Below are 230,686 nucleotides of genomic sequence, written 5' to 3' on the forward strand. Positions count from 1 at the left end.
ATTAGTGGAACGTACCTCTTCCAATGATGGTTCTTTTGATAATATTGTAGATGGTTCTAGTTGTATAGCCATCCAATTTCCCTATACGGTTGAGATAGCGGGAATACAATTGACTATAGACTCTATGGCCGATTTAAAATTGATTGAAGAAATTTTCGATTCTGTTGATGGGGATGAAGATTTCTTGGAAATTTTATTTCCTATCACCATAACACTTTCGGATTTTACCGAAGTAGTAATTAACAATAAAGAAGAATTACGTGATTTAGCGGCCGACTGTATAGAAGGTGGTGATGACGATGATATTGAATGTATTGATTTTGTATACCCAGTGAAGCTATACACTTTTAGTGCCAACCTTCAGCAAACAGGTAGTGTGGTAGTGAACAGTGATTTAGAGTTGAGAAGATTTTTTAAGGGACTGGATGATAATGATCTTGTGAGTTTTGAATTCCCGCTAACCCTTGCCCTATATGATGGCACGGAAATAACTGTAAATAGTAATGCAGAATTGGCTAATGCCATTGAGAATGTTAAAGATGCTTGTGATGAAGATGATGACGATGATTATAACGATGATGATTTTAACAAAGAGCGTTTGGATACGTTCTTAGTTACTTGTCCTTTCTTGGTTCATGAAGTAAAAAGGAATGGCATCAACCAGACCGAACAGTATTTTGAATATGTAATGAACTTTAAGGAAAACGGTACGGTTATCGTAAGGAACCGATTAGGCGCCGCGCTTGAAGGAACCTGGTCTACCAGAGTTGGCGAAAATCGCGTTCTTTTAAAATTACAGTTCGACGTCTTGGTAGATTTTAGCTTGGAATGGTTAGTATATGAAATTGAAGAAGGTAAAATAAAGCTATACTCAGGTGATGGCAATAAGATCATCATGAAAAAGGCCTGTGATATTCTGAACAATACACCTGACACTTTAAGGCAAATCTTAAGGGAATGTAGTTGGGTAATTAAAAAGGTGAAGAACAATGGAGAGGAAATAGATCGCTTACTAGGCTATAAGTTTAGTTTTGGAGCCAATGCAGAAGTGACACTGAGCAATGGTGTAAACACTTCCACCGGTTCATGGGCGATTACTACCAATGCGCAAGGGCAATTAGTCATGGCAATTACGATGGGCGATGAGCCAGGGGTAAGCTTTGAATGGTTGTTACGAGACCTGAACAACAAGCGATTGAAGTTTGAGATTGAAGGTACTGCCTACGAGCTTCTTTTAGAGCGCCATTGTAATGATAATAACGAGGACGGTGATGTACTAGAAATTAGAAACTACCTACTTGGAGGTGCATGGAAAATAGCAGAGTATACTGTTAATGGTATCGATACAACTAGTAGTTACGGCGATTTTGATTTCTTCTTCTCATCCAATAATGTAGCCAGTATTTCTGTAAATGCAGATCCTTTGGTTGATAATGGTTTATGGAGAATTATCCGAGATAGTGAAGGAAAACTAAAGTGCTACCTGAACTATGGAGAAGGAAATAATTTTATAACCTTATCCGATGATTGGGATATTGTTGCCGCAACAAGCACAAGTCTTAAATTGAGAAGTGAAAGTGGTGATGGTACCATAGAAACTTTGATTTTCGAGAAATAAGAACCACTTTTTTGCCCCAAATATTTTGAAAAGGGTGACTTCATAACGAAGTTGCCCTTTTTGCATTTATATTTTTAAGGTCAAACTTCCCACATCCCATTGTTATTCTTAAATTTGCATTTCTTAATACTGCAAGACTATGTTTGATAATTTAAGCGAAAAGTTAGATAAGGCATTACACGTCCTCAAAGGGCATGGACAGATAACGGAAATAAATGTTGCTGAAACCCTCAAAGAGGTAAGACGGGCTTTGTTGGACGCCGATGTCAATTTTAAGATTGCAAAAGAATTTACCAATTCGGTCAAGGAAAAGGCATTGGGCCAAAATGTATTGACTTCCCTTCAGCCTGGGCAGTTGATGGTAAAATTGGTAAAGGATGAGCTGATAGAGCTTATGGGTGGTGAAACAGAAGGCATCAACCTATCTGGAAACCCCTCCATAATACTAATGTCTGGTCTCCAAGGTTCTGGTAAGACCACATTTTCTGGGAAGCTCGCCAATTTCTTAAAGACCAAAAAATCAAAGAATCCTTTGTTGGTTGCCTGTGATGTTTACCGTCCGGCGGCAATAGACCAATTACATGTTGTAGGGGATCAATTGGGCATTGAAGTATACTCTGATAAAGGTAATAATGATCCCGTGGCTATTGCCAAGGCCGGAATTGCCCACGCGAAGGCAAACGGACATAATGTGGTCATCATAGATACCGCGGGTCGTTTGGCAGTGGATGAGGCCATGATGAAGGAAATTTCCAATATTCATAAGGCCATTGAACCCCAGGAAACCCTTTTTGTGGTAGATGCGATGACTGGGCAGGATGCAGTGAATACTGCTAAGGCCTTTAATGATATCTTGAACTTTGACGGGGTAATCCTTACCAAATTGGATGGTGATACACGTGGGGGTGCTGCTATTTCCATTAAATCGGTAGTAAATAAACCAATCAAATTTATTGGTACTGGGGAAAAAATGGATGCCATTGACGTATTCTATCCTTCCCGTATGGCAGATCGGATACTCGGAATGGGAGATGTTGTTTCTTTGGTTGAACGAGCGCAGGAGCAGTTTGATGAGGAGGAGGCACGGAAAATACAAAAGAAAATTGCCAAGAATACTTTTGGTTTTGATGATTTCCTGAGTCAGATCCAGCAAATAAAAAAGATGGGTAGCCTTAAAGACCTGATGGGAATGATCCCAGGTGCGGGAAAAGCCCTAAAGGGATTGGATATAGACGATGATGCCTTTAAGCATATAGAGGCTATTATACATTCCATGACGCCAGATGAGCGTTCGAATCCGGTAGTATTGAATGCGAGTAGAAAAGTACGTGTTGCAAAAGGAAGTGGCAGAACAGTGCAGGAAGTGAACCAATTATTGAAACAATTCAACCAAATGAGCAAGATGATGAAGATGATGCAAGGTGGTGGTGGCAAAAAGATGATGCAAATGATGGGAGCCATGAAGGGGATGAAGTAATTTAGCTATCAAAAAAGAAATTATACCTAAAAAAAATACTATGGAGCTATTGGATGGAAAGAAAGTTTCCAATGAAATTAAGGACGAAATTGCTATTGAGGTTTCTAAAATGAGGGAGCGTGGGGAGAAAGTTCCGCATTTGGCAGCAATAATTGTTGGTAATGACGGCGCCAGTTTAACCTATGTAGGCAGCAAGGTGCGTTCCTGTGAAAAGGTAGGGTTTGAATCTACTTTGGTGAAGTTGCCAAGTACCACTTCTGAGCAAGAATTACTAAAAAAGATAGAGGAACTAAACAAGAATGACGATGTTGACGGCTTTATCGTTCAACTTCCATTGCCTCCCCAAATAGATACCCAAAAAGTATTGTTAGCCGTAGATCCTGATAAGGATGTGGATGGTTTCCATCCCATGAACTTCGGTAAAATGGCATTGGATATGAGTACCTTTATTCCAGCAACCCCTTTTGGGATTTTGGAATTATTGGAGCGCTATAATGTGGATACCAAAGGGAAGCATACGGTAGTTATCGGGAGAAGCCATATTGTTGGTCGCCCCATGAGTATTCTTATGGGTCGTAAAGGCTGGCCTGGAAATTCCACGGTAACTTTAACTCATAGTCACACGAAAAATATAACCCAGATAACCTCACAGGCAGATATCATTATCTCAGCCCTTGGTGTACCCAACTTTTTAAAAGCAGAAATGGTTAAGGACGATGCTGTGGTCATTGATGTAGGAATTACACGTGTCGCGGATGATACCAAAGAAAAGGGATATTACATCACTGGTGATGTTGATTTTGAAAATGTAAGCAAAAAAGCTTCTTTTATCACTCCAGTACCAGGCGGAGTAGGGCCTATGACCATAGCCATGCTCTTAAAGAATACCTTATTAGCTAGGGAACGTCATAGAAGTAGAAAATAATATTTAGATCGAAAAATGCCCCAATTTATTGGGGCATTTTTGTTTGATTAGTAACTCCTTGGATACTGTCATTTGGGTTGAGAACATCAATATCATTGCTGTCGTCATAATTACAACTGCTAACGGCGATAATGGCACCAAACATCAATAATACGGCTAAAAATTTTTTCATAGACCAGAAATTTAGTAGGTATCAAAACCTAGTCTTCTTTAATGTACATAACGTTTTAAATTAATTTTTCTTATAAGACACCTTATTTGAATTAACGGATTGGGAATTATATTTAGCGTTTGCCCCCATGGTTTAATAGATCAACTATAGTTTTTGATTTTTATAAGGAAAGCAGTATCTTTTCTCTAAATATAACCATACCAAACCATGAAAAGACTTTTTCTCTTTGTTGCCGCCATATGTATGGTAGCCTGTCAATCAAATAAGGAGGCGTCGTCTCCAGTAGCAGTATCTATTTCTTTCTCTGATGCCGTAGGAATAGAAAAAATGGATGGTAGATTATTGTTGATGTTGGCCAACAACGACAACACAGAACCACGTTTTCAAATTAATGATGGGCTCAAAGCCCAGTTGATCTATGGCAAAAATGTAGATGGTATGGCACCCAATGATAAGGTAGTCTTTGATGAAAAGGATTTTGGATTTCCAATAGCCAATATGGCTGATATTCCTCCTGGAGACTATTATGTACAAGCGTTATTACACAAGTATGAAACTTTTGATTTGTCTACCGGACAGACCGTTAAATTACCTATGGACAATGGGGAAGGACAACAGTGGAACAGCTCTCCAGGCAATGTTTATAGTAAGCCCATGAAGATTACCATCACGGAAAGTGGTATCCCAGAAATAGATATTCAAATGGATCAGATCATTCCTCCAATTGAGGAACCAAAGGACACGGAATGGATAAAGCACATCAAAATAAAATCAGAAAAACTTACCGAATTTTGGGGTAGAGATATGTACTTGGGTGCCCATGTATTGTTGCCTAAAGGTTTTGAGGAGCATCCAGAGGCCAAATATCCCTTGATGATATTCCATGGGCACTTTCCAAATGATTTTGGAGGATTTAGGACAACGCCCCCAGACCCAAATATGAAACCCGAATATTCGGTACGTTTCAATGTGGAGGGGTATAATATTATTCAGGAACAAGAAGCCTATGATTTTTATAAGCGATGGAACGAGCCCGATTTTCCAAGGTTTATAATTATTGAAATACAACATCCGACTCCCTATTACGATGATTCCTATGCAGTAAATTCAGCTAACCAAGGTCCGTATGGGGATGCCATTACCTACGAGCTTATTCCACAAATCGAAAAGCAATTTAGAGGCATGGGTGAAGGTTGGTCTCGTTTTCTCTATGGAGGATCTACTGGAGGTTGGGAGGCATTAGCGGTGCAAGTAAAGTATCCTGATGAATACAATGGGTGTTTTGCTGCCTGCCCAGATCCTATTGATTTTAGGGCCTATTGCCTTACGAATATCTATGAGGATAAAAACGCCTATTACTATGAGAGCGACTTCAAACAATTAGAAGTTCCTTCCCATCGCAATAATCTAGGTCAAATACAGTCTACTTTGAGGGAGGGGAACCACTTGGAGCTGGTATTAGGTGATAAATCCAGATCTGGCCAGCAATGGGACATTTGGGAGGCTACCTATTCCCCACAAGGAGAAGATGGCTATCCAGTTCGCTTATGGGATAAAATGAGTGGCGTTATTAATGCGGACGTTGCCAAGTATTGGCAGGAAAACTATGACCTGCGCTATATAATGGAACGGGATTGGAATAAATTGGGGGATAAATTAAAAGGAAAAATCCACATCTATTGCGGAGATATGGACAATTACTATTTGAACAATGCCGTATACCTCATGGAAGACTTTTTGGAAAGTACAACCGATCCCTACTACGAAGGGGAGGTTGCCTATGGCGATAGAGCAGAACACTGTTGGAACGGGGATCCAGACCTACCCAATTCCATTACTCGTATGCGGTACAATACTATGTATGTGCCTAAAATTATGAAACGTATAGCTGAAAGCGCTCCAAAAGGTGCCGATCTTACCAGCTGGCGTTATAAATAGTAGATACTTTTAATCCAATGATTCGTATAGTCAAGACTGATGCTACTCAGCCCGATTTTATTAAGCTTGTTGCCTTTCTAGATGCGGAACTTGCCAAAAGGGATGGGGAAGAGCATTCGTTTTATGACCAATTCAACAAACTAAACCACATAAAACATGTATTGTTGGTCTATGAAGAGGGTTTTCCAATAGCTTGCGGGGCCATTAAGGAGTTGGAGCCAAACGTAATGGAGGTAAAGCGTATGTATGTAACTCCGCAAAAAAGAGGTGAAGGAATAGCCTCCAAAGTATTATCCGCTTTAGAAAGTTGGTCACGAGATTTGGGCTATCAAAAGTGCGTGCTGGAAACCGGAAAAAGACAACCAGAAGCTATTGCCCTCTATGCCAAAAATGGATATCGGATTATTCCCAATTACGGACAATACGCCGGAATAGAGAATAGTGTATGTTTTAAAAAGGACTTGCTTGGGTGCGTATAAAAATGGTGCTTTCTTTGCCCTAGTATTAATCTGGGTTATTTGGCAAATAACTGCCCCATATCTTTGAAGGATTTAAACTCCAAAGCATTCCCGGCCGGGTCGTAAAAGAACATAGTGGCTTGTTCGCCCACTTGGCCTGCAAACCTAATGTAAGGTTCAATGACGAACGTTACTTTTTTGGATTTTAAATCTTCCGCAAATTCTTCAAATTGGTCCCAATCTAGCACCACCCCATAATGCGGCACAGGTACGTCCTTGCCATCTACGGGATTGGTGTGCAAAGACTCTTCTTTGGATTTGGGCTTGTAATGTATCACCAACTGATGGCCAAAAAGGCTAAAGTCTACCCAATGATCACTGCTCCGCCCTTCCTCGCAATTAAGAATATCCCTATAGAAGGTTCGGCATTCATCCAAGTTATGAACGGGTATGGCGATGTGAAAAGGGTTTACTTTGGACATAGTTGCTTTTTTGATAAAAGTAAATGATTTTTATGAATTGAGAAAGTCAATAATTTTTTGGTTTACTTCTGCTTGATGAAGAGAATGACCAAGACCAGAAGTTTTTAAGAGGGAACTATTTTTCCATTGGCCATGGATTTTTTCAGCAGCAGAATAGGGAGCTATAAGATCAAGTTCATCATGAACAATAAATCCTTTCTGTTCTATGCTTTCTGAAAACCTAGCTGCCGAAAAGTTTTGAACTTCAATCTTATACTGATCATAGATATGCTTTTCTAGTTCTGAAAGAACGGTATTGTTAAAGCCTAATAAATTTTGATAGTAGTCCATTAATTCCGATAGTTCTGAGGGGGAACCTAAAGAAACTAATTTTTTTATAGCGGTATTCGGATATTTGTATTGGTTGTAAATGGTGGTCATCCCACCCATAGAATGCCCGATGACATAAGAAGGGTTATAGGTGTCTATTATTTCATTTGTGCACTCTGTGTACAAGGGTACATTCAATATATTTCCAGAGGAGTTCCCGTGGCCTGGGGCATCTATGGCAATGATATTAAAATTAGCCTCTTGTAATTTTTCAATTAGATTTTTCCATCGGAAGACATTGCTTTCCCAGCCGTGTAGTAAAAGCACAGTTTCCTTTCTTCCTAACCATTGATACGTCTGTATCTCTAGATTGGATGTATGAATAATCTGATGCTTTGCTGCATCCAGATATTCCTTTTGGTGAGGCAAAACCTTTCCCTTTCTTGGAGAACAGTAGAGGGTGAAAGCCTTTTCGGCAGCCTTTCTTTTGGATACCAGGGACAATGCATTAAAATACTGTCCGTAGGCCAAAGCCAAATATTTGTAAATCAATTTTTCCATGGTGCCAAATTTTTCAGCTATTCCTCCCTATGTACGCTTTCCATAGAAAATGCAGGAAGACAAACAGCAATATATTCGCAGGGTGTTTCAAAGGGATTGGAATATTGAATTCGGGTATTTTTCTCAATTTTAATGGACTGACCAGCTTCAAGAATCACGTTCTCCCCATCGATGATGAATTGTTTTTTCCCTTTAATGATGTAAGTGTACTCGTCAAACTCTGGAGTTTGGAAAGGTTCGCTCCATCCGGGAGGGGCAACCATATGGGCAATACTCACTTGGGAATTACCATCAGAAGCTCTTCCAAAATGCTCTTCTATAAGCTTCCCGTCAGCAGTAGGAACTACAAAAGGGGCTTTTTGTAGGGTGTACTTTTTCATTTGTTGTTTTATTTATCAACCTCACCACTCCATTTGAATTGACGACGGTTTTTTTTGATGGATGCTCTTTAGATTACATATAAGGTGCTATTCATGTCTCCATGAGTTAATCCCAACCTATCATGACGTATTTTATTTTTGCCGCATCGGGGATCTGCACTGCTTCAATATCACCGGCATAAGCATAACGCAGACTTTCTGGTAATTCCTCTTTGTCTATAGTAAAATATATATCACTATCACTTAAAAAGATGACCACATTGTTCATGGAGGTTACAATTTTATCAATAGTATAGTTATCCTTGATATCCTTAAAGGTACTTTGGAGTCCCACCCCTTTATCAGATACAAAACGTGGATCAAAAATTCTAATATTCTCAATAGTGGGAATACTGTCCGTGTTGGGAGTCAAGGTCAATAAATGTACCCCGCCCTTTTCGAAGACCCGTATCTTTTCTTGAGCTGAGGTTAATTTGGAAACATTTGTGTCCAAAACAACGGAGTCTTTTTTGAAAAGCGTTTCTAAGTCTGACACCTTAGTGGTTCGGCTAACTTTACCAACGGTATCTTTAGTTATTAAAAAATCCTTATCGGCTTTTTGGCATTGTATAAAGAGCATGGCAATTAGGGCCAAGGTAAAAATATTCTTGTTTTTCATAGGTGTTTAACGCATTACTTTTTTTAGTACTCCTAGAACGCCTCTAATAAATGTAGCGCTAGTAAGTACTTTAATTATAGGATTTTGTCTTGTACTTGTTCTTCTTGAAGTTGTTCTTCTGCTTACAGGTTCTTCTTTTTCTTTTGCCTTTTCTGCGGCTATTTCTGCTCTTTCTATTTTAGCGTTCAATATTTCGTAGGCACTTTCACGATCCATGCTATCGTTGTATTTCTTTACCAGTTTAGAATTGTCTATGACAGATTTCAGTTCGCTATCTGTAAGCACATCCATACGGCTCATGGGCGCCCGGAGCAGGGTTGCGGCCAATGGTGTTGGCCTTCCCTTCTCATCCAAGGCAGAAATCAATGCCTCTCCTATACCTAAAGAAGTCAACACTTCCTTTGTATCATAAAACTTGGAGTCCGGATAGTTTTCAGCTGTTAATTTTATTTCTTTCCTGTCTTTTGCAGTAAACGCTCTTAATGCGTGCTGTACTTTAAGTCCCAATTGGGCCAAGACATCGTCGGGCACGTCGGTTGGGTTTTGAGTGACAAAATAAACTCCTATTCCTTTAGAACGTATCAACTTTACAATACTTTCAATCTGGTCCATGAGCGCTTTAGATGCCTCTTTGAAAATCAAATGGGCCTCGTCAATAAACAGAATCAATTCCGGTCTATCGCTATCCCCTTGTTCAGGGAAAGTGGAATATATTTCCGCCAACAAGCTTAACATAAAGGTAGAGAACAATTTTGGTCGGTCTTGTATGTCTGTAAGTCTTAGAATATTGATATATCCCTTACCTTCCTCATTAACGCGAACGAGGTCTTCTACATCGAAGGACTTTTCACCAAAGAACAATTCAGCACCTTGCTGCTCCAATTCAATGATCTTCCGTAAGATGGTTCCTGTGGAGCTAGTAGAAATCCTGCCGTAGCTATCTTGGAATTCCTTCTTGCCCTCATCGGTAGCATATTGCAGTACCTTTTTGAAATCTTTTAAATCTAAAAGAGGCAATTTGTTGTCGTCACAATATTTAAATACCACGGCCACAATACCTTCTTGTGTTTCCGACAGATCTAAAATCCTGGATAATAGTATTGGTCCAAATTCTGAAACTGTTGCTCTAAGTTTTACTCCATCTTGTTCGGAAAGTGAAAGTATTTCAACAGGAAAACCTTTAGCTTCGAAGGGAATTCCTATTTTGGCATGGCGTTCATCTATCTTAGGGTGTCCTTGGCTAGGTCGTGCAAGTCCACTGAGATCTCCTTTAAGGTCCATCAAGAGTACTGGAATACCTTTATCGGACAAATTTTCTGCAATGACCTGTAAGGTTTTAGTTTTTCCTGTTCCTGTGGCTCCGGCAATCAGGCCATGCCTATTTAAAGTTTTTAAGGGGATTTTTACAAAGGCGTTGGTTATTGTTTCCCCATCCAAAATGGCGGATCCCATGGTGATATAGTCACCTTTAGTGGCGTATCCCTCTTCAATGTGAGCAAAGAATTCGTCTTTGATACTCATGTGGTATATTTTTGATAAAAATAAGCTAATTTTAAAGAACTTAAAAGGTGCTATCGCCAATATGCTAGCCAATTAATTACTTTGCAATATGAAAAAAAGTATATGCCTTATTATCGTCTTGGTATTGACCTCCATAACAACAGGAATAGCCCAAGAGGAAACTTCTATTGTCTTTCACGCCTCCCATGAGGAAAAAAAGCAGTCTGCCCCCTATAGTGATGCCGTTTCAGTGGGAAATTTGTTCTTTTTAGCGGGACAAATTGGAATGGATCAAAGTACTAGGACTATGGTCTCAGGTGGTATCAAGGCCGAAACGGAGCAAACCATTAAAAATATTGTGGCAGTTTTGGAACACCATGGAATGGGTTTAGACCGCGTGGTAAAATGTACGGTAATCTTGAGTAACATAGAGGATTTTGCTGCTTTCAATGAGGTTTATACCCAATACTTTATCAAAAAACCCGCACGAACAACTTTTGCCGCCAGTGGGCTCGCCGCCAATGCCATGATAGAGATAGAGGTGGTAGCGGTGAAGCAGTAGTCAACAGGCAAAAGAACCAAACAAGACTCTTTTCTCAAACCTTGATAGGTGATTTAAAGCCATTTTTTTCTTCTAAAGTAAATCAACATCCCTATAACCACTGCAATCATACCCCCCCCCCCCCACATAATAAAATAACCATATTGATACTGTAGCTCTGGGAGTACTTCAAAATTGGTCCGATAGATACCGGCAATAAAGGTTAAGGGTATAAAGATGACAGAGAAAACGGTTAGGAATTTCATGATATCGTTCAACTTACTACTAATCATCGTATGGTATATATTCAATTGATCGGACAATATTTCTCTATAACTATCCGAGGATTCCGATGCTTGGTTGGCATTGGCAAGTAATTCTTAGTAATGCACATAGGTGGTCTCCTCAATAAATTCGGATTCCATTTAGGAAAGAGCCAAGATCATTTCTCTGGAAGGGTTAATGTTTTTTCGCAAGAAATTCAGTTCCCGCTTATAGGCATTGATCTCATCTATTACACTCTGATTGGGGTCTTGGAGTAGTTTTTCCTCCAAGCCTTCAATTTTGTCGCCCAAGACACTAATTATATAGATGTAATTATCCACTACAATATCTAAAAGGGCAAAGGCGAGATAATCCACACCAGAATTACGAATCCTCCTTTTATTGTTTCTTATTCGTTCCCTTACAGGTTCAAAAACATCCTCTTTTTTTTATTGAAATGAAATGAGGACCTTTTCTGTTAGGATAAGGCTCAAATTTTCTACCATGATCTCTTGGGTCTCTTCATCCTGTTGTAGCATTTTGATGGAAAGATAGATTCAGTTGGCATATTCATGCACTTTGGGCCTTGCCTGGGTATCCATAACATCGGCAAGGATAAGACGGTCTATATTGAACCCTTTGGAAATCTCTTCCATGATTAACACATTGTGTAGTCCATCTATATTGAACCAGGTTACGGTAGGTTTTTCTTGATAATCTAAAACCTCTTTAACGGTCTGGATAGCGCTTTCTTCCAAGTTGTTAGCGTCAAAATAAATCAACCGTAAGTATATCTTGTCTGCTTTTTTTTACCCCTAAAGTAAAGGGAATCCGGAGCCAAGCCTATTTCTTCTTTTTTTTTCTTAACAAGTCTCGCCATGTGCTCAAATCTTTAGTTTGGCTAGTGATAAACGTTAAGGCACTATTTTTTTTAGAATTTTAGGAGGATAGGAGTGAGTTCAGGTTGAACTTAGTAATTGACTATTTATAGTTTTTTCAGGACAGTAATAAAATTTTCTAAGAAAGTATTTCTTTTTGGTTCGCTAAGGGCATCAAGGGATAAAAACGGATTTAAGTCTTCTACTTCTACCAATAGCAAAGAATTGTTCTTAAGCCTGCAAGCATCTATGCGCACAATCCCTCTTTCCATTTCGTTCCAATGAACAAATTTTTCTGCAAAGACCAAGTCATCTTTAGTAGCCTCATACGCTATAAGATCCCATCTCTTATCCTTGTTTGGCGCGTACAGGGCATATTGAAAACTATTATTGAGGTAATAAAAGGAAACCTCGTATTCAAAATCGAGATAAGGCTGAATAAGCCTACCTTTTACATCTATTTTTTGCACTTCTTCCATGGTCAGAAATTCCATTCCAATGGAGTCTGCCCCATTTTTTAGTTTTAGAACAAAGGTTGAAGGATCACCAAGTTTATTCAAATCCTCCAAGGTATCAATTGTGGGAATTACTGGATAATCCAGGTCCATTAAGTCCAATAAGTATTGTTTTCCCTTTATATCGGCTTTGCCGTCAAAAGAATTGAAGGTAAGGATGTTCTTTTCTTTAGCGATAGTGACAAACCGATTGAAATATTCCTGATAGCCGATTACGGATCCGGTATTTCTAAATACAAGCATATCGGCCATATCCAAATAGTTTAGCACCTGATGGGGATGTCCAATAAGGATATTAAAATGTTCTTTTAGATGGGAGGTAATAAAGAGGTCTTCTTCATAGTATTTTCTGCCTTTGGCCTCGTAATAAAAATCGGTTACGTATAAAATGGTTTTCATTAAAATATAGGTGGGATAATTGTTATTGAATGGTTCTATAGCATCTTTGCCAAGATTTCCTTCATCATTTTTGCTGCTAGAAAAGCAGTCATTTTCTGAAAATCACGGTTGGGATTGTACTCCACGATATCGGCTCCAACTACTTCTGCATCAATGTTCTGAATGAGATCAATTACCTGTCTAGAGGACAGTCCGCCCGGTTCATGATGGGATACTCCTGGGGCAAAAGCTGGATCAAAACCATCTATGTCCAAAGAAATGTAAAGTGGATTTTTGAATTTCTGGATGCTGGATAACTCCAAGTTGTTCATTGGATGTATTTCTACTCCAAACTTCTTGGCCTGTTTCGCTTGATGGGTATTTAAGGTGCGGATACCAACTTGTACCAATCGTACGGCAAATCCGTTTTCCATGATTCTCGCAAAGGGGCAGGCGTGGGAATAGGGATCACCTTCATAATGGTCATATAGATCGGCATGTGCATCTATATGTAGAATATCTAGAACAGGGTATTTCTCATGAAGGGCCTTTACAATAGGGAAGGTGATAGAATGGTCGCCTCCAAGAGTCAGTATTTTTGAATGTTCATTTAAATGGGTCTTGGTGATCTCTTCAATATCAAAATAAGCAGCAATTTCAAAATCACCCTTATCCATAATTTGGCCGGTTTCAATGGTAGTTCCATCCTCTGCAAAATAATTCATACTTCCAGAATGAAGGGCTTCCCTAATCAGTTGAGGTGCAAGTGCTGGGCCTTTTTGATAGGACGATTTGTCATCGTACTTAATGCCTTGGATAATGATATTGGACATAGTGGTAGGGGTATTGTTTGTTTTGTGTTTAAAAAGAGAACTATTTTTTAATTTTAAGAGTTACCCAATTCTTTGGGATACCTATCGGCAACGAGATTTAATTCAATTCCGTGTTCCAAATAGGCTTTAAGACCGGCCAATACCCAAGAAAAACCACCTGTAGAATCCCTTACTCCTGATAATATGTCTTCTGTAGAGCCTTTAAAGCCAGTATTGGTAATGGAAACAAAAGTTCTATAATCGTCCAAGGCTTTAAACTCCCATTCCACGAGTTGCTTATTATCTTCCTCCCCCCATTCTATAATCAGCAATTCATTGGTGACCATTTTTAGCACGTGTACTGGAACGCTATGGTTGTGCATCTCCCAAGTCCAATCTACAGTCCTTCCTTTTTCTAAAATCCCCGAGCTTTTTGTAAACCAGAATTTTGTGGTGATTTCTGGATTGGTAAAGGCCATAAAAACCTGTTCCACAGGTTTTCTAATCATCATGGCGGCGTATGCATAGTTGTTGGTATCGGTCATTATTTTAATCCTTGTTTATTTCTTTAATAGTATTAAAAGTAGGTAATTGGCACCGGTATAAGACCTATTATCAAAAATAACATGTAATAAGAATTAAGCGTTGGAACCTTATAGGTTATGGAAAATTTTAAAAGGGTGATTAGATCAGGATAGTTTAAGTCTCCTATGGACTTTACCTTGAAATGTCGGTAAAATTTTCCACTTCCTTCTAAAATTGCCTAGGGATTAGGGAGTTCTTCCCTATAGTTGAATCCTGGCGTAATATGCTTTTTAGTGGGAATCACCTTAAAATAAGCCACCTTTTTGCCCTTGCCATTTCTTTGATATTCAGGGAGCGGCCTTCAAGAATCTCTTCAAATCCTCCACTCTTTTTCCTAGTTTATTAATTCATCAATAATGGTTTTAAAACGGGCCAAACGTTTTGATAGGCCACTATTTTTTGACCTTCTACGGTGGGATGGATACCATCCGCTTGGTTCAAGGATGGTATCCCGGCTACGTCTTCTAGTAAAAAAGGAATGAGAGCTGCCTTGTTCTTTGCTGCTAGCTCTGGAAATATTTTTCTAAATTCAGAAGTATATTCCAGTCCCATATTTGGAGGAATCTGCATCCCTGCTAAGACAATCTTTGTTTCGGGGTTTTTAGATCGGACCGTATCAATGATGGCTTGTAGATTGTTGCGTGTTTCTTCTAGGGGAATGCCGCGTAGTCCGTCATTGGCACCCAATTCCAAGACAAATACATCTACTTTTTGGTTGAGTACCCAATTGATTCTATTTTTTCCTGCCGCCGTAGTTTCTCCGCTAAGGCCGGCATTTACCGCAGTATAGAATAAATTTAGAGAATCTAACCTTTGTTGGATTACGGCAGGGAAAGCCTCGTTGGGATCTAGGCCCATTCCGGCAGTAAGACTGTTACCAAAAAACAGGATTACCTTTTCAGAGGCCGCTGAGTCACTGTTATTTTCCTGTTGGATTTCCGTAGTTACCTGCTTGGATTCCTTTTTAGACGCACTTTCTCCACAGGAAAAGGTAAATAGCAGTATTAAAAAATAACAAAAGGTTAACAGCGTTCTCATAGGCTTATAGATTTTAATCAAAATCATTTCTTTATTTTGCTTCCTTTCGGAAAATGACTATAAAAGTAAGTAAATGACAAAGATATTAAACATACATAACCTAGGGAAAACCTATTCCAGTGGGTCCAAGGAATTAACGGTGCTTCATGATATTAGTTTTGATATTGAAGAGGGAGAAACATTCTCCATTGTTGGACCATCAGGAAGTGGGAAGACTACCCTTTTGGGGCTATGTGCAGGGTTGGATCAAGCAGATACGGGTTCCATCGCTTTATGTGGTACGGATATGGGAACTCTCAATGAAGATGAAAGGGCACAGTTGAGAAACCAGCATGTAGGTTTCATTTTTCAGGACTTTCAATTATTGCCTACGCTAACCGCCCTAGAAAATGTGGCAGTACCCTTGGAACTTAGAGGGGATAAGAATGCCATCAAGAGAGCAGTAGAACTTTTGGGTAAGGTAGGATTATCGGACCGTATCAACCATTATCCTTCACAGCTTTCTGGAGGAGAGCAGCAACGGGTTGCCTTGGCTAGGGCTTTTTGTAATAACCCTTCTATTTTATTCGCAGATGAGCCCACTGGTAATTTAGACGCCGAAACTGGAGAAAAAGTGGTAGAGCTACTTTTTGAACTAAACAAAGAGTTGGGGACTACCTTGGTCATTGTCACCCATGATTTGGAATTGGCACAAAAGACACAACGTATCTTGCGTTTAAAAGGAGGTAGGATTATGGAAGATGAAAAAGTTGCAGGATGATCGATAAAAACACTACACCTTATTCTAAGGCTGGATTCTCGTGGTTGTTAAAAATGGCATGGCGAGATGGTAGGACAAGTGGAAGCAAGTTGGTCCTCTTTATGGCGTCCATCATTTTAGGGATAGCTGCAGTGGTATCCATACAATCCTTTGGCGAAAACCTCAAAGACAACATTCAGTTGCAATCCAAGGCGCTTATGGGTGCCGATTATATTATTGACAGTGGAAAACCGCCCAACGAACGGGTGATGCAGATTATGGATTCCTTAGGTGGGGCCAATGCCCGGGAGATCAATTTTGCCTCTATGGCTGCCTTTCCTAAGACTGATGCCGCAAAATTGGTGCAGGTAAGGGGTATCGAGGGTGGTTTCCCTTTTTACGGGGAATTAGAAACTACGCCTGTTAATGCTGCTAAAGTATATCAAGAAAAGGGTGCCGCTTTGGTAGATGCTACCTTAATGCTTCAATTAGGCATACAGCCTGGAGATAGTATAAAGGTGGGTACTGTTACCTTGCCTATTGCCGGGGCACTAAAATCTGTTCCTGGGAGTACGGCCATCTTTAGTTCCGTGGCCCCTCCCATATTGATCCCATACAAGTTTATTGACGAAACTGGTTTAATACAACAGGGAAGTAGGGTAGATTATCAATATTATTTCGTGGCCAAAAAAGGGGCGGATATGGAACAGTTGGACAAAATCTTAGATCCGAAATTGGATGCCGAGGATGCCGATCTGGATACGCATACCTCTACCAGTGAACGCCTAGGCCGTAGGTACGATAATTTTGGTAAGTTCCTAAATCTTGTTGCTTTTATATCACTCTTGTTGGGCTGTGTGGGCATTGCTAGTGCCATTAATATTTATATCAAGGAAAAACTTAGAGCGGTCGCTATCCTTAAGTGTTTAGGGGCCTCTCGCAAACAGACCTTTGTAATTTATTTGATCCAGATTGCCATAATGGGACTTTTTGGTGGCATTATTGGAACCGCAGGTGGACTTTTGTTACAACAGTTATTTCCGTTTCTGCTTCAAGGATTAATTCCAATAGAGATCCAGATCACATTTTCAGCCCAGGCCATTTTTATGGGATTGTCATTGGGCGTGCTTATGTCCGTGCTTTTTGCACTATATCCCTTGATAGGTACTTTATACGTATCCCCTCTACAAACATTGCGAGTTGGGGTAGCGGGAGTTAAAAAATCGAGAAAGGCCTTGTTATTAGTATCCTTGGCTATTACTTTGTTCGTTTTTCTCTTTGCACTATGGCTGTTGAAAGATTGGCGCTATTCCTTGGCCTTTGTGGGATCCATCTTAGTAACCTTTTCTATTTTAGGGGGTGTTGCCAATCTATTTATGAAAGGTATAAAAAAATATTTCCCCAGCTCTTGGGGCTTTATAGCTCGGCAAAGTTTACTGAATCTTTTTAGGCCACAGAACCAAACCTTGACATTAGTATTAGCTATTGGAGTGGGTACTTTTTTGATCAGCACCTTGTATTTTACCAAGGACATACTCTTGGATCAAGCTTCTATAGAATCCAATGCCAATAGTCCTAATATGATCTTGTTGGATGTACAGGCAGGACAGGAGCTTGCTGTGGCAAATATCATTAAAAAAAGCGATTTGCCCGTTTTGGATGATATTCCCATCATCACTATGAGGGTGGAAAGTATTAAGGGTGTCATGGCTAATGATATACGAAAGGATACTACCTCCAACATCAACCAATGGGTATTGAACCACGAGTTCAGGGTCACTTATAGGGATTCCCTTATTGCATCGGAAACTATGGAAGCTGGGGAATGGACCAGGATGGTTACTTCTAGGAACCTGGTTCCCATATCTGTGAGTGATAATTTTTCGGAAGATGCCAAAGTAGTGGTTGGGGATGAACTTACATTCAATGTACAAGGTGTTCTTTTGAACACGGTTATTGGTAGTATTAGGACGGTAGATTGGAGTAGGATGCAGTTGAACTTTTCCATTGTTTTCCCCAAAGGGGTTTTGGAAGAAGCACCCCAATTCCGGGTGCTGACCACTAAAGTGCCGAATGAAAAAAAATCAGCCCTCTTACAAAAGGAATTGGTAAAACAATTCCCCAACGTTTCCATCTTGGACCTAAGACAGGTACTTTCTGTGATAGAAGGGCTTTTGGAGAAAATTTCTTGGATCATTAATTTTATGGCATTTTTCAGTATTCTCACAGGGGTTATTGTGCTTTTAGGGGCTGTACGTACCAGTAAATATCAACGTATAAAAGAGAGTGTGCTTTTGCGTACTATAGGGGCAAGGGGTAATCAGATTTTAAAGATCACTGCTTTGGAATATGCCTATTTAGGAGTCTTAGGTAGTCTATCGGGAATACTTTTATCCTTGATTGGGAGCCAATTATTGGCATTGTTGGTGTTCAAAACCTCGTTTATTCCTTCTTTGTTTCCATTTTTGGTCCTGTTTCCTGGCATTACCCTTTTAGTATTGTCCATAGGATTGTTAAATAGCCGTAGCGTTATTAAGAGTCCACCTTTAGAAGTATTGCGAAAGGAGGGACGTTAAAAGAGATTGCAGATACGAGGTATTTATTAGACCAGAACATTCTCAAATTCTGAATCTGCACAGAAGATGGCAGAGATGCGTGATTCATTGACTATGTTCACCATGGCTTCAATGGTCATTCCGTTTTCAATACTAAAGACGTTCACGTCTGTATTTCGCTCTTTCTTTACGTTTTCCAAAAGATCTCCTTGTTTAACTGAAATATTGGTGCGTTTGGGAAAACGTACCATGGTCCTTAAGTCTTCCATATCCATGGATGTGATGGTCATATTGGGATTGTTGTTTAAAATGTTCACCTCAATGGCTCCTTCCCAGTTTCTACAGATCAAAAGGGCTATCAAGGTAGATAGGTTATTGTTTTTGACACTAAAGGTTTCTTTCCAATCAATGGGGATATGGGTCATCCATAAATTAATACTCTTTTCAATGGCTAGGCTGGCGGTAGAAAAAGGTATATAAATAATAGTCCCAAAACTATTCCTTTTTGCATCTAATAAGAGTCGGTCGTAATAGGAAAAATTGGTCCCCAAGGTATCTACACTTACAAATACAATATTGGGTTTAAAAAAGGCGGCGTTCAATGATTGCATGCTCACATTGATAGTGGTATTGAAATCCGTATTATCAATAACGGTATAGGAGGCAGACACTTCACTTTCCTTAAATTTTTGGATCGCATTTCTTAGGAAGCTCTCAATGTTTCTTTGTTCCACATCATTCTCATTCTTAAGGGCCAATATTTTAATGGAGCCCTTGGGATAAATAATAGAATGGATAAGCTTATAGGAACTTCTGAGCTCTTTGGTGGTGGTCATGGGGATAAGGAGGTCGGGTCGCCATGATCTTACCTCACGCTGAGGTCTCAGTGCATTTGTCTTTTTGGTAGCCCATTCGGCCAAGGCCGTAAAGAGACCACTTCTTGAATCCCCTGCGGCAGATTTTATGTTCATCCGTACCAAATACAGGTAAAAGATCACGATAAAGATCAAGGAAAAGAGGGCTACCAGTACGTTTAGAATAAACATGATGGCAATGGATCCAAAAGCCCCTACGGCCGGGATGATCAATGGTATTTTTAAGGTGGGCCTATAACTGGGCAACCCCAAGGTCTGCTCTACCAAGGCGACTACGTTTACCATGGCATAGGTGATCATAAAAAACATGGTGAGCAAGGGCGCTATGGTATTCAAATTTCGTAAGGAGATTCCGAACAAGACTATAAAAGCGGTTACCAACATAGCAGTTACCGGTTCCCCTTTTTTTGAAAGTTTCGCCAATTGTTTGCTTTTTGGCAAGATATTTTTTTCGCCCAAGGCCAATAATATTCTCGGGGCTCCCACAAAGGACCCCAGAGCTGATGAAAGGGTTGCGCCCAAAAGACCGGCAAGGACGATAGGTCCAAAAAGGGCCTTGTCTATAAACACATTATAGTTTTTTGCCAATTCTTCCGGTGTGGCGATCATAGAGGCAACGAAAATTAAACTGATATAAATTATGGTGGTAAGGATCACCGAGGATATGGTACCGTAGGGGATGCTTTTTCGTGGATTTGTGAGATCACCGGACATATTGGCACCAGCCATTACCCCGGTTACAGCAGGGAAAAATACGGCAAAGACAATCCAAAAAGAGGAACCGCCAAAATTATTTTCTACAGATCCAGGGTAGGTACCAAACCATTCGAAATTAAAATTAAGCTCCCTGACAAAGAGGGAACCGTATATAGAGATCAGGGAAAGTATTATGATCCCTAATATGACATATTGTATTTTAAAGGCAAAACTAGTGCTGATAAAAGCAGTCCCCATGACCAGAGCAAAAATGAGCATATCCAAGATGATAGGGTTCACGTCTGGTATAATTGTCTGTATCCCTTCTCGAAAACCAAAGATATACATGGCCACGGCAATAGATTGAGCAAAATAAAACGGGATGCCAATGGCTCCGCCAATTTCTAGACCTAATGATTGTGAGATAAGACTAAAGGCACCACCACTTCCAATTCGAACATTGGTAGTAATGGAAGAAAGGCTAAGGGCGGTGGTCAAGGTGATTGCTACTGCCAATAACACTATGCCAAGGGCACCTACCACACCCGCATTACCTACCACCCAAGGCTGACGGATATACATGATGACCCCAAGAATGGTAAGGGTTGTGGGGGTAAATACTCCCGCAAAGGTTCCGAAGGTCTTTTTGGTCATTGTTGGTTATATATCGCTTAAAAAATAAAGTCAACTGTTCTGAGTTTCTGAAATGGCAGCTATAATACTCCATTCAGATTCCCTGATGGGTTTCGGATCTGGTCTTTGGGGGAAGGAAGAAGAAGATACATGGGTGTATGCTCCAACTAAAACAAGTCCGATAGATTACTTCTCTTAAAGTTAAGTAATTTTTTTAATGTGCGTTATACGGCCATTTAGGATAATGGCTATAATAAAGAATATGGGGAGATTTCTTTAAAAATGGAAACCCAGATATAGATAGTAAAACGGTTTAATTGACCGAGATTAGCCTCACATCAAAAATGAGTACAGAACCACCCGGAATACCACGGTAATCATTATTTCCATACCCCAAATCCGCAGGTACCAAAAGGATGCCATTGCCACCTTCTTTAAAATAGGGAATGCCCTCTGTCCATCCTTTTATTACTTGGTTCAGGCCAAAGGAAATACCTTCTGCATCACTTTCATCAAAGACATTTCCATTGATGTAGTAGCCCTTATAGGCAACGGTTACGTTAGATGTTGCTATAGGTTGTGCCCCTGTTCCGGCTTCATTGATGACATAATATAATCCTGAATCGCTTTTTTTGGCCTCTAAATTGTTTTCGGCTATATAAGCAGTAATTTCCTGTTCGTTTTTAGTCACATAATCTATGTCTTCCGTTTTCTTATCAGATTCACAAGATATTAAGACGGTAAAGACCAAAGCTAACAAGTAATATTTCATAGGAAACTGCTATTTTTTTAAGCCACAAATATAGCAAAATACTTAGCTCCAAATAATCCTTAATAAACTTTAGATTTGAATTGACTTATTCATTTTGTTGATAAAGTAATAAAGAACTCTAGGTAGCATTTTCATACGCTTCATTTAGCCAATTTTTAAGTTGTTGGTCCACTTCATCAATAGTTGTGATTTGCACTCTATGGGTACACATAGTACCAAAAGGACCGGAGTTCTCCAAGCGTGCGGTTTCTTCTTTGCCCACTAGTTTTAATCCAAGATCTATTCTGGTTTTGGTGGCCGGTTTGATCAATGCAAATTGTTTTTTTCTTATAAGACTAACGGTTCCTTTTTTAGGGCTGATGACTACATCAGGGCCAAATTTTTTAATGGTGGCGATGAGCTTTTTGTAAATGAGAAGCAGCTGTTCCTTGCCCTTATATTGATTGGTAACAAGATCCTCTGGGGCCTCTACTTCATCTTTGGAAAGGATTACGATAGTGTTGGCAAAACCATGTGTTACCCCATTTTCTTTTTTTAGAAATTGCATAGCTTCAGAGTGTTTAGCAAAGCTCTTGGACTTTAAAATGTTTTTCCATTCCTGAAGTGATTTACCAGTTTTTTCGGGCATATTGTCAATCATTGTCTGAAGTGCTTTGTCCATAGTTTTAATTTTATGTACGTGGTAAATACATACTGTTGTATTTTTTCTTCGTTAATATAACTTTAAAATTTGCCAGTGTGGTTGGTCAAAATTTTCGACATTATTTAGTTCTCAATCATTCTTCCACCTTTCTAATCTAGGAAGACCAGCGGCAAATAGGCGAGCTACCATCCCTGGAAAACCCATTTCCTTCATTTTCTTAACGCAGAATTTTTTCATGTCATCCACGGTGAAATCAGGTTGGGTAAAAGCCCCATCTTGGTAACAATAACTGCAGTATAATAGGCTACGGGTACCATCCAAATTGGACCCCCCTTTTTTCAGGTCTTTGCGCATGGGCATGCCACGACTTTGGCAATTTTTATATGTTTTCATAACTACAGGGATTTAGAAAAACACCTTAAGTTAAGGGATTTCTCCTTCATTTACAATGCCTAGGGTCCGTGCAAATCAAAATATAGTCAGCTTTTCTTGCCCCCATTTTTAATCCATGCTTCAATCTTTTCTTCTAATAGTACTAACGGGAGGCTGCCGGAATTCAATACCTGATTATGGAATTCTTGAATGTTGAACCCTTCTCCAAGGGCAGATTCGGCTCTTGTCCTCATTTCTCTGATCTTTAATTGGCCTATTTTGTAGGATAGGGCCTGCCCCGGAGTGGCCATATAACGTTCTATCTCAGAAATTATAGCGTCTTCTGATTCTGCTTCGTTCTCCAAGGAATATTGAATGGCCTGTTCCCTGGTCCATCCTTTTCCATGAATTCCGGTATCTACTACAAGTCGTATAGCCCGGTGCATCTCCATGCTCAGCATCCCAAAGTATTGGATAGGATCTTCGTAAAGCCCCAATTCTTTTCCCAAGGATTCAGCATAAAGGGCCCATCCTTCCACAAATACCCCCATACTTTCTGGATGGAGGAATTCAGGTAGATTTTTATTTTCTTGTTGTAGTGATAGTTGGTAGTGGTGTCCGGGGATGGCCTCGTGTAGAAAGAGGGCTTCATTGGCATATTTGTTATAAGTGGCTACATCAGGAATGGGTACGTAAAAAATACCCGCCCTAGAAGCGTCTTTGGTACCCGGTACATATTCCGCACTTGCCGAAGCTTCTCGGAATGCTTCAGTACGTCTTACTTCAAAATCAGCTTTCGGACTTATATCAAAAACTTCTTTTAGTTTTAGGACTATCCTGTCTTTTATGCTGTTGAAATTATCAATCACCTGACTTGGTTCTGTAAAAGGCATCTGATCTTTGCTAGTTCTGATATGTTCAAAAAAGACTTTGATATCCCCTTTAAAGCCGATTTTGTTTTTTGCATTTTCCATTTCAATGAGGATGCGGGTGACCTCGCTTTTTCCCAATTCATGAATCTCATCTACCGTCATATTGGTAGTGGTATGATATTTTATGAGATAGTTGTAGGTCTCCGGTCCGTTGGGCAAGGCACCTAACCCTGAAGACTCCCTGCAACCGGGCAGGTATTCTTGGATCAGGAATTGCTGTAAGGTTTTGTATTTAGGTTTTAGTTTATCGGAGATCATACCGCTGTATGCTAATGTGAGACGATCACGGTCCTCTTTGGAAAATTCTTCTGGCATTGTGGTGATAGGAGTAAAGAACAAATGGTCTTCTACAGCATCAGTAATGAAAGGATCCAATTGTGGAATCATCTTTTCTGTGAGCACTTTTGGTAATACAACGCCTTTGGACATTCCCTCTTTCATTTTAACCATGCTGGTATCTAAAAATACAAGGTAGTCATCTACGCGTTCCAGCCAGTTGTCATAATCCTTAACGGTATGAAAAGGCTGCACACTCTTGCCTGCTGCCAGTTGGGCCACATAGAGTTGTAGGGAGGAGATTTGTCCTAGAGGCATTAATTCAAAACTAGGCATGTCGTAGATGGGGGAGGCTATGGTTACCATTTTATTGTTGAGACCCTCAAGTTTTATATTAGAGTCCCATTGCAATACTTTGAGACTCATCCATTGTTCTGGAGAGACCGAAGTGGAATCGTATTTTTTGGATGCTTCTAAAAATTGACCGTAGGTGGCGATCAGGTTTTTTTGGTAGGGGTCTGATATGTAATTGGCAATGCGGTCATTGTATTTGGTTTCCCCTCCTTTGCTAGACTCTATAGGGTTAATCCGCTGCTTGAACTGATAGTAATCTTGAAATAGACTGTCCAATGAAGCGGAATCATCTCGACCAGGAGTAGGTTTTTGTTCTTTGCATGCAGTGAATAGTGTTAAGAACAGGAGTAGAGTTATAGAATGTAATTTCATGATTTATTTTGGCTAAATTGGTTTAACCCTTAAATATATCGATTTTGATGGAAAGGTAAAACTGATTTTTTGGTTCTTACAATACACTTATTTAGTGTAGGTTGTTTTCTAGGTATTTTTTAAGGCTTTGTTTAATAAAATAATCCCACCCGTTTTCTGTACTCTCCCTTGTAAACTCGGGAATATCGTCTGGGAAAGCTTCTATCACTATATTGGTAAGTCGTAGGCTTCTTTTTTCACCTTCATCCAAAAGCTCAAAGGTCACAAAGGCTTCTCCTTTACATTCCAAATAGCTCCAATGATAGGTGATTTTTTTAAAGGGAATGGCCTTTTCAATACGCCACAGATGGTTAAAAGTGCGCTCTTCTAACTGTACAGCAAAACTGGTATGGAACCCGACCTCTGGTTCAAACGCAGGGATATTCTCAAAAAACCACCCTTTCTTATGTTCCAAATTAGTAATGGCTTTCCAAAGAACTTTTACAGGCACTGGGTATTCCTGTTCTACAATAATAGGTATGTCTCGGGATTGTTTAATCATGGGGTGTTGTTTTAGTCGTCCAATTCTTCAATGCGCAATAGGTGCATTAGCCTGTGGGCAATAGGTGCAAAAAAGATGGCCACGGTACTCAGGAAGATCACTCCGCTGAATAGGGCGTAGAAGGAGGCGAAGAATTTAGCGCCCTCGGTCTTCATCTCGTTCACGGGTCCCATTCCGGTAAGGATCATGGAGGCATTGTAGAAACTGTCTATGTATTCCAAATCTCCAAAATAATGATATCCAAAAATGCCGATGCCAATGGATATCAATAAAAGCATTAGGGAGTAGAAGGCATATTTTAAAACCCTTTTGGCAAATTCCCTTGGTGGGAGCATGCCTTTGTTCTTTTTGGTATTCATAGGTTGTAGTGCTGATCCGCAAATTAGTTATTTGAGGGATAGTTAAAGGTATGGGTTTCCAATTAAGGGCATGGCTTAGAGTATTAAAAATTGGTGTCTTATGTATAGCTAATTTATTGTAATTAAGTAGTTAATGAGAGCATGAATTTTCAGGTACGGTTTTATATATATTCCTAGTAAGTGTAAAAACCTCTGGCTAGTGATGAACAATAAAGCGACTGTTTTAGTATTAATTTTTAAAAGCATGGGGTTTATCCATTAGTTTTTTTCCAAAACATAAGGGTTAGGAATTAATATGTGAATTATGTAACTCTTCTCAAAAAATATGGAACAAAAACCCAAGGGTATATGTTGATCTTTACATTGGAATTTGAAAAATCACAACCCATATAAACTTAAAAATAAAACAAATGAAAAATTCAATATTTATTTCAGCCCTCATTGTATCTAGAACTCTTATTTACACAGAAAAAACCAAAAGAAGTAAAGCAAGAAACCGAAGTAAAAACTGTTAAAACAAACCATGGAGAAAAGGTTACCAAAAAAAGTGTAAAAGTAGCTACTAGAGAAACATCTAACATTGAGTTAGATAAGAACGATAAGAACAATAAGAACAAGATAGATCAAGATCGTGTAAGCTCAACTATAAAAGTAGAAAAAGAAGTTTATATAGATAATGATGATAGTGGCTATAATTCTTTATCAAAAGAAACATATTACATTTCAAAAGGGCGTACTTATATTTTCTCTCCTATTGAAAAGGGTTTGGCATAAGCTTTAATTTAGAAAATGAACAAGCGGTAGAAATTGGTAACTCTTGGGTTTCAAGTAACCAATCCTATTATATTGTAGAAGGAGAAACACATTCTGGTATTGGTCATTTTAATACTAATGGAGATTTTGTAGTAGAATACTATAATAAAGACACCCAAAAAGTTGAAGTAAAAACATATCTGAAAAACTAGATTTTACTATTCATTTAATACTAAAAGTCCTGAATCAATCAGGACTTTTTTGAATTTTAGATTTTTAATAACATGTAGGATTTATGTGGATCTACCTTTTCTAAAAACTCTCAGTCTGCCTTGCCCAATCTAGGGCCTTAGTAGCGTGTTAAACTTCTCCCAAAGAGTAATTTTTGGCTTTTTTTTACGTCTAAGGGAGGGTGTGCATAAGGGTGCTTATTGCGCCCATCACAACAATTGAATAAAGAAGTAAAATGAAAGATACTAAAAGGCAACAAAATGAAACCAACACATTTGTTGACAGGCTATTAACCCGTCATGAGAGTTGGAGAAATCACCGAAGACATACTTTATTAAGACTAATACGGTTTTCTTAAGGACTAATAATAATATAAAGGAGGGCGAAAGTCTTCCTTTTTTATTTGAGGTGTTTTCACCCACACTCTACTTTTCCGCATAAGTTTGTTTTTTTTAGTATTTAATCCGCTCAAATGGAAAGTATTTCAGCGCACCAGTAGCTTTTGTGTAAGAGGTCCACTCACAAAATAAATGTGTTAGAGTTATGGCTTTCTGTCCATGCCTTTTCAAGGCATTTCTTGGTTAATGAGTGTAGTTTTTCTGAATTGTCGTAAAAATTTATTAACAGAACTGTAATGGGCTTAGATACCATAAGATTAACTTTTAAGCCTGTGCCACTTATTTTTTGTGTGATTTAAGTGTTTTGTACACGTCATCAAAAATTTTAGGTCTATCAGCAAGGACAATCAGTGTGTCCTGTGCTTCAATTTTTGTTAAACCGTTTGGAATTATATAGGTATCATCTCTTTTAATCATTGCTATTATCGCATTTTTTGGAAAGCCTAATTCCACGATTTTCTTATTTACTGCAAAACAGTCTGAAGTTATCAAGAGTTCTTTCATTTTAGCTTTGGGATATTCTGCCAGTAGTAAATCAGTTGTAGTCAATTTCTTTTGTTTTTCTGGTAATCCTACATTTAACCATTTTGCAATAATGGAAAGTGTCGTTCCTTGAATTAATATGGATGTAACTGAAATGAAAAACACAATGTTAAAAATCATGCTTGCTTTGTCAATTCCTGCCAAAAGCGGATAAGTCGCAAACACAATTGGAACCGCTCCACGCAACCCAACCCAAGAAATGTAAAATCTTCTTTTCAGCTTCATTTTAAAAAAGATAAGACTGATAAATACGCCTAAAGGTCGGGCAATAACTATCAGGAACAATGAAATGAGTAGTCCAATACCCATATAAGGAATGATTTGTGAAGGAAAAACAAGCAAGCCTAAAGTAAGGAATAGAACAATTTGCATGAGCCACGCCAAACCATCAAACATTTTCAAAATGGTTTTTTTGTGTATCAGGTCTTGATTGCCCAAGTAAACCGCACAAATGTAAATGGCAAGAAACCCGTTGCCACCTACAAAATTAGTAGCAGAAAAAGTAATGAACATTAGGGCGATGACTAGCACAGGATAAAGCCCTTCAAAGTCAAGTTTGATTTTGTTAATGGTAAATTTGCTAAGTATGCCAAAAGCAAAACCTGCGATACCTCCTAAAATCATTTGCTGTAAAAACAGGGAGATTATAGATACAATACTTTGGTCTTGATTGATTACTAAAGTTAAAAATACAATGGTCAGCACATATGCCATGGGGTCATTACTTCCGCTTTCCAACTCTAAAGTAGGTCTTAAGTTAGTTTTTAGTGCAAGACTTTTTGAGCGTAGGATTGAAAATACAGCCGCTGCATCTGTTGAAGATACAATCGAACCTAATAACAAACTCTCATAAATAGTAAAGTCAGTAACAAACCACACAAAAGTGCCCAGTGAAACTGCTGTCAATAAAACGCCAAATGTGGATAATACTATTCCTTCCCGAAGAATGGGCTTTACGGCTGTCCAATTGGTATCAAGTCCGCCGGAAAATAAGATAAAGTTTAGGGATACTATGCCGATGAATTGGGCAAGGTTTGGATCATCAAAACGGATACCTCCAATGCCATCAGAACCTGCCAACATTCCAATTGTCAAAAAGAGCAATAAAGTAGGGACACCAAACTTATAAGAAGTCTTACCAGCAAAAATACTTACAAGAAGTAATAAAGAGCCAACTAATAGTATATTTTCAATAGTTAAAATCATTCCTTACCCGTTTATATCAAGGCCTACAAAGATACACCTACTCTTCTAAAAGGGCGGTAAAATGGGGACACAGTTTTCACTTTTACATTTCTAATTATGTTTTCGCTTACTCTAAACTGTTTAGGAGTTGTTCAGGATTATAGCTAATGGTTTTGGATGTGAAAAGCTGCAGACTTATAACTGATTTTTTTTGATTTAGAAAAAAATGATAGTGGAAAGAAACAAACTTTAAAATATGTTCTCAACAGCTATTTTTGCACATGTTGATCGCTACTGATTTTTATTAAATCCACTTTTCCATAAGTGATTTTTTTATTTCACCAATGACAGAACAGGAAGACTGGACAGTCTTAAATATGGTTCCAAACTTTTCAATATTCTTGTGGAGTAAATCAATATTTAAATGACTGTCTTGACTATAAACTCTCAGTACATAATTTATGTCGTCCAACCTTGGCGGTTTCTCAAGGTGTGTTGCGTTCACCGTTATTTCAGCCTTTGAGTATTCAAAATTGATTAGAATAGAAAAACGCTCCACATTTTTAAGGATACAAACTGAAAATGATCCTAAAAATAATTCGCCTGGATTTGCTAAACTAGCCCCTGCTTTGGGGTATGCCAAAATACATTCATTTGAGTTAAAAATTTATCCGTGACTGATTAGTATTAAATGTACATTAGCCTCCTAATAATTATTAACCTAATGTTTAATTAAATTTTATGTATATGAGAACTTATCTTGCATTTTTAGTATTACTTGTTGTAACGGGCAGTTCTGTATACGCCCAAGAAATAAATATTGGATTAAAGGGGGATTAAATGCCTATACCCTAGGCGGCGATGACACCAATGATATTAAAACTAAATTAGGTTTCAATCTTGGTCTTTTGGGGCACATTCATTTATCAGAACAATTTGGTCTTCAACCCGAAATTATTTATTCCACACAAGGAGCTAAAGGCAATGATGGTGACCTGAAACTAAATTTAGATTATATTAACGTACCTGTTCTTTTTCAATATATGTACGACAATGGTTTTAGAATTCAAGCCGGTCCACAACTTGGTTTTCTAACTAGTGCTAAAGCCAAGGGTGATGGAGTAAGCGTAGATGTTAAAGATGCTTTCAAAACTATCGATTTTGCGCTAAGTGTTGGTGCCAGCTATGTAGACTCAGCATCAGGTTTTGGGGTAGACGCACGTTATAACTATGGAATTAGTAATATCAACGAAGATGATTCTTCTAAAGCCTACAATAGAGGTTTTCAAGTTGGTGTCTTTTATTTATTTAAGCATAAATCGTAAGAAATTCAAAACCAGCGGTCTTTACGTATGAATGACCGATAAGCTAATTAACAATGTCGCCCATTTTACGTGGGCGACATTGTTTTTTACTCTTGTAAGGGTATGTTCATTGTGTTGCAAAGATATTGCAGAACTGTTTGGGACATTTTAAAACGAACATTTCTTAAACCATTGGTGGTGTTAAATACTTCCAACAAAATCTAAAAAGACCTTTTTATGAAGTTCCATATCCATATTAGGAGAAAGTGATACCCTGGCAATATAATCCTTGTCGCCCTCTTTAGTTGTGCCTTGTGTAGATGTTGCGGGTATTGTCCAGTAACATCCATGTAACTGCCCATAACTCACACAATACTTGCTTTCATGGGGGATTTCAGTAATCATTAAATTGATTAATTTCAAATTCAACGCTCTTTTATATGATTCCCTTTCTTCAGCCGTTGTTCCTTTGGTGGGTAGATCCAATGAAAACACTGAGGGGGTAAAGCCTTGTTGTGCCAATTCTTCTGAAACAAAATTGATTTTCGCCCCCGGTAAGGTGTCGTGAATGAAGGTTACAAATTCACGGGTATTGGTATAAGCATCCTGAATTCTCCGATTCATAGAAGGTAGTTGTTTTGCCAATATTTCCGTTTGAAGCGCGGTAGCTTCGTTATTACAAAGTCTCAAATGCGTATCTATGTTGTCCATTAAGGCTTCGGCCTTGTTATTTGCAACACAATAACCAGCAGTACATTGTCCGCCGCTAGGAAACTTGGATCCACTAGCATATGAAATAGCTCTAACTGTTGAGAGAATTTCGCCTTCCCCTAAAAAATGCACATTAGGACAGAAGGTTTGATCTAAAATAAAAACTGGATCTATAGCCAATTCACCTTTTTCCGTTTTGCGGGATGCACTTAAAACCGCCTTTAGTTTTTGAAGATTGGGAACTTCAACCCTAGGGTTTGTTGGAATTTCAGCGATGATGTAAGGGATAGCATCTTCGTTTGCAATTTTATTTAAAATGGCATCAAGGCTTTGGACCATATTGTTGTCACCATCCACCGGTAAATCCACTACTTCCACATTGTTAATGCAAGCCGCAACCCGCCTTGCTTGGTCATTTGTTCCACCATAGCAGTTTGGGGGAACAATAAATTTAATAGCCTTTCCTTTGTGATTATCTAGGGCATCGTGTATAAGCCCCATCATTATGGCATATTGAATAGATAGTCCACTAGAAGCAACCAAGGGTGTTATGGATGTACCAGTAATCTCCTTAATTGAATCTAAGACCAATATTTTGTTTGTCTCGTCCTGATAGCTATCAATATTACTTTTCTGGGGAGCAATAGAAGACTGACTTGCTAGCGACTTCAAGGCCGTAAGACAATTGATAGGCGTCATTGCAATCGTCTCTCTTCGTCTCACATGCTGAATGTCTGAGATATAATTTTCACTTTGCTTTCCATTCACTACTAATACACTTCCCAAGTTTGTGTACATAGTGATAAAGAAGTCAATCTCGGCAGCTTTCGGGAGGGTAAGATCAATAGTAGAAATTTCATCTTGTTGAGAAATGAAAATGGTGCTGCCGTTAAAATTGGAAATGGATGATAGGCTGTCCACCTTCTTTAAAACAAATTTATATCCATAAACGCGCTGCAGTATATCAGCATCAAAAAAACCAGGTAGTTCACCTTTATAAAGGATTTGAGTGTTTTTATGGTCTAGTAGATTCTTTCTTAAAACAGCTAAAATCGGGGCGGTCTTAGACGAAAAACTGATGACTCTTTCTGGATTTATGGCATTTAAGTGGGCAATTGCCCATTCCAATATACAAGATAGGGGATGACCCAGTCTTATGTAGTCGTAGGCAGTGGGTAGTTCTTTAAGTGCCGATGCATCAGAATTATTGTCATTAAATAGGTTTTGGAACTCACTTAGGAACTGAGTTTTGGCTAAGTTTTCATTAAAAATATCTAACCGATGGGTGGTTAGACCCACCCAGCCAGGTGGCATATTTTCCAATACCTCTTTAATATAATCTAACATTTTATTCTCTTCCATTATGTTCCCTTTTAGACAGGCTGCTAATTTACAATTATTGGATGTATATGAAGAATGTTACAAGAGGTTTTGTTCCCTTGTGTCTAATGTTGGTGTATGAATCGTAGCCCACCATATTGTCACGAATGTGACGCTCGGGCTAGCCGGGGCTAACTACTTTTTTTTGACGAATCTTCATTGTCTTTTTTGTTGCCCTGTTGCATTAAGGAAGTTCCCACTCCAGCACCAATGGCTATTCCTACACTAAGCCATAGTCCTAAATTGCCTGTTGCAACACCAACAGCAGTTCCTATGGCTATTCCAATTGCTATTCCAGATCCTAGTTTTTTATCTTTTTTCATTTTTGAATGGTTGTAGCTACCGTTTGACTAAGGTGGACCTATTTACTTTAGATCTTTTTAAAACCCTTTTTATAAGTTTAGACAAGGAAGCGTTCATAAAACTAATTAAAAATTTACGAGAATAATCTAATGCAGTTCTTTTTTCTCCTCCTATTTATCTCCCCCTTCCCATACCTAAATATTTAATGGGTTATCGTATCTTTGCACCATGGTAAAAAACGAAGTGATGGCACTGGTAGATAAAGGGGAAATGCTCCCCTTAATGGAGGAATTCTATACCATCCAGGGAGAAGGGTTTCACAAGGGCACCGCCGCCTATTTTATTAGGGTAGGAGGTTGCGATGTGGGCTGCCATTGGTGTGATGTAAAGGAAAGCTGGAATGCAGAAACGCACCCGCCAACCCATATCTCGGCCATTGTGGACAATGCTGCAAAATATTCGGATACCATTGTGGTGACAGGAGGAGAACCCCTTACATGGGACATGAACCCGCTAACCGCTGCCCTAAAAGACAAAAACCTACAGATACATATAGAGACGTCTGGCGCCTATCCGCTTACCGGTCATTGGGACTGGATCTGCCTCTCACCTAAAAAGAACAAACTGCCGGAGGGGGTGATCTATGACAAGGCACATGAGCTTAAAATGATCATCTTTAACAAGCACGATTTTATCTTTGCCGAGGAACAGGCAGCCAAAGTAAACGGCAACTGTATCCTATACCTACAACCAGAATGGAGCGTACGTGATAAAATGGTACCCCTCATTGTAGAGTATGTAATGAAAAACCCTAAATGGAAAGTCTCATTACAGACCCATAAATATTTAAATATCCCCTAATAAAAAAGTTCCTTCTGAATCATCAAAAGGAGCTTTTTTATATTCTATCAACTATCAACTATCAACCATCTAACGTCCTCCATTAGCCTGCAGGTCTCGCCTGCATTCTGCATCCAATTCTGGTACGGCTCCATTTTTAGCGGTCAGCATTTTTTTCATTCCTCTTCCAAATTCTAGGGCGGCCTCCATTAAACAACCGTCAATATCACAGTGGCTATCGCCTTCTATAACACCTGCGGAATTCTCAGATTGTGATTCGTGGGGATTCACCATATTGCCTCCTAAATTCACCAATCCAAATAAATGTCCAAACTCATGGTGCATGGTAGCGGTTTCAGCTGTAGCAACAGTGATCAGAATACTAGAATTGGCCAGTTTACGAACGGTACGTTCATAGATCACCATGGAGGTATTACGGTATACCGCTCCTAATGTGGCTAAATTGCTGTCCGGGTCATCTGAGTCGGCAGGGGCATCGGCAAAATAAATATATACGGCTATAGTATTTCCGTCATTATAGGCCGTCCTATTTTTTTTCTCCAAATCATCAATTTCCTTTAAGGTCAAAGTTTCTTCATTTGGAGATGGTAATTCTTTTAAGATGACTTCTATGTCTTGCTTGAAAGTTACTTCCTTTAAGTATTCCTCAACATCGCTAATAGTCTGTTGTGCGGGTCTAAAACCTGTTACGTAGGCTATTTCTATCAACAGTTTTGTATAGGAGTCGTTAGACAACAGATCATTGGCAGAATCTCCGGTTCCCTGAAGGTTGGGGGTCTTGTTGATGACAACGGATTCTTCCGATGCCGATCCCCCACTAGAATCTTTGGAACAACTAATTATAATGGCTACTGCCGCAACCGCTAGGTATACATATTTCAATTTCATAGCATCAAAAATATTTAATTTCTATTTCGTTTACCTTACTTACGATAACGAAACCAAAAGGGTTCTATTGTAAATTTAAGGTGAGCTTAGCTAAATAGTCGTAATGTTCCCCTTCGCTTACAAGCTCACAGTTAAAATTGGAACTCTGTGCCGCCCGTTGCAGGGTGTTGTAATCTATATATAACCAGGCAAGCTCTTTGGTCTTTTGCTTTTTGTATTCCATGGTAAAGGTGACCTCCCCGTAATAATTCTCTGTATCTGGGATCCAATAGCCACCATCCTCGTCTTCTTCGAACATATAGATGATATCACTGGAATCTATCAACAACTGTCCCCCTGGTTTTAGTAGGGTCTTGATATGGGTAAAAAATTGGTCCAAATATTTAAGCTCTCCCACAATCCCAATGCCATTCATGAGCATCAAGAGGGTATCAAAGGTTTGGTTCTTAAAATCATAGAAGTCCGACCGCACCACTTTTTTTATCCCCCTCAGTTTGCAGACTTCCACAGCTCCGGGTGAATGGTCCAAAGCAGTAACGTCTAACCCCTTTTCCTGTAGGTATAGGCTATGGCTTCCAGCGCCGCAACCAATATCCAAAACCCTGCCTTTGCATAGTTTTAGAGCACGTTGCTCCAAAGAGGGCATGACCTTGAACTTGCGGAAGAGATAAGGCACGGGGATAACATCTTCTTCATCTAAAGAGGAATAGGTTTTAATATCCTCTGTATAGCTACCCAATTGGTAATCTAGAATAGCGTTTCCAAAAATGTCGTTCTCCATTTAAATTTGTATTTTCCATGCAAATGTGGCATTTTTACGCCACTTTAAAAAGTTTAATGCCCCATGGATGATGTCTTACGCAACCTCCCAAAATTAGCAAATGAAAAGCATACGGAAAACAAAAAGTTCTTTGCTAAATTAAAAAAGAAGCCACCTAAGGATTTGGACTACGTTATGCAGGAACTCCATGAGGAAGAATTTAAACGCACCGATTGCCTTTCCTGCGCCAATTGCTGCAAAACAACAGGCCCCCTATTCACTACTCCTGATGTGGAGCGGATAGCAAAACATCTACGATTAAAACCCCAGAAATTCATTGACACCTATTTAAGGATAGATGAGGAGAACGATTATGTATTAAAGAGCGTTCCTTGTGCCTTTTTAGATGCCGAAAACTATTGTATGATTTATGATGTGCGTCCAAAAGCCTGTAGGGAGTTTCCACATACAGACCGGAAAAAGTTCCAACAAATCAGTAACCTCACCCTTAAGAATGTAGAAATATGCCCAGCGGCCTTTAATATTGTGGAGGAGATGAAGCGGAGGGTAAAATTAAAATAGGGGGTGCAATAGGAAGCGTAATTTTTAATTGAGATATGTTTTTTGTTATTTGAAAATTTAAGAAGGTTGCTTATATTGCAGGTATGGAATCTATCATCAATTATTTCGAAACCATCCCCTCTTCGCACAGGAGTATCATCCTAGTATCTGGGATTACTTTTTTTTGGTTACTGGAATATGCCGTGCCCTTATTTCGGTTCAATTATAAGAAGGTTAAGCACGGGAGCATCAATATATTTTTTACGTTTACCACCATCATTGTCAACTTTGTCTTAGCCTTTGTATTATTGAAGACTAGTGATTGGACCGTGGCTCATAATTTTGGGATCCTCAATTGGGTTGGTGGCATGCCCTTATGGGGTAAAATAATTCTGGGAGTGGTATTATTGGATTTTATAGGGGCTTGGTTTGCCCATTGGATTCAGCACAAGATAAAAGTACTTTGGGGTTTTCACCTGATTCATCATACGGACCAAGAGGTAGATACCACCACGGCCAATAGGCATCATCCGGGGGAGAGCGTTATTCGTTTTCTATTTACCTGTTTTGGGGTGATCATAGTAGGGGCGCCCATAGGTATTATCATGTTGTACCAGTCCCTATCCGTAGTGTTTTCGCAATTCAACCATGCCAACATTACCTTGCCAAAGAAGGTGGACGATCTATTGAGTTATGTGATTGTTTCTCCCGATATGCACAAGGTGCACCATCACTATGTACTGCCGTATACGGATTCTAATTATGGGAACATTTTTTCTATCTGGGATCGACTTTTAGGGACGTTTACGAAATTACCCAATGAGGCTATTGTTTATGGTGTAAACACGCATCCCAATGCTGCGGACAATGCCAACATTGGTATTCTTTTAGGGGTTCCTTTTAAGAAAAAGAAAAAAATGGGAATTGAAACTACTTCCGTTAAGCTAGAGCAATAAACGCTCTAATTATATAACAGATATTTTATCCTAATTTTTCTAAAGGTATCCAAGTCGGCCTGCCATGTTTTTTTGATGTCCTGTTCGGTGAGCCCTGCCTCAATTTGTTGTTGCAACTTCTCCGTTCCCGAGTGTTTGGTAAAGGAATCGGTCAAGAAAAATGTATTCTTATCGGTGGTATTTTTATACGCATCTATCAACCAAGCCAAGGAAACCCTTTGTAGTTTTGGCGTGTTGGATAAGTCCTTGCCATAGCAAGTCTTCCCTTCCTCCTTAGGAGATTTGGATCCAAAGTTTGGCTTAGGCACATAGTTGAAAGTATAGGCCGAAGGTTTTAAAAAGGAAGCTCCATATCTTTGAAACTGGGATTCTGTGCCCCGCCCTGCATTGACGTTGGTTCCTTCAAAAAGCCCAAGACTAGGATAGAGGTTAATGCTCTTGTCATTAGGTAGATTAGGGGAAGGCCTTATAGGAAGGTGGTATTCGGTGTTGTGGGTATAGTTTTTTAAAGGGATCACGATGATGTCGGCCTTCAGTTTGCTATCTAACCATGCTTCGCCATTAAGCATTTGTGCGTATTCCCCAATGGTCATTCCATAGACTAACGGTATTGTGGTCATGCCCAAAAAGCTGGTTTGCTTGGCCTCCATAGTAGGGCCGTCCACATAACTAGCATTCGGATTTGGACGGTCCAAAATAATCAAAGGAATATTATTCTTGGCACAGGCCTCCATTACCAATTGTAAGGTGGCTATATAGGTATAGAATCGCACCCCCACATCCTGGATATCAAAAAGCACCACATCTAAACCTTGTAGTTGCTCATCTGAGGGCTTTTTGTTTTTTCCGTAAAGGGATATTAAGGGCAAGCCCGTCTTGGTATCCAAACCGTCTTTCACTGCTTCCCCTGCATCTGCTTCTCCGCGGAATCCGTGTTCGGGCGCAAAGACCTTTTTAACATCTATCTGAAGGGATAAAAGAGAGTCTACCAAATGGATATGTCCTTCTTTTTTGAAGATAACACTAGTCTGGTTGCCCACTACGGCCACCTTTTTATTCTTGAGCAAGGGCAGGTATTCCTGAGTACGGTTAGCAGCCATGATCAAGGAATCTGTCAGGGGGGTGTGCTGCTCAACTAAAATGGGATCCTCTGTATTTTTGTGGGATGTCATTTTGTTTCCACAAGAAGAAAGTATCAAAACCCACAATAAAAATGTACTTTTGAAAATGGATAAAAACCCCATAGATTGAATTTAGAATTTTTTATTGCCAAGCGACTCATCAAGGGCAAAGAGCATAAAAGTAGTATTTCCGCACCAATTATAAAAATAGCAATTGTTGCTATTGCATTGGGGGTTATTATGATGCTGATTGCCATAGGAACAGGCGTAGGCCTCAAATATAAGATTCGTGAAAAAGTCGCCGCCTTCAATGGGCATATCCAAATATACAACTATGATAATAACACTTCCGATGTATCAGTAGTCCCCGTATCCTTAGAACAGGAATTTTATCCTGAATTTAAAGATATAGACGGCATTCACCATATACAGGCGGTGGCTAGTAAGGGTGGGATTATCAGAACAGAGGATACCTTTGAGGGAATCATTGCCAAAGGGGTAGGCAAGGATTACGATTGGGAGGTGTTCAAGGATTATTTGGTAACGGGTACCTTGCCTAAGTATACGGGGGAGTTAAATGATGAGGTGCTCATATCGCAAATTCTCGCCAGTAGATTACAGCTTAAGACCGGAGATTTCTTTTTCACTTTCTTCCTGAAGGATGATGACCCTTCCCAGATTCCCAACCAACGAAAGTTTAAAATAGTCGGAATCTATGACAGTGGTTTTGAGGAGTTCGATAGCAATTATATTTTTGTAGACCTGCGACACATCCAACGGATGAACAAATGGGAGAGTAACCAAGCAGGGAATTTTGAAGTATTTCTAAACAGTTTTGATGATATAGACCAAAAGACCAAAGAAATTTATGGAAAAACGGTCTCTAATTTAGATACTCAGAACATAAAGGACAAATACTATAAAATCTTTGAGTGGATAGGGCTGTTCGATTTTAATATCGCCCTTATTATAGGAATCATGGTAATTGTAGGCGGCATCAATATGATCACCGCTCTGTTGGTACTCATCTTGGAACGCACCCAAATGATTGGCATCCTAAAAGCGTTAGGATCTAACAATTGGAGCATTAGAAAAGTGTTTCTGTACAATGCTACCTATTTAATCGCTGTGGGCCTTTTCTGGGGTAATGTATTAGGCTTGGGATTGTTGTTAGCACAGGAGAAATATCGCGTGTTTAAATTTCCGAATCCTCAAGAATATTATATTGATTATATCCCCGTGCATATAGATGTGGTCACCGTGATCATTCTCAATGTAGGGGTTCTATTTCTTTGCCTTTTAATGCTCTTGATTCCTTCTTATATCATCACTAAAATATCCCCTGTAAAGGCTATTAAGTTCGAATAGGAAAGGCATCCAATATGCATTGTATAGCAAAATATATACTCCAAAAATTCATATTTTTTTAAAGAACGAAGGATCGTTTTCCTCATCAATGGACTAACCTTGTTTGCCTTTACTAAGGTGAGAAGTTGGTGAAAATCATCACAAAAAGCAGTAAAATTGTATCTTTGTTGCAATTATGGAATACGCAGAAAATATATTGGGAACCATCGGGAACACCCCTCTGGTAAAATTGAATAGATTAACGGCAGAACTACCTTGCTTGGTGCTAGCTAAATATGAGACCTTTAACCCGGGTAATTCTGTAAAGGACCGTATGGCCATCCAGATGGTTGCAGATGCGGAAGAGGCTGGAATACTAAAGCCAGGAGGTACCATCATAGAAGGTACTTCGGGAAATACCGGTATGGGCTTGGCTCTGGCAGCGGTGATAAAAGGTTATAAAATGATCTGTGTGATCAGTGACAAACAGTCTAAGGAAAAGGTAGACATCCTTAAGGCCATGGGCAGCGAAGTGCATGTTTGTCCTACCGATGTTGCTCCTGAGGATCCAAGAAGTTATTATTCCACCGCCAAAAGATTGGCTACAGAGATCCCCAATTCATGGTACGTAAACCAATATGACAATCCTTCCAATTGCAAGGCGCACTTTATGAGTACGGGTCCAGAAATTTGGGAACAGACAGATGGAAAAGTTACACATTTTGTAGTGGGTGTGGGTACCGGGGGGACCATTTCTGGGGTTGGTTCTTATTTGAAAATGAAGAACCCCAAAGTGAAGGTTTGGGGAATAGATACCTATGGCTCCGTATTCAAAAAATACCATGAGACAGGGATTTTTGACGAGAAAGAAATATATCCGTACAGCACCGAAGGCATTGGAGAGGATATTTTACCATTGAATGTTAATTTTGGGGTCATAGACGGGTTTACCAAAGTAACCGATAAGGACGCAGCAGTATATACCGCCAGATTAGCAAAAGAAGAAGCCATGTTCCTAGGAAATTCAGCAGGTGCCGCCGTAAAAGGTCTTCTCCAATTAAAGGAGCATTTCACCAAGGACGACGTGGTTGTAGTTTTGTTTCATGATCACGGTAGCCGATATGTGGGTAAAATGTTCAATGAGGATTGGATGAGAGAAAAAGGTTTTATAGATTAGTAGGGTATAAACCTTAATACCCTTCCCATGAAATTAAAATACGCTTTGAGCTTTCTGCTATGTTTCATATGCAGCTCGGTTATCTTTGGTCAAAAACTTTCCAAAACGGAGAAGAAAATTATAAAAAGTATAGAAACCAACAATACAGAAGCCATAGGTTTTCTGGAGAAGGTGGTGAACATTAATAGCGGTACCCTAAATGCAAAGGGAGTACAAGAAGTAGGCATGGTTTTTAAAGATGCCTTTGATCAGATTAATTTTAAGACCAATTGGATAGAAATGCCCCAAGAAATGAATAGGGGAGGGCACTTATTTGCAGAGACTTCAGGTAGCAAAGGAAAAAAATTGCTCCTTATTGGGCATTTGGATACGGTTTTTGAAGAGGACAGTCCGTTCCAGACCTTTGAAATGGTTAATGATAGTATTGCTCATGCCCCGGGAGGTAATGATATGAAGGGAGGGGATGTTATTCTTTTGTATGCCCTTAAGGCCTTGCATGACAATGGCCTTCTTAATAATTCCCAAATCATTGTAGCCTTTACCGGAGACGAAGAAAGTACAGGTAAGCCTTTGGATGTAAGCAGAAAGGATTTGATAGAAGCTGCAAAGCGGAGCGACATCGCCTTAAATTTTGAAACCTCCACAGGCTTTAATTATGCTACTGTAGCTAGAAGAGGATCTTCTGGATGGAAGGTAGAAGTTACAGGAAAAAGAGCACATTCCTCAGGAATCTTTAGTGAGAATACTGGGGCTGGTGCCATTTTTGAAATGTCACGGATCCTCAATGAATTTTATAACGAAGTAAAAGGGGAGGAGTTTTTAACCTTTAATCCGGGTACCTTATTGGGAGGCACCTTTGTTACCTATGATGATATGACTAGCAAGGGCACGACCTTTGGGAAAACCAACGTGGTAGCTCAATCGGCCATTGTTAACGGAGGTCTCCGTTTTATATCTGAAGAACAGAAAGAAAATGCCCGAGAAAAAATGAGGACTATTGTCGCCAATAATCTGCCACAGACTTCGGCAATTGTCAGTTTTGAGGATAGCTATCCCGCCATGGGTCCAACCCCCGGCAACCAACGTTTGTTAGAAGAGCTGAGTCAGGTGAGTGTAGATCTGGGGTATGGGAAAGTATTGGGTTATGACCCCGGAAAAAGGGGGGCGGCAGATATCTCCTTTGTGGCCGAATATGTAGATTGTTTGGATGGCCTAGGAGCTATGGGAAGTGGGGCACATACGCCACAGGAGAGCATAAACCTTAATACTATTCAAGAGCTTACTAAGCGAACTGCCATATTAATTTATAGACTTATCAATCAATAAGCGATGGAAAAATTAACTTCTGCTAATTGTGTGGTACATATAGATGCTGGGGAATTGGTGAGTTTCAAAATGGGCAGCTATGAGATTATACACCAAAAAGGTAATCCAGGGTGGCGCAATTCGGATACGGAAATGTTCCCTATAATTGGTCCGACAAACGAGGCCGGTTTTATGATAGAAACACAAAAGGGTACAGCGGTGCAAGATCAACACGGGCTTTTAAGAGAACTAGCCTATGAAGTGGTGGATGCATCAGAGTCAAAGGTTGTCTATCTTAAAACATATAGGGCGGGCACAGAGATAAAAAACTCAAAATTTCCAGCAAAATCGAGCGCAGCATTTTTAACCTGGCCCTATGATTTCAGCTTTGAAAAGACCTATGAACTCAAAGGAACTAATTTGGAAATTACCTTCACTATAGCAGGGGAGGAAGGCATGCCCTTTATGTTGGGCTACCACCCGGCTTTTTATTTGCACAGTGACAAACCCATTATAGATACGGGATTAAAAAAGATAAGCCTTGAGGATGTGTTGGCAGTTGGGAGTAGAGCCTTAGAGGTAAAGGACTGTTCTTCCATTACGTTGAATGATAAAAAGGGGTTCACCATAAAAACCAGAGGGTTCGGAAGTTTTATGTTATGGACAGAGGTCCCCAATATGGTCTGCATAGAGCCTATTACCTTTTATCCTTATGCGGTTATCCAACAACGTTTAGATACGGGGTTTCAGTTTTTGAGTAAGGAACCCAAAGTGTGTTCCGTAACCATTATTCCAGAGGATTAAATTTTATGAAAATTGTTCGTTCCCAAAAAATTACTCGGGCAGGAGTTAGTCATAATGAGGATAACAAGAAAAGAGTACTTTTGAACAAAGGGGCTATTTCATAACTGATGAATTTCAGTTCAGCAGTTTTTCTATCTGTACAATTTGTGAAAACCTAGACCCATAGTACCATGTAAGAGGTTTTTATAACCTAAAGGGCTGGGTAGAATGTGTGGTGAACCAAGAAAGGATCATTTTGGAAGAAGGGTATTTCCTCTTCATATCAATAGGCGAAATACATTTCCAATCTAATCCTTTTGAAGAAAATGTAGGATGGGTATATTACGGAATTGCCACAAATTGAATTTTAAAATATGCTATTCTAGCAAATGTCACTTTAGGCCCATCCTAAAAATGTTAATTTTGATCCATGCGTAAATTTTTCCCTTTTTTGGATTGGTTGCCAAAATACCAAAAGAAATTCTTTTCCAGTGACCTATTAGCGGGACTAACTGTTGGTGTAATCCTAATTCCTCAAGGAATGGCTTACGCTATGATTGCCGGCCTACCACCCGTTTATGGATTATATGCCTCTTTGTTTCCCATTCTAGTGTATGCCTTTTTAGGCACTTCTCGGCAGGTGGCTGTGGGCCCTGTGGCTATGGACTCTCTCTTGGTCGCGGCCGGATTGGGAGCTTTTGCTATAGCCACTATGGAAGAATACATTATAATGGCCGTATTTTTGGCTTTTATGGTAGGTGCAATTCAACTTACCTTGGGCTTTCTAAGGATGGGATTTCTCGTAAATTTCATGTCTAAACCCGTCATCAGCGGGTTTACATCGGCAGCTGCCCTGACCATTATCTTTAGTCAGTTAAAGCATTTATTGGGGGCTAATATTCCCAATAGTAACCAATTTCATCAAATGATTCTCAATGCATTTAACAACTTGGGTAGTACCAATATTTTTGATTTGGGTATTGGGGTAATTGGGATCTTAATTATTGTGCTTCTAAAACGATGGAACCAAAAGTTTCCCTCTGTCCTCTTAGTAGTGTTATTAGGAGGCTTCGCTGTTTACTTTTTAGGTCTGGAAAACTATGGTGTTAATGTGGTAGGGGTGGTACCCGAAGGTCTCCCATCTTTTCAACTCCCAGCTTTTGATTTGGATAAGGCCAAGGAAATTATTCCAATCGCCTTAGCTTTGGCCTTCGTGGGCTATTTAGAAACCATTTCTATTGGGAAGGCTTTAGAAGAAAAGAACAATCAGGAAACCATAGATGCCAACCAGGAATTAATTGCCTTAGGGACTTCTAACTTGGTTGGGTCTTTCTTTCAATCGTATCCTGTAACCTCAAGTTTTTCCCGATCTGCCATTAATGCGGAATCTGGGGCTAAAACAACAGTTGCTTCCTTATTTAGTGTCTTATTGGTGGTGATCACCCTGCTTTTTTTAACTCCTTTATTTTACTTTTTGCCTAATGCAGCCTTGGCATCCATTATTATGGTATCGGTCTTTGGACTTATAGATATCCCCTATCCTAAAAGTCTGTGGCAACATAGAAAGGATGAGTTTGGGGTGTTGGCCATTACCTTTTTGGTCACCTTGTTTGTGGGGATTAAAGAAGGAATATTAGTGGGAGTTTTAGTATCTTTATTAGTGATGGTTTATAGGACCTCTATGCCCCATTTTGCGGTATTAGGAAATATTAGGGGAACCGATTACTATAAGAATGTAGAGCGGTTTGGGGATGAGGTTGAAATAAGGGATGACATCTTGATTATCCGCTTTGACGCCCAACTGTATTTTGGGAATACCAATTATTTTAAGACCCAGCTTTTTAAACAGATAGATGCAAAAGGAGACGATCTGAAATTGGTGATTTTGAATGCAGAGGCAATTAATTATATAGATTCCACAGCGGCCAAGATGCTGGTGCATGTTATAACCGAAATCCATGCCCGAAATATTGAATTTTACATTGCCGGTGCCATTGGGCCTACCAGGGATATTATTTTTACCACGGGCATCATAGATGTATTGCATAAGGAGTGCCTTTTTGTAAAAATCAACGAAGCCGTGGAGTATTTTAATAATCCGGGCAATGTTTCCCTTTTGGGCAAAAATGTGGCCCATCAGAATAGAGTATTCGGTAACTAATGTTACTGTATGGGTGCATAGTAATCGCTAAATTTGTAGAAGAATAAAGCAATTAGGTAAAAAAACTTATACCAAAGGTGTGGGAATTAGATATAACTAAAGAGATTTAATTATGAAAATAGAACAGATTTATACAGGTTGTTTGGCCCAAGGAGCCTACTACATAGAGAGCAAGGGTGAGGTTGCCATTATAGATCCATTGCGAGAGGTAGAACCCTATATTAAAAGAGCTAAGGCTGATAAGGCCAAAATAAAGTATATTTTGGAAACCCATTTTCATGCAGATTTTGTGAGTGGTCACGTAACCTTATCAAAAGAAACAGGAGCACCCATTATTTATGGTCCTAATGCAAATCCATCTTTTGATGCCATTATAGCCAAAGATGGTCAGGAATTTAAATTGGGTGAAATTACTATTAAGGCATTGCACACCCCTGGGCATACTATGGAAAGCACCACTTATTTATTAAGGGATGAAAACGGCAAGGATCACGCTATATTCTCAGGGGACACTTTATTTTTAGGGGATGTGGGAAGACCGGACCTTGCGCAAAAAGCGGCAAATATGACTCAAGAGGATCTTGCCGGTCTTTTGTTTGATAGTTTGCGAAATAAAATTATGCCTCTGGCAAATGACGTTATCGTATATCCTGCACACGGAGCAGGTTCTGCCTGCGGTAAGAATATGATGAAGGAGACCGTAGATACACTAGGAAATCAAAAGAACATGAACTATGCCCTAAGGCCTGATATGACCAAGGCAGAGTTTGTAAAGGAGGTTACGGACGGACTTTTACCACCGCCTAAATACTTTCCATTGAATGTGAAGATGAATAAGGAAGGATATGAGGATATTTCGGAAGTCATAGAAAGGGGAACCATAGCACTTTCTCCTGATGATTTTGAAGAGGCTGCCAATGAAACCGAAGCTATTATTTTAGATGTAAGACATCAGGATGAATTTGTAAAGGGACATATTCCACAATCTATTTTTATTGGTATTGATGGAGGTTTTGCCCCATGGGTAGGTGCGCTAATCGCAGATGTAAAACAACCCATACTTTTAATCACTCCTGAAGGAAGGGAGGAGGAAACAGTGACAAGACTCTCACGAGTTGGTTTTGACGGCACCACGGGTTATTTAAAGGGTAGTTTTGAAGCTTGGAAAAAAGCAGGAAAGGACTATGATACTATAACCTCTATCCAAGCCGAAGAATTTAAAAAGTCTGAAGCAAAAACACAACCCCGCGTATTTGATGTGCGCAAAGAGAGTGAATACCAATCGGAGCATGTTTTAGATGCCGAAAATACGCCACTGGATTTCTTAAACAATCATATGGTCGAGTTTCCAAAAGAGGAAACATTTTACGTGCATTGTGCAGGAGGTTATCGCTCCGTAATTGCAGCTTCAATTTTAAAAAGTAGGGGTATACATAACCTCATTAATATTGATGGTGGTTTTGGAGCACTTAAAGAGGTTGGGGTTCCCGTATCCAACTTTGTGTGTCCTACAACCCTTTAATTTTATAATATCTCAATATAAGACCTCACCTTTTGATGGGGTTTTTTTTATGACTTGTTTCTACTAAATTAAATTAAATTTTATAAAAACTCTGTTTCACTGATTTATATCATTTGGTATAGACTAAGAACATACTAATTTTAGACCTGAACACTATAAATGAGAAACTATGAAATCTTTATTTCTCGAAAAATTTGTTATTGGGACATTACAGTTAATAGCCATTGCAAGCCTTGTTAACTTTTTAATATCTCTGATTCAATTCCTGAACGGATAAAGCTCAAGATCATGAAGACAAATATGGGTACTGTGGATAGATTAATACGATTTTCTTTGGCCTTTGCCATAGGTCTCCTTATTTATTACGGCTTTGTAGAGGGTGTAATATCTTACCTATTGTTAGCGGCCATCGGCGTTTTTGCTCTTACTAGTCTTATCGGATATTGTCCATTTTATGCCTTGTTCGGGTGGAATACTTTTAGCCATAGAAGTTAAAGTAGGAACATTTGGTTTTTTAACCTTTTACATCCAAATAAAAGGGAGGTATATTCTCTTTGAGTCCTTTTTATCCACTTCCTGTTAAATGTTTTTTATGCAAAGGTTCCTGGAGAGGTAGCTTCTTAACTTCACTAACTTTTTTAAATAAAGTTCAGCCTATCTAATTCATAATCATAGACAATAAGATCATAGTAAATAACAATGATTAGTGGTAAAATAGAACAATCAATTTCGGTTATATTTGTAGTAAAGCAGTGGTAATTTGTAGGTGTTAATAAAAACCTAATTTCGCTGTTATTTGTCTACTATATTTTCTTATATTAATCTAATGTATGTTGATTAAAATGATTAGAGATTTTATTGAAAGAATAGGGATCATGAATTGTATTATGCTCCTTTTAGTGTTATCCATAATAATTGTTTCGGAGTATCATTTTATGAAAGGAGATAAACTTGAAGGTATCTTTATCGCCTTTTGGGCACCAACCATTTTAGGTTTTATGAATTATTTAAAGCACAAAAAGTAATGGAACTTATTTACATATACTCCATTGTCGTGGGCATCATCTTTGTTGTCTGGCTCCTTTTTGTTATGAGGATGTATTCCAAATTGAAAAAATAATTCTTCTCCTAGATTTCTAACAAGTTTCTACAAGCTTTAGTGCGACTCAAATAATTCTAAGAGTGGAATAACATTCGTCGTATTTCTGCTTAAATAAGATTTAAGGATACGCTGTGTATCTAAATTATCATTTTGTGGGTTGATAAAGGCATCAATATCCTCTAATGAATTAATAACCTTTTCCTTTTCAATAAAACCATAACCGGCATACTTTCCATTTTTCAATAGTACAAAGGCGTCCTCCTCGGAATTCCTTCCTTTTTCCTTGATGATAATATCATCATTTTTGGCGATGATATGCGCTACCGCAGCTTTAACTTTTTCATTATAACTATCTATGGGCTCCTTTTCCCGACAGATACCTTCACATGTACTAATCTTATAATGGGAGCAAACAGGTACATTTTCTTGAAGATGACAGTATTTTGGACATAAGGAGAAATCCATACAAACTTGTTCTAGAAAAGCCCTGCTTTCGGTAATGGTATTAAAAGTCATTAAGGCATTAGGTGCAAGCTTAAGCTTGTTGAAACCCATATGTAAAATGCCGTTTCTATCCTCATAGGTGAAAATACCATATTGTTGGGTAGGTTTCTTTTGGGATTGGTTATAATGGGGGAAATGGTGTTTAATAGCAGCAGATTCCATCAAAAGAGCAAGTAGTTCACTTCCCGAAAGCTCAAAATCTATATGAGCTGTTTCCTGGCACATCACTATTTCTTTGGATGATTTGTCGTAGAAATGCCCCAATACCCGTTTTTTTATGTTATTGGCCTTGCCAACGTATATGATCTTCTCTTTGGCATTCTTAAAATAATAGACTCCACTGGAGGTAGGGAGGGAATCAAAATTCACCTTGGACAAAGCGGGAGGCAAGGTAGCTTCTTGAGAGCGAGAATTTAAAAATCCTTCAATAACAGGTTTCGCACCTTCTGTATGTAGCATGCGTTCCAAAAGGAGCACTGTGGCATGCGCATCACCCCTCGCCCTATGCCTATCAGAAAGAGGAATATTAAGGGAGGTGCAAAGTTTACCCAAACTATAGGAATGTAGTCCTGGGACCAATTTGCGAGACAACCGGACGGTGCAGAGTTTTTTACGGGTAAAGGATACCCCCAATTCTTGGAATTGATTTTTAATAATGTTGTAGTCAAAATTTACATTGTGGGCAACAAAAACGGTATCCTTAGTAATATCCAATATCCTTTCCGTGATCTCCGCTAACTTTGGTGCATGGCGAACCATGTGGTTGTCTATACCTGTTAAACCTGTTATAAAATAGGGAATCTCACATTCTGGGTTGACTAAAGAAGTAAATTCATCAAGTATAGAATCTCCATCGTATTTAAAAATGGCAATTTCCGTAATCCTATTTCCTTTTACGCCGTTTCCCGTGGTCTCTATATCAATAACCGTGTATAACATTCTAAATATTTCCCTAATGTAATTATGAGCCTATAAATTTAAAGGAAAATTACAAAGGCAGGGGTACCGTTTTAATTAAATAATTTGATGGTTAAAAAAGCTTAGATAATAGCGTTTTCTTTAGAGCATATTATGATGTAATTTTAAAGAATGAAAAGGGAGATCACGACATTTGAGGATATTAAATTTTTGGTGGATACTTTATTATACCAAGGTGCAGCAAGATGATCTTATCGGGGTTATTTTTAACAAAGTCATTGAAAATAATTGGGCAGAACATTTGGAGAAAATGTATAGGTTTTGGCAAACGCTTCTGCTAGGGGATCATACGTATTACGGAAGTCCGTTTGCACCACATGCCAAATTGCCCTTGCGCCAAGAACATTTTGATCGTTGGCTCCAATTGTTTACTACTATTTTAGATGACCATTTTTAAGGGAAAATGATGCGGATCATTTAAATTGAGTTGAGATGAAGCTCAAGCCTATTTCACTAACGGTTTTTATTCTATATATTTAGAAGCACAAAATGTAAAAAGTTAACTTTGGGATATGAAGTTTTTTAAAGAGAACAGCAATATTATCGATTTGCTTTCCAGTGCCATTTCCGAAGGAATAATTGTGGTAAATAGGAATCAACTCATCGTAGCCACCAATAACTCTGCCAACGAAATGTTTGGGTATAGCAAAGGTGCTTTACTTGGGAAACCATTAGATACCTTAATACCTCAAAAATTTCATCATAATCACGGTGGCCATTTTGCGGGCTTTATGCAGAAGAGCGGTAAACGCCAAATGGGACAGGGTCGCGATTTGTTTGGTATGCGAAAAAACGGCCAGGAATTCCCAGTAGAGGCTGGACTAAACCCTTTTGAAGTAGATGGTGTTATCTATGTGATGGCCCTAGTTATAGACATTACCGAAAGAAAACAACAAGAGCGGCAGATAAACGATCTCAATTCACAATTGGAGGCTAAAATAGAGCTGCGTACCAAAGAACTAAAAGATATAGTTTTAGAGCTTAGGGATGAGGTTACTTTAAGGAAAAAGGCAGAGAGTAAAGCCAATATGGCTCTTAAGAAAGAACGGGAACTCAATGATCTTAAAACAAAGTTCCTTTCTTTAGTATCTCATGAATTTAAAACCCCTTTGAGCAGTATCCTTACTTCTGCCACTTTGATATCCAAGTACCAACTTAGCGAACAACAGGCTAAGAGAGACAAACATCTGGATACTATTAAAAACAAGGTAAAATACCTAGATACTATTCTTACCGATTTTCTGTCTGTGGAACGACTGGAATCTGGGAAAGTAAATTATAAGTTTACCACCTTTCCGTTGAGTAAATTGGTAAACGAAGTAATTTATGATGCCAATATGTTGTTGAAAACAGGACAGAATATACATTATCCAGACAATATAGACGATGTGATCATAGATTTTGATGAGAAAATCCTTGAATTGATATTATCAAATCTTATTCATAATGCTATTAAATATTCTTCCGAACACTCACCCATAGATATTCAGGTGGAATATAATAAAAAAATGGTTACTTTGAAGGTCATAGATCAGGGCATGGGTATTCCAAAAGAAGAACAAAAATTTATTTTTAACCGGTATTTTAGGGCAGAAAATGCTTTGCTCACCCAAGGCACTGGAATAGGCTTAAATATAGTGAAAGGTCATTTGGAAAATCTTGGAGGATTTATAGAATTTACTAGCGAAGAAAATAAAGGCACAACTTTTAATATACAGCTACCCTTAACACGTAATAAAAATTAAGCATGAAAACTGTACTTTTAATCGAAGATGATTTGGCTTTACGGGAGAACACCCAAGAACTTTTGGAACTTGCCAGTTACAACGTTATTACAGCCCCCAATGGGAAATTAGGGATTCAATATGCCCTAAATAATATGCCTGATATTGTAGTATGTGATATTATGATGCCAGAAATAGATGGTTATGGTGTCTTAGAAGCCTTGACTTCCAATGAAAAGACCAATCAAATTCCTTTTATTTTCCTTTCTGCAAAGACAGAACACAAAGAAATAAGAAAAGGGATGGATTTGGGTGCCGATGATTATTTGACCAAACCTTTTGAAGAAGAAGATCTGTTTAGTGCCATAGAAAGTAGGTTGGCTAAAGCTCAGATTCTTGCTCAAATAGAGCATAAAAAAAATAAGAACTTATCTGATGATGAACATGAATTACGAAATTTAAATGAGCTTAAAAATTTCTTTGATGACAAAGGTGAACTATATTTTTTTAAAAATGGGGAAACCATTTACAAGGAAGGAGACCATTCCAATAAGATATATTTAAGTTTAAAGGGAGCTGTAAAATGTTATAAGATGGACAGCGATGGAAAGGAATTAGTAACTTCTCTGCATCCAGCCGATGATTTTTTGGGCTTTACCTCTTTTTTGGATAATATGCCTTACGAAGAATCTGCAGTTGCTGTTGAAGATGTTGAACTAGTAGGGGTATCTAAGGATTACTTGAAATCAATACTTCAAAAGAACAATCAAGTGTCGTTGGAATTAATGGGGTTGCTCTCCAAAAATCTATCAGAGATAAAACAGCAGTTGCTTCAAATGGCCTATAGTTCTGTTAGAAAAAAAACGGCACAGACACTTATGCAGTTTGCAAACCTATTAAACAAGTCAGGGGATAAGCCTATAAAGGTCTCTAGGAGTGATTTGGCCAGTGTGGCCGGAATTGCTACCGAAAGTCTTATTAGAACACTTTCCAGTTTTAAAAAGGAAGGTATCATAGATATAGAAGGAAGGAATATTAAGATTTTAGATCTCAATTTGTTACAGCAAATGAACTAATAGGACTTTAGGAAGTTTAACCTTATCTTTTTTCAACTAGTCATTCAAAACTGATTTTTGTCATATTAAAGGCGGCCTTGTACCAATACTTTTGTTTTTAATAAGTGTGTACAATGAAGAATATTTTAATTCCCACAGATTTCTCGGAAGATTCTTTGAATGCTGTAACCTATGCCTTGGAATTATTGAAAACTAGTCCTTGTAATTTTTATTTATTGCATGTACATGATATGAGCGGGTATGATTTTCAGGGATTGAATTATACAGCCTCCTCCGATGTTATTGTGGAAGATGTTATAGCTGTTGCCAAAAAGAAACTCTATGATTTTCTCAAGAAAGTTGTAAGCATGGCAAAAACCCAAAAGCATCAGTTCTATCCTTTATACGATCAGGGCTTTTTTATAGAGTCTGTAAGAAGAAATATAGAGGAAAGGAAAATTGATCTTATAGTCATGGGGACTAAAGGAACCTCAGGAGCCTTAGGGGATGTTATAGGTAGTAATACGGGAGATGTGATTACTAAAGTGAAATGTAATACTCTGGCGGTGCCTGTAAAGGCTACCTTTAGCAATCTGAAGGAAATAGCTTTCCCAACGGATTATAATATATTTTATTCTGCTAGGATTCTTTCCGCCCTTTCCCATCTTTTACAAACAAATAAGGCATATGTGAGGGTAATGCACGCCTCTAAATCGGGGCAGTTATTAACTGATTCCCAGATCAAGAACAAGGAATATTTGGAAGATTATTTAAACGAGACCTTTGAAAAAAAGAACAGTTTTCATTACATAACCAATAAGAATGTCACCGCAGCCGTACAGTGTTTTGTGGAAAGTAGAAATATAGACCTGTTGGTAATGGTAGCCAGGAATTTAAATTTCTTGCAGCAAATTGTGTTAAGTAACAAGGTGGAAAAAATAAGTTTCCACACTAAGGTTCCATTTTTGGTGATACACGATTAAATGTAAAGGCACAGCACTAAAATTCTAAAAACATTTTGAAATACTTAAAATAATCTTGCCAAAATAGCTACTTGTTGTGTGACTTTATGGTGGCTACTAACTCATTTTTCTGAAGCACCCCTGACTGCCTCCAGAGCTGTTTTCCATTTTTGAACAGTATCATGGTAGGTACTCCCCGGACTTGAAATTTTCCTGCTATTGCCTGATTTTTATCCACATCTATTTTGATGACCTTAATGCTGTCTCCCAACTCTTCCTTCACTTGTTTTAAAATGGGCACCAACATTTTACAGGGTCCGCACCAGTCGGCATAAAAATCGACTAATACAGGGGTATCGGATTTAATGATTTCGTTAAAACTACTCTTCATTTGTTCTGAATTTACCTAACAAGGTATTGTTTTACAATATAATTAAAACTGACTCTTATCATTCCTTAGGTTTCTTCACTTTTTTAGTAATACTGATATTTATCATAGATTATTTTTTGCATTGCCGGTACTTTTAAGAACACTTAAAACAGTAGCCTAAGTTATGAATCAAAGAATATTACTGCCGACGGATTTCTCAAAAAATGCCTTAAATGCCATTAGGTATGCTTTGGATATGTATGCTAATCAGCATTGTGAGTTCTATTTGTTGAACGTCTTTCAGGTAGATGGGTATTCTTTAGTTAATATGATGGTTCCAGAACCCGGCAATAGCACCTATGATGCGGCCAAGAAAGTATCCGAGGATCAGTTTCAAAAATTATTGGATATTTTGGAACTGCATAATACCAATACTAAACATACATATCATACCATTTCTAGCTATAATTCCCTCATTGACGCCATTAAGGATACCATTGCAAAAAAGGATATTGACCTAGTGATCATGGGTACCAAGGGATCTACTGGGGCCAAGGGTGTAATATTAGGCACCAATACCGTTGCGACGATGGAGGCAGTTACAGATTGTCCATTACTATCTGTCCCTGAGGATTTTAGGTTTTCACCACCATTAGAAATTGTATTTCCTACTGATTTTAAGACCAGTTATAAAAGAAGGGAGCTCAACCATTTATTGAATATCTCAAAAATGTATGAGACCCCCATTCGCATACTTCATATTTTAGAAGAGCACAAGTTGTCCAAAACTCAGGAGTTAAACAAAAAACTATTGGAAACTATTTTGGCAGCTACAAAATATAGTTTCCATACCCTAACGGACACAAAGGTTCATAAAGGGATTGGCTTTTTTACAGAAAGTAGGGACAGTGACATGATTGCATTTTTAAATAAAAAGCATAGTTTTTTTGGAATTATGTTCTCAAAACCTCTAGTAAAGGAAATCGGGTATCATGCAAAGATTCCAATTTTAGTACTTAATGATTATTCTAAATAAATACATATGGAAAGGGTAGGGATTTGGTTAGATAAGAAAGAAGCGAAAATATTAAGGTTATCCAATGGAAAGGAGGAATTTCTCACCTTGAAATCGGAGGTTGAATTTTTCCACCCATCTGGAGGGGGGAGAGCACCCTTTAAATGGGGAGGCACCCAAGATGTGGTAAGGGAAAGCTCCTATATGGAGCGTGAAAAACAACAGTTGAGGAGTTATTTTAAAAATTTGGTAAATGTAGTAGGCGAGGTAGATGCCATAGCCATTTTTGGACCGGCCATCACCAGAGAAAAATTTGGGAAAGAACTTATAGATAGGTATCCTTCCCTAGCCTCTAAAATAAAAGTGGTGGCGAAAAAGGATAGTATGACCGACAATCAAGTTAAAGCCTTGATAAAGGATTATTACAAAGACTCAATTTAGGCTGTATCTTACTAATGCTTACTATGCAAATAATGCAACAGCTATACGAACTTCTGGAACACCAACCTTTTTTAGCTGGCTTATTGAGATTACTGTTTTGGGCTTTGATCATTATAGTTGGGATACGGGTTTTAAGAAATATTGCGCGGAATAGGATTGAAAATGTTAGCTTTAGGTACAAGACCCAAAAAGGGATAGAGGTTATTGGGTATGTGCTGATTGCCATTCTTTTTTTGGTGTTTTTTACTGCCGGAAACATTAAGGATTACTCCCTCATAATCGGACTCTTCACCGCTGGCATCACCTTTACCTTACAAGAGCTTATTTTAAGCATCGCAGGCTCCTTTTACATTTTTGCCGTTAGGGTTTATACCCCTGGGGACCGAATAGAAATAAACGGCATAAAGGGAGATGTTATAGATATTGATAGTATTTATACCACCATTATGGAAATGGGGGAATGGGTCAGTAGCGATAATTATTCCGGTAGGATCGTCAAGATTAGTAACGCTTTTGTTTTTAAGGGACCCATAAAAAATTACTCTATGGACTTTCCTTTTGTATGGGATGAACTTAATATTCTTGTCACTTATGGCTCAGACATAGAATTAGCTAAGAAAATTGTTTTGGATAATTCTTCTGAGCTTCTCTCTGACTATGTTGGGGCTAGCCAGACCAAATGGGGGGAGATGGTAGAGCGGTATTATATAGAGAATGCCACCTTGGAACCTACTGTTGCCATAACATTGACCGACAATTGGGTAGCCTTGAACCTAAGGTACATTACGGATTATAAGCTTAGAAGAAGTACCAAGCACAACCTTTTTTATAGCATTCAAAAGAACGCATTACAATCAGATGGAAAAGTGGTTTTGGCATCTGCCACCTTACAATTATTGAAAATTCCTGAAGTTGATGTGCGGATAAAAAATAACGTATAAAAGTCGTGAAGTATGGAAATAGTAAAGTCTTCTGGGGAAAAAGTGAAATTCTCAATGTTCAAATTGCGGAATTCCCTAAAACGAAGCGGCGCCGATGAAGATTTGATTAATCTTATTGTAGATCGGGTCCGGGATGAGCTGTATCAAGGTATTAGTACCAAAGAAATTTACAATAGGGCATTTGCCCTATTAAAAAAGAAACAGTCCATTTTTGCCTCCAAATACAAACTGAAGAAAGCCATTTATGAATTTGGCCCAACAGGATATCCATTCGAAAAATTTATAAGCGCTATTCTTCAATTTTCGGGATATAAAACAGAAGTTGGAAAGGTCATGACCGGCATTTGTGTAAAGCATGAAATAGATATTTTTGCAAAAAAGAATGGAGCGGTTACCATAATTGAATGTAAGTTCCACAGTGAGGAAGGGAGAAACTGCAACGTAAAAGTTCCCTTGTACATTCATTCCAGATATATGGATGTAAAAAAACACTGGGAGACAAAAGAGAATTCCGATTTGATTTTTAATGTGGGTTGGGTAGCTACCAATACCCGTTTTACAGAGGATGCCATCCAATTCGGAAAATGTGCAGGACTCTATTTATTGAGTTGGGATTACCCCAAGGATGACGGGCTAAAAGATCGCATAGACAGATTGGGACTGTATCCCATCACCGTATCTACATTATTAAGCGCACGTGAAAAACAATTTTTATTGAGTAGGGATGTGGTCCTATGCCAACAGTTACTTCATGATAAATTTTTTCTTGATCACCTAGGTATTTCGGATTCGCGTAAGCAGAGAATCATGAAAGAGATAGAACTATTATGCAATAGGTAAGATAGGAATATGGCCAATATAAAAATACATTTTCTGGGTGCATCAGGCACAGTAACGGGTTCCAAATACTATTTAGAAACCCCTGAGATAAATATCATGATAGACTGTGGGATGTTCCAAGGGCTTAAGGAACTGCGACTTCATAATTGGGAGCCCTTGCCCATAAAGGCCAATCAAATAGAAGTGGTTCTACTCACCCACGGACATCTGGATCACACAGGATATTTGCCAAGACTTGTCAAAGAAGGATTTAAAGGAAAAATAATAGGCACTGCACCTACCCTATCTATTACGGCTATTATTTTAAGGGATAGTGCAAAAATACACGAAGAGGAAGCGGCCCAGGCCAATAAAATTGGGTATAGTTCGCACAATCCTGCATTGCCATTTTATACTATGGAAGAGGCCGAAAAGGCAATAGATTTGTTCCAAGCCGAAGAAAGGGATAAATGGATTTTCCTATCAGAAAACAGCAAATATAGGTTTAGGTACAATGGCCATATCATTGGAGCCACTTTCATTGAATTTGAAATTTTTGGAAAATTATTTGTGTTTTCAGGTGACATTGGAAGGAAAGAGGATGCCCTTTTGGATGCACCCCAGCGCCCAGGATGGGCCGATTTCCTTTTTGTGGAAAGTACCTATGGGAATAGATTGCATCCACAGGAAAATGTGGAAGATATTATTATTGGGCTCATTGATAAAACCATTCATGAAAAGGGCAATCTCATTATCCCTTCATTTGCCGTAGAACGATTACAATCGTTAATTTACCTGCTCTGGAATTTATATAAGAAAAATCGGATACCAAACATCTCCATTTTTGTAGATAGCCCAATGGGAAACAATGTGCTCTCCGTTTTTGAAAATTATCCGAAGTGGCATAAACTATCCATAAGTGATTATAAGGCCATGTGCAATCATGTCAATATAATAACTTCCTATAAGGATACCTGGAAAACCATAGATGATCCCCGACCAAAGATTGTTATTGCCGGAAGCGGCATGGTTACGGGAGGGCGCGTTCTGACCTATTTAAAACAGTTGATAGATGAGCCCTCAACCACGGTTCTCTTAGTGGGTTATATGGCAGAGGGAACAAGGGGCAGGCAGTTGTTGGAAGGCGCTCATGAGCTTAAATTTTTTGGAAAATACCATCCCGTAAAAGCCACAGTGGCTCATTTGGAAAGTCTCTCAGCCCACGCCGATCAACAAGGGTTGATGGATTGGCTGAAGAATATCAAAAATATTCCGGAAAAGGTTTTTCTTGTTCATGGAGAACCCACTGCTTTAGATTCCTTTAGGACTAAAATAAAGGACACTTATGGTTGGAATGTGCATATACCCAAATTATATGAAGTACTAGAAATAGTGATCTAATTTTTTGGTTATGACTTTTGTCATTTTTATAATTGCACCTTGGTAATATCTTGCTCCTAGATTTTAATTAAACCATGGGAAAAAGTAAAATAAAACCAGAACAAGAAAAAAAGGTAGATCTACTTCACACAGAATCCCGTAATTGGAAGTCTTCCCTGCACTTGGTGAATGATGAGGTAATCTTTATAGATAATTTATTGAGTTCATATGTTTTTGAACCCAATACTCCCAATCTATTTGAAAGGTTACAAACTTATCAAGCCCAAATTAAAAAAAACAAGGAACATAAGACTCTTGTGATGCATGCCATACAAAAACATGAAAAAGGTTTGGCAGGGATGCTAGAATGTGCAGATTACTCCTGTGATTTGGGGTATTATCAAAAACATGAGGCCATTAAAGCCTATGTAGTGGCCTTTTTGGAGAACTTCCAAGGGCTTAAATCAGAAATCTTTAATTACGCAGGCGGAATTCTCAAAAAGAAAAAACCTTAAAAAAAGTGAAGTATTCATTTATAGTACCCCAATTATAATATAAAAAAATAAGAATGAAAAAGTTGGCCATTTTAGTAGGATTAGTGTTCTCTAGTTGTTCTTCCATTCAATTGGTAGAAAATTGGAAGAGTCCAGATATAGTCATTTTCGATGCCAACAAGGTCCTTGTTGTTGGGATGACTCAGAATAAGGAGGCCAGAGAGGATTTCGAGACCAAATTGACTAAGGAATTTACGAAAAGGGATATTGAGGCTATGCGAAGTCTGGATCTCTTTGATGTTGAGTTTACGTCTTCAAAAAAGTCAGAACAAGAAATAGCTGCAGTAGAGGATTTGCTCATAGAACGAGATTTTGACGCCATTTTGTTTACCAAGGTTACAGGATCTGAAAGTAAAAAGACTTTTAGAAAGAGGTTGTCAGAGGTAGGTGGCATTTATGGAAGTTTCCGGGACGACTATTTACAGTACCAAGATATTTATTACAGGGATAATTACTACGAGGAATTTATGGTTTACCATGCGGAGACTTCATTGTACTGCATCTGTGTGGGCAAAGAGCGCCAATTAATTTGGAGGGGTTCTATAGATATTACAGATCCACAGGATGTCAACAAAACAATTGATGATTATATAAAACTGATTGTATTGGCTCTGGAAGAACAGGATATCATATTTAGAAAAAATAGAAAGAATGAAATTACTGGTTTATAGTGCTAAGAAATTTGAGGTACCTTTTTTAGAAAGAGCCAATAAAAATAATTATCATGTGGTGTTTACCCATAATGCTCTAGACTCGGAAACGGCATATCAGGCAGTAGGTTTTGATGCTATTTCTATATTTTCTGGTGATGATGCATCCTTAACTGTTTTGGAAAAATTAAGGGACTTTGGCGTCAAGTATATCACTTTGAGATCTGCGGGGTACAACAATATTCATGTAAAATGCGCCAAACGTTTTGGGATTAAGATTGCCAATGCCCCAGATTATTCGCCCTATGCCATTGCGGAACATGCCGTGGCTTTACTCTTGGCACTTAATAGAAAGATTGTTGTAGCCAGCTCACAAGTGCACCAATATAACTTTTTACAAGATAATCTTCTCGGTTTCGACCTCAACAAGAAAACAGTTGGTATTGTTGGTGTTGGCAGAATAGGAGCCATTATGGCGAAAATTATGCATGGTTTTGGATGCACTATTTTGTCCAATGACCTAGCGCCAGATCCATTATTGATCAAAGATTATGGCATCCAATATGTGGATTTAGAGGAGCTGCTTACAAAATCGGATATTGTTACTCTTCATGTTCCATTGACGCATGACACCCACTATCTAATAGATGAAATTCAGTTAAAAGCAATGAAAAAAGGGGCCCTTCTAATAAACACGGCACGTGGTGCGGTAGTTAATACAAAGGCATTGATCAACGCCCTGAAGAAAAATGAAATTGCAGGGTATGCCACCGATGTATATGAAAAGGAAAAAGGCCTCTTTTTTAAAGACCATTCCGCTTCTGGGGATATAAAGGACCATCAATTAAAAGAGCTGCTTTCATTGCATGCCGTATTGCTTACTCCGCACCAGGCCTTCGTTACTAAAGAGGCATTGGCGAATATTGCGGACATTACTTTTTACAATATCGATTGTTGGGCAAAAGGAAAGGAATCTAAGAACGAGCTGGGCTATGAAACACTGATATCCTAAAATTAGGCTATCGGTTTCAATGATCTGTTTAAAAATAATCAATATTGGGTTTAGGAGCACCCATGCCTTTCGTTATTCAAAAAACAAAAAAAATGCGAATTGCGTTAATACTATTGATTGGAATACATGGAATTATCCATTTATTCGGATTTTTTAAAGCGTTTGGGATATCTCAATTTAATATGATCTCACAACCCATTTCCAAAATATTGGGTGTCATATGGTTGTTTGCCTTTCTTTTACTTGTAAGTACCTCAGTGTTATTGAAAGCACAATCCAATTTTTGTTGGATCATCGGAATTTTGGGCGTACTTCTTTCTCAGTTTTCAATCATAAATTTTTGGATTGATGCCAAATTCGGGACAATTTTAAACTTGGTCATTCTCACGTCCATTATCATAGCATATTCAAGGTTCAGTTTTGCTAAAAAAGGTGACGTATGAAACAGCACAAATGTTTAAAAATTCAAGTACTAAAAATAACAACATTCTTAAAAAACAAATGATTTCAGAGCTACCTTCCAAAGTCCAAAAATGGTTGATCCATAGCGGAACAATTGGTAAAGAATCTATTTGCAATGTTCATTTGAAACAAAATTTACAGATGTTAATGAATCCCGATCAAAAGGATTGGAGCTTTGCGAAAGCTGAACAGTTTTTTACAATTGTACCTCCTGCTTTTATTTGGTCGGTAGGTCTAAAAGTAAATCCATTTACAACTGTGGTTGGGAAGGACAAATTTGAAAATGGAAGAGGAGAAATGACAATTAAGATGTTCTCGGTATTCCAAATTGCAAATGCAAAAAATAATGAAAAGGTAAACAAGGCAACACTTCAACGGTACTTGGCTGAAATTGTTTGGTTTCCTTCTGCCGATTTAAGTCCTTATATCGTTTGGAAAAAAATAGATGACACTGCGGCTAAAGCAACACTGTCCCACAATGGCACAAAAGGTTCGTGAATTTTTCATTTTTCTAAAAATGGAATTTTTACAAAGTTTGTAGCTATGAGGTATAAAGACATAAATGATACCGACCCCACACAATGGACCGTTAAAGCTACCAAAACCGAAGAACATAATGGTATAAAGATACCAGTAGCATTGGAAGCGAATTGGAAGTTGGATAGCGGCGGTTGGACTTGGTTAAAATTAGAATTAGCGAACATAACGTATAATATGCAAGAATTGCCGATGGCAACCCGCTCCAATAAGGAATAAGCGAGTACTTGCAATCACGATAGGGTAAACATAAAAAATGTAGGTATTATTCGCTTTAATTGGTAGTAAAAAAATTTGCTAATTTTGATGTATAAGAACCTCGCCATTAAATGGTCAAATGAAGCTAGTAGTTCTTTAATCTTACTTTTTATGATTCATTTTCGTGAAATGACCACCTTAACTTTTTCTTAGTTCATCTAGTTTTCTAGTTTTCTAGTGTTATATGTTATATAAATAGCTTATATATAAGTGGTTGGGGTGTTATTGTGGTTGCTCTTTGAGAGAAAATATGATCTATGTATTATACCAATCAGTAAATTGTAACGTTATGTTTTTATTACAGCCAATATTAGATACTGATTTACAATAATTTAATAACGGGTTAAGTATTCTGGAATACCGATCAAAAAAAGGTATTTTGGAAATTGAATGTTTGTTAAGGGAAAGGAGATAATCATTTTTTTAAGATACGCCTTCAAAAAACAGCATAATATGAATTTACAAATGAATTTATCTCGTAGTATGTGGGTCACTACCCTTTTTACCTTTTGCTTTTCCTGCTTGGTAATGGCACAAGTACCTAGGAAAGAGTTTAAAGCAAATAGCCTTGATACTACCATGAATGCAAAGTTTCTAGTCAATAAGGAAATGCCGACGGAAATTACTGATCAGGTCGTCACGGCACTATCTTATTATCCAGAATTAAAGGACGTCAAAGTTGAATTTCGATTCCGCAAGAGTAAGACCCCTTTTTCTTCCAAACCTACCTTTTTTAGTATGTTCAAGAAAAGGGAGAATAGGACGTATATAGTTACTATAAGCACTGATGCAGAATCTATAAATAAGCCCTTACTATTTTTAAACCTTCCCTACAATGCACAAATTGGTGTTATGGGACGTGAATTGGGACAAATAAGCACCTACCATTCTAAAAATACCTCCCAGCTTATAGGTAATGTCTTTAAAATGCTCAATGCAACCTATGCAGAAGAGACCAAATTTAATAAAGACCTTATCTGTATAGATCATGGCCTTGGATACCAATTATTCGATTGGAGCTCTTACATTCAGGGAGCATTGGATCTTCAGGAAAGAAGGGGGTCCACAGATCTTTTCTTTACTCAAATAGAACCTTCTGAACATGAGCCTTCTATGAACCCTCAGATTATAGAACAGTATATTGAGGCTACCGACATGTACAAGCAGGTAAACAAAGATTAGTTTCTTTAAACGTCATCTTTTCTTCTTCACATCGATTTTATTATAAGGTTCATGGAAGAATGTCTAGTCCATAACTTTTAAATCATAACTTCTACCCTCTAGGTTGCATTGGTGGATGATGACGCAGTAATCCCTAGCCTCTTTTAAAAGATGCGAGGAAATTGTACAAAATGACCAGGATCATTTTGTACTTGGGAATAATTTGCCAATTTTATTGTCCACCTTTAAAATATGGTCATGGCACTTAATTTTAATCAATATGCTACTGAGGGGAATACCTTTTTAAAAGATTATACCGTGCAATTGGGTCTTGGTAATGATCGTGATAAGGGGGGGAGAATTCTAACGGCAACGTTACACGCGCTACGTGATATCATTCCAATAGAGGAATCATTGCAGTTCATTGCCCAATTACCCATGTTTTTAAAGGCAGTTTATGTGAACGGTTGGAATGTAAAACAGAAAAAACCAAAAGTGAAGCGGATGGCTGAATTTTTAGATCTAGTCAGGACCCATGATGGCCCATCTGCGGTCAACGATTTTGAATACAGTGATGAGGTAGCCCAGCAATATGTGGATACCACTTTTACTTACCTAAGAAAATATGTTTCAACTGGTGAGATGGAGGATATCCGGGATGGACTTCCCAAGGATCTTAAAGCAATGATTTCATCGTACATTATTTTTTAAAACCAATACAATGACCACATTGATAGCAATTTCATTTTATGTATTATTATTTTGTTTAGGCTTCTTCCTAAAGAAATATTCGTAATTTTTTTTAAGTGTTTCATTCTTAACTGACCTTTGTCATTTTGGGGAGAGTAAAGTGAGGGTACCTTAGATTAATCTAAAAGATCGTACTATGAAACGCTTAAAAGATAAGGTAGCCATTATCACAGGTGGTGCTGGAGGCATTGGTGTAGCAACTGCAAAATTATTCTTGGAAGAAGGAGCAAAAGTGATGTTGGTGGATGTAAATCAAAACCTTTTGAAAAAGGCGGTAGCGGATTTTAAGAATCCAAATCTTTCCCACTGCATGGCAGATGTTTCCAAGGCCAAGGATACCGAAAATTATGTTAAGCAAACCCTTAAGGAATTTGGAAAAATTGATATCTTCTTTAATAATGCTGGGATTGAAGGCTGCTCCAAACCTTTGGTGGACTACCCCGAAGACATTTTCGATAAAGTAATCGCAATAAACCTTAAAGGAGTTTGGTTGGGCTGCAAACATGTACTACCAAAAATGGAAGAGGGTGGAAGTGTAATGATCACCTCATCCGTTGCGGGATTAAAAGGTTTTGCAGGATTGGGAGCTTATGTAGCCAGTAAGCACGGCGTTATTGGGATTATGCGGGTGGCTGCCTTGGAAAGTGCAGATAGAAAGATACGGGTCAATAGTATTCATCCCGGCCCTGTGGATAATGAAATGATGAGGCGTATTGAAAAAGACATCTCGCCTGAAAATCCGGATCAAGTCATAAAAGGTTTTGAAAATATGGTACCTCTAAAACGATATGCAGAATCTGTAGAAATTGCAAATCTGGCCTTGTTCTTGGCTTCGGATGAAAGTGCCTATATTACGGGAAGCATACATGTAATAGATGGTGGTATGCTTTCATCATGACTTCGGATTTTAGAACCTATCTAAAGGGTGGGGACTTGAGGTCTATAGGAAAGGTTAACGACAGGCCTTAGTATAGACCCAAAACGATTTTGACAAGGTATTCCATTTTTTACATTCCAATGATCGCATATTGATCATGCTTGCGACAGATGCCATAGAAAAAATTTCAAGAAAAAAACCCAAATTTTTGCAAAAGCAAGATACCTAGCTCCTGCTATTTTTAGGAACTGCCATGCACAAGGAATTTAAATAGTATTTGGCACATGTGGTCTCTAGATTGGAATGGTCAAAGGATAGAATAGAACAGGTTTTGGAAGTAGTCACCCTGTGGGCTACGGATCCCACAGAAAGTAAAATTGTTAGGGTAAGCGCTTTACAGACATTATTTGAAATAGCTATGAAACATCCTGAAATGGAATCTAAAAGGCATGATATTATTTTAAAACTGAAGCCAGAAAATGTGCCTTCCCTAACTTCTAAAATACGAAAATTGACAACCCAATGGCAAAAAAAATAATTTACGCATTGCTCATACCATTGATCTGTGGTTGTAAGGAACAATCTAAATTTTCCGAACAAAATGGAGTAACAACAGACGAAGTGGTACTTGAACAGAAAAAGGCATCTGCTAACTTACAGGTTCTCCTTGATTTTGCTGATATTACTGAAACGGATATGGCGAAGTTAAAGGATAAAGTTGTTTTTAAAAAGGTAGTCAGAAATGGAAATAGTATGCCCATACCTTTGAAAATGGGAGCAGCATTATTTTATTCGTCCCCAAATTCCGTAAAGGAATCTGAATGCCCTGTTATGGAAATTGTTAATACGGACAAGGTCTTGTTGATAAGTAGAGGCAAGGGGTTTGGAGGGCCTATTTGGGCCAAGCTTTTAGTTGATTATAAAACACATGAAATCTTGAAAATAGCTTTTGGGCACAAAGTGGAATCCGAAGGATATGGAGCTGAAATAGGACGGACCTCTTTTCAAAATAGGTTTATAGGAAAGGTCCTAAATATAACGGATAATACCTTTGGGTTACAGGTCCGTGGCAAAGAAGCGATCAATGGAGAATTTACGGTTGATGGTATTTCGGGGGCCACCGTGACAAGCTTAGGGGTGGTACATATGTTGAACGAAGGTGTAGGTGGGTATTCTAAATATTTTGAAAAGCGTTAAATAAATGGAGTTCAAGCTGGTCTTTATACTATTTGTTGCTGTATTAGGGAGAAACATCTCAACAATTCAAATTATTGATGGTGTTAATAAAGATAAGCCCTGGATCTTCAGTTTTCTAGGCAGCATGAATTAAAGATTTCCAAAGTCCCTTGGCTTCTATGGTTCGTCCCGGTATTTATAAGTTTCCATTTTTCATTGTTTGTTACAGCCTTCATGAAGATATCTATAATGCCTACAGAAATATTTAAATTTTGTAAGCTCTGACCATCTAATTAGTAATAACAAACTGTTCTATATCAGGATGGCCTACATTTAATATGCTCATATTGGCCCCTCTTCGTTTTCCTCCCTGTTTTACATGTTCTGTGGCGGCATCATAAACCTTCATAAAGGCAATTGGGCTAGAAGATTTCCAGCCAGAAGAGGTCACAAGTTCTTTGTTGGGGCGTAGTTTGGAAAAATTATAGCCTGTGCCACCAACATTTTGATGAATTAGCGCGGTATTTATAAGGGTAGTGAAAATCCCTTCCAAACGGTCATCAACGGGTAACCCTTCTGAACAGCTGATCTGGTGTCTCTATGGTGTTACCTTGATCGTTTTTCTAAAGATAACGTTCAGTAAGGAGTTGCATGGGATTTTGTACAATTTTGCGGGACATTATTTAAAGATGAGGGTTCATTTTCTCTTTTCGTTTTAGAAGTTGTCTCTCCAGATCGCGTATCGTTTCTGCTATAGAACCCTCAAAGGTAGTTTCTTTGGAAGAGGCAAAGATTCTAGGACCAGGGGAGCTGAGTTCTATTTTGCATATCTTCCCCTTAGAAGAGGTGGTGTTCTCTTCTTCTATGATTACATGTGCCTTTATCAATTCATTAAATTTCTCAAATAAACGGTCTAACTTGGCTATAATCAGTTGTTCCAAGTCCGGATCTGTTGTGGTATGTACAAAGTCTATATGGGTGTGGAATTGCAATGCTTCCGTTTCCATAAATCTGTTCTCCAAAGAAAGCCCTGTTGCCGATGACAATATATCTTTTAAAGCTGGGGTAGTGGTGGCATCTATTAAATTTAGAGCCTTCACCTTGCATAGCGTTTCCACCAATTTACAACCTGCCAGAGTATTTGTGGCCACCCCAGTAACGATATCTGGAACAATATCAAAAACTTTCATAAGGCCATGTACCGCATAAGGATCGGATGCACTTAGGACAATACATCTGACCTTTTCTCTTATGGCATTGATGGCGATATCACCATTGTAAGGTTCTAAAGGGGAGGCACCTATTTCTACAATGGCTACATCAGCCTTCACTTTTTCCATTTTACTCAGTAATTGGGTCAATTTTTCTTGATACTGTTCCCTCGGATAAATTGAAGAGGGCAGCCCAACATCCACAAAATCCAGAACCAAATCGGCACCAACATCCTTAATGGCCAAGATATCCTTAAGACGCCCTGCTCCCGTAAGTTTGGCTCCTACCACCTTGTGTCCGGCAAGTTTAAATAAATTAGTGACAATTCTCGCCGAAGTGGTCTTGCCTGCAGACATGGAAGTTCCTACAAAGAGGATCACGGGAGTAGAAAAAGGAACATAGGGCTCTGGCCTTACAAAACTCTCCATGGTGAGCTTATCTCCAAAGCGGAAAGTATGTCCCGTATAGACCACTTCCATTAGATTTGGCATAAAGACAGATTTGGAAGTGAGCTTCCCAAGTAGACCGGCTCCAGTTAATATGTTCATTTTTAAGTCATCCCCCACTTTTCTCCAAGTACCTGTAGCCTCTAGGGTTGCAAAGCGCTCCCCTAAAGCACCTACCATGAGTTCACCGCCCATAATGCCTCTCATTCTTCCATTGGAAAGCTCTAGTTTTAATTCGCTACTGCCTGGATCTGTGATCTTACAAACAACATAATCCCCCGTTTGCCACTGTTCCCTTGGTAATTTTTTAAGGATGAAGTCGGTTTCTTCTAAGTCCGAAATCCGTGTTAATGAAGTATAAATATATTGAAGGTTCATAGCTATAGGTTTTAAGAGTCAGTAATTAATAAAAGGGTTAAAAGGGCAGTCCGTTCCAATAATTGGTTTTCAATAATGTACTCGTGGGATGCATGCGCCCCATCTCCAGGAGTGCCCAAACCATCTAGGGTTGCCGTGAACTGGCTGGTGGTATTGCCGTCGGAGCCACCACCTGCCGTAGCCTCTTCAAGTTGAATACCCAAGGCATCACCTTGGCACTTGGCCAGTTTCCATAATTCTTGATTGCGGACTGTTTTTTCCATGGGAGGTCTTCCAATACCACCTTCGACATGTAGTTCAATATCTTTTAGATACGGCTTTAGGGCTTTTATTTTTTCGGTGATATAGTTCCCGTCCGAATCCTTAAATACCCTTACATCTATAACCGCGGTGCTTTCGGGAGCTATGACATTGGCTGAAACACCTCCTTCAATCATACCAACATTAACAGTAATTCCCCTTTCAAAATCGTTCATGGCATATAATTTTTGAACTTGGTGGGCTAACTCCACAATGGCATTGATCCCTTTGGTGGGATCTAAACCGGCGTGGGAGGCTTTTCCCTTGGCTCTAATAGTAAAGCGTCCCAAGCCTTTTCTTGCCGTCTTTAGTTTACCATCCAGGCCTAACGGAGGTTCCAAAACAAAGGCTCGTTTCGATATTTTTGCTAGTCTTTTTATTATAGTTGTGGATTCCCTACTGCCTATTTCCTCATCTGAGTTGATCAGGATAATTGGTGTAAGGTTATGTGAAAGGTTTAAGTCTTGAAGCGTTTTTAGCGCAAAGATGATCTGTGTCAATCCTGCTTTCATGTCGTAGACTCCAGGACCTTTTATTTTGCCGTCCTCCTCCATTAAGGGCATTTTTTTTAACGTGTCCAATGGCCACACGGTATCGCAATGTCCTACTAATAGTTGCAAAGGTAGCTTTCTATTCCTTTTTTTGGGACGTGCAAATAGATAACCACCGGAGTGTTTTCCTGGCATATATATAGTTTCATAATCTATCGTTTCCAGTTTGGCAAGAAGGACATCAAATATTCCCTTTTGGGAATCCTGTTCTTTTGAAGGGGTTTCAAAAGACACGAGGGTTTTAAGGAAATTGATCATTTCTTTCCGTTGGATGGTCAAATATTTTTTGATCCCTGTTGCTATATCCGTGTTTGTGCTCATCTTTTAAAACCTTTTGGAAATGGAAAATTGAAGGTTTCTGAGACGGAAGCGAAGCGACCGTTGGCGATATAGGCCAGTAATGGGTTGTCCTTGATCATCTCCTGCTCGTCTTTTTCGGCATCCCGGTGATAGTTGCTTTTTACAAAAGCAGTAATCACCTTACCAGTAATGATGCTATCGTTATCAAACCCATCAATTATTTTAAAAAGTTTACATTCTAGATATAAATAGGAATGGTCTAATAAAAGGGCATCTATGGAAGTAGCTTTTACTGTGGGTAAGGAACGGATGATGCTTTTTTCATTGCTACGTTCTCCGCATCTAGGCGAAGCACTTAATGACGACAGTACTATTTGGTTTGGTAATGGAAAACTTACTGAAAACTCCCCTGTAGCCTTTACATTACGGTAAGTAGCATGTTTTGGGGTGCAGACAAAACCAAAATAATTCGATAGGCCAATGGCGGTGGCCATATGTTTTGGAGCAAGGTCATAATTGTCACCTTCTTTGGTCCCCACTACAATTAGGGGGGCCACGGTAAAGCATCGGTTCCAAATGGGAACATCCGTACCTAAGGAAATATAATGATCTGCCAATATTTTTTCCATGTGCAAAACTTTTACCGTTGTTCCCTCAATGTACAAAACCTGAATTACGAGAAAGATGACAATGGTCAGGATACAATGATATATTTACAAGGAAAATGACTCATATTTGATCCATAGCCTTTTTTAGTTTTTGGGTAACCTGGGAGGCAATTTCGGACAGGTCTTTATTGCCCACGGCCATCATAGAGGCTTTGGGATCCACGGCAGCAACTTCAACTAGGCCTTCCTCTTTTTCCTGTATGATGATATTGCAGGGAAGCATGGTGCCTATTTTATTTTCCGCCAGCAAGGCCTTATAGGCAAAAGGAGGGTTGCAAGCCCCTAGTATTCTATAGTTGTGAAAGTCAATATCCAATTTTTCTTTTAAGGTGGCTTTCATGTCAATTTCTGTAAGAACACCAAACCCTTCATTTTTCAATGCTTCCTTGGTTCGTCTTATCATAGTGTCAAAATCGACATTCTGGAACGATTTATTAAAATAGTAGCTCATTTGTTTCGTGTTTTTCACATAAATATAATTTCAAATTAGGGCAGTTCCAATGATACATGTCAGTTCATTTAAGGCAATATTTGGCAAGTGCTAATCTTTGTTCTTGTGATATTTAATAGTCTATTGAACAATATTTTGATAATACTGATCTGGGTCATTTCAATAGCTGCTCCCTATTTGTAAATTTAAATTACAAAAAATATGTAACCTTAAAATAGATATTATGTCACTAGTAAAATTTAAAAACAGAAGGCCATTTGGAGGTCTTATTTCGTCAGATTTCTTTGATATGGATGAATTTTTTGACAACCGCCTCATGAGCAGAAATATACTGGATGATGGTTTTTGGAATGGTAAAAGGGGAGAGCCTGCATTAAATATTAAGGAGACCGATGACCATTTTGAGATAGAACTTTCCGCTCCAGGTTTCGCCAAAAAGGATTTTGAGGTAACCATTGATGATGGATGTTTGAATATTGCTGCCAAGAAATCAACTCCCAAGGAAGAAAAAGAGGAAGACTATACCCGTAAGGAATTTAGTTACAAATCCTTTGAAAGATCACTGCAATTGCCAGAAAGTATTAAGGAAGAAGCCATAAAGGCCGAGTATAAAGACGGGATCTTAAGCTTTAACCTATTAAAAAAAGAGGAGGCCAAAAAGAGGCCCCCTAAAAAAATCCAAATTGCGTAACATATTCTAAAAGAAAATCGCACACAACTTCACTATAGGTAATTCCTATAAATGCCCCTTGGCCCATTCGGTATAGAGCTAGCTTCTTTTTATAACCGTAAAGAGCCAAGGGGCATTGGTATTTCTAGAAGTGCTTTAACATTCTATTTTTAAAAATCAAGATCATTGTCCCTAGTACATGACTAGGCGTAATAATGATATTTGTCATTTTTAAGCCTAGCCTTGAGGTTTATATTTGCTATAATGAAACCCTATTTTTTACATCCCTAATGAGTTAGGAGCTAGAATATTTTGTAATTTAAAGTTCAAATGGCATTCTCCCCAATGCCAACTCCTTGGGAAAGATATAATTAGCCTGTAAGCCTTAAGATGGAGCACCAACTATCAGATACCACAGTATTACAAAGCATCTATGAAGCAACTTCCGATGGAATACTGTTTGTAGATGCAAAGAGAAGGATATGGAAAGTAAACAAAGCTGCCCATCAAATTTTAGGATATACTGCAAGTGAGTTGGAACAAAAAAAGCTAGAAGAGCTACTTTCCAAACCTACCTTAGCGATACTCGATAAACTATTTTCCGAAGAAAAACAGACACATGACGTAAAGATCTTAGAAACAACTGTCTACGCTTTAAATGGTCCCCAGGATGTTCAGATAAGGATTATTCCTCAGGATAAAGGTGGATGTATATTGCTTTTGGGTACTATCTTCTGGAATGGTGACTACATAAATATGCTAAAGGTGAGGAACATGGCTTTGGAATCTACCAGTAACGGAATAACAATTACAGATGCGCGCCTTCCCGATCTTCCGATAATATACTGCAATCAAGGTTTTGTGCGGATGACAGGATATTCAAAAGAGGAAATTTTGAATAAAAACTGTCGATTTTTACAAGCAGATGATAGGGACCAAAAAGAAATAGGGATTATAAAATCTGCGATACAAAAAGGGGACCCTTGTCGCGTAGTATTAAGAAACTATAAAAAGAATGGGACGTTGTTTTGGAACGAGCTCAACATCACACCAGTAAGGGACGAGGCCAATGAATTAAGTTATTTTATTGGGGTCCAAAATGATGTTACACTTACTAAGAAAGAAGAGCTGACAAAAGATCACATTAGGTACATTCTCGAAATGATCACCAAGGTTACGCCCATTGAAAAGATAGGACAGGAGATCATTAACGTTATGAAGGAATACGTAGCGCATTCCATTCCTATTATTGGCCATATGGATAGAGGAAAGTACAACTGGCAATACTTGGAAAAGGGAAATGGGTACGGGCAAGTCATAGAGACTATTGCTTCTTTGATTTTGGAATCTATATTTGACACTAAAAGTGAAAGACCTATGTATTCAAAGGAGGTGGTTATAGAAGATATCTCCAAGATAAAAGCTACAACTAGCCTTCAATCCTTGGCCTTGAAACTAGGGATATTAGGATGTTGGTATTTTCCTATCCTATCTTCTAAAAATGAGGTGTTGGGATGTTTATTGCTCTTCAATAGACGGTATGGAAAACCAGAAGGTCACCAAAAAGAACTATTGACTGATATGGTCAAATTAGCAAGTATCGCCTTCGAGCACCATAAAAATAACTATGCACTCCAACAAGGGAAAAAGCAACTAATGGAACTGGCCAAGAAATTGGAATACCGGGTTATGGAGCGTACGAAAGAGGTCACCGCTAATGTACGAAAATTAGTAGAGTTAAATTTAAATTTGGAAGATCAGGTCAAGGAAACAAAGGAGGCAGAAAACAAGGCAAGCCAAAGTCAGGTGATGCTCTCGGCCATAGCACAAAACTTTCCAAAGGGGGCTATGGTCGTTTTTAATGAAAACTTTGAGATTGTATACATAGAAGGAGAAGAACTGAGACATATAAATATGATAAAAGAGGAGGTAGAAGGCCGGTCTATAGGCGAAATTCCTTTTTTTTCGGAACATCATATTTTGAAAATGAAGAAAGATATAAAAGAAACCGTAAAAGGAAATAAAATTTCTTTTGAAATGGGGTTCGAAAAGAAAATCTACTCCGTAAATTCCAGACCTCTATATGATGCCTATAATGACTGCACCTTAGCTCTTTTTGTCTATAATAACATCACCCAACAGAAACTGGTGGAACGTGAAATACGTTATGCTCTCAAAAGGGAACAAGAACTCAATGATTTAAAAACGCGTTTTGTTTCTATGGCATCCCATGAATTTAGAACCCCACTTAGTGCCATTCTTTCATCAGCTATTTTAATTTACAAGCAAAATGAGCCTGGGAATGAGACAAAAATAGAAAGGTACGTGGAACGCATCAAATCTAATGTAAGAAATTTGGTGGTCATCTTAAATGATTTTCTATCCTTGGACAAATTGGAAGCGGGCAAAGTAGGTGTAAATCGTCAGCTTTTTGATTTGATACAATTTTCAAAAGCATTGATAGAGGAAATGGATTCTAACAAAAAAATGGGACAGACTATCGTATTGGAGAAAATAGAGCAGGAAATGCTTGTGTTTATAGATCCAAAGTTGTTGAGCCATATCTTAATCAACTTACTGTCTAACGCTATTAAGTATTCTGATGAAAATATGGATATTATTCTTAATATTCAAAACACTGGTTCCCATGTGGTCATTAAGATTACGGATAATGGAATAGGGATTCCCATTAAAGAGCAGGAACATCTATTTGAGCGTTTCTTTAGAGCGGAAAACGCTTTAAACATTCAGGGAACAGGATTGGGTCTGCATATCGTTAGACAATATGTAGAGCTTTTGGGGGGGACAGTTGGCTTTAAAGGTGAGCTGGGGAAAGAGAGCATATTTACCGTGAAATTACCAACAAATTTGGAAGAAAATGAAAACAATATTGATCATTGAGGACAGTACTGATGTTAGGGAAAACATTGCAGAAATCCTGAAACTGGAAAACTATGAAGCGGTAACCGCTGAAAATGGTACAATTGGTATTGAAAAAGCCAAAACTGTAATGCCAGATCTAATTATCTGCGATATCATGATGCCCGGGATCAGTGGGTATGACGTATTGAAACAATTAAATAATGATACTTCCACGGGAGGTATTCCCTTTATCTTTTTAACGGCAAAATCTGAAAGATCAGATGTTAGAATGGGGATGAATTTAGGGGCCGATGATTATCTAACGAAACCTTTTGAGGAAAAAGAGCTATTAGAGGCTATCGAATGTCGTCTTAAAAAGGATGATTTTTTTAAAAAGAAAATCAGTAGGAATATTGAGGGTATCCATACTTTTTTTGAAGATGCTCAAAAATATATGGATTTTGAGAGTCTTACCGAAAAACAAAAGGTTCAGGAATTTGTAAAGAAGGAAATACTTTATATGGAGGGAAATCTGGCTCATAGCCTTTTCTTTATCCAGAGTGGAACGGTAAAGACTTTTAAAAGTACGGAATTGGGAAAAGAATTTGTTACGGGGGTATACAGTGCTGGTGATTTTATAGGTCAGTTGTCCCTGTTAAATAATTCAGGGACCTATACAGAAACAGCTATGGTATTGGACGATACCAAGATATATGGGATCCCCAAGGAGGATTTTACTAAACTATTGTTCGGGAACCAAGTAGTTTCACAAAAATTTATTGCTATGATTTCAAATAATTTGATTAATGTGCAGCAGCAATTGGTAAGCATGGCCTTTGCCTCGGTAAGGCAACGGGCGGCCAAGACACTTTTAGATTTGTACGAAAAAGGAATCATTAAGGATAAGGCAAATAGCGGAGTAGGGATAGCAAGAGAGGATTTTGCCGGAATGATAGGCACAGCCACAGAAACTGCAATACGTACCTTATCGGATTTTAAGGATGAAGGATTGATCACTACTGATCAGGGCCGTCGGATCATTATTTTGAACAAGGAGGAGCTAGCACATGTAGCCGAATTCAGTTAAAAGAAGGTCTTATTAATTATCTATCTCCTGTATTTTAGAGAGCCGTTTCTTTTTTATCATGGGAATTATGATTTTTGGAATCAGGAATGTGAGGATACCTATTGTTTTACGAGGATATAAATTAGATTTGGCTCCCTGTAAATGAAGTATTAGAGACTCTTTGTTAATCTGTCTTTGTAGTCTCAATATTTTTAATTGCTGGTCTATTTCAGCAAAAGAGCGATATATGGTTTTCATAAGTCGTCAAAATAAAATTCTGAACACTTTTTGAGCAAAGGCACAGTCAGCCTCTCCCTAAATACATAAAGAAAAATAGCGAGGAACACATAAAATAGACCTACCAATAAAAAGCCCATGATGTCATTGTCCAAGACATCTCCTATCCAATAAGATGCCGCAATGGATAATAGAATACTCGCTAAAAGTACTACAAAACCTATAATCAAAGATTTGGCTACCATGGTGACCACACCCATATAGATTTTAAATACTTTTAGCTTAAAGTATTCTTCACTATGGTCCAAATAGGATTTTACGTGCCCATCTGCTTCTTTAAGATGGTGCTTCAGTTCCTGAAATACCATAGAATACTATTTCTGAAATTGGGTGTTCTTTTTTCTAAGTTCCTCCAATTTGTTTTCCAAGCCAGCAATTATGTCATCTGCTTTGTAACTCATATGGGAAAGAACGTCCTCCAATTTTTCCTCAAAGGCTATCTTTTTCTCATCGGCTGTTTTAGTGAGTTCTTCCTTTGCATGTTTTATGCGGTCCGTAAGTTCATGGGTGGTATCCATAGCTTTTTGCTTTATTTTATGCCTAGTTTCCGAGCCCTTATCCGGGGCATATAGAATCCCGATTCCTGCTCCTATTGCTGCTCCTGTTAAAAGGGCCAATAAGACGTTTTCATTTGAATTGGACATGATGTTGAATTTTAAGGGTTAAACAATTTGTTCCTTAAAATTAAATGGTTGACCAGATATAAGGAATGATATATATCAGTAAATAAATATTTAACTCAGAATGATTCAAGTCACTTTATTGATTTCTGATTTTAAGTAAATTTGATTTTCATAAGAGAAAAGTCAAATTAATTTATCAACCTATGAATCATGAAATCTTTCAAAAAAAAAGCGCAAAAAGGTTTTTGTATTAAAGCTTTCAGTGATTTGGTAAAGGTGGACAGGGCTCTTGACATTATCAGTAGTAATCTAGGGGCCAATATGGAACTTTCTATTCTTGGAAAATTAAATCATGATGAGTTTAACAATAAAAAAATATTAGTAGAAAAAAGAAGAGTCCTAAGAACGTATTGGCGTAAGCGTTTTAAGGAGGAAACGGATATTGGCTTTTTCTCTCACCCAGATATCGGCGATATTTATATTCTAGGTCACCTTATGCCTATGTTTTTATATGATGTCAACGGAAAAAAATTAGGTTCCCTCTCAGGAGGGACTTATGGTATTTTAAGAGGTTTAGGGATTGGACCAAAGGAGACCTTGAATTTTCTAAAGATCTTGAAAGAAGGCTCGTGCCTCATCATATTAAGGGGGTATGAGCTTCAATTGAATAGATTGGAACATGCACTAAAACTATTGGATAAATCAGCATAAAAAGTAGTTAATAGGCCCAAGGATAGGTTTCGTGCAGCTGTGTCTTATCGGTATGAATGTTGATAGGGTGCTATGCTTCTGAGATGTTTTTAAGAGGAGGACCAACTTCTTAAAATGACTCAAAAGAGTATTGAAAAAAAGTCTTTACCAAAGATATACGAATACTAAGAACTTTTAGTAACTATAAATTGATCTCTAAAACTTATACTTCTAAGGAAAGTTGAATGGGACAATGATCAGAGCCATCGTAATCTGGCAGCATGTTAGAGTTGTTGACCTTTTCCGTTAGGGATTCGCTTACCAATGCATAATCTATGCGCCAACCTACATTGCGCTCTCCTGATTTAAAGCGATAGCTCCAATAAGAATAGGCAATTTCAGAAGGATGTAACTTTCTAAAGGTGTCAACAAATCCTATTTTGGCCATGTTATCCATACCATCAATTTCAATTTGGGTATATCCCGCTGTTTTGTTGTAGTTGGCCTTATCATTTTTTAGATCGATGGGTCTGTGGGCCACATTAAAATCCCCACATAAAATTTGGGAAATTCCGCACAAATAACCCTTCCTTCCTTCCTTCCTTCCTTGTCGTGTTCCGCAATTCCCATATCTATGGTTACCGCTATGGGTTCTTGTTTACTCAATATGGCCGTTCCCGAATATCCTTTTTGGTCTGCAGAATTAGAGTAAAGATGATATTTGGATAATTTTTCCAATGTTTGTTCTACTTCCTGTCCTTGGGCCTTTGTCTCTTGTAGGCAAAGAATATCGGGATTTAAGCTGCTGACCGATTCAAAAAAGCCTTTTTTGGCTATGGCCCTTATACCATTAACATTCCAAGAGATGAGTTTCATACACAAAGTTTTAAGACCATTAAAGATAGCATATAGTCCTAAATTATCATAAAATAAGACTATTAATGGGTATGGCGATATTTAGAATTGATAGTAAGAATTGAAGGATATACCAATACGGAAAAGGCAGTAGATAATCGTTTAAATTATTTAGGAAGTAGAAAGATTCTTCTCGGTGATAAATCGTTTTATGGAATAGATCAGGTCATCCAGTTCGGAAGGTTTTACAATGTAGTCATAGGCTCCAGATTCTAGGGCTCTGGATATTTCTTTCTTTTCGCTTTTGGCACTGAAAAAAATTATGGGAATAGTTTTATATTTCGGATGTTCACCCAGTTTTTTCAACACTTCAAAACCGTCCATTACTGGCATCAGGATGTCGCACACGATAAGGTCTGGTACGTATCGGATTACTTTTTCAAAGCCATCCTTTCCATTGGCAGAAGTAATGACATGAAAACCCTCTAGTTCCAGTAATTCGGCCGTGTTTTCCCTTATGGCTCGGCAATTGTCAATAATCAAAATACTAACCATAACAAGGGGATATTATAAGTTCTAATTTGATAGCTTTTATCGGGGAAGTACTTAAAAGTAATAAATTTCTTCCAAAAACTAAAACTAAAACTAAAACTAAAACTAAAACGAAACCGTATGATTTGTTCTCTAGTGATGTATGCCTGATAGCGTATAGATGACATAGATCTGTCTTTTTAGTTGCTAAAGACAGGTGGATGGGCAATGGGTTGTAGTTAAGCAAACTAGCTTTAGGATAGAAAGTTTTTGTTGTAAAGTTCTTTTAAATTTTACACTATATACTGTTACTATTTTTTGAATGTTGAGTTAAAAGGCACCCTCAAAATTAGCAAATACAGTTATGGACATATGGGTTTTAAATAATGAAAGTCATTTCTAAATTCCTTTTCAACCAGTACTTTGCTTTTAAAATAAAGCGTGATGAAAAATTTAAAACTAGGCGTATTAATTGTTATAATCGTTTTCCTTTTAGTAGGCTGTGGTCCTATTGTGTTATCCTCAAGACCTAATAATCCGCCTCCTCTCTGGTTTTATCCTAATAGGGTGGAATTGGTACGTTATGTCTACTTTCCAGAGTATAGTATATATTATGATTTTTACGATCGAGTATATGTATATTGGGACACTGGGGCTTGGATCAGGACAGCCGTATTACCGCCACGCTATAGAACTATTAACCTGAGTCGTTCTAGATATAGAAGGATTAGTGATTTTCGAGAAGAGAACATACAAGGATACCATAATGAAAATCCTTATAGGGGTAGAAGCAATATTGGTAAAAGGAGTACTAGGGGGAATTGATATAAATGGTTAATAACAGCTCCTCAAATTTTGAAGGATAAAAAAATTTGCAATAGTATTATTGGTTTTAATTTCTTTGTGCACCTGCATTCTAATGGGACTCTTCCTATTTTTCCATGGTATAGTTGCTTTTTTTGAAAGCTTTTTTGCCCTGGAATATTACTTTAAAATTGGGAAAGACATCATCCTGAAATAGAATAATTCTTGTGAAAGATAGACTAAGACGCAATCATGTTTTAAAGGATTCTAAAAATTGGTCTTGCTGTTTTAATGGAAATGGGAATAAATAGAAAAAGGAGGCAGAGCCTCCTTTTTCCCACGAAGAAAATCAATGTTTTCTATATGTTCAATCTATCCTTTAAACCATTTTATTGCTAAAATGGACCAGAGGTATACTTTGAAACTAAATAGCATCTATTTCTTCATTATGATCTTTATCTCTTTGCAGAAATAAGGACCAATGACTAATATGTAAAAAAAACCAGGACATTTCAATGTCCTGGTTTTCAGAAGATATTAAATGTACCAATGACCACTTATAGTAACATCTTTTATAACCTATTCCTAGATTACATTTTGATTCACAAGGTATAGAGATAATTTTAATACTCCCTAAAGACTCTGATATATTGCTACATCAAAAATCCTATGCTTTTATATTTTCAAAGAACTATTTTTCTAATTAAGTTACTAAAGTAGGGACTAGTATTGCCAATGAAAATGACCTAGATCAGTTTCTAGAAATTTAATAGTTTTAAAAGAAACCAGGATAAATATATCCCGGTCTTTCAGAAGGATTAAGATATGCCATTGATGCTATTTAAAGTATACGCTCTTTTTTATTGAGCCAACACCTTAAATTAGCTGTGTAGCATATCTTTAACCTTCGTTATACTAGAAAAGGGTTCCCCCAAAACCTTTACTAGTAATTTTCAAGAACTTTTTTGATTACTGTGCTAAATTAATTGATTATGGAGTGTTCTAGAATGATTTAAATCAGTTTGGAATACTTTTTATAATTTAATTTAAGGTCTGTCTTTTTATCCAAGAGTACAATTTGGAAACATCTTCTTTTTGACAAAGATGCCCATCGGAGTTTAAAGTTGCCGCAGTGCCGCAGGCCACGCCATATTGGGCCATTTCAACATATGACTTGCCTTTTAAAAGGCTTAAGGTCATCCCAGCTACCATACTATCTCCAGCCCCTATCCTATTTTTCTCGCGCACCATTGGAGCGGGAATAAATGTACAGTTCTCTTTAGTGGCCAACAGAGCTCCTTTTGAGCCCATGGATACTACCATAATATTACAAGGGTGAGTGGTCATAAAAATCATGGCCAAACGTTCTAGATCCTTATAGGATATAAAAGACAAATTTAAAAGGGAGCATAGTTCGCCCAAATTGGGCTTAAAGAGAAAAATTGGATTCTTTACTGCCTCTTTTAGCCCTTCTTCTTTGGTATCTAAAATGAGAAAGGCTTTTTTCTCATTGACTATAGTGGCCACTAAGGCAAAGTAATTTGAAGGTACACCTGGTGGTAATTTGCCACTGGCAACTAAATAATCTCCTCGCTTTATCTGGGTTTTGATAAGCTCTAAACTTGCTGTCCATTCATGCTCGTTTATAAAAGGTCCCGGAACCCCAAAGCGGTATTGTAAACTGCTCTCTCTATCCGTTACCGATAAATTTTCCCTTGTTCTGCCTTCTTGTGGGATTACTTTTTGTTCAATTCCCCTTGCTTCCATTAATTGTTGAAAATGTGTTCCCGATAGTCCTCCTGCAAGATAAATAGCTGTAGACTTTCCCTCAAGGTTACGTATGGCTCTAGAAACATTGATCCCACCACCTCCTGGATAATACTTTGGAGTCGAACATTTTAATTTACAGTTAGCTATTAAACTGTCCACAGTGGTAGTCTTATCTATTACCGGATTTACGGTAAGGGTGAAGATATTATTCATGGGACAATCGTTTTGCAGTCTTCTTTTCCAAAGCATATGCATTTTCCACTGCTACCCCAACATTTGTTTTATCGGTAGAGGGTTCTTCGTTGGGTCTCATGAGCCAAAATATCTGGGAATCCAACAAGTGTACTTTTTTTTGTGTGAGTTTATGTTCCAAAAGGCGTTGAGCCCTATTGGTGGAGCCACTTCCCAAGGTAATGGCAATTACATTTTTATTCTCTAAGTTGTTCTGGCGCTTTATAAATCTGCTGGTCGGCCAGTCTGGAGCCCAGTTATAGGTATTGGCGCAGAACACATACAAATCAACAGGTTCCTCATTTAAGCGCTCTGCGGCCGCAATGGTAACCACTTTAGCAGCCCAACCCTTTTCTATAAGTCCTTTTGCAAAGGAGGTACATACCTGTTCGTCTAAGTCATAGAACAAATCTGGATTATAAATAATCAGGGCTTTTTGATTACTGGAAATAGGACCAAAGGAGAAGGTTTTTTCCCCACGTTTTTGTTGGGAAAGAAATGTTAGTAGGCCCCATAGCAAAAGTATGACCGAGACTATCCAAATAAAAGATGCCATTTTTCCTTTTTGCATGTTTAAAATTTTAAATTATTCAGCCCCGGTGTTGGTCATGGGGGGGTTCAACAATTCAAAAAATTGATCCAGTTTGGGCAAAATAATGATTTCTGTCCTTCGGTTAAGAGCCCTTCCTTTTACTGTTTCATTGGTGTCCTTTGGGAGGTATTCAGAACGCCCACCTGCCGTCATCCTTTGTGGCTGTATATCAAACTTTGTTTGCATTAACCGCACAATGGACGTGGCTCTTTTTACGCTCAGATCCCAATTGTCCGCCATGCAGTCTGTTGCAATAGGTACATTATCTGTATGGCCCTCTACCAATATATCCAGATCTTTATGGTCGTTGATGATCTTGGCAATCTTTCCAATTACCTCTTCCGCCTTAATGCTTATTTTATAACTGCCAGATTGGAACAGCATCTTATCGGATATGGAAATATAGACCACCCCTTTTTTTACCTCTATACTAATATCTTCATCGTCAAAATTATCCAAGGATCTTTTGAGGTTCATGACTAGGACAAGGTTAATGGAATCCTTTCTCTGTAAAGAGGAAGTCAGATCTTTAATATACTTGTTTTGTTGATTCAGGGCTTCCAAGGATTTTTTTATGTTTTCGGCTCCTGATTTGCTCACAACGGATAGGTCGGAAAGTCGTTCTAGTAAATTGGTATTGGTGCTTTTGAAATAGGCTATTTCTTGTTCCAAGTTCTTGGTCCGGTTAATTTCATTGGCCAAATTGGTCTCTAACAATAAGCGCTCGTTTTTACTGGCTTTTAAATTGCCTTCGCAAAACTCGGCTCTATTTTGCATTGCCGTATACTTCTTTTGGCTCACGCAGGAAGTGAATATGGTAAGCACGATAGTGATAAAAAGTAGATTTTTCATTTTTGGATTGTTTTTTAGGGTTGATGTATACTTAAATCAAGGGTGATTCATCTTTTTTTTTCTCTAATTTCTTGAAAGGCTCTTGTCTATCAAATCATGAACCACTTGACCTTTTTCTGCCTTGTTCATATTCTCTATGCCTTGTAACAGCGCATCTGGATTAAAAGAAATACTGTTAATTCCTTCTCGTACCAAGAAAGCTGCAAACTCTGGGAAATCACTTGGTGCCTGTCCACATAGTCCAATTTTTGTATTTGTTTTCTGTGCAGAAGCAATAGCCATAGTTATCATCTTTTTTACAGCAGGATTATTTTCATCAAAAAGATGTCCCAAAAGATCGGAGTCCCTATCTATACCCAACGTCAATTGGGTAAGGTCATTGGAGCCTATGGAAAATCCATCAAAAATGGCTGCGAATTCCTCGGCAAGGATCACATTGCTGGGGATTTCCACCATGGTGTAAATTTCTAATCCATCATGCCCTCTTTTTAAGCCGTTCTGGTCCATTAGGGCAACTACCCTCTTACCTTCTTCCAAGGTTCTGCAAAAAGGAACCATTACTTTGAGGTTGGTCAACCCCATGATTTTTCGTACTTTCTTTATCGCGGCACATTCTAGGGCAAACCCTTCCCGGTACATAGGGCTATAATACCTAGAAGCTCCCCTAAAACCTAACATGGGGTTCTCTTCTTGGGGCTCAAATTGTTTCCCACCCATAAGATTGGCATATTCGTTGGTCTTAAAATCGCTTAGCCTAACGATGACTTCTTTTGGGTAAAAGGCGGCTGCAATAGTAGCAATGCCTTGGGCTAAAGTATCTATGAAATATTCAGATTTATTAGGGTATCCCTTTGTGATTGTCTCGATGTTCTTTTTGGTAGAACCATCTTTCATTTCATTGAATTTCACTAAGGCCATAGGGTGGATTTTTACCATATGGGTAATGATAAACTCCATACGCAACAAGCCAACTCCGTGGTTTGGATAAAAGGAGAGGGGAAAGGCGAGGTCAGGATCCGCCAATATTAATTTGGCCTCGGTTTTGGGAAGTCTTATTCGTGAAAAATCTATTTCCTTTTTTTTAAATTGGAGTTCCCCTTCATAAAGGTATCCGGTCTTACCTTGGGCACAAGTCAAGGTGATACTTTGGTTATTGGTAATTGAGGTAGTAGCATTTCCACATCCAACAATGGCCGGTACCCCAAGTTCGCGAGCAACGATGGCGGCATGGCTGGTTCTTCCACCCTTATTGGTAATAATGCCACCTACCTGTTTCAATAGGGGATCCCAATCGGGGGTAATCGTATCTGTTACAATAATGGTATTTTTATCTAAAAAGCCCGCATCATCTGGGGATTCAAGTAAGGTTGCCGTCCCTACTTTTATTTTGGAGCCCACAGCATTCCCTTGGGTCAATAGTTTGCTTGTTTCTAGCAACTGGTAAGCTATATGAATGTTTTTGTTCTTCGTTTGGTGTACTGTTTCGGGGCGTGCTTGTATAATGAAAAGTTCCTGTGTCAGTCCATCTTTTGCCCATTCAATATCCATGGGTTGTTTATAATGCTCTTCAATCAATAAAGACCAATTGGCCAAGGCAATGATTTCGTCATTAGTCAAAACAAATTGTTGTCTTTTTTCCAATGGAGTAACCTTGTTTATTGTTTTTGCTTGTTCTTTGGCGGAGGCATACATCAATGTCAATTTTTTATCGCCCAATTTCTTTTGGATGATTGGAAACTTTCCTTGCCGCAGGGTTGGTTTGAAGACATAAAATTCATCTGGATTTATAACGCCTTGGACAATGTTTTCCCCCAATCCCCAAACTCCGCTGAGCAATATAACGTTTTCAAAACCAGATTCCGGTTCAATGGTGAATCCAACTCCCGAACAACCAATATCTGCACGTACCATAAGCTGAACCCCCACGGAAAGTGCTATATCATCATGGGCAAAGCCTTTGTCCTCCCGATATTTTATGGCCCGATTTGTATATAGGGAAGCAAAACATTTTTTAATGGCTTCCACGACCTCTTTTTCCCCTTTTACATTTAAATAGGTTTCGTGCTGTCCTGCAAAACTCGCATCGGGGAGGTCTTCTGCCGTTGCACTGCTGCGAACGGCAACTTCCCTGTAGGTGTCGCCACTTAATTGTTTATAGAATGTGGTAATGGCCTTAGAAAATTCAGGAGAAAATGTTCCTCCCAAAATATGCTCCCTTGCTTTTTTTCCGATGGCGTTCAAGTTTGAAAATTGGAATCTATCCAAATCTGACATTAAGTCCTGTAAGGATTGTTTTATGTTGTTCTCATCCAAAAATTGCCAAAAGGCTGTTGAGGTTGTGGCAAAACCATTTGGCACAAGCACACCTTTGGATGTTAATTGGTTGTACATTTCTCCTAAAGAGGCATTTTTGCCGCCAACCAATGCAATATCCTTTATCCGAAGCGTATTAAATTCCCTGATATACATTTTCAAATATTTAATGATACAATCAAAGCTAGCCGAAGCCTCAATTACATCATATGATATTGGTCAGTAGGAGGTTATAGGTTAATGACTTACCTATTAATTATTATGGGGAGACTGACCTATGTCATAGTTTAACACTTTGAAGAGGAGTATCTTCATATTCAATTTATAAGTTGTACTGAACAATAACCATTAGTATAAAATCAACATATTATGTCCGTATTAAAAGTGATAGAAATCTTGGGGAACTCTAAAGTGAGTTTCGAAGATGCCGTTCAGAATGTAATCAATGAGGCTTCTAAGTCGGTAAAAGATATTAAATCTGTATATATACAAGACATGCAGGTTTCCGTAAAGGAGAACAAAATTGCCGAATATCGTGTAAACACCAAAGTAACTTTCGGTATTAAGAATTAGTCAGCTTGCGATATTTGGTTTAAGCGCATCAAAAGCACTCTTTTGATGCGCTTTTTTTATGGTGGTTGTGTGGATTCTCCCAATATCGCAATGGCTTCCTCGTCGGAAATTTGATGGAAATTCTTATAAAATTGTCCTACCGCATGGAAGTTAAAAGGGGTGTCCAAACAAATCACCATATCAATGTAGAGTGAAGCTTCGAGCATGGTGATGGAAGATCTGGGAGCAACGGGAATGGCCACGATTGTTTTTTTTGGATGTTTTGAATGTATGAGCTCTGCGGTAACTAAAATTGTATTGCCCGTGGCAATACCGTCATCTACAATAATAACAACCTTACCTTTCAAAGATTCTGGTTTTTTGTTTTTATAGTATTGGTCGTGGCGTATTCTCAATTTTTCCCGGATGTGGACCGTTTCTTTTTCAAGGTATTCTTTATCAACTTTGGCAGCGTCACTCAGAATTATATTTTCTAAGGTTACAGCACCTATGGCATATTCCTTATTGTAGGGATCGCCTATTTTTTTGGAGAGGGCAACATCTAATGGGGCATTTAATGATTTTGCGATGATGGCACCCAATGGAAGCCCTCCCCTTGGAATGGCCAATACCACAACCTCTTTATCCTTGTATTCTTTTAACCTTTCAGCCAATTGGAGTCCGGCATCTATTCTATCTATGAACATGGGGTTACTTTTTAGCGCTTAACCATGTAATAAACCATTTTGCCGACCTAAGGGCAACATCTTCCAATTTACCGGGCTCCTCAAATAGATGGGAAGTTTCGGGTACGGTCTCTAATTTTCGTTTACATTTTAATTTTTCAAAGGCGCTCTCATTGAGCGCTATCACCATATGGTCCCATCCTCCAACCAATAATAGGGTGGGCGCAGTAACTCTTGACAAGTCCTTCATAGCCAGATCTGGTCTCCCTCCCCTGGAAACTACGGTTCCAATGATATCACCATAAAATGCAGCGGCCTTAAGAGCGTAAGCTGCACCGGTACTGGCTCCAAAATATCCTTTTATTAATTCTTTGGTTGGAACATACGTATGTAACCATTCGGTGACTTCAATAAGGCGTTTCGTTAAGAGATCAATATTGAACTGAGTTTCGTAGATCCTATCTTCATCTTTGGTAAGTAGGTCGAACAAGAGAGTGGCTAATCCATTTTTTTGCAACACTTCAGCAACATAGTTGTTTCGAGGGCTTAATCTACTACTGCCGCTACCATGTGAGAAAAGTACCAATCCCACTGAATGTTTTGGGAGAAATAGGTTCCCTTTTAAGGTGATTTTTAAAGTCTTGTTTATCGTTGTTACAGACATAATCCATGCTTTTATAATATGAAATTTGCTTGGGTTCCTATTTTCAAATTAAATACTAATCAATTGATAATCATATGATATGCATCAGTACAAAGATGTAGGAGGTGGGCTACCTTTCTATTAAGAAATAGCTATTGGCCTATGAGAGCCGCGTGTTTGTTAAAATATAGCCCTGTCTTTACTGCCTTTGAAATTAGAGAGTATAAAAAACCAAATCTATCCTCGGATCAGGTTTTAATAGTAGTAGAGGCATTTGGCCTTAATTTTGCTAATGTCATGGACCGTTTGGGATTATACAAGCTTCTTAACTATAACCGAACCTAGGCATCTTACAAGGCTTATTCCTTGTTACTTGTCCCTACTTGGGCATGTGATTCTTTGGTGGAACGGGGAAAAGATTAACCAGGAGTATACCTTGATCGGAGAGGAAAAGGCACCTGTTCAGGGTTCGCATACTGGACAAAGTGAAGTGTGAAAATTAAATATGATAGCTTGATTAAGCTATCATAGTCCACCAACCTTAAAACACAATAGAGGAATGGTTAAGTAAGATTCCATGGCAATGACTAAATCCTTATGAAAAAATTTTCGCAGTAGGCTACTGTCTTTACGTTCCAACATTCCCAATATGGACACTTCCGAGCGTTCCATATAAGCATGGAGTTCTTTTGAGATGTCTTCGGAGAATATTCTTTCAAAACCCATCGGTTTATAATTAATTTTTTGCTCTAGTATTTTTTTTAGCCATGCTACCTTTCTATCTTCTTCATATTCTGCTTTAGTGGTTATATGTACAATTTTTATGGCTGCCTTAAAAGGTTTAGCAATTTTTACCAATTGCCGAATGGCAAAAATATCGGCTTCTTCAAAATCAGTAGCATAAACAAGGGTTTTTAGTGGAGCGGGGGAGGTATACTGGGGGACGGTTAATACGCTACAGGGAGCCTTTTTAATTAAGCCTATGGCTGTACTTCCCAGCAAAAATTCTTTTAGGGCACTAACGCCTTTTGTGCCTACTGCCACCATATCCGGACTATGGGTTACAATGGCTTCAAGAATCCCATCAGTACTGGATCTATTTTCCAAAGTAATGACCTGCCTATCAGTGACAATGGGTCTATCTTTTAGATGCTCATAACAAAAGGCTTCCAATTTCATTTGGTGCATCTCGTACAGTTCCTGTTCTTTTTTAAGGTAGGCCAAGGAAACTTTGGTGGCCAAGGACATAGGCTCGTCAAAAACATGAAGTATTAGTAGCTTTGCCTTTAGCTTAAAACAAATGGTATGGGCATAAAGTAGTGCAGCAACGGAGTTTTGCGAATAATCAGTGGCGTAGAGAATGGTTTTCATGGATTCCAATTTTAGGATTTGTGCATGAAACTATGGTATAGTGTCGCGTAATAAAATGATAATGGTCAATCCATTTTAAAATCTTCATATATGATTTCTATCATTTTATTTGAAGAGGGGGTGGAGTAGCTTTTGACCGTTTTAAATGAATTAAATGGATCCTAATGTTCAGATTTGAAAAATACAATATAGCCGATTGGTTTTCCTTTTACCGGATTTTAGCCGTGCCCTTGCTTTTGGCATTTGTCTGGTATGGGGAGCGAACGTTGTTCACTTGGTTTTTATTGGTCAGTTACAGTACCGATGCCATAGATGGGTTTTTGGCTCGTAAATTAAAAATTGTGAGTGCTAGGGGATCCCAGCTAGATTCTGTTGGCGATCAGATTACACTGATCATGGGGCTTATTGGCCTCATCGTTTTTGAAATAGCCTTCATGAAGGCCAATTATGGCCTTATTCTTTTGGCATTTATTCCCTATATCCTTCAAATGATTATTGCTTTTGTTATATACGGGAAGACCACTGCCTTTCACACCTATCTCGCTAAAACTTCGGCACTGCTGCAGGGCGTATTTATATTGTGGCTCCTGTTTTTTGGTCCCGTGTATTGGTTATTCTATACCATGATCATCATTGGTATTTTGGAAACTATAGAGGAAATCTCCCTTATTTACATGTACCCTCACTGGGTGAAGGACGTTAAGGGCATTTTTTGGGCACTCAAAGATGACAGAAGAACTATAAGAAAGAAAACAGTTAAAAAAAATGGGGTTTAACTACTTTGAATACTTTTATGCACCTAGTAAATAGTAAACATAGCATTAAGGTTAATAACCCATAACTAGTGAAACGTTTTTTTTAAAAGCACTAAGATCGATTTTTTATCCAAAAACAACCAACCCTAAAAAAATTAGGCTATTTTTAAATCCGAATCCAAAAAAGGGTGAAAACAAATTGCTTAATAGGTTTTTTTAAATGGGGTGGATACAAAATTTTAAAGGGAATCTAGGTTCCAAATTGCAACAATTGTTTCGTTATATCAAGAAGCATCCTATAAAAACTTTTTTCTACTTGGTTCTATTAGGCGTTATGGGCGTGGCCATTCTTATGTCCATGATTTATTTTGGGGTATTTGGCAAACTGCCTACGGCCGCGTATTTAAAGGGGCTAAAAAATCCGGTTACTTCTACTATCTATGCTTCCAATAAGGAACCCGTTGGATATTATTTTTTACAGAATAGGTCTAATGTAGATAGCACCCAAATATCTCCAAATCTAAAAAATGCCTTAGTAGCAACAGAGGATACTCGTTTTTTTGAACATGGAGGCATCGATTATAAAAGTTATGCAAGGGTCTTTGTAAAATCTATCATACTGGGACAAAATGCGGGTGGAGGGAGTACCATAACCCAACAGGTGGCTAAAAACCTATTCGGAAGGGAAAAGCAGTTTTTTCTCTCCACTCCCATCAATAAGATACGGGAGGTTTTTATTGCAATGCGTCTGGAAAATATTTACGATAAGGACGATATTCTTCTTCTTTATTTCAATACGGTTTCCTTTGGGGAAAATACTTATGGAATAGAAAAGGCGGCCAATCGTTTTTTTAACAAGTCCCCTGAAGAGTTGACACTCACGGAATGTGCCACCTTGGTTGGGTTGCTTAAAGCTCCGACGTACTACAACCCCAGAACCTTTCCAGAACGTGCGGAGGAACGCCGAAACGTGGTACTCTCACAAATGGAGAAATACAATTATTTGACCCCAGAGGAACTGGCAACTGCCAAAACTCCTTTGAAATTGAATTATCAAACGCCTAAAAAATCATCTTCCTTTTCTAATTATTATAAGGAATACGTGGCCTCAGAATTTAAAATATGGGCCGAGGAAAATCCCGCTCCAGATGGGCACATCTATGATCTGGAGGCCGATGGTTTAAGTTTATACACCAGCTTAAATGTAGATATTCAACACTATGCAGAGTTGGCTATACAACGGCAAATAGACCAACTTCAAAATCTGATGGACCGGTATTGGTCAGCATCAACTACCGAAGGTGGAAAAGAGGCCCTCTTGAAGAAAATAGAGGAGGATATGGGGGTTATCCAAAATATGAGGAAGGCCGGAAAGACCGATACCGAAATCAATACATTTATTCAACAGAAAAAGGAGCGTAAATATTGGGTGGTAGGCAAGGGCTATGAGGACAAAATGCAATCCTTGGAAGATTCTATTACTAAAAGTATAAACAGATTACATGCAGGAGTATTAGTCATGAGCAGTACATCAGGAAGGATTATGGGCTATGTTGGTGGTATCGATTATGGTTTTAGCCAAACCGATAATATTACAACCCCAAGACAGGTGGGTTCTACTTTTAAGCCTATTACCTATTTGGCAGCGTTGCAAACCGGGCAGGAACCTTGTAGTTTTTATGACAATAGGTTGTTGACCTATTCCAAATACGAGGATTGGAGACCACGGAATTCTGATCATACCTATGGAGGTAGTTTTAGTATGCACGGAGCCTTAGCAGGTTCCATTAATACAGTTTCGGTAGCCATACAAATGCGTACGGGTACAGAAAGGGTCTTGGAACAGGCCAAGAAAATGGGAATTGAAAAGGAGCTGCCAAATGTACCTTCCATTGTTTTGGGAACTGCCGATATTAGTTTGATGGAAATGGTAAGGGCATACGCTAGTATTTCCAATGGAGGGAATAAGGTAAAGCCTTTTGCCATTGAGCGTATTGAAGACGAACAGGGGAATGTGATCTACGAAGCTAAACCTGCCTATGAAGGTAGGATTGCCAGTTATAAGAATGTAAAGGCTCTACAAAAAATGATGGAGGGCGTAGTTCAAGGGGGTACGGGTTCTCGCTTAGCGGGTTATAATATTCCTTTCAATTTAATAGGAAAAACAGGCACTACTCAAAATAATGGAGATGGCTGGTTTATTGGGTGTTCTCCCGAATTGGTGGTGGGCGCTTGGGTAGGAACTTTTGATAAGCGCGTACAGTTCAGCTCCACTAACATGGGGTCTGGAGCCAATACAGCTTTACCTATGGTAGCCTCCGTTTTTAAAGATCTTAGTTATTGGAGGCGCCCCATCCTTACCAATTTCCAGTACGAAATGGATTATTTTCCTTGTTGGCCCTACAGTGAGCTATCGGCAACAGAGGCTTATCCCTTGGCGTTGTCAGATACAACCTATCGACACTTTTTAAGGATGCGAGATTCCATTAGAGGAATACCCTTACTAGAAATGGAAAATGATTCGCTAGTCCCTTTTCAGCAAAAGCTTGATTCTATTGTCAAAGACAGTAGTGCTTCTCAATTAAAAAAACCATTGTCGCCTTCCTAGGAGTAGTCGAATCGTTCTTGGTTGATGGTCAATAGTTTATGGTTATTGGGTGATTGTTGATAAGGAAGAGGGATTTAGTGATGATTAGCGTTTAATATATTTTTTAAAAAACCGTGGGGTACTAGTCAATTATACTCCAAAATAAAATCAACCAAAACCACACTTTTATGGTATCATTGAGTTTCTGGGATTATTTGATCATCATTGTTTTTTTTACCATAACACTCTCCATAGGGCTTTATGTTTCTAAAAAATCTGGAACTGATTCCAATGAATTTTTCCTTTCTGGACGTACTATGCCTTGGTGGTTGTTGGGGGTTTCTATGGTAGCAACCACCTTTTCTACAGATACGCCTAATTTGGTAACCGATATTGTGCGTACCAACGGTGTTTCTGGCAATTGGATATGGTGGGCCTTTTTACTTACTGGACTTTTAACCGTGTTTGTATATGCCAAACTTTGGCGAAAATCCAATGTAAAAACCGATATAGAATTTTATGAATTCCGATACGGAGGAGCCCCTGCCCGATTTTTAAGAAAATTTAGGGCTATTTATCTTGGGGTCATATTTAATGTCATTACGATGTCTTCAGTTACCTTGGCTGCCATCAAGATTGGCGGTATCATGTTGGGACTAGAGCCTTGGCAGACCGTGGTCTTTGGAGGTGTTATTACCGTAATATTTAGTGCTGCAGGAGGATTTAAAGGGGTAGTTTATACCGATTTTGTGCTGTTTTTTGTAGCCATGGGCGGCGCCATTGGGGCTGCTTATTATTTAGTGAACATACCAGAGGTTGGGGGGGTATCAGCATTAATTGCAAATGAAGCGGTGGCCGATAAACTATCCATATTGCCCGATTTTAGTGATAAACAGGCTCTGATTACACTATTTATAATTCCCTTGGCGGTACAGTGGTGGAGTTCATGGTACCCGGGTGCAGAGCCTGGTGGCGGAGGTTATATTGCCCAGAGGATGCTGGCCGCCAAGGATGAGAATCATGCCATTGGTGCAACATTTTTCTTTAATATCATGCATTACGCCCTAAGACCATGGCCATGGATCTTGGTGGCTTTGGCCTCCCTGGTGGTTTATCCAGATTTGGCAAGCATACAGGAAGCTTTCCCAAATATTGCAGATGACAAACTGGGACATGATTTGGCCTATTCGGCCATGTTGACAAAATTACCTAGTGGACTGCTGGGGCTTGTGCTGGCCTCTTTGGTGGCAGCTTACATGAGTACCATTTCTACCCAATTAAATTGGGGCTCATCTTATGTGGTCTATGATTTTTACAAACAGATGATTAACCCTAAGGCTTCTGAAAAGAAGTTAGTTCTTGTAGGTCGTATTTCCACAGTGGTCTTGATGGTGTTCAGTGCGCTTTTGGCCTTGGTCTTACAAAATGCCCTCCAATTGTTTGAAGTGCTATTAGTATTTGGGGCCGGAACAGGACTCATTTTTATACTACGCTGGTTTTGGTGGCGCATTAATGCGTGGAGCGAGATTACGGCTATGTTCGCGTCGGGAATCTTATCCATTCTATTAAAATTAACCCCCATGGGAAGCTATTTATTTGATGCTACATCTGGGGTTTTTGAAAATTACTATGAATATCCTTTTGTGGTATTGGTCACTTCCATCATCTGGTTAGGTGCTACTTTTATGACCCAACCAGAAAGTAAAGATGTGTTGAGGTCTTTCTATAAAAGAATTCAGCCAGGGGGCCCTGGATGGACTAAGGTAGTGAAGGAAGCCAAAGCTGACGGAATAGAAATAGTTCATTCCAAGGAAGGGTGGAGTGTTCCCTCAGGTATCGTGGCCATGTTATTAGGCTGTGTTATGATTTATAGTTGCATGTTCGCTACAGGTTATTGGATTTATAGAGATTATACTTATGCGGTGATATTAACTGGATTGGCTTTGGTTTCTGCATTTCTGATGACCAAAATGTGGACAAAGATCAAATCCAATGTCTTGTAAAGAAAAAGAAATTTAAACTTGTCTGAGATTAAAGCTTTTAAATTGTAAAGATCATAGCCTAGGTCAAAGTAATCTACTTCTTTTTCATGTATTCATGGCAGAAGATTTAATAGTTGGGAGATCATAGGCCTCTAACAGAAATATAAGGGCAGTGACAATGTCCAATAAGACCCACACTGTTTTATTGTAGAGATATATAGGAATTATTGGATTAAAAATTATTGCTATACTGCCAAAGATGATGACGTAAATAGTGTTTTTCCTTAGATTTTTCATCATCGTCAACAAGGCAACACTAGAAACTATAACTCTGAGATAGACATAAAAGACTTCAGGTAGATCCAAGCCTGCAAAGAATAGATGACAGGCACATATAATAGATAGAATATTTAATATTTTGTTTTTTAACGCAGTAGGTAGCATGATTTGGGTTTATAATCTTTCCTGTAATCTTAATTCAATGTTTGGGGGCTTTGTTATTCGTAAAATTGCAAACATAGAATAAAATCTATCAAATTTAAATTTTTAAATGTTAAATATCAGTAAGTTGCATTTATTGCTAAATTTTAAATCTATCTTTTATACAGTTTAAATGAAGAAACAGGATAAAAATCAGCTATTCATCAGATTAACCTTAAATCTTTAAGAATAGATACAAGATGTGCCGTAGTATTCGCTTGGAATTCTTCCTTTAGTTCTTTGATCCGTTTTTCAATAGAGCTTTTACTGCTCGGAGATATTCCATTAGCTTTAAAATGGTGTTGAATCTCGTCATGAGTTTGACCATTGGCTAAACTCGTCATTAATTGAATTTCAAAATTACCAAGGGTCATTATATTTTTTTGGTCGATGAGCAAAGCCAATTTTGGAGACATATAAGCTTCGTTTTTAAAGATCTGTGCGATTGCTTCTTCTAGCTCAATAAGTCCTTTGCGATCCTTGGATACATAACCATTGATGAGCCCGCTGTTCCAAAGCGACTTTACGATTTGTGGATGGTCCTCTATGGAGTATACAATTACCTTTAAATTAGGCTGTTCGTTTTTAAGCGCTACAATAAGTTCGTGTCCAGACGAAAGTTTTGCCTCCCTATAATCGGGTTTAAAGGAGAGATCACTGATCAAGAGTTGAAAAGGATCACCATCTTGTAGGGCCTTTTTCGCTTTTAAAAAAGCCTCGTCACAATAGGAGGTATGTTGCACCTCTTTTATTTTTAATTTTTTAAGGATCATACCTACTCCCATACTAATGCTGTCTATATCCTCTGCCACCAATACTTTATCGTACATATGCTATGCTTTAATTTGGGAACTTTATTTCTGCTTTAAAACCTTCTCCTAACTGGCTGTTAAAAGTAAAGCTTCCTTGGATGGCTGCGATACGGTTTTCCACATTGTGAAGACCATTTCCATATTTTTTATCGTCTATGGTTGCGCCCTTGCCATTATCGGTATAAGAAATTAAAATAGATTTCCCTGTTTTTTTAAAGGTTAGGGCTACCAATGACGCCTCACTGTGCTTTTTCATATTTGTCATGAGTTCTTGGAGGACTCGGTAAAGGGCTATTTTTTTTTCTTTATCTATTTTCTGCCAAGGGATATCATCTAGATCCTGTATATAGATTTTGGCATGTGAAGGAGTATAGCTACCAAGCATGGTGGTAAGTTCTTCAGAATACCTATGATCTGTATGAACACCATTGTTTTCTTTGGAGATATCCCTTGTACGAAGGTAAATTTTCTCCATGGAGTCCAGTAGGTCATGGTTGTTTTTGCTGGCTTCTAATTGTATCATCAATTGATAAACATCATTGGCAAGTTCATCGTGCACTTTTTTTGATATTCGTGTTTCCGTCTTATAGGATTCTCGGATCTTTTCTAGTCTGTGCCTTCTTTTAAGGATGATGAATAGCAAGGAAAAACCCATCAATACCACTATAAAACTCGATAGGTACAGGATATTTTGTTTCTCTTTCTCCGCAGTGGTTGTTTTTAACAAAAGAACATCTTTACTCAGTTGATCATTATCATATTTAGTAGTGGCATAAATACGTCTGATCATCTGGTTCGATTTTTCTAGTCCATTGCGTATTTGGGAATAGGCTAGGGCTTCGGAAGTTGCATTTTTACCCAATTCATTTTTTAGGCGAATAATATAATCCAAGGCTTCCAAAGTGGATATTGGATTGTTTTTGGTCATCGTAATATGATAGGCCTTTTCGGCATATTCGAGTGATTTTACTTTGTCGAATTCCAAATAATATTGGGTGAGATGAATGTAACTAGATGTTAGGCCACTTAAGTCATTGATCTTTAGCCTTAATTCCAAGGCTTTCAAAAAGTCATCTTCATTATTGGAATTTCGCTCCCCTGAAAGCCAATAGGTAAATGCAAGATTGTCTAGGATACGGGCTTTTTCTTTTTCATTATTTTGATCTACCGCTTCCAATAGGGTAGCGTATAAGGTAATTGCTTCTTGGTATTTTTCATATTTCACCAGGATGTTGGCACGGGTGGTTTGAAAAATCACCAAAGTAGACTTAGAAATATCTTCTGGATGTTCGTGTGCCATTTGTATGGCTTTGTCGTTCCATAGCAGGGCATCCTTATTATCACCCAGCTCTTTGAAACAGACAGAAATAATATGGTAGAGGGCAGATTCTGTTCGGTAATTAGTAATTCCTTCCAAATATTTGAGACCTTCAACTGCCGTAATCTGACTGCCAATATAGTCACCCAATCCCTTTTGGATGTTTGCCATAGCATTCAGCATGTCCGCAGCAGCTTCGTAATCTTCTAAACGGATATCAATTTTAAAGGCTTCGTTGTAATATGTAAAGGCTTCGTCTGACTTAAATTGCACCTGAAGATAGTATCCTAAATAGAAATTTGAAGTCGCCATTAGGCTGCTATCCGATAGTTTTTTGGACAATTGAAGTAACTTTTTACTGTAATTAATTACACTATCGTATTCCGCATTTTTGACATAAGTCTGAATGGTATTTTTTAGGGTGGTAATTTGCAAGGAATCGGTACTAGTTGTGTTATTCGATTTTGAAGAAAACGATTCTTGTATTGGGATAGCTTTTATACCAATAATAAGTGAAAGAAAAAATAGGGGTAAAAAAAGGGGGTTTTTCATCATTCAAATGTAGAAAAAAGGCTTCAAATAAAAAGAGGTAAAGTATAAAAAAAGAGAAATACCCTCCCCCCAGAGGGCATTTCTTTAACCAAATAGATTTTTATCCAAAGGATAAATGAAATTCACATCGGCATGTATATATTCGACCAAGACAATCTGTTTTGGTGATGTAAAAATAGAGGTTGCTATCATGAAAACCTTACGGTTTTCCGTAATAGGATTACTTTTTATTAAAAAATATAGAGGACTGTATTGTGCGGTGGCGGATAGCTAATTAAGCAGAAATATAAAATATATATTCTTAAGTTTAGCGCGTCTATTTTTTTAAAAACTAGAGTTTGCAAACGTCTTATAGTTTCGCTACAAAGGCATAGATAACGCCTGTTAACCATCCTATTAAGGTGAGTAAAATACTAAAAAGCAGGACAGAACCTACGCCATGTTTTAAAAATAAGGAAAAATAAGAAGTAAGATGTTTAATATAATTGTGCACAATGACATAGCAAGGATTTTTAAAAATGAGTGTAATGTTTCAAGATATCGTTAGCAATTGCAGTATCGAAAAAGAAAAAGATGGATGCAAACACAAATAATAGTACTTCTTTTGATATTATAACTAATACCATACCATCAAATGATGGAAAAAAAGACAAAAAACCATTCCATTTGTGTACTTAAAATTTAACAGTTCATATTTTAAAAATTCATATAATTTGATATAGTTTTGCACCACACATGAAAAATGTATTGAAAAAATATTTTCTTCCTTTCTGTATTTTCTTATTAACTGGGTGCAGTGTTATTTATGTATTTTCACATAGTAAGGATTTATCTATTGTTCAAGAATCACAAAACTCCAAAGAGGCGATTTTTGAAGGTAAAAATGAACAGCAATTTCATTTTGAAAATGATGTTTTTAAAAGTAATGACAAACAAAGACTCTTCGCAGAAGTTATTGATTTAGAAGAGGAGAAGGATAGCAAGTATTATAAAAATGTCTATATATATAGTACTAAAGGGAGCTTTGTAACTACCATATTTTGTTCAATTCAATTAGGACATTTTTATTCAATACGACATAAGAATGCCCTTTACTACATATTTTACCCTACACTTACCAAATTTAGAAGGTTAATTACTTTTCACAACTTCAGAATTTAATAGTTAAGCAAGTCCTCTACCCTTGAGGAACTTTCCTAATTATTCCTAACATACTTTTTAATTCAAATCAGGTATATCCACTATTTTACTATTGGTTTTGCCTTTAAATCATTGGTCAATGACCAACTTAATAAACTATATATTATTATGAGGAAAATCCCCATACTCATTGGCGTGCTTACATTATTGTTCCATACAAGTTGTGAAACGAAAAAAGTGGAAAAGCAAGACGAGGCTAAGTATCTCGTGACTAGTCCTATTAAAAAAGATACTTCCATCACAAAGGATTATGTATGTCAAATACATTCTATTAAACATATTGAATTGAGGACCCTTGAAAAAGGCTATTTAGAACAAATTTCTGTAGATGAAGGTCAGGTTGTAAAAAAGGGCCAGAGAATGTTCCATATAATGCCTAATATCTATGAGGCAGAACTTCAAAAAGCCAACGCTGAGGCAAAAGCGGCCCAGATTGAATTTAAGAATACTAAGTTATTGGCCGATGGTAATGTGGTATCTGAAAATGAACTTGCTTTGGCAAAAGCAAACTTAGAGAAAGCCAATGCAGAAGTCTATTTGGCCCAGACCCATTTAGGTTTTACGGATATTAGAGCTCCATTTGATGGTATGATGGATCATCTTCACGTACGTGAAGGAAGTCTCTTGGACGAAGGAGAATTATTGACTACCCTATCTGATAATAGCAAGATGTGGGTCTATTTTAATGTGCCCGAAGCAGAATATTTGGATTACATGACTAGTACTGATAAAAAAAGCAACAAAGAAGTGGAACTTTTATTGGCTAATAATAAACGTTTTGGCCAGATTGGTGTAGTTGAGATTATTGAGGGTGAGTTTAATAATGTAACTGGTAATATAGCGTTTAGAGCTACATTTCCAAACCCTGATCGCCTACTAAGGCATGGGGAGACTGGAAGTATTCTAATGAACGTTCCTTTTAAAGACGTTTTGATTATTCCCCAAAAGGCAACCTTTGAGATATTAGATAAAACATATGTCTTTATAGTTGATAAGGATAATATTGTAAGACAAACAGAAATAACCATTGGCGCAGAATTACCACACCTTTTTATTGTAGATAAAGGACTGAAAGAAACGGATAGAATATTACTGGACGGGATACGAATGGTAAAGGATAAGCAAAAGATCAAATCCGAATTTGTTGTACCAAAGTCTGTGATGGCCAATTTGGCTTTATACGCAGAATAATTAAAACCAAATCCCAGAAAAAATGTTCAGTAAATTTATTCAAAGACCGGTATTGGCTATAGTCATATCGGTAGTAATCGTTTTTACAGGCTTGTTGGCCATAAAACAATTACCCATATCTCAGTTCCCTGAAATTGCACCTACTACCGTCAATATTTTTATTGCCTACCCAGGTGCTAGTGCGGATGTATTAGTTCAGTCAACTTTAATTCCATTAGAAACCGCCATCAATGGCGTGCAAGGGATGCGATATGTAGCATCTGATGCTACAAGTGCAGGTGAAGGTACGATGCGAATCATATTTGAACCAGGGACCGATCCCAATCAGGCTGTGGTGATGGTTAAGACAAGGGTAGACCAGGTGATGCCTTTACTCCCAGATTTAGTGCAACGGGAAGGGGTTATAATTACACCCGTTCAGCCAAGTATGTTGATGTATGTAAACTTATACAGTAATCAGGAAAATGACGATGAACTGTTCTTATACAACTACGCATACACAAAAATAATTCCGGAAATACAAAGGATTAATGGAATTGCCAGTGCCCAAATATTGGGCAGTAGAAAATATGCAATGAGGGTATGGTTGAAACCAGACCGCATGCGTGCTTATAACGTTTCTGCGGAGGAGGTTATGGAGGCTATGCAAGAGCAAAGTATCATTGCCAGACCAGGAAGATTAGGGGGAAGCTCAGGTAAAACTTCACAGTCTTTAGAGTATGTGCTTACCTATCAGGATAGATATAATGAACCGGAACAGTACAAGGAAATTATCATACGTGCCAATGAGGAAGGTGAAATCTTAAAATTATCTGATGTTGCCGACGTGGAATTGGGCAGTGAATTTTTTGATATCTATTCCAATTTAGATGGTCATCCATCCGCATCCATTATCTTAAAGCAAACCTTGGGAAGTAATGGAAAGGATGTGATAGATGATGTAAAAGAGAAGTTAAAGGAACTAAAAGCAGCCTTACCTCCTGGAGTAGATTATAAAATAAGTTATGACGTTTCTAATTTCTTAGATGCCTCAATAGAGCAGGTTTTACATACGTTAAGAGATGCATTTATTCTCGTGGCTATTGTGGTATTTCTATTTTTAGGTGACTGGCGTTCAACCCTTATCCCAATTATTGCGGTACCCGTTTCATTGATTGGTTCCTTTTTCGTGATGCAATTATTTGGCCTATCTATTAACCTGATTACATTGTTTGCTTTGGTTTTGGCCATTGGTATTGTTGTAGATAATGCTATTGTGGTTGTAGAAGCAGTTCACGTTAAGATGGAAGAGGAAAACCTCACTCCGTATAAAGCATCTTATGTTGTACTGGGAGAAATAGGGGGGGCTATTGTAGCTATTACCTTGGTCATGGTTTCGGTCTTTATACCCATATCCTTCATGTCTGGTCCTGTTGGTGTATTTTATAGGCAGTTTTCCATTACTATGGCTGGGTCCATCATTATTTCTGCCGTTGTGGCGCTTACGTTAACACCAGTCCTATGCGCAATGATGTTAAAGAACAATCATGGCAAACCAAAAAGGAAATCTCCTATAGATAAGTTTATAGCTTGGTTTAACAAAGGATTTGAACGATTAACAGGCGGTTATATAGGTTTATTGAACAAGATTGTTGCCAGAAGGATGGTTACTTTCGGAATTCTTATAGCCTTTTGTGTGGGAATATTTTTTACCAGTAAAGTGCTTCCTGCCGGCTTTATCCCTAACGAAGATCAGGGTATGATCTATGCGATTATACAAACACCTCCAGGTGCCACCTTGGAACGCACCAATGATGTAGCAAGAAAATTGCAGAAAATTTGTGAAGAAATAGATGGTGTGGAATCTGTTTCATCCTTGGCGGGTTATGAGATTATGACAGAGGGCAGGGGTTCCAATGCCGGTACCTGTCTCATCAATTTGAAACCCTGGTCAGAACGGCAAAATTCGGTGCATGAAATAATGGAATTATTGGAGGAAGAAACAAAGGATTTAGGTGCGGTTATCGAATATTTTGAACCCCCTGCAGTTCCTGGTTTTGGATCTTCCGGTGGATTTTCGTTGCGTCTTTTAGATAAGACCAACTCCACGGACTACCATGCTTTTGAAAAAATCAACAATGATTTTATGAAGGCGTTGGGTGAGCGAAAGGAATTAACCGCATTGTTTACTTTTTATTCTGCCAATTATCCTCAATTTGAACTAAAAATCAATAACAAGATAGCCATGCAGAAAGGCGTAAGTATTGGTAAGGCAATGGAAAATCTCAATATCCTAATAGGAAGCACTTACGAGCAAGGGTTCATCCGATTTGGTCGGTTCTTCAAGGTCTATACCCAAGCTTCTCCTGAATACAGGGCACTTCCATCAGATTTGGAAAAACTTTTTGTGAAGAATGAGGAAGGGGAAATGGTACCGTACTCTGCCTTTATGACCATGGAAAAACGATTAGGTCCAAATGAAATAACTAGGTATAATCTTTATAATTCTGCGGCTATTAATGGTCTTCCTGCTAATGGGTATACCTCGGGAGATGCTATACATGCTATTCAAGAAGTGGCTAAGAAAACGCTTCCTAGAGGATACGACATTGCCTGGGAAGGACTTTCTTATGATGAAGCCAATAGAGGTAATGAATCCCTTTATATTTTCATTGTAGTTTTAATTTTTGTGTATTTTGTTCTTGCGGCACAATATGAAAGTTTTTTACTGCCATTTGCAGTTATTCTATCCTTACCTGTTGGAGTATTTGGCTCCTTTGCCCTATTAAAACTGATGGGTCTTGCCAATGATGTTTATGCCCAGATTGGGGTGATAATGTTAGTGGGATTATTAGGTAAAAATGCGGTGTTAATTGTAGAGTTCGCTGTGCAAAAACACAGAAAGGGCGCCACTATTTTGGAAGCTGCCATAGAAGGTTCTAGAGCTCGTTTTAGACCTATTCTAATGACCTCTTTTGCCTTTATTGCAGGTCTTATCCCTTTGGTCATGGCTACAGGAGCTGGGGCAATTGGGAACAGAACCATTGGGGGGTCTGCCATGGGCGGAATGCTCATTGGAACCATTTTTGGCGTTATAATTATCCCAGGTCTTTACTACTTTTTTGGTAAAATGGCTGAGGGCCGTAGTCTCATTAAGGGCGAATCTAACGAGTCTGTTTCGGAAGAGTTTATGCGAACCACTGAAAGGGGTAGTAAAACAAAAGAAAAACTACGAGAGCTTAAAAAGCTTTTGATAAAATTAACCAAAAGAACAGGAAATGAATAAGAAATTGATAGACATGTTTAGAAATAAAAAGTCATGTTTAGTTGTCGTTATATCAATATTAGCTTTGTATTCGTGTGTGCCTTCTAGGAAGTTGAGGGATGAGAATACGAGTGTCCCGGACCATTACAATAAACAGGTTATAGATACCATGAATACGGCTACTGTGAAGTGGAGGGAGTTTTTCTCTGATCCTAATTTAATTTCCTTAATCGATACCGCTCTAGTTAACAATCAGGAACTGAACATCATGTTATTGCAGGTAGACATGGCTAAAAACGATATTCAGGCTAGAAAAGGGGAATATTTACCATTTGTGAATTTTTATGGAGGGGCAGCGGTTGAAAAAGTTGGTAAATATACCAGGAATGGTGCAGTAGAAGAGAATCTCAATATACGGGAGGGTGAAAAATTTCCAGAACCTCTGACCGATTATTCCTTGGGCCTTTCTGCATCATGGGAGCTTGATATTTGGAAAAAATTGCGAAATGCTAAAAAGTCGGCTTTGTTGGAGTATCTGGCCAGTGTTGAGGGCAAGAATTTTATGCTTACCAACCTAGTTTCAGAAATTGCAGATTCGTATTATGAACTTGTAGCTTTAGACAATCAATTGGCCATCATAGAAGAGAACTTGGAGATTCAACAAAATGCCCTTGGTATGGTTAAGCTTCAGAAACAGGCTGCTAGGGTAACCGAATTGGCAGTCCATAGATTTGATGCAGAGGTATTGAAGAATCAAGGCCACAAATATGAAATTTTGCAGCAAATAGTGGAAACTGAAAATAAGATCAATTTTTTGATCGGGAAATCTCCACAGCACATTTTAAGAAATGCCAATAATTTTATAGAAAGGAAGGTGGATAACATTTATACAGGCCTACCTTCCCAATTGTTGCAAAATCGCCCAGATATACGAAAGGCAGAATTTGAGTTGTCGGCTGCAAAGTTAGATGTTAAGGTTGCCCAAGCGAATTTTTATCCTTCTTTAGGAATAAAGGCTGGGATTGGTTTGCAGGCATTTAAACCCAAATTCCTTACCTCCACTCCAGAATCTGTTTTGTACTCTGTGGTCGGGGATATAGTTGGGCCTTTAATTAACAGGAATGCGCTAAAAGCGGAATATATAAATGCAAGTGATAGGCAGCTTATGGCCGTTTACGAGTATGAAAAAGCAATTTTAAATGCCTATATCGAGGTGGCCAATCAACTTTCCAATATAGGGAACCTAAACGAGAGGTATAAATTAAAAGAAAGGGAGGTAAAGGCACTGACAGAATCTATTGATATCTCTCTACGTCTATTCCAATCAGCTAGGGCAGATTATATGGAAGTATTATTGACCCAGCGGGATGCATTAGAATCTAAAATAGAGCTAGTAGAAACTAAAAAAAGCCAACTACTTGCCCAGGTCAATGTGTATCGAGCATTGGGAGGAGGCTGGAATTGAAATAGCTTTTTTATTGATTTTACGGTAATTTAAAATGCCATTTTACACTAGTGTAAAATGGCATTTTATTTTATAATATTTTTAGGTGATCATTATCCCTATGATCTAGTGTGTTTGAATTTAGGTTAAACCTGTTGGCTTCAATGATAGAGCCTAAGGATTGCATATCCCTAATTCTCGCAATGTTGCAAATTAAAGATGCATAAGTAAGATTAACATTTGTCATGCGTTAAGTTGCTCCGAATATTTGAATGACATGGAACAGGAAACGGTCAATTTCAAATGTTACTTTTCCAATTTTCAGAGTCTGTTTATTGCCAATTCAACGCTACTGTGCATTATATTGTTGCTCATTCAAACCGCAGGATTTGGAAAAGTAGCCTATAATGGATTCTTATATATCTGGATATGCTCAATATAGAAATAAGGCTGATGTTGTTACTTGTAAAAAATTAAAATAGAACGCCTTATTTTACTGCTATTCGGAGGATATTGGGAAGCTGGGGGTGTGATTGTATCTATGGCCCTATCCCATTCCTTTAATGGTAGTGGTAAGAATTATCTTAAAATTAAATCTGGGTAGTGAATCGAAAAATGCACTTAGGACAATTTTCGCGGTATTTAGGACAATAATTTTGCGGTTTCGTCCCTAAAGAGAGAAAAAAAATCTTGGTATTACTTAATTTAAGAATTAATTTCTAAAACCATAACCAATGAAAAATGTATTTTTTGGCTTATTATTTTTTATGACATTCTCTATTAGTGCTCAAGAGGATTATTGGACAAATTACTATGTTGTAGTTGAACCACAGAATGTGGATATGTTCTACAAATTAGTAGATGATTACTTTACCGCGAATAAATCAACGGGTGTTACGGTAAGCTTGTATGAAAACCATTTTAATGACAACAGCAACAATTTCACTCATTCCATTGGGTTTTCCGGATCATTGGATGCTTTGGGAAACATGTATGCTAATGACAGTGGTGATACCTGGAAATTGTTTTTAGTACAATTGAACCAGCACATAAAGGAGGGTCACAGTGCACGTATGGGAACGCGACTGGCCCATAAAGGAGACCTTAGTTTAGACTATCCAATTCAAAAATACTTTATTGTTCATGTAGAGGATGGCGAAATATGGGACAAGGCCTATACCAAATATATCAATGTGAACCTTCCAGGCGATATGCTTAATATGATGGGTAATTTCACCTCTGGGGTTTCACCCGATGGGGAAAATCGTTGGGTAATCAATGGATTTAAAGATTTTAAAAGCGCTATGGGCGGTGCTGACGCTATGCGTACGGATGCCCAAAAGGCTTCCAATAAAAAGGCCTGGAAGGAATTCTCGGATACCAACGGAGAATCTCACCTAGTACGTTCAGGCCTTCGTGTTCGTTTGGGATATTGGAAGTAATTAATTCTGATAAACACCAAAACGGATTGATCAGCTTTAAGGTTATACAAAACCTTTTTTAGTTAGCTGGAGAAAGGGAAATTAGTTACCCTTGGACATCGCAATATTGTAAATAAAAACACCCGTTATTTACACTACGGGTATCCTAAAGTTTTTAAAAATACCCAGTGGGCTTGGCATTTTTTTATGCCTTAAGTCTGCTGGGTATTTTTATTCGCTGTCTCCAAAAATCGAGCTGTGCACCAAAAGCACCACGGGCAATTACTTTATTTAATGGGGTGGATGTTCCTTTTTTCATTCCGTACCACTCGTTGCCACGTTTTAGGTTTGGCAGTACATTCATTGGTTTTTCATTTGTCCAGTAGGGAAGCATTAAAACAAAATCTTTGTCATAATCTAATGTTTTTTCTTTTGGGTTTATGAGAAGCGAACCAAAGACTCCGCTTTGTTCCTGTAACATCGTATGGGAATGATACCAATAAGTGCCATTTTGCGTTACAGGAAATTCATATTTAAAGGTTTCGCCTGGGCGAATGGGAGGCGTGGTCAAATAGGGAACACCGTCAAAAAAATTAGGAATGATAATTCCGTGCCAATGGACGGAGGTTTCCATACTCATTTCATTTTTTACATAAATGACCGTATATTTACCTTCGGTAAATTTCAAAGTTGGACATGGAATTGTTCCGTTTACTGTCATTCCTTTTACTTCTTTTCCTGCCTTGTCAACTATTTCTTCCCTGATGGTCAAGGTGTATTCGTGAACTGGTCGGTTTTCATTGTTTCCTTCTTGGGACTGTTCATAAATGTTTTGACCAAAAATGGTTTGGCATCCCAATAAAATAAGTAGTGATATGTATTTTGAACTCTTCATTTTCGACAATCTTTTGAACTTGCTCCAAACCTTTTAATTGGTGAAATAATAGATTAATTTGGTTATGGATAGTAGGGTTTTGTCAATTCTATTTGGTTCAATTGTAATTCCAGAATATCGAATACATCAAAAATTTCATAATTAATATCTTAACCCCTTCAAACCAAGGTGTAATAAGTATATTTTTTAAAACTCGAGCGACATACTTAATCCCACCATTATTTAGACTTTCAATCTTTGGTTTATCATATTCATGAAGCTGGTCTTCCTTTCAATCGAATATCAATTCTTTTTTTCTTAACGGTTAACCGCTTCATTACATCCATTAAGTTTGTTTCTTTTGTCTTCTTATAAATCTCGTTGATTGCTAATACAAGTCGTTTTGCTTCTCTTGAAGCTGTCACTCTATCACTAGTGGTCATATGACTCATTTTGGCTTTTTCAAATACTGCCGCTTCTTGTAAAATGTCCATAATTAGTTTTTTAAAGTCTTATCTGTTATTAATGTAACCTATCCTCAGGTTTCTCAGACCAATTTCTCCAGCGCTAGACTGAATATGGAGGCCACTCACAGTATCGGTGCTACGCAAATTAGAGTTCCAGGATTTTTCTTCTTCTTGTTTTAATATTTTCTGTTCCTTAATGTCACGCATTAAATATGGATAAGCTCCCCACATGTGTATTCCGGTATAATAAACCGGCCATCCATAATAACCATAGTAAGCCATCTCAAATTGTTTTGATACGGGTTTGTTATTATCCAACGAGGGACTTTCCTTAATCTGCTTTTTGTTTAAATTTATGCCTATGGTTTCGACTTCCTGATTTATAGAAATCAACGCATAAGGTGAAATCAGCACTTGTCTGCCTATAAGCCAGTTCCCTGTATCAGCAACCAAATAGCGAACAGCCCAGTTCAAATCGTCGAAATAGAATTCTTTAGCCTTGCCTATTTCGCCATCGTTAACATCTAAATTTGTACCCTTTTAGGATTTTTGTTTTGAACAACATAATTATTTTCCTTTCGTTAATTAATAATAATTATCATCTGACTGATTGTTTTGGTAGTTAACCATTTCACATCAAAATAATAATTGGCTTAACTACAAAACTATTTGCTTTGAACAAAATACTTTTGAATTCATTAATCGGAGTGAATAAAGTGGCGATTATATAAAGTGGATTTTTTATGATTTTATTTATAAGTACAAATGGTATTTATCAATTTTTCATAAAACGTCAATCCATCTTTTTCAAGTACTTGTACAATTCGCTATCTGTTGAAATAAAAATGGACGTTTTTCCATCAAAAGTTTTTTCAAATGTTTCCATAGATTTCAGAAAGCCATAAAAACTCCTCGATTGACTTGACCTATCATAAGCTTTTGCATAAATCAAGGCTGCGTTGGCATCTGCCTTACCTTTAATCATTTCAGCATCCCTAAATGCTAGTGATTGTATGTTTTTTAACTCTCGTTCTTTTTCACCGTTGATACGTGAGGCTTCTCCTTGACCTTCTGATCTGAATTTATCAGCAATACGGAAACGTTCACTTTTCATTCGCTCGTACACTTGATCTTGCACTTCTTGCACATAATTGATACGTTTAAATCGAAAATCCAATATTTCAATCCCCAGGTCTGCAGTCTGTTCATTTGCTGACTCTAGTATCATTTGTTGGATTTTATCCCTACCTACATAAATCTTTGCCAGGGAATCACCAATAATATCAGTATCGGAGGATTCAGGGACTCTGTTACTGGTGCGCACAGCCTCTTCAATATCATTGTTTGCTATGAAATCCCTTGTGTCACCATCTAGAATATCATCTATTCGTGATTGCGCTCCTCGTTCGTTCGTTAGCCGTTTAAAAAACTGAAGTGGGTCTGTAATTTGCCATCTTGCATAGGTATCTACAAAAATGAATTTTTTATCCTTGGTTGGTACTTGGTTTGGGTCACCATTCCATTCCATAACACGTTTTTCGAAATAATTAGCGTTTTGTATTAAAGGCACCTTGAAATACATCCCTGGCTCGATAATAGCTTCTCCAACAGGTCTTCCAAATTGTGTGATTACTACTTGGTCTTTTTCCTGTACAATAAAAACACTGCTGTTTAAACCGATCAGAGTAATAATGACTAAAATTGTAATTAAAATTGATTTAGTTTTCATTATTTTAAATTTTTTTTATTCATCTGCATTTGTAGTAAAGGTAACACGTTGTTGCTTTTATCGTCTGTTATGACCACGTTACCAATTTTGGGGATCACGCTTGACATTGTTTCAAGGTAAACCCTTCTTTTTGTTACCTCAGGGGCCTTGATAAATTCATTATAAAGAGCCGTAAATCTGGCAGCTTCACCATCGGCATTATTTACCCTCTCGGCGGCATATCCTTCTGCTTGCTGAATGGTTTCCTCCGCTTGACCTCTTGCTTTGGGTATTACTTTATTGTATTCGGATTTTGCCTGGTTAATCAATGTTTCTTTTTCTTGCTGCGCTTCATTTACGGCATTGAAAGCTGCTTTTACGGGCTCCGGTGGATTTACATCCTGAAGCACAACTTGTTCTATTTTAATACCCAATGAATACTCTCTGCATATTTGCTGAATAAGTTCTTGGGATTTACTTCCTATTTCAGTACGCCCAACGGTCAGCACCTCATTTACGGTTCGGTCACCAACAATCTGTCTCATTGCAGCTTCAGAAAGCGTTCGCAGCGTGCTCTGAGGGTTTCTAACCTCGAACAGGTTATTGTAGGCATTATCTACTCTATATTGCACAACCCACTGCACTTCTGCCAGGTTAAGGTCACCAGTTAGCATTAGTGATTCATCTTTTGTACTTGATGATTCGCGATATTGAGTGTTTATTCCAGCTTTGCCTGTCCGAAAACCAAATTCCAGTTTTTGTTGTCTTTCGACCGGAACTTTATAAACATCTTCCGCTAAGGGTATTTTAAAATTTAACCCTGGTTCTACTTGTCTAACATATTCTCCAAATCGAGTAATAACACCTACTTCTTCAGTGCTTATCTGGAAAATTGAGGACCACAGCATAATCACCAAAAATAGCAATGAAATAATAGGTCGCCAGAACTGAAGTATTTTTTGTAATTGGGGGGGTAGTTTTAATTTTTCTATATTCATTTTGTTTATTTTTAAAATGTATAGGTAATACACATACATTTTTTATTCAAATAATACTTCTAGGTGTATATCCTGCTTTGAATATTTTCCAGTTTTATTTTTTTATGATAGGATTAATTAATTTTAAATTTTAGTAGTTAATAGAAATAGACATTTGAAGATGTCCTCCATCATATGAAAATAAGGCATCAGAAAACGAAGGGGCGCTCAATGTGACCTCTGCACCACTGGAAAAACCATAACCTTCCGTCGGTATCCCAAACATATTAGTGTCAAGTTCGCCGTTGAGGTTTTCATCATGGATCACGGCAATAGCATATTTTCCCGGCTTAATATCTGAAAACTCAAAACTTGCATCTTTTCCTCTTATTTGTGTTAACATGGTCTTGGATGCGAATTTCAGGAATTTACCGGGGAAACCTTCCTCGGATTTAAAAACTGCACAGGCGATAACCCCGGTACTGTTACTTATATTTTGGATTTTTACATTAACGGAGGGGCATTCTGTCTGAGCAAACCCATCTGAAGGTAACCATATCAAGCTCAAAACCAGCAAAAAAATCACCTGTGAAAATTTTCGGGAAATCCCACTCGTATCATACAGCTTGGTATTTTGAGAAGAAAGCGTGAAAAGGGGATTATTCAACATGTTACCATAATATTTAAAATTAGTGTTATAAACTGTTTCGTCTTTAAACGGGATTGATTCCTCAAGTTCTTCATGCTCGAGTGATGAAACTTTAGAATATTCATTATTCATAGCCACTTTTAATAATCGTTGAAATCATTTTAAAACGCTCATTGGCCTTGATGGTATTTTTGATATGGGCAGGAATTATGATAGATTGGCCCGTCTCTAAGGTCTGTGATCGATCATCGATCACAATTTCCGCACTACCTTCAATAATTTGAATAAACCGATCAAAGGGAGAAATTTTTTCTGTGAGGTTTTCACCAGTATCAACGGAAACGGCAGTTACATTACCGGTGCTTTTTTTAATGATTGTTTTAATGAGCACAGCGTTGGAAACATATTCTATGATTTCAACAATAATGAAAGCTTCCGATTTGTCAATTTCTGTGTTTTCCATGATTGATATTTTTTAAAATGTGATGCGAAAATGATTTCCATACGTTCGCTTCGAATTGGAGGTAAATATGAAGAGAATTCCTATTTATGGCGTTACATTTTAAGGACAAAGAGTTACAGTATTCCCACATCGTAGAGATGCATTTCTAAAACAGTCCCATAGAATGGCTGACGTAGGTTTATATGACTTTTTTTAATTAGGAATTATAAATCTTCCAAATTTTTAAAACGCTTCTTTTTTAGTTTTTTAAAATAGGTTGGGGTAAGTCCGGTAACTTTTTTGAATTGATTCGATAAATGGGCAACACTGCTAAAATTTAACCGATAGGAGATTTCCGTAAGATTTAATTCATCATATAGTAAAAGTTCTTTGACCCGTTCAATTTTGTTCATAATGATGAACTGCTGAATGGTGACTCCCTTTACTTCGGAAAAAGTACTGGCCAAATAGTTATAATCATAACCGAGTTTCTCACTGATGTAGTCCGAATAGTTTACTTTGGGCAATTCATCGGAATAATGGATCATTTCGATAATTACCGCCTTGATTTTTTCAATGAGAATTTTACGTGTGTCGTCAAGTAGTTCCAGCCCAAATTTCTTTAGGTTTATATCTAATAGTTCTTTTTGTAAATCAGTGATATCTTCCAAGACCTCGATTGTTCCAAGGTCTACATTGACATAATGCAGGCCAAGCTTCTGTAGTTCCTGCCTTACGACCATCTTACAGCGCAAACTTACCATGTATTTGATGTACAGAAACAATGGGTTTTTATATTAGTTATCTTAAAGCAAGCGAATCGTTGTCAGCATTAAAATTTGATTTATATAGCTCTTTCTCGAAATCATATAAAAAACAAAGGCAAATATATAGTTATCTTCTACAGGATAGGAATACTATATGACAATGCAGAACAAAAAAATCGAGGACCAGCTTTTGGTGGCTATTTTGAATCTGACCCTTGCCTTTCAAATAGAGTCCCCCTAAATTTACGTTAATTTACTCGAAACTCCGATATTTTTAAACTATAACCATAGCGAAATATCCGAAACATAGCTTGAAGCGTATTATGAATTTTTAAAAACTCAACTACGAGTATTCGAAAAATAAAAAAAGAATCAACAAAGGGGTAGGCTACGACATCGCTCAAATCCTCATTTGTATAATTCATTTTGGTTTAAAGATTTAGATTGAATTCAAAACACCTATAACTGCAAGAATGTAGACATCATCTCCATTCTATAATAGTTGCTAATGCTTTTATTATTAGTATTGCTGTGCCTGTTAAAAAGGGTCGTTGAGCCCACCTACTCGTAAAATAGCGATTATAGTATTCTAAAAATATTTTGTGTTAGAGAGATGTCGACTTCTTTTTTCAAAACTGTATTTTATAGATTAACAATTAAAAGGAATCTGATAGACCGTTTTAGTACATTGCTATTTTCATAAACTTGTGATCTTAATTTACTTCATTGGTTACTCCATTCGTATTCAATTCCATTTGGGAGAGTTTTTGCCCGCCTTTGATGCCAAAGTCCAATGTCCGAATTGGAAATGGAATAGTAATATCTTGTTCATCAAATGCACTTTTAATCGCTTTAACAGCTTTGCTTCTCATGGTAAAGTAGCTGGGTTCTCCAGGATATTCTATCCAAAATCGAATATTAAAATTGATCGAACTGGAGTCGAATTCAGAATAGTCAAAAATTATCTTATCCTTATCTATGACCCCTTCTAAATTTTTAATTGCGCTTAGTACCACATCTTCGACCTTCTCAAGATCATCTGCGTAAGAAACTCCTATAACTATATCAATCCGCCTTTTTCCTAAGACAGAAAAATTGTAAAAGGCATGCTGTAAAAAGTCCTTATTTGGAATGTAAACTTCTTGGCCCTGAAAAGTCTCAATAGCTGTATCGCGCAAGCCAGTTCGGGTTACTTTACCCATTATATCCTTTACTTCTATAATTTCCCCAATTTTAAAAGGTCTCCTAAAGGCCAGGATAATACCCGAAACAAAATTTGCAGCGATATCTTGAAAAGCAAAACCCAATGCCAAACCTATCACACCAATTCCTGCTAATAATGAATTTAAAGCCTTATCTAGTCCGAGTACACCAAGCATAATAAAAAGCCCAATGCTCAAGATTGCGCCATAAATTATAGTGGAGAATAAATGTTCTAATGCTTCGTTATTTGATGCTTTGGAGAAAAGTTCTCTAAACAGTTTACTTCCAAGTTTGGCAAGCACAAAAAAGATAATCAATAACAATAAGGTTACTGCCATATTGGGTATCAAACCTATGAAGGTATCAAGCCAACCTTCTAACTTTTGCACTACCGTTTGTATGGGTTCCGCTACTTGCGATTCTATGTCCTGTATCATTTTCCTATTCTAAATTTACTATTATTTAATGGGGTAGAACTTCATGAATTAAAGATGAGCCCTTTCATTTCAGTGCTTCCTGTCACAATTACTACTCCGATTTTGCCTTTCAATATTTTCTTCTAAACCTCACAAAATACAGGGTTACTAATATGATAAGGATTGGTATCAGCCACACTCCCCGGTCCATTCCCATTCCCCAATGCCAAGTGTGATCGTGCATGAGTTAGTTTGCTTTAAATGTGTTCATTTTTAAGATTTTACAATCATTTTACCTTTTTTTTCCGTCAAAATCTACGTAATGATTTTTCTGTCAACTCCTTAAATTTTCAGGGGTTCTCGCTAGTCACATCTTCAGCTGCAGTTAATTCATCAGATGTATTTTCCATATCTCTGTCAAATGTGTACATAGCATTACTACTCATTTTTTCACCACCAGCTATTTTCATTGTATCTAATAAATTCATCGCGAGGGTTTCTTCTTCCACTTGTTCCTTAACAAACCATTGCATAAAATTCCATGTAGCCCAGTCCTCCTCATCAAGACTTTTCTTTACTAGTTTGTGCACTGCTTTTGTATTGTCCACTTCGTGCTCGAATACTTTTTCAAAGCAGTTGTTTATACTTACCGGATTTTCCGGCGGAGCGGGAATAGCTGACACCTCTACTTCAGCACCTCTTTTTAATATATATTCCAATATTTTCATCATGTGGTCCGTTCTTCCTGTGAATGCCTAAAAAGAAAATTGGCTATACCACCGAATCCCTATTTGTCTGCCCATGCTCCATAAGATAAATATATTTGCGAAGCATGCGCTTCTTTTGTCATTTGTGCATTCAAAGCTGCTGCAATAGTTTTTGAAAGTCTGTTCGTGTTCATGTGATTTTTTATTTAATGAGTTAATTTAAAATGTTTCTTTGATAATTGATTTTTTATCCACATTCAAATCAGCTAATTGCTTTCAAGTCTTTAAAGTTATGGTCGTTCATATTTTGTTGGTTTTTTGTAGTTTGCATTTATCTGAATTTCATACCTTTAGAAGGTATGGACGTACTTACAGTACTGCATACTGTTTTTAATTTTGATAAGCTCCAGAAGAATAGGTTAATTCATAACTGTGCGTATAAATTTCAAATACGATTCCAAATGGATCTTCCACATGGCACATTTTGTAGGGTTTGTCATCAGGATAATATTGACGAATAGGCATGCGCTGTTTTCCTCCTAATGAAACGATCTTACTTACCAACGCTTCTATATTTGGATCCTGAATACAGAAATGGAAAAGCCCCGTGTTAAAAGGATTGAATGCTGGAGCTTCTTTCACCCCATGCGGGAATGAAAATAACTCGATACCAATGCCATCCGATGTGGACATATGCGCTATTTCGAATTCATCCCACTCATCTCCAAATACATCAATACATATTTGCCCGATGGCAGTATCTTTTTCTTTTTTCACCTTAGATGGGAGCATGATGGTATACCAGCCCATCACTTCTGAATAAAACTCAACTGCTTTGGCAATTTCCGGTACTGTAATTCCGATATGGGAAAACGATTTTGGGTATGTCTCTTTCTGCGTAATAATTTATTGTTTTTTGAAAACCAATCGACCTTGTTACTTGAATCTGCAGATTTTTATCAGGGGCAAACAGCTTTTTCTATTGGCACTTCCCCACTTAGAATTTCAAAAGTCTGGTTCTGCTTTACATCGTCTTCCAATACTTCAACTAATGTTTTAGCCACATCTGTTCTTGAGATACTTCCTCGTTTTTCTAACTTTTCCTTTAACTCGATTTTACCTGTTCCATCGTCATCTGTCAGTGAACCAGGTCTAACAATACTATAACTCAAACCGCTTGCTCTTAGATGATCATCTGCATTTTGCTTTGCTCTCAAATAATCTTCAAGATCATCACTTACAGCTGGGTTGTCTGCTCCCATGGAGCTCAACATCACAAACTTCTCGAGCCCTGCCAGCTTAGCAGCATCGGTTAGACTTTTTGCCCCTTCCTGATCTACCCCTATTACATTTTTGCCTTTTGATCCGGCAGCAAAAATTAGTTTATCCGCATTTTTCATAGCGTGGCTTAAATCTCCCTCCAAATCAGCAAGTACCGTTGATACTCCCTGCTTTTCAAAGTGACCTTTTTGCTCTTTTTTTCTAATCATAGCTATAGGCTGATAGTCATCTGATTCTTTTAACAAATTAATAATGATTCTTCCTGTTGTGCCGTTTGCTCCGGCAACTAATACACTTTTTTCTTTACTCACGATTATTTTTTTATTTGGTTATAATAATGTCAATTAGCTCAATACTAAGACATATCAGCCAGGCTTATGATTACTTTTCCTTTTGCTCTTCCAGTAGCCAGATATTCATAGGCGTCTATTCCATCTTTGAAAGAATATATTAGGTCTACTATTGGCTTTATAGCTCCATCTTCAACCATCGCTTTGATATCATTGAGTTGCTTTGCATTAGGTTGCATCCAGGTAAGTTTATAAGTAGCTGATTTCTTTTCAATAAGTTTTGATAGTTTCGCAGGTAACTTATAATCGGTCATACCCATTTGTTTTGCTGTTTCCTCGTCCGGTGGACCAACTATAGTAGTTACTTTTCCACCTTCTTTAATAATCCCAAAAGCATCGAAGGTGTAATCACTTCCCAAAGTATCGAAAATGATGTCTAAATTAGTAGCGACTTCCTTATAATCCTCCGTTTTATAATCAATTACACGGTCGGCTCCCAAAGCTTTAACCCAGTTTACATTTTCGGTACTTGTGGTGGTATAAACTATAGCGCCTTTCGCCTTTGCATACTGAATGGCAAAACTCCCTACGCCACCAGAACCTGCATGAATAAGAATTCTATCGCCTTCTTTAATTCCAACACTTTCTAAAGCTTGGATTGCCGTTAGTCCAGTTAACGGTAATCCGGATGCTTGTTCAAAAGATATGTTTTCTGGTTTTTTTGCAACCAGATCACTATGTACTGCTACAAATTCAGCTATAGTACCCATTTGTTCTTGTGGCACTCTGGAATACACTTCATCACCAATCTCGAAATCAGTAACATCTGCACCCTTTTCAACCACAACACCACTCATATCATAGCCAATAGTAGCGGGTAGGTCTAGTAATACCATATCTTTCAATTTACCTTCTACCAGTTTGTAATCAATAGGATTTAGAGAAGCTGCTTTGACTTGCACTAGAATATCCTTTGGTTTTACCGATGGTTTTTCGATTACACTAACAGCTAAACTGTCTTTGAGGTCTCCGTATTTTACTATCTGTAAGGCTTTCATATAAGTTTAGTTTTATTTCGTGATTAATAATGTTGTTTATTTTTTAGAATTTCTCCAGGTTTGCCATGCACCAGAAGACCAAAGTGCCCAAGCTATGAGAACAGGTTGAAAGAAGAGCCGGATTAATCGGGCAGTATCCGAGTTTAAAGCGCCAAAAGCATCTTTCCCATCAAGGTATTGGGCGATATTACCTGGGAAAACCAGGACAAAGAATATGGATAAGAACCATCCAATAGTCGTTCGCTGCTTTTTCCACAACAGTAAAATCAGACCTAATGTTATTTCAACAATACCTGATAATACGACCACTAAATCTTTGCTCAATGGAACCCAATCAGGAACTTGAGCCTGGAAATCGATTCTATTAAAAGTAAGATGACTAAATCCGGCATAGACCATAAAAAGAGCTAGTAGTATTCTAAAAATATTTTGCGTTAGAGAGGTTTTTACATTACTTTTCATCTGTTTAAATTTTATTTTCACAGGTATTTTTATTCGTAAATTCCTGAATCCCCAATTCTGATGACTCCCTACCGAAGTCCGAACGCTAGTCTTCACTAAAGGAAAGCGTAGCTTACTGTTGTTCTGTAGGCATGATGTAGACATCATTTATGTTCACGCGGCTCGGTTGCGTTAGAGCATAATAAATCGCTTCCGTAATATCCTCTGGTGCGAGCATAGTCATTTTCTGCATTTCTGATAGTTTACCTAAAATATCTTCGTCTGTTATGGTATCCATTAAGTTTGTAGCTACAGCTCCGGGTTCAATGGAGGTAACGCAAATACCATACTTTGGAGCTAACTCCTGTCGTAAGCCTTCGGAAAACATTTTCACCGCTGCCTTCGTAGCACAGTAGACTGCACCACCTGGGAAATATCTATAGGCTGCTACCGATGAAATATTGATAATATGACCTTGTTTGTTTTTAATAAGGGTCGGAAGTACAGCGGCTACACCGTTTAATACTCCTTTGATATTCACGTCCACCATTTTCTCCCACTCATCGGTCTTCAGATTCTTCACAAAAGACAACGGCATCAAGCCTGCATTATTAATTATTGCGTGTACAGTACCATATTCTTCCAGTGTTTTATCGACTAACTTTTCCATATCAACCATCTTAGTAACATCAGCAATGACTACTAGCGCCTCGCCTCCTTTTTTCTCAATGGTCTTCTTAAGCTCGTTCAGCTTATCTTTTCTACGTGCTGAAAGCACTACTTTGGCACCATTCATCGATAGTTTTAAGGCTGCTGCTTCCCCAATATCACTTGAGGCTCCCGTTATTATTATTATTATTACTTTACTTTTAATGTCCATTTTACAACTAATTTTAGATTGAGAATTTAGTTTGAGTTCAAATCTTTAATAGCAGTATTAATGGCACAAAAGGATTATTTTTGGCATTTACTAGAAGGAATCATTCAGATTACTTACCCGAATCAGTTTCTTATTCACAAACTCGTGAATCCCCAACTCCGATAGTTCACGGCCAAAACCTGATCGTTTTGTTCCGCCAAAAGGAAAATCGGCTTGTGTCCAGGTAGGATGATTGATGAATAACATGCCCGAATCTATTTGGTCAGCTATTCTTTTTCCGCGTTCAATATCTTGTGTGAATATGGAACCTCCCAAACCAAAATCAGAATCATTGGCCAGATCAATGGCAGCCTGTTCGTCTTTTACCACATAGAAGGAAGCTACAGGACCAAATAATTCTTCATGATAAGCAGCAATGCCTGGGTTCAAATCAGTAAGTATGGTAGGTTCCATAAATGCACCTTCACGGTCTGCGCGTTTACCGCCCAGTAACACTTTTGCACCTCCTTCAACTGAACGATTGACCTGATCTGCCAAATGCTCGGCTGCTCCTTCACTGCTTAAGGGACCTAATTGAGTAGCAGGATCCATCGGATCACCTAATTTTAATTTTGATAATGCATCCTTGAATTTTTGAATAAACTCATCGGCTATTGCTTCCACGGCAATAAACCGCTTAGAGGCAATACAACTTTGACCATTATTATTCATCCTTCCTACAACTGCCCATTCTACTGTTTTTGCCACATCAGCATCTTCCAGTATAATGAACGCATCGTTGCCACCCAGTTCTAATACCACCTTCTTCAAGTGTTTTCCTGCCTCCATAGCAACACTTGCACCGGCTTCCTCACTTCCTGTTAAGGAAACGCCTTTTATCCTTTTATCAGAAACCAATGCTGATGCACGTCTGCCGGAGATGAATAGATTCGTATACAATCCTTTAGGAGCCTCTGCTTCTTCGAAGAGTTCTTCAATGGCAGTAGCACATTGTGGAACGTTGGAGGCGTGTTTAAGTAAAATAGTATTGCCTACCATAATGTTAGGTGCTGCAAATCGCACTACTTGATAGAAAGGGAAATTCCAAGGCATCACACCTAATAAAGCTCCAATGGGACTGTTACGAATGATCGCCGTTCCATATTCTGGGTCGAGTACTTTATCGGCAAGAAACGCTTCTCCATTATCCGCATAATAATCAAGGATATTAGCACTCAAATCGATTTCTCCTTCTGCTTGGGCAAGGAGTTTGCCCATTTCTAGTGTAATGGTTTTTGCTAGTGCTGTTTTTTTAGCTCGCATAAGGGTGGCTACTTTGTGCAATAAATCAGCCCGCTGTTGGTAGCTAGTTTCCTTCCATTTCACAAAAGCTCCTTGCGCTTTTGCAACCTTGGCATCAACTGCTTTTTCTGTCATTTCTTCGAACGATTTTACTGTCTTATTTGTGTTTGGATTAACTGTTTGTATAGACATATTGATTAAGTTTTTAATTACGTGGTATGGGAAATATTCCTTTATTGTTTTGAAAGCATATCCAAAAACATACTTCACTTTCATGACACAGAATATCACAATAGCTAAAGTCAAAACTGATTAAATGACTTTAGGTAAGTTAGGAACATTATAGATTAGTGTGTTACACAATGATTGGAAATAGTTATATGATTCTTATACTGGCCAATATATATTGCGTAAAAAAAAATGAGGTGGAGGGTTACTTGTGAAAATAGCTAACGTTGTTCTCTTTTCTAGCTGTCCGTATGTAATTTTGCCTTTGAGGTAAGTTACTCTAAACTTTCTGGCAATTGAGTATAGTTATTACTATCATAAGAATATATGGTTAATGATCATATCCAATTTAAATGAATTATTCATCTCTGCCTAATAGAACTTTGGGGGTATAATATTTTGGATTTTTACAAACAGTTTTAATCCCGTAAAAGGTCAATTAACGAAACTACCAAAAGAGACCACGAACAGGACACCCTCTAAAAAGGTATTTTATATTTTAGAAATGGTAATGTAAAAAAGAGATTTGATGTCCGGTAAAGTTGTGAGTGAGGTCTGTTACGCTTCGAGCTATGAAAGTCAATCGTATTTCGATCGTATTTTCAAGAAAATTACAGATGTTAATCCCAGAGAATTTCGAAATAAATATTCAATATCTCAATAACCAAATTGGTCTTTTGCAAAAAGTTGTATCAAAAGAAAGTACTAGATGCTAACTACTGATCTTTAATTTTTTCCATTCATCAAATTTTTGCAAAGTTTCTAGATTGCAATTCAAGAGAAAAGGGTGATAAAGCGTTTTGTATTCTAACTCATAATCATCCTTATTTAGATTCTTTTGACAAAAGATATTTATTTCGTATTGATACTAAGTCTATCACAGAAAATAATATTTTGGAAATAAGCTTAGATTATTTAGATAAATCGAGAATAGATTTTACAAATAGAGAAACAAACATTCTTAAAAGATATAGTGGTAAGAATCTTAAAGATGCGATAAACCTAAAAAATCAATATTTAGATTATAAGCACTATTTGGATGATCCTGAATTGGCAGATACTTTTAAAAAGTTATTATTTGCTAACATTTGAATTAATTGATGTGAAATATTAAAAAAAATTAATGGCAAAATGAATAGAGATATTATTAAGCAATTATATACTCACAATATAATTAAGGATTATGCACTAAATTTATTATAGTTGACTAATGGTTATCTAAAATAAAATAAAACCATAACATATTTAATATCAATTTGTTACGTTTTTTTTAAAGTGGAGCCGGAGGATTACATATCCCTAATTCTCGCAATGTTGCAAATAAAAATACCCGTTGTTTACATAACGGGCATCCTAAAAGTTTTTAAAAATACTGAAGCAAGCTTGGCATTTTTTCTTGCCTTTAGTCTGCTGCGTATTTTTGAGTGTCGTGGAGCCGGAGGGTCTAGAACCTTTCTCTTGAAGCGCTTATGTATAGGGGTTTCGAGAGTTTATAGTTTCTATACTCACCGAATAGGTGACTTTTTAACAAGCCAAACAGATTTTTCGCTGCAAATCATTAAAAATTGAGGCCAGATATGACTCTACCCCAAGTAAACTAATGAGGCATTCTGATACTAAAAATTATAAGAGTTGATATTAATTGGTTATGATATCTACCATTCAACATCTTTTTATTTTAAAGAAAAATACAGTAATTAATCAAACTATTTATGCTTTGTTTTATATTACTACTATTTCATATTGCTTTAATTACTAGGTTCATTACTGCGATTAAGCAGGTTTCATAAGAACATTCATTCAAATGATTAATAAAAAGCCCAAGCCTTTCACCAATCCTGAAGCCTATTTATTAAGGATTAGCAGTTGTTGCTTCCTGCGCTAATCTTGCATCATCCGGAGTATTTTCTAAATCCTTATCGAATAAATACAGTGTATCTATTGTGGCTTTTTCGCCGCCTGCAATTTTAATTTTATCTAATAAACTGATAGCAAGATTTTCTTCTTCTGTCTGTTCCTTCACAAACCATTGCAAGAAATTCCATGTAGCCCAATCTTCTTCAGTATGGGACAACTTTACTAAGTTATAAATGGCTTTAGTGTTACTTACTTCATGCTCAAACACCTTTTCAAAACAATTGTTTACACTTACAGGGTCGGCTGTGGGAGCAGGGATGGCAGTCACTTTCACTTTTGCGCCTCTTTTTAAAATGTATTCAAACAACTTCATCATGTGATTACGTTCTTCCGCTGCATGCCGGAAAAGAAAATTTGCAATGCCACTATATCCATCGTTGTCAGCCCATGAGGCATATGATAAATAGATTTGCGAAGCATGCGCTTCTTTTGTCATTTGATCATTTAATGCAGCTGCGAGCTTATCCGAAAGTCTATTAGTTTTCATCTGATATAATTTTAATAGGGTGATTTTTTAAAATATAGTAAAGCGAATCGTTATAACTGGATATGCAAATAAAACCCGCAGTATTAGTTAAACAACAATAACTGCTAAAAGTTATTGTTGTTGGTTCTTTTTATTTTTTTGAGAATCAAAAATTGATCAATGCTTGTTATATTGCAGTGTGACTGATCTCTGCATTAAGCAAAGACGTAGAGTTTGTTGTAAGTGCGAACGGATGGAAAACACTTACCTCGTTACAGTTACTTCTACAACCTGACTACCCGTGACCTTCGTTTGAACAAGTATGGATTCAATTTATATTCAGTTGATTTCTAAAAGTAAACTGAATTGATTCAAGTTTTTTTGAAAATTTATTCCTTCGTCACAAATTGATTCACTTAAAATTTCCTAGCCAAACAGTGCGGTTACATTGTTCGTTTTGAGACTATTTTTTACTTTGGTTTTTATCTATAGTTTTTTTATCAACATCAAATGTCTTATCCTTAGTATCGGTACCCCCAGACGGATTCGTAGGATTTGATTGTTCTACTTTCCTCTTGAATTTTCTTTGGTCGCTCATTGTTTCTATTTTATTGATTTACAACCAAGCATAATATACGATATAGGAAGCGAACGCTCCGTTAACACGGGTTAAACCTATGTTAAAAGAATCTCAAGAAGCAGAACCTGAAACCTTTAGTAGAAGTTCTTTCGTTCTCATTTTTTTATGAGTCCAGAAATTCATATATTATATGAAGAATAAAAAACTTGTCGGAATTCCTAATTTTGTGATACTTCTTCTTTACAGACTTCTCGAGCACACAAGTTAAACGTAGTCTCTAAAAACAAAAAAATGAAACCATTGAACGTTGCACAGAAATTGATACAATCTCATCTCATATCCGGGTCGGCAGACCCAGGAACAGAAATTGGATTAAAGATAGATCAGGCATTATTGCAAGATGCTACAGGAACTCTAGTGCAGTTAGAGCTAGAGGCAATGGGTCTCGATAGTGCAAAGACCGAAGTGGCTGTGCAATATGTAGATCATAATTTATTACAGACCGATTTTAAAAATGCGGACGACCATCTTTTTTTGTATTCGGCAGCTCAAAAATTTGGGCTATGGTATAGTAGGCCTGGCAACGGAGTGAGCCATCCAGTTCATATGGAACGTTTTGGAATTCCAGGGAAGTCCCTAGTAGGTTCCGATAGTCATAGTTGCGCCGCGGGATCTTTGGGAATGCTTGCCATTGGCACAGGTGGTTTAGATGTAGCCGCTGCGATAGCTGGGCAACCCTATTTTGTAAAAATGCCAAAGATAATGGGCGTGAAACTGACGGGCAAACTTCCCGATTGGGTAAGCGCTAAGGATATCATACTTGAAATGTTACGTCGTTTCGGCGTTAAAGGGGGTATAGGTAATATAATAGAGTATTATGGGAATGGATTAACGTATTTGAGTGCCATGGATAGGCATGTCATAGCGAACATGGGTGCGGAACTCGGTGCTACTACAACGGTATTTCCAAGTGATGGAGAAACCCGTCGCTTTCTGAAATCCCAGGGAAGGGAAGGCGATTGGACCGAGATTTTAGCGGATGAAGGTTGCTCTTATGACTTGGAGCATGAAATTCTACTGGACGAACTGGTTCCTCTAATCGCTTTACCCACAAGCCCCGGCAATGTTGTCCCCGTTCGCGATGTAGAAAACAGAAAAATCAGTCAGGTGGTCATCGGTTCTTCCGCCAATCCTGGACTGAGGGATTTTTGGATGGTAGGTGCCATTGTAAAGGATAGAAGCGTAAACCAAGAAGTATCCTTCGATATCAATCCCACTTCCCGACAGATTATTCAGAACATGATAAAAAACGGAACTTTTGCCAATCTGATAAAGGCAGGCGCGCGCTATCACCAGTCCGGATGTATGGGCTGCATTGGTATGGGACAAGCTCCGGCAAGCGGCACTATAAGTCTTCGGACGATGCCCCGTAATTTTCCGGACCGTTCTGGAACAAAAGACGACCAGGTCTATCTATGTAGTCCTGAAACTGCTGCTGCCTCCGCTTTAACAGGAAAAATTACAGACCCTAGAGATCTTGAAAATATGTTCGAAATGAAATATCCGCAATATGAATTCCCAGATGAGGAAATCATCAATATGGATATGTTGGTGCCGCCTACCAAGGATAATACCAAAATTAAGCTTAAAAAGGGACCTAATATTAAATCTCTTCCAGAAATGAATGCACTAAAATCGACATACGAAGTTCCCGTACTATTAAAAATGGGAGACAATGTCTCTACAGATGAAATATTGAAAGCAGGTGCTGAAGTCCTTCCGTTTCGAAGTAATATTCCTGAAATAAGTAAATTCTCCTATTCCGTAATCGATGAAACATTTTATGACCGGGCCTTGCTCACCAAAGAAAAGTATGGTGGACATATCGTCGTGGCCGGAGAGAACTACGCACAGGGCAGTAGTAGGGAACATGCTGCGATTGCACCAAAATATTTAGGCCAAGTAGCCGTCATTGCTAAGGATTATGCACGGATCGCATGGCAGAATCTGATAAATTTCGGTATTCTTCCTTTAGAATTTGAAAACCCTCAGAATTATAACGATATCGAACAAGGGGCTTTAATCGAGTTCAAAAACCTAAGGGAAGATATAATGAATAAACATCGAATAAGAGTAAAGGTAAAAAACAAGAACAATACTATCGAAATTTTCACTAAGCAAAGTCTTAGCGATAGACAAATAGCATTATTGCTGAAGGGTGGGGTAATAAACGATTTCAAGGAGAAACTCACTTCATCGAAAAGTTGATCCACCTTGGTGATACTTCAGATAGTCAAAAACATATGGGCATAATTAATTCAAGAATTATCTTCGATAGTAGCACTTGGAACATTAGCCTTCCCGGAAGCTATTCCTGTCTCCATGGCGGAAGTACCCGAGTACATTTTACTTGTCCCGATTACTTGGCCATTAGAGGCTTTTAGGTTAAAGTAGGGACTGCCGTCCGAAGCAGCATTTCTTTCAAACACATTGTCATCTTGGGAATGTGTCCGCACGGATTCAATACCATTTTCACAGGAAGATTTGGCGATATACCCTTGACTGCTTAGTATTATTTCACCATTGCCAGCTTTCAGGTTAAATCTAAATTAATCTACCTTATCCTTATTAATTACAAATTTGACCATTGTGGATTGATTTAAGATTATTAATCTAACCAAGTCAAGGATTTTTTGATTTTGGAGGAACCATGATACTCTACTATTTAAATTCTTTTGACTCCTAGAATTTTTTGTATTTATTGAGTTGTTTTAATAAAAATCAATAAAACGATATTTTTAGTTCTTTCTTTCAGTTTCATAGAACGAACGTTTTTTGACAAAGTATTTTAAATGTAATACCAATCGTTTTAACGAAATAATAAAACACCGAAATGCACTTAAGACAATCCATACATTGAAATCTGCCTTTTTTCCTGTACGAATTTCCCTATACCTTGGATTTTCAATTGTTGATAACCCAGAATTACCTTCTATATAGGAAACATTGTCAAGATAGAAAATGGTTTCATTCGGTATCATATGGAACCAAATAAAATTTGTACTTCATAAAATGGATCGAAGGCCTTGGCGACTATATTAAATTGGTGACAGATCAAGCCAATGTCGTCATACTATCTACCAAGAAATTTTGAGATTGGACTTCAAACCAAATTTGCACAATAATTATTAAAAAAAATCGTTGAGTAACTCAAAAATGGGTTTATCACCACTCAAATAGTACTTTTCACAACATTTATTTACGCTTTTGCCCCATAAGTATGATATTTAATTCTATGCAATTGGGTTCAATTAATCTTTTCAAAAAGAATTAATTGGATTTTAATTCAGTTTTGTCCCAAACTTAACCAACCTATGAATTCAGATAAACTCCATTATAAATGGCCGTTACTACTTTATGTGCTATTCACCTGTTATTTTTTTACATCCAATGGGCAAGTAGCGCAGGCCACCGTTGAACGTTTTACCCTCTCACAGACCAACTATATTATAGACTATTACAATGCTATAAATGGCGATGCCGATCCCGCGAACGATATACGGGGAGAGATTGTACAGTGCAGTAACAATGGGGAATCGTTACTCAAAATTTTTCTTTGCGGAATCAATGATAGCCAGCTATTACAGGTCAACATTTTAGATGCACAAAGCATGGTATGGCAACAATTGGATGAGGGGAGCTGTGCAGTTTCTGATAACAATTGCGCCAATAAAAACCTAAGCTGTACTTGGAACGAGGTTGCTTCCGGCCCAAATTTTACGGCCACTACGGCAGGTGAGTTCCGTTTAGTGGTCAATGACCAGAACGGATTTCCTAGCCGCTACTATTTTAACGTTTTCCAAAATACTTTGGACATTCAGTACAGCAAGAAAGATATTGTATGTACCGCCCAGGGAAACATTACCATTACCAATTTGGGCAACGGTTATGGATACCAATTGGTCAATGTGGCAACCAATGCGGTCATTATCCCTTTTAGTAGTAACAATGGCCCCGCCTATGACTTTGCCGCAGGGCAAAACGGAAGCTATCGGGTAGAGGCGGTACAATTGGACAATACTGGAACACCCATTGCTGGGGCCTGTATCTATAGTACGCCCGATATCGATATTCTGGATCGGGATTTTCAAGTATCGGTAAGTACATTGCCCAAAAGTTGTAACATACTGGGTAGCATAAACATCCAAGTAAACAATGTATTCCCTAATTACGAATATGAAATTCGATTGGACGATGGGTCAAATGGAGGTTTAGGAACACTTTTAGATGACGAGACTGCACAACCCGACAACAATTTTACTTTTAGCAATCTAAATCCCGGAAATTATATAGCCATAGCCAAAACAGATGATGGCTGTTCCTACTCTGAACGAGTAACAATAGCTAACAATAGCAACCTATATTTAAAAACACGGGTTTCACAGCACATTACCTGCAAGGAGGGTAATATCCTTATGAGCTCTGGCGGAGGAAAAACGCCACATACCTATGCTATTTGGTCCTATGTCAATGAAGATGGGGATACCATGATCTCTTATCCCTCGGTCGACGATATTCCGGTTTCGGCATACCAGACAAGCCAGATCTTTGATATCTATGATCCCGGGGATTATACCTTCGTCGTAATCGACCGATATAATTGTCCTGCCATCTCGAATACCGTAAGCATTGAGTTTAGACCAGCAGCCGATTATAATGCCACTTCGGTAATCGATGTTGTCTGTTTTGGGGACTCTTCCGGGGCTATAAAATTCAATCTTGTCAATAGTAATGGGTACCAGCTAACTTACTACCTTTTTGATGCGGCCACATTTGATGAAGAGAATTATAATTATAATAATGCCCTGGCTACAAATACATCGGGTAATTTCCCAGGCTTATCGGTAGGGGATTACGCCATTGTCATAAACCAGCGGAAAGGAAGTGCTTCTTGTGATTATTTTGAATATCATACCATTTCCGGGCAAGCTAATGCCCTTAACGGTAATGCTGTTTTAATTCAGGATTATACCTGTACTCAAGATGGAATCATAGAGGCGCAAAATGTATCGGGTGGAACGGCGCCTTATGAATACAGCATTGATGGCGTGAATTTTTTCTCCGGTCCGGGCGCTGAAAGATTTATAGGACTCACTGAGGGTACGTATACCATAACGATCAGGGATGCGGTTGGATGCACCCTGACCACCGATCCGATAACTCTGGATCCTTTAAATCTACCTCGTGATTTAATATTTACTTCCACACAGGCAGTTTGCCCTACCTTAGTATCTGATGTCACAATTACTGTGGTAGATGGCAATGCCCCGTTTACTTATGAAATTATTGCACCAGTTGCAGAGGTGTTAAATAATGGTAATGATGCAACCTTTACAGGCCTATCCCCTAAAACATATACCTTTCAGGTTACGGATGATAAGGGCTGCGTATTTCAAGAGAGTTATTCTATTGCACCTATAGTACCAATTAACGTAAATGGCCAATTGAACAATAACGTTACCTGTTTTGGGTTGTCGGATGGAGCTATTACATTTAATATGGGTGGTTTTATCACTTCCTATGACTATGTGGTAACGGGACCTCTTCAGTTTTCGGATACCGGTGTAACGGCCAATACCATTCCATTGACCGGTCTGGCCGAAGGGACCTATAACATTACTATAACTGATACCGAAACGAACTGTTCGGCAACCGACAACGTTACCGTGAATGCTCCACCTTCCTCACTTCTTATTTCAAGTCTGGACGTGACCGAGATTTCATGTTCTTCCACTGGAGCGGTCACGATTTCCGCCAGTGGTGGATGGGGCGCTTATGAATACGAATTGATGTACCCTTCCGGATCTAGTACGGGACCACAGAGAAACAACACGTTTTCCGGGCTAAACGATACCTCAGGAAACTATACGGTTACAGTTAGGGATGCCGGAGGATGTGAAGTCGCCCAAACTTTTGCATTTACGCCTTCTCCTCCTCCAGTTTTGGAATTGATTGCTAATACTCTATGTTATGATAGTACTACGGGACTGAGTTTAACGGCAAATGTCGTTTCTGGCGGTACGGCGCCTTTTCAATATCGATTGAACGGTGGAGCTTACCAATCAGGAAACAATTTTACGGGATTGGGACCTGGCAGTTATACCATTGAAGTCATAGATAGCAAGAGCTGTACAGATGTGGCAAGTTTGGAAATATTCCCCACATTGACAGCGACTTCAAACCTAGTCAAAGGTTTGGACTGTAGTGTTTCGCCCGAAGCGGAAATCGAAATCTCTATAGCAGACGGATCTCCAAATTACACCTATGAAGTTTTTTTGGAAGGAAACTTGGAGCAAACAAGTACCTCGGTCACCAGTATTCCTTTCACTTATGTTGTCCCAACAGCGGGCACCTATACTTTTAACATTACCGATGCCAGCGGATGTACGGTAATCACCACATCAATAGTCGACCCAATTGCAATACCCGGTATTTCACTGGTCCAGACTACCGAAATTCTTTGCAACGGCGATAATGGGGGAACCATTCAAGTTAATATCGATGGTACAACGGTGATTCCACCGTATACCATTTCCGTAGTAAACGTAACAACAGCTACCTCTTATGGTGCCCAGACTTCAGGTCTGCCAGCGGGGACATATGAAGTAACCGTTACGGATTCAAATTCGTGTTCGAATACGGAGTCAATAATCATTGATGAGCCGGATCCAATTGTCTATGATGTCCTAGTAACACCTATTACCTGTGACCTTAGCAATGGCACGGACCCTGGTTCCATTAGCGTTACCAATATCAGTGGAGGAACCAAGGAATATACCTATTATCTCACAGGAAACAATGGTCATTCGGATAGTTATACTACAACCGCAGGCGGAGAGGATCATACCTTTGCCATTCTGGAATTCGGGATCTATCAGCTAGATGTTGTAGACGCCAACGGTTGTTCTGTACGCACAACCAACATTATTGCTTCCCCTCCGGACGATTTGGATATTAATGTAGGCACTACAACGGTAGATTGTAATTTGGGCGGTACGGCTATTATTACCGTAAATTCAATTTTAGGGAGCGGTAATTATGAATTTGCCGTTCTTGAAACTTTTATAGCCCCTTATGTGGATGACCCGTTAAATGATTACCAATCTGCGGATAGTCCGGGCGGGAATACAGCAACATTTACCGGTTTGATCCCGGGTATAACTTACAGCTTCGTCGTACACGATTTAACTCGCGATTGTTATTATTTTGGAACTGCGGAGACACCAATTGATTCACCATCTAACCTAACAGCTAGCTTGGATGCTATTAACAATATTACTTGTACCGGAAATGCTGATGGAAATGTAAGCTTTACTATTGACGATTATGCGCCCGATGCCACAAATGTCAATTATGAAATTTTTAATTTTCAATCCAACACCACAACGGGCATTAAAGGTTCAATAAATGTAAATCCTCCAAGTGTCGGTGGTGGGGTAACTGTTGCCGATGTTGGCCCCTTGGCGCCTGGTGTTTACTACATTTTATTCGATGAAGTTGGCGGCACCTATGACGGTTGCTCCGTGGGTTCTGAAATTTTTACCATTTCAGAATCTACAAATCCATTGGAGGTTACGGCATCCCTGATCAATAATGATAACTGTAACTCAAATGCAGGTCAAGTTTCTGCCATTGGGCAGTTTGGTACCGCACCTTATGAATATCAGATCGCCTTATCAACGGACACACCTCCGACTATGGCGACCTGGACAGGTAATGCTACGAATGTCTTTAATCTGGAAGGAGGCAACTATATTGTTTATATCAAAGATGCGAATAACTGTATTCAATTGTATAATGTCATAGTTCCAACAGATCCTTCTCCAGCAATAAGCCTTTCCGTAAACAATCAATGTGCTGGATCTGAAGGAAATTATGCAATGGACATAACACTTACAGCCGCTGGTATTGCACCATATGGCGTCCGAGTAGATGGTGGTGCCCCAAGGGTTATTACGGGCCTGAACACTGTTGGTAACATGATTACTATTCCCGGTTTAAATTCTGGCAGTCATACTTTTGAAATAATGGATAGTAATGGTTGTGGTGAAATTAGGAGTATTATGATTGCCCCGGAATTACAGGCAAGTACTCTGGTTATGGTGCAACCAAGCTGTATAATGAATGACGGAGTTATAGCCTTCACTATTACAGGGGGATCAGGTTCGTATACTGCCGAGCTATTAAAATCTGACCTATCACCTTCAGGGATTGGTCCATCTGGAAATGAATTTATAGGGGTTCCTTTTGGAGATTATGTGTTACGGGTGACTGACAATACGTTAGGTACGCCCAATTGTTATGTTGAGATCCCTATTTCATTGGAAGAACCAACACCTATAACCTTGTTGACCGCGGATTGGACCGATGTTGGTTGCTTTGGTGGTTCGGACGGGAGTATCGCTGTAAATCTTGAGTCCTCAAGTGTGGGAGTAAATGATAATCCGCCATACTTTTATGAAATCACCAATGGAGCCTCCAGTTTTTCGCAAAGTACAGGTCTGTTCACAGGACTTACTGCTGGAGTGTGGGACATCTCCGTAACGTCCAACCGGAATTGTATTGCCGTGGACCAAGTGACCATAGGTGAGCCAACGCCCCTTACTGCAGCCATTACCAATGTAACAGCTTTTGCTTGTGATGTAAACAATGCACAACAAATGGCAGTTATTGAGGTTTCCATTACTTCTGGCACTGGTACCCCTAATTATTTCTATAGTGTAAACGGTGGTAATTTCTTGCCTACTTCTGGGACCATTTTTACCTATGAAGTACTAAATGCGGGCAATTATGATATCGTAATAAGGGATGCCAACGGTTGTCTTTTTGCCTTGCCTACACAGACCATAATCCCCATAAATACTTTTACCGCTGCCATTTCCCAAATCAGTGCAATCTCTTGTGCCGGTCCCGAAGAAATTTTAATTACAGTGACCGATGATGGTAATCCTGCCAATTCCTATTCTTTTGAGCTGTTGCCACTTGGAAACCCCAATGGAATACTAACAGGGTCGCCGACCAGCACATCTTCCTCTTATAGCCTTAATGCGGTTGGCAATTATACCTTTCGAATAACCGATAATATTACTGGTTGCTATATTGACATACCCTATGATATCGCCCCTTATGACCTAATGGAGGTATCGGCCACTACCAATTCACCTGTTACGTGTTTTGGGTATGGTAACGGCGCCTTGGATATCCAAATTGCGGGATATTCCGGAGCTTATACCTATGAAGTATTTACACAGGCGGGAATTGGAAGTCAAACAGTTTTAGGAAATACGGCCACAAATCTTTTGACGATAGATGGATTATCTGGTGGGAACTATTTTGTAAGGGTAACCCAAACTGAATTCCCATTCTGTTTGGGTGACTCCAATGTAATTACCATTGGGACTCCCATTATGCCATTGACCGCTATTGTTGATCCAGTGTCCGAGGCCAAATGTATAAATAATCAGGGTGAAATCTTAGTTGACCCTAGTGGTGGGTATGCACCTTATGATATTGTATTGACGAATACTACGACCGGGCAAGTGTATAATATCAGTAATGTAGGGGCAATATTGTTCACCGGCCTATCTGCCGGGATTTTTAATGTTCAGGTTACCGATAATTTTGGTTGTGTTTTTATAGATGCTGAAGTGTTGTCTCCGGCAATACCAATTGTCGCCAATGCAATTCCATTAACAACCATGTTAAGTTGTTATAATGATAATAATGCTACGGTTACGGCCATAGTTACAAGTGGGGGAAGCGGTAATTATGAATATCGATTAAATTACTATGATGATGCCGGTTCTATGATAGTATTTACCTCAGGTGAACAAACATCCGATACCTTCATGGGATTAGGAGCTGGTATTTATAGTATAACGGTAACAGACGGTTGGAACTGTGATGTTGAAACCAATCAAGTTACCATCACGCAGCCTCCCATAGTATTTGCTTCATTGGTTAGAACAGATCCGTTGACCTGCACAACAGGTGTCGAATTTGAACTTACAGCGACCGGTGGAAGTGGAACCTATGAATATAGTTCCGACAATATGACCTTCCTACCAATGACAAGCAATCCAATGGGAATACTGGATTTTGGAGTTTTGGGGGCCGGAACCTTCCAATATTATGTTCGGGATGCCATAAATGGTTGTGAGGCAATCGTTTCAAATGCAATTACCGAAAACCCGATCCAGCCCTTGATCCTGACCGTGGATAAAACGGCTGCATACATCAATTGTACAGGTGAAAACACTGCTGTAATCCGTGCAGTGGCATCTGGAGGTTTGGGCAATTACCAATATGAACTGTACTTGAACAGTATTGCACCTGCCAATAGATTGACCGGGCCTCAGAGTATTGGTGAATTTAAGGATCTTGTGGCCGGCACGTATTGGGTCAATGTAATAAGTGAAGATTGTACGACCACGCCGGAACAAGTCATTATTGAAGAGCCTATACCTTTAACATATACCGACCAGGTGGTAGATGTTAGCTGCTTCGGTGAAGAAAATGGAACTATTATGGTAAACCTCGCAGGAGGTGCAGGGGGATATATCTATTCCATATCGCCCAATCTGGATAAATTCGATTCGATAAATATATTTACTGACTTGGCTCCGGGTGATTATGCAGTAATAGCACAGGATCAAAATGGATGCTTTGAGTATCTCGAATATACTATTTCCGAACCTGCCATTATAGAGGTAAGCGCAACAACCGCCCCGGAGATCTGTGTCGGAAGCGCAGATGGGTCGATCAGTCTATCCATCAGTGGGGGCACTGCTCCCTATAGTACTGCCATAAACTCCAATGCCGATACGGATTATATTTTGGGCAGAACGGACTTTTCCGATCTTTCGGCAGGTGATTATTTGATTTTTATAAAGGATGCAAAAGATTGTGAAACCTATATTGTTGCTACCATTGACCCTGGTGTTAACATTAGGGCAACGGTAGAACCGGTCTATGAATGTATTGGGAACACTCCAAATAATTATGTCAATATCATATTAGAGGACCAATCGGTATTGGCCGAGGTAATGTACGGCCTTGATACTACCGATCCGGAGGACATGCAACTTGATCCAAATTTCAGAAACATTGCCCATGGGGACCATTACGTTACCATTGCACACGCAAACGGCTGTATAGAGACCGTTGGATTCTTTATGGAAAACTATGACCCTTTGACCCTTACCTTGGAACAAAGAAACGTGAATGAAATAACAGCGGTTGCCCATGGAGGAAGGTTGGAGTATACCTTTTATTTAGATGGGATTGACATGGGGGGCGATAATACCTTCCGCATTCGTAGAACAGGCACTTATGAAGTGAGGGTCATGGATGAAAATGGCTGTGAGGCAATCGCCAATATATTTATGGAATTCATCGATATTGAAATGCCCAATTTCTATACTCCGAACGGCGATGGTAAGAACGACTTTTGGAAGCTCGGTAATACGGAATATTTCCCCAATTTGACGGTAAAGATTTACGATCGATACGGTAGGGTTGTGGCCAGGTTATCCAATATTGAAGGTTGGGATGGAACTTATGAAGGAAAGGAACTGCCTACTGGGGATTATTGGTACGTTGTGCAATTTAATGAGGAGGATTACCAAAGAGATTTTTTTGGACATTTTACCCTTTACCGATAAAACTTGACCTAAAAATCATGCCTAAAATAGCCTTGACCATTTTGCTAATTCTAGCCGCGCTTTCAGCAAAGGGCCAGGAGCTTAATTTGCCCCAGCTTTCACAATATTTGGCTGATAATCCTTTTGTGCTCTCTCCAGCCTTCGCAGGTGTTGGTGATCACGTTAAGATTAGGTTGAACGGCCTTGCGCAATTGGTCGGATTAAGGATGCACCTAGGATCCAATCCCTGGCTGCGGATATAAGGATAGGGGAAAGATCTGGAATTGGTGTCTTTCTATACAACGACTCCAACGGGTATACGAAGCAACAGGGAGCACGGATTTCCGAACATTGGTAAAGGTAAAAATTGATATTTATCGGAGTTCTGCAACAGTCACGTTCGTTTAACGGGACTATCTACGTTACCAAATTTGAAGCCTGAGCTATATGCTAGATTTTCCGTTTTCGTGATCCAGTAGACAACGTTTCCTCACCAATCCACCAACATATCCGGTCAATTTTCCATCTGTCCCGATTACTTGATGACAAGGAATGATTATTGAAATTCTATTAAGTCCGTTTGCTGAGGCAACTACCCTGAAAGCTTTTGGTCTTTCTATTTTTACAGCTATTTCTTTTTCTTTTAAGTCTTGTAGTTCCTCTTTGGAAAGAAAATCACGCTCCACAGTTTTAAATTGAACTTTGTAGTTATAGAATGGATCTTTAGATATCAAGTCATTGGCGACTGCCATTCGGCTTTAAAATTATTGACATATTTCAAAGCCGAATTATGATTGCAGACTTTGGTAATTTTTAAAAAGTACTCGAACCCTTTGATGAACCTTAAATTGATATCGCGAAGTGGAACATCGTCCTTCCCGTACTCGGTATTTAAGAACTCCTTCAAATGGTTTTTGGTGGTGTGATATCGCTTCCAAGTACCAAGGGCAAATTCAACCCCGACCAATTTTTCCATTTGCAGGTTATGCTCCTCAAAGAGCTGTACTAGCATTTTGATTTTTTCTCCTTTGCCTAAGTAAAGATTTTTTATGTCCGAAGAGCAAAAGGGTCTGCCTTCGTCCACAAGTCGAGCATGAATCTTGTTTATTTTGTTTCTGATAATATCTAAATACGAATTCAATTCGTTTGCTTCGAGGTTCGTTCCGCGCATTTTTCCTGTTCTGGCATTCCATTTCTCGGGCTCAACTTTACGGGAAATACTCAGTCCGCTACGTTGCCCATTAACTGTCAAACGCACTTATATAGGTACTTTTACATCTTTTTCAAAATGTTTCCCTTTGAGGTAAAATAACTGTGAGAAAGAATGGCTCATTTTCGTATCTTTTTTAACAGAAATAAAGGTACAAAAAATGAAAATACAAATTTCATAATTAACATAATATCAGTTGATTACAAATAAATCGGTGAGTGTTTTTAAATAAAAAAAGTACTCACCGAATAGGTCACATAAAATAAGGTTTTAAAACGATTCATTTGATACCGTAAAAAACAAAAACCCCTGATAATCATATGATTAAGGGGTTTTTGAATAGTTTTGTTACTATTCTAGTGGAGCCGGAGGGATTCGAACCCTCGTCCAAACAAGCAATTACAATGCCTTCTACATGCGTAGTTTTTGATTGATTTTCGATGTGCACCTGACCAAAAACAGCCTAATACACACTTATCTTCTTAAGTTTTGGTGATAGTGTCAAAGCTTCACTACCCTTATGTTGACTTTGATGGTGCTTCTGAAAGGGACGCCGTCAACAAGGGCTTCCCAGAAACATCTCGCTTCCCTACCTTGTAGGGACGAGGCTAAATCCTACTGTGATTCGGATTAAGCGGCAAGAGCGTAATTATTTTCGCCAATTAAAAAGTGTGGAAAATGAGATTTACGAGCTGTAGCCCAGCGCTCGGCATGCTTACATTCCAATTGGTCTCGCTGTCAAAACCAGTCGGCCCCATAATAGTTGGAACAGTGTTCCAGTATTATATGTATCAATGAACTCTTTTTTGGCGTTCCTTTTTTTAAAAACCTTGCAGGTCTCTTAAAAAAAGGGTGGGCTATTCGCTGTATTTTTTTCATATTTCCCCAACATAGTGGAGAGAAAATAAAAAAAGATACCGCTTCTATCTCTAACGCGGTTGGCAAAGGTACTTCAAAAAGTATTCCAAAAAAAGTTTTGCTTGTCAACATGTCATATGTTACATTTACAACTTAATGGCTTCCTAAAGTTATAAATTGTCTTTCTCTATGAAATTTGGAATTATCAGGGAACGTAAGAATCCTCCAGATAGGAGAGTGGTACTTTCACCCGAGGCTTGTATAAAGTTAAGAAGTATGTATCCCAATGCCACTATTATAGTTGAGCCATCGCCCATCAGGGTCTTCAGGGATGAGGAATATACCAATAAGGGTTTCGAGGTGGCTTCAAAAATGGAGGAGTGTGATGTGCTTCTAGGTGTTAAGGAAGTTCCCATGGAAGATTTACTTCCCAATAAAAAATATTTCTTTTTTTCCCATACCATTAAAAAACAACCCTACAATAGGGACCTTATTCAGGAGATTTTAGTTAAGAGCATAGAGCTATATGATCATGAGGTCATTAGTAATCCTAAAGGCCAACGTTTGGTAGCTTTTGGGCGTTATGCCGGAATCGTGGGAGCCTATAACGGTATTAGGACATACGGACTTAAATTTAATTTGTTTCAATTACCAAAAGCAGAAATTTTGGAGGACCAAAAGGCCCTGATCGCGGAATTGCAAAATATAAAACTTCCCAATATTAAAATACTGCTCACAGGAAGGGGTAGGGTAGGTAACGGGGCCAAAGAAATGTTGGAGGCCATGGGACTAAAAAAGGTAAACGTGGAGGAGTATATACACGATGACTTTCAGGAGCCCGTCTACTGCCAGATCGATGCCTCTGAATACAACAAACGCAAGGACGGTGTACGCGGCAACAAAGCCGAATTTTTTGCCCATCCAGAAGAGTATAAGAGTAATTTTATTAGGTTTACCAAGGTAACTGACTTTTATATAGCCGGACATTTCTATGGAGATGGGGCCCCTTATTTGTACAGCCGTGAAGATGCCAAGCATCCTGAATTCAAAATTAAAGTAGTTGCAGATGTGAGTTGTGATATTGATGGTCCGGTAGCAACAACTATAAGACCTTCAACAATAGCAGATCCCATTTACGGATATGATCCACAATCGGAAAAAGAGGTAGATTTTAAAAATGACAAGGCTATAGCCGTTATGGCAGTGGATAACCTTCCTTGCGAATTGCCAAGAGATGCCAGTGTTGGTTTTGGAGAGGCTTTCCTAAAGCATGTAATCCCTGCTTTTTTCAATGATGATGAAGACGGTGTCCTATTACGTGCCAGAATGACCCAGAATGGAAAACTTGCCGAACGTTATGCCTACCTGCAGGATTTTGTGGATGGCAAGGAATAATATGCAAACACTTTCTTTTAATATAAAAAGGCCAATGCATTCGCGCTGGCCTTTTTTCTTGTGTATTGGTTAATGGGTATTCCTATTTTAAACTATTTACTGTTTTACGTATCGCTACCAAATTCGTCAATAATTTTTCCAAATAATCCAAATGTAGCATATTAGCCCCATCACTCTTCGCATTGGCGGGATCAAAATGTGTCTCCATGAAAATACCATCAGCTCCAGTCACAATACCTGCACGAGCAATAGTTTCAATCATATCTGGTCTCCCACCAGTAACTCCTGAAGACTGGTTGGGTTGCTGTAAAGAGTGGGTAACATCCAAAACTACTGGAGCGTATTGCTTCATTGTTGGGATTCCTCTAAAATCAACTATCATATCTTGGTATCCGAACATGGTGCCACGGTCTGTGACCATTACCTGTCCGTTCCCTGATTCCTCCACCTTCATTACCGCATGCTTCATGCTTTCTGGACTCATAAACTGTCCTTTTTTAAGGTTAACAACCTTACCTGTCTCAGCAGCGGCAACTACCAAATCGGTTTGCCTTACCAAAAAAGCAGGTATTTGTAGTACGTCCACATATTCTGCAGCCATGGCCGCATCAGATATTTCATGGATATCCGTTACGGTAGGCACATGGAATGTCTCGGATACCTTGCGTAATATTTTTAAAGCCTTTTCATCACCTATACCTGTAAAAGAATCTACCCTACTTCTGTTGGCCTTCTTAAAACTACCTTTAAATATATAAGGTATTTGTAGCTTATCGGTAATGGAGACTACCTTTTCCGCTATGCGCATTGCCATTTCCTCTCCTTCAATGGCACAGGGGCCACATAGCAGAAAAAAATTATTGCTATTGGTGTGTTTTATTTGAGGGATCAACTCTAGTTTCATGCTTAGAAATTTAGTTCACAAAGATAGGAGTTTTGCGAATAGAATATAGACTCCCTAAAATTAATTGGAGCGTCGTGGAAGTGTTATAGTTTTAATAAAACTGATGGTTACATGATCTAAGTATTTTTTGGGTATCTTAAATTTCCGTAAATTATAGGATTAACCGTTAACTAAAATATCATGGAATTACAAGATATGTTAATTGTAGAATTGGAGCATGAAGTGGCGCTGACGGAAAAATTCTTAAAGCGTATCCCAAAAGATAAATTGGAATGGCGGCCCCATCAAAAATCCATGTCCCTAAAACAATTGGGGAGCCATCTGGCAGAAATACCTAGTTGGGTTACAGGGACCATGGTACAGGACGAAATGATCATGGATGATTACAAGCCTCCCATTACCGAAAGTGTAGACGAAATGGTAAAGGTCTTGAAATCCTCAGCGGAGGAGGCCAAAAAGGCCTTGAAAGTCCCCAATAGTAAATTTGATAAGCATTGGAAAATGATTCAAGGCGGTAAAACGGTTATGGAAATGCCAAAACATCAAGTTTTGAGAGGCATGGTTCTTATTCAATTGCCACACCATAGGGCACAATTGGGAGTGTTTCTACTGTTATTGGATCAGTCGCTACCCGCGACTTATGGTCCATCGGCAGATGAGCAGTAGTTTGCCAATCCAAATACAGGAGCAATTAAGGACGAGGTTCTTACGGGGTGTGTTGACCTCTACAGAAGGGTTTAAAACTTAATGAAGGACAAAAAATAAATAGCATAGGTCCTTTGCGAAACTCCTTCAAAATCAATATATTAAGAAAAACCAACCTTTTGTTAAAAGGTTTAAAAAAAGGAGTATCTTTGCGCGCGCATTCAAGAAGGTCGAATGCTTTTAAATTATAGTTATGTCAGCAACAAAAAACATTGCAATCATTGCCCACGTAGACCACGGTAAAACTACGTTAGTGGATAAAATCATGTACCACTGTCAATTGTTCAGAGAAAACCAGAACACTGGCGATTTAATTTTGGACAACAACGATTTGGAACGTGAAAGAGGTATCACTATTACTTCTAAGAATGTTTCTGTGGTATATAAGGGAACCAAAATTAATATTATCGATACTCCTGGTCACGCCGATTTCGGTGGTGAAGTAGAGCGTGTTTTGAACATGGCCGACGGGGTATTGTTATTGGTAGATGCCTTTGAGGGTCCAATGCCACAAACACGTTTTGTTTTGCAAAAAGCTATCGATCTTGGATTGAAGCCTTGTGTTGTAATAAATAAAGTTGATAAGGAAAACTGTACTCCGGAAGAAGTACACGAAAAAGTATTTGATTTAATGTTTGAATTAGGTGCCGAAGAATGGCAGCTAGATTTTCCAACCGTTTACGGTTCTGCAAAGAACAATTGGATGAGTGATGATTGGAAAAATCAAACAGACAATATAGAGCCATTATTGGATATGGTAATAGAGCATATTCCAACTTTCGAAGCTAAAGAAGGAAACACTCAAATGTTGATTACTTCATTGGATTTCTCTTCTTTTACGGGTCGAATTGCAATTGGTAGACTGTTAAGAGGTGATTTAAAAGAAGGACAACAAGTTTCTTTGGTGAAACGCGATGGTAAAATTGTAAAAACAAAAATTAAGGAACTTTATACTTTTGAAGGTCTTGGTAGACTAAAAGTACAAGAAGTTAAAACAGGTGATATTTGCGCTATTGTTGGTTTAGAAGGTTTTGAAATTGGTGATACTGTTGCTGATATCGAAAGCCCAGAAGGTTTAAAAACAATTGCTATTGATGAACCTACCATGAGCATGTTATTCACTATCAACGATAGTCCGTTTTTTGGTAAAGATGGCAAATTCGTTACCTCTCGTCACATTAAAGATCGTTTAGAGCGCGAGCTTGAGAAGAACTTAGCGCTACGTGTAAATTCTACTGATAGTGCTGATAAGTTCTTGGTTTTTGGTAGAGGTGTATTGCACTTGTCTGTTTTAATCGAAACTATGCGTCGTGAGGGTTACGAAATGCAAATTGGGCAGCCACAGGTAATTATAAAAGAAATTGATGGTCAAAAGTGTGAGCCTATTGAGCAGTTAACCATAGATTTGCCGGAAGAAGTTTCTGGTAGAGCTGTAGAAATGGTTTCTATTCGTAAAGGTGAAATGACAAGCATGGAAGCTAAAGGAAACCGTATGGTTTGCCAATTTTTAATTCCATCAAGAGGTATTATAGGTTTAAGAAACCAATTATTAACCGCTACTGCTGGTGAAGCTATCATGTCTCATAGGTTCTTGGAATACCAACCAATGAAAGGTCATATTCCACAACGTCAAAATGGATCTTTAGTGTCAATGGAATTAGGTAAATCAATTCCTTACTCTATTGATAAGTTACAAGATAGAGGTAAGTTTTTTGTTGATCCGGGAGAAGATATCTATGAAGGTCAGGTGATTGGAGAGAACTCTAGAGGAGATGATATGACAATTAATATTACCAAAACTAAAAAGTTGTCTAACGTTCGTTCTTCTGGAGCGGATGACAAGGCTAAAATTGTTCCTGCAATTAAATTTTCATTAGAGGAAGCTTTGGAATACATTCAGAAAGATGAATATGTAGAGGTTACTCCAAAACATATCCGTTTAAGGAAAATATATTTAACGGAAAACGATCGTAAGCGTAATAAAATTACTTAATATCAATTTTAATGTAATACAAAAAGCCCCGGACGATTGGTTCGGGGCTTTTTGATTTTAAAATATCTATTAAATCTTCCCGCAAGCAGAAGCAGCGCCAATAATCCCTGCAGTATTCTCTAATCTTGCAGGGATAACTCTGGTGTCCACATCTATTTGGTTCTTAAATTCATCCCAATCCTTGGATGCGCCGCCACCTAGGATAATCAATTCCGGAGCTACGATCAAATCCACCAAATTCAGAAATTTATTGAAACGCTTACCCCATTTTTTATAACTCATCTCTTTATTTTCTTTCACGGAACCTGCTGCCCATGATTCAATCTTGTCATATTTTTTATAGGGAATCTGTCCCAATTCAAAATTGGGGATCAACCTACCGTCCAAAAATGCACCACTACCTAAGCCGGTACCAATGGTGATCATGATAACGAATCCCTTTTCGCCCTTTCCAACGCCATAATTCATACAGGCACAGCCTGCCGCATCGGCATCATTGATAACATGAAATGGTTGTCCTGTGGCCTCTGTAAAAAGATTGTCTACTTTAACACCTACCCATGATTTGTGAAGATTGCCTTGGGATTTACAGATGCCATGTCTAATAATTGAAGGAAAACCACATCCTACGGGACCGGTATAATTAAAGTGGGTAACAATTTGTGCAACTACCATTGCTATATCGGCAGGTTTTTTAGATTCTGGTGTCGGTATTCTATAGCGCTCTGTAAGCATTTCCCCTGTTTCAACATTTACCAATGCTCCTTTTATTCCAGAGCCACCTATATCTATGCCGAGTATTTCCATGTAGTACGTTTAGTTTGTTTGCCCGGCAAAGAAACAAAAAAGTTTTGGCAATTTGGTAATCATACTATTCTACCAAATCACCCTTCAGATGTAGAAAATCAAAAATCAATTGGTCCACAGCAGAGATTAATTCGCGGTCCTTGTAAGTTAGCCATACCATTTCCTCAATTTCTGAATGGGGTAGCAATTGGCCTTGGTATTGTGCGGCATAACAAGTCATGCGCACTAGTATGCCCAGCTTGTGTTTATCTGCCTGGGCTTCAAAAACACCTATATATTCCATTGAAGGAACAATTATGGCAACACTGAGTTCCTCTTTTATTTCTCTGACTAAGGTAACGGTGTCTGTTTCCCCTGGTTCTCTTTTTCCTCCTGGAATATAATATTTGGTCTTCCCCTTGCTTCGGGTGCTCAAAATTTTTCCGTCCACCAAATGAATCCACGCCAGTTTGTCTATTATTTTATCGGTCGGTTCTATGTAGTAATCAATAGAGTTTAAAGAATGGTTGGGATCAATGGTATCCAACAACCTATCTATACTACGCCCAAAAAAGGTTAAAGTGCCCAAATTTTTGTTCCGACCTATGGCACTGGAAATAGTCTCGTCTCTATTTCCAAAATAGTACCCGTCTTTTTTGATCCAAAGGGCATTTAATAGGTACTGCATGCTCACATTGCCCAATTGGTCAATGGATATCGCCATTTTGAGGGCGTACTCCCCAATACTAGTTACTCCCCCTTTAAAAAGTTTGTAGATAAGTCCATAAACAAAGCCAAAAGGTACAGTAAGAACGAATAGGAGTATAGAAATAAGAAAGAGAAGCACACCAATAATGGGATTCACCTTTTTATAGGCTCTATGGACTTGTTTTTTTATGATCATAGGCGCTTAACCAAGGAAGTGAATTATTGTAAAATAATTTGGCTAAATGGCCTTTTGCACTACTTCGAACACCTTGTTACCATCGCACTTTAAGGTTTTGGAAGGATACTTTAATATAAGGGCGTAATCATGTGTAGCCATTAATATGGTGCGCCCGGTGGCATTGATCTCTTGTAATACTTTCATGACTTCTACGCTGGTCTGCGGATCCAAATTACCTGTTGGCTCATCAGCCAAAATCAACTCAGGATCGTTCAATAGAGCACGGGCAATAGCTATACGTTGTTGTTCGCCTCCCGAAAGCTCATGTGGGAATTTGAAACCTTTGGTCTTCATGCCAACTTTGCCCAAAACTTCTTCAATCTTGGCATCCATTAAGCTATCATCGGTCCATCCTGTGGCTTTAAGTACAAAGCGTAGGTTATTATTGATACTCCTGTCGGGCAATAATTTAAAATCTTGGAAAACAATGCCCAATTTCCTTCTCAGGTATGGGATGTCTTTTTCCTTCAATGTCTTTAGATCAAAATCTACGATGGTGCCCGAGCCTTCTAAAAGAGGAAGGTCGCCATAGAGCAATTTCATAAAGCTACTTTTGCCACTCCCGGTCTTCCCAATGAGATAAACAAATTCTCCTTTTTTTATTTCTAAATTGATTTCGTTGAGCACTAAATTTTCCATCTGGAAAACGGCCACGTCCTCTAAGTGCAATATGCTTTCGCCCATGTCTCTAATTATTGAGATAAAGGTAATAAGTTCTTGTTAAAAGAAATCAAGGTCTTTTAAAAATATATATCTTTCGCCTTAAATAAAGTTAAGCAAGGCATGGATTTTAATAAAATATTTCGCCTTTGAGGAATCTTTAAAACTGTATATGAAATGTACCTTTATTGGAATACTTAAGTGCAATTTTTAACGTTATATATATTCATATACGGTTAATTTTTAACAGCTAGAGAACATTATGCGAAATAAAAAAACCGCTTTACTACTGTGTCTTATGGGGATGGTATGGATTGGCTATTGCCAAGAATCTAAGATCTATACCCATAACGAAAAGGATTATCAGGAAGCGCTAGCGCTTTATAATAACAAACAGTATCAAGCATCCCAGACTATTTTTGAAAAGGTAAAATCTAACAGCAAAGATTTAGAGGTCCAAGCTAATAGTGCCTACTATGCGGCAAATGCCGCCATCAGGCTAAATCAGATTGGTGCAGATCGTTTAATGGAGGATTTTGTAGAGCAATACCCCACCTCCACCAAAAGAAATTCGGCCTTCTTTGATGTGGCCGATTATTATTTTGAAACTGGAAAATATCCCTATGCCTTAAAGTGGTACGGAAAAGTTGAACAAGGTTCTATATCTAGGGCCGATAGGGATCGTTTTAACTTTAATAACGGGTACTCTCTTTTTTCGTCTAATAAGTCCAAAGAAGCCGAACAATACCTGAATAAAGTAACCAATTCTCCTAAATATGGTTCACAGGCCAAGTATTACCTAGGATTTATAGCCTACCAGAATGATGATTATGCTGGAGCTAGTGCACGCTTCGATCAGATCACTGATCAACGATTATTAGATGAAAACCTATCCTACTACCAGGCTGATATGAATTTTAAGCTTGGGAATTTTGAAAAGGCCATTGAACTTGCCAAAAAACAATTGCCAAAGGCAGACAGGTTGGAAATTTCTGAACTCAATAAGATAATTGGGGAGAGTTATTTCAATCTTAAACAGTACAGCAACGCTATTCCCTATTTAGAAGAGTATAAAGGCAAGAAGGGCAAATTTAGTAATACCGATTACTATTTCTTAGGCTACTCCTATTACAAACAGGAAGATTTTGCCAATGCCATTCAACAGTTCAATAAAATAATTGGAGGAGACAACAGCGTGGCCCAAAATGCCTATTACCATTTGGCTGAATGTTATTTAAAATTGGATAAAAAGCAAGAGGCGCTGAATGCTTTTAGAAATGCTTCTCAAATGGATTTTGTTGAAGAAATTCAAAAAGATGCCTACCTGAATTATGCGCGTTTGAGTTATGAAATCGGTAATGCCTATGAGAGTGTTCCCAAAGTCTTGACTACCTACCTGGATAAATATCCGGGTAGTGCCCAGACCAAGGAAATTCAGGAGCTCTTGGTAGATTCTTATATCACCTCAAAGAATTTTAAAGGGGCTATGACGCTCTTAGAAGAAAATAAAAATTATGCCAGTAAGGCTACCTATCAAAAAGTAGCTTACTATAGGGGGATTGAACTTTTTATGGATGCTGATTATTCTGGTGCTGTGGAGAATTTCAAAAAATCTCTTGCGAGTGCAGAGGATGGTAATTTTAAGGCCAGAGCCCAGTACTGGAAGGCGGAAGCCCAATATCTCTTAATTAATTATAAGGATGCCTTGGTAGATTTTATACAGTTTCAAGCCAACTCAAATGCACGCTCCATTCCTGAAAACAAGGATTTGTCATATAATTTGGGATACACTTATTTTAAGCTTAATGACTATACCAATGCGGCTTCCTATTTTTCAAAATATTCCGCTGCAAATCCTTCGGATACTAATAAATTGCACGATGCCTATCTGCGTTTGGGAGATAGTTATTTTGTGAGTAGTAAATATTGGCCTGCCATGGAGGCCTATAATCAAGCTTTGGCTTTGAATGGACCAGAAAAGGACTATGCGGCATTTCAAAAGGCCCTTTCTTATGGGTTTGTAGATAGAACTACTACTAAGATTGAAGAATTGAACAGTTTTACTACAAAGTATCCTAATTCTACCTTAATGGACGATGTCCTTTTTGAATTGGGGAACTCGTACGTTAAAGAGAATAAGATAGAATTAGGTTTGCGTTCCTATGACAAGTTGATAAACCAGTATAAAGGAAGTTCTTTGGTTCCTCAGGCGCTGATGCGCCAAGGGTTAGTGCATTACAATACAAGTCAGAACGATCAGGCATTAGGTAAGTTTAAAACTGTGGTGCGCGATTTTCCAAAGACCCAAGAGGCGATACAGGCAGTGTCCACAGCCAAATTAATCTATGTTGATCTTGGGCGTGTGAACGAATATGCCGATTGGGTTAAGAACCTAGATTTTGTGGAAGTGACCGATGCCGACTTGGATAATGCAACGTTTGAATCTGCGGACAAACAATATATAGAGGGGCGCTCAGATGCTGCTATAAAAGGGTATCAAAGCTATATCCAACAATTCCCTTCTGGTCTAAATGCACTAAAGGCTAATTTTAATTTGGCACAATTGTATTTTGCCAAAGGAGAAAAAGAAAAAGCACTCACATATTACACCTTTGTAGCCAATAGGGGGGGTAGTGAGTATTCAGAGCAAGCATTGACCAGAGTTTGTGAAATTTATGTGGGCAATAAAAATTATACCACTGCTATTCCCTTTTTGGAGCAATTGGAAAATACGGCCGATATTCAGCAGAATATCACTTTTGCCCAGTCGAACCTTATGAAGGGTTACTACGAGCAAAGTAATTACGACAAGACCATTGATTATGCAGAAAAAGTATTGGCTACTTCTAAAATAGATGATCGTATTAAAAGTGATGCTCAGATTATGATTGCTAGGTCTGCCATAGCTACCAATAATGAAGCAAGGGCTCAGAAGGCCTATGGAGAAGTTTTAAAGATAGCCTCTGGTGAATTGGCCGCCGAAGCCTTTTACTATGATGCCTATTTTAAAAATAAGGCACAAAATTATGTGGCATCTAATGCATCTGTATCAAAATTGGCCAAGGACTACTCGGCTTACAAAGAGTGGGGTGGAAAAGGATTGGTGATCATGGCCAAGAATTTCTATGCGTTGGGAGATGCTTTTCAGACCACTTATATTTTGGAAAGTGTTATTACCAATTTCGGACAATACACTGAGATAGTAAATGAAGCCAAACAAGAGCTTATAAAGATAAAAACCAAAGAGGCAGAGAGCAATTCATCTATCAATCCTGAAAAGAATTAAAAATACCTTGCAAAAAGAGAACACTATGCAAAAGCAAATATATATAAGTATCCTTTCCATTCTTGGCGTCTTTCAATTGGGGATATCCCAAGAGAAAGATAAAAATGATATAGGAACGGAAACGGTAACGGTGACTAAGGCGTATACCCCAACGATCTCCGATGCCTTTAAAATTAAGAGCTTACCTAATATGAACGATTCCATCGTACTACAAAAGAAGAAGATCAAGTACAGTATTTTTTCAATTCCTGTAGCTTCTACTTTTACCCCTGCCAAGGGTAAGGCCACCGAAGTACAGAAAGCGAAACCAGAAAAGCTCTATAATTCCTATTTGGCCTTGGGTCTAGGGAATTACAATAACGCCATGCTCGATTTTTATACTAGTAGGGCCTTAAATAGGGATGAGCGATTGGACATAGGCCTGAACCATTTTTCCTCCAGAGGGGATATTGATGGTACTATTTTGGACAATGATTTTTACAACACCAAATTGGACGCCTCCTATTCTAAAAGGGATAGGGATGTCAGTTGGGGTACGAACATAGGGTTACAACACCAAATCTATAATTGGTACGGAGTTCCAGAAGGGGTCTATCCTGATGCGGTGGTTGCCAGTATTGATGGGAAGCAAAATTATTATAACGCAGAATTGGGGGCAAATGTGAAAGTGGAAGATGCTCTCTTTAAAAGCGCAGATCTGCTCTTAAGACGTTTTTGGGATGTAACGGATTCCGGTGAAAATAGATTAAAATTTCAGCCCGTTTTTGAATTTCCTCTAACAGACCAAGCGCTCACCATTTCTGGTAATTTTGATTATGTAGGAGGTGCTTTCAAAAATGCAAATGTTAACAATTCAAATAATACAGGAGAGATTAATTATAGCCATTTTCAAGTAGGTGTAAGCCCAAGTCTTTTGATAGTAACCGATGATGTCAGGATAAATTTAGGGGCTAACCTTGTATATGGTATGAATACGGAGAATAGCGACAGCAATTTTTATATATATCCAGCAGTAACTGCCTCTTATCGGATCTTAGATGAAAACTTAATTGCATACGGAGGTATAGAAGGGGATTTAAAACAAAACTCCTTCCATGATTTTGTGGGAGACAATCCTTTTGTATCCCCAACCCTTGCCATTACCCCAACGGATAAGCAATACGACGCATACATTGGCCTTAAAGGGATGCTGCTACCTAGCCTTAGCTATAATATAAAAGGTTCTTATACTGCGGAAAACAGAAAGCCCTTGTTTAAGCTAAATCCTTCCAATGATTTTAGGAATGATGAAAAGGGGTACTATTTTGGGAATTCCTTTGAGGTGTTTTACGATGATGTAAAAACATTGGGAATCTTTGGAGAATTAAATTTAGATATCAATCGCAATTTTTCTTTGGGTATTAATGCCGAAGTATATGATTACGATACCGAAACGGATAATCCAGCTTGGAACCTTCCCAATATGACAGGTTCTCTTTTTATGGATTATCAAATTGATGAGCATTGGTATATGGGCGCCAATATATTCTATGTTGGGGAAAGGGAAGACCTTAGTTCACAGGTGGTCCAAAATGTTATGCCCTCACAATTTCCATCAACCTTAATTACTTTGGATGCTTATTTTGATGCCAACGCCCACATGGGATACCGATTTAACGATCAATTTTCCATATTTTTAAAACTGAGCAACATCGCAAATAACGATTATCAAAGATGGGCCAATTACCCTGTCCAAGGATTTCAAGTGTTGGCAGGATTTAAATATAAATTCGATTTTTAATAGGAGTCTGTTCTTAAAAAAGGGCAAACTTAAAATCCCTTCAATACATTATACGTGAGTGATTTAAGTGTATTTTGGGGATATCAAAAATAAATGTGGTGCTTTATAGTGCTACTTAAAATAAATGGTATCATCTTTGTCAACAAATACGTATTAATTTTAAATTTTAACAATGAGTAAAGGGACAGTAAAGTTCTTCAATGATACCAAAGGATTTGGTTTTATCGCAGAAGAAGGTTCTGGTAAAGAACATTTTGTACACATTTCTGGATTAGTAGACGAAATTCGTGAAGGCGATGAAGTTGAATTTGATCTTCAGGACGGTAGAAAAGGATTGAACGCAGTAAATGTAAAAGTTATTTAATATATACTTTTTAGTTCATTAAGCTAAAGCCCATCAGTAATGATGGGCTTTTTTTGTGGTCAAGTATTATCCTTTTCTCGTCCGTTTTCTCAGTTTAATGAGTCGGTCTTCATAATAGCCCCTTAATTCTTCCAAAAAGGTCATAGGATTCTCATACTCCAGAAGCACTTTGTAAGTATGCTTGTTTTTGGCTTCTTGGAGCAGCCTTTTCATTTTCTGGATTTCCAATTGCAAATAGATATCTTCCGTAAGGCCATTATCCTTTTGTTGGATAACATCTTGTTTAAGTAGGGTGTTGCTAAGGAAGATATGAGTATGAAAGGCCCTAAGTGTTTCCAGATCTCCAGAGGAATATATGTCTATGAGTTTGGTGGTAATGGCTGTTGCCAAGTCCAATTTATCTGCTTGCATGGAAAATTTATCGGGATGTACATGCAACATGGCCTCCCTGTAAAGTCGTTTTTTCTCTTGGTGTTCCCTTAGGTCTGTTCTTGAGTTCTTTTGCGTGGACACTGTCTGTAGCCCTTCCACCTCTCTATAATTTTTTCCGCGTTTTTTTTGGTGAAGCCTTTTTTTCTTTTTTGCTGCTTTTTGTTGCTTGTATAGCACTGTTAATTCCTGTTCTTCAATGAGGGCATTTTCCAGATGGGACCTTAGGGTATTTTCAAAGCTGATGGTCTTTAATTGTATGGTATCCAATTCTAGAATTAGGGAATTTAGCTCCGCTTGCAGTGCCGCTCCCGCTTGGGTATTATTTAATTTTGATGGATATTTTTCACTCATGTGCACCGACTAGTAGTTGCAAAGTTCGGTAACATTTTGCAATGCAGGCGTATGCTGTTCTCAAATCCATGATATTTGTTGCTTTTTAAGGCGTTTATTTGAGAAATATTAGACAGATTTTGTTTTTAAAAATTATAGCAACATCCTGTTTTGGGTGATTGGGATTCCTTTTAAATCCTTATTTTTGGGTTAAACTGATACTGATATGAAATACCTACCAATAGCCATTTTATTGCTGTTATTTTTTTGTAATGCTTGTAAAAATAATGAGGAAAAGGTAGTATTGGTTGAGGTGGTACCTATTGATAGTCTTTTTCAGGAATATTATACGTTTAAATTGCGGATGAATCCTTTGGAAGCTACAAGATCTGGAGTCACAGGATACAATAATGTTTTGGCAGATTATATTTCAAAGCCTTATCAGGAAGATCTAGAGGAAAATTATGACTATTTCTTAAGTATGGCCGAATTATATGATGAAGCTATTCTCACTCCGTCTCAGGCACTAAGTCTCAAAGTCTTGGTTTGGGATGCAGAAATAAAACGGGAAGGCCTTACGAACAAATTAGTGACCATACCTTCACCAATGTTCGACCTGCCCACCTTTGAGTTAATGCCCATCAACCAAATATTTTCTTTTCAATTAGAAGTAGGTTTATTGGCGAGCGGATCAGGGGCTCAACCTTTTAAAACTATAGACGATTATGACGATTGGTTGCAAAGGGTAAACGATTATCTGAATTGGTTGGACTCGGCAATACTTAATATGAAAAGGGGAATTGATAAAGAGGTGGTGCTACCTAAAGTTATTATACAAAGGATATTAAATCAATTAGAGGCATTTGCAACTGCCGAGGCTGAGGATCATCTATTTTTTGGCCCAATTAGAAATATACCAGAAAGTTTTTCAGAGGAGGAAAGGATTAGATTAAAAGATGCTTATCGAAATATGATTTTGGATGATGTCACGCCTGCCCACGAGAAGCTAAAACTTTTTTTATTAGAAGACTACTTGCCTGAGGGAACAGAGACCATAGGGCTATCACAACTCCCTCACGGCAAACAAGCATATTCGTATTTGATCAAATACCATACAACTACAAATATGTCGGCTAAGGAGATCCATGAAATGGGCTTGGAAGAAGTAGCCAGAATTAGGGGAGAAATGGAATTAATAAAAGATTCTGTAGGCTTCGAGGGCGATTTAAATAGTTTCTTTGATTTTGTGCGCAATAGCAAAGATCAAATGCCCTTTAAAGAGCCTGAAGAAGTCATTGAGAATTTCAAATCCATCCAAAAGAGGATGCAACCTTTTTTATCTAAATTATTTGATTTAAAACCTAAAGCACAATTTGAAGTTCGCAGAACCGAAGCATTTAGGGAGGCCTCTGCCAGTGCCGAATATTTCGCCGGTAGTAAGGACGGATCAAGACCAGGCACTTTTTATGTACCCATTCCTGACGTAACAACTTACACTACATTTATGGATGAAGCTTTGTTCTTGCATGAAGCTATCCCAGGACATCATTACCAATTGTCCCTTCAACAAGAAAATAAAAACCTGCCTTCATTTCTCCACGGGGAAGGTATGGGTGTTTTTGTTGAAGGCTGGGCGCTATATTGTGAATCTCTAGGCAAAGAATTGGGGCTGTATAAAGATCCTTACCAGTACTTTGGTATGTTGAGCATGGAGATTCATAGAGCTATCAGATTGGTTGTAGATACTGGGATTCACACTAAAGGATGGACAAAGGAAGAGGCTATACAATATTCCATGGAAAACGAAGCGGCATCCGAAGATGCTATCACTACCGAAATTGAGCGCTATATTGTAGCTCCGGGACAGGCACTGTCTTATAAAGTAGGCCAGTTAAAGATCAGGGAACTTCGTACAAGGGCAGAAACCGCCTTGGGCGATGCCTTTTCAATTAAAGAATTTCATACCCAAATCTTGAGTTCAGGAAGCTTGCCCTTGGTTTTGCTAGAAGAAAAGATAGAGAAGTGGATAGAAAAAGAGAAATACAACCGTTAAGGTGTATCTCGTAAACCTTTTGACCATCTTAACCATAACTTATATGGCAATGGTAACAGGCAACCAGTATATTCATTTACTTTAGTTCCTAATCAATAATCCGAGTATTCTGTTGGGTAAAGGAAGAATTGTTCGTTAAGGGAAACATTATTCTGATATTCAGGTAACGTAGATAGGTTTTTCCAGGTAGGGGCGTCCACAAAAGATTTCCAATGAGCATCTCTACTTTCTTGATTTGCAAAGGTGGTCATGTACATTAGGTTGGGCATCTGGCTACCGGAAAGGACCTCCCCATAAAATACGGCATTAAAGCCGAGGTCATTAAATAGAGATACTTCCCCTCCTTCATTGAACATTTTCACCTTATTGCGATAAAGTTCTTCTGTGGGTGACTGATAACTACGCAACTCGTAAACTCTTTCTGAACGAGGCCCATCAAGTAGCGTTGGTTTTAATATGGGCATATCCTTGAACGCCTTTAAAAGAGTAGATGAAATTCTGAGATATGGGGCTTTATCATAGGATGCCTGGAGATAGTTCTTCCCCTGCATTAAATAGTCTTTGTCTTGTAAGAGTTTTTTGTTTAAACTTTCAAATTGGGCAAAGTCTTTAAAAGGGATCAAAACAAAAAGTTGGTTTAAGGTATCCTTTTCATTTGGTCTTGTCTTGAATACGCCAACGCGATCTATTTTTAATTTTTTTAAAGCAGGTAGATAGGCTTTGCTAAGATACTCATCAGTTAGTTGTTCCTGTGTTTCATTTTCAAAAGTATAGGTTTTTAACTGAAACAATTCGCTCTTTTCGTTCTGGGCATTTAATTGTACGCAAAAGAAGATGAGAAATGTGGTACTAAGAAAGGTGAGTCTTGAGTAAATAGAATTCATACGTTTTTTTATTTAACCAAATGTAAGCTAGTTGATAAAGAAATCCTAAACTAAACGATTTAGTGATGTTACAATTCAAATACGGAAGGGTACAATCAGTTCAGAGAGCTTTTATATATCAATTTTAGTACTAATCTCCTATCATGTTTTGAATATGCGTAACCACATGAATTTTATTCTAACCATTTATTTCATAAATTAGGCCAACCTAGGTCTTGCGTATTGAAAATAAAAGAGGTTCAGAAAAATCATAATAAGAGGTAGCATAAAGCATCATGTTTAGAAGATTAATCCCTTTATTATCTATTCTTACTATGTTTAATTCTGCTATTTGCCTAAGTCAAAACCTTATTAAAAATCCAAGTTTTGAAATTCATGCCGAATGTCCAAAAAGAATGGGGAATTTTAATATCGATTTACCTTCTTGGAGCACGCCCACAAGAGGAACTACAGATTACTTCAATTCCTGCAGTGAGCTTATGGGTGTTAACAGTAATTTTAAGGGAACTCAAGAACCGTTTCACGGAAATGGCTATGCCGGTTTTTATGTGATTGCTCCAGAAGATTATAGGGAATACATCCAGGCCGAAATTTCTAAAACTTTAGAAAAGGGCAAAAAGTACCAAGTATCCTTTTATGTAAGTCTAGCCGAAAAATCGGATTATGCCATCCGAGATATTGGGGTTCTATTTGCAGAAAAAAAGATGTCTCTGAACAAAAAAACTTATTTGTCCAAAACACAAATCTATAGCATAAAAGACAATTCCTTTAATTTTCAGACAGTTCTAAGCTCTAAATTTTTAACCAATGACAAAAAATGGGTGAAGCTAAGTACAGAATTTCTCGCCGAGGGCAGTGAGAATTTTATGATTCTGGGAAACTTCAACAATAACGCAACCACTAGAAGAGTCGATACAAAAATAGACCTTAAAATTGGTGCTTATTATTATGTTGATATGGTTTCTCTAATTGGGGTTGATCCGGTGAATGCGGCTGAAGATATAGATTATGAATTGGACGTAACCTATATTTTTAAGGATGTTCTGTTCGAATTTGATAGATCCTATCTTTTAGAAACAGAAAAAAAAGGAATTGATGCACTTTATGCCTATTTAAAAGTAAACAATCATTTAAAAGTAATTATAAAAGGACATACAGATAAAATTGGTTCTAATGCTTATAATGAGAAACTTTCCAATAAAAGGGCAGAGGCCGTTTCTCAGTATTTGATGCGATTGGGACTAGAAAAAAATAGAATCTCTTGGAAGGGATTTGGAGCTACCAAACCTTTACGGGATAATAATTCTGTTGAAGGAAGACAGCGAAACCGAAGGGTAGAATTTCTAATTTCTAAGGAGTTGGAATGATTATTATAAGTGTCTCATTCTCTCTTTGTTAGTAAATTTTTGACAGTTAAAAAATTCGTATCTATATTTATTACAAATATTTTAAAATTTAATTTTAGACGATAATAATTTATGATATTTAGTAAACATGTATGTTAAAAATAGTCGATATTTAATAGTGCCTAATTTAATAAAAGGTCTAAAACAAACCATATGAAAAAGTATTCTATCTATTTAATGATCGCATTTACAATGGTATCATTAATCCCTACAAGTGTGACGGCCGCAAATGAGCCACCTACAGAATTAATGACTTCATCTACTGCTGACAATGCAGCACTAGCTAAGACCTTATTGGCGAGATTGGATGAGATTAAAGCCATGGACAAATCAAATTTAACACGTTTGGAAAAAAAGGAACTTCGCTTGGAAGTACGTGAGACAAAAGCAGAACTAAAAGCTATGAACGGAGGGGTGTATCTTTCTGTTGGTGCTATCATTATAATTATACTCCTTTTAATCCTTTTGCTTTAAGCATTTGATTGAATTTATTTTTTTGACCAGTAAAATTTAACTTATAAACCGTTAAAATGCAAAAAAAAACAATTGGGATGGTACTCATCGTCCTAGGAATTTTGATGATGGTGTATACTGGTTTTAATTTGGTTACCAAAGAAAAAGTAGTAGATTTTGGTCCTATTGAGATTAGCCAAAAAACAAACCACCCAATACAATGGTCGCCTTATGTAGGTTTCGCTTTACTTATTGGGGGTGCCTTTCTCACTCTAAGTAAAAAAAAGAGCTAGTTGGGAATTTAAAACTTTTCAATTTGAAAATTAAATGTGCTTCGCATTCCCATTTCGAAGCACATTTTTTTTGCTCAAACTTTTTGAAGTAACAATCAAGTAGTAGTAATTCATTATTTTTGAGAAAATAAATTTAAATATTCTATGAAAAAAATTCTATTTTTTATGGCCATCTGTTTGGTAAGTTGTGCTCCTAATAAGGTAAGTGTTGATCTCATTGTAGTTAACGCCAATGTGTATACGGTAAATGATGCTTTTGCTAAAGCTAGTGCTTTTGCTGTTAAGGATGGAAAATTTGTAACCGTAGGAACTACAGATGAAATCAATGAAAAATATACCTCTTTGAAAACGATTAACGCAGGAGGTAAGACTATTACCCCTGGTTTGATAGATGCGCACTGCCATTTTTATGGATTAGGACTTAACCAACAGATTGTGGATTTGGTGGGTACCAAAAGCTATCAAGAAGTTTTAGATAGGGTGCAGGAGTTTCAAGCCAAGAATCCAATGGAATTTATACGAGGTAGGGGATGGGACCAAAATGATTGGGAGGTAAAGGAGTTTCCGACCAAAATGGAATTAGATGCCCTTTTTCCGAATACACCTGTAGCTCTAGAACGTGTAGATGGCCACGCCTATTTAGTCAACCAAAAAGCGTTGGATATGGCTGGGATTACCGCTAAAACATATGTTAGTGGGGGAGAGATTGTAAAAGATAATGGACAAATCACAGGTATTTTAGTAGATAACCCTATGGGAATGATAGATGCTGTGGTTCCTGCCCCAAATAGGGCAACCCAAATACAAGCTTTAAAGGACGCTGAGCGTATTAGTTTGAGCTATGGTCTAACCACGGTGAATGATGCTGGTTTGGGTAGAAGTACCATTGAATTGATAGATAGCCTGCAGCAAGCAGGAGCCCTTTCAATAAGGGTCTATGCTATGGTAAGTAATACCCCTGATAATCTTGATTATTATTTAAATAAGGGTATTGTCAAGACAGAAAAACTCAATGTAAGATCTATAAAAGTGTATGGTGACGGAGCCTTGGGTTCCAGGGGGGCAGCTTTAATGGAGGCCTATTCCGATAAACCTGGACATTTTGGTGCTATGGTCACCTCAGTAGACGATATTCAGAATCTTGTAGATAGGATTGTTGCCACGGACTATCAAATGAATACCCATGCCATTGGAGATTCAGCAAATATTGTAGTTTTAAAAGCCTATGCCAAAGCGTTGAAAGGAAAAGGTGATAGAAGGTGGAAGGTAGAGCATGCACAAGTGATTGCTCCAAAAGATTTCGATTATTTTGAATCGGGAATTATCCCTTCTGTTCAGCCAACCCATGCAACAAGTGATATGTATTGGGCAGCTGATAGATTGGGAACGGAACGGGTAAAAGGTGCCTATGCTTTTAAAGAATTGTTGCAACGTGCTGGGAAGTTAGCATTGGGAACAGATTTTCCTGTGGAGCAGGTGAGTCCTTTCCTAACTTTTTATGCTGCAGTGGCTAGAAAGGACACAGATAACTATCCAGAAGGAGGTTTTCAGATGAAAGATGCCTTATCCAGAGAGGAAACCTTAAAGGGGATGACCATTTGGGCGGCCTACTCAAATTTTGAGGAGAATGAAAAAGGAAGTATCGAAGTTGGTAAAATGGCCGATTTTGTTATTTTAAGTGCTGATATTATGGAAGTGCCTGAGAATAGTATTCCTACTATGAGCGCTGAACAGGTGTTTATAGACGGTAAAAAAGTAAACTAAAAATAATAGATTACCCGCTAAATACAGTCTTGTATTTAGCGGTGTTCTTTTTTAAATCTTCAGAAAGGCTTTTAAGCCATATCAATTGGTTGGAAATTAAATGAGCCTCTTGCAGCAATACCTTCATATCCTGTCCAATAGATGTTACTCCAGCTTTTATTTGCTCATTCCGTTCTTTAACCAACGTATTATAGGAGTTTTGGAGCTCTTGTTTGGCAGTCTCTATATCAGCGTGATCTATTAGTTCTGGCTTCTTTTCTTTGTCCAATAAGGCTTCGGTTTCTTCCAAATTGTTTTGGATATTGGCTATAAAGGCATCAAAATGGATGCTTGGCTCTGTGGTCTTATGATTTTGTATAAAACTTCCTAAGGAGGCTATGGCCGATAAAAAGGTGTTGTTCAAGGTCACAATATCATAGGTGAGTCCCATCTCTTTTTGTTTCGATTTGGGGTCCTGTGTCATTCGTTGAAAAGCAGCATTTAAATTACTTATCGCTAAAAATGCTTCTTTTCGAGGCATTTTATACTCCAGCTCCGTAATTTCCTTTGTGTGGTAAAGCCTTTGTATGGCCAATAAATAAGCTTTGTTCCTTTTGACCAAGGCCAATATAAAACTATCTATATTCATAAACTCCCATGTTGGCCAGAGGGTGTAATTGGCAATAACTGCTAGTATTGCGCCTATGGCCGTGTCCAAGATCCTATATTGTACCACTTGGAAGCTATTGGGGTTGATAAGGGCATATACAAAAATGATAAATAGGGTTATAAATGCGGCAGCGGAACGGTAACTCTGTACGATGAGCGAAAAGGCTAGGGTTAAAGAGATGACAGCCAGTATTTTATAGATCATAGTGTTATTCGTCAGTAGGATGATAAGAACCGCAACTGCAGCGCCAATCAGGGTACCAATGATACGTTCTTTAGCGCGCGACTTTGTAAGGCCATAACTTGGGCGCATTAGTACAATCAAGGTAAGTACAATCCAATACGGATTTCGAATACCTAGAAAGGTCCCCAATAAAAAACCAACACCAACAGCAATGGTCAGTCTAAGCGCATGCCTGCATATGGGAGAATTTATACTCAAATGCTGTAGAAGAATATTCAAGCTATATTCTTGGGATGTAATAAACTGATGGGCATCCTTTTTTTTGAGGGCTATTTTATTGGTATGCTCCGCGTTTGCCATGACTCTTCTTATGGAACGTACCTTTTCAATTTGCTGCTCTTGGTAATCCAATAAATTTCTGAGGATTATGGCTCCCTCACGACCTTCTGGCAGAGGCACTTCGGATAGATAATCCTTTATGGCTGTTTGGGTTTTATCTACAGCTTCCAAAAGTTCATCTTTGCTCTGTATTTTTTTTCTGCGCACTAGAATCTCAGAAAGCACCTGTAAATGATTGCCCATGGTTACATTTAAATTTCTAAAAGGAAGCAAATGGTGTTGGTCTCCAAAAAGATCATCTATTTGATTGTAATTCAAGGTGTTTGCCAGGGCCAGTTCTAGAATATCCACCAGGGTTATTAGGATAAGTACTCTTTTTTCATCAAAATTAGAACGACCTATTTTTTTCCTTTCACTAAGGAGTAACTCTCTTAGTGTCTCGTGCTTTTCAGTCAATTGGGTCTGTAGATGAAGTATCTTCCCCAGCAATTTTTCCCTCTTGGTTCTTTTTGTCAATAATTTACCTCTCACTTTTAGATAGCTTCCGGTGAGGTGTAAGGTCTCAGACAGTAATTGATCTTCATCTTTTTTAGGGGATAGCCATTGGAAGGCCCAAGACATTACTAAAAACCAAAGTCCACCAACCCCTATAAGACCTACGTGAAGCCAAATACCAAATTCAGAAATATCCCTAGCTAGGGACAAAGTCATAGCTAAAAGCCCCGCAAATGCGATTAAAGAACCTCTAAATCCATAGGCTGCAATCAAGGAGACAAAAAATGAAACAAGAAGTAAGGCAGCAATTAGGACTATAAAATGAATTTTTGCGTAATTAATAATTAACGTGACCAGCATGGTTAGACCAATACTCAAAAGTGTGCTAACGTTTTTTCTCTTAAAGGTTCCAGGGGTATTACTAGGTGCATTGAGAAAAACTCCCATGGCGATGGATATACCATAGGCTATATGCCCGGCAATATCAAAACTGATTAGGGGAATCAGTACGGCAACGGTTAAAAGAATTCCTCTGTAAAAGTTGGAACTTTTTAGAAATAGCCAAGTCCATTTAAGATAATCTTTTAACATGGTGCAAAGTTAATTACTTATTGTGCAGAGATTTTAACTTAATAGGTAATATTGATACAAAATTTAGCAGCGAATGGATTCTAACAAAAAAACCGAAGCATGTGCTCCGGTTTTTTTTTGCTTTTTCCTAGCAATAATTACATAGGAACGCTAAAAGGGACTGTCACCCTTGTTGTGCCCCAGCCCATTACCAAATTACCGTTATTGGCTTCATCAAAAGTAATGGAAAAAGCTTCTAATGATTCCGTGCCTTTACTGACTTTACCCATAACTCTGGCAACATCTGCGCTTTCATCATAGGAATAAGCTCCCCATTGGTTTAATTTGCTATTGATAATCACCGTCCACTCATTTTCACCTGGTATAGTGAATAAGGAATAAGTACCTGGAGAAACCGTTTTATCCCCAATTTTAACTGTAGTGTAAAGTGTAAGCTCTGCTGATTCATTGGCCCCTGTTCTCCATACCTTGCCAGTTGGTGCTAATTCTGATAAAGAACGGCCATTTAGTTGAGGTCTGCTATAAATAATTTTGGCATATTTAGCTGCGACTTTGTAACTTGATGGGTACGCTGCGATATCAGCTGGACTCTTATCCATGCCGCTGAATTCTTGAGCGGTAGCTGTGCTGAAGTTAAAAGCTATTGCAATAATTGCAAGTGTGATTAATTTTTTCATTGTATTGTATTTATTAGTTTTTTACTAAATGGAGTATCCATTATATATGGTTATAAATGTCGGAAAAGTTTCATCAACTTACAAAATGTTCTAATTAAAACCTTGTTCTTCTTTTCGTGGTTACGAATTTAATGTATATTTTTATAAAATGTTTAATATTGTAATCTAAATAGCCTTTAGTGTTTTACAATTAAAACATTAAAAGCATATTTGCTTTATAATTGATATAAATTCATTGTTATGTGTGGAATAGTTTGTGCGTTTGATGTTAAGGAGAGCACAGAAATATTAAGACCTCAATTATTGGAAATGTCCAAAAAAGTGAGGCATAGAGGCCCGGATTGGAGCGGAATATATTCAGACGATAAGGCTATATTGACTCATGAACGTCTGGCTATTGTAGATCCTGCATCCGGAAAACAACCTTTGGTTAGTGAAGACAAAAAATTAATATTAGCCGCCAATGGTGAAATATACAACCATAGGGAACTTCGTAAACAATTTAAGGGTACTTATAATTTTCAGACCGAATCTGATTGTGAAGTAATTTTGGCGCTTTACAGAGAAAAAGGAGTTGAGTTTTTGGATGAGATGAACGGGATATTCGGTTTCGCCATTTACGATGCCGAAAAAGACGAGTATTTTGTGGCCAGAGACCATATGGGGATTATTCCATTGTATATGGGCTGGGACCAAAACGGAACTTTTTATGTAGCTTCTGAATTAAAGGCTTTGGAAGGTACCTGTACAAAAATAGAACTTTTTCCTCCTGGTCATTATTTGCATAGTAAGGATGGGGAACTAAAACGTTGGTATTCCAGAGATTGGATGGATTATGATGCGGTTAAAGAAAACAAGACTAGTATTGATGAAATCAAGGTAGCCCTTGAAGCAGCAGTCCATAGGCAACTGATGTCCGATGTGCCTTACGGAGTTTTGCTTTCAGGAGGGTTGGATTCTTCCGTTACCTCTGCCATTGCAAAAAGATATTCTCAGAAGAGAATTGAATCCGATGATACTACCGAAGCTTGGTGGCCACAGCTGCATTCTTTCTCTGTAGGTTTGGAAGGTTCTCCAGATTTGGCTGCGGCCCAAAAGGTGGCAAAACATATTGGAACCATACATCACGAAATAAAATTTACTATTCAGGAGGGATTAGATGCTCTTAAGGATGTTATATATAACCTAGAAACATATGATATCACTACTATTAGAGCGTCAACGCCTATGTATCTTATGGCTAGAGTTATTAAATCCATGGGTATTAAAATGGTTTTATCTGGAGAAGGGGCAGATGAGCTTTTCGGTGGATATTTGTACTTCCATAAAGCCCCAAGTCCTAAGGATTTTCATGAAGAGACTGTCCGTAAATTAGATAAGTTGCATATGTATGATTGCCTAAGGGCTAATAAGTCATTGGCAGCATGGGGAATTGAGGGTAGGGTCCCATTTTTGGATAAAGAGTTTATGGATGTGGCCATGCGTATCAACCCAAAAGATAAGATGATCAATGGAGAGCGCATGGAGAAATGGGTGGTTCGTAAGGCTTTTGAGGACATGCTTCCAGAGAGTGTGGCCTGGAGGCAAAAGGAACAGTTTTCGGATGGGGTAGGATATAATTGGATAGATACTTTAAAGGAGATGGTAAACAAAGAGGTAACCGATGATCAATTTGCAAATGCCAAGTACAGGTTTCCGTTGCAAACCCCTGCAAGTAAGGAGGAATTCTATTATAGAACAATTTTTGAATCCCATTTTCCTTCCGATGCGGCTGCCTTGTGTGTGCCATCCGTACCATCTGTAGCTTGTAGTACGCCCGTGGCTTTGGAATGGGATGAGGCCTTCAAGAACATGAATGATCCATCAGGTAGGGCAGTTGCAAAAGTACATGCCGATGCCTATCAGAAGTAAAATGTTAGTATGTTGAATTAGTGAGCTGCTTTTAAGTCAGTTTTTAATTATAATTAGTCCTCAAGAAGCGCCTTTTAAAGGTGCTTCTTTTGTTTGTGTAATTTGTAATTTGGAGAAACAAGGTTAAATTCACTATTTAAACCCGTTTAAGGCCATTTTAAGCGTAATTCTCAAATTTTTGAGGGTACTGTACATTTTCCACAATTTTTGTTGATAACTTAAAGGGCTGCTAGGTGTATAAAAACCGTTATCTGTGGGGTATTGCTTATATTTGTAGGATTGCTAAAATTATAATGAAACAACCATTAATTTATGAGCGAAGAAGCAAATAAAGGAGAGCCAAAAAAGAATAATTATTCAGCAGACAGTATCCAGGCCCTTGAGGGAATGGAGCATGTACGGATGCGTCCTTCCATGTATATTGGGGATGTTGGTGTAAGGGGACTTCACCATTTGGTATATGAGGTAGTGGATAACTCCATTGATGAGGCCATGGGAGGACACTGTGATACCATATCTGTTGTCATAAATGAAGATAATTCCGTAACCACAAAAGATAACGGTAGGGGTATACCCGTAGACCTTCACAAAAAAGAAGGCGTATCTGCCCTTGAGGTTGTAATGACCAAAATTGGTGCCGGCGGTAAATTTGATAAAGATTCCTATAAGGTCTCAGGTGGGCTCCACGGGGTTGGGGTTTCCGTTGTAAATGCACTTTCCAACCATTTAAGGGCAACGGTCTACAGGGATGGTGTTGTTTGGGAGCAAGAATATGAAAGAGGGAAGGCGCTATATCCGGTAAAGAGTATTGGTGAAACTGAAGAAAGAGGTACGGTTATAACCTTCTACCCAGATGATTCTATTTTCACCCAAACCATAGAATTTAGCTATGAAACTTTGGCAAATAGAATGCGAGAGCTTTCATTTTTAAATAAAGGGGTAGCTATCACTTTGACGGATAAACGTCAGAAAGATGATAAAGGCGAGTTCGTGGGCGAACGGTTTTATTCCGAAGAAGGATTAAAGGAATTTATTAAGTTTTTGGATGGTAACCGGGAACAACTGATTAGGAATATCATTTCCATAGAAGGAGAGAAAAATGATATACCAGTGGAAGTAGCCATGGTATATAATACTTCGTATACGGAGAACTTACACTCTTACGTAAACAACATCAACACCCATGAAGGGGGTACCCACCTTGCTGGTTTTAGGAGAGGATTGACCTCCACTTTAAAGAAGTATGCTGATGCGTCGGGAATGTTGGAGAAGTTGAAGTTTGAAGTTCAAGGGGACGACTTTAGGGAGGGTTTAACGGCCATTATTTCCGTAAAGGTAGCCGAACCTCAGTTTGAAGGTCAGACAAAAACTAAATTGGGTAACAGGGAAGTTTCTGCGGCGGTAAGCCAGGCAGTATCCGAAATGTTGACCAATTATCTGGAAGAAAACCCAGAAGACGCTAAAACCATTGTACAGAAAGTTATTTTGGCGGCACAAGCCAGACATGCAGCTACTAAGGCGCGTGAGATGGTACAGAGAAAGACCGTGATGAGTATGGGTGGTTTGCCAGGAAAACTTTCGGATTGCTCTGAACAAGATCCTACGTTGTGCGAAGTATTCTTGGTCGAGGGAGATTCTGCAGGTGGTACTGCCAAACAAGGAAGGGACCGTAATTTTCAAGCAATTCTTCCACTTCGAGGTAAGATTCTGAATGTGGAAAAAGCCATGCAACATAGGGTTTTTGAGAACGAAGAGATTAAGAATATTTATACTGCCCTTGGAGTAACCATAGGTACCGAGGAAGATAGCAAGGCCTTAAACTTGGAAAAATTAAGATACCACAAGGTAGTCATCATGTGTGATGCGGATGTTGATGGTAGCCATATTGAAACATTGATACTTACCTTCTTCTTCCGTTACATGAGGGAGCTAATCGAAGGAGGACATATTTATATTGCAACACCACCTTTGTATTTAGTAAAAAAAGGAACTAAGAAACGGTACGCATGGTCCAATAAGGAGCGTGATGAGATAGCGGATAGTTTTAATGGTAGTGTTGGGATTCAACGTTATAAGGGTCTTGGAGAGATGAATGCCGAGCAATTGTGGGATACAACTATGAATCCCGAATTTAGGACACTTAGGCAGATCACTATTGACAATGCTACTGAAACTGATAGGGTTTTCTCTATGCTTATGGGCGATGAGGTTCCTCCAAGAAGGGAATTCATTGAGAAAAATGCGATATATGCCAATATTGACGTATAATTAATAAATAGGTTTATAAAAAAAACTCGCACCCTCTGTGCGAGTTTTTTTGTTTTAAGCCACTTTTTTATCTGTTAGGAGCATGGTTAGCGCAATTATTTTCATCTTTTTGGGTTATAGTTTAAGAAAAAAACCTTGAATTAAATGAAAAAAATATTTTTGCTATTGTGTTTGACCAAGATAATGGTCAGTTCGGCCCAGTCTAATCCTAACGATATTTTTGCAGCTGGTATAAATGATGCTGAACAATTTCTTAATGATTATTTAAATCCAGTTTCTGAAGGGGCGCTGTACAGTATTTCCAACGGATGGTACAACACTGCGGATGCTAAGCCTTTATTGGGATTTGAAATTTCTTTGATTGGTAACATGACTTCCTTTAAGAATAAGGATGATAAACAGTCGTTTGTACTCAATACTGCAGATTATGAAAACTTACAATTTGTAGATGGTAGTTCCTCTAGAAGCGTTTCAACGGCCTTGGGTGATATAGAAGGTGTAAGAGTATTTGTAGAAGGAGAAGTTGCACCAGGGTTTACCACTAGAGAGGAATTTGATCTCCCTTCCGGGTTGGCCGCTGAAGGAATTAATTTTGTGCCATCGGCTTTTTTACAGGTGAGTATGGGCCTAATCAAAGGAACAGAAATTAAGGTTAGATTTTTACCAAAAATAGATACAGAAGATGTTGCTGTTGGGTTATACGGTGTAGGTATACAACACGAACTCACAAAGCATTTACCTGCAGACAAGATATTGCCTATAGCAGTTTCTGCTGTAGTAGGATATACGCATTTAAATGGGACCTATGATTTTACCAATACCAACGTGGTGCAGGGAGAAAACCAGAAAGTAGATACCAAAATGGATACTTGGGCATTTCAGGCCATAGTATCCACCAAGCTACCTATTATTAATTTTTACGGCGGATTAGGATATATAACAGGAAAATCAAATACGGATATCTTAGGAACGTATAGGGTGCAATCTGGACCTTTCCAATCTCAAACATATACAGATCCTTTTTCTTTCAAATCTGAGGTAAGTGGTGTAACAGCTAATATCGGAACTAAATTGAAATTAGGCTTTTTTAGGTTGAATGTGGATTATACAATAGCTGAATTCAATAACCTAGCAGTTGGAATCAATTTTGGTTTTAGATAAAAAACGAATTTAAAGTATATGAAAAAGGGCGCGAAGATATCTTCGCGCCCTTTTTACTTCTAGATAAGTCTCACAGTAATAGATTACTTCTGCCTTATAAAGCAATGCCAAAAGGTTGTTATTTTAGTTACGGTGTTTATGATTTCATAGCGTATTTGAAACCAATGTAGATAAGTGTATTAAAGGACAGTTTGGCCTTATGGTAACGTGATTATGAAGCTCTTTAGAGATAATCAGTTCTAACTACGATTAAAGGAATTTTGGTGTATGTATGATAAGGCTATAATTGGTTGGGTTAGGCTCTTAAAAAAAAGTGCTCCGAATTTTTAATTGGAGCACTTTTAATAGGTGGAGGATTATATTATTCTCTCACTGCAAGGACTTCTTCTCCTTCGATTGCCAATAAAATGATACCTTCTTCAGATACTTCCATGGTCACAATGTCTTCTTCAAAGTCCGTTCCTGGATAGGTGATAACGTAAACTTCGTCGGTCTTTCTCCATTTAAAATCGGTTTGAACTTGGATCTCATTACCTTGATAACCATGATACCTACCTAAATAGGCGTCATTAAAGATCCATTCTTGTCGCCCTGAGGGACCTTTGGTACTTGTTTTCGCAGTTATGGCTTCATCGGACCAGATCCCAATGACGGGATCGTTATTCTCTGCTATTTTAGAGCAGGCATAAATGGTCAACAAAACTGCCATAGCTATGAAAAGTGTCAACTTTTTCATAATTAGGTTTTGTAGGATTCGGGTCTTAACTTAACGTGCTTTTTTGTAGCGCTATTGTAATAATTCGATGAACTACCGTCTATTTTCCTGATACTCGATAAAACGCAGATTTTTTTAACATTTTTAGGAATTTCTGAGAAGTGTGGCGCTTTGAGCTGATTATTCCAAAATATATAGGGTTATCCTTGAGCTATTATTTTTAAAATCAGTATTTTTGGGCCTCTAAGAATCACACTAAAAAATCGATATAATGAAAGTAACCGTAGTTGGGGCAGGTGCTGTGGGCGCAAGTTGCGCAGAGTACATTGCTATTAAAAATTTTGCATCAGAAGTAGTACTATTGGATATCAAGGAAGGCTATGCCGAAGGGAAGGCCATGGATTTGATGCAAACCGCTTCTTTAAACGGCTTTGATACTAAAATAGTTGGTGTTACAGACGATTATTCTAAAACGGCAGGAAGCGACATAGCAGTAATCACTTCAGGAATTCCAAGAAAACCGGGAATGACTAGAGAAGAATTGATTGGTATTAACGCAGGGATTGTCAAAACGGTTTCTTCTAATCTTATTAAGCATTCTCCAAACGTTATATTGATCGTGGTTAGTAACCCAATGGATACGATGACGTATTTGGTTCATAAAAGCACTGGTTTGCCTAAAAATAGAATTATAGGTATGGGTGGGGCTTTAGATAGCGCAAGGTTTAAATATCGTTTGGCCGAAGCTTTGGAGGCTCCAATTTCAGATGTAGATGGTATGGTCATCGGTGGACATAGTGATACAGGAATGGTTCCTCTGACCAGGCAGGCGACCAGAAATAGCATACCTGTTTCTGAATTTTTATCCAATGATAGATTGTCGCAAGTAGCTGAAGACACAAAAGTAGGTGGCGCTACATTGACTAAATTATTAGGCACAAGTGCTTGGTATGCCCCAGGTGCTGCAGTTTCATCTTTGGTTCAGGCAATTGCCTGTGATCAAAAGAAAATGTTCCCGTGTTCGGTTATGTTGGACGGGGAATATGGTCTAAAAGATATATGTATAGGAGTGCCTATAATTTTGGGTAAAAACGGAATTGAGAAAATCGTTACTATTGATTTGAATGATGCCGAAAAAGCTAAAATGCAAGAAAGTGCGGTTGGCGTAAGAGCTACCAACGACCTTTTGGAAGTTTAATTTACCTCCATTAATTTATTAAAATAAGGGCGTTCACTGCAGGTGGATGCCCTTATTTTATAAATCTAAATAAATATATTGTTAGTTCCTATGGGAAATGATATATTTGCTCGCTATTATAAAATACCAAAAATTAACACAATAACTAATGCAAAATAAAGGACTTATAAAGCTTTTTGCTTTCTTGTTTGGGATTGTTAGTATTTATCAGCTATCCTACACTTTTATTACCAGTAAAACTGAAAAGGACGCAAAAGTTTTTGCTGCAAACAGTATCCCTGAATCGGAAGAAGGATACGCAGCTAAGAGAGATGCCTTGGAAGCCAAGTATTTAGACTCCATTGGAGAGAATTCTATCATGGGTTATACCACCTATGATGAGGCTAAAAAGAAGGAGTTAAATAAAGGATTGGACCTTAAGGGGGGTATTAACGTAACCTTACAAATATCTGTAAAAGATATCTTGAAAGGTCTTGCAAACAATACAAAAAACCCTGCGTTCAATAAATCTCTGGCAGACGCAGATGCTGCTTCCAAAAATAGTGACGATACCTATTTGGAGTTGTTTTTTGAGGCTTTTGAAGCCAACAAAGGCGATGCAAAACTGGCATCTCCTGATATTTTTGCCAACAAAGGGTTAAGTGATGTAATCAATTTTCAAATGTCGGATGCTGAGGTAAAACCGATCATTAGAACAAAAATTGATGAGTCTGTTGTTTCTGCTTTCGAAGTATTGCGGGAACGTATTGATGGTTTTGGGGTTACCCAACCAAATATTCAGCGTGAAGGAAATTCTGGCCGTATTTTGGTGGAGTTGCCAGGAGCAAGGGATATCGCAAGGGCTCAGGATCTACTTTCTAGTACTGCACAATTGGAGTTTTGGGAAACTTATCCGCAAAATAATCCAAACCTAAGTACATTTTTACAAAATGCTAACGAGAAGCTTAAAACTTTGGTCGTAGCTCAAGATGTTCAACAAGCACCAAAACCAGAATCAGAATTAGATTCCTTATTATCAGATGTTGCTCAAGATTCATTAGATCTTTCTCAGGACGTTAATCCACTTTTCAGTCTTTTGTTGCCATCCAACCCAGGTGGGAATGCCTTAGTAAGCGTAGCTATTAAGGATACCGCTACAGTAGGCGAGTATTTAAGAATGAAAGAGATTCGTCGTTTGATTCCAGCTGATATCCAATTTGTGAAATTTGTGTGGGAAAGGCCTACGGAAGGTTCAGAAGTTGTAGATCTATATGCCCTAAAATCCAATCGTGATGCTACTCCAAGAATTAGTGGAGATGTAGTAAGTGATGCTAGAGCAGATTTTGACCAGTTCAACAGACCTGCAGTGTCTATGACTATGAATACTACTGGGGCAAAGGAATGGGAAAAACTTACAGGTGATGCTTTTAACAACCAAACAGGGATTGCTATTGTTTTGGATAATAAAGTATACACTGCTCCTGGCGTTTCAACAGGACCAATTTCAGGGGGACGTTCAGAAATAACAGGAACGTTCACCGTCAATGAAACAAAAGATATTTCCAATGTTTTGAGAGCTGGTAAATTACCTGCTTCTGCGAATATTATTCAATCAGAGATCGTAGGACCTTCTTTGGGACAAGAAGCAATTGATAGTGGTTTTAATTCTTTCCTTATTGCAATGACCTTTGTATTGCTCTGGATGGTATTTTATTACGGTAAAGGCGGTTTGTTTGCCAATATTGCACTAATTCTTAACATTGTGTTGATTTTCGGTGTGCTGGCAAGTTTAAATGCGGTATTAACATTGCCTGGTATTGCTGGTATAGTTTTAACCATAGGTATGTCTGTTGATGCGAACGTACTTATTTTTGAGCGTATCAAAGAAGAATTGGCTAAGGGCAAAGGAAAGAGTCAGGCTGTAGCCGATGGTTTTAGTAATGCGCTTTCTTCCATTTTGGATGCCAACATTACTACTGGTCTTACCGCTTTGATTCTTTTGATCTTTGGAACGGGACCTATTAAAGGTTTTGCCACTACATTAATCATTGGTATCTTAACGTCACTGTTTACTGCTATATTCATTACAAGACTTTTAGTAGATTGGTACATTTCAGGAAAGGGAAGAACGTTGGATTTCTCTACTCCTCTTACCAAGAACTTATTTAAGAATGCCAATATAGATTTCTTGAGTAAAAGAAAAATTTCTTACATTTTATCTTCGGTATTGTTGTTGATTGGTTTGTTTTCTTTGTTTACCCAAGGATTACAGCAAGGTGTAGATTTTGTTGGAGGACGTTCTTATCAAATTCGTTTTGAAAAAGTGGTTAATCCATCCGAAATTGCTTCTGAGCTTACCACTGTTTTTGGAAGTGGAACTAATGTGAAAACATTTGGTGAGGCCAACCAAATCAAGGTTACAACGGCTTACAAAGTTGATGTAGAGGGAATTGAAGTAGATAATGAAATTCAGGATAAACTTTATACCACCTTACAGAAGTATTTGCCAAGTGGTACTAGCTTCGAAGATTTTAAAGTGGGTAGTGGAGAAAGTGCAATTGGGATCATGCAATCTGTTAAGGTAGGACCAACAATTGCGGATGATATTAAAAACAACGCATTCTTGGCAATTATAGGATCGTTATTCGTGGTGTTTCTGTATATCTTGGTTCGTTTCCGTAAGTGGCAGTTTTCATTAGGTGCGGTTGTGGCCGTATTCCATGATGTGTTGATCGTATTGGGTATATTTTCTATATTCGGTAAAATCATGCCTTTTAGTATGGAGATAGATCAAGCTTTTATTGCGGCTATCCTAACAGTAATTGGATATTCCTTGAACGATACGGTGGTTGTGTTTGACCGTATTAGGGAAATTATTTCCGAAAGAGGCTGGAAAGCTGGTGAGAATACAAACCTTGCCCTGAACAGTACTTTAAGTAGAACATTGAATACTTCTTTAACTACCCTAGTAGTATTATTAGCCATCTTTATTTTTGGAGGTGAATCATTAAGAGGATTTATGTTTGCAATGATCGTAGGTATTGTAGTAGGTACGTACTCTTCCTTGTTCATCGCAACACCTATAATGTTCGATTTCTTAAAGAAGAAAGTTCAAATGGGAACAGAAGAATAAATAAAATGTTTAAATCATAAAAAAAAGGACTACTGAAAAGTAGTCCTTTTTTTATGGTATTATTTTTTTTCCAACCGAGCCATTATCGGTCATTTGAAGATCAAAGATAAATTGTGGTTGCAGACCTCTTTCGTGCCTATGGGAAACAAAAATGATTGTAGTTTTACTCTCCGCTGCTATTTTGTTCACCAAGGCCACGAGAAGCGCGCTGCTCTTGTCATCTAAGCCCGATGTTGCTTCATCCAATAATAATACAAGTGGATGCTTTATCATTGCTCTAGCGGTCATAATTAAACGTTGTTGCCCCATAGATAAATCATGAAAATAGCTGGTTTTGAAATCCAAAAGATCTAAAACTTGTAACCATTCCTTAGCTAGTTGTATTTCGGTCTCAGGTGGGTATATATATAATCCTATAGTGTCGTATAGTCCAGATATAAGCATATGCTCCACAGTATGGTGCCCTGAAAAGGAATCTATCATAGATGGAGTGAAATAGCCAAGCTTTTCCTTTATGTCCCAGATGGTTTCCCCGCTTCCTTTTTGTTGGCCAAATAGCCAAAGTAGTTGTCCGTAACCTTTATTATTCTCCCCTGTGATCATGGACAATAAGGTCGATTTTCCACTGCCATTTTTGCCCTTTAATTGCCAAAACTCCCTAGGACGTATAGTCCAATTGATGTTGTTTAAGATAGTCCTGTTATCATAGGAAACTGTTACATTCTTAAATTCTATAAGAACGGCTTCTTTGTAATTAGTAGGTTTTAAGGGTGGGGGTAGCGCATAGTCGTTAGTTGTATGTCCTAGGTTATTCTTTGTTGCATTGTCTAAAGGTTGTAGCGTCCCTTGTTTTAAGGTGTAGTAATTTGTGATAAATACTTGTCTGTCCGCCTTTCTTGTGATAAGTAATATAAGTGGCGTTTTCTTGGAGATTATTTTTAGTCTTCCGGCTAATTGTTCCTGTGATTGCGAGTCCAAATTATCGAACGGGTTGTCTAAAATGATAAAGTCGGGATTGTTTTTCAATATGTGAGACAAAAGGGCTTTTTTTCGCTCTCCGCTCGACATTGATTTTAGACTTTGTTTGGTATTCAAAGTTACTATTCTATTATCATGACGTTCCTCTTCCTCTAGCAATCGTACTATTTCCATTGGTGAAAATAAGGCTCCTTTTAAACCTTTAAGAGATTCAAATGGGGTAGTCCCTTTGGTCTTTAATATATGATCTACTAAACCAACTTTTGGGGTGGTATTATCTATTACTATTCCCCAATGTTCAATTTTTGATGGTATGGACATAAACGTACTTGGTGTTGAGTATCTGCAATAAGATAAACATGAATTTATCGATTCTTACCTAAAAATTCTAAAAACAGCTACCGGGTTGCCATCGTATATGGTAGTTTTCTCCCAATACATTCCAATTTTGAGTGCCACTTGCCTTGAAGCAATATTATTGATATGAATGATTGAAATTAATGATTTAATATGTAGTTTTTCAAATGCATGGGTTTTGCATTTAATGGCAGCTTCTGTAGCGTATCCCTCATTCCAATGGGAGGGAAGTATGGAATACCCAATTTCAACTTCCTTATTTCCATCCACTGTTTGGAGGAGTAGGCCACATTGCCCTATCAGGTCCCCAGTTTTATTGTCAATAAGTGCATTTAATCCACCTAAGTTGTTCTCGTATCTATAAAAAGCTTTGGAAAACCATTGACAGCAGGCTAATTCAGGCTCCAAAGATTCACCAATCCAGTTTTCTGAAGATCTGGGATCTTCATGAAAGGGTAGCCATAAGTGGTAATCAGAAGGGACTAATTTCCTAAATAGAAGTCGGTTACTACGGTCGCCTTCTAACAGATAATTCATGGATATTTATAAAGGTTTATTGTCTCTCAAAGGTTATTTGGTCACCTACTTCTAATATCCATTTATCCGCCAGTCCTGCATTAATTTCCAAAACATATTTAATAGAAACCTCGGAGGACAGGCTTGTTTCGTCAAAGGGTTTAGCTTCTTTTTGAAAACTCACTATTGTTAAATTCTCATCAATAAAAATAAGGTCCAAAGGTATTTCAGTATTCTTCATGTAAAAGGAATGTTTGGCCACATCTTGGAAGATGAACAACATCCCTTGTTTTTCTTCCATACTTTTTCGGTACATTAATCCGGTCGCCGTTTCATAATCACTTTCAGCAATTTCTATGTCCATCATAGTAATCAGTGAATCCCTATCTTTTTTAAAAACGGAAAGTTTCCCTTCGTTTGTAAAGGTAATAGCCGTTGTTTCCAATGCTTTTCTAGGTTCCTTCTTGCAAGAGGTTAAAAAAAGGAACATCCCTACAAATAGCACAGTAAATAGCATTTTACTGAATAGCATGGTAAATAAGTTTTAAGTTTATTTGATTCTAGATTTTTCAGGGCGAAACATAAAATATAATCCAATAATTATAAATGGGATGCTCAGCCATTGGCCTGTGGATAATAGACCTAAGGATTCCTCAAAACCACCCTGACTTTTCTTTACAAATTCCACAAAGAAACGAATCGTCCAAAGGAGGACCAAAAATAGACCAAAAAGGAAGCCCTTCTTTTCTTTTTTATCGGTCTTCCAATATAAGAAATACAGAATAAGGAACACAAAAATATAACATACTCCTTCGTATAATTGGGCGGGATGACGGTAAGGGATAGCGTTTAAAACTTCAGAAAACCTTGGGTCTGTTTCAATAAGGTTATAGGCGGCGCTAACCGTTCTTTCTTTGGTGATGGCTAAGGCTTGGGAAGCGGAAAGATCGTCTGAATCCCTTATAAATCTCGTGGCGAAAGCAAAGGATTTATCTACCACTTTTCCGTTAATCTCTGAATTAAAAAAATTACCTAAACGCACGCAGAAAGCACCAATAGCTACTGGAATGACCACCCGATCCAAGATCCAAAGTAATTTAAATTCCGGATATTTCCTGGTATAGAGGTACATGCCAATGATAACTCCTATAGCAGCACCATGACTTGCCAATCCTGCAAATCCGGTAAATTCATAGCCATTGATAAACCCAAAAAGGGTACTGCCGTTGTTTTCCCTTATCGGTAACAAAATTTCCAAAAGATGGTTTTTGTAGTACGGCCAGTCGTAAAAAAAGACATGTCCTAAACGCGCACCCAACATAGTAGCCAAAACGGTATGGATAAATAAAGAGTCTAGCTGTTCTGCTGTTTTATTTTCCTTATCAAAAATTTTCTTCATAATGAACCAACCAAGCGCAAAGGCGGTAATCCAAAGAAGATTGTAATATTTTATTTGAAGGAAACCTAAATTAAACAAGGTTTCGTTGGGATTCCAATTGAAGCCTAAAAAATACATTAGCATCTAAATTTTATGAAGCTAAGATAACCATTTAGTGGTAAAAGGAAATTGTTGCAAAGATTATTTTAGGGTATTGACATAATCTTTTAAGGTACAGGATCATATCCTTTTCCGCCCCAAGGATGGCAATTGAAAATACGTTTTAAGGACAACCACCCGCCTTTAAGTAAACCGTGTTTTTTTAATGCTTCCATGGTGTATTGGGAACAAGTAGGTGAATATCGGCAACTTGCTGGTGTTAGTGGTGAAATAAAGTTTTGATACAATTTCACCATTAATATAAAAGGGGCTATTGCAATTTGTTTTAAAGAAAACTTGCCCATATCGTGGTAGTGATGATTAAAGGGGGTGCTATAAGACCTATCCTATGTAATTATTTCCTTATAAAGATCTTTAATTAAGATACACTAAAGGTAGTGCCTTCTTTTCCGTCCTTCAATTGTATGCCTAGGACAGCCAATTGGTCCCTTATTTTGTCCGATGTTGCGAAATCTTTATTGGCACGAGCCTCATTCCTCAATTGGATCAATAAATCTACAACTCCGGGAAGTTTATCAGAATCTCCTTGTACGTCTAATTTGTGATCTAAACCCAGAACATCAAAGATGAAACTGTGCATGGTTTCTTTAAGGGTGTTTTTGTCCGGTTCAGTAATGTTTTCTTTGCCCTCCTTAATCAAGTTGATATGTTTTACCGCTTCAAACAAAGTAGCAATCAGGATGGGAGTATTAAAATCATCGTTCATGGCATCGTAGCATTTCTGTTTCCATGATGTCACATCAAAGTCCGAATTTTCGGAGGTTTCCAATTTATCCAACAGGTCTAAAGAGTCCATCAATTTTTGGAATCCCTTTTCAGAAGCTAAAAGGGCATCATTGCTTAAATCAAGGATGCTTGTGTAATGTGCCTGCATCATGAAAAACCGGACTACGGGTGCGGTAAAGGGCTTGCTTAAAATAGCGTTTTCTCCAGTGAACATTTCATTGGGAAAAATATTATTTCCTGTGGATTTAGCCATTTTCTTGCCGTTAAGGGTAAGCATGTTGGCGTGTAACCAGTATTTTACGGGAGACTTGCCGTTGCTGGCTTCTGCTTGTGCTATTTCACATTCGTGATGCGGGAATTTTAAATCCATTCCACCACCATGAATATCAAATGTTTCTCCTAGATATTTAGTGCTCATGGCCGTACATTCCAGATGCCAACCGGGGAAGCCATCTCCCCAAGGGGAAGGCCAGCGCATAATATGTTGAACTTCCGCTTTTTTCCAAAGGGCAAAATCTTGTGGGCTTTTTTTCTCTTCTTGGGCTGCCAGTTCGCGGGTATTGGCGATCATGTCTTCCAATTTTCTACCACTCAACTTACCGTAATTAAAAAATTGGTTAAACTTGACCACATCAAAATATACAGAACCATTAACTTCATAAGCGTATCCTTTTTCCAGAATATCCTTTATGATCTCTATCTGTTCTATAATATGCCCTGTAGCTGTAGGCTCAATGCTAGGAGGTAGTAAATTAAATTTCTGTAAAGTATTGTGAAAATCCACGGTATATCGCTGAACAACCTCCATAGGTTCTATCTGCTCCAGCCTTGCCTTTTTCGCAATTTTATCCTCGCCTTCATCAGCATCATTTTCTAAATGTCCTGCATCGGTAATATTTCTTACGTACCTTACTTTATACCCCAAATGCTTCAGATATCTAAAAATCATATCAAAAGACATAAAAGTTCTACAATTTCCTAAGTGCACGTTGCTGTAAACAGTTGGGCCACAAACGTACATGCCAATATGGCCTTCGTTTATAGGTTCAAAAATTTCTTTTTTGCTAGATAAGGAATTGTAAACCTTCAGGGTTTGAGATTTATAAAGCTGCATTGCCAATTGAAGAATTAAAAGTTGGTGTCTAGGTTTATGAAGTTCAAGAACTCCTTTTTAACTGTGTCCTCTTTAAATTTACCGCCGTATTCTGCTGTTACGGTACTACTTTCTATATCACGTATTCCTCTTGAATTAACACAAAGGTGTTTAGCATCTATCACGCAGGCAACATCTTCTGTGCCCAATACTTTTTGTAATTCGCGCACTATTTGGATATTTAGACGTTCTTGAACTTGTGGTCTTTTGGCAAAATAATCTACAATCCTGTTCATTTTAGATAATCCAACCACTGTGCCATTAGATATATAAGCAACGTGTGCCCTTCCAACTATTGGTAATAGATGGTGTTCGCAAGTTGAGTAGAGAGTGATATTCTTCTCTACCAACATTTCGCCATATTTATACTTATTTTCGAACGTAGAAGATTTTGGTTTTTTGTTTGGGTGCAATCCACCAAATATTTCATTCACGAACATTTTTGCAACCCTGTTAGGCGTTCCATTAAGACTATCGTCTTCCAAATCCAGCCCAAGGGTCAGCATAATTTCCTTAACACTTCCCTTTATTCTTTTAATTTTATCTTCATCACTTAAAACGAAGGCATCCTCTCTTAAAGGCGTGTCTTCAGCGGAAGAAGCATGGTTGTCACCCATCTCCTCATAATGCTCTTCTAATGCGCTATCCACTTTCATTTATTTAAAACTTTTTAAGTAGGTAAAGATATACATTATATGCCACTTTATGCCAAGTATAGGGTGTTTGACAACATAAATTAGTGTTAAGGTACAACACTCATTATTTTTAAACTGTCAAATAGGAATCGATTTATGAAAAGGGCTACCTTACTGCTTTGGGTGCCATTATTGTTTGGGATACAAACTGTCATAGGACAAATATCTCCAGACTGTAGTGAGGCCATTCCTATTTGTAACAATACACCGGTTAATGGCGGTACTAATGATTATGGTATTGATGACTTTAATGGCGCAGCTAAGTCTGGTTGCTTAGAAACTTCTCTAAGTGGATTTATTGAAGACAATTCCGCATGGTATAAATTCAGAACGTCTGCGGCAGGCCAATTAGGATTTAATATCAGTTTTGACGCTTCTGAAGATTGGGATTTTGCACTTTACAAAGCCATTGATTGTGCTAGCTTAGGCGAACCTGTGAGATGTAATTTTTTTGATAATCGTGATGACCTTACTCATATGGGGGTAGGAGTAGATCCTACTGGTACTGTAGAATCCTTGTTATATGATGATTGGTTAGATGTTACGGCAGGAGAGGATTATTATATATTAATCAATAATTATAGCAATAGTAACTCGGGATTTTCCATTCAATTTTCGGGTAGTATTTTTGAAAGCAATCCTTCTAATGCTTTAGATTGTTCCATTATCACCAATTTATTAGGGCCACCCCTAATTGCATGTGACAATGAGGATGTAATATTGGACGCCACTAAAACAGAGGCCCTACAATATGAATGGTTTTCCGATACGGGAAGCGGCTTTATGGCAATAAGTGGGCAAACTGGCCCTACTTTAAATGTAAACCTTTCAGCTTTTTATAGGGTGAAAGTGAGCACGCCGAGTGAAATTATTTTTAGTGATGTTCAAATAGGCTTTACAACAGCACCAACTACCTTTGTTGTTGCGGATGAAGCCATTTGTTCCGAACTAGTTTTCTTCGATCTGTTCCAAAAAGATCAAGAAGCTTTAGGAAACCAATCCGGGTCAGATTTTGCGGTGAGCTACCACAGTGCTATAGCCGATGCGGTTGATGGAGTGGGAGCACTTTCAAAGGAATACCCAATAAAAGCTGGAATGGAAACGATTTATGTTAGAACCACTTCCTTGGCCAATTCCCAATGCTTTGATGTTTCCCAACAGTTTAAATTGAAGGTATTGCAAAACCCAGAAATCACCTTTTCAACAGAGCTATTTTTATGTGAGAATAGCACCTCAGTGGTTATAGGAGAACTTAATGCCAATGCTTCCTATACTTATTCTTGGGGTTCAGGGGCCACTACCTCAAACATTCAAGTAGATGAAGGTGGAACATATGTACTAACAATGACCTATGAGGAAAATGGATTTTCTTGCGAACGTATTGTGCCTATTACTGTTGTTATTTCTAAAATCCCAGCCATCACAGATGTAATCATAGAGGATGTTCAGAATAACAATACCGTTACTGTTATTACTGATGTAGAGGGGCAATTTGAATACCAACTTGACGATGGACCATTTCAGGTAGGAAATATTTTCTCCAATGTTTTGCCTGGGGGGCATGTATTGACCATAAATGATCTCAATGGCTGCGGGTCCGTTTCGGAGTCTATTGTAGTGGTAGGGTTTCCTAAATTTTTCACGCCCAATGGTGATCCTTTTAATAATGAATGGAAAATTGTTGGTATTGAAACCCTTCAAGATCCAGTTGTATTTATTTATGATCGATATGGCAAACTATTACAACAGATGACCAAGGATAGTATGGGTTGGAACGGAGAGGTTAATGGTAAAAGTTTACCCTCTTCCGATTATTGGTTTAAACTAACGTATATAGATGCTAGAGGACAACGTGCTACAGCGAAATATATTGAAAGTCATTTTTCTTTAAAAAGATAGGAACCTATCTTCTAGTCAACCTTTTATCGATAAAGCGTAAAAATTTTGGGATGTGGTATACTAAAATTGGGGAGTGGGAGTTATAATAGTGATTATTTATATCACGATAGCCCCATAATCTATGCGAATTCTTTTTTATTCAATGTGTTTTTGGCTGTTGTTTACCGGGATAACCACGGCACAGAATTCCCCTGATTGTCGAAGTGCTATTCCCGTATGTGCCGATGCACCCATCTTGTCTGAGACTGATGGAGGAGGGGATATTGATGATTTTGATCCTGATGTCATTCGTCAATCCGGATGTTTGGAAAAGGGGAGTGTGGCATCCGCAAATATAGAAAACAATACCTCTTGGTATGTGTTTCGGGCCGGTACGGACGGACAAATTGGGTTTGATATAGAAGCACTGTCTTCAACGGCCGAATGGGATTTTGCTCTTTATGGTCCAGATGTGGATTGTGGTGCCATTAGTAGCGGAAATGCACAGCCCATAAGGTGTAATTATGAAGTAAATAATACCGATTTTACGGGAATAGGTGTAAATCCTACAAACGGACAGCAGGGTGCCCCATTTTTAACGGGAAGCCAAAACACCTATGATGAATGGTTAGATGTTACCGCAGGTGAAATCTACTATTTGTTGATCAATAATTTCAATACTAATTTTGATGGGGATCCGGAGCCATTTTCCTTAACTTTTACTGGAACCTCCGTGGATGATGATCAAAATTCTGCTTTGGATTGTACGCTAAGGGATGAATTTTTAGGATTGGATATCTATGCCTGCGAGGATGATCCGGATATCGTATTAAGTGCGTTAAACTCACCTGCAGGTCCAGACATTATTAATGTCACTTGGAGTGTTGATTATGAGGACGACGGGACCATTGATGCTGTTTTGGCAACTGGCCCTGGGGCAACCCAATTAACAGTTACAAGTCCCAACTCTGGGAGATATTATGTGGAGATAGAAACAAGTTTGGCTACTGTAATAACAGATGATATTTTGATCACCTATTATGGAATGCCCGTTTTGGATGAAGTTATTATCCTGTCCGATCTTTCGGATAGTAATAATATTGAAATAGTAGTAGATGGTGACGGTTCCTATGAGTATGCTATCAATGGGGGTGAATTTCAAGATTCTCCAATATTCCTCGATGTGCCTCCTGGGGAAAATACAGTCATTATTAATGATAAAAATGGATGCGGAACCACAGATCCTATACCGTTTTTAGTGGTGGGCTATCCTAAATTTTTTACCCCCAATGCTGATGGATTTAATGACTTCTGGAATGTAAAAGGAATTGAAACATTAGTAGATCCAGTCGTCTTTATTTTTGATCGTTATGGAAAGCTTTTAAAACAATTAGATGAGAATACCTTGGGATGGGACGGTACGTATATTGGAAACCCTATGCCTTCGTCAGATTATTGGTTTAAAATGGAATATTCTAGGGACGAGCAAGGTATTATTGTAGCAAAAACATTAAGAACCCATTTCTCTTTGGTCCGATAACAAAAAAAAACCAGCATTTGCTGGTTTTTTCTCTACTTCTATTTTTCCTTAGAAATTTAAGGTGTATCCCAAGGTCATATTTGTGTTTCTATTATTGATAGTTGCTGGTGTATCAAATCCCGTACTATATAATTGTTGATTTAAATCCTGTTCTGTTTTATTGAAGGCAAGATCTAATCTACTTATCCCAAAATTGTACCCTAATCCTGCCGAATAGCCATTGAGATCGCCAATGGTGAAGCCATTTTTATATGGGCTTTGCTCATATCTGTAACCTCCTCTTAAACTCACTCTGTCAATCCTGTATTCCCCACCTACTCTAAAGGAAGAAACGCGGCCAAGCTCATTGCTGATAAAGGCATTTTCGGACTGAAAGGCTGGGTCGTTTGTAGGTCTCAATTCTGCTTGGGACATATCTTGATATCCATAATCAAAGCTCAATAACCCATCTTTTCCAAAGATAACTGCTAAACTTCCTGTAAGTTTTGCAGGCGTTTTAATGGTGTAGCGTTCAAAAAGATTCACAATATTAAAGTTGATAAATCCTATGTCGTCATCGGCCAAATCAGAACTTATTCTTTGGGCAGTATCATCCGTTAATCGATACCAAGTAGGGGATTGATAGCTGCCGCCTATTCTTATATTTTCGTTCAATTTTGCAATTCCTCCAAGACTTAATGAAAATCCAGCCCCATCGGTACGCAATAGGTTATCAAAAGTAGTGAGCTGTATTTCGGAATTGTTATCATACCCACTTTCCCTTAGGGTGGTTAATTGATTGAAGGATACATTATGAAAATTTAACGAAGCCCCCAAGTATAGATTCTCTTGGTATTGTGTGGCTAAATTTACCGTAAACTTGCTATTGAATCCAGAGGTTCTCTTAAAATATTGTTGGTTTACAGTACTATATTGAGCATTAGAAATATAGGCAGTGTTGTTATTATCATTCTCATCTACAGGGTCTATAATACCGCCGTAATAACCAAGAAATGCTTGTTGATCTACAAAACCTAGACTAGAACCAATATCTAAATAAGCTTCTTCGATAAATTCACCATTTTGCAACAATAAGGGACCAAAAGGAACGCCTTTTGCGAAGTTTAAAAAATAGGTATCGATACCCTGATTGCTACTACCCGAAATAAAAATGTCGTCGTCATAATTCTGAACTACGTCATAATTCAAAGCCAAAGACACTTTTTTCCAATCTGCCTCACTATCCGTATTATTGAAAACAAACACAACTCCCAATTGGTTAATGTCTAGTGAATTTAAATCGGAGGTGGAGGTGTCATTAAAATAGCTAGCCCTGTTGTCTCTATAGTAATTGGATGCAGAAATTGAAAACTGACTGTTATTGAAAACGGCAGAACCGGCCGGGTTAATATTTAGGGCTGATAAATCTCCTCCCAAGGCGCCAAATGCTCCACTAAGTCCTTGAAATCTTCCTGTTCCCTGTATGTTTTCAGTACTATATCTAAGTACATCTGTAATGTTCTGGGCATTGGCAACAAGGCATGCGAAGAACAGTAGTAAAGTGAATTTCCTTTTCATGTTTTGTGATATTTAATTTAGAACGCAATGGATTTAAATTCCTCTTCCCCTAGAGGAAGAACCACCAGAACTTCTGGAACCACCAGAACTGCCGCCACTAGAGCTCCTCACGCTTCCAGAGCTTCTGGAGCTACTGCCCCCAGAACTTCTTACATTACCAGAACTTCTTGAACTGCTTCCACTGGAGCTGCGTACGTTGTTTCCGGAACTTCTAGAGCTACTGCTACCACTACTTCTGTAATTTCCACTAGATCTTGATGAGCTAGGGGTAGAAGTCCTTGGTGAATAGCTTCTATTTGACGGAGATCTTTGGCTTTGATAAGAGCTGCTCTGTGGTGAAGTACCTCTATATGTTTGGGAGCTCCTAGCTCCATTATAATCATACCTAGGTGCTGTTCTGGAGCTTCTGCTAGTTCGGTAAGAACTGTTCCTTTGTGCGGCATCTACACCAATTGTTCTTCTAGACGTGATCCCATTTCTGTAAGTACTAGAATTTCTAGAGGTCGCACTTCTTGTGTTTACATTGCTTCTATTGGTGGTGCTCCTAAATCTAGTATCGTTACCCCTAGTGCTAGAAGTGCTTAAATTAGATCTACCTCTTAGCGCAGTGGAATTTATATCTCGGATAGAATTGTTGCCATTGTAGTACCCTCTTCTTCCACTATTATAACCATATGCCCTGTTATAATTGTTGTAGTGGCCATACCAAGGTCTATTCCAGCCATTGCCTCCCCAGCCCCAATTATTCATATTCCAACCGTAAATACCACCCCAACCGAAGCCCCAACTAAGTCCACCGCCCCAGTTATTATATCCAAATCCACGATTCCAGCCAAAGCCACCACCCCAGCCCCAATTGTTATATCCAAATCCACCATTCCATAACCATGGGTCATTCCATAACCAAGGGTTATTCCAGCCCCAGTTGTTGTCATACATATTGATGCTTATAGATTGTGGGTTATCTCCCCATCCTGGTTGCCCATTATAGGTATTGTTCTGGGCATAGTAATTGTCATCTTGGTTAACATCCAAGTTATCTTGTTCTACATTGCTGTAGTAGCCATCTACATCCGTAAATACTTCGCTTTCCAAGATGTCTTGGTATTCATTAGCTCTTTGCCCAAAATATTCACCATAGGTATTGGTTTGATCTTGTTGCGGCTCTTGAACAACTGCTCTAGATCTTGACTCGACCATTGGTCTATTGTTGTCTGCGTATATACCATCGTTGTAGTATGATGCCTGTTGGTAGGACCCACAGGAGACCCCTAAAATGCCTATCAGGGCAATAAAGGATGCCGTTCTAATTTTTTTAAGGGGTGCAGTTTGTATCATCGTTGTAAATTTAATTGTTGAACATAGTAAAAATAGTTAGTTTTGCCGAACTATTTCTTATAAGAATAAAGTCGCAAGTTTTGTGCCAAACTTACTAATATGAGTAAAAATTTAACGAAAAGAGCAGAAGATTATTCCAAATGGTATAATGAACTTGTAGTAAAAGCGGATCTCGCTGAGAATTCGGGAGTTAGAGGTTGTATGGTTATTAAGCCTTATGGCTACGCTATTTGGGAAAAGATGCAAGCTCAATTAGATAAAATGTTTAAGGAAACGGGGCATGAAAATGCTTATTTCCCGTTGTTTATCCCCAAATCCTATTTGAGTAAAGAGGCCAGCCATGTTGAAGGATTTGCAAAAGAGTGTGCGGTAGTTACCCACTACAGGTTGAAAAATGCAGAGGATGGTAGTGGTATTATTGTAGATCCTGACGCCAAATTGGAGGAAGAGCTAATTATTAGGCCAACCTCTGAAACCATTATTTGGGATACCTATAGGAGATGGATACAGTCTTACCGAGATTTGCCTTTATTAATTAACCAATGGGCCAATGTGGTGCGTTGGGAAATGAGAACCCGTCTGTTTTTAAGAACAGCTGAATTTTTATGGCAAGAAGGACATACTGCTCACGCCACTGAGAAAGAGGCCATTGCAGAGGCAGAACAGATGATGAATATTTATGCTGAATTTGCCGAAGAGTTTATGGCAATGCCCGTTATTAAGGGAATTAAAACAGAAAGTGAACGTTTTGCAGGTGCTGTGGAAACATATTGTATTGAAGCGTTGATGCAAGATGGCAAGGCATTACAAGCAGGAACTTCCCACTTTCTTGGTCAGAACTTCGCTAAGGCCTTTGATGTTAAATTTACCACCAAGGAAGGCAATCAAGAATATGTATGGGCTACTTCATGGGGAGCTTCCACAAGATTGATGGGTGCTTTGGTAATGACCCATAGTGACGATAATGGGTTGGTGCTTCCTCCAAAATTGTCTCCTATCCAAGTGGTAATTGTGCCTATTTATAAAGGGGAGGATCAATTAGATGCCATTTCTGAAAGGGTTGCGCCACTAGTTAAGGAGTTGCGTGCCAAGGGCATTTCTGTAAAATATGACAATAGGGATACTCACAAGCCAGGCTTTAAGTTCAACGAATATGAATTAAAGGGAGTTCCAGTGCGTTTAGCGATTGGTCAGCGAGATATGGATAATAATACTTACGAAGTGGCTAGGAGAGATACCTTGGAGAAGGAAACGATACATGCTGATGAGGTGGTTTCTAAAATTGAATTTTTGATGGAGGATATCCAGCAAAACATATTCAAAAAAGCGTTGGAGCATAGAAGAACCCATATCACTGAAGTGAATTCCTATCAAGAGTTCCAGGAAGTGCTTGAAAATAAAGGAGGTTTTATTTCTGCCTTCTGGGACGGTACCTTGGAAACCGAGGAGAAGATAAAAGAAGAGACCAAAGCAACAATCCGTTGCATTCCAATTGATGCTAAAGAAGAAGCTGGAAGTTGCATGGTTACAGGAAAACCTGCTACTAAAAGAGTATTATTTGCAAAGGCATATTAAAAAGTAAAAAAATATTCTGTAGGTGTTGCAATAGTAAAAAATAATTGTATTTTTGCATCCGCAATTATGCAATGTAATGGTCCGTTCGTCTAGGGGTTAGGACGCCAGGTTTTCATCCTGGTAACAGGGGTTCGATTCCCCTACGGACTACAAGTTTAGTTAAAATATTTTTTGGGAATTGTTTTATTTAAAAAAAAGCAATTCATGATACCAAAAATAATGGTCCGTTCGTCTAGGGGTTAGGACGCCAGGTTTTCATCCTGGTAACAGGGGTTCGATTCCCCTACGGACTACACATTTGATTTAGGGCCTTAGGTCTATTTAAAAACATAACAATAAGATAAAATGGCAAATCACAAGTCAGCATTAAAGAGAATTAGAAGAAACGAAGCAGTGCGCTTGCGTAACAGATACCAGCACAAAACTACCCGTAATGCAATCAAAAAATTGCGTAGCGAGGAAGATAGAAAAGCTGCAGAAACATTGTTGCCAACTGTTGTTGGGATGATTGATAAATTAGCCAAGCGCAAAATCATTCATGCTAATAAGGCTGCAAACCTTAAGAGTAACTTAATGAAAAAATTAGCTACTTTATAAGTTAAAGTAGTTTTATTATATCAAAAAAAAGCCTCGTTTACGAGGCTTTTTTTGATGGAGTTCATTGAATATTAAACTCGTATCTGTCCGTCACCAAATATGTAATATTTATTGGTGACCAATTGTTCCAATCCAAGTGGTCCCCTGTGGTGCAATTTGTCAGTACTAATGGCTAATTCTGCGCCAACGCCCATTTGTCCGCCATCAGTAAAGCGTGTAGATGCATTATGGTATACTGCAGCACTATCTACCTGGTCCATAAATTCCTTGGCGGCATCTTTATGAGTTGTCATAATAGTTGCAGAATGTCCTCCTGAATACTTATTTATCTTTTGAATCGCTTCATCCAATGTATCCACGGCTCCAAGACAACATTTCATAGCCAAAAATTCTTGATACCAGATTGCTTCATTCTCTATAGCTTCTTCTTCTGGCAATATTTTTCCAATCTTGTTGTCCACTAAAATGGAAACTCCATTGTCATTCAGAACCTCTTTTAACTCTTTAATTTTTTCTTGGTAATCCTCAATATGAGTATCTACCAAGATTTTATCCAAAGCATTACAAGCTGAGATCTTGTCAGTTTTGGCATTGAGAATAATTTTTAAACTTTGTTCCCAATTGGCATCTTTACTAACATATAAAAAGTTATTTCCCCTACCACTAATAAGGACTGCACATGTAGCATGTTCTTTTACAAATGCAATGAGACGTTCTCCACCTCTAGGCACGATCAAATCTAGTTTCTCCGTTGGATTTTTAAGAAATTCTTGAGTTTCACCCCTGTTCAGATGCATCAACTTTATCCAATCTATGTCAAGACTGTTTTCTTTTAATGCTTCATGCCAACAAGCTTCCAAGATTTGATTGCTGTGTAGCGCTTCTTTTCCGCCCTTCAATAATATTCTGTTATTGGCTTTAAAAGCCAATACAGAGGCTTCTATAGTAACATCAGGCCTTGACTCATAGATGATCATAATGGTGCCAAAAGGAGCCGTTTTGTTTTGAATCTTTAAGTCGTTCTCTAAAATCCTTTCAGATTTTATTTTCCCAACGGGATCCTCTTGCTGCATTACCTCATTTATGGATTGAATCATTCCGTCCACTTTTTTGTCGTTAACAATAAGGCGATCGTACATGGCTCTATCGGTTTTGTCAAAAAGATCAAGGTCCTTTCTATTGGCGGCAATGATTGCTTCCCTTTTGCGATCCAGGATGTTCATCATAGATTGCAAGACCTTATTTTTTATATCTGTATGTAATAACTTCATTAATTTTTTTTAATAATTAGATTGTGATTTTCGTTCCAACATTCTTACCATCCATTATATCCAAAATAACATTCTTCCTTTTTCCATTTGCGATATAAGTCGTGATATTTTTATTGGCGGTCATTTTGGCGATATTTAATTTAGAGCCCATTCCGCCTCGTCCTTCAGCTTCTCCTTTTTTAATAGTTTTGATGTATTTTTCTACGTTTTGATCCACTTTGACATTCTTTATGACTTCTGTGTCCTCATCATCAGGATGTCCCGTATATAAGCCCTCCGTATCGGTTAATATAATCAGTTTATCTGCTTTTGTAAGCTCTGCCACTAAACTCGCAAGCTCATCATTATCTGAGAACATGGAATCAGTTAAAGTTACTGCATCATCTTCGTTTGCTATGGGAACGACTCCTTCAGAAAGAAGAGCTTCGTAACAATTAATCATGTTTTCCCTGTGATTGCCAGGATTAAAATCCCTTTTGGTAGCCAATACTTGGGCACATTTCATGCCATAGTCTTGGAAGATGTTATAGTAATGGCGCATCATTCGTGGTTGTCCTATAGCGGAATAAACCTGCCTGCGAGTACCTTTGTCTGTTATCTTGCTTTCGCCCATCACTTCCATTCCGGCTATAACCGATCCAGAGGAAACCAAGATTGACATTATGTCCCTTTCATATAGTTCTGCTATCTGTTGCACCAAATGGTCTAGTACAGGTTTTACAATTCTGTTGTCTTTGTTGGTCATCACATTGGTGCCAACTTTTATAACTACTCTTTGCTTGTACATGATTTATTTTTCTTCGCCTAGTTCTACAGCTCTATTAAATGCTGAATACGCGGCTTCTTTAATTAATTCCTTAACATTATTATCATCCATTGAATCCAATGCGGCTCTGGTAGTGCCTCCTTTAGAGGCTACCTTATCCATCCATGAGTTTGGGGATAGATCCGATTGATTGAATAATTCAACTGCGCCTTCAAAAGTCTTGCTTACCAAAACTTTACTATCGTTAGCATTGAACCCCATTTTTAAGGCGGCTTCCATCATACTTTGCATAAAGTAAAAAACGTATGCCGGACCACTTCCTGATATTCCTGTAGAGGCATCTATAAATTTCTCGGAACTTACGAATATAGATTTACCTGTGGTGTCCAACAGGTTTTCTATGGTTAGCAATTCTATTCGAGACACTTCTTCAGATGCAGTGTAGGAAGTCACTCCTTTTCCTATTTGGGCAGGTAAATTTGGCATAGCACGAACCACTTTAGGAATACCCATGGATTCTTGCATTGTGTTAATAGTAACCCCTGCCATAATGGAAATTACAATTTGGCCTGGGTTGGATAATGATTTAATTTTAGCAAACAATTCCTCGCTATGGTATGGTTTAACGGCTAGGAATATAAGGTCTGCGTTTGGAAGGCAATCTTCCAATTTTTCAAATACGTCGAAATGTGATATTTTTTTAAGGGACAGGATTTTTTCTGGGGAACTGTCCAAAATCATTAAATTTCTTTTTTTTAATAATTTCGACTTGGACATTGCTTCCGCATACGTTAGACCCATGTTTCCTGCGCCTATTACTAATACTTTCATGTAGATTTTTTAGTTGTTAATATTATTTCACCCTAATATGCTGCAATTACCATGCGAAGCTGACACATTGACTATAGAGTATGACTTTTATGGATGTTAGAACTATAAGAAATAGTTATACCAAGCGCTTATCGTATGATATGAGTACGATGTAAATTCAAAGGAATTTAAATAAACTATTTAAATCCATTAAAAATGGTTCTTAAATGTTAAAGATAAGGGTGAAGATCTGTCAGTATTTACCTAATATAGGCAATTTTTAGCCCAAAAGCAAATAAAAGAACCTCTTCTTTTAACGGTAGTATGTAATTGAAACAGTAAATAGTAAGATAATTATCTGTAGCATCTTTCTTATATATTCAAAAAAAAACTCCAATACCAGGTTAGTGTTATTGGAGTTGATCTATAATTGAATAATTTGATTTTTACTGATTCATGGTCAATAAAAACTCCTCATTATTTTTGGTCTGTTTAATTCGTTGCTCAATAAATTCCATGGCTTCAACAGGATTCATATCCGCAAGGTACTTGCGTAAGATCCACATACGTTGGATGGTGTTTTCATCCAACAATAGATCATCTCTACGAGTACTGGAAGAAGTAAGGTCAATAGCAGGAAAAATCCTTCTGTTGGATATCTTGCGATCCAATTGAAGTTCCATGTTACCTGTTCCTTTGAATTCTTCAAATATCACCTCGTCCATTTTGGATCCGGTGTCTGTAAGTGCTGTAGCTATAATGGATAGTGATCCTCCATTTTCAATATTACGGGCAGCACCAAAGAATTTTTTTGGTTTATGAAGCGCATTTGCATCCACACCCCCACTTAATACTTTTCCAGAGGCTGGTTGTACCGTGTTGTAAGCTCGTGCTAAACGGGTGATTGAATCTAAAAGAATAACCACATCATGGCCACATTCTACTAACCGTTTTGCTTTTTCCAAAACAATATTGGCAACTCTAACGTGTTCTGTAGGCTCTTTATCAAACGTAGAGGCAATTACTTCACCACGTACATTACGCTGCATGTCTGTCACCTCTTCTGGACGTTCATCTATCAATAAAATGATTTGGTACACCTCAGGGTGGTTCGCTGCAATTCCATTAGCGATGTCTTTTAACAACATCGTTTTACCTGTTTTAGGTTGGGCTACAATCATCCCTCTCTGTCCTTTTCCGATAGGGGAGAACAAGTCTATAATACGGGTAGATATTGTGCTTTGACGTTCGGCAAGATTAAATTTTTCCTGTGGAAACAAAGGTGTCAAATGTTCAAATGACACTCTGTCTCTTACGATTTGAGGATCTAGTCCGTTTATTTTGTTGACCTTGATCAACGGGAAATATTTTTCTCCTTCTTTAGGTGGACGAACATTACCAAGAACGGTATCCCCAGTTTTCAATCCAAATAATTTTATTTGGGATTGGGAAACGTAAATGTCATCTGGTGATGACAGGTAGTTGTAATCAGAAGATCTCAAAAATCCATATCCATCTTGCATGATATCAAGGACTCCTTCACTTTCAATAATGCTATCGAATTCAAATTCTGGTTCCTTATACCTGTTTTTTAAGTCCTTATCAAAATTACTATTGTTCTTGTCCTGTTTTTGATGAACAGGTTTTTTATTCAAAATTTTTTGTGGCGCCTGGCTTTTAGGGTGCTCCTTTTTTTCGTGCGCTTCTTTTGAATTATTTTGCTGTGGACGGGGACGTGGCCTTCTTTCTAAAGGTGGATTGTCTTTAGTATCCGCTGCCGGAGTAGCAGCTTCTTCTGGTTTTGAAACACTATCGGAATCTGGTTTTGAGGTGTCATTCGAATCCTTAAAAACACTCCTTGGTTTGTTTGGGGTACGCTCCCCTTTTACCGGCATGCTTTTTTCCTTTAAGACTCTTGATCTCTTTGGTTTGGATTCATTTTGTTCCTCACTGCCAGCTGTAGCAGCCGAAACTGTTACTGTGGCCTTTGGGTTAGAGGCTTGCACATCTAGAATTTGATAAACTAGATCCAATTTTTTTAGAGTTTTGTACTTGGAAATATTTAAACCCTTAGCTATATCCTGAAGCTCAGGAAGCTTTTTTGATTTTAAATCTGAAATTTCAAACATTAAGTGTTGAATAAATTATACTTGAATTGAAAATTTGAAGTGTATTGTTATTTGGGTATTACTGGATAATGATATCCCCTTGATGGTAAGTGTGATAACTAATAACATAGCAATATTACAAATTATTTTCAATATTTCATGGATAATTCTTAAAAAGACGCTTATTTTTGCTGGTGTTTAGTAATAAAAACCATGATTCAAAGAATACAAACCATTTATTTATTAGTTGTCATCCTTTTGACTGGGGTTTTTCCTTTTTGGATTAATCTTTGGTCAGATGCCAGTGGTAATGAAATTTATGCTGCAAATGAAATTATGGTATCTTTGGTATTCTATGTGTCTGCGGTATTGGCATTAGTGTGCATTTTGCTATTTAAAAACAGAAAAAATCAATTTGTAGTTAACAGGTTGAATATGATATTAAATATTTTTTTACTAGGATTATTCGTTTATCGATCGCTAAACTTATCCGGAGAAAGTAACATTTCTGAGAAGGGTATTGGGATGCTGATTCCTATCTTTTCTATCGTTTTTTTAGTATTGGCCAATAGGGCCATAAAAAAGGATGAGGATCTTATAAAATCTGTTGATCGTTTGCGTTAAGCCTAACATTTTAGTTTTATTAGTGCGTTAAACCCGGGGTTGTTCCCGGGTTTTTTAATGGGTTAAAATCTCCAATCTTACGCCCCACGTTTACCTAATTCCACTATTTCCAGATCCTTTATATCTTTTCCATCAATAGTAAAACGCAACATAGTACGAATTGCATGAAACCCATGTTTTCCGCAGGCTCCTGGATTCATGTGTAGTAACTCTAATTTTTTGTCCCACATAACCTTTAAAATATGGGAGTGGCCTGTGATGAACAATTTTGGAGGATTTGCTTTGATCTCTTCCCGTATTCTTGGATTGTATTTGTTTGGATACCCACCAATATGGGTTATCCAAACGTCTACCCCTTCACATGTGAACCTATTGTCCAGAGGAAATTCGAGTTTTGCTTTGTAATCATCAATATTGCCATAAACGGCCCTAACGGGTTTGATGTTTTGTAGGGTATCCGTGACTTCCAATTGACCTATATCGCCGGCATGCCAAATTTCATCTGCCTGTTGGGCATATTTTAATATGGCTTCGTCTATGTGGCTATGCGTGTCAGAAAGGAGTAAAATTCGAGTCATAAAACTTAAAATATGCTAAATTATGGTGCTGTTGGATTTCTGTTTGGGAGGATTAAGGTATCTTTGTCAACACAAAAATACAGTATTCGTTTGAGATATTTTGTTGCCTTTTCATACTTTGGGAAGTCTTACCATGGATGGCAAAAACAGCCCAATGCCTTAACGGTACAGCAGGTGATGGAAGAAAGTTTTTCTATCCTCCTAAGACAGCCGGTGGAATTGATGGGTGCGGGAAGAACTGATGCTGGCGTACATGCCAAACAAATGTATGCCCATTTTGAGGTAGATGGCTTAGAGGATAGGGAAGATCTTTGTTACCGAATGAATGCCTTTCTGCCTGATGATATTGCAATCGGTGGAATTTTTGAGGTTCCCAATGAAGCCCATGCGCGATTTGATGCCTTGGAAAGGACCTATGAGTATTGGGTTGTGCAAGAAAAAAGTCCGTTTTTAATGGATTCGGCTCATTATATTAAATTTAAGTTGGATTTGGATAAGATGAACGAGGCAGCCTCTTTATTGATGAATTATACTGATTTTGAATGCTTTTCAAAATCAAATACTGATGTAAAAACCTACTTGTGTAAGTTAAAGCAGGCCGAATGGACTATTCGGGGAAATGTTTTGGTTTTTACCATTTCAGCAGACCGATTTTTACGGAATATGGTTCGTGCAATTGTGGGTACACTAGTGGAGGTTGGTCTTGGCAAATCCACTTTGGTAGACGTTGAGGAAATAATAAATAGTAAGGATAGGAGCAAGGCAGGGGTTTCTGTACCAGCAAAAGGGTTGTACCTGACAAAAGTGAGTTATCCTTCGCATATAAAATTGAATTCATAATATGGATAAAGATACAGGTAAAGCCTTTGATATGAGGTTGTTCAAGAGGTTGATGAGGCACACAAAGCCGTATAGCACCACCTTTTACGGGGTAGCCTTCGCTGCGATTCTATTATCTGTATTCGCAGTATTGACCCCAATTCTGGTGGGTGATATTGTAGAGGTAGCCATTAAAAACAAGGATGATGAAAAATTATTAAATTTAATTCTAATCATGTCTGCGGTTTTATTAGGTGAGGTGTTAAGTCAATTATCCTTTAATTATTATGCCAATTGGTTGGGGGAATCTGTTATTCGGGATATTCGAATAGCCCTATTTAAACACATGATTGGTTTTAGAATGAAATATTTTGACGGATCCTCTATTGGTGTATTGGTGACTAGGGCCGTGGCAGATATGCAGCGTATTGGCGAAATATTCAGCCAAGGCTTTTTTGTAATCGTATCAGATTTATTAAAGATGTTTGTGGTTGCAGGTGTGATGTTGGTCATGAATTGGAGGCTATCACTCATTGTTTTCGCCATCTTACCCTTGTTGTTATATGCAACCCGATTATTTCAGAAAGCCATGAAAGTGGCTTTTATAGAAGTGAGGGCAGAAGTTTCCAATCTAAATTCTTTTGTTCAGGAGCGACTTACTGGAATGAAAATAGTTCAACTGTTCAATAGAGAAAAATTGGAGCGTGAAAAATTCCGTGAAATTAACGAGAAGCATCAGAATGCTTGGTTAAAAACAGTTTGGTACAACTCTGTCTTTTTTCCAATTGCAGAAATTGTTTCGTCTATTACTATAGGACTTATAGTTTGGTACGGAGGGGTACAGAATGTAACAGGAATTAGTCAAGAAGAATATGGCACTATTTTTTCCTTTATTTTGTTGTCACAGATGCTATTTAGGCCATTACGACAAATAGCGGATAAGTTCAATACGCTGCAGATGGGAATGGTAGCTGCAAATAGGGTCTTTAAAATTTTGGATGCCAATAGCTCCATAGAAGACAATGGTGAGATGGAGATGAAAAAAGTACAAGGCAATATATCCTTCCAAGATGTTCGTTTCGGTTATTTGGAGGATGAAGAAGTACTTCACGGTATCTCGTTTGAGGTAAAAGCTGGAGAGACCATTGCCATTGTTGGGGCAACAGGAGCAGGTAAGTCGACCATCATCAATTTGCTGAACAGGTTCTATGAGATAAATTCAGGTACTATAGCCATTGATGGTTTAGATATTAAAACGTTTAAGTTGTCCTCACTAAGGACCAAAATAGCCGTGGTATTGCAGGATGTTTTCCTTTTTGCGGATACAATCGCCAATAACATCTCTTTAAAGGATAAATCAATTTCACTTGAAACTATTGAACAAGCCGCAAAACAAATAGGAGTACATGAATTTATTTCCAGTTTGCCGGGAGGATATCAATATAACGTAAGAGAAAGGGGCTCCATGTTATCCAGTGGCCAGCGACAGTTAATAGCATTTCTTAGGGCCTATGTTAGCAATCCAAGTATTTTGGTTCTGGACGAAGCCACGTCCTCTGTAGATACCTATTCAGAGCAACTTATTCAGAAGGCAACGGAAAAAATTACAGAAGGAAGAACATCTATTATCATAGCCCATCGCTTGGCTACTATTAAGAAGGCTGATAAAATATTTGTTATGGATGCAGGGGAAATTATTGAGACTGGCACGCATCAGGAATTGTTAAAAAAAGGCGGTTATTATAAAAACTTGTACGAAGCTCAATTCTTGGCGGAGGAAGTAGCTTAATCTAGTAAATAAGATCGTTTTTTATTACGCTTGTCAATTCTGTCAAATCCTTAAATAGTGTAAACTCACCGTTTTTTATATAGGAAATGGTTCCCGTTTCCTCACTCACCACAAGTGCTAAGGCATCTGTTTTTTCTGTAATACCCACTGCGGCTCTATGGCGCAATCCAAAGCGTAGAGGAATTGTGCGCTCATTTGAAACGGGCAATATGACCCTAGTAGCCACAATAAAATTATTTTGGATAACGGCGGCTCCGTCGTGTAATGGACTGTTCTTATAAAAGATACTTTCTATAATGGGCTGGGTGACCTCTATATTCATTTTATCACCAGATGATTTAACAAAATCCAAAGAGTTATTGCGTTCTATGACAATGATTGCCCCTGTTTTGGAAGAGCTCATTCTGTCACATGCCCCTATTATGGCTTCCACATCAATTTCGGTAGTTAGAGCTTCTTGTTTTAGAAATTTAAATTGGCGTAGAAAATTTCGTTTGGATGCAAAATTCGTAGACCCTACCATTAATAGGAACTTTCGTATCTCTTGTTGGAATACTATAATCAGTGCTATAAGGCCTATATTCATGAAGCCTCCTACCATGCTACTGATCATTTTCATTTCCACCAGTTCTGTTAATTTCCATAGTGCCCAGACAATGACTATTCCAATGAAAATATTTATGGCTACCGTACCACGGACCAATTTGTAGATATAGAAAAGGAGTATAGCTACAAGTATGATGTCCAAAAAATCTGTAATCTTAAAATCTAGAAAATTTAAAAAATCCAATGCAGCTGTTTTTTGTAAAAATAGGAAAAATAGGTGAACCAAAAATCGCTTGTATTTATAGGAATGCTTGGTTCAGTTTAACGCATTCCATGGCTTCTTTTACATCATGAACCCTTAGAATGTTAGCTCCTCTGTTTAGAGCTACCATGTTCAAGGCTGTTGTTCCGTTGAGGGCCCCTTTGGCATCGGTACCTAAAATTTTATAGATCATAGATTTTCTGCTCAATCCTGCTAAAATAGGTAGATCTAATAATTGTAAAAGGTCCATTTTCTGCAAGAGTTCATAGTTTTGTGCTACCGTTTTGGCGAATCCAAAACCGGGATCTATAATGAGATCATTAATTTTTAGCACCCTTGCAGCCGCAACCCTTTCGGAAAAATAAAATAAGATATCTTTCATTAAGTCTTCATAGGATGTTTCTTGTTGCATGGTTTGTGGAGTGCCCTTCAGGTGCATCATAATGTATGGGACCTGATGATCTGCCACTGCTTTGAGCATGTTTGCGTCCATTTTGCCTGCAGAAATATCATTGATCATGGCTGCACCTCTATCCAGGCATTGGTGAGCTACCTCTGCCCTGAAAGTGTCTATAGATAACAATATTTGAGGAAATTCCTTCAGTAGTAGTTCCACTATGGGAATAATCCTACCTAACTCTTCTTCTTGTGATACATGGGTAGCACCAGGTTTAGAACTATAAGAGCCAACATCTATGAATATAGCCCCATCCTCTATCATTTGCTCAGTCTTTTCTAATATCACTTTCTCGTGCTTATACATACCACCATCAAAAAAAGAATCTGGGGTAATATTTAAAATCCCCATTACTTTTGGGATATTTAGGTCTATTAAGTTTCCTTTGCAGTTAATGGTCATAGGGTTAAAATAAAAAAGACTTGTAGTTTAAAAGGTAAGTTTGATCCGTGAACTTTGAACAATTAAAAATTTTAAGCGAAATTTACACAAATTAGAAATACTACATGCAGCAAACCTCAGAACAATACGATGCGGTCGTAAAAATTTGTCGAGATCTGTTTTTAAATAAGATGAAGGATTATGGGTGTGCCTGGCGTATTTTGCGACTCCCTTCATTGACAGATCAGATATATATAAAAGCCCTAAGGATTCGAGGATTACAAGAAAATGAGGTCAGAAAGGTAGAGGAAGACGAAAAATCTGAGTTCATAGGAATCATCAATTATTCCATTATGGCTCTTGTTCAAATTGAAAAGGGCATAGTAGAACAGCCCGATCTTTCTAGTGAAGAGGCACTTTTCTTATACAATAGGCATATAGATGCCACCAAATCCCTCATGGAGGACAAAAATCATGATTATGGGGAGGCCTGGAGAGAAATGAGGGTGAGTTCTCTTACGGATCTGATTCTCCAAAAGTTGTTGCGCGTAAAACAAATAGAGGATAATAAAGGTAAAACTTTGGTGAGCGAAGGTATAGGTGCTAATTATCAGGACATGATTAATTATTCCATTTTTGCCATGATATTATTGGAATCCAAGGACGAATACAATTAGGTTATATAATTATATGAAATATTTAGTAGGGTTTAGTCGAATTTTTGTTGGCATATTATTTATTATAAGTGGTCTTATAAAATTAAACGACCCTGTGGGTTTCTCTTTCAAGTTGGAGGAATATTTTAGCCAAGGAGTCCTTGATTTACCTTTTCTGATGCCATATGCTCTGGCTATTTCTATTTTCGTGGTTATTTTGGAGGTTGTTTTGGGGATCATGCTCTTGGTAGGATTCAAAGTAAAATTTACGGTTTGGAGTCTCTTGCTTATGATTGTGTTTTTCACGTTCCTAACTTTCTATTCGGCTTATTTCAATAAGGTAACAGATTGTGGGTGCTTTGGGGATGCTATAAAACTTACGCCTTGGGAATCTTTTACTAAGGATATAGTTTTATTGATTCTCATTGTGATCCTGTTTTTCGGAACCAAACATATAAAATCAATATTTGGGAAAAAAGTGCAGTCAATCATCATATTGGTGACTATTGTAGCCTGCGGATTATTCGCAAATTATGTACTGAACCATTTACCTGCCAAAGATTTTAGGCCTTATAAAATAGGAGTTAATATAAAGGAAGGGATGACCGTTCCAGACGATGCACCAAAAGCAATATATGATTATGCGTGGAGATTTATGGTGAATGGGGAGGAAAAAGTTATAGTGACCAATGGAGGTTACCCAGCGGTAGACGGGGAGTTTGTAGATGTTGAAACCACAGAGATTCAAAAAGGGTATGAACCTCCCATTCACGATTTTACGATTGAGAAAGATGGGGAAGATAGGGCTGAAACTCTATTAGCCGATGATAAATTAGTTATGGTTATTGCCTATGACTTGGCAAAAAGTAACTTAAATGCTTTTTTTGACATTAAAAAAGTTACTGATAGGGCAATGAATAAGGGGTATAAGGTTATCGGAATGTCGGCATCGAATGAACAATTCACTAATATGATCATTGATGAATATCAATTAAATTTTGATTTTTATTTTACGGATGAAACGGCTTTAAAAACTATTGTTCGTTCCAACCCGGCGGTGCTGGTCCTTAAAAAAGGTACCATAGAACAGAAAGTGCATTATAAGGATCTAGAAAGTTTAATTTTCAATTAGGAATAGTTAAAATAGAATAGGATGAGAAGTAAAATAGTTGCAGGGAATTGGAAGATGAACAAAAACCATAAAGAAACGGAGTCGCTGCTTACAGAATTATCAGCAAAACTGCCTGATACCAGTGCCGAGGTCATGGTAGCTCCAACTTTTGTGAATTTAGCCTCGGCAGCGGAGCACATGGAGTCATCTGCCATTGAAGTGATAGCCCAAAACATGCATTTTGCTGAGAATGGCGCTTTTACTGGTGAAATATCTGCGGACATGCTTTTGAATATTGGAGTAGATACAGTAATAATAGGACATTCGGAAAGAAGGGCCTATTTTGGAGAAACTGATGAAATATTGGCTAAAAAAGTGGTTGCGGGTCTAGGAAAGAACATGCGAATTATGTTTTGCTTTGGAGAAGAGCTGCAAGATCGTAAAGCTGGGAATCATTTTAAGGTAGTGGCTAGTCAATTAAAAAATGCATTGTTTGGATTGCCTGCTAGTGCATGGACCAAAATAATATTAGCATATGAGCCTGTTTGGGCTATTGGTACTGGGGAAACAGCCTCTGCTGAACAGGCGCAAGAAATGCATGCATTTATACGTAATACCTTAACAGAGACTTACGATGCAAAAATAGCCAACAACGTATCAATTCTTTATGGAGGAAGTGTAAAGCCGGGCAATGCCGTTGAAATATTTTCCAAGCCAGATGTGGATGGAGGATTAATTGGTGGTGCTGCGTTGGTAGTAGATGATTTTATTGCGATTATTAAGGCTATTTAATTAAATCAAGAATATAAAATATTGTACTAATAAGAAGGGGATTTCTGCCAAGGAATTCCCTTTCTTTAATAATAGATCCAGTATGCAGAACAACAATTACATAGAGTATACCTTTACTGTGAGTCCATTGCAGCCAGCAACGGATATTTTAATTGCCCAATTGGGTGAGATTGGGTTTGAAAGCTTTGTGGAAACCGAAGTAGGCGCATTGGCCTACATTAAAAAGGAAGATTGGTCTGATGATATGATAGCTTCCATACAAATCTTGTACAATCCCAACTTCGATATAGATTATAAAATCATCGAAATTGAGCAGGAAAATTGGAATGCTACCTGGGAGCAAAATTTTAATCCTATACAGGTTGGAGATGCTTGTGTGGTACGTGCCCCTTTTCACGAAAAGCCAGATGTTACCTATGACATAATTATAGAACCCAAGATGAGTTTTGGAACTGGACATCATGAAACCACCTACATGATGATGCAACATATTCTCAATCATGATTTTACTAGTAAGTCGGTATTGGACATGGGGAGTGGCACAGGTGTATTGGCCATTTTGGCAGCTATGAAGGGTGCTTCTCCAGTGGAGGCTATAGATATTGATAATTGGTGCTATCTAAATGCTTTAGAAAATGTGGAGCGCAACCATCATCCAGAAATAAAAGTGATCGAAGGGGATGCCAGTCTCCTGGAAGGAAGAAAGTACGACATCATCATCGCAAATATTAATAGGAATATTCTACTGGAAGATATTCCAACTTATGTCAGTTGTTTGAATACCAATGGGTTGTTATTTTTAAGCGGATTTTATTCCGAGGATATACCCGTCATTTTAGATAAGTGTAAGGAGGTAGGGCTTTTGTTTGAGAATAATCTTGAGAGAAACAATTGGGTGGCTGTAAAATTTAAATGTATTTCATAAATTTTAAGAGTAAATAATCGGTTTTATAATTAAATATAGTATATTTCTGTGTTTATTGTAAGTTAATACTTACTTATGTAAACTATAGATTAATTTAATTACAAAAAAATTATTATGAAACATTTTAAATCTATCACCGTTTTTTCTCTTTTCTTGATGGTCTTTGTAGCCTGTCAAAAAGATAATGATTACAATCAGGAAATTGATGATAATGCCATTGAATCCTTATCACAAGATGTATCTTTAGAAGTTACGGATGATATCATAAGGTTATTAAAAAGCAACAATTACAATGTTGGTGATACCAAGGTAGTTGACTTTATGCTGCCTGATGGTAGTACCGAAAAACGAATCCAGGTAGAAGGCGACATTACTTTTTCCAAAGAACAATTAGAGAGCTTGAAGAAAATTGAAAGTAGCACCGAAAAAAACTATCATACAAACAATCTTGTAAGTCCAAGGACTCTTACCATTATTGGATACACAGGGGGTAGCCAAGCGCTATCGACTAAGGAGCGTACTGCTCTGCAATATGCAGTGGACAATTATAACAGATTAAACTTGTCTATTTCTCTATCCCTAACTTTTGGAACCAACTATTCCAATAGAGATATGGTAGTATACTACAATCCAAGTGGTTCTGGATCTGGAGGTTCTGCTGGTTTTCCAAGTAATGGAAACCCAAACAAGTTTATTCAAATCTACGGCTTGGACAACTACACAACAGATGTTAATGAGCATGTGATCACCCATGAAATTGGACATTCTGTAGGCTTTAGACACACAGATTGGCAAACAAGACAGAGCTGTGGTCAAAACACAAATGAAGGTACTGCAGGGGTAGGTGCAAATCCAATACCAGGTACCCCAGAAGGATATGACCCAACATCTTTAATGCTTGCGTGTTTTAGCGCTAACGAGGATGGAGAATTCAATGCCAATGATATCATTGGCTTAAATTATTTATATTAATTGAAACCTATAGAATTTACTTACAATAGCTAAAAAGTGCCCTAAGGGCACTTTTTTTATGTCATATGTCCAATTAATCAATGTATGTAAAACGAAAAATTATTATATTCGTTAAAAATAGCTTTCCATGAGTACAAAAGAAAAACTCTCGGAACAATTGCTTCTCGAGGAAGAAACAGTCAATCAAAACGAAATTATTCTTTTTAACGACGATGTAAATACGTTTGATTATGTTATTGAAACCTTGATTAAGGTTTGTGAGCACACTTCCGAACAGGCCGAACAATGCTCTCTAATTGTGCATTATAATGGAAAATGTACTGTTAAGACAGGAGAGTATGGCGATCTAAAACCACGATGTAGCAAATTGTTGTTGGCTGGGCTCAATGCGGAGATTGTTTAGTGCTACTTTAAATCTTAAGCTGAGAACTGAAGTTCTACTGTCACGGATTCTTTGACCCTAGAATTCACAACATTTTAAATCAAAAAAAAATTGAAAGTACCTTATATTTTTCTATTTCTTTTTTTGCTTTCAACTTTACTGTATTCACAAGAATTACCACCTATACAAAACTATTCTCCTGGGGATTACCAAGGTGGCAATCAAAATTGGATGATTTCCCAAGCCCCTAATAAGCATATTTATGTTGCCAATAATGCAGGCTTATTAGAATATAACGGAGAAAAGTGGAAATTGTACGAATCTCCTAAGGGTACTATTTTACGGTCTGTAAAAGTTATAGAATCCTTAATATATACAGGCACCTATATGGATTTTGGGTATTGGGAGAAGGATGAATTTGGCAATCTTCAATATATCTCATTAAGTGATCAATTAGTGGAACCGCTTATTGAGGATGAACAGTTTTGGAGTATTTTAGATTTTAGTGATTGGGTATTATTCCAGTCTTTGGATCGTATTTATGTCTATAATACCAAGGATAGGACATTTGAAATAATTGAAGCTAAAACTAACCGAGCTAAAATATTTAAGGTAGGTAATACTGTTTACTTTCAAAAAATAACCCAAGGAATTTTTAAAATTGAAAATGGAAAGGCAGTTTTGGTCTCTGATGCTGCAGTATTTCAAAAAAATGTCTTGGTAGGAGCTTTTACCTTGGGCAAAAAGGTAGTTTTTCTATCGGAACTCGGGGAATTTTATCTTCTGGAAGACAAGGCATTTTCCAAATGGAATCTTGTTGCCAATGATGAATTAACATCACTTAATATCTACAGCAGTTTACAATTAAGTAACGGAAACATTATTTTAGGCACTATTTCGAATGGAATCTTTCAGATTGATCTAAGTGGTAAAATATTAAGGTCTATCAATAAAGAACACGGGCTTTCAAATAATACGGTTTTGAGTGCATTTGAGGACGCTGAACAAAATGTCTGGTTAGGATTGGATAATGGCATTAGCATGATCAATTTAAACTCCCCGTTCAGGGAATTTAAAGATTTTAAAGGAAGGATTGGGGATGTTTACGCAGCGGCAATATTCCAAAGCAATCTTTACATAGGTACCAACCAAGGCCTATTTTATAAGCCTGAAAATAGTCAAGAACCTTTTAAGCCTGTTGAAAATACAAATGGCCAAGTGTGGTGTCTAAACGTAATTGGGGACAACCTGTTTTGTGGTCACAATAATGGCACGTTTTCTATCAAAGAGAATAGGGCGACAAAAATTTCGGATTATCCAGGTACCTGGGATATTAAAAGGGTTATAGGGTATCCCAAGCTTTTATTGCAGGGAAATTATTCTGGCTTTAGTGTTTTGGAGAATACAAATGGGGCATGGGTATTTCGTAATAAAATTGAAGGATTTGATATTTCTTCCCGTTTTTTTGAATTTATCGATGATCACAGGATTTTAGTAAATCATGAAATAAAGGGTATTTATACCTTAACTATTGATGCTGAATATAAAAAAGTTATAAAACAGAAGAGTAGGCCAGCATTTGGTTACGGTTCCAGTTTGGCTAAGTATGAGGACAAAATCTGGTATACCTCCAATAAAAATGAGGGCATGTATTACTACGATAAAAAGCTGGATACTTTTCAAATGGATACATTAATGTCCTACCAATTCTATTCTAGAGGGGAGGGTATTTTAGGAACCCTTATTACTGATGAAATTACAGGAAAGCTATGGGGTTTTTCTAATAACAACTTAATTTATGTGACTTCAGGAAAGTTTAACACCAAGCCTCAGACCTTTAAAATTCCTATTACCGCATCTCTGAGAAGAGGTTTGGGTGTTTTGGGCTTTGAATGTATGAAGTATCTAAAGGAAGATGAATATTTAATTGGTGCTTCTGATGGGTATATTATTCTAAATCTAGATATGGTTGCTACAAAGTCCTATGAGGTAGTAATTGACAAAATCTCCAAAGAATCTTTAAAGAATACTAAGGAGCAACTGTCATTGGTAGGGGGAAATGAATTTAACTATCAAGAGAATAATTTCAACTTTGCTTATAGTGTTCCAGTGTTCGACAAATATACCGAAGTTAAATACCAGTATGTGTTAGAAGGTATGTACGACAATTGGAGTCCTTGGTCAAATATTGGAGAAGTGTCATTCAAAAACCTTCCACATGGTAAGTATACCTTTAAGGTAAGAGCTTTGATTGGGAATGAACCCTCAAAAAACATAGCAGCTTATTCCTTTGTTGTAAAGACATCATGGTTTGCATCAAATTTGGCATTCATCATTTATATAATTTTAGCTATTATTATTTTCGTCCTCGTACATAAAAGATATAAATCCTACTATAGAAAACAACAAGACGCAGTATTAAAGGAAAATGAGAAAAAGAATAAACAGAAGAAGTTAAAAGCACAACGTAAGATTGTTCAGATTAAGAATGATAAGTTAAAGCAAGAGATAGAAAGTAAAAATAGGGAACTAGCAGTTTCTACAATGAGTATTATTAAAAAGAACGAATTCTTAAATGATATAAAGGACCAGCTAAAAAAGGGCGAAAACAACACCAAAATTAAGGCCGTTATTAAAACTATAGACAATAACATTAATAACGAAGATGATTGGAAATTTTTTGAGGATGCTTTTAATAATGCAGATAAACATTTCTTAAAAAAAATTAAAGCTATTCACTCAGACCTTACCTCTAACGATTTACGCTTATGTGCCTATCTACGATTAAATCTTTCTTCCAAGGAAATTGCTCCATTGCTAAACATATCTGTACGCAGTGTAGAGGTCAAAAGATATCGTTTGAGAAAGAAAATGGACCTATCTCATGAAAATAGCTTGACAGATTATATTCTAAACCTGTAGCATAGTACAACAATATTTAAATTTACCACAACATTGCCTATACAAAACGTCTTTTGCTAATGTTTTGTTAAGATTTCTTTTGTTTTATTTCTTTCTCAGAGGGCTAACAAAACATAGCTTTTATATCGAAATCGGCAAATTACAGGGTGTGCAATTTCATTATGTATATTTTTTGTAGGGGTAAATTATTAGAATGGTATTTTTTGATGTGATAAATTGTCAAATCAAAAATGAACTACAAATGAAATACACATTATTAATTCTTACCATGATTATTTCCGTGTCCAATTCTTTTGGTCAAGGATTTACTATTAATGGTACAGTTAAAGACGCCAGTATCAATGATATACTACCTGGGGTCAATGTACTTGTTAAGAGTCAGAGTAGGGGAGCTACAACAGATTTTGATGGAAACTTTACCATCACCAATGTAAAGGTGGGTGACGTTTTGTCTTTCTCCTACATAGGGTTTATAACAAAAGAAGTTGCTATTCAAAACTCTAATAATTTAACAATTTCTCTTCAGGAAGATGTTAGTGCCTTGGATGAGGTAGTCGTAGTTGGGTATGGGACTTCAACCAAAAAGGAAATAACAGGTGCTGTTTCCGTAGTTAGTTCGCAAACTATAGAAGACCTAAATCCAACTAGAATCGAGCAAGCCTTGCAAGGGCAGGTAGCAGGGGTGCAGATTACCTCCGAATCTGGATCTCCAGGTAGTGCCTCCAGTATTCGTATACGGGGTATTTCTACCAACGGAGATAACAGACCTTTAATTCTTGTTGATGGTAACGTCATAGAGGATTTAAGTGTTATTAACCCAAGTGATATAGAAAGCATGAACATATTAAAGGATGCTACAGCTGGTATTTATGGCGTTCGTGCAGCTAACGGGGTTATCTTAATCACAACCAAAACGGGAAGGAAAAATACCGAGCTTAAATTCAACTATGATATTTATGGTGGATTTCAGGAAACTTCAAGAGAAATTCCGGTATTGAATGCAACGGAATACGCCTTATTGGTCAACGAGGCTTTTGCTGCTGGTGGGCAGGCCGTTCCTTTTCCCAGTGTTGCTGGATTAGGTATTGGCACCAATTGGCAGGATGAGGTATTTCAAAAGGCACCTATTGTCAATCATAGTCTAACCATGAGTGGTGGTACCGCAAAATCTACCTACTCTGTAGGGCTTTCCTTGTTGACACAGGACGGTATTGTAGGAGGAGATAAGGCTAATTTTAAAAGGTATACTACCCGGGTTAATTTTAATACCGATTTGTTGGAAAAATTGAAGTTGACTACCAACATAATCTATACCGGTACCAATAAAAAAGGGCTGAATGAAGGTGGATTGGGATCTGTATTGTTCAATTCTTTGAACAACGCCCCGACTTTTGATGTTAGGAGCCTAGGTGGGGCATTTACCTTGGCTGAAGGCTTGGGAAATGAGGTAATCAACCCTTTGGCCCAGATAGAAAATACATTTAATTCTACAGTAGTTGATAAGCTAAGTGGTAAAATAGGGTTGAACTATAATTTTTTAACTGATTTTACAGTCGAAACTAGCTTACAATTCAACTATGCCGAAGTGGAGGGAAGGAACTTTTCACCAACAGTGTTCTATGGTTCTGGAAAGGTATTTAATAATGATGGCAGACCTTTTTTAAATGTAAATAAGGATATTTTTAAAGATTATACATTTGATGCTTTCTTAAATTATGATAAAAAGATAGGGGATGATCACAATATAAAAGCAACTTTAGGGATGTCGATTTTTGATACAAGAGGTATTTTCTCTGGAAGTACTCAAGGGTTTTTTGAAAATTCTGTAGATTTTGCTCAGGCGGATATTGCGGATGCTGTGGATCTCAGAAACGATTTAAAGTTGAGTGGGCTGAGTGGAAGGTTTAAAGAACGTTTGTTATCCTATTTTACTAGATTACAATACAATTATAAGGGTAAATATCTACTATCTGGAATTATTAGAAGGGACGGATCAACAAGATTTGGGCCACGTAATAAATTTGGTTATTTCCCATCCGCATCCGTAGGTTGGATTGTCTCTGACGAGGACTTCTTAACCGATAGCAAAATTATTTCTTTTATGAAACTGAGAGGAAGTTACGGTATTGTGGGTAACGATAGAATACCAGGCAATGCTTTTAGAGGTATTTTAAGTGGGGAAGCCGCTTATGTTCTAGGAAATAATTTGGTTTTTGGTAATGCCGTTGGAGTGTTGCCCAACCCTTCCATACAATGGGAAGAACAAAAGACATTAGACATTGGGGTAGATCTTAAATTGTTCAATGATAATATTGATATCACTGCAGATTACTTCAGAAAAAGAACTGATGACCTTTTGCTACAGCCTCCGGTTTCCGGTATTTTGGGTTCAGCAGCACCAGGTTCAGCCTCTCCAGTAGTCAACGCAGGATCTGTAGAGAACAAAGGATTCGAATTTGCTATTGGATATAGTAGTGATCGTTCCGAAGATTTTTCTTGGGGAATCAATTATAACGTAACATTTTTGCAAAATGAGGTGCTTTCTGTAAATAATGGAGTAGGATTTATACCTGGCGGAGGTTTCGGTGTTGGTCAAGACCCACCTTCTCGTATGACAAGTGGCAAACCAATTGGATATTTCTTTGGCTTAGAGACAGATGGTATTTTTCAGAACCAAGCGGAAATAGATGCACATGCTACCCAAGCAAATGCTGCTCCTGGAGATATCAGATTTGTGGATATCAATGGTGATGGTATTATAGATACCGATGACCGTACCGATATTGGAAATCCAATACCAGATGCTACAATGGGAATTAATATTTCATTTAATTATAAGAATTGGGATTTTAGCAGTTATGCTTTTGCTACTATTGGAAATGAAATTGTTAGGAACTATGAACGTGTTCAGCCTTTGGTGAACAAATCAATTTACTCCTTGAACAGATGGACAGGTGAGGGCAGTACTAATACATATCCTAGAGTTACTACAGGAGCTACCTCTAATGCATTGTTTTCTGACTTTTTTGTGGAAGATGGTTCATTCGCAAGGTTACAGAATGTGCAATTGGGATATACGTTACCTATAAGAACCGTGGAAAAATTGGGATTGAACAAGCTTCGATTTTATATCTCTGCAAATAATGTATTTACGCTTACAGAATATAAAGGGTATGACCCTAGTGCTTCCTCCGGAGCTCCAATTGGAGCCGGTATAGATCCAGGATTTTATCCTGTTCCAAGAACTTACCTTTTAGGTGCAAATCTTAAATTTTAATAGCTATGATTATGAAATATAAATTATTAAAATCTTCAATCGTCGTCTTCCTGATAGGAGCTATAGCTATCTCTTGTAGCGATAGTTTTGTTGATGTAGATTCTTTTGACGAGGATTCAGAAAGTTTTTTCAATTCTGAGGAAGATTACCAAAGTGCCTTAATTGGGGCTTACGATCTTTTGCAATCATCCTATCTCAACGTAATGTTAGGTGAAATTGCTTCCGACAATACCTTGGCTGGTGGCGAAAGTGCTACCGATGTTCCAGGGATACAAGAAGTGGACAATATGACCCATAATCCGGTAAATGCGCAATTACGTGATATCTGGAGTTGGATGTTCGCAGGAGTTAACCGTGCCAATTATATTTTGGAATTTAAGGAAAAGACCGATTTTGCTGGTAAAGAGCAGGTTTTGGCCGAAGCTACTTTTTTAAGAGCTTATTACTATTTTGAATTGGTGAAATGGTTTGGAGATGTTCCATTGTCCGTAGACAAACGCTTGTTGTTTGGCGATCAGGATGTTGCTGAAAGAACTCCTAAAGCTGAAGTGTATGCCCAAATAGAATTGGATCTAATTTTCGCTGCTGCTAATTTACCGGCGGTGCAATCAGAAACGGGTAGGGCTACAAAAGGAGCCGCTCAAGCCTTATTAGGTAAAGTGTACCTATACCAAGATAAATTTTCTGAAGCCGCTATCGTTTTGGAGGAAGTGATCAATAGTGGCCCATATGATTTGGTAACGGATTACAATTCCATTTTTGAACAAGCAGGGGAAAATAATATTGAATCTGTTTTTGAAGTACAATATACAGATGTAGAAGGTGCAGGTTTTGGATGTTTACAATGTAGTGAGGGAAATGTGGCCGTTGGGTTTAATGGTATCCGTAACTATACTGGTCCGGATTTTGATTCTGGATTTAGTTTTAACGTTCCTACCCAAGAAGCTTATAATGCTTTTGAAGCGGGGGACATTAGACGGGATGTTGCTGTATTGAACATCGTTACCTGGGCCCAACAAACTGGAGCTACCTATGTGGAAGGTTTTGAACATACCGGTTTTTACAATAGAAAATATATTGCTAGAAAAGGGGATTTAAACACAGGGGATTCAAATTTGACGAACCCCAATAATTATAGGGCCATACGTTTTGCAGATGTATTGTTAATGGCAGCGGAAGCCAATAATAGAAAATCCGCCAGTGATAATCTTAAAGCCCAAGCCTATTTAAATAGAGTGCGTGACAGAGCAGGATTGTTGCCAGTTTTGGTCACAGGAGCTTCTTTGACCGATGCTATTTATCAAGAGCGTAGGATAGAGCTGATGGGCGAAGGACATCGCTTCTTCGATTTGGTCAGAACTGGTACAGCGGCTCAAGCAATTCCTGGCTTTAGTGCTGGTAAAAATGAATTATTCCCAATACCATCTATTGAAATAGAATTGGCAGGAAACCGTTGGGCACAAAACGCAGGATATTAATAAAATTAAATTAAGGACAAATGAAACACATAAAAAAATTACTGGTATTATTTTTGGTCATAAATGTATTTAATTCCTGCGATAACGAGGAAACATCATATGTTTTAGATGACATTTCGGCACCAACTAATATTAAGGCCGTATTTAACATTTCACAAGACGATACAGGTACGGTTACCGCAACTCCAACTGCAGAAGGGGCTTCCACATTTGAAATTTACTTTGGAGATGTAGAAGGGGAAACTCCTACAATAGTTAGTCCTGGAGAAACAGCCACTTATGTGTATGGTGAAGGTGAGTATAACCTTCGAATAGTGGCCATAGGGATGACCGGTTTAAAAAGTGAATTGGTACGTGTTGTGACAATTTCCTTTTCAGCACCAGTAGATTTAGATTTTACTGTGGTAATTTCTAGCACAAATCCATTTGAAGTGTCCGTAACACCAACAGCTACTAATGCCACGGTTTATGACGTATATTTTGGTGATGTTGAAAATGAAGAGCCTACAACAATTATGGCTACTGAATCTGCAGCACATGTGTATGCAGAGGTAGGTGAATACAGTGTGCGAGTTGTAGCAAGAGGTGCTGGGACAGCAACTATTGAATTAACCAAAACAATTACAATTTCAGGAGCCTCCAATGCGGTTTCTTTACCTATCACCTTTGATAATGCCACCGTAAATTATGCGTACGGAACATTTAATGGAGCCAGTTTTGAGGTATTGGATAATCCTGATCTTTCGGGCGCTAATACGGTTGCTTCAAAGGTTGGAGCAATCACCAATTCTGGTGCTCAATTTGAGGGAGGAGCGTTTAATTTAGGTACACCAGTAGATTTTAGTGGGTCTAATAAGACTATCACCATGAAGTTGTGGTCAGAGGTTTCGGTACCTATTTTATTGAAATTTGAAGGAGGTGTAAATGGAGAACGTCAAAATGAAGTGGTTGCGACACACGGTGGAACCGGTTGGGAAGATTTGAGTTTTGATTTTGCTACAAATGCAACTAAGAGTTATATTGATGGTAACCAAGGTGTTGGTGAGGCGTTTGTTCCCACCGGTCAATATGCTACTTTGGTAATGTTTATAGACGGTCCAGGAACTACCGCTGGAACATTTTATTGGGATGATATTAAGCAGGCAGCGGCAGCGGCCTCAGCTAAGCCACAATTACCAATTGATTTCCAGTCTACCACAATCAATTATGCGATCACTGGTTTTGGTTCATCCAGTTTTGGTCCAATCCCCGCGGCAATCATAAATAATCCAGATGCCTCAGGGGCCAATACTTCTACCAAGGTTTTGGAAATTCAAAAATTAACTGGAGCTCAAACCTATGCAGGTGCAAGTATTCCTTTGGCAGGTGCAATAGATTTCTCCACTGGAACTACTGTAAAAATTAAGGTATGGTCTCCAAGAATTGGTACGCCGATTCGTTTTAAAATTGAAGACTCTTCTGCGGCTAAAGATGGAAACGGTAATCCTGTAACGTTTGCAGAAGTGGAAGTGAATAGTACAGTTGCCATGGCTTGGGAAGAATTATCTTTCAATATGTCCAATCCTATTGCTGGCGCATTTAATACCTCAATTTCTTTTGATACTGCGATTGTATTCCCGGATTTTGGTAGTGCAGGGCAAGGTGAAAGCTTCTACTTTGATGATATTGTTGTAGCAAGTGGATCAGGTGGTGGTTCAACTAGTGGCAAAACTAGTTTTCCAGTTAATTTTGAAACGCCTGGAACTGGTGCGGCCGCTACATGGTCCGTATTTGAAGCAGATACTCCACCTTTGGAAATTATTTCCAATCCGGATGCTTCAGGAATCAATACCTCGGCAACGGTTGCTAAATTTACTGCAAAGTTAGGTGGAGCAAATTATGCTGGGACTGTAACCGAGTTAGAGACTCCTTTTACTTTGAGCTCATCTAATAGTATTGTGAAAATAATGGTATGGAAATCAGTAATCAGTGATGTTGGGATAAAATTCGAAGCTAATAAAGCCTCAACAGGGGAAATAAAAATACCGAACACAAAAATCAATGAGTGGGAGGAGATTACCTTTGATATGTCGGGTAAAATTGGAGAAGGATCGTCCACTAATATAGATGCCATTGTTGTCTTTCCAGACTTCAACACAAGAACGCAGGATAATGTGGTTTACTTTGATAACATTACCTTAAATGCCTCAGGAGGTGGTGGAAGCGCAAGAGCTGAGATACCTACTTTAACTTTTGAAGGTACCGCTAGTATGGAAGGTGCTTTTGATTTCGGAGCAACAGGTACAATAGTATCTAATCCAGTTTCTGGAGGAATAAATACTTCTGCCAATGTATATGAATTTAATAAGGTAAATGGTTCTGCTTGGTATTCAGGTACTTTTAAGATTTATGGACAGAATATTGAATTATCTACCAAAAAAACTTTTTCTTTAAAAGTTTATTCTCCAAAGGCTGGTATTAATGTGAGATTCCAATTGGAAAAAGAAGGCGTTGGTGGTAGTGGCTTTTCGTTAGACCAAACTGTAACGACGGCTAACCAATGGGTGACTTTAACCTACGATTTTTCTGCTATAAATGCAACTAATGCCTATGACAAAATTGTAGTGTTTCTAGATTTTGACGACGTAGCTCAAGCTGCTGGTGATGGTACTATTTATTACATAGACGATATAACCCAACAATAAAATACGGCAAAATGAAAGATTTGATAAGTAAATATAGTGCTATGTTGTTGGTGTTTTTTACACTGATGGCTTGCCAAGAAGATGAACCAAGTTTATCGTCTTTGGTAACTCCGACCAATTTAAATGTTTCTACAGTTGTAGATTCAGATCGGTCTGGGAATATTACTTTGACTGCAACAGCAGATAATGCTTTGAGTATTCAGGTGATTTTCAAACAAAATGCAGATCCAATAACCGTGAATCCTGGAGAAGCTGCTAAATTTAGGTATACCCAATCTGGGCAGTATTCACAACTAATAACTATTGTGGCCTTTGGTGCTGGAGGTACGGCAACTTCAAGGAATATTGATGTAGATCTTGATGTTCAGTTGTTGATAGATCCGGAAATATTGCAAAAAATTGCAGGTGATGGAACCAAAAGGTGGGTTTGGAACAAGGAAGAAACAGGGCATTGGGGTGCGGATGCGGCCTTTAATGGGCAAAACGATGGATTTCAAGCACCACCAAACACTTTAAATCCTTGCGCTTACGATGATGTGTTGACCTTTTCGTATGAAGGAAACAGTTATGGGTATCAATTAGATACTGGCGCTGGTAATGAAACCTTAGTGGGGTGGGCAGATGTTCAGTTTTTCTATCCTAATTCCTCTCCTCAACAGTTTGTAGATGAATGTAGGGATATCTCTTCAACCAATAGCACTGCGGCCAAAAAAATTGCTACTGATACCAGTTTTATTATTGTTCTAGGAGAAGATGGCGAATTATATCTAGAGGTAGAAAACAGCACCCTGTCATTTTGGTCTGGTACTACGAGGTACAAAATCATAGAACTTACAGACGACTTCCTTTACGTAAGGGGTGATTTTAAGCCTATTTTGGAAGGTATAGAAATCGCATATTATCATCAATTTAGACCCGAGGGTTATGGGTTATGATCCCAATGTTGTTGAGGACATATGATGGGAATGATTAGTTTGACTGGTGGTTCATGCTTATTGCAGAATAAAATGTAAATTGATTTGGGTAGGGGCATATATCATGCCTCTTCTTAAAATCATTATTTTTGAAGTAAACAATAGAGTTATTTATGATTGCAAAAATTTACCTTAGAACTATGATGTTGGGATTTTTAATGTTGTTATTTTTAACTTCTTGCTCAGGTGGGGATTCTACCGCAGAACCAATCGAGGAAGGTATAGTGCCAACTAATTTAAATTTAACCGTTACTATTGTAGGTGCTGATGCAAATAATCCTAATGGTGATGGATCTGGTATGATAAAATGTACGGCCTCAGCCACCAATGCGGTGCAGTATGGATTTAAAGTTGGAAACCAAGAGGAGCAGGAAACTGTAAATGGAATATTTGACTACAAATTTACGACATCAGGTAAAAATAATCAAGTGGTCAGTGTATTTGCATATTCCAGTACGGGCAATATGATAAGTGCATTTAAGACCATTACCGTTGATGTTGTAAACGAAACAGGGTTAGTTTGGGCAGATGAATTTGATACTGATGGAGCTGTGTTGAACAGTAACTGGTTTTCAGAAGAAGTACCCCCTGAAAATGGCGGCTGGTACAATTCAGAGCAGCAACATTATACCGCTAGGACAGAGAATGCTTATGTTTCTAATGGCACCTTAAAAATTGTAGCCAAAAAGGAGAACTATACTGCCTATAATTCTACCAAAAATTATACTTCGGCCCGCTTAAATTCTAAGTTCGCTTTCACGTATGGACGTATTGAAGTACGGGCAAAACTCCCTGGAGGAGGAGGCACTTGGCCTGCAATTTGGACTTTGGGATCCAATATAACCACCGTAGGTTGGCCATCTTGTGGTGAAATTGACATCATGGAACATGCAGGAAATAACATTGGGGAAGTTTCTAGTGCTATTCATACACCTTCAAGTTTTGGGAATACAATTAACAAGGGAATAATTGAAATTCCGGATACAACAACTGAATTCCATGTTTATGCGGTAGACTGGACAACGGATAAAATGGATTTTTACCTAGATGACACCCTATTTTACACTTATAATCCAGCAACAAAGAATAGCGATACCTGGCCTTTTAATCAAGATCAGTTCATACTTCTGAACATAGCTATGGGTGGAAACTTGGGAGGTGCCATTGATCCAAATTTCACCCAGGATACAATGGAAATAGACTATGTAAGGGTATATCAATAAAATTTTGAATTGTTTTGTTTTTTTATTAGCGGTAAGGCCTTCCATCTAAGGCCTTATCATTTATTTAAACTTTTGTGAATCAAACCTAATTTGTATTTTGCATCCTAAGATGATAACCAACCTAACAATAACCAAAAATGGAAAAAAAAGTTACCGTTAAAATGAACAAATCCTATACCATCCTAATCAGCTTAATTGTTGCTTTGGGTGGTTTTTTATTGGGTTTTGACAGTGCCGTAATTTCTGGGGCAATAAAAGGAATCACTATTTACTTTAAAATGTCCGAATGGCAATTGGGCTTTTCTGTAGGTTGCGTGGTCTTTGGAGCAATGGCGGGAAACATTTTGGCAGGACCATTAAGTGATCGTTTTGGACGCAAGAATATGTTGATCATAGTGGCTGCATTATTTTCAATATCGGCTACTTGGTCTGCATTGGCAACAGGCTATACCGAATTCATTATCGCCAGAATCATAGGAGGTATTGGTATTGGAGGGGCTATCCTTATAGCGCCCATCTATATTGCAGAAATTGCGCCTCCAAAATTGAGAGGAAGCTTGGTGTCCTTTAATCAACTGAACATTGTTATTGGTATTTCCGTAGCCTATTTTTCCAATTATTTCTTGGTAAATATAGAAGGGGAGGCTTGGAGATGGATGCTAGGGGTAGAAGCCATTCCGGCTATAATTTATTTTTTTGCCCTTTTTACGGTTCCTAAAAGTCCAAGATGGCTCATTTTCAAATTAAATGAAGTGAAAATAGCTAGGAAGACCCTAATGAGAATTGGAGGAGAAGAGTATGCTGAAATAACCCTTGCCGAAATCCAACGTGGATTGGATAAAAAGGAGGAAAAAGGGAAACTATCCGATATTTTTAAACACAAGTATGCAACCATAATGATCATCGCATTAGGAATAGCATTCTTCCAACAAATAACAGGAATTAATGCGGTATTCTACTATGCGCCTACAATTTTTGAACAGGCTGGAGGTAGTACGGATTCATCCTTTTTACAAGCTATTGTTGTAGGGCTTACCAACCTAGTCTTTACTTTTGTAGCCATTTGGTTGATAGATAAACTAGGAAGAAAGCCTCTTTTGCTCATTGGAACAACTTTTATGACCATAGCTCTTTTGATGGCAACCTTTGCTTTTAATAATGCAACTTATAATTTTAACGACACCACCTTGGGTAAAGTAAGTAACAAGGAGATTATGGTGGCCTTATCAGATTTGAATGGAAAATCTTTTGATGGACAAACAGCTTTGTTTACAGAAGTTAGTTCCAAATTGGATGAAGAATTATTTTTGGAATTTAAGCGCAATGAGATTACCAATTTTATTTCCATAAACGCAACTTTGGTATTGATTGCTATACTGCTTTATGTAGCATCTTTTGCTATTTCCCTCGGACCGGTCATGTGGACGTTGATTTCAGAAATATTCCCCAGTAAGATTAAAGGAATTGCTATTTCCGTTGTAGGTTTTTTCAATTCTTTGATAAGCTTTTCGGTTACGCAGGTTTTTCCATGGGAACTCTCCAACTTGGGACCAACAGTTACATTTGCCATATACGCCCTTTTATCCCTTTGTGCAGTCTTCTTTGTATATAAGTATGTGATTGAAACCAAAGGAAGAACTTTAGAGGAGGTAGAAGAATTATTAATCAATAAATAGACTAAAAAAATGAAGCAATTACTTTGTGTTCTCTGTATCTGCTTGTTTATATCTTGCAAGAACGATTCAAAAAAAAGCAAAACTGAACAGCAATTAGCGGGCGGACCTGCATATGTTGAGATTTCCAAATCAGGTGAAAAATTCCAATTATTGGTAAACGGAGCACCTTTCTATATAAAAGGTGCAGGGTTAGAATTTGGCAACGTAGCCGCATTAGCAGAACATAATGCCAATTCCTTTAGGACTTGGCGTACCGATAATGGTAAAAAATCCGCGATAGAAGTTTTGGATGAGGCTCAGGAATATGGCCTTATGGTAAGTATGGGTATTGAAGTGGAGCGAGAGCGCCATGGATTTGACTATGATGATGAAAAGGCGGTGCAAGAACAAAAAGAGCGCATAAAAAAGGAGGTTTTGGAAATTAAAGATCATCCTGCACTCCTTATTTGGGTTATTGGTAATGAACTTAATTTAAATTATACTAATCCAAAAGTTTGGGATGCCGTAAATGATATTTCATCAATGATTCATGAATTGGATCCTAATCATCCAACCACAACAACCCTTGCTGGAATTTCTCAGAAAGAAATTAATTATATTAATGAGAGATGTAAAGATTTAGATATTCTGTCTGTGCAGATGTACGGGGACTTGCCAGATGTTCCGAAGTTGATAAGGGAATATGGATGGAAAGGCCCTTATATGGTCACAGAATGGGGAGCAACCGGGCACTGGGAAGTTCCAACAACTACTTGGGGAGCCCCTATAGAAGAAAACAGCACCTTAAAAGCAGGTAATTACTTGAAGAGATATAAAGGAGGAATTGCGGCGGATACGCTCCAATGTATTGGTTCTTATGTTTTCTTATGGGGAAATAAACAAGAACGTACACCTACTTGGTATGGAGTTTTCTTGGAGAATGGTAAAGAAACAGAATCCGTAGGGGTGATGCACTTTATTTGGAATGGTAAATGGCCAGAAAATAGGACACCTCAAATAGCTTCTTTTGTTTTGAAAGGAAATACAGCTTATGAAAATGTTATTTTGGAACCAGCGAAAGAATATACAGCTCAAGTAGTAATCAAAGACATTGAAAATGATCCTATCACCTATAAATGGGAAGTGTTACCAGAAAGTGAGGAGGTTAAAGAAGGAGGAGACCACGAAGCCAGACCAAAAGCCATAACTATTGATATTACAGAGGAAAAGGATGGCATGCTGAAGTTTAAGTCGCCCGCCCCTGGAAAGTACAGATTGTTCGTTTATGCCGATGATGGTTTTAATCACGAGGGCACAGCAAACATACCGTTTATGGTCAAATAAAAAATAATAAAAGAATAGAAGTAAGAACCTCAATTATATACTTAAAGTATTTAATTGAGGTTATGAATTTTAATCAATTAAAACATGTTCCATGGAGGGAAAACAAATTTATATAGGAAAGAACCCAGCACATTTTGAAGATCATAAGGTCAGTGGCGAATATGTAGAAATTGAAAACGAGACATTTTACAAGATCTTCAATAACGATGCCATGAGGCCATTCTTTATGAGTATCGTAAGTGATTCCAATCATTGGATGTTTTTATCCAGTAATGGCGGCGTAACTGCAGGAAGAAAGGACTCCGATATGGCTCTTTTTCCGTATTACACAGATGATAAGATTACAGAATCAGCAGAGGTAACAGGGAGCAAGACCTTAGTCCAAGTTCATATGAGCGAAAAGACTTTACTTTGGGAACCATTTTCTGAAAACCAAAAAGGAGTCTATAATATTCGCAGGAATCTGTATAAAAATAAGTTTGGAAATAAAGTCGTAATTGAAGAAGTCAATTTAGACCTAGGACTCCTCTTTAGATATCAATGGAACTCCAGTAATGAATTTGGTTTTGTAAGAAAAAGCACATTTGTCAATAACAATAATGAAGAGGTTCAATTGACTCTTTTAGACGGGATCCAGAATATACTGCCCTATGGAATATCCACGGCCTTGCAAAATAGCCGTAGTAATTTGGTAGATGCTTACAAGAAAAATGAACTTGAGGCAAAAATTGGATTGGGAATCTATGCGCTTAGTGCCATAATAGTTGATAAATCAGAACCTAGTGAAGCCTTAAAAGCTACCATTGCTTGGTCTTTAGGGTTGGAGGACTGTTCCTATCTCATATCTTCCGGTCAGATCAACGCATTCAGAAAAGGCCTCCCCATAGTACAAGAGGTGGAAGTAAAGGCAGAAAAATCGGCCTACTTCTTACATGCTAATTTAAAATTGGCTCCAAAGAAAGATAAAAACTGGATCATTATAGCCAATGTGAATCAAGGTCCTAGTGATGTGGCTTACATTTCTAATCTCTTGCAAACTGAAAAGAACCTGACTCAAAAGATTCAAGCCGACATTGACTTAGGCACAAGAAATCTTAAAGAATTGACCGCCGCAGCTGATGGATTTCAGGCTTCAGCGGATGAGCTTAGAACTACACGCCATTTTGCCAATGTAATGTTCAATATTATGAGGGGTGGTATTTTTGATCATAATTATCAAATTGAAGCCCAAGATTTTAAAACCTACTTGGCCAAGGCCAATATAGAGGTTTTCAAGAAGCATAACGAAATATTGAAACAACTTCCTGAGGTATTCTCTCTGTCCCAATTAAAGGCGCTGACTCAGAAAAATAGTGATACAGATTTTAAGCGACTTTGTATGGAGTACCTGCCGCTAAAATTTAGCAGGAGACATGGCGACCCAAGTAGACCATGGAATAAGTTTTCTATAAATACTAGAAGTGAGGAAGATGGTTCCAAGGTGTTGGATTATGAAGGAAACTGGAGGGATATATTTCAGAACTGGGAAGCCTTGGCGCATTCCTATCCAGAGTTTATGGAAAGTATGATTTTCAAATTCCTAAATGCTTCTACTTTTGATGGTTATAACCCTTACAGAGTTACCAAAGGTGGATTTGATTGGGAAGTTATAGAACCAGAAGATCCCTTTTCTTTTATTGGCTATTGGGGAGACCACCAGATTGTTTACCTATTAAAATTTTTAGAGTTTATTGAGGATTTTTACCCCAATACATTGGCGGGTTACTTTAATGAAGATGTTTTTGTTTACGCCAATGTTCCTTACAAAATTAAGGGTTATTCAGATATTTTGAAGAATCCTAAGGATACTATTGTTTTTGATGATAAATTAGATCGTATTCTTCACGGAAGGAAGAAAGAATTAGGTGCAGATGGACTCTTGCTCCTCAATCAAAACAAGGAAATTTACAAGGTGAATTTTATAGAAAAACTCTTGGCCACTGCCTTGGCCAAATGTTCCAACTTCATCCCTGAGGGAGGTATATGGTTAAATACCCAAAGACCGGAATGGAACGATGCCAACAATGCATTAGTTGGTAATGGAGTATCTATGGTGACCCTTTTCTACCTGAGAAGGTTTCTTGAATTCTTTAAGGGACTTACTGAAAAAGCAAAATTTACTGAAGTTGCCATTTCTGAGGAACTTAGTACATTCTTTAGGGAAATCAATGCTACCTTGGTTGGATCTCAACAATTGCTAAACGGAAATTTTTCAGATAAAGATAGAAAGACACTAGTAGATGGATTAGGTATGGCCGGGGGCAAATACAGAACCTTCATTTATCAAAATGGTTTTTCTGGAATCAAAAATCCACTTGGTAAATCGGAACTCGTTGCTTTTTTTGATCTGATGATCAATTATTTGGACCATACTATAAAGGCCAATAAGAGAAAAGACAATCTGTATCACTCCTATAATTTGATGAGTGTTGAAAATAACAGGGAAATTTCTGTTTCCTATTTGACTGAAATGTTGGAGGGGCAGGTTGCTGTCTTAGCCTCTGATTGTATTTCGTCCGAGGAAGCTTTACAAGTCTTAGATGCCTTAAAAAGTAGTAAGTTATATAGAAAGGACCAATCCAGTTACATTCTATATCCCAACAAGGAACTTTCCAGATTTATAGCTAAAAATAAGATTCCTTCCAAAAGAATAAAGCAATCGGAATTGGCACTTCAATTGATGAAGGACGGGAATGCCCAAATAGTGGAGCAGGATATAAATGGAGCCTACCATTTTAATGGCTCTTTTAACAATGCAAATAGTTTAAAAGCTGCATTGGAAAAACTTCCAGAACAATATCAAGATCTGGTAGCGAAGGATAGGAAATTAGTTTTGGACATCTTTGAAGAAATTTTTGATCATAAATCCTTCACTGGTAGGTCAGGTACATTTTTTGGCTATGAAGGATTAGGATCTATTTATTGGCATATGGTTTCTAAATTGCTGTTGGCCGTTCAAGAATGCACCCAAAAGGCTATAGAAAATAATGAAAATAGGGATGTGGTGCAAAGATTGAAAAACCACTACTATGAAATAAGTGAAGGTATTGGGGTTCATAAATCCCCTCAACTTTATGGAGCCTTTCCTACAGATCCGTATTCCCATACGCCAGCAGGTAAGGGTGCGCAACAACCAGGAATGACTGGGCAGGTAAAAGAGGATATTTTAAGTAGGTTTGGGGAATTGGGAATTGGCGTAAAAGCAGGCAAATTATCCTTTAACCCAAAACTTTTGAAAAAAGAAGAGTTTTTTAAGCATGACGCAATACTGGATTATTTTGATATTAATAAGAATGAAAAGCAGATTCACTTAACCGGAAGCTCTTTTGGATTTACCTATTGCCAAATCCCTGTTATATATCAACTTACTGGAAAATTAGGTGTGGAAGTGCTTTTTAAAGATGGATCAAAGGTGAATTTTGAAGATTCACAATTGGATGAATCCTTAAGTAAGCAAATTTTTGAAAGACAGGACACTATAAAACAAATACGTGTTGCCATCAACACACTTTAACTTAAATAATAGGGTGGCAGCATAGATTGGTTGAGCCAATAGTTATGTGCGGGCATTGCATAGTTAAGAGTACTATTAAAAGTTGAATATAGTAATCAATGAAAACAAATTATGTAGCAGGTTTCTTTGTGGTATTGATTATGCTATTAATAGGATGCATAGATCAAAATAGCAACAAGTTCATTGAACTCAAGGCTTCTGATATCTTGGGAAATCCAAAGCATAAAGCGTTTTCATATGGCGGATATAGAGGGAAAACCAGAGATGATGTTCCTACTGTGAAAGACCTAGAGGAGGATATGAAAATTTTGGCTGTAATGGGAGTTAAATTATTGCGTACCTATAACACCCAGCAATATGCTCATACTGCCAACTTATTAAAGGCCATTCGTAATTTAAAAAAGGAAGACCCAAATTTTGAAATGTACCTAATGTTAGGTACTTGGATAGAGTGTGAAGGTGCTTGGACGGGGAATGCAGACCATACCAAAGGGAATTCTGGCAATAATAAGGCAGAGATTGAAACAGCCTTTGCCATGGCCAAGGAAAATCCGGATATTGTTAAAATCATTGCCGTGGGAAACGAGGCTATGGTCAAATGGGCGGTAAACTATTATGTAACCCCTAAAGTTATCTTGGATTGGGTAAAACACTTACAGGAATTAAAGAAGCAGGGTGACCTCCCCAAAGACTTATGAATTACCAGTTCCGACAATTATGAATCTTGGGGGGGTGGTTCAGAAAATTATAGGACAGATGATTTAGCTGCCCTAATCGGGGCAGTAGATTTTGTTTCCTTGCATACCTATCCGTTTCACGATTCTCATTACAGTCCTTCCTTTTGGGCAGTTCCGGAAGAAGAAGAAAATTTGGGGGATTTGGAAAAAATAGAGAAGGCAATGGTCCGTGCTACCGAATATGCTAAATCCCAATATAATGGAGCTCTTGACTATATTAAAAGTTTAGGTTTCGCGAAACCTATCCATATTGGGGAAACAGGTTGGGCTACCAATGCAAGTACTTCTTACGGTCCCACAGGTTCGCATGCAGCGGATGAGTATAAGGAAAAACTGTTTTATGATGCTATGAGAGAATGGACAGATAGTGCTGGGATGACCTGTTTTTATTTTGAAGCTTTTGATGAGCAATGGAAGGATTCAGGTGATGTTATGGGGTCTGAGAATCTTTTTGGATTAATCAATCTTCAGGGACTGGCTAAATATGCTTTGTGGGGTTTGGTAGACAAAGGAGCTTTTAAAAACGTAACTAGAAATGGACTACCTATTACCAAGACCTATGGTGGAGATGCTTCGAAAATGTTGGCCAAATTATTGCCACCAAAACCACTTTCGGAAATAGGACTGTTGAAACGACTAAGATCAATACAAACCGTAATGCTGGGAATGCTGTAACGGAAGGCACCTATTTGGTCCTAAAAGAATCTGAAGAGGAAGAGGTTAATATGGATAAAAAAGTAACCTATCCCAACGCACCATTAAAATTAAATGTTTGGGAGGGTACCTGTGAAATGTCTCTGTCTCCAGAAGGTAAACTAACAATTAAAACCGGAACTGGCGATTGGTGGGGCGGTGCCTTAGAAATACAATCTAAAGGGGAAAATCTATCTAATTGCTATAAAGGACGCCTATTTTTTGATATTAAAGGAGATACCTCTTCTTCTTTTCAAATCGGTTTTCAAACAGGCATATTTTCTAATGGGAATCAGGTGAATAATGGAGTAACATTTGGTTATAATGGTTCATGCAAAGTTAGCGATAATTGGAAAACCTATTCCATTCCCATAACAGAGTTGAACAAAAAGGGCGATCTAGATAATGTTACAGCTATACTTTACCTACTTGGAAAAGAAAATTTTGATGGAAAAACAATAAGCCTTAAAAACATTTACTATACCAAGGAGTAATTAAAAAGTATAGGATTACGTTCCCGGACTTTGAGTAATACGCTAAACTAGAAATGGTTCAAGGCAAATGAATTTGCTTGTTGCTTAGTGAATTAATGAGGTAATTTATTTCTTAATACTCCGTAGGTAAAGGTACCTAATAAGGCTGCTCCAATAACTATTAACATGGTGAACACTCCAGTTCCCAAGAGAATGTACATGGGTCCTGGGCAAGCACCTGCAAGAGCCCAACCAAAACCAAATATGGTACCTCCCAATATGTAACGGGCAAAACTCTTGTCCTTTGGAGGCAAAAATATCTCATTTCCTTCAGTACTTTGAATTTTGAATTTTTTGATAAGCCAAACTCCTATGACACCCAAAAAGACAGCAGAACCAATAATACCGTACATGTGAAAAGATTGAAATTTGAACATTTCAAAAATACGATACCATGAAACAGCCTCAGATTTAACCAAGACAATACCGAAGAATAAACCGACTAATAAAAATTTAAGAAACTTCATATTTAAAATATAAGGGGTAAGATAAAATGGGTCATGATAAGTCCTCCAATAAAAAATCCGATAACAGCAATTAACGAAGGTAATTGAAGGTTGCTAAGACCAGTAATGGCATGTCCAGAGGTACAACCTCCTGCGTATCGTGTGCCGAAACCTACAAGAAAACCTCCAACAATCAAAATGGACAATCCTTTAATGCTTAAAACATTCTCCCAATTGTAAATTTCTGCAGGCAATAGTGTTTCACCAATATTATTGAATCCAAATTCACCTAAATCGGATATAGTTTCACTACTTAAAGCGATTACAGAATTGTCTGAAAGGAATTCAGCAGCTATGAAACCACCAATTATTGCGCCTAGCACTACGGTAAGGTTCCAGCGTTGTGCCTTCCAGTCGAACCTGAAGAAATCTGAATATTTTCCTGCCCCACCTATAGTGCATAGTGTCCTTAGGTTGGAGGACATTCCAAACGTTTTGCCAAAATAGATTAGCAATAACATGATTAAGGCTATAAGTGGCCCAGAAACATACCAAGGCCATGGTTGTAAAATGAAATCCATAGATGAAATAATTTGTACAAATATAAGTGGAAATTCAGAAGGACTATGTTATAATGGTTAGACAAGGAAAATATTCTTTTGCTGGATGTTCATGTATGTTTTATTGAAGAGTATGACCATTGTCATTTGAAGATTCCAAGAAAGCCAATAGATTTAAAGTTCTAAAACATACTGTAATGAAGACTATCTTTTATGCCACAGACCGTACTGTGAATTCTGCACCGGCACTGCGATATGCCTATGAATTAAGCTCAAGGTTAGGGACACAACTAGTCGTTTTCAATACCCACAAAATGGAACCCATAAGGGTTATGGTTTCAAGACCTCCAGAGCAAATAGAATATCATGTAATAAAAGAGCAAAAGGAAATTTTAAAAAGCTACTGTGCTAAACACTTAAAAGGTGGATTGGAAGGTAAGAATATAATATTTCACGTGGTTGCAAATGATTCTGTAACAGCAGGGATTAAAGAAAATTCTAAAAACCTCTCAGCAGATATTGTGATTATTGGAAGAAAGGATAAACATACAGATCGGGGTTTATTTGTTGGAGATATTGGCAAAAGTTTGGTAGAAAATTTATCCTGTCCTTTATTAATTGTCCCTAATTCTGGCGCTAAGCCTATTAGTAAGATTTTATATGCTACAGATTTTATGGAATTTGATATTGAGGCGATTAAGAAATTAGTTCCTATAGCGGAGGCTATGAATGCAAAAGTTCATCTTATTCATATTTCCACTGAAAAGGAATATGCAGGAAAGGAACAGATGGAATGGTTTAAGGATATGTTGCAAGATCAAGTAGAAGGAGAAAATTTGAATTTTAAACTGATTTTTTCCGATACCATAGATAGGGAATTAAAAAATCAAGTGGAGCAGATAGGGGCAGATTTGTTAGTTCTTTTGCATCGTGAAGAGAAAGGATTTTTGAACAAAATGTTTCATACTAGTATGGTGAAAAAACTAGAAGGCCATATAACTATACCACTTATGAGTTTCAATACATTAAATCTGTGAGGTGGTAATTTCAAGAATTAACCCACCCAAAAACATATTTTAGTGGAATTTTTTCGTAGGATAATACTTAATATACTTATCAAAAAGAGTTCCTTCCTTTCTTAAAAATAGCTCATTTTAAAATAGTATACCAATTGCAATCATTCTACATATTTCGGTACATTTGTAGTCCATACGATGGTATAGCTTCATTGTGTAAATGAATATACATATGATCTCAAAAGGTATTTTTCTGATAATTGTTGGGGCTATAATAGCTTTCATAGCCTACAGGATGTTAGAAAAAAATAATTCTAATATGGCGATAAATGAGCTTGGAGTATCAAAAAAACTACGATTTAAAGGGTATTTTGGAAAATTTTTTGGACTTGTTGGGGTTTTGGTATTCTATTTGGGTGTGCTTTTACTTATTTTGCGTTACTCCATCTCTTGATAAAGCGTACATCTACATCAGTAGTTTTTAACTGATCAATCCATGTAAAACAATTTCGGATAATTTTGAGCAAGCTCAGTTTTCCACACTAAAAGTACCACGTCGGTTGCCTTGGATACTCGAGTAATCTGGCTATGACACGATTACTAAAGGTGTGCCATAAAGCTCCGCTTAGAAAATAGCACAAACAAAAAAACGCTCAAGCAAGCTTGGCGTTTTCTCTTATTGAACTATTTATTCGTGACCTCGACTGGATTCAAACCAGTAACCTTCTGAGCCGTAATCAGATGCGCTATTCAGTTGCGCCACGAGGCCTTTTTAGCGATTTCCACGCTAACGGGCTGCAAATGCTATTAAATATAGTATTTCTAACTCCTTATTTATTATTAAATTATTGTTTATATTTATTCCGTTATGATTATGGTGGTAAACATGGTCGTAAACATTTATAATTTATTTATATGACAATAAACTTGAAATTAATCAAGAGACCATTAAAGGACGGAACATGTAATATTGTTTTTGATATTTTAGATGGAAGAAGTTATAGGAAAAAAATCCTTACGGGAATTACAATTGAACCTAAGCATTGGGACGAAAAAAAAGGTAGAGTAAAAGCTTCTTATGCAAATGCAATTATTTTAAATAAGGCTCTTGAAGAATTTAGGATTAAGGTAAATACTTGCGAAGACAAATATCAAACCAAACAGTTTAGTAGACAGGAGGTAGTCTCTTTTTTAGAGGGAAAGGTGGGTTTTGATAGTGTGGATGAATACATTGAAACAGAAATAAAAGAAAGTCGATCTGGCGCTACTTATATTGATTACAGGACTGCTATTAATTCATTGAAATATTATACAGATATTAAAGACAAACTTCTTTTTCATGAGGTTAATTATGGTTTGTTGGATAGATATAAACGTAACTTTTTGAAAAGTGGAAAAAGAGCAACATCATATAATTCAAACCTTACCAAGATTAGGGCGATAATGAATGATGCATATAATAAGGGTTTTATATTTGAAAAATTTGAACTTCCTAAAGGTTTGAGAATGGCTTCAAGAAGAAGTGAAATAAGAACCTGTACAACCGAAGACTTTAAGGAGGCAATACTAAAAGTTAAGAGTATTTATGAATGGCAGGCATTGGGTTTTTATTTGTTAATGTTTTGTACAAGGGGAATGTATCCTTCGGATATTGTAAATTTTAAAATGGCAAATTTTGACGGTATTAATGACATGTCGAAATTCTGCGATTCTAAAAACAAATATCTCGTACATAGGAGGGCTAAAACCAAGAATAGGGGTAATGACGATATGTGGATTATGATAGATGATTATCCTACATATAAACTTCTTAAAACCCTTAAATATTCAATTATTTTCACTCACTACAAATCTAAACCTGAAATAATTCCTTCTTTTGATGATGAGATAGCCATATTCAAATATGATGTTGATACGCAGTATGATGTACATGGTAATGTATGGGATATATATAAAAAGAAAGTTTCTAGGTTGTTAGGATATTCTTATAAAACGGCTAGAAAGACCTTTAATACCTATGCATTGGAGTTAAGTGTAAGTGATACAATAAGAAGGGTTTTATTGGGTCATACAGATGACTCTATGCTTGCACACTATGACAACCTTAACACTAAAAAGTTTGTAAAGCAAGTAGAAAATGCACATAAAAAGGTTTTAAGGGATTTTAAAGCATCAGAGTTAATGGAGCTGTTATTAGAGAAAATAAAAGCTTTAGAAGTGCCAGATTTCATCTATAATGATGATTTGTTTATGGATGAAAAAGGATTTTGGGAAGAAGTTCATAAAGCTTTAAAAATTAAATAAATAGTAGGTATTTGCGTTAATAAGTTTGTTTTTCATTATGCGTGAACGGTGTTATATTAGTGGTATCGCAAGATGGTGCAAGACTTTAACTCCCTAATAAAATGGATGGTTATTGGATCAGATAAAATAAGACTGCTTAGATACTGCCTCTGTCATTTCCCTTTATATCTTTCGATGCACCCAACAGAACTACAGACTAACCAGCAAACTGCCCAACAATCCCTTTGGCAAGGTAATTAAAGATATAAGGAGGGTGCTAAATTAGTCCATGAATTAGCTACATAAGTTTGTATAGGTCTATACAAGTTTAGCAATAGAGTATTTACTATCTTCATATCTTCAACCAAACAAACTTTAAAACAATAGACCAATTTCGACTAAAGCATCAATATTATCTCTATTATCAAATAGATTGTAAATAAAAAATACACCACACCCAAGATGAGCATAACTTTATTTACGGATAATTTATATTTATCCTTAGGTTTAAATATCATCAACATTAATCAAAAGAGAATCCAGTGAATACTCTAAAGATGAAGGCATACAATACTACTGCAAACATAATAAAGCTGAATATGGCAAATCCTTTAAAATAGTTTCGGACAAAGAAATTCTCTATACTTTTAAAACTTTCTGAATAGGTATTTCTGATGAGTAGTAATGTTTTCATATTTCGATTATTAAAATTACTAGAGTAAAAGTAATATTCTACTGCGCTGATTATTAAATATTTAGTTAAAGTTGTGGATAATTCCGTTCAATGTTATTAGGGATACACATTATCGAAATTATCTACCCTTAAAAGATTCTTTTTGTTTCAAGGGGGTAGTGATAAGGTAAAATTCGACGATCTTTTAAATTAAAAAAAAATAAAAAAGATACTTTTCAGTAGTGGTTTTCTTAGGGTTGCCTAGAAACGACGAATCCACCAGTAAAACAATGGGTATTTGTAGCGACGCATGAACACGATCCTATAATACCAGTACCAAAATTTTGAATAATCAAGATTTTTTCAAGTTTTCAGCACGTATAAAAAAGGAAAATCAAAACAATACGCGCGCGCGAATGACCAATTACCGAACCTGTATGTAAAGAAGGTTTGAGTAACTGCCTTAAATTATTCAGTAATCAATCTTTAACTATTATACCAATTGCCCTTTTGGATATAATCCATAATTTTGGATAAATTCCAAGTTATGATACCTAGTGAGAAGGTGAATATTAGTATAGTAGATATAAAACTATACATACAAGAGTCCATAGAGAGTAGGGTTAGGTTCTGTGTCAATAACTATGGGGGCAGTTATGCATGGGTAGAGAATGGTGTATACAGTGTAAAGAAGCAGGGGTTTACAAGAGGGGTACACAAGAACCCAGAGGCAATCTTATCTATACTTACCCAGTTGGTAAAAAGGTATCAGAACTTTGAGTATAAAGGGTATATCTACACATACTCTGGAGGGTGGAATAGGTTTAAAGGGCAGACAGATCTTTAAGGTTAGCAAAACTCTACGCACGAAGGGGAAAGTTTTAATAACAATTAATAAAACATAAAAACTCCCCAAATAAATGAGGAGTCTTGTTATTTGTTAATTTTAATACAGCCCTATGGTTTACAATTTGTAAAGTTAGGTTTAGGTAGTGTCCAATTATTAGTTATTGAAGTACTAGATATTATAGAAAGATTAAATTTACCACATATAGTAACACTGCTCACATCCCAACCACTTAAATCTTGATTAAATGAAAATACACGACTAAACATTTCAAACATATTCGTTACTTTGCTCACATTCCAATTACTTATATTTCGATTAAATGATGCTGCATTGGCGAACATAAACTGCATAAAGGTTACCTCGCTCACATTCCAATTACTTATATCTCCGTTAAATAAAGTTGCGTTGTTAAACATAGCACTCATGCCCGTTACATTACTTACATTCCAATTACTTATATCTCCGTTAAATAAAGTTGCGTTGTTAAACATAGCACTCATGCCCGTTACATTACTTACATTCCAATTACTTATATCTCCGTTAAATAAAGTTGCGTTGTTAAACAATCCTGACATATCCGTTACATTACTTACATCCCAACCACTTAAATCTTGATCAAATGCTCTTGCACCGCTAAACAATCCTGACATATTCGTTACATTGCTCACATTCCAATTACTTATATTTCGATTAAATGATGTTGCACCGCTAAACAATCCTGACATATTCGTTACATTACTTACATCCCAACCACTTAAATCTTGATCAAATGCTCTTGCAGCTATAAACATAAAAGACATATTCGTTACATTGCTCACATTCCAATTACTTATATCTCCGTTAAATAAAGTTGCGTTGTTAAACATACCATTCATACTCGTTACATTACTTACATCCCAACCATTTATATCTTGATTAAATGATGTTGCACCGCTAAACAATCCTGACATATTCGTTACATTACTTACATCCCAACCATTTATATCTTGATTAAATGATGTTGCACCGCTAAACAATCCTGACATATTCGTTACATTGGAAGTACACCATTTACTGATATGACCATATTTCTCTTCTGCATCTGGTTGGTTAGTGATCCAAAATTGTACAGCTTCGCGAATATTACCATCTGTAAGAGTACAACTAACGCATGAATTATCTTCTGAAAATGCCGTATCATCACAATCTATCTCAGAACATGGGTTTTCTTTATCATAAAAACCATCACCATCTCTATCTACGGCATCGCCGTGTGCTATGTGCGTATCTAAAGCAGATTCACCTATAACAATTGCGCCTGCATTTCCGTGACATACAGATACCTTAACACCTCCTTGTGAGAAAATACCTGAAATAGTTTCTTCCACAGCAACACTTTCCTTTGAACATGATGCAAGCACTAAAATGCCAACAAATAAAATAATTAATTTTTTCATAAAAATATGGGTTTATAAAAAGTCTTTTTTTAATCAACCCGTTTTTTATTTGAGATGAAATTTCTGGAAACTTTTTGTTAGAGAGCCGCAAGTATACTTCGCACGAACTGTTATAACGACTAAAAACTCTTTAAAAACGTTTAATAGTTTATGAATATCGTTAAACTGCTACATTACTCAAAACTTTCATATTAATTGTTACGCAATAGACAAGTTCTTTGTTGAGGTAGTTTATGATTCTGAACATAACACTATTACACAGGCGATACTCTTACTCTAGTAATTGGTCTTAATAGTTATACCTGCAATAGTTCGTCTTATATGGTGGTTTTTGTCTGAGTTAAGTTAAGATTGTTCAGCTAATAGGTGTTATAAATTGAACAAATATTGCAAGGATTAGAAAAAGAAGAAAAAGAAACGAAGTAGAAATAGGAAAGGTTCTGTATAAATGGGTAGTGAAAAATGTTTGATTTCGTAAAATTGGATAACTCTAAAAGTTCAGATTGCATTTTACGTCAATCTGTTTGGGAGTTCAATTAATAGCTATATCAATCCATCTTTTATCATTTTACTAATTTTCTGTGAAGTTCCTGTGCTGATTTCTGCTAATTTGGAAGCTGTTCTCACACTTGTACCTGTCTTTAATAATTTAAAGCACTTAGCATTTCCTTTTTTACTTAAAAACTGTTCAATAGTTTCAGCTGGCTTTCCTCCATTAGTGTTATAAGCACCTCTCTTTTTAGCTTCAGCAATACCCTCAGCTTGTCTTTCCTTTATGCGGTTTAATTCAAACTCGCTAAGTGTGGCAAGAATGTTTATAATCAATTTAGAGACAGGGTTCTCCTTACCGTTAATCAAGGTTTGCAATCCTTCCTTTTCAGATACAACGTTTACTCCTAAATCAGTCAGCTCTTGTATTGTCTGCATGATGTCTAAAGTATTTCTACCAAGTCTATCTATACTCTGGACATGTAAGGCATCTAGGTTACGCTCCTGAGCCATTTCAAGGACGATAGAACCCTTTTCTCTTTCCCTAAACGGTATTGAGCCAGAGCATTTATCTGATAGCATAGGCATGTCTTCATTTAGTTGCCTGGCATCGTTCTGTTCTGTTGTACTTACTCTTGTGTATTTAAGAGTTCTGGAATTGTTTGTAGCATACATCTTCTAATATTTTAAGGTTATGATACAAATATAGTGTTCATTTTTAACATGTATCAATTTAACAAGACTAAAGTCAATAAAAACTTGATATTTTATGTGTTAATTCTAGGTATACTTAGAAAGTGGCACAATTTTATTTAAATCATCTAATAAATTCTATTTCTTATTATTAGGATTGAATCAAAAATTCAATTTAAAAGAAATAAGCCTGTCGGAGTATATAAGATAATATTCTATATTAGTGTATTATGCATTTGGTTTGCTATGTCGATTACGGAAAACCATAATTATTTGAAGTGTCAATGATTTATTTTTATAAATAAAATATAATTAATAGTATGGGCTTATTTACAGATAAAGAGTTGAATGATGAGCAGTCAAAAATATTAAATGACATTCTTCCTGAGAGGTTTAGAAAGAAGATTTGGAAAGAAAGTGATTTTAAGGGTGTAGATGGTAGTATATATAATAGATATAGTGACTATGTTTTATCCTTAGGTCGGGAAGTAATAAAATTAAATAAAGATCTAAAAGAGTTAGAAGAAAGTACGTCACATGTTATAGCCAACAATGTGAAGATATTTAATACTGAATTGTACGAAGCTAAACCTTTAGGAATGGTTGATATTGGAGTAGTAGAGCAATTTTCCGCTCCTACAACAGGGGATAGGTTTTCTGGAGGTGCAATTGGATATGCTATAGAAAAGACAATAGATGATGCTCATGCTAAAAGCAATAGTCAGGAGGGTGCAGTTAATAGAGCTAAATTTAAACTAATCCAGAAGGCAAGGGCTATTTACCCAAATTGTAATATGCTCTTCAAGTATGAGGTTGACTTTAGAGAACTTGGTTCATCTGGAAATGTATTTATTTATATGAGGGCAACTGCTTGTATAGGAGAAAATGACCAAATAGAGAAGGCATTAAAGAAAACTGACAATGAAATTATTGATCTGATTAGAAAAATTTCAGCTATGGAATTAGAAGCAGAAACATTAACTAGTAATAAAGGCAAGATACCACAGAGTAAGAGCCAAATAGAGAAACTGCTATAAAAGTAAAGTGGCGCTCTAGATACATTACCATTTAAAGAATGAAAATAAATTTGTGGTATTTATTTATAAATATATACTATCCATTAAAACCTATGAATCTGATAAATGCAATTAAGCCAATGTTATTTATAATACTTTCTTTAGGTATTTTAAGTTCATGCAATACAAGTCCAAATACTATTTCTTCACGTAGCCTAAATAAGGCAGACGGAATTTACAAATACAAGGAAAAACCTTTTTCAGGTAGAGTATTGGATACAACGAAATCTGGAAGAGTTGAACTGACGTTTAAATGTATTAACGGTAAAATAGATGGTGAGTATCTGGAGTATTATTATGGTAACGGAAATTTAAAAGAAAAGAATACATACGAAAAAGGAAAAAAAACAGGTCCTTACAAGAAATTTACAGAAAATGGAGAGGTATTAATATCAGGTAACTTTCTAGGATACAAAAAGAATGATGAATGGTTAGAGTACTATTCCAATGGGAATCAAAAACAAGTTGGGCATTACATAGATGGTATGCAAACTGGTGAATGGAAGTACTTTTACGATAATGGCAAATTAAGAGCTGAAGGGAATTACAAAAATGGGGATGGGTCAAATTTTGGAACAATAGGAATTCCAATAAATGGTAGATTCGGGATCTGGAAATTTTATTTTGAAGATTCAGGTAAAATTGAATCTGAACGTGAATTTAAAAATGGATTATTAGATGGGAAATTCACACAATATTATTCAAATGGTCAAGTTAAGTTCAAAGGGACTTTTAAAGACCATAAAGAGAATGGTATTATAGAAGTTTATGACGAATATGGAATATTGAATTATAATGCAATGTTTGAAAATGGAGTATTAATTGAAAGGAAGCATTGATTTTAGTAAACTAAAAACTTATATGAGTAATTCTATTTACTGGTATACTTTTTATAATTCCTGCAATTGGTTAGGAGATACCAAAATTTTGAACATAGTGGTTATATATACACTTACTCTGGAGGTTGGAACAGGTATAAAGGACAAACAGAATTATGACTAAAGACGAATTAAAAGAGTTAGCGTATGAGTATGAACTTACACGTGAAAATATATCTGAAATTTTAGGAGCATCTATACATACAGTCAATTCTTGGTTTGAGGGTAGAAGAAATATTTCCAGAATAAAGGCGAGACATCTGAAGGAGTATGTTGAAGGAAGCAAAGGAACTTTTATAATTACCTCTAAGGAGATAAAAATACAACGACAAAAACTTGGTTTAAGTCAATCAGAATTAGCTGATTGTATTGGAGTAACCATTAGAACAGTACAAAATTACGAAGCAGGTGAAACTATTCCTAAAAGTAAATACTCAAGTTTGCAAAGAACTTTATTCAAAGAAGTGGAAAATTCCACCTTTAATAAAGATGAAAACCAAGACAAAAGTATTAGTTCACAATTAGAAAATATACAAGATGCTTTGAATCAAATTGTACTGGATATTAATTCGATTAAAATCAGGCTTAATAAATTGGAGGTTGCCAATAAAAGTTAGATTAGAATTTAAAGGACAAACGGAATTATAAAAAATCAAGAGTAATATACAACTCTTAAAAACCCTTTTTTTAAATAACAGATAACATCTATTTATCTATCTATCTTTCTGTCTTTCTGTTTATTTGTTTTTTTATCTATCTATCTATCTATCTATCTATCTATCTATCTATAGCATTGCATTCGCTATGCGTTCGCATAAGGTTAGTATTTATGAAAACATATGCGCTATACTATGTTTAATGAATAAATAGTAAAGGATTTATGAGGCTCTGTTATATTTCATTTTTTCTTTTTCAACTTGCTCATCTATAAAGGAGTAGTTGAAACTATCCAATGAACCGTTTTTATCTGTGAAATAACTAATCCATTTTTTTCTTAGGGCATCTTCGTCAAATCCTTCATTAGTAATTACAGAATTTTCAATTTCGTTAGTTGGTTTTTTAGTTTCATCTTTTTTCCATCGCTTATTGGCACTTTCTTTAGCCTTCTCAGACTTACCCTTAATGGTATCTAATTGCTCTATAACTCTATTCGATATTATATACTCATCATCAGTAATAAATAGACCGAAATCGTTTATAATGGCTGATGTTAATTCTTTAGGTGCATTTAGTGTAAAACTAAGCCGTTCTAGGTCATTCTCTATTTTACCTTCATTAGTGTGCATCATTTCAATTATACGCCAATATATTCCATAACCTTCATACCCTTTCTTGTAGATAAGGTGTTGTATCTTGGTATCATTAAACGCATTAAAGTCATGGTTGAAATACTGATTTTTAAATTTGCTCATATCTTTATTATTTAATATTTATTTATATATAATTTTCTTGGTAATAGCTTCATTTGAGGTTAATTCTGAAAGCCTAAATTCATAGGCTAATAGCATTGTGTTATAATAAGATTCTAATTTTCCCTCGTGTATTAGGTCGTTCAGATGAAGACTAAACTCTTGTACATCAATTTTCGTTATTGTGAAGTAGTGCTTGCCTTCATTGATTTGGATATGGTAGGCTGGTTTTATTATTCCTTGTGATTGTTTAACCCATTTGAGAATTTCGCTGTATTGGTCATTAACATGTCTGCTAAGGGTGAATGAGTGGAAATCAGAAGTTCTCACCCTCAAAGACACGCCATATACATTTTCCTTTATTGTTGCATAAATATCTATTCCACATGCTTGGTCAACAATGGTTCTTGTAGCAGACTCAATATAATCGGAATCTAGAATTTGTTTGATATAGAAATCGTATTTCGCTATATACTTTTCTTCCATTGCAAATCCATCAGAATAATCAATATTTAGTCCACCTCGATTTAGCACAAGAGAATTGTTACAATCAATACAATAACCCAATACAGATCATTAATTATTACTTCCTTATTGTTCATTACCTGAAAGAATTGTAGATATAAAATAGGTTAGGCTCAAATTTATTCGAGTACCTATCGAAAT

The 230,686-nt window shown here is 37.7% G+C and carries 202 protein-coding genes, 3 tRNA genes, 1 other RNA gene and 7 pseudogenes (2 of these 213 only partly in view); 107 read left to right on the forward strand and 106 right to left on the reverse strand.

The annotated features are described in order from the left end of the window. From ABXZ36_RS04250 to ABXZ36_RS04260, 3 genes are all read left to right on the forward strand, one after another. Nucleotides 1-1,618, forward strand: the 3' portion of a protein-coding gene (locus ABXZ36_RS04250; protein ID WP_354614238.1) for a hypothetical protein. 140 nt of this gene lie to the left of the window's left edge; 1,618 of the gene's 1,758 nt are visible here — the last part of the coding sequence; its start codon lies beyond the left edge, outside the window; it ends in the stop codon at nt 1,616-1,618. Nucleotides 1,619-1,757: 139 nt separating this feature from the next. Next, nucleotides 1,758-3,095, forward strand: coding sequence for a signal recognition particle protein (gene ffh / locus ABXZ36_RS04255; protein ID WP_354614239.1), 1,338 nt, complete (start codon nt 1,758-1,760; stop codon nt 3,093-3,095). 40 nt (nt 3,096-3,135) lie between these two features. After that, nucleotides 3,136-4,020: a bifunctional 5,10-methylenetetrahydrofolate dehydrogenase/5,10-methenyltetrahydrofolate cyclohydrolase gene (locus tag ABXZ36_RS04260; protein ID WP_354614240.1), complete on the forward strand. Its 885-nt coding sequence runs from the start codon at nt 3,136-3,138 to the stop codon at nt 4,018-4,020. 25 nt (nt 4,021-4,045) lie between these two features. Here the strand turns inward: ABXZ36_RS04260 and ABXZ36_RS04265 are convergent, their stop codons facing one another. Continuing rightward, nucleotides 4,046-4,192, reverse strand: a complete 147-nt coding sequence (locus tag ABXZ36_RS04265; protein ID WP_354614241.1) for a hypothetical protein — start codon at nt 4,190-4,192, stop codon at nt 4,046-4,048. Between the two features lie 207 nt (nt 4,193-4,399). Between ABXZ36_RS04265 and ABXZ36_RS04270 the strand changes: the two genes are divergently transcribed. Together ABXZ36_RS04270 and ABXZ36_RS04275 are read left to right on the forward strand one after the other, a co-directional pair. Continuing rightward, nucleotides 4,400-6,130, forward strand: coding sequence for an alpha/beta hydrolase-fold protein (locus tag ABXZ36_RS04270; protein WP_354614242.1), 1,731 nt, complete (start codon nt 4,400-4,402; stop codon nt 6,128-6,130). Between the two features lie 17 nt (nt 6,131-6,147). Then, on the forward strand, nt 6,148-6,609 hold the full coding sequence (locus tag ABXZ36_RS04275) for a GNAT family N-acetyltransferase (RefSeq protein ID WP_354614243.1): 462 nt from the start codon (nt 6,148-6,150) through the stop codon (nt 6,607-6,609). Between the two features lie 35 nt (nt 6,610-6,644). Here ABXZ36_RS04275 and ABXZ36_RS04280 read toward each other — a convergent pair whose 3' ends face one another. The 5 genes from ABXZ36_RS04280 to ABXZ36_RS04300 all read right to left on the reverse strand — a co-directional run bounded on the left by ABXZ36_RS04280 (nt 6,645) and on the right by ABXZ36_RS04300 (nt 10,499). Continuing rightward, on the reverse strand, nt 6,645-7,070 hold the full coding sequence (locus tag ABXZ36_RS04280) for a VOC family protein (RefSeq protein WP_354614244.1): 426 nt from the start codon (nt 7,068-7,070) through the stop codon (nt 6,645-6,647). Between the two features lie 30 nt (nt 7,071-7,100). Continuing rightward, nucleotides 7,101-7,940, reverse strand: coding sequence for an alpha/beta hydrolase (locus ABXZ36_RS04285; RefSeq protein ID WP_354614245.1), 840 nt, complete (start codon nt 7,938-7,940; stop codon nt 7,101-7,103). Between the two features lie 17 nt (nt 7,941-7,957). Continuing rightward, nucleotides 7,958-8,320, reverse strand: coding sequence for a cupin domain-containing protein (locus ABXZ36_RS04290; protein WP_354614246.1), 363 nt, complete (start codon nt 8,318-8,320; stop codon nt 7,958-7,960). Nucleotides 8,321-8,426: 106 nt separating this feature from the next. Continuing rightward, a complete protein-coding gene (locus ABXZ36_RS04295; protein WP_354614247.1) occupies nt 8,427-8,978 on the reverse strand; it encodes a hypothetical protein in 552 nt (183 codons plus the stop codon). A gap of 6 nt (nt 8,979-8,984) precedes the next feature. Continuing rightward, entirely contained in the window at nt 8,985-10,499 is a 1,515-nt protein-coding gene (locus ABXZ36_RS04300) for a helicase HerA-like domain-containing protein (RefSeq protein ID WP_354614248.1), read from the reverse strand. 88 nt (nt 10,500-10,587) lie between these two features. Here ABXZ36_RS04300 and ABXZ36_RS04305 point away from each other — a divergent pair, with 88 nt between their 5' ends. Beyond that, nucleotides 10,588-11,040: a RidA family protein gene (locus tag ABXZ36_RS04305; protein WP_354614249.1), complete on the forward strand. Its 453-nt coding sequence runs from the start codon at nt 10,588-10,590 to the stop codon at nt 11,038-11,040. Nucleotides 11,041-11,093: 53 nt separating this feature from the next. Here ABXZ36_RS04305 and ABXZ36_RS04310 read toward each other — a convergent pair. From ABXZ36_RS04310 to ABXZ36_RS04335, 6 genes and pseudogenes are all read right to left on the reverse strand, one after another. After that, nucleotides 11,094-11,660, reverse strand: a pseudogene (locus ABXZ36_RS04310) (CorA family divalent cation transporter). Between the two features lie 180 nt (nt 11,661-11,840). Next, nucleotides 11,841-12,065, reverse strand: a complete 225-nt coding sequence (locus ABXZ36_RS04315) for a hypothetical protein (RefSeq protein WP_354614250.1) — start codon at nt 12,063-12,065, stop codon at nt 11,841-11,843. Between the two features lie 203 nt (nt 12,066-12,268). Next, nucleotides 12,269-13,075: a hypothetical protein gene (locus ABXZ36_RS04320; RefSeq protein WP_354614251.1), complete on the reverse strand. Its 807-nt coding sequence runs from the start codon at nt 13,073-13,075 to the stop codon at nt 12,269-12,271. A gap of 35 nt (nt 13,076-13,110) precedes the next feature. Beyond that, nucleotides 13,111-13,887 (reverse strand): agmatinase, encoded by a 777-nt coding sequence (speB, locus tag ABXZ36_RS04325; protein WP_354614252.1) that lies wholly within the window; start codon nt 13,885-13,887, stop codon nt 13,111-13,113. A 53-nt stretch (nt 13,888-13,940) separates the two neighbouring features. Then, a complete protein-coding gene (locus ABXZ36_RS04330; RefSeq protein WP_354614253.1) occupies nt 13,941-14,411 on the reverse strand; it encodes an SRPBCC family protein in 471 nt (156 codons plus the stop codon). A 382-nt stretch (nt 14,412-14,793) separates the two neighbouring features. Further along, entirely contained in the window at nt 14,794-15,489 is a 696-nt protein-coding gene (locus tag ABXZ36_RS04335; RefSeq protein WP_354614254.1) for an arylesterase, read from the reverse strand. A 73-nt stretch (nt 15,490-15,562) separates the two neighbouring features. Here ABXZ36_RS04335 and ABXZ36_RS04340 point away from each other — a divergent pair, with 73 nt between their 5' ends. Together ABXZ36_RS04340 and ABXZ36_RS04345 are read left to right on the forward strand one after the other, a co-directional pair. Then, nucleotides 15,563-16,249, forward strand: coding sequence for an ABC transporter ATP-binding protein (locus ABXZ36_RS04340; protein ID WP_354614255.1), 687 nt, complete (start codon nt 15,563-15,565; stop codon nt 16,247-16,249). Beyond that, on the forward strand, nt 16,246-18,804 hold the full coding sequence (locus ABXZ36_RS04345; RefSeq protein WP_354614256.1) for an ABC transporter permease: 2,559 nt from the start codon (nt 16,246-16,248) through the stop codon (nt 18,802-18,804). The genes ABXZ36_RS04340 and ABXZ36_RS04345 overlap by 4 nt, the downstream gene beginning before the upstream one ends. Nucleotides 18,805-18,830: 26 nt before the next feature. Here the strand turns inward: ABXZ36_RS04345 and ABXZ36_RS04350 are convergent, their stop codons facing one another. The 7 genes from ABXZ36_RS04350 to ABXZ36_RS04380 form a co-directional block, all read right to left on the reverse strand. Next, nucleotides 18,831-21,008, reverse strand: coding sequence for an amino acid permease (locus ABXZ36_RS04350; RefSeq protein WP_354614257.1), 2,178 nt, complete (start codon nt 21,006-21,008; stop codon nt 18,831-18,833). A 292-nt stretch (nt 21,009-21,300) separates the two neighbouring features. Further along, a complete protein-coding gene (locus tag ABXZ36_RS04355; protein WP_354614258.1) occupies nt 21,301-21,759 on the reverse strand; it encodes an FKBP-type peptidyl-prolyl cis-trans isomerase in 459 nt (152 codons plus the stop codon). A 118-nt stretch (nt 21,760-21,877) separates the two neighbouring features. Beyond that, nucleotides 21,878-22,420: a DUF4287 domain-containing protein gene (locus ABXZ36_RS04360; protein ID WP_354614259.1), complete on the reverse strand. Its 543-nt coding sequence runs from the start codon at nt 22,418-22,420 to the stop codon at nt 21,878-21,880. 111 nt (nt 22,421-22,531) lie between these two features. Then, on the reverse strand, nt 22,532-22,795 hold the full coding sequence (locus ABXZ36_RS04365) for a zinc ribbon domain-containing protein (protein ID WP_354614260.1): 264 nt from the start codon (nt 22,793-22,795) through the stop codon (nt 22,532-22,534). 86 nt (nt 22,796-22,881) lie between these two features. Next, the gene (locus tag ABXZ36_RS04370) at nt 22,882-24,708 is read right to left on the reverse strand and encodes a DUF885 domain-containing protein (RefSeq protein ID WP_354614261.1); all 1,827 of its coding nucleotides are present in this window, start codon (nt 24,706-24,708) and stop codon (nt 22,882-22,884) included. 91 nt (nt 24,709-24,799) lie between these two features. Further along, complete coding sequence (locus ABXZ36_RS04375) at nt 24,800-25,249, reverse strand: SRPBCC family protein (RefSeq protein ID WP_354614262.1); 450 nt, start codon at nt 25,247-25,249, stop codon at nt 24,800-24,802. A gap of 11 nt (nt 25,250-25,260) precedes the next feature. Then, nucleotides 25,261-25,608 carry a hypothetical protein gene (locus ABXZ36_RS04380; protein ID WP_354614263.1) on the reverse strand — a complete coding sequence of 116 codons (348 nt, stop codon included), beginning with the start codon at nt 25,606-25,608 and terminating at the stop codon, nt 25,261-25,263. A 441-nt stretch (nt 25,609-26,049) separates the two neighbouring features. Between ABXZ36_RS04380 and ABXZ36_RS04385 the strand changes: the two genes are divergently transcribed. Next, on the forward strand, nt 26,050-26,382 hold the full coding sequence (locus ABXZ36_RS04385) for a hypothetical protein (RefSeq protein WP_354614264.1): 333 nt from the start codon (nt 26,050-26,052) through the stop codon (nt 26,380-26,382). A gap of 887 nt (nt 26,383-27,269) precedes the next feature. Here ABXZ36_RS04385 and ABXZ36_RS04390 read toward each other — a convergent pair. Further along, nucleotides 27,270-28,739, reverse strand: a complete 1,470-nt coding sequence (locus ABXZ36_RS04390; protein WP_354614265.1) for a potassium/proton antiporter — start codon at nt 28,737-28,739, stop codon at nt 27,270-27,272. 283 nt (nt 28,740-29,022) lie between these two features. Next, nucleotides 29,023-29,361 (reverse strand): OsmC family protein, encoded by a 339-nt coding sequence (locus ABXZ36_RS04395; protein WP_354614266.1) that lies wholly within the window; start codon nt 29,359-29,361, stop codon nt 29,023-29,025. A gap of 181 nt (nt 29,362-29,542) precedes the next feature. On the opposite strand from ABXZ36_RS04395, the gene ABXZ36_RS04400 reads away from it, so the two are divergent. Then, nucleotides 29,543-30,043 (forward strand): porin family protein, encoded by a 501-nt coding sequence (locus ABXZ36_RS04400; RefSeq protein WP_354614711.1) that lies wholly within the window; start codon nt 29,543-29,545, stop codon nt 30,041-30,043. Nucleotides 30,044-30,223: 180 nt separating this feature from the next. Here the strand turns inward: ABXZ36_RS04400 and ABXZ36_RS04405 are convergent, their stop codons facing one another. Together ABXZ36_RS04405 and ABXZ36_RS04410 are read right to left on the reverse strand one after the other, a co-directional pair. Then, on the reverse strand, nt 30,224-32,095 hold the full coding sequence (locus ABXZ36_RS04405; protein WP_354614267.1) for a PLP-dependent aminotransferase family protein: 1,872 nt from the start codon (nt 32,093-32,095) through the stop codon (nt 30,224-30,226). Between the two features lie 149 nt (nt 32,096-32,244). Then, nucleotides 32,245-32,436, reverse strand: coding sequence for a glycine zipper domain-containing protein (locus ABXZ36_RS04410; RefSeq protein WP_354614268.1), 192 nt, complete (start codon nt 32,434-32,436; stop codon nt 32,245-32,247). 208 nt (nt 32,437-32,644) lie between these two features. On the opposite strand from ABXZ36_RS04410, the gene ABXZ36_RS04415 reads away from it, so the two are divergent. Beyond that, nucleotides 32,645-33,277 carry a 7-carboxy-7-deazaguanine synthase QueE gene (locus ABXZ36_RS04415; protein WP_354614269.1) on the forward strand — a complete coding sequence of 211 codons (633 nt, stop codon included), beginning with the start codon at nt 32,645-32,647 and terminating at the stop codon, nt 33,275-33,277. Between the two features lie 69 nt (nt 33,278-33,346). On the opposite strand, the gene ABXZ36_RS04420 is transcribed toward ABXZ36_RS04415, so the two are convergent. Continuing rightward, nucleotides 33,347-34,165, reverse strand: a complete 819-nt coding sequence (locus tag ABXZ36_RS04420; protein ID WP_354614270.1) for a hypothetical protein — start codon at nt 34,163-34,165, stop codon at nt 33,347-33,349. A 64-nt stretch (nt 34,166-34,229) separates the two neighbouring features. Then, complete coding sequence (locus tag ABXZ36_RS04425; protein WP_354614271.1) at nt 34,230-34,946, reverse strand: class I SAM-dependent methyltransferase; 717 nt, start codon at nt 34,944-34,946, stop codon at nt 34,230-34,232. 63 nt (nt 34,947-35,009) lie between these two features. Here ABXZ36_RS04425 and ABXZ36_RS04430 point away from each other — a divergent pair, with 63 nt between their 5' ends. Continuing rightward, a complete protein-coding gene (locus ABXZ36_RS04430) occupies nt 35,010-35,507 on the forward strand; it encodes a YkgJ family cysteine cluster protein (protein ID WP_354614273.1) in 498 nt (165 codons plus the stop codon). Between the two features lie 83 nt (nt 35,508-35,590). Beyond that, a complete protein-coding gene (locus ABXZ36_RS04435) occupies nt 35,591-36,442 on the forward strand; it encodes a sterol desaturase family protein (protein ID WP_354614274.1) in 852 nt (283 codons plus the stop codon). A gap of 5 nt (nt 36,443-36,447) precedes the next feature. On the opposite strand, the gene ABXZ36_RS04440 is transcribed toward ABXZ36_RS04435, so the two are convergent. Continuing rightward, on the reverse strand, nt 36,448-37,686 hold the full coding sequence (locus ABXZ36_RS04440) for an exo-beta-N-acetylmuramidase NamZ family protein (protein ID WP_354614275.1): 1,239 nt from the start codon (nt 37,684-37,686) through the stop codon (nt 36,448-36,450). Nucleotides 37,687-37,689: 3 nt separating this feature from the next. Here ABXZ36_RS04440 and ABXZ36_RS04445 point away from each other — a divergent pair, with 3 nt between their 5' ends. The 7 genes from ABXZ36_RS04445 to ABXZ36_RS04475 all read left to right on the forward strand — a co-directional run bounded on the left by ABXZ36_RS04445 (nt 37,690) and on the right by ABXZ36_RS04475 (nt 46,353). Then, the gene (locus tag ABXZ36_RS04445; protein ID WP_354614276.1) at nt 37,690-38,931 is read left to right on the forward strand and encodes an ABC transporter permease; all 1,242 of its coding nucleotides are present in this window, start codon (nt 37,690-37,692) and stop codon (nt 38,929-38,931) included. Between the two features lie 175 nt (nt 38,932-39,106). Beyond that, entirely contained in the window at nt 39,107-40,087 is a 981-nt protein-coding gene (locus tag ABXZ36_RS04450) for a PLP-dependent cysteine synthase family protein (protein WP_354614277.1), read from the forward strand. A 27-nt stretch (nt 40,088-40,114) separates the two neighbouring features. Further along, nucleotides 40,115-41,413: a M20/M25/M40 family metallo-hydrolase gene (locus ABXZ36_RS04455; RefSeq protein ID WP_354614278.1), complete on the forward strand. Its 1,299-nt coding sequence runs from the start codon at nt 40,115-40,117 to the stop codon at nt 41,411-41,413. 3 nt (nt 41,414-41,416) lie between these two features. Next, nucleotides 41,417-42,196, forward strand: coding sequence for an aldose 1-epimerase (locus tag ABXZ36_RS04460; RefSeq protein WP_354614279.1), 780 nt, complete (start codon nt 41,417-41,419; stop codon nt 42,194-42,196). A 409-nt stretch (nt 42,197-42,605) separates the two neighbouring features. Continuing rightward, entirely contained in the window at nt 42,606-44,336 is a 1,731-nt protein-coding gene (locus ABXZ36_RS04465) for a SulP family inorganic anion transporter (RefSeq protein ID WP_354614280.1), read from the forward strand. Nucleotides 44,337-44,448: 112 nt separating this feature from the next. Further along, nucleotides 44,449-45,858, forward strand: coding sequence for an MBL fold metallo-hydrolase (locus ABXZ36_RS04470; RefSeq protein ID WP_354614281.1), 1,410 nt, complete (start codon nt 44,449-44,451; stop codon nt 45,856-45,858). A gap of 288 nt (nt 45,859-46,146) precedes the next feature. Further along, the gene (locus ABXZ36_RS04475) at nt 46,147-46,353 is read left to right on the forward strand and encodes a YgaP family membrane protein (protein ID WP_354614282.1); all 207 of its coding nucleotides are present in this window, start codon (nt 46,147-46,149) and stop codon (nt 46,351-46,353) included. A gap of 661 nt (nt 46,354-47,014) precedes the next feature. On the opposite strand, the gene ABXZ36_RS04480 is transcribed toward ABXZ36_RS04475, so the two are convergent. Continuing rightward, nucleotides 47,015-48,403 carry an exonuclease domain-containing protein gene (locus ABXZ36_RS04480; protein WP_354614283.1) on the reverse strand — a complete coding sequence of 463 codons (1,389 nt, stop codon included), beginning with the start codon at nt 48,401-48,403 and terminating at the stop codon, nt 47,015-47,017. Between the two features lie 172 nt (nt 48,404-48,575). Between ABXZ36_RS04480 and ABXZ36_RS04485 the strand changes: the two genes are divergently transcribed. From ABXZ36_RS04485 to ABXZ36_RS04500, 4 genes are all read left to right on the forward strand, one after another. Further along, nucleotides 48,576-48,839 (forward strand): group III truncated hemoglobin, encoded by a 264-nt coding sequence (locus tag ABXZ36_RS04485; protein ID WP_354614284.1) that lies wholly within the window; start codon nt 48,576-48,578, stop codon nt 48,837-48,839. 115 nt (nt 48,840-48,954) lie between these two features. Next, the gene (locus ABXZ36_RS04490; RefSeq protein WP_354614285.1) at nt 48,955-50,187 is read left to right on the forward strand and encodes a PAS domain-containing sensor histidine kinase; all 1,233 of its coding nucleotides are present in this window, start codon (nt 48,955-48,957) and stop codon (nt 50,185-50,187) included. 2 nt (nt 50,188-50,189) lie between these two features. Next, complete coding sequence (locus tag ABXZ36_RS04495; protein WP_354614286.1) at nt 50,190-51,242, forward strand: response regulator; 1,053 nt, start codon at nt 50,190-50,192, stop codon at nt 51,240-51,242. A gap of 113 nt (nt 51,243-51,355) precedes the next feature. Continuing rightward, nucleotides 51,356-52,204: a universal stress protein gene (locus ABXZ36_RS04500; protein WP_354614287.1), complete on the forward strand. Its 849-nt coding sequence runs from the start codon at nt 51,356-51,358 to the stop codon at nt 52,202-52,204. 67 nt (nt 52,205-52,271) lie between these two features. On the opposite strand, the gene trxA is transcribed toward ABXZ36_RS04500, so the two are convergent. Beyond that, a complete protein-coding gene (trxA, locus tag ABXZ36_RS04505; RefSeq protein WP_354614288.1) occupies nt 52,272-52,574 on the reverse strand; it encodes a thioredoxin in 303 nt (100 codons plus the stop codon). Nucleotides 52,575-52,737: 163 nt separating this feature from the next. Here trxA and ABXZ36_RS04510 point away from each other — a divergent pair, with 163 nt between their 5' ends. From ABXZ36_RS04510 to ABXZ36_RS04575, 14 genes and pseudogenes are all read left to right on the forward strand, one after another. After that, entirely contained in the window at nt 52,738-53,589 is an 852-nt protein-coding gene (locus ABXZ36_RS04510; RefSeq protein WP_354614289.1) for a universal stress protein, read from the forward strand. 6 nt (nt 53,590-53,595) lie between these two features. After that, a complete protein-coding gene (locus ABXZ36_RS04515; protein ID WP_354614290.1) occupies nt 53,596-54,009 on the forward strand; it encodes a hypothetical protein in 414 nt (137 codons plus the stop codon). A 32-nt stretch (nt 54,010-54,041) separates the two neighbouring features. Continuing rightward, nucleotides 54,042-54,950: a mechanosensitive ion channel family protein gene (locus ABXZ36_RS04520; protein ID WP_354614291.1), complete on the forward strand. Its 909-nt coding sequence runs from the start codon at nt 54,042-54,044 to the stop codon at nt 54,948-54,950. 12 nt (nt 54,951-54,962) lie between these two features. Beyond that, on the forward strand, nt 54,963-55,790 hold the full coding sequence (locus ABXZ36_RS04525; RefSeq protein WP_354614292.1) for an ATP cone domain-containing protein: 828 nt from the start codon (nt 54,963-54,965) through the stop codon (nt 55,788-55,790). A 9-nt stretch (nt 55,791-55,799) separates the two neighbouring features. Next, nucleotides 55,800-57,170, forward strand: a complete 1,371-nt coding sequence (locus tag ABXZ36_RS04530; RefSeq protein WP_354614293.1) for an MBL fold metallo-hydrolase RNA specificity domain-containing protein — start codon at nt 55,800-55,802, stop codon at nt 57,168-57,170. 74 nt (nt 57,171-57,244) lie between these two features. Next, nucleotides 57,245-57,664 carry a hypothetical protein gene (locus ABXZ36_RS04535; RefSeq protein WP_354614294.1) on the forward strand — a complete coding sequence of 140 codons (420 nt, stop codon included), beginning with the start codon at nt 57,245-57,247 and terminating at the stop codon, nt 57,662-57,664. Between the two features lie 53 nt (nt 57,665-57,717). Then, nucleotides 57,718-58,374, forward strand: a complete 657-nt coding sequence (locus ABXZ36_RS04540) for a hypothetical protein (protein ID WP_354614295.1) — start codon at nt 57,718-57,720, stop codon at nt 58,372-58,374. Next, on the forward strand, nt 58,355-59,365 hold the full coding sequence (locus tag ABXZ36_RS04545) for a 2-hydroxyacid dehydrogenase (protein ID WP_354614296.1): 1,011 nt from the start codon (nt 58,355-58,357) through the stop codon (nt 59,363-59,365). The genes ABXZ36_RS04540 and ABXZ36_RS04545 overlap by 20 nt, the downstream gene beginning before the upstream one ends. A gap of 501 nt (nt 59,366-59,866) precedes the next feature. Beyond that, nucleotides 59,867-60,583: pseudogene (locus ABXZ36_RS04550) on the forward strand (DUF6920 family protein). Nucleotides 60,584-61,075: 492 nt separating this feature from the next. Next, nucleotides 61,076-61,804, forward strand: a complete 729-nt coding sequence (locus ABXZ36_RS04555; protein WP_354614297.1) for a hypothetical protein — start codon at nt 61,076-61,078, stop codon at nt 61,802-61,804. 237 nt (nt 61,805-62,041) lie between these two features. Then, the gene (locus ABXZ36_RS04560; RefSeq protein WP_354614298.1) at nt 62,042-62,494 is read left to right on the forward strand and encodes a DUF2267 domain-containing protein; all 453 of its coding nucleotides are present in this window, start codon (nt 62,042-62,044) and stop codon (nt 62,492-62,494) included. A gap of 175 nt (nt 62,495-62,669) precedes the next feature. Beyond that, entirely contained in the window at nt 62,670-63,431 is a 762-nt protein-coding gene (locus tag ABXZ36_RS04565) for an SDR family NAD(P)-dependent oxidoreductase (RefSeq protein ID WP_354614299.1), read from the forward strand. Nucleotides 63,432-63,687: 256 nt separating this feature from the next. Then, entirely contained in the window at nt 63,688-63,948 is a 261-nt protein-coding gene (locus tag ABXZ36_RS04570) for a hypothetical protein (protein WP_354614300.1), read from the forward strand. Further along, nucleotides 63,933-64,607: an FMN-binding protein gene (locus tag ABXZ36_RS04575; protein WP_354614301.1), complete on the forward strand. Its 675-nt coding sequence runs from the start codon at nt 63,933-63,935 to the stop codon at nt 64,605-64,607. Before ABXZ36_RS04570 ends, ABXZ36_RS04575 begins: the two co-directional genes overlap by 16 nt. A 107-nt stretch (nt 64,608-64,714) precedes the next feature. Here ABXZ36_RS04575 and ABXZ36_RS04580 read toward each other — a convergent pair whose 3' ends face one another. From ABXZ36_RS04580 to ABXZ36_RS04605, 6 genes are all read right to left on the reverse strand, one after another. Then, entirely contained in the window at nt 64,715-64,849 is a 135-nt protein-coding gene (locus ABXZ36_RS04580) for a hypothetical protein (RefSeq protein ID WP_354614712.1), read from the reverse strand. A 26-nt stretch (nt 64,850-64,875) separates the two neighbouring features. Further along, entirely contained in the window at nt 64,876-65,175 is a 300-nt protein-coding gene (locus tag ABXZ36_RS04585) for a ribonucleotide reductase barrel domain-containing protein (RefSeq protein ID WP_435602183.1), read from the reverse strand. Between the two features lie 94 nt (nt 65,176-65,269). Continuing rightward, nucleotides 65,270-66,622, reverse strand: a complete 1,353-nt coding sequence (locus ABXZ36_RS04590; protein ID WP_354614303.1) for an HPF/RaiA family ribosome-associated protein — start codon at nt 66,620-66,622, stop codon at nt 65,270-65,272. An 11-nt stretch (nt 66,623-66,633) separates the two neighbouring features. Next, nucleotides 66,634-67,794, reverse strand: a complete 1,161-nt coding sequence (locus tag ABXZ36_RS04595; protein WP_354614304.1) for a M20 family metallopeptidase — start codon at nt 67,792-67,794, stop codon at nt 66,634-66,636. Beyond that, nucleotides 67,791-68,402: a flavin reductase gene (locus ABXZ36_RS04600; RefSeq protein WP_354614305.1), complete on the reverse strand. Its 612-nt coding sequence runs from the start codon at nt 68,400-68,402 to the stop codon at nt 67,791-67,793. The genes ABXZ36_RS04595 and ABXZ36_RS04600 overlap by 4 nt, the downstream gene beginning before the upstream one ends. 100 nt (nt 68,403-68,502) lie before the next feature. Then, on the reverse strand, nt 68,503-68,892 hold the full coding sequence (locus ABXZ36_RS04605) for a DUF302 domain-containing protein (protein ID WP_354614306.1): 390 nt from the start codon (nt 68,890-68,892) through the stop codon (nt 68,503-68,505). A 223-nt stretch (nt 68,893-69,115) separates the two neighbouring features. Between ABXZ36_RS04605 and ABXZ36_RS04610 the strand changes: the two genes are divergently transcribed. The 3 genes from ABXZ36_RS04610 to ABXZ36_RS04620 all read left to right on the forward strand — a co-directional run bounded on the left by ABXZ36_RS04610 (nt 69,116) and on the right by ABXZ36_RS04620 (nt 73,511). Beyond that, nucleotides 69,116-69,583 (forward strand): Hsp20/alpha crystallin family protein, encoded by a 468-nt coding sequence (locus tag ABXZ36_RS04610; protein ID WP_354614307.1) that lies wholly within the window; start codon nt 69,116-69,118, stop codon nt 69,581-69,583. Between the two features lie 369 nt (nt 69,584-69,952). Continuing rightward, nucleotides 69,953-72,463, forward strand: coding sequence for a PAS domain S-box protein (locus ABXZ36_RS04615; protein ID WP_354614308.1), 2,511 nt, complete (start codon nt 69,953-69,955; stop codon nt 72,461-72,463). Next, the gene (locus ABXZ36_RS04620; RefSeq protein ID WP_354614309.1) at nt 72,441-73,511 is read left to right on the forward strand and encodes a response regulator; all 1,071 of its coding nucleotides are present in this window, start codon (nt 72,441-72,443) and stop codon (nt 73,509-73,511) included. The genes ABXZ36_RS04615 and ABXZ36_RS04620 overlap by 23 nt, the downstream gene beginning before the upstream one ends. Nucleotides 73,512-73,523: 12 nt before the next feature. Here the strand turns inward: ABXZ36_RS04620 and ABXZ36_RS04625 are convergent, their stop codons facing one another. Genes ABXZ36_RS04625 through ABXZ36_RS04635 form a run of 3 tightly spaced genes read right to left on the reverse strand, consistent with a single transcriptional unit; the run spans nt 73,524 to nt 74,431 of the window. Next, nucleotides 73,524-73,748 (reverse strand): DUF6327 family protein, encoded by a 225-nt coding sequence (locus tag ABXZ36_RS04625; RefSeq protein WP_354614310.1) that lies wholly within the window; start codon nt 73,746-73,748, stop codon nt 73,524-73,526. Then, on the reverse strand, nt 73,745-74,095 hold the full coding sequence (locus ABXZ36_RS04630) for a hypothetical protein (protein ID WP_354614311.1): 351 nt from the start codon (nt 74,093-74,095) through the stop codon (nt 73,745-73,747). Before ABXZ36_RS04630 ends, ABXZ36_RS04625 begins: the two co-directional genes overlap by 4 nt. 6 nt (nt 74,096-74,101) lie before the next feature. Beyond that, nucleotides 74,102-74,431 carry a YtxH domain-containing protein gene (locus tag ABXZ36_RS04635; RefSeq protein WP_354614312.1) on the reverse strand — a complete coding sequence of 110 codons (330 nt, stop codon included), beginning with the start codon at nt 74,429-74,431 and terminating at the stop codon, nt 74,102-74,104. Nucleotides 74,432-74,620: 189 nt separating this feature from the next. On the opposite strand from ABXZ36_RS04635, the gene ABXZ36_RS04640 reads away from it, so the two are divergent. Further along, a complete protein-coding gene (locus tag ABXZ36_RS04640) occupies nt 74,621-75,121 on the forward strand; it encodes a hypothetical protein (RefSeq protein WP_354614313.1) in 501 nt (166 codons plus the stop codon). Between the two features lie 202 nt (nt 75,122-75,323). On the opposite strand, the pseudogene ABXZ36_RS04645 reads toward ABXZ36_RS04640, so the two are convergent. Together ABXZ36_RS04645 and ABXZ36_RS04650 are read right to left on the reverse strand one after the other, a co-directional pair. Beyond that, nucleotides 75,324-75,976, reverse strand: a pseudogene (locus ABXZ36_RS04645) (exodeoxyribonuclease III). A gap of 150 nt (nt 75,977-76,126) precedes the next feature. Then, nucleotides 76,127-76,510 (reverse strand): response regulator, encoded by a 384-nt coding sequence (locus ABXZ36_RS04650; protein ID WP_354614315.1) that lies wholly within the window; start codon nt 76,508-76,510, stop codon nt 76,127-76,129. 420 nt (nt 76,511-76,930) lie between these two features. Here ABXZ36_RS04650 and ABXZ36_RS04655 point away from each other — a divergent pair, with 420 nt between their 5' ends. Further along, entirely contained in the window at nt 76,931-77,311 is a 381-nt protein-coding gene (locus ABXZ36_RS04655; protein WP_354614316.1) for a lipoprotein, read from the forward strand. 1,020 nt (nt 77,312-78,331) lie between these two features. On the opposite strand, the gene ABXZ36_RS04660 is transcribed toward ABXZ36_RS04655, so the two are convergent. The 4 genes from ABXZ36_RS04660 to ppsA form a co-directional block, all read right to left on the reverse strand. Further along, a complete protein-coding gene (locus ABXZ36_RS04660; RefSeq protein ID WP_354614317.1) occupies nt 78,332-79,273 on the reverse strand; it encodes a 1-phosphofructokinase family hexose kinase in 942 nt (313 codons plus the stop codon). Further along, nucleotides 79,266-79,862 (reverse strand): hypothetical protein, encoded by a 597-nt coding sequence (locus ABXZ36_RS04665; protein WP_354614318.1) that lies wholly within the window; start codon nt 79,860-79,862, stop codon nt 79,266-79,268. Before ABXZ36_RS04665 ends, ABXZ36_RS04660 begins: the two co-directional genes overlap by 8 nt. 15 nt (nt 79,863-79,877) lie before the next feature. After that, nucleotides 79,878-80,735, reverse strand: a complete 858-nt coding sequence (locus ABXZ36_RS04670; RefSeq protein ID WP_354614319.1) for an OmpA/MotB family protein — start codon at nt 80,733-80,735, stop codon at nt 79,878-79,880. A 63-nt stretch (nt 80,736-80,798) separates the two neighbouring features. Beyond that, a complete protein-coding gene (gene ppsA / locus ABXZ36_RS04675; protein ID WP_354614320.1) occupies nt 80,799-83,204 on the reverse strand; it encodes a phosphoenolpyruvate synthase in 2,406 nt (801 codons plus the stop codon). Nucleotides 83,205-83,417: 213 nt separating this feature from the next. Here ppsA and ABXZ36_RS04680 point away from each other — a divergent pair, with 213 nt between their 5' ends. Further along, nucleotides 83,418-83,621 (forward strand): dodecin family protein, encoded by a 204-nt coding sequence (locus ABXZ36_RS04680; protein ID WP_354614321.1) that lies wholly within the window; start codon nt 83,418-83,420, stop codon nt 83,619-83,621. 56 nt (nt 83,622-83,677) lie between these two features. Here the strand turns inward: ABXZ36_RS04680 and ABXZ36_RS04685 are convergent, their stop codons facing one another. Beyond that, a complete protein-coding gene (locus ABXZ36_RS04685) occupies nt 83,678-84,307 on the reverse strand; it encodes a phosphoribosyltransferase (RefSeq protein ID WP_354614323.1) in 630 nt (209 codons plus the stop codon). Nucleotides 84,308-84,311: 4 nt separating this feature from the next. Continuing rightward, complete coding sequence (locus ABXZ36_RS04690) at nt 84,312-84,950, reverse strand: dienelactone hydrolase family protein (protein WP_354614324.1); 639 nt, start codon at nt 84,948-84,950, stop codon at nt 84,312-84,314. Nucleotides 84,951-85,221: 271 nt separating this feature from the next. On the opposite strand from ABXZ36_RS04690, the gene ABXZ36_RS04695 reads away from it, so the two are divergent. After that, nucleotides 85,222-85,425: a hypothetical protein gene (locus tag ABXZ36_RS04695; protein ID WP_354614326.1), complete on the forward strand. Its 204-nt coding sequence runs from the start codon at nt 85,222-85,224 to the stop codon at nt 85,423-85,425. Between the two features lie 29 nt (nt 85,426-85,454). Here the strand turns inward: ABXZ36_RS04695 and ABXZ36_RS04700 are convergent, their stop codons facing one another. After that, on the reverse strand, nt 85,455-86,300 hold the full coding sequence (locus ABXZ36_RS04700; RefSeq protein WP_354614328.1) for a universal stress protein: 846 nt from the start codon (nt 86,298-86,300) through the stop codon (nt 85,455-85,457). 164 nt (nt 86,301-86,464) lie between these two features. Here ABXZ36_RS04700 and ABXZ36_RS04705 point away from each other — a divergent pair, with 164 nt between their 5' ends. From ABXZ36_RS04705 to ABXZ36_RS04715, 3 genes are all read left to right on the forward strand, one after another. Further along, nucleotides 86,465-87,076: a CDP-alcohol phosphatidyltransferase family protein gene (locus tag ABXZ36_RS04705; RefSeq protein ID WP_354614329.1), complete on the forward strand. Its 612-nt coding sequence runs from the start codon at nt 86,465-86,467 to the stop codon at nt 87,074-87,076. A gap of 199 nt (nt 87,077-87,275) precedes the next feature. Continuing rightward, nucleotides 87,276-89,663, forward strand: coding sequence for a transglycosylase domain-containing protein (locus ABXZ36_RS04710; RefSeq protein WP_354614331.1), 2,388 nt, complete (start codon nt 87,276-87,278; stop codon nt 89,661-89,663). Between the two features lie 167 nt (nt 89,664-89,830). Then, a complete protein-coding gene (locus tag ABXZ36_RS04715) occupies nt 89,831-91,645 on the forward strand; it encodes a sodium:solute symporter family protein (protein ID WP_354614332.1) in 1,815 nt (604 codons plus the stop codon). Between the two features lie 84 nt (nt 91,646-91,729). On the opposite strand, the gene ABXZ36_RS04720 is transcribed toward ABXZ36_RS04715, so the two are convergent. From ABXZ36_RS04720 to ABXZ36_RS04735, 4 genes are all read right to left on the reverse strand, one after another. Further along, nucleotides 91,730-92,068: a DUF6804 family protein gene (locus tag ABXZ36_RS04720; RefSeq protein ID WP_354614333.1), complete on the reverse strand. Its 339-nt coding sequence runs from the start codon at nt 92,066-92,068 to the stop codon at nt 91,730-91,732. A gap of 200 nt (nt 92,069-92,268) precedes the next feature. Then, complete coding sequence (locus ABXZ36_RS04725) at nt 92,269-92,934, reverse strand: DNA-binding response regulator (protein ID WP_354614334.1); 666 nt, start codon at nt 92,932-92,934, stop codon at nt 92,269-92,271. Nucleotides 92,935-92,944: 10 nt separating this feature from the next. Beyond that, on the reverse strand, nt 92,945-94,786 hold the full coding sequence (locus tag ABXZ36_RS04730; RefSeq protein ID WP_354614335.1) for a tetratricopeptide repeat-containing sensor histidine kinase: 1,842 nt from the start codon (nt 94,784-94,786) through the stop codon (nt 92,945-92,947). Between the two features lie 349 nt (nt 94,787-95,135). Then, complete coding sequence (locus ABXZ36_RS04735) at nt 95,136-95,279, reverse strand: YqaE/Pmp3 family membrane protein (protein WP_354614336.1); 144 nt, start codon at nt 95,277-95,279, stop codon at nt 95,136-95,138. A 242-nt stretch (nt 95,280-95,521) separates the two neighbouring features. Between ABXZ36_RS04735 and ABXZ36_RS04740 the strand changes: the two genes are divergently transcribed. From ABXZ36_RS04740 to ABXZ36_RS04760, 5 genes are all read left to right on the forward strand, one after another. Continuing rightward, the gene (locus ABXZ36_RS04740) at nt 95,522-95,947 is read left to right on the forward strand and encodes a hypothetical protein (RefSeq protein ID WP_354614337.1); all 426 of its coding nucleotides are present in this window, start codon (nt 95,522-95,524) and stop codon (nt 95,945-95,947) included. A gap of 147 nt (nt 95,948-96,094) precedes the next feature. Further along, entirely contained in the window at nt 96,095-97,177 is a 1,083-nt protein-coding gene (locus tag ABXZ36_RS04745) for an efflux RND transporter periplasmic adaptor subunit (protein WP_354614338.1), read from the forward strand. A 22-nt stretch (nt 97,178-97,199) separates the two neighbouring features. Beyond that, complete coding sequence (locus ABXZ36_RS04750) at nt 97,200-100,442, forward strand: efflux RND transporter permease subunit (protein ID WP_354614339.1); 3,243 nt, start codon at nt 97,200-97,202, stop codon at nt 100,440-100,442. Continuing rightward, nucleotides 100,435-101,886 (forward strand): TolC family protein, encoded by a 1,452-nt coding sequence (locus tag ABXZ36_RS04755; protein ID WP_354614341.1) that lies wholly within the window; start codon nt 100,435-100,437, stop codon nt 101,884-101,886. The genes ABXZ36_RS04750 and ABXZ36_RS04755 overlap by 8 nt, the downstream gene beginning before the upstream one ends. A 713-nt stretch (nt 101,887-102,599) precedes the next feature. Beyond that, nucleotides 102,600-103,307, forward strand: coding sequence for a hypothetical protein (locus tag ABXZ36_RS04760; protein WP_354614342.1), 708 nt, complete (start codon nt 102,600-102,602; stop codon nt 103,305-103,307). Nucleotides 103,308-103,515: 208 nt separating this feature from the next. Here ABXZ36_RS04760 and ABXZ36_RS04765 read toward each other — a convergent pair. The 16 genes and pseudogenes from ABXZ36_RS04765 to ABXZ36_RS04840 all read right to left on the reverse strand — a co-directional run. Next, a pseudogene (locus tag ABXZ36_RS04765) lies at nt 103,516-104,181 on the reverse strand (multicopper oxidase domain-containing protein); the annotation flags it as partial. A 251-nt stretch (nt 104,182-104,432) separates the two neighbouring features. Next, complete coding sequence (locus tag ABXZ36_RS04770) at nt 104,433-104,654, reverse strand: hypothetical protein (protein WP_354614343.1); 222 nt, start codon at nt 104,652-104,654, stop codon at nt 104,433-104,435. 18 nt (nt 104,655-104,672) lie between these two features. Further along, on the reverse strand, nt 104,673-105,101 hold the full coding sequence (locus tag ABXZ36_RS04775) for a hypothetical protein (RefSeq protein ID WP_354614344.1): 429 nt from the start codon (nt 105,099-105,101) through the stop codon (nt 104,673-104,675). 319 nt (nt 105,102-105,420) lie between these two features. Next, a complete protein-coding gene (hflC, locus tag ABXZ36_RS04780; RefSeq protein ID WP_354614345.1) occupies nt 105,421-106,356 on the reverse strand; it encodes a protease modulator HflC in 936 nt (311 codons plus the stop codon). Continuing rightward, nucleotides 106,356-107,333, reverse strand: a complete 978-nt coding sequence (gene hflK, locus ABXZ36_RS04785; RefSeq protein ID WP_354614346.1) for an FtsH protease activity modulator HflK — start codon at nt 107,331-107,333, stop codon at nt 106,356-106,358. The genes hflC and hflK overlap by 1 nt, the downstream gene beginning before the upstream one ends. 130 nt (nt 107,334-107,463) lie before the next feature. Further along, nucleotides 107,464-108,093: a DUF2141 domain-containing protein gene (locus ABXZ36_RS04790; protein ID WP_354614347.1), complete on the reverse strand. Its 630-nt coding sequence runs from the start codon at nt 108,091-108,093 to the stop codon at nt 107,464-107,466. After that, nucleotides 108,086-108,424: a cupin domain-containing protein gene (locus ABXZ36_RS04795; RefSeq protein ID WP_354614348.1), complete on the reverse strand. Its 339-nt coding sequence runs from the start codon at nt 108,422-108,424 to the stop codon at nt 108,086-108,088. Before ABXZ36_RS04795 ends, ABXZ36_RS04790 begins: the two co-directional genes overlap by 8 nt. A gap of 203 nt (nt 108,425-108,627) precedes the next feature. Then, nucleotides 108,628-109,167, reverse strand: coding sequence for a helix-turn-helix domain-containing protein (locus tag ABXZ36_RS04800; protein ID WP_354614713.1), 540 nt, complete (start codon nt 109,165-109,167; stop codon nt 108,628-108,630). Between the two features lie 716 nt (nt 109,168-109,883). After that, nucleotides 109,884-110,810: a mechanosensitive ion channel family protein gene (locus ABXZ36_RS04805; protein WP_354614349.1), complete on the reverse strand. Its 927-nt coding sequence runs from the start codon at nt 110,808-110,810 to the stop codon at nt 109,884-109,886. A 329-nt stretch (nt 110,811-111,139) separates the two neighbouring features. After that, complete coding sequence (locus ABXZ36_RS04810; RefSeq protein WP_354614350.1) at nt 111,140-111,520, reverse strand: ferritin; 381 nt, start codon at nt 111,518-111,520, stop codon at nt 111,140-111,142. A 366-nt stretch (nt 111,521-111,886) separates the two neighbouring features. Continuing rightward, the gene (locus ABXZ36_RS04815) at nt 111,887-112,399 is read right to left on the reverse strand and encodes a VOC family protein (RefSeq protein ID WP_354614714.1); all 513 of its coding nucleotides are present in this window, start codon (nt 112,397-112,399) and stop codon (nt 111,887-111,889) included. Nucleotides 112,400-112,455: 56 nt separating this feature from the next. Continuing rightward, the gene (locus ABXZ36_RS04820; RefSeq protein ID WP_354614351.1) at nt 112,456-113,088 is read right to left on the reverse strand and encodes an SDR family oxidoreductase; all 633 of its coding nucleotides are present in this window, start codon (nt 113,086-113,088) and stop codon (nt 112,456-112,458) included. Nucleotides 113,089-113,132: 44 nt separating this feature from the next. Next, nucleotides 113,133-114,125: an NADP-dependent oxidoreductase gene (locus ABXZ36_RS04825; protein WP_354614352.1), complete on the reverse strand. Its 993-nt coding sequence runs from the start codon at nt 114,123-114,125 to the stop codon at nt 113,133-113,135. Between the two features lie 36 nt (nt 114,126-114,161). After that, nucleotides 114,162-114,587 (reverse strand): DoxX family protein, encoded by a 426-nt coding sequence (locus ABXZ36_RS04830; RefSeq protein ID WP_354614353.1) that lies wholly within the window; start codon nt 114,585-114,587, stop codon nt 114,162-114,164. Between the two features lie 112 nt (nt 114,588-114,699). Beyond that, a complete protein-coding gene (locus ABXZ36_RS04835) occupies nt 114,700-115,446 on the reverse strand; it encodes an SDR family oxidoreductase (RefSeq protein WP_354614354.1) in 747 nt (248 codons plus the stop codon). Between the two features lie 90 nt (nt 115,447-115,536). Continuing rightward, nucleotides 115,537-116,919 (reverse strand): NAD-dependent succinate-semialdehyde dehydrogenase, encoded by a 1,383-nt coding sequence (locus ABXZ36_RS04840; RefSeq protein WP_354614355.1) that lies wholly within the window; start codon nt 116,917-116,919, stop codon nt 115,537-115,539. Between the two features lie 565 nt (nt 116,920-117,484). On the opposite strand from ABXZ36_RS04840, the gene ABXZ36_RS04845 reads away from it, so the two are divergent. Next, nucleotides 117,485-117,619 carry a helix-turn-helix domain-containing protein gene (locus ABXZ36_RS04845; RefSeq protein ID WP_354614356.1) on the forward strand — a complete coding sequence of 45 codons (135 nt, stop codon included), beginning with the start codon at nt 117,485-117,487 and terminating at the stop codon, nt 117,617-117,619. Between the two features lie 1,188 nt (nt 117,620-118,807). Here the strand turns inward: ABXZ36_RS04845 and ABXZ36_RS04850 are convergent. Together ABXZ36_RS04850 and ABXZ36_RS04855 are read right to left on the reverse strand one after the other, a co-directional pair. Further along, nucleotides 118,808-119,359, reverse strand: coding sequence for a ferritin (locus ABXZ36_RS04850; RefSeq protein ID WP_354614357.1), 552 nt, complete (start codon nt 119,357-119,359; stop codon nt 118,808-118,810). A 442-nt stretch (nt 119,360-119,801) separates the two neighbouring features. Beyond that, nucleotides 119,802-119,936: a hypothetical protein gene (locus ABXZ36_RS04855; protein WP_354614358.1), complete on the reverse strand. Its 135-nt coding sequence runs from the start codon at nt 119,934-119,936 to the stop codon at nt 119,802-119,804. Between the two features lie 273 nt (nt 119,937-120,209). Here ABXZ36_RS04855 and ABXZ36_RS04860 point away from each other — a divergent pair, with 273 nt between their 5' ends. Further along, nucleotides 120,210-122,186, forward strand: a complete 1,977-nt coding sequence (locus ABXZ36_RS04860) for an aconitate hydratase (RefSeq protein ID WP_354614359.1) — start codon at nt 120,210-120,212, stop codon at nt 122,184-122,186. A gap of 50 nt (nt 122,187-122,236) precedes the next feature. On the opposite strand, the gene ABXZ36_RS04865 is transcribed toward ABXZ36_RS04860, so the two are convergent. After that, nucleotides 122,237-122,515: a YegP family protein gene (locus ABXZ36_RS04865; RefSeq protein WP_354614715.1), complete on the reverse strand. Its 279-nt coding sequence runs from the start codon at nt 122,513-122,515 to the stop codon at nt 122,237-122,239. A gap of 470 nt (nt 122,516-122,985) precedes the next feature. Here ABXZ36_RS04865 and ABXZ36_RS04870 point away from each other — a divergent pair. The 3 genes and pseudogenes from ABXZ36_RS04870 to ABXZ36_RS04880 form a co-directional block, all read left to right on the forward strand. Further along, a pseudogene (locus ABXZ36_RS04870) lies at nt 122,986-123,066 on the forward strand (DNA-binding response regulator); the annotation flags it as partial. 226 nt (nt 123,067-123,292) lie between these two features. Then, nucleotides 123,293-131,641, forward strand: coding sequence for a T9SS type B sorting domain-containing protein (locus ABXZ36_RS04875; RefSeq protein ID WP_354614360.1), 8,349 nt, complete (start codon nt 123,293-123,295; stop codon nt 131,639-131,641). Between the two features lie 17 nt (nt 131,642-131,658). Further along, a pseudogene (locus tag ABXZ36_RS04880) lies at nt 131,659-131,978 on the forward strand (type IX secretion system membrane protein PorP/SprF). Nucleotides 131,979-132,063: 85 nt separating this feature from the next. Here ABXZ36_RS04880 and ABXZ36_RS15800 read toward each other — a convergent pair. The 3 genes and pseudogenes from ABXZ36_RS15800 to ssrA all read right to left on the reverse strand — a co-directional run. Beyond that, a pseudogene (locus ABXZ36_RS15800) lies at nt 132,064-132,258 on the reverse strand (methylated-DNA--[protein]-cysteine S-methyltransferase); the annotation flags it as partial. Between the two features lie 92 nt (nt 132,259-132,350). Beyond that, entirely contained in the window at nt 132,351-132,878 is a 528-nt protein-coding gene (locus ABXZ36_RS04890) for a phage integrase SAM-like domain and Arm DNA-binding domain-containing protein (protein ID WP_354614363.1), read from the reverse strand. Nucleotides 132,879-133,187: 309 nt separating this feature from the next. Next, nucleotides 133,188-133,586, reverse strand: a transfer-messenger RNA (tmRNA) gene (gene ssrA / locus ABXZ36_RS04895). A 291-nt stretch (nt 133,587-133,877) separates the two neighbouring features. Here ssrA and ABXZ36_RS04900 point away from each other — a divergent pair. Beyond that, nucleotides 133,878-135,083 (forward strand): NAD(P)-dependent oxidoreductase, encoded by a 1,206-nt coding sequence (locus ABXZ36_RS04900; RefSeq protein WP_354614364.1) that lies wholly within the window; start codon nt 133,878-133,880, stop codon nt 135,081-135,083. An 82-nt stretch (nt 135,084-135,165) separates the two neighbouring features. On the opposite strand, the gene kdsA is transcribed toward ABXZ36_RS04900, so the two are convergent. Further along, nucleotides 135,166-135,987, reverse strand: coding sequence for a 3-deoxy-8-phosphooctulonate synthase (gene kdsA / locus ABXZ36_RS04905; RefSeq protein ID WP_354614365.1), 822 nt, complete (start codon nt 135,985-135,987; stop codon nt 135,166-135,168). 180 nt (nt 135,988-136,167) lie between these two features. On the opposite strand from kdsA, the gene ABXZ36_RS04910 reads away from it, so the two are divergent. Both ABXZ36_RS04910 and typA read left to right on the forward strand, forming a co-directional pair. Further along, entirely contained in the window at nt 136,168-136,653 is a 486-nt protein-coding gene (locus ABXZ36_RS04910; RefSeq protein ID WP_354614366.1) for a DinB family protein, read from the forward strand. A 232-nt stretch (nt 136,654-136,885) separates the two neighbouring features. Continuing rightward, nucleotides 136,886-138,685 carry a translational GTPase TypA gene (gene typA, locus ABXZ36_RS04915; RefSeq protein ID WP_354614367.1) on the forward strand — a complete coding sequence of 600 codons (1,800 nt, stop codon included), beginning with the start codon at nt 136,886-136,888 and terminating at the stop codon, nt 138,683-138,685. A 69-nt stretch (nt 138,686-138,754) separates the two neighbouring features. On the opposite strand, the gene ppgK is transcribed toward typA, so the two are convergent. The 3 genes from ppgK to ABXZ36_RS04930 all read right to left on the reverse strand — a co-directional run bounded on the left by ppgK (nt 138,755) and on the right by ABXZ36_RS04930 (nt 141,101). Beyond that, nucleotides 138,755-139,492, reverse strand: a complete 738-nt coding sequence (gene ppgK, locus ABXZ36_RS04920; RefSeq protein ID WP_354614369.1) for a polyphosphate--glucose phosphotransferase — start codon at nt 139,490-139,492, stop codon at nt 138,755-138,757. Nucleotides 139,493-139,556: 64 nt separating this feature from the next. Continuing rightward, the gene (locus ABXZ36_RS04925) at nt 139,557-140,375 is read right to left on the reverse strand and encodes an NUDIX hydrolase (RefSeq protein WP_354614371.1); all 819 of its coding nucleotides are present in this window, start codon (nt 140,373-140,375) and stop codon (nt 139,557-139,559) included. Nucleotides 140,376-140,417: 42 nt separating this feature from the next. Next, the gene (locus ABXZ36_RS04930; RefSeq protein ID WP_354614373.1) at nt 140,418-141,101 is read right to left on the reverse strand and encodes a cell division ATP-binding protein FtsE; all 684 of its coding nucleotides are present in this window, start codon (nt 141,099-141,101) and stop codon (nt 140,418-140,420) included. 238 nt (nt 141,102-141,339) lie between these two features. Here ABXZ36_RS04930 and ABXZ36_RS04935 point away from each other — a divergent pair, with 238 nt between their 5' ends. The 3 genes from ABXZ36_RS04935 (at nt 141,340) to ABXZ36_RS04945 (ending at nt 146,507) form a co-directional block, all read left to right on the forward strand. Further along, nucleotides 141,340-144,363: a tetratricopeptide repeat protein gene (locus ABXZ36_RS04935; protein WP_354614374.1), complete on the forward strand. Its 3,024-nt coding sequence runs from the start codon at nt 141,340-141,342 to the stop codon at nt 144,361-144,363. Between the two features lie 25 nt (nt 144,364-144,388). Beyond that, nucleotides 144,389-146,143 carry a TonB-dependent receptor gene (locus tag ABXZ36_RS04940; protein ID WP_354614375.1) on the forward strand — a complete coding sequence of 585 codons (1,755 nt, stop codon included), beginning with the start codon at nt 144,389-144,391 and terminating at the stop codon, nt 146,141-146,143. A gap of 172 nt (nt 146,144-146,315) precedes the next feature. Further along, the gene (locus ABXZ36_RS04945) at nt 146,316-146,507 is read left to right on the forward strand and encodes a cold-shock protein (protein ID WP_354614376.1); all 192 of its coding nucleotides are present in this window, start codon (nt 146,316-146,318) and stop codon (nt 146,505-146,507) included. 66 nt (nt 146,508-146,573) lie between these two features. On the opposite strand, the gene ABXZ36_RS04950 is transcribed toward ABXZ36_RS04945, so the two are convergent. Continuing rightward, nucleotides 146,574-147,290: a hypothetical protein gene (locus ABXZ36_RS04950; protein ID WP_354614377.1), complete on the reverse strand. Its 717-nt coding sequence runs from the start codon at nt 147,288-147,290 to the stop codon at nt 146,574-146,576. 205 nt (nt 147,291-147,495) lie between these two features. On the opposite strand from ABXZ36_RS04950, the gene ABXZ36_RS04955 reads away from it, so the two are divergent. Further along, nucleotides 147,496-149,322 (forward strand): DUF885 domain-containing protein, encoded by a 1,827-nt coding sequence (locus ABXZ36_RS04955; RefSeq protein ID WP_354614378.1) that lies wholly within the window; start codon nt 147,496-147,498, stop codon nt 149,320-149,322. Between the two features lie 92 nt (nt 149,323-149,414). Here ABXZ36_RS04955 and ABXZ36_RS04960 read toward each other — a convergent pair whose 3' ends face one another. Beyond that, nucleotides 149,415-150,206, reverse strand: a complete 792-nt coding sequence (locus ABXZ36_RS04960) for an NIPSNAP family protein (protein WP_354614379.1) — start codon at nt 150,204-150,206, stop codon at nt 149,415-149,417. Nucleotides 150,207-150,601: 395 nt separating this feature from the next. Here ABXZ36_RS04960 and ABXZ36_RS04965 point away from each other — a divergent pair, with 395 nt between their 5' ends. The 4 genes from ABXZ36_RS04965 to ABXZ36_RS04980 all read left to right on the forward strand — a co-directional run bounded on the left by ABXZ36_RS04965 (nt 150,602) and on the right by ABXZ36_RS04980 (nt 154,122). Beyond that, nucleotides 150,602-151,573: an OmpA family protein gene (locus tag ABXZ36_RS04965; protein ID WP_354614380.1), complete on the forward strand. Its 972-nt coding sequence runs from the start codon at nt 150,602-150,604 to the stop codon at nt 151,571-151,573. Between the two features lie 192 nt (nt 151,574-151,765). Next, a complete protein-coding gene (locus ABXZ36_RS04970; RefSeq protein WP_354614381.1) occupies nt 151,766-152,086 on the forward strand; it encodes a hypothetical protein in 321 nt (106 codons plus the stop codon). Between the two features lie 56 nt (nt 152,087-152,142). Beyond that, nucleotides 152,143-152,358 (forward strand): LPXTG cell wall anchor domain-containing protein, encoded by a 216-nt coding sequence (locus tag ABXZ36_RS04975; RefSeq protein WP_354614382.1) that lies wholly within the window; start codon nt 152,143-152,145, stop codon nt 152,356-152,358. A gap of 144 nt (nt 152,359-152,502) precedes the next feature. After that, nucleotides 152,503-154,122, forward strand: a complete 1,620-nt coding sequence (locus ABXZ36_RS04980) for an amidohydrolase (protein WP_354614384.1) — start codon at nt 152,503-152,505, stop codon at nt 154,120-154,122. Nucleotides 154,123-154,132: 10 nt separating this feature from the next. Here ABXZ36_RS04980 and ABXZ36_RS04985 read toward each other — a convergent pair whose 3' ends face one another. Both ABXZ36_RS04985 and ABXZ36_RS04990 read right to left on the reverse strand, forming a co-directional pair. After that, nucleotides 154,133-156,379: an FUSC family protein gene (locus ABXZ36_RS04985; protein WP_354614385.1), complete on the reverse strand. Its 2,247-nt coding sequence runs from the start codon at nt 156,377-156,379 to the stop codon at nt 154,133-154,135. 137 nt (nt 156,380-156,516) lie between these two features. Beyond that, the gene (locus ABXZ36_RS04990) at nt 156,517-157,056 is read right to left on the reverse strand and encodes a DUF2911 domain-containing protein (protein WP_354614386.1); all 540 of its coding nucleotides are present in this window, start codon (nt 157,054-157,056) and stop codon (nt 156,517-156,519) included. 240 nt (nt 157,057-157,296) lie between these two features. Between ABXZ36_RS04990 and asnB the strand changes: the two genes are divergently transcribed. The 3 genes from asnB (at nt 157,297) to ABXZ36_RS05005 (ending at nt 162,396) form a co-directional block, all read left to right on the forward strand. After that, nucleotides 157,297-158,967, forward strand: a complete 1,671-nt coding sequence (asnB, locus tag ABXZ36_RS04995) for an asparagine synthase B (RefSeq protein ID WP_354614387.1) — start codon at nt 157,297-157,299, stop codon at nt 158,965-158,967. Nucleotides 158,968-159,279: 312 nt separating this feature from the next. Then, nucleotides 159,280-161,235, forward strand: a complete 1,956-nt coding sequence (gene gyrB, locus ABXZ36_RS05000; protein ID WP_354614388.1) for a DNA topoisomerase (ATP-hydrolyzing) subunit B — start codon at nt 159,280-159,282, stop codon at nt 161,233-161,235. A gap of 144 nt (nt 161,236-161,379) precedes the next feature. Beyond that, nucleotides 161,380-162,396 (forward strand): DUF6588 family protein, encoded by a 1,017-nt coding sequence (locus ABXZ36_RS05005; protein WP_354614389.1) that lies wholly within the window; start codon nt 161,380-161,382, stop codon nt 162,394-162,396. A gap of 361 nt (nt 162,397-162,757) precedes the next feature. Here the strand turns inward: ABXZ36_RS05005 and ABXZ36_RS05010 are convergent, their stop codons facing one another. After that, on the reverse strand, nt 162,758-163,132 hold the full coding sequence (locus ABXZ36_RS05010) for a hypothetical protein (protein WP_354614390.1): 375 nt from the start codon (nt 163,130-163,132) through the stop codon (nt 162,758-162,760). Nucleotides 163,133-163,382: 250 nt separating this feature from the next. On the opposite strand from ABXZ36_RS05010, the gene mdh reads away from it, so the two are divergent. Next, on the forward strand, nt 163,383-164,309 hold the full coding sequence (gene mdh, locus ABXZ36_RS05015) for a malate dehydrogenase (RefSeq protein WP_354614391.1): 927 nt from the start codon (nt 163,383-163,385) through the stop codon (nt 164,307-164,309). 148 nt (nt 164,310-164,457) lie between these two features. Then, nucleotides 164,458-167,421, forward strand: a complete 2,964-nt coding sequence (secDF, locus tag ABXZ36_RS05020; protein ID WP_354614392.1) for a protein translocase subunit SecDF — start codon at nt 164,458-164,460, stop codon at nt 167,419-167,421. 51 nt (nt 167,422-167,472) lie between these two features. On the opposite strand, the gene ABXZ36_RS05025 is transcribed toward secDF, so the two are convergent. The 7 genes from ABXZ36_RS05025 to folE all read right to left on the reverse strand — a co-directional run bounded on the left by ABXZ36_RS05025 (nt 167,473) and on the right by folE (nt 173,365). Next, nucleotides 167,473-168,720, reverse strand: a complete 1,248-nt coding sequence (locus ABXZ36_RS05025) for an ATP-binding cassette domain-containing protein (protein WP_354614393.1) — start codon at nt 168,718-168,720, stop codon at nt 167,473-167,475. 54 nt (nt 168,721-168,774) lie between these two features. Then, complete coding sequence (locus ABXZ36_RS05030) at nt 168,775-169,293, reverse strand: GNAT family N-acetyltransferase (protein WP_354614394.1); 519 nt, start codon at nt 169,291-169,293, stop codon at nt 168,775-168,777. A 16-nt stretch (nt 169,294-169,309) separates the two neighbouring features. Continuing rightward, nucleotides 169,310-169,804 (reverse strand): DUF192 domain-containing protein, encoded by a 495-nt coding sequence (locus ABXZ36_RS05035; RefSeq protein WP_354614395.1) that lies wholly within the window; start codon nt 169,802-169,804, stop codon nt 169,310-169,312. An 18-nt stretch (nt 169,805-169,822) separates the two neighbouring features. Further along, nucleotides 169,823-170,788, reverse strand: a complete 966-nt coding sequence (lgt, locus tag ABXZ36_RS05040; RefSeq protein ID WP_354614396.1) for a prolipoprotein diacylglyceryl transferase — start codon at nt 170,786-170,788, stop codon at nt 169,823-169,825. A gap of 89 nt (nt 170,789-170,877) precedes the next feature. Beyond that, nucleotides 170,878-171,114, reverse strand: coding sequence for a membrane protein insertion efficiency factor YidD (yidD, locus tag ABXZ36_RS05045; RefSeq protein ID WP_354614397.1), 237 nt, complete (start codon nt 171,112-171,114; stop codon nt 170,878-170,880). Nucleotides 171,115-171,188: 74 nt separating this feature from the next. Next, nucleotides 171,189-172,670, reverse strand: coding sequence for a cysteine--tRNA ligase (gene cysS / locus ABXZ36_RS05050; protein ID WP_354614398.1), 1,482 nt, complete (start codon nt 172,668-172,670; stop codon nt 171,189-171,191). Between the two features lie 14 nt (nt 172,671-172,684). After that, the gene (gene folE / locus ABXZ36_RS05055; protein WP_354614399.1) at nt 172,685-173,365 is read right to left on the reverse strand and encodes a GTP cyclohydrolase I FolE; all 681 of its coding nucleotides are present in this window, start codon (nt 173,363-173,365) and stop codon (nt 172,685-172,687) included. 135 nt (nt 173,366-173,500) lie between these two features. On the opposite strand from folE, the gene ABXZ36_RS05060 reads away from it, so the two are divergent. Continuing rightward, a complete protein-coding gene (locus ABXZ36_RS05060) occupies nt 173,501-175,303 on the forward strand; it encodes a T9SS type B sorting domain-containing protein (protein WP_354614401.1) in 1,803 nt (600 codons plus the stop codon). A gap of 121 nt (nt 175,304-175,424) precedes the next feature. Continuing rightward, complete coding sequence (locus ABXZ36_RS05065) at nt 175,425-176,822, forward strand: T9SS type B sorting domain-containing protein (RefSeq protein WP_354614403.1); 1,398 nt, start codon at nt 175,425-175,427, stop codon at nt 176,820-176,822. Nucleotides 176,823-176,870: 48 nt separating this feature from the next. On the opposite strand, the gene ABXZ36_RS05070 is transcribed toward ABXZ36_RS05065, so the two are convergent. Together ABXZ36_RS05070 and ABXZ36_RS05075 are read right to left on the reverse strand one after the other, a co-directional pair. Next, nucleotides 176,871-178,379 carry an OmpP1/FadL family transporter gene (locus tag ABXZ36_RS05070; protein ID WP_354614404.1) on the reverse strand — a complete coding sequence of 503 codons (1,509 nt, stop codon included), beginning with the start codon at nt 178,377-178,379 and terminating at the stop codon, nt 176,871-176,873. 33 nt (nt 178,380-178,412) lie between these two features. Then, the gene (locus tag ABXZ36_RS05075) at nt 178,413-179,717 is read right to left on the reverse strand and encodes a hypothetical protein (RefSeq protein ID WP_354614405.1); all 1,305 of its coding nucleotides are present in this window, start codon (nt 179,715-179,717) and stop codon (nt 178,413-178,415) included. Between the two features lie 99 nt (nt 179,718-179,816). Between ABXZ36_RS05075 and proS the strand changes: the two genes are divergently transcribed. The 4 genes from proS (at nt 179,817) to rpsT (ending at nt 181,889) form a co-directional block, all read left to right on the forward strand. After that, a complete protein-coding gene (gene proS / locus ABXZ36_RS05080) occupies nt 179,817-181,292 on the forward strand; it encodes a proline--tRNA ligase (protein WP_354614406.1) in 1,476 nt (491 codons plus the stop codon). A 78-nt stretch (nt 181,293-181,370) separates the two neighbouring features. Then, nucleotides 181,371-181,442 (forward strand) — tRNA-Glu (locus ABXZ36_RS05085). Between the two features lie 71 nt (nt 181,443-181,513). Next, nucleotides 181,514-181,585: transfer RNA gene (locus tag ABXZ36_RS05090), tRNA-Glu, on the forward strand. 52 nt (nt 181,586-181,637) lie between these two features. Continuing rightward, the gene (rpsT, locus tag ABXZ36_RS05095) at nt 181,638-181,889 is read left to right on the forward strand and encodes a 30S ribosomal protein S20 (RefSeq protein WP_354614407.1); all 252 of its coding nucleotides are present in this window, start codon (nt 181,638-181,640) and stop codon (nt 181,887-181,889) included. Between the two features lie 71 nt (nt 181,890-181,960). Here the strand turns inward: rpsT and ABXZ36_RS05100 are convergent, their stop codons facing one another. From ABXZ36_RS05100 to rho, 4 genes are all read right to left on the reverse strand, one after another. Next, nucleotides 181,961-183,160: a glutamate-5-semialdehyde dehydrogenase gene (locus ABXZ36_RS05100; protein WP_354614409.1), complete on the reverse strand. Its 1,200-nt coding sequence runs from the start codon at nt 183,158-183,160 to the stop codon at nt 181,961-181,963. A 16-nt stretch (nt 183,161-183,176) separates the two neighbouring features. Then, on the reverse strand, nt 183,177-183,947 hold the full coding sequence (gene proB, locus ABXZ36_RS05105) for a glutamate 5-kinase (RefSeq protein WP_354614410.1): 771 nt from the start codon (nt 183,945-183,947) through the stop codon (nt 183,177-183,179). 3 nt (nt 183,948-183,950) lie between these two features. Beyond that, on the reverse strand, nt 183,951-184,757 hold the full coding sequence (proC, locus tag ABXZ36_RS05110) for a pyrroline-5-carboxylate reductase (RefSeq protein ID WP_354614411.1): 807 nt from the start codon (nt 184,755-184,757) through the stop codon (nt 183,951-183,953). Nucleotides 184,758-185,182: 425 nt separating this feature from the next. Further along, entirely contained in the window at nt 185,183-186,865 is a 1,683-nt protein-coding gene (rho, locus tag ABXZ36_RS05115; RefSeq protein ID WP_354614412.1) for a transcription termination factor Rho, read from the reverse strand. 192 nt (nt 186,866-187,057) lie between these two features. On the opposite strand from rho, the gene ABXZ36_RS05120 reads away from it, so the two are divergent. Then, nucleotides 187,058-187,468, forward strand: a complete 411-nt coding sequence (locus ABXZ36_RS05120) for a DUF4293 domain-containing protein (protein ID WP_354614413.1) — start codon at nt 187,058-187,060, stop codon at nt 187,466-187,468. 77 nt (nt 187,469-187,545) lie between these two features. Here the strand turns inward: ABXZ36_RS05120 and ABXZ36_RS05125 are convergent, their stop codons facing one another. Beyond that, nucleotides 187,546-188,046 (reverse strand): metallophosphoesterase family protein, encoded by a 501-nt coding sequence (locus ABXZ36_RS05125; RefSeq protein ID WP_354614414.1) that lies wholly within the window; start codon nt 188,044-188,046, stop codon nt 187,546-187,548. 90 nt (nt 188,047-188,136) lie between these two features. Here ABXZ36_RS05125 and truA point away from each other — a divergent pair, with 90 nt between their 5' ends. Together truA and ABXZ36_RS05135 are read left to right on the forward strand one after the other, a co-directional pair. Further along, nucleotides 188,137-188,886 carry a tRNA pseudouridine(38-40) synthase TruA gene (truA, locus tag ABXZ36_RS05130; RefSeq protein ID WP_354614716.1) on the forward strand — a complete coding sequence of 250 codons (750 nt, stop codon included), beginning with the start codon at nt 188,137-188,139 and terminating at the stop codon, nt 188,884-188,886. A gap of 1 nt (nt 188,887) precedes the next feature. After that, nucleotides 188,888-190,654, forward strand: a complete 1,767-nt coding sequence (locus ABXZ36_RS05135; protein ID WP_354614415.1) for an ABC transporter ATP-binding protein — start codon at nt 188,888-188,890, stop codon at nt 190,652-190,654. Between the two features lies 1 nt (nt 190,655). Here the strand turns inward: ABXZ36_RS05135 and ABXZ36_RS05140 are convergent, their stop codons facing one another. Then, entirely contained in the window at nt 190,656-191,444 is a 789-nt protein-coding gene (locus ABXZ36_RS05140; RefSeq protein ID WP_354614416.1) for a diadenylate cyclase, read from the reverse strand. 55 nt (nt 191,445-191,499) lie between these two features. After that, nucleotides 191,500-192,321: a dihydropteroate synthase gene (gene folP, locus ABXZ36_RS05145; RefSeq protein WP_354614417.1), complete on the reverse strand. Its 822-nt coding sequence runs from the start codon at nt 192,319-192,321 to the stop codon at nt 191,500-191,502. Between the two features lie 104 nt (nt 192,322-192,425). On the opposite strand from folP, the gene ABXZ36_RS05150 reads away from it, so the two are divergent. From ABXZ36_RS05150 to ABXZ36_RS05235, 18 genes are all read left to right on the forward strand, one after another. After that, on the forward strand, nt 192,426-192,977 hold the full coding sequence (locus tag ABXZ36_RS05150; protein ID WP_354614418.1) for a DUF1599 domain-containing protein: 552 nt from the start codon (nt 192,426-192,428) through the stop codon (nt 192,975-192,977). A gap of 13 nt (nt 192,978-192,990) precedes the next feature. Then, nucleotides 192,991-194,088, forward strand: coding sequence for a BT_3928 family protein (locus tag ABXZ36_RS05155; RefSeq protein ID WP_354614419.1), 1,098 nt, complete (start codon nt 192,991-192,993; stop codon nt 194,086-194,088). Nucleotides 194,089-194,109: 21 nt separating this feature from the next. Beyond that, a complete protein-coding gene (gene tpiA, locus ABXZ36_RS05160) occupies nt 194,110-194,859 on the forward strand; it encodes a triose-phosphate isomerase (RefSeq protein WP_354614420.1) in 750 nt (249 codons plus the stop codon). Nucleotides 194,860-194,941: 82 nt separating this feature from the next. Continuing rightward, nucleotides 194,942-195,784 (forward strand): 50S ribosomal protein L11 methyltransferase, encoded by an 843-nt coding sequence (prmA, locus tag ABXZ36_RS05165; RefSeq protein WP_354614421.1) that lies wholly within the window; start codon nt 194,942-194,944, stop codon nt 195,782-195,784. 114 nt (nt 195,785-195,898) lie between these two features. After that, entirely contained in the window at nt 195,899-196,756 is an 858-nt protein-coding gene (locus tag ABXZ36_RS05170; RefSeq protein WP_354614422.1) for a M57 family metalloprotease, read from the forward strand. Nucleotides 196,757-196,883: 127 nt separating this feature from the next. Continuing rightward, on the forward strand, nt 196,884-197,159 hold the full coding sequence (locus tag ABXZ36_RS05175) for an ATP-dependent Clp protease adaptor ClpS (protein ID WP_354614423.1): 276 nt from the start codon (nt 196,884-196,886) through the stop codon (nt 197,157-197,159). Between the two features lie 90 nt (nt 197,160-197,249). Next, nucleotides 197,250-200,060: a helix-turn-helix and ligand-binding sensor domain-containing protein gene (locus ABXZ36_RS05180; RefSeq protein ID WP_354614424.1), complete on the forward strand. Its 2,811-nt coding sequence runs from the start codon at nt 197,250-197,252 to the stop codon at nt 200,058-200,060. 241 nt (nt 200,061-200,301) lie between these two features. Next, nucleotides 200,302-203,337 (forward strand): SusC/RagA family TonB-linked outer membrane protein, encoded by a 3,036-nt coding sequence (locus tag ABXZ36_RS05185; protein ID WP_354614425.1) that lies wholly within the window; start codon nt 200,302-200,304, stop codon nt 203,335-203,337. A gap of 11 nt (nt 203,338-203,348) precedes the next feature. Further along, entirely contained in the window at nt 203,349-204,815 is a 1,467-nt protein-coding gene (locus tag ABXZ36_RS05190; RefSeq protein WP_354614426.1) for a RagB/SusD family nutrient uptake outer membrane protein, read from the forward strand. 20 nt (nt 204,816-204,835) lie between these two features. Continuing rightward, complete coding sequence (locus ABXZ36_RS05195) at nt 204,836-207,499, forward strand: hypothetical protein (protein WP_354614427.1); 2,664 nt, start codon at nt 204,836-204,838, stop codon at nt 207,497-207,499. Between the two features lie 11 nt (nt 207,500-207,510). Next, nucleotides 207,511-208,434, forward strand: coding sequence for a hypothetical protein (locus tag ABXZ36_RS05200; RefSeq protein ID WP_354614428.1), 924 nt, complete (start codon nt 207,511-207,513; stop codon nt 208,432-208,434). A 152-nt stretch (nt 208,435-208,586) separates the two neighbouring features. Then, a complete protein-coding gene (locus ABXZ36_RS05205) occupies nt 208,587-209,696 on the forward strand; it encodes a glycoside hydrolase family 16 protein (RefSeq protein ID WP_354614429.1) in 1,110 nt (369 codons plus the stop codon). Nucleotides 209,697-209,833: 137 nt separating this feature from the next. Then, entirely contained in the window at nt 209,834-211,372 is a 1,539-nt protein-coding gene (locus ABXZ36_RS05210) for a sugar porter family MFS transporter (RefSeq protein ID WP_354614430.1), read from the forward strand. Between the two features lie 9 nt (nt 211,373-211,381). Beyond that, a complete protein-coding gene (locus tag ABXZ36_RS05215) occupies nt 211,382-212,695 on the forward strand; it encodes a glycoside hydrolase family 2 TIM barrel-domain containing protein (protein ID WP_354614431.1) in 1,314 nt (437 codons plus the stop codon). 91 nt (nt 212,696-212,786) lie between these two features. Further along, a complete protein-coding gene (locus ABXZ36_RS05220; protein WP_354614432.1) occupies nt 212,787-216,248 on the forward strand; it encodes a 1,3-beta-D-glucan phosphorylase, GH149 family in 3,462 nt (1,153 codons plus the stop codon). A 98-nt stretch (nt 216,249-216,346) separates the two neighbouring features. Next, nucleotides 216,347-216,946: a hypothetical protein gene (locus ABXZ36_RS05225; protein WP_354614433.1), complete on the forward strand. Its 600-nt coding sequence runs from the start codon at nt 216,347-216,349 to the stop codon at nt 216,944-216,946. A gap of 99 nt (nt 216,947-217,045) precedes the next feature. After that, nucleotides 217,046-217,660 (forward strand): glycoside hydrolase family 17 protein, encoded by a 615-nt coding sequence (locus tag ABXZ36_RS05230; protein ID WP_354614435.1) that lies wholly within the window; start codon nt 217,046-217,048, stop codon nt 217,658-217,660. Between the two features lie 14 nt (nt 217,661-217,674). Further along, entirely contained in the window at nt 217,675-218,172 is a 498-nt protein-coding gene (locus tag ABXZ36_RS05235; RefSeq protein ID WP_354614436.1) for a hypothetical protein, read from the forward strand. Between the two features lie 92 nt (nt 218,173-218,264). Here the strand turns inward: ABXZ36_RS05235 and ABXZ36_RS05240 are convergent, their stop codons facing one another. Next, nucleotides 218,265-218,678, reverse strand: a complete 414-nt coding sequence (locus ABXZ36_RS05240; protein ID WP_354614437.1) for a DUF6691 family protein — start codon at nt 218,676-218,678, stop codon at nt 218,265-218,267. Nucleotides 218,679-218,680: 2 nt separating this feature from the next. Further along, nucleotides 218,681-219,238: a YeeE/YedE family protein gene (locus ABXZ36_RS05245; RefSeq protein ID WP_354614438.1), complete on the reverse strand. Its 558-nt coding sequence runs from the start codon at nt 219,236-219,238 to the stop codon at nt 218,681-218,683. Between the two features lie 176 nt (nt 219,239-219,414). Between ABXZ36_RS05245 and ABXZ36_RS05250 the strand changes: the two genes are divergently transcribed. Next, complete coding sequence (locus ABXZ36_RS05250) at nt 219,415-220,254, forward strand: universal stress protein (RefSeq protein ID WP_354614439.1); 840 nt, start codon at nt 219,415-219,417, stop codon at nt 220,252-220,254. Between the two features lie 674 nt (nt 220,255-220,928). Here the strand turns inward: ABXZ36_RS05250 and ABXZ36_RS05255 are convergent. Then, nucleotides 220,929-221,002 (reverse strand) — tRNA-Arg (locus tag ABXZ36_RS05255). A 146-nt stretch (nt 221,003-221,148) separates the two neighbouring features. On the opposite strand from ABXZ36_RS05255, the gene ABXZ36_RS05260 reads away from it, so the two are divergent. Next, entirely contained in the window at nt 221,149-222,537 is a 1,389-nt protein-coding gene (locus ABXZ36_RS05260; protein WP_354614440.1) for a phage integrase SAM-like domain-containing protein, read from the forward strand. Nucleotides 222,538-223,039: 502 nt separating this feature from the next. Here ABXZ36_RS05260 and ABXZ36_RS05265 read toward each other — a convergent pair. Next, nucleotides 223,040-223,210 (reverse strand): DUF6747 family protein, encoded by a 171-nt coding sequence (locus ABXZ36_RS05265; protein ID WP_354614441.1) that lies wholly within the window; start codon nt 223,208-223,210, stop codon nt 223,040-223,042. A gap of 508 nt (nt 223,211-223,718) precedes the next feature. Here ABXZ36_RS05265 and ABXZ36_RS05270 point away from each other — a divergent pair. Beyond that, complete coding sequence (locus ABXZ36_RS05270; protein ID WP_354614442.1) at nt 223,719-224,036, forward strand: hypothetical protein; 318 nt, start codon at nt 223,719-223,721, stop codon at nt 224,034-224,036. A gap of 110 nt (nt 224,037-224,146) precedes the next feature. Here ABXZ36_RS05270 and ABXZ36_RS05275 read toward each other — a convergent pair whose 3' ends face one another. Together ABXZ36_RS05275 and ABXZ36_RS05280 are read right to left on the reverse strand one after the other, a co-directional pair. Further along, a complete protein-coding gene (locus ABXZ36_RS05275) occupies nt 224,147-225,475 on the reverse strand; it encodes a BspA family leucine-rich repeat surface protein (RefSeq protein ID WP_354614443.1) in 1,329 nt (442 codons plus the stop codon). Between the two features lie 543 nt (nt 225,476-226,018). Further along, nucleotides 226,019-226,639 (reverse strand): recombinase family protein, encoded by a 621-nt coding sequence (locus tag ABXZ36_RS05280; protein ID WP_354614444.1) that lies wholly within the window; start codon nt 226,637-226,639, stop codon nt 226,019-226,021. Nucleotides 226,640-226,977: 338 nt separating this feature from the next. On the opposite strand from ABXZ36_RS05280, the gene ABXZ36_RS05285 reads away from it, so the two are divergent. The 3 genes from ABXZ36_RS05285 to ABXZ36_RS05295 all read left to right on the forward strand — a co-directional run bounded on the left by ABXZ36_RS05285 (nt 226,978) and on the right by ABXZ36_RS05295 (nt 229,228). Further along, entirely contained in the window at nt 226,978-227,694 is a 717-nt protein-coding gene (locus ABXZ36_RS05285) for a hypothetical protein (protein WP_354614445.1), read from the forward strand. Nucleotides 227,695-227,732: 38 nt separating this feature from the next. Next, nucleotides 227,733-228,572 carry a toxin-antitoxin system YwqK family antitoxin gene (locus tag ABXZ36_RS05290; protein WP_354614446.1) on the forward strand — a complete coding sequence of 280 codons (840 nt, stop codon included), beginning with the start codon at nt 227,733-227,735 and terminating at the stop codon, nt 228,570-228,572. A 155-nt stretch (nt 228,573-228,727) separates the two neighbouring features. Further along, nucleotides 228,728-229,228: a helix-turn-helix domain-containing protein gene (locus ABXZ36_RS05295; protein WP_354614447.1), complete on the forward strand. Its 501-nt coding sequence runs from the start codon at nt 228,728-228,730 to the stop codon at nt 229,226-229,228. Between the two features lie 261 nt (nt 229,229-229,489). On the opposite strand, the gene ABXZ36_RS05300 is transcribed toward ABXZ36_RS05295, so the two are convergent. The 3 genes from ABXZ36_RS05300 to ABXZ36_RS05310 form a co-directional block, all read right to left on the reverse strand. Beyond that, nucleotides 229,490-230,023, reverse strand: coding sequence for a Lin1244/Lin1753 domain-containing protein (locus tag ABXZ36_RS05300; protein ID WP_354614448.1), 534 nt, complete (start codon nt 230,021-230,023; stop codon nt 229,490-229,492). Between the two features lie 18 nt (nt 230,024-230,041). After that, nucleotides 230,042-230,554, reverse strand: a complete 513-nt coding sequence (locus ABXZ36_RS05305; protein ID WP_354614449.1) for a hypothetical protein — start codon at nt 230,552-230,554, stop codon at nt 230,042-230,044. Nucleotides 230,555-230,621: 67 nt separating this feature from the next. Further along, on the reverse strand, nt 230,622-230,686 hold the end of the coding sequence (locus ABXZ36_RS05310; protein WP_354614450.1) for a hypothetical protein. 496 nt of this gene lie beyond the right edge of the window; 65 of the gene's 561 nt are visible here — the last part of the coding sequence; its start codon lies beyond the right edge, outside the window; the stop codon is at nt 230,622-230,624.

Source organism: Sediminicola arcticus, from assembly GCF_040566695.1.
In the GTDB taxonomy this organism is placed as follows: Bacteria; Bacteroidota; Bacteroidia; order Flavobacteriales; family Flavobacteriaceae; genus Sediminicola; species Sediminicola arcticus.

Coding starts and splice junctions, on each gene's coding strand:
- ffh (WP_354614239.1), top strand. CDS start 1,758: ATGTTTGATAATTTAAGCGAAAAGTTAGATAAGGCATTACACGTCCTC.
- ABXZ36_RS04260 (WP_354614240.1), top strand. CDS start 3,136: ATGGAGCTATTGGATGGAAAGAAAGTTTCCAATGAAATTAAGGACGAA.
- ABXZ36_RS04265 (WP_354614241.1), bottom strand. CDS start 4,192: ATGAAAAAATTTTTAGCCGTATTATTGATGTTTGGTGCCATTATCGCC.
- ABXZ36_RS04270 (WP_354614242.1), top strand. CDS start 4,400: ATGAAAAGACTTTTTCTCTTTGTTGCCGCCATATGTATGGTAGCCTGT.
- ABXZ36_RS04275 (WP_354614243.1), top strand. CDS start 6,148: ATGATTCGTATAGTCAAGACTGATGCTACTCAGCCCGATTTTATTAAG.
- ABXZ36_RS04280 (WP_354614244.1), bottom strand. CDS start 7,070: ATGTCCAAAGTAAACCCTTTTCACATCGCCATACCCGTTCATAACTTG.
- ABXZ36_RS04285 (WP_354614245.1), bottom strand. CDS start 7,940: ATGGAAAAATTGATTTACAAATATTTGGCTTTGGCCTACGGACAGTAT.
- ABXZ36_RS04290 (WP_354614246.1), bottom strand. CDS start 8,320: ATGAAAAAGTACACCCTACAAAAAGCCCCTTTTGTAGTTCCTACTGCT.
- ABXZ36_RS04295 (WP_354614247.1), bottom strand. CDS start 8,978: ATGAAAAACAAGAATATTTTTACCTTGGCCCTAATTGCCATGCTCTTT.
- ABXZ36_RS04300 (WP_354614248.1), bottom strand. CDS start 10,499: ATGAGTATCAAAGACGAATTCTTTGCTCACATTGAAGAGGGATACGCC.
- ABXZ36_RS04305 (WP_354614249.1), top strand. CDS start 10,588: ATGAAAAAAAGTATATGCCTTATTATCGTCTTGGTATTGACCTCCATA.
- ABXZ36_RS04320 (WP_354614251.1), bottom strand. CDS start 13,075: ATGAAAACCATTTTATACGTAACCGATTTTTATTACGAGGCCAAAGGC.
- speB (WP_354614252.1), bottom strand. CDS start 13,887: ATGTCCAATATCATTATCCAAGGCATTAAGTACGATGACAAATCGTCC.
- ABXZ36_RS04330 (WP_354614253.1), bottom strand. CDS start 14,411: ATGACCGATACCAACAACTATGCATACGCCGCCATGATGATTAGAAAA.
- ABXZ36_RS04335 (WP_354614254.1), bottom strand. CDS start 15,489: ATGAGAACGCTGTTAACCTTTTGTTATTTTTTAATACTGCTATTTACC.
- ABXZ36_RS04340 (WP_354614255.1), top strand. CDS start 15,563: ATGACAAAGATATTAAACATACATAACCTAGGGAAAACCTATTCCAGT.
- ABXZ36_RS04345 (WP_354614256.1), top strand. CDS start 16,246: ATGATCGATAAAAACACTACACCTTATTCTAAGGCTGGATTCTCGTGG.
- ABXZ36_RS04350 (WP_354614257.1), bottom strand. CDS start 21,008: ATGACCAAAAAGACCTTCGGAACCTTTGCGGGAGTATTTACCCCCACA.
- ABXZ36_RS04355 (WP_354614258.1), bottom strand. CDS start 21,759: ATGAAATATTACTTGTTAGCTTTGGTCTTTACCGTCTTAATATCTTGT.
- ABXZ36_RS04360 (WP_354614259.1), bottom strand. CDS start 22,420: ATGGACAAAGCACTTCAGACAATGATTGACAATATGCCCGAAAAAACT.
- ABXZ36_RS04365 (WP_354614260.1), bottom strand. CDS start 22,795: ATGAAAACATATAAAAATTGCCAAAGTCGTGGCATGCCCATGCGCAAA.
- ABXZ36_RS04370 (WP_354614261.1), bottom strand. CDS start 24,708: ATGAAATTACATTCTATAACTCTACTCCTGTTCTTAACACTATTCACT.
- ABXZ36_RS04375 (WP_354614262.1), bottom strand. CDS start 25,249: ATGATTAAACAATCCCGAGACATACCTATTATTGTAGAACAGGAATAC.
- ABXZ36_RS04380 (WP_354614263.1), bottom strand. CDS start 25,608: ATGAATACCAAAAAGAACAAAGGCATGCTCCCACCAAGGGAATTTGCC.
- ABXZ36_RS04390 (WP_354614265.1), bottom strand. CDS start 28,739: ATGATTTTAACTATTGAAAATATACTATTAGTTGGCTCTTTATTACTT.
- ABXZ36_RS04405 (WP_354614267.1), bottom strand. CDS start 32,095: ATGGAAGAGAATAAAATGTTAGATTATATTAAAGAGGTATTGGAAAAT.
- ABXZ36_RS04410 (WP_354614268.1), bottom strand. CDS start 32,436: ATGAAAAAAGATAAAAAACTAGGATCTGGAATAGCAATTGGAATAGCC.
- ABXZ36_RS04415 (WP_354614269.1), top strand. CDS start 32,645: ATGGTAAAAAACGAAGTGATGGCACTGGTAGATAAAGGGGAAATGCTC.
- ABXZ36_RS04420 (WP_354614270.1), bottom strand. CDS start 34,165: ATGAAATTGAAATATGTATACCTAGCGGTTGCGGCAGTAGCCATTATA.
- ABXZ36_RS04425 (WP_354614271.1), bottom strand. CDS start 34,946: ATGGAGAACGACATTTTTGGAAACGCTATTCTAGATTACCAATTGGGT.
- ABXZ36_RS04430 (WP_354614273.1), top strand. CDS start 35,010: ATGGATGATGTCTTACGCAACCTCCCAAAATTAGCAAATGAAAAGCAT.
- ABXZ36_RS04435 (WP_354614274.1), top strand. CDS start 35,591: ATGGAATCTATCATCAATTATTTCGAAACCATCCCCTCTTCGCACAGG.
- ABXZ36_RS04440 (WP_354614275.1), bottom strand. CDS start 37,686: ATGGGGTTTTTATCCATTTTCAAAAGTACATTTTTATTGTGGGTTTTG.
- ABXZ36_RS04450 (WP_354614277.1), top strand. CDS start 39,107: ATGGAATACGCAGAAAATATATTGGGAACCATCGGGAACACCCCTCTG.
- ABXZ36_RS04455 (WP_354614278.1), top strand. CDS start 40,115: ATGAAATTAAAATACGCTTTGAGCTTTCTGCTATGTTTCATATGCAGC.
- ABXZ36_RS04460 (WP_354614279.1), top strand. CDS start 41,417: ATGGAAAAATTAACTTCTGCTAATTGTGTGGTACATATAGATGCTGGG.
- ABXZ36_RS04465 (WP_354614280.1), top strand. CDS start 42,606: ATGCGTAAATTTTTCCCTTTTTTGGATTGGTTGCCAAAATACCAAAAG.
- ABXZ36_RS04470 (WP_354614281.1), top strand. CDS start 44,449: ATGAAAATAGAACAGATTTATACAGGTTGTTTGGCCCAAGGAGCCTAC.
- ABXZ36_RS04475 (WP_354614282.1), top strand. CDS start 46,147: ATGAAGACAAATATGGGTACTGTGGATAGATTAATACGATTTTCTTTG.
- ABXZ36_RS04480 (WP_354614283.1), bottom strand. CDS start 48,403: ATGTTATACACGGTTATTGATATAGAGACCACGGGAAACGGCGTAAAA.
- ABXZ36_RS04490 (WP_354614285.1), top strand. CDS start 48,955: ATGAAGTTTTTTAAAGAGAACAGCAATATTATCGATTTGCTTTCCAGT.
- ABXZ36_RS04495 (WP_354614286.1), top strand. CDS start 50,190: ATGAAAACTGTACTTTTAATCGAAGATGATTTGGCTTTACGGGAGAAC.
- ABXZ36_RS04500 (WP_354614287.1), top strand. CDS start 51,356: ATGAAGAATATTTTAATTCCCACAGATTTCTCGGAAGATTCTTTGAAT.
- trxA (WP_354614288.1), bottom strand. CDS start 52,574: ATGAAGAGTAGTTTTAACGAAATCATTAAATCCGATACCCCTGTATTA.
- ABXZ36_RS04510 (WP_354614289.1), top strand. CDS start 52,738: ATGAATCAAAGAATATTACTGCCGACGGATTTCTCAAAAAATGCCTTA.
- ABXZ36_RS04515 (WP_354614290.1), top strand. CDS start 53,596: ATGGAAAGGGTAGGGATTTGGTTAGATAAGAAAGAAGCGAAAATATTA.
- ABXZ36_RS04520 (WP_354614291.1), top strand. CDS start 54,042: ATGCAACAGCTATACGAACTTCTGGAACACCAACCTTTTTTAGCTGGC.
- ABXZ36_RS04525 (WP_354614292.1), top strand. CDS start 54,963: ATGGAAATAGTAAAGTCTTCTGGGGAAAAAGTGAAATTCTCAATGTTC.
- ABXZ36_RS04530 (WP_354614293.1), top strand. CDS start 55,800: ATGGCCAATATAAAAATACATTTTCTGGGTGCATCAGGCACAGTAACG.
- ABXZ36_RS04535 (WP_354614294.1), top strand. CDS start 57,245: ATGGGAAAAAGTAAAATAAAACCAGAACAAGAAAAAAAGGTAGATCTA.
- ABXZ36_RS04540 (WP_354614295.1), top strand. CDS start 57,718: ATGAAAAAGTTGGCCATTTTAGTAGGATTAGTGTTCTCTAGTTGTTCT.
- ABXZ36_RS04545 (WP_354614296.1), top strand. CDS start 58,355: ATGAAATTACTGGTTTATAGTGCTAAGAAATTTGAGGTACCTTTTTTA.
- ABXZ36_RS04555 (WP_354614297.1), top strand. CDS start 61,076: ATGAATTTACAAATGAATTTATCTCGTAGTATGTGGGTCACTACCCTT.
- ABXZ36_RS04560 (WP_354614298.1), top strand. CDS start 62,042: ATGGCACTTAATTTTAATCAATATGCTACTGAGGGGAATACCTTTTTA.
- ABXZ36_RS04565 (WP_354614299.1), top strand. CDS start 62,670: ATGAAACGCTTAAAAGATAAGGTAGCCATTATCACAGGTGGTGCTGGA.
- ABXZ36_RS04575 (WP_354614301.1), top strand. CDS start 63,933: ATGGCAAAAAAAATAATTTACGCATTGCTCATACCATTGATCTGTGGT.
- ABXZ36_RS04590 (WP_354614303.1), bottom strand. CDS start 66,622: ATGAACCTTCAATATATTTATACTTCATTAACACGGATTTCGGACTTA.
- ABXZ36_RS04595 (WP_354614304.1), bottom strand. CDS start 67,794: ATGAGCACAAACACGGATATAGCAACAGGGATCAAAAAATATTTGACC.
- ABXZ36_RS04600 (WP_354614305.1), bottom strand. CDS start 68,402: ATGGAAAAAATATTGGCAGATCATTATATTTCCTTAGGTACGGATGTT.
- ABXZ36_RS04605 (WP_354614306.1), bottom strand. CDS start 68,892: ATGAGCTACTATTTTAATAAATCGTTCCAGAATGTCGATTTTGACACT.
- ABXZ36_RS04610 (WP_354614307.1), top strand. CDS start 69,116: ATGTCACTAGTAAAATTTAAAAACAGAAGGCCATTTGGAGGTCTTATT.
- ABXZ36_RS04615 (WP_354614308.1), top strand. CDS start 69,953: ATGGAGCACCAACTATCAGATACCACAGTATTACAAAGCATCTATGAA.
- ABXZ36_RS04620 (WP_354614309.1), top strand. CDS start 72,441: ATGAAAACAATATTGATCATTGAGGACAGTACTGATGTTAGGGAAAAC.
- ABXZ36_RS04625 (WP_354614310.1), bottom strand. CDS start 73,748: ATGAAAACCATATATCGCTCTTTTGCTGAAATAGACCAGCAATTAAAA.
- ABXZ36_RS04630 (WP_354614311.1), bottom strand. CDS start 74,095: ATGGTATTTCAGGAACTGAAGCACCATCTTAAAGAAGCAGATGGGCAC.
- ABXZ36_RS04635 (WP_354614312.1), bottom strand. CDS start 74,431: ATGTCCAATTCAAATGAAAACGTCTTATTGGCCCTTTTAACAGGAGCA.
- ABXZ36_RS04640 (WP_354614313.1), top strand. CDS start 74,621: ATGAAATCTTTCAAAAAAAAAGCGCAAAAAGGTTTTTGTATTAAAGCT.
- ABXZ36_RS04650 (WP_354614315.1), bottom strand. CDS start 76,510: ATGGTTAGTATTTTGATTATTGACAATTGCCGAGCCATAAGGGAAAAC.
- ABXZ36_RS04655 (WP_354614316.1), top strand. CDS start 76,931: ATGAAAAATTTAAAACTAGGCGTATTAATTGTTATAATCGTTTTCCTT.
- ABXZ36_RS04660 (WP_354614317.1), bottom strand. CDS start 79,273: ATGAATAATATCTTCACCCTTACCGTAAATCCGGTAATAGATAAGACT.
- ABXZ36_RS04665 (WP_354614318.1), bottom strand. CDS start 79,862: ATGCAAAAAGGAAAAATGGCATCTTTTATTTGGATAGTCTCGGTCATA.
- ABXZ36_RS04670 (WP_354614319.1), bottom strand. CDS start 80,735: ATGAAAAATCTACTTTTTATCACTATCGTGCTTACCATATTCACTTCC.
- ppsA (WP_354614320.1), bottom strand. CDS start 83,204: ATGTATATCAGGGAATTTAATACGCTTCGGATAAAGGATATTGCATTG.
- ABXZ36_RS04680 (WP_354614321.1), top strand. CDS start 83,418: ATGTCCGTATTAAAAGTGATAGAAATCTTGGGGAACTCTAAAGTGAGT.
- ABXZ36_RS04685 (WP_354614323.1), bottom strand. CDS start 84,307: ATGTTCATAGATAGAATAGATGCCGGACTCCAATTGGCTGAAAGGTTA.
- ABXZ36_RS04690 (WP_354614324.1), bottom strand. CDS start 84,950: ATGTCTGTAACAACGATAAACAAGACTTTAAAAATCACCTTAAAAGGG.
- ABXZ36_RS04695 (WP_354614326.1), top strand. CDS start 85,222: ATGTCATGGACCGTTTGGGATTATACAAGCTTCTTAACTATAACCGAA.
- ABXZ36_RS04700 (WP_354614328.1), bottom strand. CDS start 86,300: ATGAAAACCATTCTCTACGCCACTGATTATTCGCAAAACTCCGTTGCT.
- ABXZ36_RS04705 (WP_354614329.1), top strand. CDS start 86,465: ATGTTCAGATTTGAAAAATACAATATAGCCGATTGGTTTTCCTTTTAC.
- ABXZ36_RS04710 (WP_354614331.1), top strand. CDS start 87,276: ATGGGGTGGATACAAAATTTTAAAGGGAATCTAGGTTCCAAATTGCAA.
- ABXZ36_RS04715 (WP_354614332.1), top strand. CDS start 89,831: ATGGTATCATTGAGTTTCTGGGATTATTTGATCATCATTGTTTTTTTT.
- ABXZ36_RS04720 (WP_354614333.1), bottom strand. CDS start 92,068: ATGCTACCTACTGCGTTAAAAAACAAAATATTAAATATTCTATCTATT.
- ABXZ36_RS04725 (WP_354614334.1), bottom strand. CDS start 92,934: ATGTACGATAAAGTATTGGTGGCAGAGGATATAGACAGCATTAGTATG.
- ABXZ36_RS04730 (WP_354614335.1), bottom strand. CDS start 94,786: ATGAAAAACCCCCTTTTTTTACCCCTATTTTTTCTTTCACTTATTATT.
- ABXZ36_RS04740 (WP_354614337.1), top strand. CDS start 95,522: ATGAAAAATGTATTGAAAAAATATTTTCTTCCTTTCTGTATTTTCTTA.
- ABXZ36_RS04745 (WP_354614338.1), top strand. CDS start 96,095: ATGAGGAAAATCCCCATACTCATTGGCGTGCTTACATTATTGTTCCAT.
- ABXZ36_RS04750 (WP_354614339.1), top strand. CDS start 97,200: ATGTTCAGTAAATTTATTCAAAGACCGGTATTGGCTATAGTCATATCG.
- ABXZ36_RS04755 (WP_354614341.1), top strand. CDS start 100,435: ATGAATAAGAAATTGATAGACATGTTTAGAAATAAAAAGTCATGTTTA.
- ABXZ36_RS04760 (WP_354614342.1), top strand. CDS start 102,600: ATGAAAAATGTATTTTTTGGCTTATTATTTTTTATGACATTCTCTATT.
- ABXZ36_RS04770 (WP_354614343.1), bottom strand. CDS start 104,654: ATGGACATTTTACAAGAAGCGGCAGTATTTGAAAAAGCCAAAATGAGT.
- hflC (WP_354614345.1), bottom strand. CDS start 106,356: ATGAAAACTAAATCAATTTTAATTACAATTTTAGTCATTATTACTCTG.
- hflK (WP_354614346.1), bottom strand. CDS start 107,333: ATGAATATAGAAAAATTAAAACTACCCCCCCAATTACAAAAAATACTT.
- ABXZ36_RS04790 (WP_354614347.1), bottom strand. CDS start 108,093: ATGAATAATGAATATTCTAAAGTTTCATCACTCGAGCATGAAGAACTT.
- ABXZ36_RS04795 (WP_354614348.1), bottom strand. CDS start 108,424: ATGGAAAACACAGAAATTGACAAATCGGAAGCTTTCATTATTGTTGAA.
- ABXZ36_RS04800 (WP_354614713.1), bottom strand. CDS start 109,167: ATGGTAAGTTTGCGCTGTAAGATGGTCGTAAGGCAGGAACTACAGAAG.
- ABXZ36_RS04805 (WP_354614349.1), bottom strand. CDS start 110,810: ATGATACAGGACATAGAATCGCAAGTAGCGGAACCCATACAAACGGTA.
- ABXZ36_RS04810 (WP_354614350.1), bottom strand. CDS start 111,520: ATGATGAAAATATTGGAATATATATTAAAAAGAGGTGCTGAAGTAGAG.
- ABXZ36_RS04825 (WP_354614352.1), bottom strand. CDS start 114,125: ATGAAAGCCTTACAGATAGTAAAATACGGAGACCTCAAAGACAGTTTA.
- ABXZ36_RS04830 (WP_354614353.1), bottom strand. CDS start 114,587: ATGAAAAGTAATGTAAAAACCTCTCTAACGCAAAATATTTTTAGAATA.
- ABXZ36_RS04835 (WP_354614354.1), bottom strand. CDS start 115,446: ATGGACATTAAAAGTAAAGTAATAATAATAATAATAACGGGAGCCTCA.
- ABXZ36_RS04840 (WP_354614355.1), bottom strand. CDS start 116,919: ATGTCTATACAAACAGTTAATCCAAACACAAATAAGACAGTAAAATCG.
- ABXZ36_RS04845 (WP_354614356.1), top strand. CDS start 117,485: ATGTCCGGTAAAGTTGTGAGTGAGGTCTGTTACGCTTCGAGCTATGAA.
- ABXZ36_RS04850 (WP_354614357.1), bottom strand. CDS start 119,359: ATGAAAACTAATAGACTTTCGGATAAGCTCGCAGCTGCATTAAATGAT.
- ABXZ36_RS04855 (WP_354614358.1), bottom strand. CDS start 119,936: ATGAGCGACCAAAGAAAATTCAAGAGGAAAGTAGAACAATCAAATCCT.
- ABXZ36_RS04860 (WP_354614359.1), top strand. CDS start 120,210: ATGAAACCATTGAACGTTGCACAGAAATTGATACAATCTCATCTCATA.
- ABXZ36_RS04875 (WP_354614360.1), top strand. CDS start 123,293: ATGAATTCAGATAAACTCCATTATAAATGGCCGTTACTACTTTATGTG.
- ABXZ36_RS04900 (WP_354614364.1), top strand. CDS start 133,878: ATGAAATTTGGAATTATCAGGGAACGTAAGAATCCTCCAGATAGGAGA.
- kdsA (WP_354614365.1), bottom strand. CDS start 135,987: ATGAAACTAGAGTTGATCCCTCAAATAAAACACACCAATAGCAATAAT.
- ABXZ36_RS04910 (WP_354614366.1), top strand. CDS start 136,168: ATGGAATTACAAGATATGTTAATTGTAGAATTGGAGCATGAAGTGGCG.
- typA (WP_354614367.1), top strand. CDS start 136,886: ATGTCAGCAACAAAAAACATTGCAATCATTGCCCACGTAGACCACGGT.
- ppgK (WP_354614369.1), bottom strand. CDS start 139,492: ATGGAAATACTCGGCATAGATATAGGTGGCTCTGGAATAAAAGGAGCA.
- ABXZ36_RS04925 (WP_354614371.1), bottom strand. CDS start 140,375: ATGATCATAAAAAAACAAGTCCATAGAGCCTATAAAAAGGTGAATCCC.
- ABXZ36_RS04930 (WP_354614373.1), bottom strand. CDS start 141,101: ATGGGCGAAAGCATATTGCACTTAGAGGACGTGGCCGTTTTCCAGATG.
- ABXZ36_RS04935 (WP_354614374.1), top strand. CDS start 141,340: ATGCGAAATAAAAAAACCGCTTTACTACTGTGTCTTATGGGGATGGTA.
- ABXZ36_RS04940 (WP_354614375.1), top strand. CDS start 144,389: ATGCAAAAGCAAATATATATAAGTATCCTTTCCATTCTTGGCGTCTTT.
- ABXZ36_RS04945 (WP_354614376.1), top strand. CDS start 146,316: ATGAGTAAAGGGACAGTAAAGTTCTTCAATGATACCAAAGGATTTGGT.
- ABXZ36_RS04950 (WP_354614377.1), bottom strand. CDS start 147,290: ATGAGTGAAAAATATCCATCAAAATTAAATAATACCCAAGCGGGAGCG.
- ABXZ36_RS04955 (WP_354614378.1), top strand. CDS start 147,496: ATGAAATACCTACCAATAGCCATTTTATTGCTGTTATTTTTTTGTAAT.
- ABXZ36_RS04960 (WP_354614379.1), bottom strand. CDS start 150,206: ATGAATTCTATTTACTCAAGACTCACCTTTCTTAGTACCACATTTCTC.
- ABXZ36_RS04965 (WP_354614380.1), top strand. CDS start 150,602: ATGGGGAATTTTAATATCGATTTACCTTCTTGGAGCACGCCCACAAGA.
- ABXZ36_RS04970 (WP_354614381.1), top strand. CDS start 151,766: ATGAAAAAGTATTCTATCTATTTAATGATCGCATTTACAATGGTATCA.
- ABXZ36_RS04975 (WP_354614382.1), top strand. CDS start 152,143: ATGCAAAAAAAAACAATTGGGATGGTACTCATCGTCCTAGGAATTTTG.
- ABXZ36_RS04980 (WP_354614384.1), top strand. CDS start 152,503: ATGAAAAAAATTCTATTTTTTATGGCCATCTGTTTGGTAAGTTGTGCT.
- ABXZ36_RS04985 (WP_354614385.1), bottom strand. CDS start 156,379: ATGTTAAAAGATTATCTTAAATGGACTTGGCTATTTCTAAAAAGTTCC.
- ABXZ36_RS04990 (WP_354614386.1), bottom strand. CDS start 157,056: ATGAAAAAATTAATCACACTTGCAATTATTGCAATAGCTTTTAACTTC.
- asnB (WP_354614387.1), top strand. CDS start 157,297: ATGTGTGGAATAGTTTGTGCGTTTGATGTTAAGGAGAGCACAGAAATA.
- gyrB (WP_354614388.1), top strand. CDS start 159,280: ATGAGCGAAGAAGCAAATAAAGGAGAGCCAAAAAAGAATAATTATTCA.
- ABXZ36_RS05005 (WP_354614389.1), top strand. CDS start 161,380: ATGAAAAAAATATTTTTGCTATTGTGTTTGACCAAGATAATGGTCAGT.
- ABXZ36_RS05010 (WP_354614390.1), bottom strand. CDS start 163,132: ATGAAAAAGTTGACACTTTTCATAGCTATGGCAGTTTTGTTGACCATT.
- mdh (WP_354614391.1), top strand. CDS start 163,383: ATGAAAGTAACCGTAGTTGGGGCAGGTGCTGTGGGCGCAAGTTGCGCA.
- secDF (WP_354614392.1), top strand. CDS start 164,458: ATGCAAAATAAAGGACTTATAAAGCTTTTTGCTTTCTTGTTTGGGATT.
- ABXZ36_RS05025 (WP_354614393.1), bottom strand. CDS start 168,720: ATGTCCATACCATCAAAAATTGAACATTGGGGAATAGTAATAGATAAT.
- ABXZ36_RS05030 (WP_354614394.1), bottom strand. CDS start 169,293: ATGAATTATCTGTTAGAAGGCGACCGTAGTAACCGACTTCTATTTAGG.
- ABXZ36_RS05035 (WP_354614395.1), bottom strand. CDS start 169,804: ATGCTATTCAGTAAAATGCTATTTACTGTGCTATTTGTAGGGATGTTC.
- lgt (WP_354614396.1), bottom strand. CDS start 170,788: ATGTATTTTTTAGGCTTCAATTGGAATCCCAACGAAACCTTGTTTAAT.
- yidD (WP_354614397.1), bottom strand. CDS start 171,114: ATGGGCAAGTTTTCTTTAAAACAAATTGCAATAGCCCCTTTTATATTA.
- cysS (WP_354614398.1), bottom strand. CDS start 172,670: ATGCAGCTTTATAAATCTCAAACCCTGAAGGTTTACAATTCCTTATCT.
- folE (WP_354614399.1), bottom strand. CDS start 173,365: ATGAAAGTGGATAGCGCATTAGAAGAGCATTATGAGGAGATGGGTGAC.
- ABXZ36_RS05060 (WP_354614401.1), top strand. CDS start 173,501: ATGAAAAGGGCTACCTTACTGCTTTGGGTGCCATTATTGTTTGGGATA.
- ABXZ36_RS05065 (WP_354614403.1), top strand. CDS start 175,425: ATGCGAATTCTTTTTTATTCAATGTGTTTTTGGCTGTTGTTTACCGGG.
- ABXZ36_RS05070 (WP_354614404.1), bottom strand. CDS start 178,379: ATGAAAAGGAAATTCACTTTACTACTGTTCTTCGCATGCCTTGTTGCC.
- ABXZ36_RS05075 (WP_354614405.1), bottom strand. CDS start 179,717: ATGATACAAACTGCACCCCTTAAAAAAATTAGAACGGCATCCTTTATT.
- proS (WP_354614406.1), top strand. CDS start 179,817: ATGAGTAAAAATTTAACGAAAAGAGCAGAAGATTATTCCAAATGGTAT.
- rpsT (WP_354614407.1), top strand. CDS start 181,638: ATGGCAAATCACAAGTCAGCATTAAAGAGAATTAGAAGAAACGAAGCA.
- ABXZ36_RS05100 (WP_354614409.1), bottom strand. CDS start 183,160: ATGAAGTTATTACATACAGATATAAAAAATAAGGTCTTGCAATCTATG.
- proB (WP_354614410.1), bottom strand. CDS start 183,947: ATGTACAAGCAAAGAGTAGTTATAAAAGTTGGCACCAATGTGATGACC.
- proC (WP_354614411.1), bottom strand. CDS start 184,757: ATGAAAGTATTAGTAATAGGCGCAGGAAACATGGGTCTAACGTATGCG.
- rho (WP_354614412.1), bottom strand. CDS start 186,865: ATGTTTGAAATTTCAGATTTAAAATCAAAAAAGCTTCCTGAGCTTCAG.
- ABXZ36_RS05120 (WP_354614413.1), top strand. CDS start 187,058: ATGATTCAAAGAATACAAACCATTTATTTATTAGTTGTCATCCTTTTG.
- ABXZ36_RS05125 (WP_354614414.1), bottom strand. CDS start 188,046: ATGACTCGAATTTTACTCCTTTCTGACACGCATAGCCACATAGACGAA.
- ABXZ36_RS05135 (WP_354614415.1), top strand. CDS start 188,888: ATGGATAAAGATACAGGTAAAGCCTTTGATATGAGGTTGTTCAAGAGG.
- folP (WP_354614417.1), bottom strand. CDS start 192,321: ATGACCATTAACTGCAAAGGAAACTTAATAGACCTAAATATCCCAAAA.
- ABXZ36_RS05150 (WP_354614418.1), top strand. CDS start 192,426: ATGCAGCAAACCTCAGAACAATACGATGCGGTCGTAAAAATTTGTCGA.
- ABXZ36_RS05155 (WP_354614419.1), top strand. CDS start 192,991: ATGAAATATTTAGTAGGGTTTAGTCGAATTTTTGTTGGCATATTATTT.
- tpiA (WP_354614420.1), top strand. CDS start 194,110: ATGAGAAGTAAAATAGTTGCAGGGAATTGGAAGATGAACAAAAACCAT.
- prmA (WP_354614421.1), top strand. CDS start 194,942: ATGCAGAACAACAATTACATAGAGTATACCTTTACTGTGAGTCCATTG.
- ABXZ36_RS05170 (WP_354614422.1), top strand. CDS start 195,899: ATGAAACATTTTAAATCTATCACCGTTTTTTCTCTTTTCTTGATGGTC.
- ABXZ36_RS05175 (WP_354614423.1), top strand. CDS start 196,884: ATGAGTACAAAAGAAAAACTCTCGGAACAATTGCTTCTCGAGGAAGAA.
- ABXZ36_RS05185 (WP_354614425.1), top strand. CDS start 200,302: ATGAAATACACATTATTAATTCTTACCATGATTATTTCCGTGTCCAAT.
- ABXZ36_RS05190 (WP_354614426.1), top strand. CDS start 203,349: ATGAAATATAAATTATTAAAATCTTCAATCGTCGTCTTCCTGATAGGA.
- ABXZ36_RS05195 (WP_354614427.1), top strand. CDS start 204,836: ATGAAACACATAAAAAAATTACTGGTATTATTTTTGGTCATAAATGTA.
- ABXZ36_RS05200 (WP_354614428.1), top strand. CDS start 207,511: ATGAAAGATTTGATAAGTAAATATAGTGCTATGTTGTTGGTGTTTTTT.
- ABXZ36_RS05205 (WP_354614429.1), top strand. CDS start 208,587: ATGATTGCAAAAATTTACCTTAGAACTATGATGTTGGGATTTTTAATG.
- ABXZ36_RS05210 (WP_354614430.1), top strand. CDS start 209,834: ATGGAAAAAAAAGTTACCGTTAAAATGAACAAATCCTATACCATCCTA.
- ABXZ36_RS05215 (WP_354614431.1), top strand. CDS start 211,382: ATGAAGCAATTACTTTGTGTTCTCTGTATCTGCTTGTTTATATCTTGC.
- ABXZ36_RS05220 (WP_354614432.1), top strand. CDS start 212,787: ATGGAGGGAAAACAAATTTATATAGGAAAGAACCCAGCACATTTTGAA.
- ABXZ36_RS05225 (WP_354614433.1), top strand. CDS start 216,347: ATGAAAACAAATTATGTAGCAGGTTTCTTTGTGGTATTGATTATGCTA.
- ABXZ36_RS05240 (WP_354614437.1), bottom strand. CDS start 218,678: ATGAAGTTTCTTAAATTTTTATTAGTCGGTTTATTCTTCGGTATTGTC.
- ABXZ36_RS05245 (WP_354614438.1), bottom strand. CDS start 219,238: ATGGATTTCATTTTACAACCATGGCCTTGGTATGTTTCTGGGCCACTT.
- ABXZ36_RS05250 (WP_354614439.1), top strand. CDS start 219,415: ATGAAGACTATCTTTTATGCCACAGACCGTACTGTGAATTCTGCACCG.
- ABXZ36_RS05260 (WP_354614440.1), top strand. CDS start 221,149: ATGACAATAAACTTGAAATTAATCAAGAGACCATTAAAGGACGGAACA.
- ABXZ36_RS05265 (WP_354614441.1), bottom strand. CDS start 223,210: ATGAAAACATTACTACTCATCAGAAATACCTATTCAGAAAGTTTTAAA.
- ABXZ36_RS05275 (WP_354614443.1), bottom strand. CDS start 225,475: ATGAAAAAATTAATTATTTTATTTGTTGGCATTTTAGTGCTTGCATCA.
- ABXZ36_RS05280 (WP_354614444.1), bottom strand. CDS start 226,639: ATGTATGCTACAAACAATTCCAGAACTCTTAAATACACAAGAGTAAGT.
- ABXZ36_RS05285 (WP_354614445.1), top strand. CDS start 226,978: ATGGGCTTATTTACAGATAAAGAGTTGAATGATGAGCAGTCAAAAATA.
- ABXZ36_RS05290 (WP_354614446.1), top strand. CDS start 227,733: ATGAAAATAAATTTGTGGTATTTATTTATAAATATATACTATCCATTA.
- ABXZ36_RS05295 (WP_354614447.1), top strand. CDS start 228,728: ATGACTAAAGACGAATTAAAAGAGTTAGCGTATGAGTATGAACTTACA.
- ABXZ36_RS05300 (WP_354614448.1), bottom strand. CDS start 230,023: ATGAGCAAATTTAAAAATCAGTATTTCAACCATGACTTTAATGCGTTT.